At 37.4% G+C, this 230,686-nt stretch carries 237 protein-coding genes, 3 tRNA genes, 12 pseudogenes, 1 riboswitch and 3 other annotated features (2 of these 256 only partly in view); of the genes and pseudogenes, 234 read left to right on the forward strand and 18 right to left on the reverse strand.

Annotation, left to right across the window (positions count from 1 at the left end):
- From C0J00_RS03045 to yghU, 3 genes are all read right to left on the reverse strand, one after another.
- Positions 1-294, reverse strand: partial view of a DHH family phosphoesterase gene (locus C0J00_RS03045; RefSeq protein ID WP_104967509.1) — the start only. It extends 648 nt beyond the left edge of the window; only the first 294 of its 942 coding nucleotides appear in the window; the start codon lies at positions 292-294; its stop codon lies beyond the left edge, outside the window.
- Between the two features lie 2 nt (positions 295-296).
- A complete protein-coding gene (locus C0J00_RS03050) occupies positions 297-740 on the reverse strand; it encodes a GNAT family N-acetyltransferase (protein WP_104967510.1) in 444 nt (147 codons plus the stop codon).
- Positions 741-820: 80 nt separating this feature from the next.
- The gene (yghU, locus tag C0J00_RS03055; protein ID WP_104967511.1) at positions 821-1,600 is read right to left on the reverse strand and encodes a glutathione-dependent disulfide-bond oxidoreductase; all 780 of its coding nucleotides are present in this window, start codon (positions 1,598-1,600) and stop codon (positions 821-823) included.
- Positions 1,601-1,745: 145 nt separating this feature from the next.
- On the opposite strand from yghU, the gene C0J00_RS03060 reads away from it, so the two are divergent.
- The 10 genes and pseudogenes from C0J00_RS03060 to C0J00_RS03100 form a co-directional block, all read left to right on the forward strand.
- Positions 1,746-2,189, forward strand: a complete 444-nt coding sequence (locus C0J00_RS03060) for a flavodoxin (protein WP_104967512.1) — start codon at positions 1,746-1,748, stop codon at positions 2,187-2,189.
- A riboswitch (Fluoride riboswitch) is annotated at positions 2,190-2,260 on the forward strand.
- A 48-nt stretch (positions 2,261-2,308) separates the two neighbouring features.
- Positions 2,309-3,529 carry a chloride channel protein gene (locus C0J00_RS03065; RefSeq protein WP_104967513.1) on the forward strand — a complete coding sequence of 407 codons (1,221 nt, stop codon included), beginning with the start codon at positions 2,309-2,311 and terminating at the stop codon, positions 3,527-3,529.
- 301 nt (positions 3,530-3,830) lie between these two features.
- Complete coding sequence (gene rplS / locus C0J00_RS03070) at positions 3,831-4,178, forward strand: 50S ribosomal protein L19 (protein ID WP_104967514.1); 348 nt, start codon at positions 3,831-3,833, stop codon at positions 4,176-4,178.
- 86 nt (positions 4,179-4,264) lie between these two features.
- Positions 4,265-4,936, forward strand: a complete 672-nt coding sequence (locus tag C0J00_RS03075) for a beta/alpha barrel domain-containing protein (RefSeq protein WP_104967515.1) — start codon at positions 4,265-4,267, stop codon at positions 4,934-4,936.
- Between the two features lie 272 nt (positions 4,937-5,208).
- Positions 5,209-5,280: transfer RNA gene (locus C0J00_RS03080), tRNA-Arg, on the forward strand.
- A 39-nt stretch (positions 5,281-5,319) separates the two neighbouring features.
- Positions 5,320-5,451 carry a hypothetical protein gene (locus C0J00_RS10615; protein ID WP_256866674.1) on the forward strand — a complete coding sequence of 44 codons (132 nt, stop codon included), beginning with the start codon at positions 5,320-5,322 and terminating at the stop codon, positions 5,449-5,451.
- Between the two features lie 527 nt (positions 5,452-5,978).
- A complete protein-coding gene (locus C0J00_RS03085) occupies positions 5,979-7,157 on the forward strand; it encodes an FtsW/RodA/SpoVE family cell cycle protein (protein ID WP_104967516.1) in 1,179 nt (392 codons plus the stop codon).
- A gap of 277 nt (positions 7,158-7,434) precedes the next feature.
- Positions 7,435-9,387, forward strand: a complete 1,953-nt coding sequence (gene gyrB / locus C0J00_RS03090; RefSeq protein ID WP_104967517.1) for a DNA topoisomerase (ATP-hydrolyzing) subunit B — start codon at positions 7,435-7,437, stop codon at positions 9,385-9,387.
- A 98-nt stretch (positions 9,388-9,485) separates the two neighbouring features.
- Positions 9,486-11,210 carry a septation ring formation regulator EzrA gene (ezrA, locus tag C0J00_RS03095; RefSeq protein WP_104967518.1) on the forward strand — a complete coding sequence of 575 codons (1,725 nt, stop codon included), beginning with the start codon at positions 9,486-9,488 and terminating at the stop codon, positions 11,208-11,210.
- A gap of 244 nt (positions 11,211-11,454) precedes the next feature.
- Positions 11,455-11,562: pseudogene (locus tag C0J00_RS03100) on the forward strand (IS3 family transposase); the annotation flags it as partial.
- A gap of 425 nt (positions 11,563-11,987) precedes the next feature.
- Here C0J00_RS03100 and C0J00_RS03105 read toward each other — a convergent pair.
- Positions 11,988-12,494, reverse strand: coding sequence for an NUDIX hydrolase (locus C0J00_RS03105; protein ID WP_158667305.1), 507 nt, complete (start codon positions 12,492-12,494; stop codon positions 11,988-11,990).
- Between the two features lie 333 nt (positions 12,495-12,827).
- Entirely contained in the window at positions 12,828-13,277 is a 450-nt protein-coding gene (locus C0J00_RS03110; protein WP_104967520.1) for a DUF1694 domain-containing protein, read from the reverse strand.
- 144 nt (positions 13,278-13,421) lie between these two features.
- On the opposite strand from C0J00_RS03110, the gene eno reads away from it, so the two are divergent.
- The 4 genes from eno (at position 13,422) to C0J00_RS03130 (ending at position 19,370) form a co-directional block, all read left to right on the forward strand.
- Positions 13,422-14,723 (forward strand): surface-displayed alpha-enolase, encoded by a 1,302-nt coding sequence (gene eno / locus C0J00_RS03115; RefSeq protein WP_104967521.1) that lies wholly within the window; start codon positions 13,422-13,424, stop codon positions 14,721-14,723.
- Between the two features lie 160 nt (positions 14,724-14,883).
- Positions 14,884-17,514, forward strand: coding sequence for a GBS Bsp-like repeat-containing protein (locus tag C0J00_RS03120; RefSeq protein ID WP_104967522.1), 2,631 nt, complete (start codon positions 14,884-14,886; stop codon positions 17,512-17,514).
- Positions 17,515-17,592: 78 nt separating this feature from the next.
- The gene (gene pepT, locus C0J00_RS03125) at positions 17,593-18,819 is read left to right on the forward strand and encodes a peptidase T (RefSeq protein WP_104967523.1); all 1,227 of its coding nucleotides are present in this window, start codon (positions 17,593-17,595) and stop codon (positions 18,817-18,819) included.
- A gap of 53 nt (positions 18,820-18,872) precedes the next feature.
- Positions 18,873-19,370, forward strand: coding sequence for an EbsA family protein (locus C0J00_RS03130; RefSeq protein ID WP_104967524.1), 498 nt, complete (start codon positions 18,873-18,875; stop codon positions 19,368-19,370).
- Here the strand turns inward: C0J00_RS03130 and C0J00_RS03135 are convergent.
- Positions 19,351-19,545 carry a ferredoxin gene (locus C0J00_RS03135; protein WP_104967525.1) on the reverse strand — a complete coding sequence of 65 codons (195 nt, stop codon included), beginning with the start codon at positions 19,543-19,545 and terminating at the stop codon, positions 19,351-19,353. The genes C0J00_RS03130 and C0J00_RS03135 overlap by 20 nt on opposite strands.
- Positions 19,546-19,590: 45 nt before the next feature.
- Between C0J00_RS03135 and C0J00_RS03140 the strand changes: the two genes are divergently transcribed.
- The 14 genes from C0J00_RS03140 (at position 19,591) to C0J00_RS03205 (ending at position 34,072) form a co-directional block, all read left to right on the forward strand.
- The gene (locus tag C0J00_RS03140) at positions 19,591-20,160 is read left to right on the forward strand and encodes an SAG1386/EF1546 family surface-associated protein (protein WP_104967526.1); all 570 of its coding nucleotides are present in this window, start codon (positions 19,591-19,593) and stop codon (positions 20,158-20,160) included.
- A gap of 19 nt (positions 20,161-20,179) precedes the next feature.
- On the forward strand, positions 20,180-20,860 hold the full coding sequence (gene cmk, locus C0J00_RS03145) for a (d)CMP kinase (RefSeq protein ID WP_104968815.1): 681 nt from the start codon (positions 20,180-20,182) through the stop codon (positions 20,858-20,860).
- A gap of 23 nt (positions 20,861-20,883) precedes the next feature.
- Positions 20,884-21,008: a sequence feature (ribosomal protein L20 leader region), on the forward strand.
- Positions 21,009-21,021: 13 nt separating this feature from the next.
- Positions 21,022-21,552 carry a translation initiation factor IF-3 gene (infC, locus tag C0J00_RS03150; RefSeq protein WP_104967527.1) on the forward strand — a complete coding sequence of 177 codons (531 nt, stop codon included), beginning with the start codon at positions 21,022-21,024 and terminating at the stop codon, positions 21,550-21,552.
- Positions 21,553-21,587: 35 nt separating this feature from the next.
- The gene (gene rpmI / locus C0J00_RS03155) at positions 21,588-21,788 is read left to right on the forward strand and encodes a 50S ribosomal protein L35 (protein WP_018380793.1); all 201 of its coding nucleotides are present in this window, start codon (positions 21,588-21,590) and stop codon (positions 21,786-21,788) included.
- 54 nt (positions 21,789-21,842) lie between these two features.
- Entirely contained in the window at positions 21,843-22,202 is a 360-nt protein-coding gene (gene rplT / locus C0J00_RS03160) for a 50S ribosomal protein L20 (protein WP_000124839.1), read from the forward strand.
- A gap of 94 nt (positions 22,203-22,296) precedes the next feature.
- Positions 22,297-24,129, forward strand: a complete 1,833-nt coding sequence (gene lepA, locus C0J00_RS03165) for a translation elongation factor 4 (RefSeq protein WP_104967528.1) — start codon at positions 22,297-22,299, stop codon at positions 24,127-24,129.
- A 19-nt stretch (positions 24,130-24,148) separates the two neighbouring features.
- The gene (locus C0J00_RS03170; protein WP_158667306.1) at positions 24,149-24,949 is read left to right on the forward strand and encodes an alpha/beta hydrolase; all 801 of its coding nucleotides are present in this window, start codon (positions 24,149-24,151) and stop codon (positions 24,947-24,949) included.
- A gap of 299 nt (positions 24,950-25,248) precedes the next feature.
- Positions 25,249-25,461 carry a DNA repair protein gene (locus C0J00_RS03175; protein ID WP_104968816.1) on the forward strand — a complete coding sequence of 71 codons (213 nt, stop codon included), beginning with the start codon at positions 25,249-25,251 and terminating at the stop codon, positions 25,459-25,461.
- Positions 25,461-26,033, forward strand: coding sequence for a signal peptidase I (lepB, locus tag C0J00_RS03180; RefSeq protein WP_104967530.1), 573 nt, complete (start codon positions 25,461-25,463; stop codon positions 26,031-26,033). The genes C0J00_RS03175 and lepB overlap by 1 nt, the downstream gene beginning before the upstream one ends.
- A gap of 20 nt (positions 26,034-26,053) precedes the next feature.
- Positions 26,054-30,478, forward strand: coding sequence for an InlB B-repeat-containing protein (locus C0J00_RS03185; protein ID WP_233995861.1), 4,425 nt, complete (start codon positions 26,054-26,056; stop codon positions 30,476-30,478).
- 9 nt (positions 30,479-30,487) lie between these two features.
- Positions 30,488-31,945, forward strand: a complete 1,458-nt coding sequence (locus C0J00_RS03190; protein WP_104967531.1) for a SpaH/EbpB family LPXTG-anchored major pilin — start codon at positions 30,488-30,490, stop codon at positions 31,943-31,945.
- Positions 31,946-31,966: 21 nt separating this feature from the next.
- Complete coding sequence (locus tag C0J00_RS03195) at positions 31,967-32,845, forward strand: class C sortase (RefSeq protein ID WP_104967532.1); 879 nt, start codon at positions 31,967-31,969, stop codon at positions 32,843-32,845.
- The gene (locus C0J00_RS03200; protein ID WP_104967533.1) at positions 32,832-33,482 is read left to right on the forward strand and encodes a hypothetical protein; all 651 of its coding nucleotides are present in this window, start codon (positions 32,832-32,834) and stop codon (positions 33,480-33,482) included. Before C0J00_RS03195 ends, C0J00_RS03200 begins: the two co-directional genes overlap by 14 nt.
- Positions 33,479-34,072, forward strand: a complete 594-nt coding sequence (locus C0J00_RS03205; RefSeq protein WP_104967534.1) for a sortase — start codon at positions 33,479-33,481, stop codon at positions 34,070-34,072. The genes C0J00_RS03200 and C0J00_RS03205 overlap by 4 nt, the downstream gene beginning before the upstream one ends.
- 199 nt (positions 34,073-34,271) lie before the next feature.
- On the opposite strand, the gene mscL is transcribed toward C0J00_RS03205, so the two are convergent.
- Positions 34,272-34,643 (reverse strand): large conductance mechanosensitive channel protein MscL, encoded by a 372-nt coding sequence (mscL, locus tag C0J00_RS03210; protein ID WP_104967535.1) that lies wholly within the window; start codon positions 34,641-34,643, stop codon positions 34,272-34,274.
- A gap of 365 nt (positions 34,644-35,008) precedes the next feature.
- Between mscL and dnaG the strand changes: the two genes are divergently transcribed.
- From dnaG to C0J00_RS03295, 17 genes and pseudogenes are all read left to right on the forward strand, one after another.
- Entirely contained in the window at positions 35,009-36,784 is a 1,776-nt protein-coding gene (gene dnaG / locus C0J00_RS03215; protein ID WP_104967536.1) for a DNA primase, read from the forward strand.
- A gap of 8 nt (positions 36,785-36,792) precedes the next feature.
- Complete coding sequence (gene rpoD, locus C0J00_RS03220) at positions 36,793-37,905, forward strand: RNA polymerase sigma factor RpoD (RefSeq protein ID WP_104967537.1); 1,113 nt, start codon at positions 36,793-36,795, stop codon at positions 37,903-37,905.
- Between the two features lie 288 nt (positions 37,906-38,193).
- Positions 38,194-38,532 (forward strand): metal-sulfur cluster assembly factor, encoded by a 339-nt coding sequence (locus C0J00_RS03225; protein WP_104967538.1) that lies wholly within the window; start codon positions 38,194-38,196, stop codon positions 38,530-38,532.
- A 20-nt stretch (positions 38,533-38,552) separates the two neighbouring features.
- Entirely contained in the window at positions 38,553-39,479 is a 927-nt protein-coding gene (locus C0J00_RS03230) for a glycosyltransferase family 2 protein (protein ID WP_104967539.1), read from the forward strand.
- 59 nt (positions 39,480-39,538) lie between these two features.
- Positions 39,539-40,390: a dTDP-4-dehydrorhamnose reductase gene (gene rfbD / locus C0J00_RS03235; protein ID WP_104967540.1), complete on the forward strand. Its 852-nt coding sequence runs from the start codon at positions 39,539-39,541 to the stop codon at positions 40,388-40,390.
- A 119-nt stretch (positions 40,391-40,509) separates the two neighbouring features.
- Positions 40,510-41,661, forward strand: a complete 1,152-nt coding sequence (cps2T, locus tag C0J00_RS03240; protein WP_104967541.1) for a beta 1-4 rhamnosyltransferase Cps2T — start codon at positions 40,510-40,512, stop codon at positions 41,659-41,661.
- A complete protein-coding gene (locus C0J00_RS03245) occupies positions 41,651-42,577 on the forward strand; it encodes a glycosyltransferase family 2 protein (protein ID WP_104967542.1) in 927 nt (308 codons plus the stop codon). Before cps2T ends, C0J00_RS03245 begins: the two co-directional genes overlap by 11 nt.
- 13 nt (positions 42,578-42,590) lie before the next feature.
- Complete coding sequence (locus C0J00_RS03250; protein ID WP_104967543.1) at positions 42,591-43,394, forward strand: ABC transporter permease; 804 nt, start codon at positions 42,591-42,593, stop codon at positions 43,392-43,394.
- Positions 43,394-44,638, forward strand: a complete 1,245-nt coding sequence (locus tag C0J00_RS03255) for an ABC transporter ATP-binding protein (RefSeq protein ID WP_104967544.1) — start codon at positions 43,394-43,396, stop codon at positions 44,636-44,638. Before C0J00_RS03250 ends, C0J00_RS03255 begins: the two co-directional genes overlap by 1 nt.
- Before the next feature lie 9 nt (positions 44,639-44,647).
- Complete coding sequence (locus C0J00_RS03260; protein ID WP_104967545.1) at positions 44,648-46,069, forward strand: glycosyltransferase; 1,422 nt, start codon at positions 44,648-44,650, stop codon at positions 46,067-46,069.
- Positions 46,066-47,826 (forward strand): rhamnan synthesis F family protein, encoded by a 1,761-nt coding sequence (locus C0J00_RS03265; RefSeq protein ID WP_104967546.1) that lies wholly within the window; start codon positions 46,066-46,068, stop codon positions 47,824-47,826. The genes C0J00_RS03260 and C0J00_RS03265 overlap by 4 nt, the downstream gene beginning before the upstream one ends.
- Before the next feature lie 163 nt (positions 47,827-47,989).
- Positions 47,990-50,296, forward strand: a complete 2,307-nt coding sequence (locus C0J00_RS03270) for an LTA synthase family protein (RefSeq protein WP_158667307.1) — start codon at positions 47,990-47,992, stop codon at positions 50,294-50,296.
- Position 50,297: 1 nt separating this feature from the next.
- Positions 50,298-51,239 (forward strand): glycosyltransferase family 2 protein, encoded by a 942-nt coding sequence (locus C0J00_RS03275; RefSeq protein ID WP_104967548.1) that lies wholly within the window; start codon positions 50,298-50,300, stop codon positions 51,237-51,239.
- Positions 51,205-53,268, forward strand: a complete 2,064-nt coding sequence (locus C0J00_RS03280; protein WP_324761707.1) for a DUF7657 domain-containing protein — start codon at positions 51,205-51,207, stop codon at positions 53,266-53,268. The genes C0J00_RS03275 and C0J00_RS03280 overlap by 35 nt, the downstream gene beginning before the upstream one ends.
- Positions 53,269-53,296: 28 nt before the next feature.
- The gene (locus tag C0J00_RS03285) at positions 53,297-53,731 is read left to right on the forward strand and encodes a GtrA family protein (RefSeq protein WP_104967549.1); all 435 of its coding nucleotides are present in this window, start codon (positions 53,297-53,299) and stop codon (positions 53,729-53,731) included.
- A gap of 99 nt (positions 53,732-53,830) precedes the next feature.
- A pseudogene (locus C0J00_RS03290) lies at positions 53,831-54,061 on the forward strand (hypothetical protein); the annotation flags it as partial.
- A gap of 94 nt (positions 54,062-54,155) precedes the next feature.
- Complete coding sequence (locus C0J00_RS03295) at positions 54,156-56,984, forward strand: GBS Bsp-like repeat-containing protein (protein ID WP_158667308.1); 2,829 nt, start codon at positions 54,156-54,158, stop codon at positions 56,982-56,984.
- 85 nt (positions 56,985-57,069) lie between these two features.
- Here C0J00_RS03295 and C0J00_RS03300 read toward each other — a convergent pair.
- Positions 57,070-57,249 (reverse strand): annotated as a pseudogene (locus C0J00_RS03300) (transposase); the annotation flags it as partial.
- A gap of 331 nt (positions 57,250-57,580) precedes the next feature.
- Between C0J00_RS03300 and C0J00_RS03305 the strand changes: the two are divergent.
- From C0J00_RS03305 to C0J00_RS03485, 36 genes and pseudogenes are all read left to right on the forward strand, one after another.
- Positions 57,581-58,810, forward strand: a complete 1,230-nt coding sequence (locus C0J00_RS03305) for an efflux RND transporter periplasmic adaptor subunit (protein WP_104967552.1) — start codon at positions 57,581-57,583, stop codon at positions 58,808-58,810.
- A gap of 2 nt (positions 58,811-58,812) precedes the next feature.
- Positions 58,813-59,520, forward strand: a complete 708-nt coding sequence (locus C0J00_RS03310) for an ABC transporter ATP-binding protein (RefSeq protein WP_104967553.1) — start codon at positions 58,813-58,815, stop codon at positions 59,518-59,520.
- Positions 59,521-59,529: 9 nt separating this feature from the next.
- Positions 59,530-60,753, forward strand: coding sequence for an ABC transporter permease (locus tag C0J00_RS03315; protein WP_104967554.1), 1,224 nt, complete (start codon positions 59,530-59,532; stop codon positions 60,751-60,753).
- Positions 60,746-61,351, forward strand: coding sequence for a TVP38/TMEM64 family protein (locus C0J00_RS03320; RefSeq protein ID WP_104967555.1), 606 nt, complete (start codon positions 60,746-60,748; stop codon positions 61,349-61,351). Before C0J00_RS03315 ends, C0J00_RS03320 begins: the two co-directional genes overlap by 8 nt.
- Positions 61,352-61,455: 104 nt before the next feature.
- Entirely contained in the window at positions 61,456-61,737 is a 282-nt protein-coding gene (locus tag C0J00_RS03325; protein WP_104967556.1) for a GNAT family N-acetyltransferase, read from the forward strand.
- Positions 61,738-62,060: 323 nt separating this feature from the next.
- Positions 62,061-62,458, forward strand: a pseudogene (locus C0J00_RS03330) (ABC transporter permease); the annotation flags it as partial.
- 151 nt (positions 62,459-62,609) lie between these two features.
- Positions 62,610-62,882 carry a 30S ribosomal protein S16 gene (gene rpsP / locus C0J00_RS03335; protein WP_104967557.1) on the forward strand — a complete coding sequence of 91 codons (273 nt, stop codon included), beginning with the start codon at positions 62,610-62,612 and terminating at the stop codon, positions 62,880-62,882.
- 10 nt (positions 62,883-62,892) lie between these two features.
- Positions 62,893-63,132 carry a KH domain-containing protein gene (locus C0J00_RS03340; protein ID WP_029691099.1) on the forward strand — a complete coding sequence of 80 codons (240 nt, stop codon included), beginning with the start codon at positions 62,893-62,895 and terminating at the stop codon, positions 63,130-63,132.
- A 66-nt stretch (positions 63,133-63,198) separates the two neighbouring features.
- Positions 63,199-63,270 (forward strand) — tRNA-Gln (locus tag C0J00_RS03345).
- A 47-nt stretch (positions 63,271-63,317) separates the two neighbouring features.
- Positions 63,318-63,389 (forward strand) — tRNA-Glu (locus C0J00_RS03350).
- Positions 63,390-64,155: 766 nt separating this feature from the next.
- Entirely contained in the window at positions 64,156-65,412 is a 1,257-nt protein-coding gene (locus C0J00_RS03355; protein WP_158667309.1) for a collagen binding domain-containing protein, read from the forward strand.
- A 187-nt stretch (positions 65,413-65,599) separates the two neighbouring features.
- A complete protein-coding gene (locus C0J00_RS10700) occupies positions 65,600-65,722 on the forward strand; it encodes an LPXTG cell wall anchor domain-containing protein (RefSeq protein ID WP_158667310.1) in 123 nt (40 codons plus the stop codon).
- 156 nt (positions 65,723-65,878) lie between these two features.
- Positions 65,879-66,397: a ribosome maturation factor RimM gene (rimM, locus tag C0J00_RS03365; RefSeq protein ID WP_104967560.1), complete on the forward strand. Its 519-nt coding sequence runs from the start codon at positions 65,879-65,881 to the stop codon at positions 66,395-66,397.
- A complete protein-coding gene (trmD, locus tag C0J00_RS03370; RefSeq protein ID WP_104967561.1) occupies positions 66,387-67,127 on the forward strand; it encodes a tRNA (guanosine(37)-N1)-methyltransferase TrmD in 741 nt (246 codons plus the stop codon). Before rimM ends, trmD begins: the two co-directional genes overlap by 11 nt.
- Before the next feature lies 1 nt (position 67,128).
- Positions 67,129-68,127 carry an NAD(P)/FAD-dependent oxidoreductase gene (locus tag C0J00_RS03375; protein ID WP_104967562.1) on the forward strand — a complete coding sequence of 333 codons (999 nt, stop codon included), beginning with the start codon at positions 67,129-67,131 and terminating at the stop codon, positions 68,125-68,127.
- A gap of 318 nt (positions 68,128-68,445) precedes the next feature.
- Positions 68,446-69,198, forward strand: a complete 753-nt coding sequence (locus tag C0J00_RS03380; protein WP_104967563.1) for a DeoR/GlpR family DNA-binding transcription regulator — start codon at positions 68,446-68,448, stop codon at positions 69,196-69,198.
- Positions 69,195-70,106, forward strand: a complete 912-nt coding sequence (gene pfkB / locus C0J00_RS03385) for a 1-phosphofructokinase (protein ID WP_104967564.1) — start codon at positions 69,195-69,197, stop codon at positions 70,104-70,106. Before C0J00_RS03380 ends, pfkB begins: the two co-directional genes overlap by 4 nt.
- Positions 70,103-72,082 carry a PTS fructose transporter subunit IIABC gene (locus C0J00_RS03390; protein WP_104967565.1) on the forward strand — a complete coding sequence of 660 codons (1,980 nt, stop codon included), beginning with the start codon at positions 70,103-70,105 and terminating at the stop codon, positions 72,080-72,082. The genes pfkB and C0J00_RS03390 overlap by 4 nt, the downstream gene beginning before the upstream one ends.
- A 195-nt stretch (positions 72,083-72,277) precedes the next feature.
- Positions 72,278-73,135, forward strand: a complete 858-nt coding sequence (locus tag C0J00_RS03395; RefSeq protein ID WP_104967566.1) for a fructose PTS transporter subunit IIA — start codon at positions 72,278-72,280, stop codon at positions 73,133-73,135.
- 138 nt (positions 73,136-73,273) lie between these two features.
- Positions 73,274-73,828: a glucosaminidase domain-containing protein gene (locus C0J00_RS03400; protein WP_104967567.1), complete on the forward strand. Its 555-nt coding sequence runs from the start codon at positions 73,274-73,276 to the stop codon at positions 73,826-73,828.
- A 668-nt stretch (positions 73,829-74,496) separates the two neighbouring features.
- Positions 74,497-75,018, forward strand: a complete 522-nt coding sequence (locus C0J00_RS03405) for a hypothetical protein (protein WP_104967568.1) — start codon at positions 74,497-74,499, stop codon at positions 75,016-75,018.
- Positions 75,019-75,081: 63 nt separating this feature from the next.
- Entirely contained in the window at positions 75,082-75,462 is a 381-nt protein-coding gene (locus C0J00_RS03410; RefSeq protein ID WP_104967569.1) for a DUF1149 family protein, read from the forward strand.
- Positions 75,462-76,319 carry a DegV family protein gene (locus tag C0J00_RS03415; protein ID WP_104967570.1) on the forward strand — a complete coding sequence of 286 codons (858 nt, stop codon included), beginning with the start codon at positions 75,462-75,464 and terminating at the stop codon, positions 76,317-76,319. The genes C0J00_RS03410 and C0J00_RS03415 overlap by 1 nt, the downstream gene beginning before the upstream one ends.
- A 113-nt stretch (positions 76,320-76,432) precedes the next feature.
- Complete coding sequence (dapB, locus tag C0J00_RS03420; protein ID WP_104967571.1) at positions 76,433-77,200, forward strand: 4-hydroxy-tetrahydrodipicolinate reductase; 768 nt, start codon at positions 76,433-76,435, stop codon at positions 77,198-77,200.
- Positions 77,200-78,402, forward strand: a complete 1,203-nt coding sequence (locus C0J00_RS03425) for a CCA tRNA nucleotidyltransferase (RefSeq protein WP_104967572.1) — start codon at positions 77,200-77,202, stop codon at positions 78,400-78,402. Before dapB ends, C0J00_RS03425 begins: the two co-directional genes overlap by 1 nt.
- A gap of 47 nt (positions 78,403-78,449) precedes the next feature.
- The gene (locus C0J00_RS03430; RefSeq protein WP_104967573.1) at positions 78,450-80,321 is read left to right on the forward strand and encodes an ABC-F family ATP-binding cassette domain-containing protein; all 1,872 of its coding nucleotides are present in this window, start codon (positions 78,450-78,452) and stop codon (positions 80,319-80,321) included.
- Between the two features lie 96 nt (positions 80,322-80,417).
- Positions 80,418-80,810, forward strand: a pseudogene (locus C0J00_RS10620) (NUDIX domain-containing protein); the annotation flags it as partial.
- Positions 80,811-80,813: 3 nt separating this feature from the next.
- A complete protein-coding gene (locus C0J00_RS03440) occupies positions 80,814-82,181 on the forward strand; it encodes an MATE family efflux transporter (protein WP_104967575.1) in 1,368 nt (455 codons plus the stop codon).
- A gap of 3 nt (positions 82,182-82,184) precedes the next feature.
- Entirely contained in the window at positions 82,185-82,664 is a 480-nt protein-coding gene (locus tag C0J00_RS03445; RefSeq protein ID WP_104967576.1) for a GNAT family N-acetyltransferase, read from the forward strand.
- Positions 82,665-82,700: 36 nt separating this feature from the next.
- Positions 82,701-84,443 (forward strand): ABC transporter ATP-binding protein, encoded by a 1,743-nt coding sequence (locus C0J00_RS03450; RefSeq protein WP_104967577.1) that lies wholly within the window; start codon positions 82,701-82,703, stop codon positions 84,441-84,443.
- Positions 84,443-86,218 (forward strand): ABC transporter ATP-binding protein, encoded by a 1,776-nt coding sequence (locus C0J00_RS03455; RefSeq protein WP_199773977.1) that lies wholly within the window; start codon positions 84,443-84,445, stop codon positions 86,216-86,218. The genes C0J00_RS03450 and C0J00_RS03455 overlap by 1 nt, the downstream gene beginning before the upstream one ends.
- Before the next feature lie 225 nt (positions 86,219-86,443).
- On the forward strand, positions 86,444-87,286 hold the full coding sequence (gene licT / locus C0J00_RS03465; protein WP_104968820.1) for a BglG family transcription antiterminator LicT: 843 nt from the start codon (positions 86,444-86,446) through the stop codon (positions 87,284-87,286).
- 304 nt (positions 87,287-87,590) lie between these two features.
- Entirely contained in the window at positions 87,591-89,501 is a 1,911-nt protein-coding gene (locus C0J00_RS03470; protein WP_104967579.1) for a beta-glucoside-specific PTS transporter subunit IIABC, read from the forward strand.
- Between the two features lie 150 nt (positions 89,502-89,651).
- Entirely contained in the window at positions 89,652-89,966 is a 315-nt protein-coding gene (locus C0J00_RS03475) for a hypothetical protein (protein ID WP_104967580.1), read from the forward strand.
- Positions 89,967-89,978: 12 nt separating this feature from the next.
- Complete coding sequence (locus C0J00_RS03480) at positions 89,979-91,226, forward strand: MFS transporter (protein WP_104967581.1); 1,248 nt, start codon at positions 89,979-89,981, stop codon at positions 91,224-91,226.
- Between the two features lies 1 nt (position 91,227).
- Positions 91,228-92,274 (forward strand): ArsR/SmtB family transcription factor, encoded by a 1,047-nt coding sequence (locus C0J00_RS03485; RefSeq protein ID WP_104967582.1) that lies wholly within the window; start codon positions 91,228-91,230, stop codon positions 92,272-92,274.
- A gap of 29 nt (positions 92,275-92,303) precedes the next feature.
- On the opposite strand, the gene C0J00_RS03490 is transcribed toward C0J00_RS03485, so the two are convergent.
- A complete protein-coding gene (locus C0J00_RS03490) occupies positions 92,304-93,227 on the reverse strand; it encodes an AraC family transcriptional regulator (protein WP_104968821.1) in 924 nt (307 codons plus the stop codon).
- Positions 93,228-93,376: 149 nt separating this feature from the next.
- Between C0J00_RS03490 and C0J00_RS03495 the strand changes: the two genes are divergently transcribed.
- From C0J00_RS03495 to C0J00_RS03545, 11 genes are all read left to right on the forward strand, one after another.
- Positions 93,377-94,813 (forward strand): glycoside hydrolase family 1 protein, encoded by a 1,437-nt coding sequence (locus C0J00_RS03495; protein WP_104968822.1) that lies wholly within the window; start codon positions 93,377-93,379, stop codon positions 94,811-94,813.
- A gap of 185 nt (positions 94,814-94,998) precedes the next feature.
- Entirely contained in the window at positions 94,999-96,012 is a 1,014-nt protein-coding gene (locus tag C0J00_RS03500; RefSeq protein ID WP_104967583.1) for a Gfo/Idh/MocA family oxidoreductase, read from the forward strand.
- Between the two features lie 133 nt (positions 96,013-96,145).
- Positions 96,146-97,624: a glycoside hydrolase family 1 protein gene (locus C0J00_RS03505; protein ID WP_104967584.1), complete on the forward strand. Its 1,479-nt coding sequence runs from the start codon at positions 96,146-96,148 to the stop codon at positions 97,622-97,624.
- A 66-nt stretch (positions 97,625-97,690) separates the two neighbouring features.
- Complete coding sequence (locus C0J00_RS03510; protein WP_104967585.1) at positions 97,691-98,584, forward strand: ROK family protein; 894 nt, start codon at positions 97,691-97,693, stop codon at positions 98,582-98,584.
- Between the two features lie 16 nt (positions 98,585-98,600).
- Complete coding sequence (locus tag C0J00_RS03515; protein ID WP_104967586.1) at positions 98,601-99,431, forward strand: alpha/beta hydrolase; 831 nt, start codon at positions 98,601-98,603, stop codon at positions 99,429-99,431.
- 178 nt (positions 99,432-99,609) lie between these two features.
- Entirely contained in the window at positions 99,610-100,653 is a 1,044-nt protein-coding gene (locus C0J00_RS03520) for a BMP family lipoprotein (RefSeq protein ID WP_104967587.1), read from the forward strand.
- Positions 100,654-100,751: 98 nt separating this feature from the next.
- Positions 100,752-102,191 carry a 6-phospho-beta-glucosidase gene (locus C0J00_RS03525; RefSeq protein ID WP_104967588.1) on the forward strand — a complete coding sequence of 480 codons (1,440 nt, stop codon included), beginning with the start codon at positions 100,752-100,754 and terminating at the stop codon, positions 102,189-102,191.
- Between the two features lie 13 nt (positions 102,192-102,204).
- The gene (locus C0J00_RS03530; RefSeq protein WP_104967589.1) at positions 102,205-102,444 is read left to right on the forward strand and encodes a SemiSWEET transporter; all 240 of its coding nucleotides are present in this window, start codon (positions 102,205-102,207) and stop codon (positions 102,442-102,444) included.
- Between the two features lie 35 nt (positions 102,445-102,479).
- Positions 102,480-102,728: a hypothetical protein gene (locus tag C0J00_RS03535; protein WP_233995862.1), complete on the forward strand. Its 249-nt coding sequence runs from the start codon at positions 102,480-102,482 to the stop codon at positions 102,726-102,728.
- Positions 102,729-102,994: 266 nt separating this feature from the next.
- Positions 102,995-103,324 carry a hypothetical protein gene (locus C0J00_RS03540; protein WP_104967590.1) on the forward strand — a complete coding sequence of 110 codons (330 nt, stop codon included), beginning with the start codon at positions 102,995-102,997 and terminating at the stop codon, positions 103,322-103,324.
- A 40-nt stretch (positions 103,325-103,364) separates the two neighbouring features.
- A complete protein-coding gene (locus tag C0J00_RS03545; RefSeq protein WP_104967591.1) occupies positions 103,365-103,694 on the forward strand; it encodes a hypothetical protein in 330 nt (109 codons plus the stop codon).
- Positions 103,695-103,957: 263 nt separating this feature from the next.
- Here the strand turns inward: C0J00_RS03545 and C0J00_RS03550 are convergent, their stop codons facing one another.
- Entirely contained in the window at positions 103,958-104,653 is a 696-nt protein-coding gene (locus C0J00_RS03550) for a GntR family transcriptional regulator (RefSeq protein ID WP_104967592.1), read from the reverse strand.
- A 129-nt stretch (positions 104,654-104,782) separates the two neighbouring features.
- On the opposite strand from C0J00_RS03550, the gene C0J00_RS03555 reads away from it, so the two are divergent.
- The 15 genes from C0J00_RS03555 to C0J00_RS03625 all read left to right on the forward strand — a co-directional run bounded on the left by C0J00_RS03555 (position 104,783) and on the right by C0J00_RS03625 (position 120,530).
- Positions 104,783-106,153, forward strand: coding sequence for a glycoside hydrolase family 1 protein (locus C0J00_RS03555; protein ID WP_104967593.1), 1,371 nt, complete (start codon positions 104,783-104,785; stop codon positions 106,151-106,153).
- A 13-nt stretch (positions 106,154-106,166) separates the two neighbouring features.
- Positions 106,167-107,477 (forward strand): PTS sugar transporter subunit IIC, encoded by a 1,311-nt coding sequence (locus C0J00_RS03560; protein ID WP_104967594.1) that lies wholly within the window; start codon positions 106,167-106,169, stop codon positions 107,475-107,477.
- A gap of 160 nt (positions 107,478-107,637) precedes the next feature.
- Positions 107,638-107,952 (forward strand): PTS cellobiose transporter subunit IIB, encoded by a 315-nt coding sequence (locus C0J00_RS03565; RefSeq protein WP_017769051.1) that lies wholly within the window; start codon positions 107,638-107,640, stop codon positions 107,950-107,952.
- Positions 107,953-107,995: 43 nt separating this feature from the next.
- Positions 107,996-109,987, forward strand: coding sequence for a BglG family transcription antiterminator (locus C0J00_RS03570; RefSeq protein WP_104967595.1), 1,992 nt, complete (start codon positions 107,996-107,998; stop codon positions 109,985-109,987).
- A 1-nt stretch (position 109,988) separates the two neighbouring features.
- The gene (locus tag C0J00_RS03575) at positions 109,989-110,309 is read left to right on the forward strand and encodes a PTS cellobiose transporter subunit IIA (RefSeq protein ID WP_104967596.1); all 321 of its coding nucleotides are present in this window, start codon (positions 109,989-109,991) and stop codon (positions 110,307-110,309) included.
- Positions 110,310-110,327: 18 nt separating this feature from the next.
- A complete protein-coding gene (locus tag C0J00_RS03580) occupies positions 110,328-110,834 on the forward strand; it encodes a hypothetical protein (protein WP_104967597.1) in 507 nt (168 codons plus the stop codon).
- Between the two features lie 33 nt (positions 110,835-110,867).
- Positions 110,868-112,220 carry a PTS cellobiose transporter subunit IIC gene (celB, locus tag C0J00_RS03585; RefSeq protein ID WP_104967598.1) on the forward strand — a complete coding sequence of 451 codons (1,353 nt, stop codon included), beginning with the start codon at positions 110,868-110,870 and terminating at the stop codon, positions 112,218-112,220.
- 71 nt (positions 112,221-112,291) lie between these two features.
- The gene (locus tag C0J00_RS03590; protein ID WP_104967599.1) at positions 112,292-113,386 is read left to right on the forward strand and encodes a DUF871 domain-containing protein; all 1,095 of its coding nucleotides are present in this window, start codon (positions 112,292-112,294) and stop codon (positions 113,384-113,386) included.
- A gap of 87 nt (positions 113,387-113,473) precedes the next feature.
- A complete protein-coding gene (locus tag C0J00_RS03595; RefSeq protein WP_104967600.1) occupies positions 113,474-114,304 on the forward strand; it encodes a Cof-type HAD-IIB family hydrolase in 831 nt (276 codons plus the stop codon).
- A 104-nt stretch (positions 114,305-114,408) separates the two neighbouring features.
- Complete coding sequence (locus C0J00_RS03600; protein ID WP_104967601.1) at positions 114,409-115,884, forward strand: glycoside hydrolase family 1 protein; 1,476 nt, start codon at positions 114,409-114,411, stop codon at positions 115,882-115,884.
- A 46-nt stretch (positions 115,885-115,930) separates the two neighbouring features.
- On the forward strand, positions 115,931-116,533 hold the full coding sequence (locus C0J00_RS03605) for a histidine phosphatase family protein (RefSeq protein WP_104967602.1): 603 nt from the start codon (positions 115,931-115,933) through the stop codon (positions 116,531-116,533).
- Positions 116,534-116,542: 9 nt separating this feature from the next.
- Positions 116,543-117,148 (forward strand): histidine phosphatase family protein, encoded by a 606-nt coding sequence (locus C0J00_RS03610; protein WP_104967603.1) that lies wholly within the window; start codon positions 116,543-116,545, stop codon positions 117,146-117,148.
- Positions 117,149-117,247: 99 nt separating this feature from the next.
- Positions 117,248-118,687, forward strand: coding sequence for a 6-phospho-beta-glucosidase (locus tag C0J00_RS03615; protein WP_104967604.1), 1,440 nt, complete (start codon positions 117,248-117,250; stop codon positions 118,685-118,687).
- Positions 118,688-118,942: 255 nt separating this feature from the next.
- Positions 118,943-119,590 carry a YczE/YyaS/YitT family protein gene (locus C0J00_RS03620; protein WP_104967605.1) on the forward strand — a complete coding sequence of 216 codons (648 nt, stop codon included), beginning with the start codon at positions 118,943-118,945 and terminating at the stop codon, positions 119,588-119,590.
- A 97-nt stretch (positions 119,591-119,687) separates the two neighbouring features.
- Positions 119,688-120,530: a Cof-type HAD-IIB family hydrolase gene (locus C0J00_RS03625; protein ID WP_104967606.1), complete on the forward strand. Its 843-nt coding sequence runs from the start codon at positions 119,688-119,690 to the stop codon at positions 120,528-120,530.
- A 13-nt stretch (positions 120,531-120,543) separates the two neighbouring features.
- On the opposite strand, the gene C0J00_RS03630 is transcribed toward C0J00_RS03625, so the two are convergent.
- Complete coding sequence (locus C0J00_RS03630; protein WP_104967607.1) at positions 120,544-121,098, reverse strand: TetR/AcrR family transcriptional regulator; 555 nt, start codon at positions 121,096-121,098, stop codon at positions 120,544-120,546.
- Positions 121,099-121,212: 114 nt separating this feature from the next.
- On the opposite strand from C0J00_RS03630, the gene C0J00_RS03635 reads away from it, so the two are divergent.
- Genes C0J00_RS03635 through C0J00_RS03645 form a run of 3 tightly spaced genes read left to right on the forward strand, consistent with a single transcriptional unit; the run spans position 121,213 to position 124,090 of the window.
- Positions 121,213-122,193, forward strand: coding sequence for an NAD(P)H-dependent flavin oxidoreductase (locus tag C0J00_RS03635; RefSeq protein ID WP_104967608.1), 981 nt, complete (start codon positions 121,213-121,215; stop codon positions 122,191-122,193).
- Position 122,194: 1 nt separating this feature from the next.
- Positions 122,195-123,532 carry an NtaA/DmoA family FMN-dependent monooxygenase gene (locus tag C0J00_RS03640; RefSeq protein WP_104967609.1) on the forward strand — a complete coding sequence of 446 codons (1,338 nt, stop codon included), beginning with the start codon at positions 122,195-122,197 and terminating at the stop codon, positions 123,530-123,532.
- A gap of 3 nt (positions 123,533-123,535) precedes the next feature.
- Positions 123,536-124,090 (forward strand): NADPH-dependent F420 reductase, encoded by a 555-nt coding sequence (locus C0J00_RS03645; protein WP_104967610.1) that lies wholly within the window; start codon positions 123,536-123,538, stop codon positions 124,088-124,090.
- Between the two features lie 770 nt (positions 124,091-124,860).
- On the opposite strand, the gene C0J00_RS03650 is transcribed toward C0J00_RS03645, so the two are convergent.
- The gene (locus C0J00_RS03650; protein ID WP_104967611.1) at positions 124,861-125,358 is read right to left on the reverse strand and encodes a DUF308 domain-containing protein; all 498 of its coding nucleotides are present in this window, start codon (positions 125,356-125,358) and stop codon (positions 124,861-124,863) included.
- 141 nt (positions 125,359-125,499) lie between these two features.
- Between C0J00_RS03650 and gloA the strand changes: the two genes are divergently transcribed.
- A complete protein-coding gene (gene gloA, locus C0J00_RS03655) occupies positions 125,500-125,877 on the forward strand; it encodes a lactoylglutathione lyase (RefSeq protein WP_104967612.1) in 378 nt (125 codons plus the stop codon).
- A 208-nt stretch (positions 125,878-126,085) separates the two neighbouring features.
- Here the strand turns inward: gloA and C0J00_RS03660 are convergent, their stop codons facing one another.
- On the reverse strand, positions 126,086-126,844 hold the full coding sequence (locus tag C0J00_RS03660; RefSeq protein WP_233995863.1) for a CPBP family intramembrane glutamic endopeptidase: 759 nt from the start codon (positions 126,842-126,844) through the stop codon (positions 126,086-126,088).
- A 167-nt stretch (positions 126,845-127,011) separates the two neighbouring features.
- Entirely contained in the window at positions 127,012-127,533 is a 522-nt protein-coding gene (locus tag C0J00_RS03665) for a TetR/AcrR family transcriptional regulator (RefSeq protein WP_104967613.1), read from the reverse strand.
- A gap of 272 nt (positions 127,534-127,805) precedes the next feature.
- Here C0J00_RS03665 and gdhA point away from each other — a divergent pair, with 272 nt between their 5' ends.
- The 17 genes from gdhA to C0J00_RS03750 all read left to right on the forward strand — a co-directional run bounded on the left by gdhA (position 127,806) and on the right by C0J00_RS03750 (position 142,315).
- Complete coding sequence (gene gdhA, locus C0J00_RS03670) at positions 127,806-129,155, forward strand: NADP-specific glutamate dehydrogenase (RefSeq protein WP_104967614.1); 1,350 nt, start codon at positions 127,806-127,808, stop codon at positions 129,153-129,155.
- 56 nt (positions 129,156-129,211) lie between these two features.
- Positions 129,212-130,087 carry an acetamidase/formamidase family protein gene (locus tag C0J00_RS03675; RefSeq protein WP_104967615.1) on the forward strand — a complete coding sequence of 292 codons (876 nt, stop codon included), beginning with the start codon at positions 129,212-129,214 and terminating at the stop codon, positions 130,085-130,087.
- Positions 130,088-130,338: 251 nt separating this feature from the next.
- Positions 130,339-131,073, forward strand: a complete 735-nt coding sequence (locus tag C0J00_RS03680) for a hypothetical protein (RefSeq protein ID WP_233995864.1) — start codon at positions 130,339-130,341, stop codon at positions 131,071-131,073.
- The gene (locus C0J00_RS03685; RefSeq protein ID WP_104967616.1) at positions 131,063-131,359 is read left to right on the forward strand and encodes a hypothetical protein; all 297 of its coding nucleotides are present in this window, start codon (positions 131,063-131,065) and stop codon (positions 131,357-131,359) included. Before C0J00_RS03680 ends, C0J00_RS03685 begins: the two co-directional genes overlap by 11 nt.
- 126 nt (positions 131,360-131,485) lie before the next feature.
- Complete coding sequence (locus tag C0J00_RS03690; protein ID WP_104967617.1) at positions 131,486-132,148, forward strand: hypothetical protein; 663 nt, start codon at positions 131,486-131,488, stop codon at positions 132,146-132,148.
- The gene (locus C0J00_RS03695; protein WP_233995865.1) at positions 132,145-132,522 is read left to right on the forward strand and encodes a hypothetical protein; all 378 of its coding nucleotides are present in this window, start codon (positions 132,145-132,147) and stop codon (positions 132,520-132,522) included. The genes C0J00_RS03690 and C0J00_RS03695 overlap by 4 nt, the downstream gene beginning before the upstream one ends.
- Before the next feature lie 67 nt (positions 132,523-132,589).
- Positions 132,590-133,324, forward strand: coding sequence for a hypothetical protein (locus C0J00_RS03700; protein ID WP_233995866.1), 735 nt, complete (start codon positions 132,590-132,592; stop codon positions 133,322-133,324).
- The gene (locus C0J00_RS03705) at positions 133,314-134,570 is read left to right on the forward strand and encodes an alpha/beta hydrolase family protein (RefSeq protein ID WP_104967619.1); all 1,257 of its coding nucleotides are present in this window, start codon (positions 133,314-133,316) and stop codon (positions 134,568-134,570) included. The genes C0J00_RS03700 and C0J00_RS03705 overlap by 11 nt, the downstream gene beginning before the upstream one ends.
- The gene (locus C0J00_RS03710) at positions 134,560-134,964 is read left to right on the forward strand and encodes a hypothetical protein (RefSeq protein ID WP_104967620.1); all 405 of its coding nucleotides are present in this window, start codon (positions 134,560-134,562) and stop codon (positions 134,962-134,964) included. The genes C0J00_RS03705 and C0J00_RS03710 overlap by 11 nt, the downstream gene beginning before the upstream one ends.
- Positions 134,965-134,985: 21 nt before the next feature.
- Positions 134,986-135,270: a hypothetical protein gene (locus tag C0J00_RS03715; RefSeq protein WP_158667311.1), complete on the forward strand. Its 285-nt coding sequence runs from the start codon at positions 134,986-134,988 to the stop codon at positions 135,268-135,270.
- Positions 135,271-135,448: 178 nt separating this feature from the next.
- On the forward strand, positions 135,449-135,859 hold the full coding sequence (locus C0J00_RS03720; protein ID WP_104967621.1) for a peptide deformylase: 411 nt from the start codon (positions 135,449-135,451) through the stop codon (positions 135,857-135,859).
- 73 nt (positions 135,860-135,932) lie between these two features.
- Positions 135,933-136,493, forward strand: a complete 561-nt coding sequence (locus C0J00_RS03725; RefSeq protein WP_104967622.1) for an NADPH-dependent FMN reductase — start codon at positions 135,933-135,935, stop codon at positions 136,491-136,493.
- A gap of 232 nt (positions 136,494-136,725) precedes the next feature.
- Entirely contained in the window at positions 136,726-137,937 is a 1,212-nt protein-coding gene (locus C0J00_RS03730; RefSeq protein WP_104967623.1) for a quaternary amine ABC transporter ATP-binding protein, read from the forward strand.
- Positions 137,938-137,952: 15 nt separating this feature from the next.
- On the forward strand, positions 137,953-139,677 hold the full coding sequence (locus tag C0J00_RS03735; protein ID WP_104967624.1) for an ABC transporter permease/substrate binding protein: 1,725 nt from the start codon (positions 137,953-137,955) through the stop codon (positions 139,675-139,677).
- A gap of 89 nt (positions 139,678-139,766) precedes the next feature.
- A complete protein-coding gene (locus tag C0J00_RS03740; protein ID WP_104967625.1) occupies positions 139,767-140,384 on the forward strand; it encodes a GTP pyrophosphokinase in 618 nt (205 codons plus the stop codon).
- Positions 140,385-140,394: 10 nt separating this feature from the next.
- Complete coding sequence (locus tag C0J00_RS03745) at positions 140,395-141,087, forward strand: response regulator transcription factor (protein WP_104967626.1); 693 nt, start codon at positions 140,395-140,397, stop codon at positions 141,085-141,087.
- Positions 141,080-142,315 (forward strand): sensor histidine kinase, encoded by a 1,236-nt coding sequence (locus C0J00_RS03750; RefSeq protein ID WP_104967627.1) that lies wholly within the window; start codon positions 141,080-141,082, stop codon positions 142,313-142,315. Before C0J00_RS03745 ends, C0J00_RS03750 begins: the two co-directional genes overlap by 8 nt.
- Positions 142,316-142,318: 3 nt before the next feature.
- Here C0J00_RS03750 and C0J00_RS03755 read toward each other — a convergent pair whose 3' ends face one another.
- A complete protein-coding gene (locus C0J00_RS03755; protein WP_104967628.1) occupies positions 142,319-143,215 on the reverse strand; it encodes a LysR family transcriptional regulator in 897 nt (298 codons plus the stop codon).
- Positions 143,216-143,402: 187 nt separating this feature from the next.
- Here C0J00_RS03755 and C0J00_RS03760 point away from each other — a divergent pair, with 187 nt between their 5' ends.
- The 6 genes from C0J00_RS03760 to fni all read left to right on the forward strand — a co-directional run bounded on the left by C0J00_RS03760 (position 143,403) and on the right by fni (position 148,643).
- On the forward strand, positions 143,403-144,089 hold the full coding sequence (locus C0J00_RS03760) for a gamma-glutamyl-gamma-aminobutyrate hydrolase family protein (protein ID WP_104967629.1): 687 nt from the start codon (positions 143,403-143,405) through the stop codon (positions 144,087-144,089).
- A gap of 204 nt (positions 144,090-144,293) precedes the next feature.
- A complete protein-coding gene (mvk, locus tag C0J00_RS03765) occupies positions 144,294-145,172 on the forward strand; it encodes a mevalonate kinase (RefSeq protein WP_199773979.1) in 879 nt (292 codons plus the stop codon).
- Positions 145,154-146,086, forward strand: coding sequence for a diphosphomevalonate decarboxylase (gene mvaD / locus C0J00_RS03770; protein ID WP_104967630.1), 933 nt, complete (start codon positions 145,154-145,156; stop codon positions 146,084-146,086). Before mvk ends, mvaD begins: the two co-directional genes overlap by 19 nt.
- Before the next feature lies 1 nt (position 146,087).
- Complete coding sequence (locus tag C0J00_RS03775; RefSeq protein WP_104967631.1) at positions 146,088-147,098, forward strand: phosphomevalonate kinase; 1,011 nt, start codon at positions 146,088-146,090, stop codon at positions 147,096-147,098.
- Positions 147,086-147,634: a GNAT family N-acetyltransferase gene (locus C0J00_RS03780; RefSeq protein WP_104967632.1), complete on the forward strand. Its 549-nt coding sequence runs from the start codon at positions 147,086-147,088 to the stop codon at positions 147,632-147,634. The genes C0J00_RS03775 and C0J00_RS03780 overlap by 13 nt, the downstream gene beginning before the upstream one ends.
- Positions 147,618-148,643 (forward strand): type 2 isopentenyl-diphosphate Delta-isomerase, encoded by a 1,026-nt coding sequence (fni, locus tag C0J00_RS03785; RefSeq protein ID WP_104967633.1) that lies wholly within the window; start codon positions 147,618-147,620, stop codon positions 148,641-148,643. The genes C0J00_RS03780 and fni overlap by 17 nt, the downstream gene beginning before the upstream one ends.
- Positions 148,644-148,645: 2 nt before the next feature.
- Here fni and C0J00_RS03790 read toward each other — a convergent pair whose 3' ends face one another.
- On the reverse strand, positions 148,646-149,926 hold the full coding sequence (locus C0J00_RS03790) for a hydroxymethylglutaryl-CoA reductase, degradative (protein ID WP_104967634.1): 1,281 nt from the start codon (positions 149,924-149,926) through the stop codon (positions 148,646-148,648).
- Complete coding sequence (locus C0J00_RS03795; protein ID WP_104967635.1) at positions 149,919-151,094, reverse strand: hydroxymethylglutaryl-CoA synthase; 1,176 nt, start codon at positions 151,092-151,094, stop codon at positions 149,919-149,921. The genes C0J00_RS03790 and C0J00_RS03795 overlap by 8 nt, the downstream gene beginning before the upstream one ends.
- Before the next feature lie 204 nt (positions 151,095-151,298).
- On the opposite strand from C0J00_RS03795, the gene C0J00_RS03800 reads away from it, so the two are divergent.
- The 93 genes and pseudogenes from C0J00_RS03800 to C0J00_RS04275 all read left to right on the forward strand — a co-directional run bounded on the left by C0J00_RS03800 (position 151,299) and on the right by C0J00_RS04275 (position 223,538).
- Positions 151,299-152,138: a thymidylate synthase gene (locus tag C0J00_RS03800; RefSeq protein ID WP_104967636.1), complete on the forward strand. Its 840-nt coding sequence runs from the start codon at positions 151,299-151,301 to the stop codon at positions 152,136-152,138.
- A 69-nt stretch (positions 152,139-152,207) separates the two neighbouring features.
- A complete protein-coding gene (locus tag C0J00_RS03805) occupies positions 152,208-152,711 on the forward strand; it encodes a dihydrofolate reductase (protein WP_104967637.1) in 504 nt (167 codons plus the stop codon).
- 190 nt (positions 152,712-152,901) lie between these two features.
- Positions 152,902-154,131 carry an ATP-dependent Clp protease ATP-binding subunit ClpX gene (gene clpX / locus C0J00_RS03815; RefSeq protein ID WP_104967639.1) on the forward strand — a complete coding sequence of 410 codons (1,230 nt, stop codon included), beginning with the start codon at positions 152,902-152,904 and terminating at the stop codon, positions 154,129-154,131.
- Between the two features lie 10 nt (positions 154,132-154,141).
- Positions 154,142-154,741: a ribosome biogenesis GTP-binding protein YihA/YsxC gene (yihA, locus tag C0J00_RS03820; protein ID WP_104967640.1), complete on the forward strand. Its 600-nt coding sequence runs from the start codon at positions 154,142-154,144 to the stop codon at positions 154,739-154,741.
- Between the two features lie 7 nt (positions 154,742-154,748).
- The gene (locus tag C0J00_RS03825) at positions 154,749-155,396 is read left to right on the forward strand and encodes a deoxynucleoside kinase (protein WP_104967641.1); all 648 of its coding nucleotides are present in this window, start codon (positions 154,749-154,751) and stop codon (positions 155,394-155,396) included.
- Positions 155,397-155,479: 83 nt separating this feature from the next.
- Positions 155,480-155,616, forward strand: a sequence feature (ribosomal protein L10 leader region).
- Between the two features lie 32 nt (positions 155,617-155,648).
- The gene (gene rplJ, locus C0J00_RS03835) at positions 155,649-156,152 is read left to right on the forward strand and encodes a 50S ribosomal protein L10 (protein WP_104968827.1); all 504 of its coding nucleotides are present in this window, start codon (positions 155,649-155,651) and stop codon (positions 156,150-156,152) included.
- A 74-nt stretch (positions 156,153-156,226) separates the two neighbouring features.
- Positions 156,227-156,595, forward strand: a complete 369-nt coding sequence (rplL, locus tag C0J00_RS03840; RefSeq protein ID WP_018379545.1) for a 50S ribosomal protein L7/L12 — start codon at positions 156,227-156,229, stop codon at positions 156,593-156,595.
- Between the two features lie 336 nt (positions 156,596-156,931).
- Positions 156,932-157,591, forward strand: a complete 660-nt coding sequence (locus C0J00_RS03845) for a hypothetical protein (RefSeq protein ID WP_104967642.1) — start codon at positions 156,932-156,934, stop codon at positions 157,589-157,591.
- A 9-nt stretch (positions 157,592-157,600) separates the two neighbouring features.
- Positions 157,601-158,860 carry an alpha/beta hydrolase gene (locus tag C0J00_RS03850; RefSeq protein ID WP_104967643.1) on the forward strand — a complete coding sequence of 420 codons (1,260 nt, stop codon included), beginning with the start codon at positions 157,601-157,603 and terminating at the stop codon, positions 158,858-158,860.
- Positions 158,853-159,257, forward strand: coding sequence for a hypothetical protein (locus C0J00_RS03855; RefSeq protein ID WP_104967644.1), 405 nt, complete (start codon positions 158,853-158,855; stop codon positions 159,255-159,257). Before C0J00_RS03850 ends, C0J00_RS03855 begins: the two co-directional genes overlap by 8 nt.
- Positions 159,258-159,275: 18 nt before the next feature.
- On the forward strand, positions 159,276-159,599 hold the full coding sequence (locus C0J00_RS03860; RefSeq protein ID WP_104967645.1) for a hypothetical protein: 324 nt from the start codon (positions 159,276-159,278) through the stop codon (positions 159,597-159,599).
- 307 nt (positions 159,600-159,906) lie between these two features.
- Positions 159,907-160,203 (forward strand): WXG100 family type VII secretion target, encoded by a 297-nt coding sequence (locus tag C0J00_RS03865; RefSeq protein ID WP_104967646.1) that lies wholly within the window; start codon positions 159,907-159,909, stop codon positions 160,201-160,203.
- 526 nt (positions 160,204-160,729) lie between these two features.
- Positions 160,730-160,993 carry a hypothetical protein gene (locus C0J00_RS03870; RefSeq protein ID WP_158667312.1) on the forward strand — a complete coding sequence of 88 codons (264 nt, stop codon included), beginning with the start codon at positions 160,730-160,732 and terminating at the stop codon, positions 160,991-160,993.
- On the forward strand, positions 160,990-161,388 hold the full coding sequence (locus C0J00_RS03875) for a hypothetical protein (RefSeq protein ID WP_104967648.1): 399 nt from the start codon (positions 160,990-160,992) through the stop codon (positions 161,386-161,388). Before C0J00_RS03870 ends, C0J00_RS03875 begins: the two co-directional genes overlap by 4 nt.
- Positions 161,379-163,163, forward strand: a complete 1,785-nt coding sequence (locus C0J00_RS03880) for a DUF3114 domain-containing protein (protein WP_104967649.1) — start codon at positions 161,379-161,381, stop codon at positions 163,161-163,163. Before C0J00_RS03875 ends, C0J00_RS03880 begins: the two co-directional genes overlap by 10 nt.
- A complete protein-coding gene (locus tag C0J00_RS03885) occupies positions 163,163-163,648 on the forward strand; it encodes a hypothetical protein (RefSeq protein ID WP_104967650.1) in 486 nt (161 codons plus the stop codon). The genes C0J00_RS03880 and C0J00_RS03885 overlap by 1 nt, the downstream gene beginning before the upstream one ends.
- 92 nt (positions 163,649-163,740) lie before the next feature.
- Positions 163,741-164,181, forward strand: a pseudogene (locus C0J00_RS03895) (DUF3114 domain-containing protein); the annotation flags it as partial.
- A 4-nt stretch (positions 164,182-164,185) separates the two neighbouring features.
- A complete protein-coding gene (locus C0J00_RS03900; RefSeq protein ID WP_104967653.1) occupies positions 164,186-164,680 on the forward strand; it encodes a hypothetical protein in 495 nt (164 codons plus the stop codon).
- Between the two features lie 112 nt (positions 164,681-164,792).
- A complete protein-coding gene (locus C0J00_RS03905; protein WP_104967654.1) occupies positions 164,793-165,008 on the forward strand; it encodes a DUF3114 domain-containing protein in 216 nt (71 codons plus the stop codon).
- Between the two features lies 1 nt (position 165,009).
- Positions 165,010-165,489, forward strand: coding sequence for a hypothetical protein (locus C0J00_RS03910; RefSeq protein WP_104967655.1), 480 nt, complete (start codon positions 165,010-165,012; stop codon positions 165,487-165,489).
- Positions 165,490-165,837: 348 nt separating this feature from the next.
- Positions 165,838-166,170 (forward strand): DUF3114 domain-containing protein, encoded by a 333-nt coding sequence (locus C0J00_RS03920; RefSeq protein WP_104967657.1) that lies wholly within the window; start codon positions 165,838-165,840, stop codon positions 166,168-166,170.
- Between the two features lie 78 nt (positions 166,171-166,248).
- Positions 166,249-166,833, forward strand: coding sequence for a hypothetical protein (locus C0J00_RS03925; protein WP_104967658.1), 585 nt, complete (start codon positions 166,249-166,251; stop codon positions 166,831-166,833).
- A gap of 45 nt (positions 166,834-166,878) precedes the next feature.
- Positions 166,879-167,169 carry a hypothetical protein gene (locus C0J00_RS10525; protein ID WP_233995867.1) on the forward strand — a complete coding sequence of 97 codons (291 nt, stop codon included), beginning with the start codon at positions 166,879-166,881 and terminating at the stop codon, positions 167,167-167,169.
- A gap of 15 nt (positions 167,170-167,184) precedes the next feature.
- Positions 167,185-167,862, forward strand: a pseudogene (locus tag C0J00_RS03930) (DUF3114 domain-containing protein); the annotation flags it as partial.
- Positions 167,859-168,455: a hypothetical protein gene (locus C0J00_RS03935; RefSeq protein ID WP_104967659.1), complete on the forward strand. Its 597-nt coding sequence runs from the start codon at positions 167,859-167,861 to the stop codon at positions 168,453-168,455. The pseudogene C0J00_RS03930 and the gene C0J00_RS03935, both read left to right, overlap by 4 nt.
- 6 nt (positions 168,456-168,461) lie before the next feature.
- Complete coding sequence (locus tag C0J00_RS03940; protein WP_267894048.1) at positions 168,462-169,016, forward strand: DUF3114 domain-containing protein; 555 nt, start codon at positions 168,462-168,464, stop codon at positions 169,014-169,016.
- Positions 169,017-169,184: 168 nt separating this feature from the next.
- Positions 169,185-169,394, forward strand: a complete 210-nt coding sequence (locus C0J00_RS03945; protein WP_233995869.1) for a DUF3114 domain-containing protein — start codon at positions 169,185-169,187, stop codon at positions 169,392-169,394.
- Between the two features lie 3 nt (positions 169,395-169,397).
- On the forward strand, positions 169,398-169,910 hold the full coding sequence (locus tag C0J00_RS03950) for a hypothetical protein (RefSeq protein ID WP_104967661.1): 513 nt from the start codon (positions 169,398-169,400) through the stop codon (positions 169,908-169,910).
- Positions 169,911-170,060: 150 nt separating this feature from the next.
- Positions 170,061-170,877 (forward strand): annotated as a pseudogene (locus C0J00_RS03955) (IS982 family transposase).
- A 136-nt stretch (positions 170,878-171,013) separates the two neighbouring features.
- Positions 171,014-171,244, forward strand: a complete 231-nt coding sequence (locus C0J00_RS03960; protein WP_104967662.1) for a DUF3114 domain-containing protein — start codon at positions 171,014-171,016, stop codon at positions 171,242-171,244.
- 5 nt (positions 171,245-171,249) lie between these two features.
- Positions 171,250-171,741 carry a hypothetical protein gene (locus C0J00_RS03965; RefSeq protein WP_104967663.1) on the forward strand — a complete coding sequence of 164 codons (492 nt, stop codon included), beginning with the start codon at positions 171,250-171,252 and terminating at the stop codon, positions 171,739-171,741.
- 77 nt (positions 171,742-171,818) lie between these two features.
- Complete coding sequence (locus tag C0J00_RS03970; protein ID WP_104967664.1) at positions 171,819-172,274, forward strand: DUF3114 domain-containing protein; 456 nt, start codon at positions 171,819-171,821, stop codon at positions 172,272-172,274.
- Between the two features lie 7 nt (positions 172,275-172,281).
- Positions 172,282-172,755 (forward strand): hypothetical protein, encoded by a 474-nt coding sequence (locus C0J00_RS03975; protein ID WP_158667313.1) that lies wholly within the window; start codon positions 172,282-172,284, stop codon positions 172,753-172,755.
- 64 nt (positions 172,756-172,819) lie between these two features.
- Complete coding sequence (locus C0J00_RS03980) at positions 172,820-173,044, forward strand: DUF3114 domain-containing protein (RefSeq protein WP_104967666.1); 225 nt, start codon at positions 172,820-172,822, stop codon at positions 173,042-173,044.
- On the forward strand, positions 173,044-173,529 hold the full coding sequence (locus tag C0J00_RS03985) for a hypothetical protein (protein ID WP_104967667.1): 486 nt from the start codon (positions 173,044-173,046) through the stop codon (positions 173,527-173,529). Before C0J00_RS03980 ends, C0J00_RS03985 begins: the two co-directional genes overlap by 1 nt.
- Positions 173,530-173,606: 77 nt before the next feature.
- On the forward strand, positions 173,607-174,053 hold the full coding sequence (locus C0J00_RS03990; protein WP_104967668.1) for a DUF3114 domain-containing protein: 447 nt from the start codon (positions 173,607-173,609) through the stop codon (positions 174,051-174,053).
- A gap of 3 nt (positions 174,054-174,056) precedes the next feature.
- Positions 174,057-174,542 carry a hypothetical protein gene (locus C0J00_RS03995; protein WP_104967669.1) on the forward strand — a complete coding sequence of 162 codons (486 nt, stop codon included), beginning with the start codon at positions 174,057-174,059 and terminating at the stop codon, positions 174,540-174,542.
- Positions 174,543-174,630: 88 nt separating this feature from the next.
- Positions 174,631-175,089 (forward strand): annotated as a pseudogene (locus C0J00_RS10440) (DUF3114 domain-containing protein); the annotation flags it as partial.
- 73 nt (positions 175,090-175,162) lie between these two features.
- Positions 175,163-175,591, forward strand: coding sequence for a hypothetical protein (locus C0J00_RS04005; protein WP_158667314.1), 429 nt, complete (start codon positions 175,163-175,165; stop codon positions 175,589-175,591).
- A 171-nt stretch (positions 175,592-175,762) separates the two neighbouring features.
- Positions 175,763-176,239, forward strand: coding sequence for a hypothetical protein (locus tag C0J00_RS04010; protein ID WP_104967671.1), 477 nt, complete (start codon positions 175,763-175,765; stop codon positions 176,237-176,239).
- 659 nt (positions 176,240-176,898) lie between these two features.
- A complete protein-coding gene (gene esaA / locus C0J00_RS04015) occupies positions 176,899-180,060 on the forward strand; it encodes a type VII secretion protein EsaA (RefSeq protein WP_104967672.1) in 3,162 nt (1,053 codons plus the stop codon).
- Positions 180,061-180,528, forward strand: coding sequence for a type VII secretion protein EssA (gene essA / locus C0J00_RS04020; protein ID WP_104967673.1), 468 nt, complete (start codon positions 180,061-180,063; stop codon positions 180,526-180,528).
- A 10-nt stretch (positions 180,529-180,538) separates the two neighbouring features.
- A complete protein-coding gene (locus tag C0J00_RS04025; protein WP_104967674.1) occupies positions 180,539-180,784 on the forward strand; it encodes an EsaB/YukD family protein in 246 nt (81 codons plus the stop codon).
- Positions 180,784-182,010, forward strand: a complete 1,227-nt coding sequence (essB, locus tag C0J00_RS04030; protein ID WP_104967675.1) for a type VII secretion protein EssB — start codon at positions 180,784-180,786, stop codon at positions 182,008-182,010. Before C0J00_RS04025 ends, essB begins: the two co-directional genes overlap by 1 nt.
- A 7-nt stretch (positions 182,011-182,017) precedes the next feature.
- The gene (gene essC / locus C0J00_RS04035) at positions 182,018-186,427 is read left to right on the forward strand and encodes a type VII secretion protein EssC (RefSeq protein ID WP_104968829.1); all 4,410 of its coding nucleotides are present in this window, start codon (positions 182,018-182,020) and stop codon (positions 186,425-186,427) included.
- A 15-nt stretch (positions 186,428-186,442) separates the two neighbouring features.
- On the forward strand, positions 186,443-186,802 hold the full coding sequence (locus tag C0J00_RS04040; RefSeq protein WP_018379622.1) for a TIGR04197 family type VII secretion effector: 360 nt from the start codon (positions 186,443-186,445) through the stop codon (positions 186,800-186,802).
- Between the two features lie 5 nt (positions 186,803-186,807).
- Entirely contained in the window at positions 186,808-187,203 is a 396-nt protein-coding gene (locus C0J00_RS04045; protein ID WP_104967676.1) for a hypothetical protein, read from the forward strand.
- Positions 187,175-188,725, forward strand: a complete 1,551-nt coding sequence (locus tag C0J00_RS04050; RefSeq protein ID WP_104967677.1) for a hypothetical protein — start codon at positions 187,175-187,177, stop codon at positions 188,723-188,725. The genes C0J00_RS04045 and C0J00_RS04050 overlap by 29 nt, the downstream gene beginning before the upstream one ends.
- Before the next feature lie 8 nt (positions 188,726-188,733).
- Positions 188,734-189,420: a DUF443 family protein gene (locus tag C0J00_RS04055; protein WP_104967678.1), complete on the forward strand. Its 687-nt coding sequence runs from the start codon at positions 188,734-188,736 to the stop codon at positions 189,418-189,420.
- A gap of 109 nt (positions 189,421-189,529) precedes the next feature.
- Positions 189,530-189,823, forward strand: coding sequence for a DUF4176 domain-containing protein (locus C0J00_RS04060; protein ID WP_104967679.1), 294 nt, complete (start codon positions 189,530-189,532; stop codon positions 189,821-189,823).
- A gap of 7 nt (positions 189,824-189,830) precedes the next feature.
- A complete protein-coding gene (locus C0J00_RS04065; protein ID WP_158667315.1) occupies positions 189,831-190,034 on the forward strand; it encodes a hypothetical protein in 204 nt (67 codons plus the stop codon).
- Positions 190,034-191,530: a hypothetical protein gene (locus C0J00_RS04070; protein ID WP_104967681.1), complete on the forward strand. Its 1,497-nt coding sequence runs from the start codon at positions 190,034-190,036 to the stop codon at positions 191,528-191,530. Before C0J00_RS04065 ends, C0J00_RS04070 begins: the two co-directional genes overlap by 1 nt.
- A gap of 1 nt (position 191,531) precedes the next feature.
- Positions 191,532-192,206, forward strand: coding sequence for a DUF443 domain-containing protein (locus C0J00_RS04075; RefSeq protein ID WP_158667316.1), 675 nt, complete (start codon positions 191,532-191,534; stop codon positions 192,204-192,206).
- Positions 192,206-192,508 carry a DUF4176 domain-containing protein gene (locus tag C0J00_RS04080; RefSeq protein ID WP_104967683.1) on the forward strand — a complete coding sequence of 101 codons (303 nt, stop codon included), beginning with the start codon at positions 192,206-192,208 and terminating at the stop codon, positions 192,506-192,508. The genes C0J00_RS04075 and C0J00_RS04080 overlap by 1 nt, the downstream gene beginning before the upstream one ends.
- Positions 192,509-192,843: 335 nt before the next feature.
- On the forward strand, positions 192,844-193,086 hold the full coding sequence (locus C0J00_RS04085; protein ID WP_104967684.1) for a hypothetical protein: 243 nt from the start codon (positions 192,844-192,846) through the stop codon (positions 193,084-193,086).
- A 36-nt stretch (positions 193,087-193,122) separates the two neighbouring features.
- On the forward strand, positions 193,123-193,740 hold the full coding sequence (locus tag C0J00_RS10705) for a DUF443 family protein (RefSeq protein ID WP_407697198.1): 618 nt from the start codon (positions 193,123-193,125) through the stop codon (positions 193,738-193,740).
- Between the two features lie 85 nt (positions 193,741-193,825).
- Positions 193,826-194,467 carry a DUF443 domain-containing protein gene (locus tag C0J00_RS04095; protein ID WP_104967686.1) on the forward strand — a complete coding sequence of 214 codons (642 nt, stop codon included), beginning with the start codon at positions 193,826-193,828 and terminating at the stop codon, positions 194,465-194,467.
- Positions 194,468-194,488: 21 nt separating this feature from the next.
- Positions 194,489-195,166: a DUF443 family protein gene (locus C0J00_RS04100; protein WP_158667317.1), complete on the forward strand. Its 678-nt coding sequence runs from the start codon at positions 194,489-194,491 to the stop codon at positions 195,164-195,166.
- A 79-nt stretch (positions 195,167-195,245) separates the two neighbouring features.
- Positions 195,246-195,452: a DUF4176 domain-containing protein gene (locus C0J00_RS04105; RefSeq protein ID WP_324761708.1), complete on the forward strand. Its 207-nt coding sequence runs from the start codon at positions 195,246-195,248 to the stop codon at positions 195,450-195,452.
- Between the two features lie 308 nt (positions 195,453-195,760).
- Positions 195,761-196,924, forward strand: a complete 1,164-nt coding sequence (locus tag C0J00_RS04110; protein WP_104967688.1) for a hypothetical protein — start codon at positions 195,761-195,763, stop codon at positions 196,922-196,924.
- An 8-nt stretch (positions 196,925-196,932) separates the two neighbouring features.
- Entirely contained in the window at positions 196,933-197,598 is a 666-nt protein-coding gene (locus C0J00_RS04115; RefSeq protein ID WP_104967689.1) for a DUF443 family protein, read from the forward strand.
- A gap of 104 nt (positions 197,599-197,702) precedes the next feature.
- On the forward strand, positions 197,703-197,993 hold the full coding sequence (locus tag C0J00_RS04120; protein ID WP_104967690.1) for a DUF4176 domain-containing protein: 291 nt from the start codon (positions 197,703-197,705) through the stop codon (positions 197,991-197,993).
- A gap of 10 nt (positions 197,994-198,003) precedes the next feature.
- Positions 198,004-198,234, forward strand: a complete 231-nt coding sequence (locus C0J00_RS04125) for a hypothetical protein (RefSeq protein WP_104967691.1) — start codon at positions 198,004-198,006, stop codon at positions 198,232-198,234.
- Positions 198,206-198,469, forward strand: a complete 264-nt coding sequence (locus tag C0J00_RS04130) for a hypothetical protein (protein WP_104967692.1) — start codon at positions 198,206-198,208, stop codon at positions 198,467-198,469. The genes C0J00_RS04125 and C0J00_RS04130 overlap by 29 nt, the downstream gene beginning before the upstream one ends.
- Complete coding sequence (locus C0J00_RS10530; RefSeq protein ID WP_233995870.1) at positions 198,457-199,575, forward strand: hypothetical protein; 1,119 nt, start codon at positions 198,457-198,459, stop codon at positions 199,573-199,575. Before C0J00_RS04130 ends, C0J00_RS10530 begins: the two co-directional genes overlap by 13 nt.
- Before the next feature lie 6 nt (positions 199,576-199,581).
- A complete protein-coding gene (locus tag C0J00_RS10535) occupies positions 199,582-200,349 on the forward strand; it encodes a hypothetical protein (RefSeq protein WP_233995871.1) in 768 nt (255 codons plus the stop codon).
- The gene (locus C0J00_RS04145; protein WP_104967693.1) at positions 200,342-200,623 is read left to right on the forward strand and encodes a DUF4176 domain-containing protein; all 282 of its coding nucleotides are present in this window, start codon (positions 200,342-200,344) and stop codon (positions 200,621-200,623) included. The genes C0J00_RS10535 and C0J00_RS04145 overlap by 8 nt, the downstream gene beginning before the upstream one ends.
- Before the next feature lie 66 nt (positions 200,624-200,689).
- Complete coding sequence (locus tag C0J00_RS04150; RefSeq protein WP_104967694.1) at positions 200,690-201,091, forward strand: glycosyltransferase; 402 nt, start codon at positions 200,690-200,692, stop codon at positions 201,089-201,091.
- Positions 201,092-201,355: 264 nt separating this feature from the next.
- The gene (locus tag C0J00_RS04155) at positions 201,356-201,679 is read left to right on the forward strand and encodes a hypothetical protein (RefSeq protein WP_104967695.1); all 324 of its coding nucleotides are present in this window, start codon (positions 201,356-201,358) and stop codon (positions 201,677-201,679) included.
- Between the two features lie 341 nt (positions 201,680-202,020).
- Entirely contained in the window at positions 202,021-202,716 is a 696-nt protein-coding gene (locus C0J00_RS04160) for a hypothetical protein (RefSeq protein ID WP_104967696.1), read from the forward strand.
- 79 nt (positions 202,717-202,795) lie between these two features.
- Positions 202,796-203,374, forward strand: coding sequence for a DUF443 domain-containing protein (locus tag C0J00_RS04165; RefSeq protein ID WP_104967697.1), 579 nt, complete (start codon positions 202,796-202,798; stop codon positions 203,372-203,374).
- A 2-nt stretch (positions 203,375-203,376) separates the two neighbouring features.
- Positions 203,377-204,042: a DUF443 family protein gene (locus tag C0J00_RS04170; protein ID WP_104967698.1), complete on the forward strand. Its 666-nt coding sequence runs from the start codon at positions 203,377-203,379 to the stop codon at positions 204,040-204,042.
- Positions 204,043-204,123: 81 nt separating this feature from the next.
- Positions 204,124-204,359: pseudogene (locus tag C0J00_RS10540) on the forward strand (DUF4176 domain-containing protein).
- A 9-nt stretch (positions 204,360-204,368) separates the two neighbouring features.
- Entirely contained in the window at positions 204,369-205,358 is a 990-nt protein-coding gene (locus tag C0J00_RS04180; protein ID WP_104967699.1) for a hypothetical protein, read from the forward strand.
- Positions 205,358-205,717, forward strand: a complete 360-nt coding sequence (locus C0J00_RS04185; RefSeq protein WP_104967700.1) for a hypothetical protein — start codon at positions 205,358-205,360, stop codon at positions 205,715-205,717. Before C0J00_RS04180 ends, C0J00_RS04185 begins: the two co-directional genes overlap by 1 nt.
- A gap of 366 nt (positions 205,718-206,083) precedes the next feature.
- The gene (locus tag C0J00_RS04190) at positions 206,084-206,533 is read left to right on the forward strand and encodes a MarR family winged helix-turn-helix transcriptional regulator (RefSeq protein ID WP_104967701.1); all 450 of its coding nucleotides are present in this window, start codon (positions 206,084-206,086) and stop codon (positions 206,531-206,533) included.
- The gene (locus C0J00_RS04195; protein WP_104967702.1) at positions 206,526-208,328 is read left to right on the forward strand and encodes an ABC transporter ATP-binding protein; all 1,803 of its coding nucleotides are present in this window, start codon (positions 206,526-206,528) and stop codon (positions 208,326-208,328) included. The genes C0J00_RS04190 and C0J00_RS04195 overlap by 8 nt, the downstream gene beginning before the upstream one ends.
- Positions 208,318-210,066 (forward strand): ABC transporter ATP-binding protein, encoded by a 1,749-nt coding sequence (locus C0J00_RS04200; RefSeq protein ID WP_199773980.1) that lies wholly within the window; start codon positions 208,318-208,320, stop codon positions 210,064-210,066. The genes C0J00_RS04195 and C0J00_RS04200 overlap by 11 nt, the downstream gene beginning before the upstream one ends.
- Before the next feature lie 242 nt (positions 210,067-210,308).
- Complete coding sequence (locus tag C0J00_RS04205) at positions 210,309-211,028, forward strand: GDSL-type esterase/lipase family protein (RefSeq protein ID WP_104967703.1); 720 nt, start codon at positions 210,309-210,311, stop codon at positions 211,026-211,028.
- A 115-nt stretch (positions 211,029-211,143) separates the two neighbouring features.
- Positions 211,144-212,523: a metallophosphoesterase gene (locus tag C0J00_RS04210; protein ID WP_233995872.1), complete on the forward strand. Its 1,380-nt coding sequence runs from the start codon at positions 211,144-211,146 to the stop codon at positions 212,521-212,523.
- Positions 212,510-213,084 (forward strand): annotated as a pseudogene (locus C0J00_RS04215) (uracil-DNA glycosylase family protein). Before C0J00_RS04210 ends, C0J00_RS04215 begins: the two are co-directional and overlap by 14 nt.
- Before the next feature lie 98 nt (positions 213,085-213,182).
- Positions 213,183-213,359, forward strand: coding sequence for a 30S ribosomal protein S21 (gene rpsU, locus C0J00_RS04220; protein WP_002884573.1), 177 nt, complete (start codon positions 213,183-213,185; stop codon positions 213,357-213,359).
- A 225-nt stretch (positions 213,360-213,584) separates the two neighbouring features.
- Positions 213,585-214,760: a CapA family protein gene (locus C0J00_RS04225; RefSeq protein WP_104967704.1), complete on the forward strand. Its 1,176-nt coding sequence runs from the start codon at positions 213,585-213,587 to the stop codon at positions 214,758-214,760.
- Positions 214,754-215,299, forward strand: a complete 546-nt coding sequence (locus C0J00_RS04230) for a GNAT family N-acetyltransferase (RefSeq protein WP_104967705.1) — start codon at positions 214,754-214,756, stop codon at positions 215,297-215,299. Before C0J00_RS04225 ends, C0J00_RS04230 begins: the two co-directional genes overlap by 7 nt.
- Positions 215,300-215,364: 65 nt before the next feature.
- Positions 215,365-215,438 (forward strand) — a sequence feature (ribosomal protein L21 leader region).
- A 36-nt stretch (positions 215,439-215,474) separates the two neighbouring features.
- Positions 215,475-215,789, forward strand: coding sequence for a 50S ribosomal protein L21 (rplU, locus tag C0J00_RS04235; protein ID WP_018380488.1), 315 nt, complete (start codon positions 215,475-215,477; stop codon positions 215,787-215,789).
- A gap of 5 nt (positions 215,790-215,794) precedes the next feature.
- Complete coding sequence (locus tag C0J00_RS04240) at positions 215,795-216,130, forward strand: ribosomal-processing cysteine protease Prp (protein ID WP_104967706.1); 336 nt, start codon at positions 215,795-215,797, stop codon at positions 216,128-216,130.
- 20 nt (positions 216,131-216,150) lie between these two features.
- Positions 216,151-216,444, forward strand: a complete 294-nt coding sequence (gene rpmA / locus C0J00_RS04245; RefSeq protein WP_000916503.1) for a 50S ribosomal protein L27 — start codon at positions 216,151-216,153, stop codon at positions 216,442-216,444.
- A 789-nt stretch (positions 216,445-217,233) separates the two neighbouring features.
- Positions 217,234-218,196 (forward strand): annotated as a pseudogene (locus C0J00_RS04250) (ABC transporter substrate-binding protein); the annotation flags it as partial.
- Between the two features lie 305 nt (positions 218,197-218,501).
- Positions 218,502-219,455, forward strand: a complete 954-nt coding sequence (locus C0J00_RS04255) for an ABC transporter substrate-binding protein (protein ID WP_104968834.1) — start codon at positions 218,502-218,504, stop codon at positions 219,453-219,455.
- Positions 219,456-219,880: 425 nt separating this feature from the next.
- Positions 219,881-220,840: an ABC transporter substrate-binding protein gene (locus tag C0J00_RS04260; RefSeq protein WP_104967708.1), complete on the forward strand. Its 960-nt coding sequence runs from the start codon at positions 219,881-219,883 to the stop codon at positions 220,838-220,840.
- A gap of 10 nt (positions 220,841-220,850) precedes the next feature.
- On the forward strand, positions 220,851-221,813 hold the full coding sequence (locus C0J00_RS04265; RefSeq protein WP_104967709.1) for an ABC transporter substrate-binding protein: 963 nt from the start codon (positions 220,851-220,853) through the stop codon (positions 221,811-221,813).
- A 23-nt stretch (positions 221,814-221,836) separates the two neighbouring features.
- Positions 221,837-222,733, forward strand: a complete 897-nt coding sequence (locus tag C0J00_RS04270; RefSeq protein WP_104967710.1) for an ABC transporter permease — start codon at positions 221,837-221,839, stop codon at positions 222,731-222,733.
- Position 222,734: 1 nt separating this feature from the next.
- On the forward strand, positions 222,735-223,538 hold the full coding sequence (locus C0J00_RS04275; RefSeq protein WP_104967711.1) for an ABC transporter ATP-binding protein: 804 nt from the start codon (positions 222,735-222,737) through the stop codon (positions 223,536-223,538).
- A gap of 147 nt (positions 223,539-223,685) precedes the next feature.
- Here C0J00_RS04275 and C0J00_RS04280 read toward each other — a convergent pair whose 3' ends face one another.
- Positions 223,686-224,477 (reverse strand): polysaccharide deacetylase family protein, encoded by a 792-nt coding sequence (locus C0J00_RS04280; RefSeq protein WP_233995889.1) that lies wholly within the window; start codon positions 224,475-224,477, stop codon positions 223,686-223,688.
- Positions 224,478-224,658: 181 nt separating this feature from the next.
- Here C0J00_RS04280 and C0J00_RS04285 point away from each other — a divergent pair, with 181 nt between their 5' ends.
- The 7 genes from C0J00_RS04285 to folB form a co-directional block, all read left to right on the forward strand.
- Positions 224,659-225,945, forward strand: coding sequence for a homoserine dehydrogenase (locus C0J00_RS04285; RefSeq protein WP_104967713.1), 1,287 nt, complete (start codon positions 224,659-224,661; stop codon positions 225,943-225,945).
- A gap of 1 nt (position 225,946) precedes the next feature.
- Positions 225,947-226,807, forward strand: coding sequence for a homoserine kinase (thrB, locus tag C0J00_RS04290; RefSeq protein WP_104967714.1), 861 nt, complete (start codon positions 225,947-225,949; stop codon positions 226,805-226,807).
- Positions 226,797-227,687: an EamA family transporter RarD gene (gene rarD / locus C0J00_RS04295; RefSeq protein ID WP_104967715.1), complete on the forward strand. Its 891-nt coding sequence runs from the start codon at positions 226,797-226,799 to the stop codon at positions 227,685-227,687. Before thrB ends, rarD begins: the two co-directional genes overlap by 11 nt.
- An 83-nt stretch (positions 227,688-227,770) precedes the next feature.
- Entirely contained in the window at positions 227,771-229,033 is a 1,263-nt protein-coding gene (locus C0J00_RS04300) for a bifunctional folylpolyglutamate synthase/dihydrofolate synthase (RefSeq protein ID WP_104968835.1), read from the forward strand.
- A 4-nt stretch (positions 229,034-229,037) separates the two neighbouring features.
- On the forward strand, positions 229,038-229,598 hold the full coding sequence (gene folE / locus C0J00_RS04305) for a GTP cyclohydrolase I FolE (RefSeq protein WP_104967716.1): 561 nt from the start codon (positions 229,038-229,040) through the stop codon (positions 229,596-229,598).
- A gap of 2 nt (positions 229,599-229,600) precedes the next feature.
- Positions 229,601-230,404 carry a dihydropteroate synthase gene (gene folP, locus C0J00_RS04310; protein ID WP_104967717.1) on the forward strand — a complete coding sequence of 268 codons (804 nt, stop codon included), beginning with the start codon at positions 229,601-229,603 and terminating at the stop codon, positions 230,402-230,404.
- A gap of 9 nt (positions 230,405-230,413) precedes the next feature.
- Positions 230,414-230,686, forward strand: partial view of a dihydroneopterin aldolase gene (folB, locus tag C0J00_RS04315; protein WP_104967718.1) — the 5' portion only. It continues 87 nt past the right edge of the window; 273 of the gene's 360 nt are visible here — the first part of the coding sequence; the start codon lies at positions 230,414-230,416; its stop codon lies off the right edge, out of view.

Below are 230,686 nucleotides of genomic sequence, written 5' to 3' on the forward strand. Positions count from 1 at the left end.
CAAAAAATCCCCTTCTAGGTAGCGCTGATCGTCAATACGGGGTTGATTAGCGGTGTCTGTAACAATCACTAAAGCTCCGTTATAAGATTCGTCTGTGACCGTATCCATTTCTGCCATCCAAGATAAGGTAGGTTCATCAATGCCTGTGGCTAAGACTGTTTTTTCTGGGAAGTTATGGCGAAGGATTTCTCGAAGACCTAATTGCGAACCAAGAGCATCAGGATCGGGACGCTGATGGCGATGGATAATAATAGTCTGGTAGTTTTTGATGGTTGATAAAATAGATTGAAACATTCTTATTTTTCCTTTGATTTTAATAACATGTCAGTATGAGGAATGCCATCTTCCAAATAGGAATCTGACATTTTGACAAATCCAAAACGTTCGTAAAAAGCACATAAATAGCTTTGAGCTTGAGCAAAGATATCCCTATCTGGAAATTCAGAATGGCAAACCTCGATAGCTTTTGCGACTAATTGGCTCCCTAAATCTTGTCCACGATAGAACTTTGCAACCAAAACACGACCTAACTTGACGATGTCTTCATCTGGAATCAGGCGACAGTAAGCTTTAATCTGGTCGTTTTCATTCACTTGAAAAAGATGGAGAGCTTCTCTATCAGTCTCGTCAATTTCGGGGTAGGCACAGGTTTGCTCGACGACAAAGACGTCAACTCGTGCTCGATAAATGTAAAATAATTCTAGAGTATTCAGTTGATCAAATGTTTTGATTTGCCACATTGCTTCAAAGGTCTCCTTACTTGTATTAACCTATTATAACATGAAAAAAGAATTGAGCCTAAACCCAATTCTTCACAGTTTTATTTAGATAACGGCTTATAGTCAGCTTCAAGACCACGTTGAACAGCAGGACGCTTAGCAATTTTATCAGCCCATTTTAGGAGATTTGGATAAGAAGCGACGTCTAAAAAGACATCAGAACCGTCATAGAGTTTGCCATCTACGAGGCGGCCATACCAAGACCAGATAGCGATATCAGCGATAGTATAGTCATCGCCAGCGATATATGGTTTCTTAGCCAATTCCTTATCTAATAAATCAAGTTGGCGTTTGGCTTCCATGGTATAGCGGTCAATAGCATACTCGATTTTTTCTGGCGCATAGTGGAAGAAGTGTCCAAAACCGCCTCCAAGAAATGGCGCAGCACCTGTTTGCCAGAAGAGCCAGTTGAGGACTTCGTTGCGTTCTTGGTGTGATTGAGGCATTAACTGTCCAAATTTTTCAGCCAAATAAAGCAAAATATTAGCTGATTCGAAGACATTAACTTCCTTTTCTTCGGATACATCAAGCATAACAGGGATTTTAGAGTTGGGATTGATGGATACAAAGTCAGAACCGAATTGATCTCCTGAAGAAATATCGATTTTGAACAAATCATAGTCCACATCAACACCGAGTTCTTTTAATTCCTCAAACATGACAGCAACTTTGATACCATTCGGTGTGCCTAAAGAATACACTTGGAAAGGTTTTTCGCCACGTGGAAGATTTTGATCAAAACGGCTTCCTGCAGTTGGACGATTAAGACCGGTGTATTCTTCTGGTTCTTGCCATATTTTTGGTAATTGATAATCAGTCATAAGTGTGACCTCCTTATTTTGTTGATTAAAGACTAGCAGATTTAAAAAGCGATTTCAAGAATTTGCCCTTAGGATTCAAATAGATTTGCGAGTCAGTTGGAAAATATGATACAATAATCGGTGATATAATGATACGGAGGAAATTATGGCCTTAGCAAAAGTGGTTTATGCCAGTATGACAGGGAATAATGAAGAATTAGCAGATATTATTACCAATAAGTTAGAAGAATTGGGACACACCGTTGAAATGGAAGAATGTACTATGGTTGAAGCTAGTGATTTTGAAGATGCTGATATCTGTATCGTTGTAACTTATACATACGATGATGGTGAGTTGCCAGATGAAATTGTTGATTTCTATGAAGAATTAGCAGACCTTGATTTATCAGGAAAAGTATACGGGTGTGCAGGTTCAGGAGATACCTTTTATGATGATTTCTGTACCTGTGTCGATGACTTTGACAAACAGTTTGCGCTTACTGGTGCGACAAAAGGAGCAGAGTCTGTTAAGGTAGATTTGGCTGCCGACGATGAAGATATTGAAAACTTGGAACGTTTTGCAGAAGAACTGTCTGCATGTGTAAGCTAAGACATAACTGGGAATGATTGTCTCCCTAGGGAAACCTAAACCGCTGAAAAGCTGATGACGTCTACGCTTTTTTGTCGTAGCCTCATTGGCTTTTTTCGTGGTATTGAGAAAGGAATCATATGAAGTCACAAGACCATTTTTATCGACAGTTGCTCAGCTTAGAAGTCGCTGCCGTTATCATTGGCTTATCTGCTGGCGCCTTAGACGCCCTGTTTGGGAGAGTGCTCCTCTTTGTTTCGGACATACGCACGCAATCTCCTTACTGGACTATCCCCTTTTTAGGTTTAGCAGGTTTGCTGATCGTATTTCTATATCAGAGATACGGTGGTGAGAGTGTTAAAGGTATGGGTCTAGTGTTTGAAGTCGGACAAGGTCAACGCCAAAAAATTCCTAAACGCCTTATGCCCCTAGTGATAGTGACCACTTGGTTAACACATCTTTTCGGAGGATCAGCAGGTCGAGAAGGAGTAGCTGTCCAACTGGGCGCAACTATTGGAACAAACTTAACAGCCTTCAGTTTTCTAAAAAAATATAGTAAAGAACTCTTAGTCATTGGTATGGCAGCAGGATTTGGTGGTCTTTTTGAGACACCGATGGCAGCAACCTTTTTTGCACTGGAGGTCTTAGTGATTGGAAAATTAAGCCTTCATCTTTTTCTGCCAGCCTTTACCGCAGCTTTTATAGCTAGTCAGACGAGCCATTTTTTAGGTTTGGAAAAATTCAGTCATGATATCTCTAGCAATTTACAGCTGGATTTTCTGACAGTTGGAAAATTACTCCTTGCAGGTTTCTGCTTCGCCTTTGTTGGGAAACTATTTGCTCTTAGTTTACAGTTTCTTAAAGCCAAATTGACCAAGATGGACCCTAATCCTTATGTCAAAATGGCTTTAGGTGGTTTGGTTCTGTCGCTTATTTTTCTAAGTTTAGCAAGTGGTCGTTATTCAGGGTTAGGGACAAATCTTATTGATGCTAGTTTTTTGGGTGGTTATATTTACGCTTATGATTGGCTATTAAAATTATTTTTGACGGTTATCACAATTTCACTAGGTTTTCAAGGAGGAGAAGTAACACCTCTGTTCTCCATTGGGGCAAGTTTAGGAGTCGTTTTATCCCCTTTCTTTGGCTTACCTATTGACTTATTAGCAGCTCTTGGCTATGTTGCAGTTTTTGCTAGTGCGACCAATACTCTCTTTGGACCTCTTTTAATCATGGGAGAAGTTTTTGGTTTTACCAATACACCTTATGCCTTTATCGTCTTAGTCATGGTTAGTTGTCTACAATTCTTACCCTCAATTTACCAACTTCAGAAACATTCCATAGCAGAAAAGCCAAAAATCTAAATTCTCAAAGTAAGTTCTAGCTCCCACCAAACTGGAATTTACTCTGAGAAATTTAGGAAACTAAATAGAATTTAGTCTCAGACTAAGTTCTTTTTTCATGGCCTGATAAGAGCAAGGGTAAGGTAGCTTGTGATTACGATTTTTGAGCATTCTAAAAGCTAAAAAACAGATGATTACCTAGCATGATACTTTACAAATGAGGTGATATATGTTATGATAACTTTTGTGTGTAATGGACGCACGAAATACGGCTAATCCGCTGAGACAAGTACTTACGATTAGTAAGATAAGGAGAATAAAAATGAATCCATTAATCCAAAGTTTGACTGAAAGTCAACTTCGTACTGATATCCCTGATTTCCGCGCTGGGGACACTGTTCGTGTACACGCGAAAGTTGTCGAAGGTAACCGTGAACGTGTTCAGATCTTTGAAGGTGTTGTTATTTCACGTAAAGGTCAAGGGATTTCAGAAATGTATACTGTTCGTAAAATCTCTGGTGGTATCGGGGTAGAACGTACTTTCCCAATCCACACACCACGTGTTGAAAAAATCGAAGTGACTCGTCATGGTCGCGTTCGTCGTGCTAAACTTTACTACCTACGCGCATTGCAAGGTAAAGCTGCACGTATCAAAGAAATCCGTCGTTAATTTTAGGTATATACCAATTAACCCAGATTTCAACTCTTCTCTTTTGGGAAGAGTTTTTTTATCCAAAAATAAAAGAGAGACAATAGATGAATCAACTAGTTCCTTCTGTAAAGTCAGAATTGAGGCAGGAAATTGTCGAAGTTCCTTCTGTCATTAGTCAATGTTCAGGAATTGAAATATATGGTCGCAAGATAAAATCGGTCATTTTTACAACAGATGTAGCAATAATTGCCAATAATAATGCGGATGCTGTGCTAGCAGTATATCCTTTCACACCGACTCCTTCTGTCTTGAAAAGTATTATGTTAGTGTCGTCAGTGCCTGTATTTGCTGGTGTTGGTGGTGGTCTGACAACTGGACAGCGATCAGCAAATATGAGTTTATTTTCCGAATCTGAAGGTGCTACAGCAGTAGTTGTTAATGGTCCGACTAATGCAGAAACTATCCAGACCATAAATGATTTTATTGATATTCCTATTATTTACACAGTTGTTACAGAAACAGCTGATATTGCTACCCGTTTAAAAGCAGGCGTTGATATTTTAAACGTAAGCGGTGGTTCTAAAACAGTTGATATTGTGCGAAAAATTCGTGAGTCCTATCCAGACATCCCTATCATGGCAACAGGTGGACCAACGGAGCAAAGTATTCAGGAAGTAATCGCTGCAGGAGCCAATGCCGTAACTTATACGCCGCCAAGTAATGCTGACATTTTTAAAAAGAAAATGCAAAAATATCGAGAAGAGACTAGTCGCTAACCTTGACAATTCCTCTTGTATGTTACATGAGTTTTATCATCATTTAAAAAGGAAAACGCTATTTTTGTAGCGATTTTTCTTTTTGAAAAAAATATCTGAGTAGTTTAAATGTTAGCAGCCTTGAGGGAAATGATTGAGCCGTGGATTATTCTATAAGACTGTAAATCAAACTGATTTTATATTACCATAAGGAGTACTTGAGATTATTCTTGTGACTGCCGTGGATTAAAACTTGCATGTCTCAAGAGTCTGATGTAAAATAGACGTATCCAGTCTCCTTAGTTAAATGGATATAACAACTCCCTCCTAAGGAGTCGTTGCTGGTTCGATTCCAGCAGGGGACATAATCTCTTACTTTAGTAAGTGGAAGGAGAAGAAGTTTTATGTCAAAAAAAGTTACTTCAAACATTAAAAATAAACGTCAATCTTTCAAAGTAACAGATATTATTAAACTTATCGCTTTGTTGATCCCGGTTGTTCAATTATTACGTCAAATGAAAAATGGACAAAAATAATGTGATAGCATATAGAGGTTGGGCATGAAGTCCAACCTTTTTGCATGAAATGCGTTGTAATATCCCAACGCATTGCCTGAGAGATGCTTAGTACTTTATCGATTCCCCCGATATTTTTTAGGACTTTAGTTCTATATAACTGCCATTGAATGGTTTTTTCTGATTTTTACGTCTTCTAGTCACTCTGCTATCTATAGGAGCTATGTAGAAGATAGATTGAAAAGTGTTTGGAATACCTTTCAATTGAGAAATAAAGCTTGCGAAGTCAATGTCAAATCAAAAACAATATATCAGAAAACTTCAGGTATGAATCATGAATGAGAGAGTCAAGACAAGTTCTTTTAATTTTTACAACTCTTTCTGATTCTATATTTATGATATGATTTTAAATGGGAATACTTGATAGTTTGCAAATTTTTTCATTTGAAAACGAATGTTAGTCGGAATTGTTAAGGGCAATTTACTCCAAAAGAAAGAATTAGTGGTATAATAAAAATCACTTTAAGTATGAAGAGGTTTAGTAGAACTTGAAACACGTAATCAATAAAAGAATTGACTTTATCCTGATAATTCCTGTTATTTTATTGATAATCACTGGTTTTGTTGCGATATATATTGCAACGATTCACGACTATCCTGATAACATTGTTCAGGTGATGTTGCAACAAGTTGCCTGGGTGGTTATTGGTTTAGGAATTGCTTTTGCTGTGATGCTTTTTTCGACAGAATTTTTATGGAAAGTTAGTCCTTTTTTATATGTTCTTGGGCTAATTCTGATGATTTTGCCACTCTTTTTTTACAGCCCTGCGATAGTAGAGTCAACAGGATCTAAAAACTGGATAACTATAGGGAATACGACCCTGTTTCAGCCTTCAGAGTTTATGAAAATTTCTTATATTTTACTCTTGTCTGAAGTTGCTCTATGGTTTCATGGACGCTACCCTGAACAGAGTGTCAGAAATGATTTGAAAATGTTAGCTAGTTTTTTATTAGTAACCTTACCGATTTTAATCCTTCTTGGTTTACAAAAAGATATCGGTACAGCCATGGTTTTTCTGGCTATTTTTATCGGAATGAGCTTTCTGTCAGGAGTGAGTTGGAAAATCGTTCTTACCGTTTTTTTGGTTAGTGTGGTATCCTTCTTGACCTTTATAGCCGTTTTTTTATGGGAGCCAGGGCGTGAATTCCTATATCACATGGGGATGGATACTTATCAAATCAATCGAATATCTGCTTGGTTAAAACCATTTGATTTTGCGTCAAGTATTGCTTATCAACAAACGCAAAGTATGCTATCAATCGGTAGTGGTGGCATTTTTGGAAAAGGTTTTTCTGTTCTTGAATTAGCTGTTCCGGTGAGAGAAAGTGATATGATTTTTACTGTCATTGCTGAAAATTTTGGTTTTATAGGATCAGTAGTGACGTTATCCCTTTATTTATTGTTAATCTATCGAATGATATTGATTACTTTAGAATCTAATAATCAGTTTTATACTTACATTTCGACAGGGTTTATTATGATGATTCTTTTCCATATTTTTGAGAATATTGGGGCAGCTATCGGCATATTACCCTTGACAGGTATACCTCTACCCTTTATTTCACAAGGGGGGAGTTCACTGATTTCAAATTTAATTGGTGTTGGCTTAGTCTTATCAATGGCATATCAAAATCACATGCAACGAGAAACAGAGAAAAATGCATGATAGTTGATTGGAGACTTAAATTCAGAACACCTTTCTTTAGAATTTTATAAAATCTATTTGTAAGGTTAAGGTGTTATTGATTTTTAGAAAACACCAAAGAAGCTGAGTTATTTCAGCTTTTTTTCTTACTAAAATACAGTAAAATAAGAATAATTGTGATATAATATACCCTATGGTTGTTTGTCTATTCTTGCATTAATTGGTAAGAATCAGAGAAGCAAAGATTCATAGAAAAACAGATGATTTTTGATAATCACGATGACAGAAAGAGTAGCAGATGACAGAAGAATTAAGAGACTTGCAAAATAAGGCTAGTGACTATGACGCCAGTCAAATCCAAGTTTTAGAAGGTTTGGAAGCTGTTCGTATGCGTCCAGGGATGTATATTGGTTCAACCTCAAAAGAGGGTCTTCACCATCTTGTTTGGGAAATTGTAGATAACTCTATTGATGAAGCCCTAGCTGGTTTTGCTGGACATATTGAAGTATTTATTGAGCCGGATAATTCGATTACAGTTATTGATGATGGACGAGGAATTCCTGTAGATATTCAAGAAAAAACTGGTCGCCCTGCAGTTGAAACAGTCTTTACAGTTCTTCATGCTGGAGGAAAATTTGGCGGTGGGGGCTACAAAGTATCGGGTGGTCTTCATGGTGTTGGATCATCTGTTGTTAATGCCTTATCAACACAATTAGATGTTAAAGTTCATAAAAACGGCAAAATCTATTACCAAGAATATCGTCGTGGTGTTGTTGTTGATGATTTAGCAATTGTTGGGGATACGGATTTGCAAGGAACAACAGTTCACTTTACACCAGATCCTGATATTTTCACCGAAACAACAGAATTTGATTTCGCCAAATTAGCTAAACGTGTCCAAGAATTAGCTTTCCTTAACAAAGGTTTGCGTATTTCAATTACTGATAAACGTGAAGGCATGGAGACGAGCAAGGAATACCATTATGAGGGTGGGATTGCTAGCTATGTCGAATATATCAATGAAAATAAAGACACTATTTTTGAAACTCCTATTTTTACTGAAGGTGAGATGGATGGTATTGCAGTTGAAGTAGCGATGCAGTATACAACGACTTATCATGAAACTATCATGAGTTTCGCCAACAATATTCATACGCATGAAGGTGGGACACATGAGCAAGGCTTTAGAACAGCTTTGACTCGTGTCATCAATGATTATGCTAGACACAATAATATCTTAAAAGAAAAAGATGATAACTTGACAGGGGATGATGTTCGAGAAGGGTTAACTGCGGTTATATCAGTAAAGCATCCCAATCCTCAGTTTGAGGGGCAAACGAAGACAAAATTGGGAAATTCTGAAGTTGTTAAAATTACCAACCGTCTCTTCAGCGAAGCTTTCAGCCGTTTCCTCTTAGAAAATCCACAAGTTGCCCGTAAAATTGTTGAAAAAGGAATTCTAGCATCTAAGGCTCGTATTGCTGCTAAGCGTGCCCGCGAAGTGACCCGTAAGAAATCAGGTCTGGAGATTTCAAATCTTCCAGGGAAATTAGCAGATTGTTCTTCAAATGATGCTAGCCAAAATGAACTCTTCATTGTTGAGGGAGATTCGGCAGGAGGCTCTGCAAAATCAGGACGCAATCGTGAGTTTCAAGCGATTCTACCTATCCGTGGTAAGATTCTCAATGTTGAAAAAGCTACAATGGATAAAATTTTAGCCAATGAAGAAATTCGTAGTCTATTTACAGCAATGGGAACAGGATTTGGCGCGGAATTTGATGTTTCTAAAGCTCGCTATCAAAAATTGGTGATTATGACAGATGCTGACGTTGACGGAGCGCATATTCGTACATTACTTTTGACGTTGATTTACCGATTCATGCGTCCTGTGCTAGAGGCTGGTTATGTTTACATTGCTCAGCCTCCGATTTATGGTGTTAAAGTTGGTAGCGATATAAAAGCATATATCCAACCAGGAATCAATCAGGAAGAAGAATTGAAGAAAGCTCTAGCTGATTACAGCCAAGGACGTTCAAAACCAACTGTTCAACGTTATAAAGGTCTGGGTGAGATGGATGATCATCAGCTTTGGGAAACGACTATGGATCCTGAGAACCGCCTAATGGCCCAAGTATCAGTTGACGATGCCGCTGAAGCAGATAAAATCTTTGATATGCTTATGGGAGACCGCGTTGAACCCCGCCGTGAGTTTATTGAAGAAAATGCTGTATATAGTACGCTTGATATCTAGAGTCTATCTAGTAAAAAAGAGGTGCAGAGAGCTTTTTAGTGTGGTATAATCGTTATGCTAAAAGGCTCATAACAAGGAAGATAACTAAGGAGAAATACATGTCGAGCGGAATTGTATTAGTGATAGTAGCAATCGTTGTTTTAGTGATTGTTGCCTATCTTATCGCCGTGTTAATACGAAAAAGAAATGACTCATTAATCGAAAAACTTGTTCAAGAAAAAACCGACATTGAACAGTTACCTGTTGTTTCTGAAATAGAGGATGTCAAATCACTTCATTTGATTGGCCAAAGTCAGGCTAATTTTAGAGAGTGGCAACAAAAATGGGATGATATTTCATCAAATTCTTTAAAGGAAATTGAGAAACAATTATTTGAGGCTGAGAATCTCAATGATACTTTCCACTTCTTTAAAGCAAAGTCAGAAATTGAAAAGGTCGAAAGTCAATTATCGTTAATTCGTGAAGATATTGCTGCTATTCGAGAAGCTCTTAATATTTTAAAAGCTCAAGAAGAGAAAAATAGTGCACGTGTCAAACATGCTCTAGACTTATACGAAGAGCTACAACAATCAATTAACGAAAACAGCGACAATTATGGCACGACTATGCCAGAAATTGAGAAGCAACTTAAGAATATTGAAAAAGAATTCTCACAGTTTGTAACGCTGAACTCATCCGGAGATCCTGTTGAAGCTTCTGCTCTTTTGGACAAAGCCGAAGAGCATACCATCGCTTTGGGGCAAATTTCAGAGAAAATTCCGGCTATCGTTACGAAGTTAGAAGATGATTTTCCTGATCAGTTGGATGATTTAGAAAGTGGTTACGCACGACTTCTTGAAGAAAATTATCATTTTAAAGAAAAAAATATTGAAATTCGTTTCCAAAATATTCGTGATTCTATTCGTTCAACGTCAAATGGATTAGTTAGCCTAGATCTTGATCAAGCTAATGAAGGTAATGAAGATATTCAAGAGCGTATCAATGAGCTTTACGATATTTTTGAACGTGAGATTGAGGCGCATGGAAAAGTTGTTAAAAATAGCAAGATTATTCCTGATTATCTAGCGCATGCAAAAGCTAACAACGTTCAACTAACAAATGAATTAAATCGTCTTTCTAAAAAATATATTCTAAATGATGGACAAAACGTTAATATCCGTCATTTCTCTGATGAGTTGGAAACAATTGAAGAGAAGATTTTACCAAGTGTTATGAATCTTGAAGAGCAAGAACAGCCATTTTCTTTACTTGATGGCCGCTTAGAAGATGCACTTCAGACTTTAGCACGTATTGAAAGCGCACAACTTGAAGTTGCGGAAGAATTGAGTGCAGTTGAGCGAACCGAAGCCAATGCTCGTGAAAAATTAGATTACTATATCAATAAACTTCACATGATTAAACGTTATATGGAAAAACGTCATCTGCCAGGAATTCCTCAAGAATTTTTAAGTGTCTTTTTTACAGCAAGTGCGCAACTTGAGGCTTTGATGGAGGAGTTGAGTCGGGGTCGTATTCATATTGAGACTATAGCAAGAATGACTGAATCAGCAACATCTTCATTAGATATGCTAGAGGAAACGACCTATCGTGTTGTCCAAAATGCTGCATTGACTGAACAATTACTACAATATTCAAATCGTTACCGTAGTTTTGAACCAGGAGTTCAAAGTAGTTTTGAACATTCTTTAAAATTATTTGAACAGGATTACGATTATCAAGGAGCATTTGAGGAAATTTCATATGCTTTAGAAACCGTAGAACCGGGTGTTACAGATCGTTTTGTAAACTCTTACGAAAAAACACGCGAAGAGATTTTACTATAACAACAGATACTTGAAAGAACTAAAGACTCTCTTAGGGATAGACAGTGACATACTTATAGTCACTCGAAACTCCTAAGAGAGTTTTTGGGGCTCTTCGTCAACTGTAGTGGGTGACTAATAGCTAACAACTAGAGAGAATCGTTTCGGTTCTCTCTTTTTGGATGTTTAAAGCGATGAGAATTTTGGTTTTAAAGTTTTTGAATATTTTAACTCCAAAAGCTTGGCGTTTGATATCTTTGATGAGCTTGAAGAAGCCATTATAGACTTTATTTATTACTACAACAACAAACGAATTAAAGCAAAACTAAAAGGACTTAGTCCTGTCCAATACAGAACTAAATCCTTTCAATAATTATTTGTTCAACTTTTTGGGGTCAGTACATTGAATATCGTTTTTATTAAAGATGAAACGATTAGTAAGATAGTGAAAGGAGATGTGGAGGAATTAACAATATCAAAGAGATCATAGTAGCTGGTATTAGCGAATGTCAAGACAAAGCCTGCTCCTTAACTAAAAGAAGCAGGTCATAAAAAGAACGATAGAATTCGAAAGTAACTTTTTAGTGCTTTGCTTTCTGAGTATAAGTTCAGTTAAAATCCCATTAGGAGAGTATTTATGATTTTGTTTTATAGTAATCTGCACGGCAAACATTAGACTCTCTGGTGTCCCTTTTGTTAATCTAGATTCGTGAGAACTATCGTAGAATAACAATGCATTTCACCATATTTGGAAAGTTTGACTTTGCTTTATCTGAAGGTTAATTCATTGAACTATCATTACAGACGCCATTGTTTTGTTTGTAAATAGTGATTGATTAGTTTCTTTTGCTTGGCGATAATGAGATGACTTTTTAAAAATGATGCTAAATGATCGAGAGAAACCCATTGAAAATCAGTGGTTTCATTTTTTTGGAGCTTGACACTTTCTTTATTACCGCTATAAGTTGCGTGATAATTGTGGTAAATTGAATATTCTGTAGGCTTAATGGCCTCTCCGAGGAAGGTAATGTTGGATACTGATAAGCCAGTTTCTTCCCAAATTTCTCGTTTGATAGCTGCCAGAGACTCTTCACCTTTTAAGACAGAACCTCCAGCACTTGCTTCGTAATAATTAGGATGAATCGGTTTATTGGCATCTCTTTTCATGAAAAGAATACTTCCGTCTTTTGATTGAATAATAGCCTCTACAACTAAATGGAAGCGCCCTGGAGGAATAATCTGTCCTCTGATGAGTGTTTCCCCTGTTTTTGTGACAGTTTGATCATAAGCATCCCAATATTCCATGTGTAAAACTCCTTTGCTGTAAACCATTGTCTTTGAAAAAAACTAAACATTCAAACCCAGTATCTCCGTTTTTTAGTAATCAAGCATATAAACTAGATGTTCTTAAAACTGTAACAAAATCAGTTATGCTTTGATGGAGATAAGGAGTGATGGGGACATCATTTTAAAAGACACAATAACTTTGTCGCCAGATCCCTTTTTAGGGGAACTAAAAGAGAGCGTGAGTTTATCAAATAGAAAAGGAATCTTCCATTGCTCGCTGGAACAAGTCAGTATAAAAATGATGTGTTAGAAGTAGGTCAATCGGGGCAACAGGTCATAAATTATCAGGCTTTATTTTCCGAAAAGACGATTGAAAAATCCTTTTTTAGGTTTATTCAATATAGTATGGTCGGTATCGTCTTCAGTTAAAGTGATTAAGTCTGTTTCGCTACGATTGATAGCATGATCAGTGAAAATGATAACACCAAAAGGAGATGTTACTTGTTTTTCTTCAATAATAGTAGCAGATAGACCTTTATTTTTAGCAGTTGTCATAAAAGCCATCTGTTTTTCTTCACTGATACGTGATGATATTTTAACTTTTATAGGATTAATGAGTTCAATTTCTTTGTCTAGGGCCGTCGAAAATAAACCTAATATCTTGTCATTATTAACATCCTCGATATTTATAGTAATCAGAACACGCTCTTGAAATGTACCAAGATAATATCGCTGTTCATCAGGATTTAAAACGCGATTACCTGATGAGCGTTCCATAATTTTTTGATTGACATCTGACATACAAAGTTCCTCAAATTTCCATTTTTTAATATTGTACTATAATTTTCAGTTTTTCTGAAAAGATTGTCTTTTAATTTGAAGAAAATATGATATTGTGGTATTATTAACATGTAAAATATTTAAACTCATAAGGAGAGTATTATAATGTCAATTATTACTGATGTTTACGCTCGCGAAGTCCTTGACTCACGCGGTAACCCAACACTTGAAGTAGAAGTATACACTGAATCAGGTGCATTCGGACGTGGTATGGTTCCTTCAGGAGCTTCAACTGGTGAGCACGAAGCCGTTGAACTCCGTGACGGCGACAAATCTCGTTACCTTGGTCTAGGTACTCAAAAAGCTGTTGACAACGTAAACAACCTTATCGCAGAAGCTCTTATTGGTTACGATGTTCGCGACCAACAAGCTATCGACCGTGCGATGATCGCTCTTGACGGTACTCCAAACAAAGGTAAACTTGGTGCTAACGCAATTCTTGGTGTTTCTATCGCTGTTGCACGCGCAGCTGCAGATTACCTTGAAATCCCACTTTACAGCTACCTTGGTGGATTCAACACTAAAGTTCTTCCAACTCCAATGATGAACATCATCAACGGTGGATCACACTCAGATGCTCCAATTGCATTCCAAGAGTTCATGATCGTACCTGTTGGAGCTCCAACATTCAAAGAAGCTCTCCGTTGGGGTGCTGAAGTTTTCCACGCTCTTAAGAAAATCCTTAAAGAACGCGGACTTGTTACTGCTGTTGGTGACGAAGGTGGCTTTGCTCCTAAATTTGAAGGAACTGAAGATGGTGTAGAAACTATCCTTAAAGCTATCGAAGCTGCTGGATATGAAGCTGGCGAAAACGGAATCATGATTGGTTTCGACTGTGCGTCATCTGAATTCTACGAAAACGGAATCTACGACTATACTAAATTCGAAGGTGAAGGTGCTGCTAAACGTACTTCAGCGGAACAAATTGATTACCTTGAAGAATTGGTAAACAAATACCCAATCATCACTATCGAAGATGGTATGGATGAAAATGACTGGGACGGTTGGAAAGCTCTTACTGAACGTCTTGGTGGACGTGTACAACTTGTTGGTGATGACTTCTTCGTTACAAACACTGACTACCTTGCACGCGGTATCAAAGAAGAAGCTGCTAACTCAATCCTTATTAAAGTTAACCAAATCGGTACTTTGACTGAAACTTTTGAAGCTATTGAAATGGCTAAAGAAGCTGGATACACTGCAGTTGTATCACACCGTTCAGGTGAAACTGAAGATTCAACAATCGCTGACATCGCAGTTGCAACTAACGCTGGTCAAATTAAAACTGGTTCATTGTCACGTACAGACCGTATTGCTAAGTACAACCAATTGCTTCGTATCGAAGACCAACTTGGTGAAGTTGCAGAATACAAAGGTCTTAAATCTTTCTACAACTTGAAAAAATAATAGCTAATCTTATTAGCTAAAGAAGAGTCGAGAAATCGGCTCTTTTTTAATTGGTTATTATGTAAGTATTACATCTTAATATTTTATGAAAATTAGAAAAAACTTGACAAATTATAGAATGGTGATAAAGTTGTAATAATTGGAATTAGGAGATTAAACCATGAAAAAGAAGATGTATAAGTCTAAGAAACATTGGGTCGTTGCAGGGATCACATCAGCAGGTCTGATTTTATCACCTAGTGTGTTAGCAGAAGAGAGTGCTAATCACACCACAAGTTCGTCCGTCAGTAGTTGGGTTGGGCTCAATCAGCCAGCTCAATTAGCACCAACTTCTCCTGACACAGCACCAGCTTCATCAGAGACAGACAGCCGTGTGACCAGTGAGCCGACACTTGCTAGTACTGATTTGTCAGTGAACAAGACTCAGTCAGAGTCACCAGCATCCTCAGTTCGTTCATCAGAGGCGACTCTAGTAGAAAGCTTTGCGGCTGCTTCTGAGCAATCCTCTTCCTCAGTAAGAAGTGCTAGTGCAACAGCTACTCATGTTGAAAGCGTCACTGAACCTACAGTGTCTCGAAGCACATCTTCTCCAGAAAGAGCTAGTGCTCTTACTAGTACCGCTGTCAGCTCTAGTAACGGTGACCTGCCTGGTGCAGCAGCAGGTAATGGGCATTCAGAAGAAGTCTTAGTCGCTAAAGTGGTCAATCAGAAGACCCTGACCTTGAAATATAACGGACCTATCGCCAGCAATGAAAAAATTCAATACGCCGTTTGGGGAGATGTTAATGGTCGTAATGATATCACTTGGTATACCGCAGATCAGATAGGAGCTGCCTATGTTGATTTGTCTAAACATAAAGAATATGGTCTTTATCATGTTCATACCTATAAGAATAGCTCAGGGAAAATGATTGGTTTGGAAGGTGGTCAACTAACGGTTGCTAAACCTTGGTTAACCCCTAAAATCACAGAAAGTTCTCCTAACCATTATGTGGTTCGTTTAGAGGGTGTTCCATCAAGTATCAGTGCGGTCAAAGTACCGGTATGGTCCGACAAAAATGGTCAAGATGACCTCAAGTGGTATTCTGCCAGTCAAGTTTCTTCTGGTATTTATGAAGCTCATATTGATACGGCACATCATAACAATGACTTTGGCACCTATCATGTTCATGCCTATGGGGTTAGTGCCATCACGGGTCAACAGATTGCGATTGCCTCAACACGCTTTGAACGGGTTGCCAAAGCAGTTCCGCAACAAAGCTTGGCCAAGGTCTCTATTTCTGCCAAGACAGACACGACGGCAACAGTGACAGTGACCACTGTCGAAAAAGCTATCAAAAGTATCGCCGTTGCTGCTTGGTCTAAGACAGGTGGTCAAGACGATCTCAAGTGGTACCAAGCTAACGCTGTTAATCAAACCGCGCAAGTGACGGTTAACATGCGTGATTTGTCTAACACCAGCGATGACTATACCATTCACGTTTACACCACCTATCAAGATGGTAGTCGTGTTGGGACTAATTTAGGGGATCATCGCTTTACAAGGCCAGCTGCTAGTCAAACCGTGTCAGCTCGTTTAACCTCAACGGGGATTGCCTTAAGTGTTGCCTCAACGGCCGTGAAAGACCTTAGTAAGGTTCGTGTTGCGGTCTGGTCAGATGCCAGCGGACAAGATGATATCAAATGGTATGCGACGGACACCAAGGGAGAGGCTTTAGCGCTCTATGGCAACCATAAATCCACAGGTCTTTATCATATTCATGCTTATTCCTACGAGACAGGCAAGCCAGTGTTTGTAGCTAAAACAACGGCAACTATTGCGCAATTGCCAAGTAAAACAGGCAGTGTCAGCATTTCAAGTGTTAATCACACAACGAATACCTTTCAGACAACTATTAGTCAGGTGAGTGCACGTGATGGCTTGAAATCCGTTCGTGTTGCGGTCTGGTCGGATGCTAGTGGACAGGATGACCTTGAATGGCAAGTAGCCACAAGACAGTCTAACGGCACCTACATCGCCACAACCTCCTTAGCCAAACACGGCTATACTAACGGTAAATATCATGTGCATGTTTATTATGAATTGGGAAATGGCAGTTTATCAGCTCTATCAGCTTCAACCACGACTATTAGTGGAGTAGTTGCGAAAGAGGATACCACTGGATCGGCTTCACAAGGTAATTATGGAAAAGTAAATAAGATCATTTACCTGGATGCAGGTCATGGCGGTTATGACCCAGGTGCTGTTTATGGGAATATTACTGAAAAGTCTCTGAATTTAAAAATTCAGTCCTTAGTACAAGCAAAATTAGAACGCGCCGGCTATAAGGTCATCACAACAAGAACAGCTGATAGTTTTGTCGATTTATTACCAAGATCTTCAAAAGCTAATCAGAGTTTAGCAGATTTATTTGTAAGTATTCATTTTAATGCTTCAACAAGTGCTTCTGCAAATGGAATTGAAACTTATTATTACGAATATTATCCAGAGTACCAACCATCAATAAATAAGCTCTATCATAATCATGCGGAGCGTTTGAAGAGAAGTGCTACACTCGCCTCTGCCATTCAAAGTGCGGCTGTCGGAGCTACTGGAGCAAAAAACAATGGTGTCTTACGGAATACTTTCGCGGTTCTGAGAGAAACAACTGCTCCAGCGGTACTTTTAGAGCTTGGCTACTTATCCAACGATATTGAGAGAAGCCGTATCAGCCAAAGTTCCTATCAGGAAAAACTAGCTAATGCCATTGTTAGTGGTATCTTGAGCTATTATAAAACTTATTCAATTTAATAAAAATTAAAAAATCTACTCGTAGGAGTGGATTTTTTGGTATAATTCAGTTGAGATAAATAAGAAAGAGGTTCTTTTATGGCATATTCGAATTTATTAGATCGTTTTTTAACGTATGTAAAGTTTAATACACGTAGTGATGAAACAAGTCAGACAACACCTAGTACACAAAGTCAGATTGACTTTGCCTTAACGATTCTAAAACCAGAAATGGAAAAAATTGGTTTGCAAGATGTTCATTATTTAGAGTCAAATGGTTATATTATCGGAACATTGCCGGCAAATTCTGATAAATTCAGCTATAAAATCGGCTATATTTCTCATATTGACACAGCTGATTTTAATGCTGAAGGTGTCAATCCCCAAATTATAGAGAACTATGACGGCTCTGATATTCCACTAGGAGAATCAGGATTTCAATTATCACCGACTGATTTTCCTAATCTAAACAATTATCATGGACAAACCTTAATCACTACCGATGGTACGACACTTTTAGGAGCTGATGATAAATCTGGTATTGCTGAAATCATGACTGCTATTGAGTATTTTACCAGTCATCCAGAGGTTGAACATGGGGAAATTCGTGTTGGCTTTGGACCTGATGAAGAAATTGGTGTGGGTGCAGATAAGTTTGATGTTGCTGATTTTGATGTAGACTTCGCCTATACGGTTGATGGTGGTCCACTCGGTGAACTTCAATTTGAAACTTTTAGTGCAGCTGCAGCCGATATCACCTTTAAAGGTCGCAATGTCCATCCTGGCACAGCTAAGGATCAAATGGTTAATGCTTTTCAACTGGCGATTGATTTTCACAATGCGCTTCCAGAATCAGATCGTCCAGAACTAACCGAAGGCTACCAAGGCTTTTATCACCTCCACGGACTTGACGGTTCAGTAGAAGAAGCACATAGTTCTTACATTATCCGAGATTTTGATAGTAATGCGTTTGAAAATCGTAAGAAGTTAATGCTAGATATCGCTACAAAAATGAATGAAGCGCTTGATCAAGAGCGTGTTCTAGTTAGTTTGAAAGATCAATACTTTAATATGCGTCAGGTGATTGAAAAAGATATGACACCAATCAATCTTGCAAAAGAGGTGATGGAAAAACTTGATATTAAGCCAATTATTGAACCTATCCGTGGTGGAACAGATGGCTCTAAGATTTCCTTTATGGGGATTCCAACACCAAATATTTTTGCTGGTGGAGAAAATATGCATGGTCGCTTTGAATTTGTCAGTCTTCAAACGATGGAAAGAGCAGTTGATGTTATTGTTGGTATATCGACTGCTGTGAAATAGCTTTTTGAAAGTTTATAAGAAGTATGGTAGAATAGCTTTGGGGGTTACCGCATATGATTAGAATTTTTGGTAAAATAAGATACCATTGGCAACCTGAACTATCATGGCTCTTAATTTATTGGTCTTTAACAATAGCACCAATTTTTATTGGCTTATCTTTACTATTTGAACGAACAAAGATACCATTGGCATTCTTCTTATTGTTTGCTTTGTTTTTAATCTTATTGGGGTTTGGACTACATCGCTTTTTCATTATTGGTGAGGATGATCAATTAAAAATTGTATCAATGGATGTTTTTAAACCACAGAATGTGAAGATTTCTAGCATCAAAAAGATCGAAGTAACAAAGTTAAGCATCACCTTGTTGTTTAATGGCAGTACAAAAAAACGCATCTTTTATATGCGTAAGTGGCCTAAGAAGTATTTTCTTGATGCTCTGGCAGTTCATCCTTATTTTAAAGGTGAGGTTGAATTAATGGATAACTTTGTTGAGTTGGATTATTTTGAAGCATATAAAAACGAAAAGACTCCTAGAGCATTAGAGCCTTAGTGGGACAGTTCTTAACTGCTTCAATCGTCGCAAAATCATCATTAGGAAATTCAGCTACTAATTCATCGCTATCTGTAAACTTAACGATACCATCGTCATGGTAATCAAACGCATCAGAATGGGTTTGGCAAAGCCCACAAGCGATACATTTTTCTGGAATAAGTGATACTTTCATAGTATTATTGTAATATTATTTAATTTATTTAACAAGGGGGAAGTCATGGGCAAGAAACCATGGGAATTGAAAATTTTTGAAACTAAGAAAGATGTTGGTGAACAGACATCACGAAAAGATAAACATAGTGGTTTTTTAAGTACTCCCCTGTTGACCGGTTTACTTAGTGTTTTCTTTTTAATTGTTGTCGGTATTTTGATTGTTGTCTTCTATACGTCAAATGGTGGAAGTGATGAAACTAAAGCAACATCAGGCTTTTATCGTTCGTCGCAATCTACTTCTAAAGAAGTGAAATCTTCTCAAGGACAATCAGCGAAGAAAAAGAAAACTTCCACTTCTAAGAAGAATAAAAAGAAAGAAGCGTCTACAGAATCTTCTACTAAGGTATCAACTCAAGAAAGTAGTTCAACAAGTTCTAGCTCAGAAGTAACTACTGAGGAAACAACGCCTTCTACAACAAATGGGCAAACGATTGTTGTTCAAGCTGGTGAAGGTGCAGCTTCAATTGCAGCTCGTGCAGGAATTTCAATTGAGCAGTTGCAGGCATTAAATCCACAAAATATGACATTGGGTTACTGGTACGCTAATCCAGGAGATGTTGTTAATGTCAATTAATTTAGAGAATGAGGACATCATGAAATCTATAAAAATAGCTATTGATGGGCCTGCTTCAAGTGGTAAAAGTACAGTGGCCAAGATTATTGCTCGTAATCTTGGCTATACCTATCTTGATACAGGTGCTATGTATCGTTCTGCAACTTATCTTGCTTTAAAGCATCAATTAGACGATTCTAAAGTAGAAGAAATCCTTGAAAAACTATCAGAGTACCCTATTTCTTTTGGAAAAGACGAAAAGGGACAACAAACTGTTCTTATAGGATCAATTGATGTAACAGATGCCATTCGTCAACCAGATGTGACCAATAATGTTTCCTGGGTTTCAGCATTGCCAGAGATTCGTGAAGAGCTTGTTGCTCAACAACAACGTATCGCTGCACAAGGTGGGATTATCATGGATGGTCGTGATATTGGAACAGTTGTTCTTCCTGATGCGGAATTAAAAATCTTTTTGATTGCTTCGGTAGAAGAGAGGGCGGAACGTCGCTTTAAAGAGAACCTGGAAAAAGGGATTACAACTGATTTTGAAACGCTAAAAGATGAAATCGCCGCGCGTGATTATAAAGACAGTCATCGTAAGGTATCACCATTAAAAGCTGCTGAAGATGCCATTACTTTTGATACAACTGGTATCTCAATCGAAGGTGTGGTTGACTTTATTCAAGAAAAAGCGAAGAAAATTATTGACAAGGGATAATAAAACTGTTATTATGTTAACAATGAGAAAAGCAGAAGTGAGAACTTCTCGCCTTGCGACTGACGTTGTCTGGCCCTACATATCAAGTTTCTTATTGGAACATAATGTGTGCGGGCTTGGTTTGTCAAGTCCGCTTTGTTTTTCTCTAAAAAAATAAAGAGGTGAAGATCATAGCTAAAAAAGATCTATTCATCAACGACGAAATTCGTGTTCGCGAAGTTCGTTTAGTTGGTCTTGAAGGTGAACAATTAGGGATTAAACCATTATCAGAAGCTCAATCAATTGCCGATGAGGCTAATGTTGATTTAGTGCTTATCCAACCGCAAGCCACTCCACCTGTTGCTAAAATTATGGACTATGGTAAGTTCAAGTTTGAGTATCAGAAGAAACAAAAAGAGCAACGCAAAAAGCAAAGTGTTGTCACTGTTAAGGAAGTTCGACTTAGTCCAGTTATTGATAAAGGGGACTTTGAGACAAAGCTTCGTAACGGCCGTAAGTTCCTTGAAAAAGGAAATAAGGTTAAAGTTTCTATTCGCTTTAAAGGGCGTATGATTACTCATAAGGAAATTGGAGCAAAAGTGTTGGCTGAGTTTGCTGAAGCAACTCAAGATATTGCTATCATTGAGCAAAGAGCTAAAATGGATGGTCGCCAAATGTTCATGCAACTTGCACCGATTCCAGACAAGAAATAACTTGTCAGATTATATCTATCAATAGGAGAAGAAAAATGCCAAAACAAAAAACACACCGTGCATCAGCTAAACGTTTTAAACGTACAGGTTCAGGCGGATTGAAACGCTTCCGTGCTTTCACGTCTCACCGTTTCCACGGAAAAACTAAGAAACAACGTCGTCATCTTCGTAAAGCGTCAATGGTGAACGCTGGAGATTTCAAACGTATCAAAGCAATGCTTACTCGCCTTAAATAATTAGGTCTGTAAACATTAACAGTATTATTGAGAATTATTCGGAGGAAAATATAAATGGCTCGTGTTAAAGGTGGCGTTGTTTCACGCAAACGTCGTAAACGTGTTTTAAAATTAGCTAAAGGTTACTATGGAGCAAAACACATCTTGTTCCGTACTGCAAAAGAGCAAGTAATGAACTCTTACTACTATGCATACCGTGACCGTCGTCAGAAAAAACGTGATTTCCGTAAACTTTGGATTACACGTATCAATGCGGCTGCTCGTATGAATGGTTTGTCATACTCTCAATTGATGCATGGTTTGAAACTTGCTGAGATTGAAGTAAACCGTAAAATGCTTGCTGATTTAGCAGTTAACGATGCAGCAGCTTTCACAGCTCTTGCAGATGCTGCTAAAGCAAAACTTGGTAAATAATTATCAATGAAAGAACTGGAAAACCAGTTCTTTTTTTTAGGTATACTTTTTGATATAATAAAGGATAACGATTAAATGACATAGGATAACATAGATGAACATTGAAGACTTAAAAAAACGTCAGGAGAAGATTCGTAATTTCTCCATTATTGCTCATATCGACCATGGAAAATCGACACTAGCTGACCGTATTTTAGAAAAAACAGAAACAGTCTCAAGTCGAGAAATGCAAGCACAATTGCTTGATAGTATGGACTTGGAGCGTGAGCGTGGCATTACCATTAAATTAAATGCTATTGAGCTCAATTATACAGCTAAAGATGGCGAGACGTATATTTTTCACTTGATTGACACACCAGGGCACGTTGACTTTACCTATGAGGTATCACGTTCCTTGGCTGCCTGTGAGGGAGCTATCTTGGTTGTTGATGCAGCACAAGGTATTGAAGCTCAGACACTTGCCAATGTCTATTTAGCTTTGGATAATGACTTAGAAATCATGCCAGTCATCAATAAAATCGACTTGCCAGCTGCAGATCCTGAGCGTGTCCGTACGGAAGTTGAAGATGTAATTGGACTTGATGCGTCAGCTGCTGTTTTAGCTTCTGCCAAGGCTGGTATTGGTATCGAAGAAATCTTGGAGCAGATTGTTGAAAAAGTTCCAGCACCATCAGGCGATGTAGCAGCACCACTTCAAGCCTTGATTTTCGACTCTGTTTATGATGCTTACCGCGGGGTTATCCTTCAGGTTCGTGTGACTAATGGAATGGTTAAGCCGGGTGACAAGATTCGACTCATGTCTAATGGTAAAACCTTTGATGTAACTGAAGTCGGTATTTTTACGCCTAAGGCTGTTGGGCGTGACTACTTGGCAACAGGTGATGTTGGTTACATTGCGGCATCGATCAAGACCGTAGCAGATACGCGTGTTGGTGATACCATTACCTTGGCTGATAATCCTGCGAGCGAGCCACTGTCTGGCTACAAGCAAATGAACCCAATGGTTTTTGCGGGACTATATCCGATTGAATCCAATAAATATAACGATTTGCGTGAAGCTTTGGAAAAACTCCAGTTGAATGATGCTAGTTTGCAATTTGAACCGGAAACGTCACAAGCTTTGGGATTTGGTTTCCGTTGTGGCTTTCTAGGTCTACTTCACATGGATGTTATTCAAGAGCGTTTAGAGCGTGAATTTAACATTGATTTGATTATGACTGCGCCATCGGTAGTTTACAATGTTAATACAACGGATGGTGAGATTTTAGAGGTTTCTAACCCTTCTGAATTTCCTGATCCTACGCGTATTGATGCCATTGAAGAACCTTATGTTAAAGCTCAAATCATGGTACCACAAGAGTATGTTGGAGCTGTGATGGAATTGGCTCAGCGTAAACGTGGTGATTTTGAAACTATGGAATACATTGATGACAATCGTGTTAATGTTATCTATCAAATTCCATTGGCTGAAATTGTCTTTGACTTCTTTGATAAGCTCAAATCCTCGACACGTGGTTATGCTAGCTTTGATTATGAAATATCAGAGTATCGTCGCTCACAATTGGTTAAGATGGATATCCTTCTTAATGGGGACAAGGTCGATGCCCTCAGCTTTATTGTTCACAAAGAATTTGCCTATGAACGTGGGAAACTCATTGTGGATAAGTTGAAGAAAATCATTCCTCGTCAACAATTTGAAGTGCCAATTCAAGCGGCTATTGGTCAAAAAATTGTGGCACGTACAGATATCAAAGCCCTTCGTAAAAATGTTTTGGCTAAATGTTATGGTGGTGACGTTTCACGTAAACGTAAATTGCTTGAAAAACAAAAAGCCGGTAAGAAGCGCATGAAATCTATTGGTTCAGTTGAAGTACCGCAAGAAGCCTTCTTGAGTGTCCTTTCAATGGACGATGATGAGAAGAAATAAGTTGATATGATGTAGGGAAATGATGACTATTACGAAGAAAAATTTAGAAACAACTATTGGTGATTTATCGATTCACTACCGAAAAGGTAATCCGACGCTTATTTTTCTCAGTGGTATTGGTAGCTTCCCAACCTTCGAAAATTTTTCAGCAATTATCAAACCTTTACCTAAAAACTTTGGTATCTTAACCCTTGATTATCCCAATATTGGAGAATCAAGTTTAAAGAATCAAAGAGAGCTCACATTGGTTGACTGGATAGAGGCTATTGAACTTGTATTAGATAGCTTACAAGTTGAGGATTATATTTTGATTACTCATAGTATTGCTGGTATACTCGGACTTAGATTAATGACTAAACGATTAGGATGTAAAGGTTTTATAGGAATTGAACCTTCCACAGTAGCCATTTTGACGGGAATAGTTGATTATTCTCAAGAATTTGGACGAGTGAACCAAATTATTTCTGAAATAGGTGTTAGGAATTATTTACAGGGAATCTCTCGACAAGGGTTGAATGAAATAGAAAATAAAGCTCTTTGGGATGCTTTTGATAGAACTGAGAAGCGCTTATCAACTATTGCTGAATCTGATTTTGCTGCCTTTCCAGATTTGAATAAGAGTGACTTTGCTAGTCAACCTAGTATTCCAAAAGATATTCCTAGCTTTGTTTTTAGTCAAGCTTTTCGAAGAGAGGAATATGAAGCGTCAGAGTATCAAAATCGAGAAGGTAGATACCACCTATATCTGACTGGTGATCATCATTATTTACATTGGACAGAAAGTGAAGCTATTCTTAAAGTCATCAAATCTGTTGTGTGATATATCATTTGATTTTCAATTTCATTACTTCTATTTTTAATCTTTTATACTATATTGAAACCACTCCTGTGTTCTAGTTTATTAGAGTTTAATAGGAGTTTTTTGTATATCCGAAAACTAGATGAATGGTATTATTTTGGTAAAAATCAAAAAATGAAATTATCAGATTTTTTTCTGGTTTTAAGTTGTTATTTCAATAAAAATACTTAAAATATGCTATAATGACCTAATAGATTTTAAAGGATATTGTATTGGAAAAAGAGTTAAAAAAATTAAAACGTGATCAATTATTAGAAATAATGTTGAGACAACAAGAAAAAATTGAAGAACAAGAAAAAGTGATTAGCGAGTTAGAACATAAATTAAATGATAAACGAATAGCAATAGAAACTTGTGGCTCTATTGCTGAAGCATCTTTAGTTTTAAATGATATCTTCAATTCAGCCCAAGCAGCAGCAGACCAATATTTGGATAATATTAAGCAACAAGCTAAAAACAATGGAGTTCATTGATGACAAAATTAAGCTTAAATTCTAAGGATTTTTCACGAGAATTGGAACGTGTGAGATATCAAAGACGGTTCTGGATGATCGTTAGAAATACGGTGTATATTTTATTGGGTGTAGCTTCAATTGCAATTTTAATTGCAGTTTTATGGTTACCGGTTTTACGAATCTATGGCAGATCGATGAATAAAACACTGTCTGAAGGTGATATTGTGATTAGTCAAAAAGGTTCAAAGTTTAAATCAGGTGAAGTCATAGCTTTTTATTACAATAATAAAGTTCTTGTCAAGCGTGTTATTGCAAAATCAGGTGATTGGGTTGAAGTAACTCCTGAAGGTGATGTTTATGTCAACCAAAAAAAATTAAAAGAACCTTATATTATGGCGAAAGCTTTGGGAGAGAGTAATATTAAATATCCTTATCAAGTTCCTGATGGTCAGATTTTTGTGATGGGAGATAACCGTAAGACATCTATTGATTCTAGAAATACGTCTATTGGTGGAGTCTCTCAAGAGCAGATTGTTGGTGAAGTTTCTTTTCGAATTTGGCCGATATCAAATATTGGACCAATCAGGTAATATTGAGAGGTATACTGATTTTGAGAAAATATTATATGATTTTAAAAGAGTCTATTGTGAAGGGGAAGTACAAGAAGATATGGAAAAGTCTGTTCTGGGCGAGTATTTTGGTAACGACATTCTTAACCACTTACTTTTTAATTTTACCAGCAATCACAGTGGAGACTCAAAAAACGGATAATGTAGGAATATCATTATCAAGCTCCTCCCCAGTGAATGAGACTCCTAAAGAAGTCACTGGTAGCCCCCCTTCTAGCGAAGATCAAACGGAATTTAAACATGATATAAAAACAGAAACTTCAAGTGCTCAAAAAGAAGAAACCTCTGATTCTTCGTCAAACGACACAACACAAGAAACGACACCAAACGCTTCGAAAGAAAAAGAGACAGCTTTTCTTAAGGATACCTTAATTCATAAAGGTGAGGGCTTTGAGATTCACGTAACTGTTGGGGAAGAAGCTGAGCTTCCTAGAGATACTCATTTGGAAGTCTCAGAAGTGAAAGAGATGGATCAATCTTTTGAAACCTATAAACAAAAAACTCTTGAGAAGGTTTCTAGAAAAGATGACGAAATCAAAAGCTTATTTTTTTATGATATAACTCTCGTTTCGAACGGCAAGGAGATACAACCATCATCTGCCGTTAAAGTAGAAGTAGTGTATGATAATCCTTTAGAAGTCTCTGATGAAGAGTTAGAAATCGTTCACTTTAAAGACAATGGAGCTCTGGAAGTTCTAAAATCGAAAACTGATCCAGAGACAGTTGATTCTTCTAGTGATATTGCTTTTAGAACAGAATCTTTTTCAGTATATGCCATTGTTCAACCGGATAACACGAAACTACCTCTGAGGACTTATATCTTCGAAAATGCTGATGGTTCGCAATATCTGTTTAAAACAAATAGTGACACAGAAACAGATACTCAAATCATAAAAGACGGACAAAGTCTTCATGGTGTAGGGATTCCATATGTTGATGATGATAAGCATTTTAATGGATGGTATATTTTTAATAAAGATACGAACACTTACGGAGATGAAATTCACTTTGAAGAAGCTATTGAAGTGAAGCAAACAGAGACGATTTATGTTAGGCCAAGTTATGGAAATGTTGCCTACGTGACGTTTTATGATAATGAAGATGGCACTTTAGTTTTAGAGAAACATCAAGTTGCGCTAGAAGAGGGCAAAGGAACAGTAAATCTAGCTGAACACACGGCTGTTTCACCTTCAGCTACTCAAGTATTTGCAGGGTGGTCATTGACCAAAGGTGGTTCTGTGATTACTGAAAATATTACTAACTATCCGATTGCTAAAGATACTGTTTTTTACCCAATATTTAAAGAATCTAAAAAGATTGAATTCAATACAGGTGACATTGGTGAGGGTGCACCTTACGTAGCTCCGAAATTTGTTATTGAGGGTGAAAAAGCTGAAAGTATTAAGCCGACAGATCCGACTCGAAATGGTTACACATTTGGAGGATGGTATCGAGATAGTAATTATCAAACGGCATTTGATTTTTCATCAACTGTTACTGAAGACATTGTTCTATACGCTAGATGGCTTCCTGCGACAGCCAACTACACGATTGTGTATTGGCAACAGTCTAAAACAGATTCTAAAAATAGTTTAGCAGCAGATAAGACTTACGATTACGCAGGGCAAGTAAGCCGAACCGCCACTGTAGATTCGATTGTTTCCCTGACATCTTCAGACAGGAATCCAGATTCTAAAGGATTTGTTTATACTAATGCGAGAGGAGAAACGAGTACTGTTGTAAAGGCAGATGGTTCATCCATTATCAATGTCTATTTTGACCGAAAATTGATAACGATGCGTTTTTTAAATGATACATACTATAGAAGCTATACAGGACCAGTTGCTGTGAATAGTACAGTATGGACTAGTCCAACCTATGCTCAGTATGTAACAACTTACACTGGCCTTTATGGAACAAGTTTAGCCGAAAATGGTTACACTTGGCCAAGTTCTGGAACTCAGAATTGGACGTACTATGCTTCGGGTGGTCAAGCTCGAGGAATGAGTTATCTAGGAGAATTTATTTTACCAGAAGATACGTATGATACCTCGAATACTGAGATTCGTTTTTATCGGAATGGTAGAAAGACCGTTAACTACTATTTTTATAAACAGAATATAGATGGTACCTATAGTAGCACTCCGACTGATGTTGGTTCTGGTCAAATGGCAACTTTTACTTTTTCAGAAAAATATAGTGGTTTTAATGTAGCCTGGTATAGGCGTTATTATTCTGGAACAACTAGTTCCTATGATAGTGATTGGCGAAAAGCAGCAAATAATGGAACAACTCAAACTTTCTATACTTACGGAACCTACTATAATTCTGTAGATTATCCATTAGATTTGCATATTCAATATGACCGAAAGGCATATCATATTAATTTCTTAGATCCTCTGAATAATCAAGAACTTACTAATTTTGATCCAGTTAGTGTCTACTATGAAGATAATCTATCTAAATACAAGCCTGATACAACGATTGACAAACCTACTCCGAGTCTCCCTGGCTATCGCTGGGATGGTAAATGGTATAAAGACCAAACGTTGACCCAGGAGATTGATTGGTCGATTACTATGCCATCACATGACTTAAAGGTTTACGCTGGTTGGGAGAAAATTCGATATGATGTTACTATCGAAGCTAATGGAGGAGAATTGCTTGATACACAGGCAACATACTTCACTTTGGATTATGGTGAAAAAATTACAGAGTTTGCTAATATCACACGTGATTATGTAGAAGATCCAAATGGAGAGTACTATTATAGACACGATACGGATAATGGCCTTGCAACAGATGGTAGACATGCTCATTATACAAAAGACCCTACAGAACCAAACGTTGATACGACCAAGCGTTATCGCTACGAGAAAGATGCTTATAAACTAGTAGGTTGGTACTACGTGAATGCTGATGGAACAACTCGTCCCTATAACTTTTCTGGAATCGTTGTTGGTGATACAACCTTGAGAGCTATTTGGCGTCGAGTAGGGGAATATAAGGTTAACTATAGCCCGATAGTGTATGACTACACAACCAATCAGCCAATGGTAGACGATAAAGGGAATGCTGTATTAGCAACCAATCTCCCTATTGATGGCAATTCCTATGATGATCAATCGCACTCAGCCATGTTGACAAGACCAACCATTTCAGGAGAATACCGTTTTCGTGGTTGGTATTATGACGGGAAACTCTATAATCCACATGATGAATTTATTATTGATGCCGAATTAGCAGATGAGAATAAAATCATTCATATATACCCTGTTTTTAAATCAGTTAATGATTTGAATGTGGAGACTACTAGAATAACCTATGACGGTAATGGTGGTGAAAAGGATGTTGATGGTAAAACTGTTACCCATGTTTCAGAAGAAGATTTGTTAATTAATACGGTTAAAACTTTACCGAAAGAGACATACTTTGATAGAGTAGGATACAATCTAGTGGGATGGAATACCAATGAAGCAGATGCTGATGCAGGTCACATTCAGTTTGAACTAGGTCAAGAAGTTGGAGTGGATAATCTCCCTAATTCTGAAAATGTTTTATATGCCGTATGGCAACCAAAACTCTACTCTGTTACTATTTCGAAAAAAGTTATAGGTAATGAATCTGACAAAGTAAAGAGTTTTACGTTTACTCCTGGTGGTGCTTTAACGAGTGCCAACTTTGCATTGAAAGATGGGGAAGTTAAGGTTTATCAAGATATTCCTTATGGTTCTACAATCAGTGTTGATGAACAATATAATGAGGCTTATACGACAATTGAGCGTATTACTCATACGAACTTAGCATCTGGTAAGAGCGATAGAACGTATGAAAAAACTGGTCTAGCTGAATTAATCGTTGATGGTAATATTGAGATTAATTTTGTCAATGAACGACGACGACAAAATATTTACCTTCAGAAAGTTGATGTTGGCAATCTTTTGACAGGTTTAAAAAATGCAGAGTTTACACTTTATAAGGTAGAAAACGGTCAACGTCAGCCATTACCAGACTATGAGCAGTTAGTCTCTGATGGCGATGGTTATCTAACAACTGGGAAAAGTAGGAAATTTAGCTTAGACATTGGTAACTATCAATTAATCGAGACAAAGGCACCAGATGGTTACTTATTAGAAGAAAACCCTATTGACATTTCAGTCACTAGTACTAGTGTCTCTTTGATTCAAAACGGCAATGCTTCTGAGGTAACAGTCTCTTCTTTAGATGATGGCTCAACTTTATTTAGTACCAAAGTGACAAATTCACAAGGTATTGAGTTACCCAATACTGGTGGTATTGGACAATATATTTACGTTATACTAGGAGGAAGTTTAGCTATATTTGCGGCTTATCTCTATTATGTTAAATCAAAAAAGAAAGGTACTGAATCATCAGTATTATATTAGGAGAAAATTATGAAAAAACAACTAATAAAAGGGTTATTACTTACAACTTTAGTGCTTGGAACGGCAGCACCTCTTGCAGATCAGGTGGTCTTTGCTGAAGGTCCAGGTTCAATTACTGTTGAGAGTACTAACGCAGGGGCGAAGTATCAAGCTTTTAAAATCTTTGATGCAACCTACTCTGGTGATGCAACGTCATACACCATTCCAGAAGGATTAGAAGCTACTTATAAGGGAACAGGAAACTTTGAACAACTGTTTTCAACATCAACAAACGGTGGCAAAACTTATGTGACAAAGAAAGAGTCTGCATCTGATACGGATATTGCAGCTTGGACAAAAGCAGTCGTAGCGGCTGCTAACATTCAGCCATCTGATACACAGACTGCAGCTGGCGCAACAGCAACTCTGGCAGTTCCGTATGGTTATTATTATGTTGGAACGGATGTGAATGGTGGCGCAACAACCATGGTAACGTCAGCTTCTCCTCAGGCAACAGTTCGTGAAAAAAACAACGAACCATCATGGGGTGAAAATGGTGGTAAAACTGTTGGTGACGACAAGACATATGCTGTTGGTGAAACAGTGACTTATACGCTAGACTATCAAAATGCGACTTATTACACCGCAGGTGAGAAAGTGTATCAATATGTGGTTAAAGATGCTCTGCCAACAGGTGTTGATTTTTCTGAAGGAACAGTTAAAGTGACAGTAAACGGTGTTGCCTTAACTCAGGGGACAGGAACAGGGACATATGCTATTACGGAAGGTACAAATGGCTTTGAAGTGACGATTCCATGGGCAGCTACTAATACAGCTAGTGATGCTGCAGGTTTAGGTGAAAAGGATGACTTTTTCTATGATCCAATATCAACGATTAAAGTAACTTATCAAGGTGTTCTTTTGAAAGATGCTACCGAAGGTTCTGATAAATACGACACAAATAAAAACTTAGCTACTATCAATCCTAACACTAAAACAAATGATCCCGGTAAAGAAGAATATGTCTATAATGGAAAAATTACAATTGATAAAGTAGCGGCCAATAGTGACACAAAGTTACAAGGTGCTAAATTTGTTCTTCGTCAAAAAGGTTCAGAGAATTATTTAAACCTAGCTGCAGGTACTGAAAATGTAACATTTGGTTCACGTAACAATGCAACTGAATTTACAACTGATCAAAATGGTGCAGTGTCGATTTCAGGTTTAGATGCTGGTGACTATGAGCTTATCGAAACACAGGCTCCTGAAGGTTATAATCTTTTAGATTCTCCTGTATCCGTTACTTTAGGACTAGGTAAGGCAGATGGGAAAGATAATCTTTTGGTAACTTCAAAAGTCGAAAATAATAGTGGTGCCGAATTACCATCAACTGGTGGTATTGGAACAACTATATTTTATACTGTTGGAACAATTCTGATTGTTGCAGGTGGTGTAGTATTAATTGCTCGTCGTCGTGCGCGTGATTAAGAAAATAGGTTAGATTACTCGATGAAAACATTATCAGATAAGCTCGTTTCCTATCTGCTTATCGGAGCTATGATACTTGGGATAGGGTTAATAGCTTACCCCTCGGTATCTGATTGGTGGAATTCTTATCATCAATCTAGGGCTATCATGGACTACCAGGATAAAGTTAGTCATATAGATAAACGTCAATATCAGAAAATTCTTGCTCGAGCTGAGAATTACAATAAACAATTTCTTGAAACAAATATAAAATGGCAATTAACCAAAGAGGAAAAAAAGGAATACAATTCTCAGTTATCCATTGATCAGTCAGGAAATATGGGTTTTATCACGATTCCAAAAATTAACGTTAATCTCCCAATTTTTCACGGTACTAGTGAAGATGTTCTTCAGACTTCAATTGGGCATTTAGAAGGTACGAGTCTGCCTGTGGGAGGTCAGTCAACGCACTCGGTATTATCAGGTCATCGAGGCTTGCCGTCGGCAAAATTGTTTTCAGATTTGGATAAACTGCGTGTGGGAGATCGATGGACTGTTAATATTCTTGATGAGACGTATACCTATGAAGTTGATCAAATTAGAACAGTTTTGCCAAAAGATTTAAGCAATTTGCAAATTGAAGAGGGCAAAGATTACCAAACCCTATTAACATGTACACCTTATGGTATTAATACTCATCGCCTTTTGGTTAGGGGACACCGAGTTGCAAATGAGGATGGTGATGCTTTGGTCATTGCGGATGCTATTCAAATTGATCCTATTTATATAGCTCCCTTCATTGGATTTCCTATTTTACTGTTATTGCTGATGATTTTTCTTCGGTTAATGCGAAAAGATGATCGAAGAAAGCAAATTGTACTGAGTTGGTTTAGAAAGGAACAATCAAATGAAAAGAATTAAGCTAATACTGATAACCTTTCTAATCCTCGTTGGTATCACTTTTCAAGAGAAAGTCTCTGCCCAAGTGGAACAAAAGGGATCAATTGTTATTTCTCCAACTTATAATGGTGTTCCTGTAGTCGGTGGTGATTTACTCGTATATCAAGTGGCAAATTGGTCAGAAAAGGATAATCGCTTTGCTTTTACAAAAGAGTTTTCATCAACAGCGCTTTCTCTTGAACATTTGATAAGTCCTGAGTTAGATCAGTCAGATATCCAAGTTTTAGTGAATAATAGTCATCATGTCAAACCCTATCAGTACATTGATAGCATACCTCAAAAGGGTGTTGTTTTAGAGAATCTCTCGCAAGGCATCTACCTATTTGTACAAAAGGAGTCGGCTCAAGGTTATGAGAAAATGAATCCTTTTGTGATCAGTATTCCAAACAATGGGTCATTATCTGTAGAAGCTAAGGAAAAAATGAGTCCGATCTCTAGCTCGGCCTCTCCGTCAAAAATAGTCAGCTCAAAGGATGACGTGCCAAGGGAAAAGGTGAAAGTATTGCCGTTCACAGGACAAGTTTGGTGGCCTGTGTATCTATCGTTAGTGTGTGGAATTATCTGTTTAGTGCTTTCAATGATTGGAAAAAAAGAATGATTAATCGAAATGTTCGCATCTATTTGTTGAGGCTATTAGGTATTGCCTGTATCATTTTTTCAGTCTTTTATACTTGGAATAACATCGATGCAGCAAGGACGGCTGAAAAGTCAAGTCAAGATATCAACCAGAAATTACAGATAGATCAATCGTCAAAAAGGCTTTTATCAGAAAATGATGCTATGCCTGTCTCCGCTGTATCTGGTGTGGACTATCTTGGAAAATTAACGATTACTAGTGAGAATATTACTCTACCAGTAGCTGCTAAATATCGTTTTGAACAAATGTCACTAACACCGACTCGATACAGAGGTTCATATAAAACCAATGATCTTGTCATCTGTGCTCATAATTATCGTTATCAATTTGATCCACTTAGGACGATTCCTATGGGAGAAAAGATTGAATTTGAAACAGTTGATGGTAAAACATATTCTTATGTGATTACAAATCGAGAAATCATTAAGCCAACAGCAGTTGAAGAGGTTATTAAGGAGACGGCAGGTGATACTGACTGGGATTTGAGTTTATTCACCTGTACTCCAAGCGGTGCTGCTAGGGTAATCATTCGGTGCCGATTAGTTGCTTAACATTGGTAGCTGACTTTAATGGATGATAAGATTTTAAATGATTTTTAAGTGATTAAGATGTCGTATTTACGATGTTTTGGTCACTTTTTTTATCTAGTTAAGAAGGCTGTAGTAATTGTTAAGGTTAGAAAAAAAGCAAACCTCCTAGGAGATTTGCTTCTGACTTGGTTCGCCCCAAAAGAATAGGGGGAATACAGGGTTATTTACGAGCTAAAAGGTCACGAATTTCAGTAAGAAGAACTTCTTCGTTTGAAAGAACAACTTCTTCAACAACTTCGTCTTGTTTTGGCATGAATTTAGTTGCAGCTTTAACAACGAAGAAGAGAATTGTACCAACAACTAAAAAGTTGAGGACAGCGCTCAAGAAGCTACCGTATGCTACACCATTCCAAGTTAATTCAGCGATGCGTTCTGCACCAGCTGCTTTCAAAACAGGGTTCAATAGAAGTGGTGTGATGATGTCTTCTACTAATGAAGTGATGATGGCCCCAAAGGCAGCACCAAAGATAACGGCAACAGCCAAGTCAAGGACATTACCTTTAAACAAAAAAGCTTTTAATTCTTTAATCATAATTGATTCCTTTCTTTATTAGAATTTATTATACAGTAAAGGAAGATTAGGAGCAAGGGATTTGAATTTTTTCTTATGTTAAAGATACTGTCATATCATAGGATGGCAAGTTTTTTCTAAAAGTTTCTGGTTTTTTCTGAAAATAGCCAAGTGAGTCTGTTAAAAGGGGTATCCCAAAATGATACCTAGAATTGGTTTTTAAAATGATAGCTTTATCAATAGTGATCGATAGACCTAGGTAAGTTTTTTGATGAAGAGAACAAATTCCATTTTTACGGCATAGACTAAATTTTTATTTTACACGTGCTATGGTTAATGCTATAATGTAATGTAAGGCAAAATTGGATTTTTGTGGAGGTGATGTTGTGATTTTGGATAAAGAAACCATTGCTCAAATCAAGCAAGAAACCAATATTGTAGATGTTATCGGAGAGGTTGTTGCTCTATCGAAAGCAGGTCACAATCACTTGGGGCTCTGTCCCTTTCATAAGGAAAAAACGCCATCATTTAACGTTATCGAAGATAAGCAATTTTACCATTGCTTCGGTTGTGGAAAATCAGGTGACGTTTTTAAGTTTCTAGAAGATTATAGGCAAATTCCGTTTAAAGAGGCTGCTTCTATCTTGGCAGAGCGCTTGGGCATGTCTGTTCAAGTGACACAAACTAATTATCATCAGCCTAAGCATCCTCACGAGAAACTATTTCAGATCAATGCTGATGCCAATAAGTTCTTTCAGGCAGTTTTAATGACAACAAAGCAAGGAGAGGTGGCACGACAGTATTTATATGAGAGAGGGCTAACGGATGAGTTGATTAAGCATTTCCAGATTGGACTATCACCTGAAGAACCTGATTATTTATTCAAATCTTTATCGAATAAGTATGATGAGGAGACTATTTTAGCTTCAGGTCTTTTCAATCTATCTGAGGAATCAAATCGTATCTATGATGCTTTTCAAAATCGGATTATGTTTGCCTTGACGAATGATCAAGGGAAAGTCATTGGTTTTTCTGGCCGTATTTGGACAGAGCAGGCTAAAGAGAGTCATCAAGCAAAATACAAAAATACTCGTTCAACACCAATCTTTAATAAATCTTATGAGTTTTACCATTTAGATCAGGCTAAACCAGTCATTGTCAAAAAACGTGAAGTTTATCTAATGGAAGGTTTCATGGATGTCATCGCTGCCTATAAAGCTGGTATCGTCAATGCTGTAGCTTCTATGGGGACGGCGTTGACGCAGGAACATGTGAATCATCTGAGTCAATTCACTAAAAAAGTCGTCCTAACCTATGATGGTGATGCTGCTGGGCAAAACGCCATTGCCAAATCTTTAGATATTCTAGCACCGTTTACAGTGGATGTTGTCAAGATGCCACAAGGAATGGATCCGGATGAATACTTGAAAGCTACTTCAGCGGGAGAATTGGCCTATTTACTTGAAAAATCTCGGATTAGTCAAGTGGAATTTTGGATGTATCATCTCCTTCCTGAGAACAGTGATAACCTTCAAAGTCAGATTGCTTATGTGGAGCAAATAGCTGATATCATTGCTAAAGAACCATCCATTACAGCTCAAAATACCTATATCAGTAAAGTTGCAGAGTTGCTGCCAGATTTTGACTACCATCAAGTTGAGCAGTCTGTCAATAACCGGCGTCTCTCCATAAGACAAGATGCGGTTCAAACGCAAGTAGCGGAGCCTGTCTATATCGATATGCCAATCGTTAAGCAGGTGACAGCCCTTAGAAAGACAGAGAACCATCTTTTTCATCGCATGCTCTTTCATCCTGTGATTTTAAATGATTTTAAACTAAGGGATGACTTTCAATTCCATACCCCCGAATTAATTGAGTTGTATCAACTGTTATTGGCTAATGGGGATATTACTTCATTTGAATTATCTGGAGAGTCTGAAGCAGTGCAGCAGGCCTATTATCAAGTTTTGGAAGAGCAGTTGCCAGAAGAAGTTGGAGACAATGAAATCTTAGATTTAGAGAGACATCGTCAACGTTTATTAGCTCAAAATGATATGCGTAAGCAAAGTCAATTGATTAAAGATACGAGTAACCAGGGCGATCAAGAAAGTGCACTTGCCGCCTTAGAAGCACTTATTGCACAGAAAAGAAATATAGAATAGAGGGAATTATGGCAGAAAAAACTAAAGAAATAACAACTTTTAACGTTCAGGTTGCTGAGTTTATTCGTAATCACAAGCAAGCTGGTACTGCTGTCGATACCGAAGTTACTGAAAAATTAGTTATTCCCTTTAGTTTAGATGCAGATCAAATCGATGATCTTTTAGAGCGTCTAACCGATGGTGGTATTGCTATTACAGATAAGGATGGCAATCCATCCTCTAAATACGTTGTCGAAGCACCAAAACCTGAAGAGTTAACAGATGAAGAGCTTCTAGGTAGCAATTCAGCGAAAGTGAACGACCCTGTTCGTATGTACCTGAAAGAAATTGGTGTCGTACCACTGTTAACCAATGAGGAAGAAAAAGAATTGGCTATTGCTGTTGAAAATGGTGATCTTCAAGCCAAACAACGTCTTGCAGAAGCTAACTTACGTTTGGTTGTTTCTATCGCAAAACGTTATGTAGGGCGTGGGATGCAATTCTTGGATTTGATTCAAGAAGGTAATATGGGACTTATGAAAGCTGTTGATAAATTTGATTACTCAAAAGGGTTCAAATTTTCAACTTATGCGACATGGTGGATCCGCCAGGCTATTACACGTGCTATCGCGGACCAAGCTCGCACCATCCGTATTCCCGTTCACATGGTGGAAACAATCAACAAACTGGTTCGTGAGCAACGTAATCTTTTGCAAGAGTTAGGACAAGATCCAACACCCGAGCAAATTGCAGAACGCATGGATATGACTCCTGACAAGGTTCGTGAGATCCTAAAAATTGCACAAGAGCCAGTCTCTCTTGAAACACCTATCGGTGAAGAAGATGATAGTCATTTAGGTGATTTTATTGAAGATGAAGTGATTGAAAATCCAGTTGATTACACCACACGTGTTGTTCTTCGTGAGCAGTTAGATGATGTTCTTGATACACTCACAGATCGTGAAGAAAACGTTCTTCGTTTGCGTTTCGGTTTAGATGATGGAAAAATGCGTACGCTCGAAGATGTCGGTAAAGTCTTTAACGTTACCCGTGAACGTATCCGCCAGATTGAAGCAAAAGCGCTTCGCAAACTCCGCCATCCAAGCCGTAGCAAACAGCTCAAAGACTTTATGGAGGACTAAAACAGCCTAGGCATAGACTGTTTTAGGTAATTTAATAAAAATGACCACTGTTAGCCTACTAGATACTTTAATCGTTTGCTAAAAACAAGAAATGAGTAAAGTGAAGCCTGTTTAGGTGTTCTGCTAAAAATAGAAATCAGAGTAATCAGTCAGATATTTTTAATTGCTCACTAGAAATAAGAAACAAGAGTAGGAGTAGCCTGTTTTAGTACCCTACTAGAACTAGAGTAGTCTAATAGACATTTTTAATCGCCTTAATTCCAGATAAGCTATTGTGAAAGGGAAAATATGTCAGAAGTTATCAATTATACGGAAGAAGAAATTGCTAATATTAAAGAGCGTATTTTTGAGGCTCTTGAAGAAGTTATTGATCCTGAACTGGGTATTGACATCATCAATCTTGGTTTGATTTATGAAATTCACTTCGAGCAAGATGGTAAAACACAAATCGACATGACCTTAACAACTATGGGATGTCCACTAGCAGACCTTATTACAGATCAGATTTATGATGTTTTAAAGTCTGTTCCAGAAGTGACAGATGCAAAAGTTCGTTTGGTATGGACACCAGCTTGGTCAGTAGAGCGTCTTAGCCGCTACGCTAGAATAGCTCTTGGGATTCGATAAATAATAAAGGAGGAAGGATTGTGAAAACACTTAGTATAGTCGTACCGTGCTATAATGAGGAGGAGACAATTCTTCCTTTTTTAAAGGCCATGCGAAAAGTTGAAAAGAAATTTGCAAATGAATTGCTCTTTGACTATTACTTTATTAACGATGGTTCTTCAGATAACACACTTGATATCTTAAGAGATATCTCTCGGAGTTATTTGAATGTTCATTACTTGTCCTTGTCTAGAAATTTTGGAAAAGAAGCGGCTCTATTAGCTGGATTAGAAGAAGTTGAAGGAGATTTTGTAACAGTAATAGATGCAGACTTACAAGATCCTCCAGAGTTACTTACTGAAATGTATGCAAAAATTCAAGAAGGTTACGATGTTGTGGGAACCCGCAGAGCGAATCGAAAAGGGGAGCCACCTTTGAGATCGTTTTTTGCTAGAACATTTTATTGGTTGATCAATCTTGTTTCTAGTACAGAGATTGTTGATGGTGTTAGGGATTTTCGTTTGATGACGCGTCAAGTAGTTGATAGTGTTTTGGAACTTGGTGAAGTTAATCGCTTTTCTAAAGGGCTTTTTTCTTGGGTAGGTTATGATGTCACTTATATTTCTTTTGAGAATAAGAATCGCATAGCTGGAAAAACATCGTGGTCTTTTTGGGGATTGTTAAAATATTCTGTTGATGGATTTGTTAACTTCTCGGAAGCCCCTTTAACCTTAGCTGTATGGGCTGGCTCATGTTCCTTCTTATTGTCTGTAGTAGCTATGTTGTTCATTATCATTAGGCGTCTTGTTTTTGGTGATCCAGTTGCTGGTTGGGCAAGTTTAGTGACCATTATGCTTTTTATTGGTGGCATCCAGTTGCTTTGTTTAGGGATAATTGGTAAATATATTGCTAAAATTTTCTTAGAGACTAAGAAACGTCCTGTTTACATTGTCAAAGAAAAAGAATGAAATAAAACCCTTTTTTTGATATACTTTGTTTCAAGAACAATAGAATCAAGGAGAAGAACATGATTTTAATTACAGGTGCCAATGGGCAATTGGGAACGGAACTTCGTTATTTGCTAGATGAACGTCATGAGGAGTACGTAGCAGTTGATGTAGCTGAAATGGATATTACTGATTTAGCAAAGGTGGAGGAAGTTTTTGAACAGGTTAAACCAACATTAGTTTATCACTGTGCTGCTTATACTGCGGTTGATGCGGCTGAAGACGAAGGGAAAGAGCTCAACTACGCTATTAATGTGACTGGAACGGAAAACGTTGCAAAAGTTGCTGCTAAACATGATGCAACTTTAGTATACATTTCAACAGATTATGTCTTTGATGGTGAAAAGCCAGTTGGTCAAGAATGGCTTGAAACGGATACACCGGATCCAAAGACTGAGTATGGACGTACCAAACGACTTGGTGAAGAAGCTGTTGAAAAGTATGCGAAGAACTTTTACATCATTCGCACAGCTTGGGTATTTGGCAATTATGGTAAAAACTTTGTCTTCACCATGCAAGAGTTAGCTAAAAAACACCCTCGTTTGACTGTTGTTAATGACCAGCATGGTCGTCCAACTTGGACACGTACCTTGGCTGAATTTATGACTTACTTGGCTGAAAACCGCAAAGAGTTTGGTTACTACCACCTTTCAAATGATGCGGATCAAGACACAACGTGGTATGACTTTGCTGTAGAAATTTTGAAAGATATAGACGTTGAAGTAGCGCCTGTTGATTCATCTGCCTTTCCAGCTAAAGCGAAACGTCCTCTTAACTCAACCATGAGTTTGGAAAAAACAAAAGCTACTGGATTTGTTATTCCAACATGGCAGGATGCCTTACAAGAGTTTTATAAGCAAGATAAAAAATAAATGATTCCATAGAAATTCCTCTTTGGCTAGCAGTGCCAGAGAGGATTTTTTTATTTAAACGAAGAAAATGAAATTATGGTATAATATACTATGATTGTACTAAATAGAATGGAGTTTTTATGCGCCATATTTTTATAATAGGAAGCAGAGGGCTGCCTGCTAAATATGGTGGCTTTGAGACCTTTGTTGAAGCATTAGTGACACATCAGGTGAGTTCCCAACTAAAGTATCATGTTGCCTGTTTGAGTGATGAGAAAACAGGAGAACATTTTACCTTTAGAGGTGCGGATTGTTTTACGATTAATCCACCTAAACTTGGCCCAGCTCGTGTGATGGCATATGATATGATGGCTATTCATTACGCACTTTCTTACATTAAAAAGCATCAAATTGAACGTCCTATTTTTTACATACTAGGAAATACTATCGGTCGCTTTATGAAACCTTTTGCAAAAAAAATTAAAGCAGTCGGTGGTACGCTACTGGTTAATCCAGATGGTTTAGAATGGCGCCGATCCAAGTGGTCAAAACCTGTTCAATTCTATTTGAAACAATCAGAAAAAGTTATGACCCAAGTTGCAGATTTTATTATTGCAGATAATGAGGGGATAGAGGACTATATAAAGGTCTCCTATCCATGGAGTAAGACCCGTTTTATTGCTTATGGGACTGACACAAAGAAATCGTCTTTAACTCAAGACGATACGCGTGTGAGATCTTTTTACGATAAGTGGAGAACAAAAGAAGAAGACTATTATCTTATTGTCGGTCGTTTTGTTCCTGAAAATAATTATGAAGTAATGCTGAAAGAGTTTAAGGCAAGCCAAACTAGCAGGAAACTCCTCCTTGTATGTAATCACGAAGGGAATCCTTATGTGGATGAACTTGCTGTAAAAACAGATTTCCAATCAGATCCCAGAATTCATTTTGTTGGAACTGTTTATGATAAGGAATTGCTTGCTTACATCCGTGAATCAGCTTATGCCTACATTCATGGTCATGAGGTGGGCGGTACTAATCCAGGCTTACTTGAAGCATTGGCTCATACAGATGTGAATCTCATTTTAGGTGTTGATTTTAATCAAAAAGTAGCTCAACAAAAAGCCCTGTATTGGTCAAAAGAAGAAGGAAACTTAAAAACGCTTATTGAGTCAGTGGATACTAACGATTTTAAATACTTGGGAAGGCAAGCCAGGAAACATGTTGACTCTAACTATACTTGGGAAAAAATTGTAGGAGAATACGAGGAATTATTTCTAAATGAAAGTTAATATTGTGATGTCCACCTACAATGGGGAGAAGTATTTGGCTGATCAAATTAAGAGTATCCAGAGCCAAACTTTTGAGGACTGGCAACTGCTGATTCGTGATGATGGCTCTAGTGATAACACACCATCAATCATTAGAGATATGGCTAAAAAGGATGATAGAATCCATTTTATCAATGATGGTCAAAATGAAAATTATGGTGTTATCAAGAGTTTTTACCATTTAGTTAAATACGATTCTGCCGATTATTACTTTTTTAGTGATCAAGATGATGTTTGGTTGCCTGAAAAAATAGAAGTAACTTTAAAAAGAGCACAGAGTGAAACATCAGCTAAGCCTCTCTTAGTTTATACAGATTTGAAGGTTGTCAATGAAGATTTGGCAGTTCTTCAAGAAAGTATGATAAAATCTCAGTCGCACCATGCTAATACTGAGCTGGTACAGGAGTTGACGGAAAATACGGTAACTGGTGGTACCATGATGATCAATAAAGCCTTGGCTGATAAATGGCAGGTGTATGATAACCTACTCATGCATGATTGGTACTTGGCTTTATTAGCGGCATCCCTTGGAAAACTCATCTACATTGACCAAGCTACGCAACTCTACCGCCAGCATGAAGCTAATGTTTTGGGAGCGAGGACCTGGTCTAAACGAGCAAAAAATTGGTTGAAGCCTAATACACTGATTTCAAAATACTGGTGGCTCATTAAATCAAGTCAAAACCAAGCCGAAAAATTATTGGCTCAAGAAATGTCGGAATCATCAACTCAGATGGTTAAAGCATATGTTTATTTAATGGACAACAATTGGTTGGATCGATGGCGTTTACTCAGAGAGTATAAGTTTAAAAAAAATCGGTGGTTTCACACTTTTGTGTTTACAATATTAATTATAACGAAGTTAGGTTATCAATAAAATTGGAGAAAAAATGAATTATTTTGATAAAAAAAATAGAATTTTACTAAGAGAAATGGTGAAGACAGATTTTAAATTAAGGTATCAAGGTAGTGCAATAGGCTATCTTTGGTCGATTTTAAAGCCACTTTTAATGTTTACAATCATGTATCTTGTCTTCATTCGTTTTTTACGTTTAGGAGGAGATGTACCACATTTTGCCATTGCTTTGTTATTGGCTAATGTTATATGGTCGTTTTTTTCAGAAGCGACTTCAATGGGCATGGTTTCGATTGTTACTCGAGGAGACTTACTTAGAAAGCTAAATTTCTCAAAACATACTATTGTTTTGTCAGCAGCATTAGGAGCTTTGATTAACTTTGGTATTAATCTCATTGTTGTTTTAATTTTTGCAATTATCAATGGGGTGAGTATTTCCTGGAATGTTATTTTGGCTATTCCATTATTTTTAGAGTTATTTATTTTAGCCTTAGGCGTTGGATTGCTTTTATCAACAGTATTTGTTAAATTTAGAGATCTTGGTCAAATTTGGGAAGTATTCTTGCAAGCAGGGATGTATGCAACACCTATTATTTATCCAATTAGTTTTGTATCAAATCAAAATTTGATGGCAGCTAAGGTGATGATGCTCAATCCGATGGCTCAAATTATCCAAGATTTGCGGTATACTCTGATTGATCCTGCTAATACAACTATTTGGCAAATGTCTAATCACTGGTGGTATATAGTCATTCCATATATTATTCCCTTTGTTGTATTTATAGTTGGATTAACTGTTTTTAATAAGAGTTCTAAACGATTTGCGGAGATCATCTAATGTCAAATGAAATAGCAGTAAAAGTTGAACATGTTAGTAAATATTTTAAATTACCAACCGAGAGTACATATAGTCTTCGTACGGCAGTTGTTAACCGTTTTAAAGGTATTAAAGGCTATCGTGAGCAACACGTCTTAAAAGATATTAATTTTGAAGTTAATAAAGGTGACTTTTTTGGGATTGTTGGCCGAAATGGTTCAGGTAAATCGACACTTTTGAAAATTATCTCACAGATTTACACTCCTGAAAAAGGTTCTGTCAGTATTGATGGTAAATTAGTATCGTTTATCGAATTAGGAGTAGGATTTAATCCTGAGTTAACTGGTCGAGAAAATGTTTATATGAATGGAGCCATGCTTGGGTTTACAACTGAAGAAGTTGATAAAATGTATGATGATATCGTAGAATTTGCTGAGCTAAGAGATTTCATGAATCAAAAGCTAAAAAACTACTCAAGTGGTATGCAAGTTCGATTGGCATTCTCTGTTGCTATAAAAGCTCAAGGGGATATTCTAATTCTTGATGAAGTGTTGGCTGTTGGTGATGAGGCTTTTCAGCGTAAATGTAATGATTATTTTATGGAACGAAAAGCAAGTGGAAAGACAACAATTCTGGTTACCCATGATATGGGAGCAGTAAAAAAATATTGTAATAAAGCAGTCCTCATTGAAGATGGTTTGGTAAAAGCATATGGGGACCCAGACGATGTTGCCAACCAATATAGTTTTGATAATGCAGTATCAACAGCACCACAGGAAATTCTTGATGAGAATGATTCAATAGAAGATAATCAAGAATCTGAGATAGAAAATAATTCAAAACTTTTCGTAGATAATTTACAGGTCAAGTTACTTTCACCAGAAAAATTAACTCAGAATGATATTGTTGAGTTTGATATTTCATACGATGTTTTGAAAGATATCGAAACCCACCCTGTATTTTCGATGACGGATATTGATCGAAATATCTGGATATATAATGATAATGCCTATGATACTCCGACTAAAACAAAAGGACACAAGCATTTAAAATATCAATGTAGTTTGTCTGCCATTAATGATATTAAACTAAAACTTCAAGTGACCATTTTAGGACCTTCTCGAGAAATGTTAGCATTTGCAAATTCAGAAAATACTCCAATCTTTATGGTAACTCGTACAGATATCAGTGGAGATGATTTTTCAGCTATGGATTCAGCAGCAGGACTAGTTCGAAGAAATGGACATTGGGTAATTACAGAGTAAGGAAGATATATGGGGAGTTCTCTAGTTTCAATTGTTTGTACAGTTTATAATAAAAGGAAATGGATTGAACAGACTATTGATAGTTTTTTAAGTCAAAAGACAAATTTTGAATTTGATATTGTTATTATTGATGATGCATCTACAGATGGATCACAGGATATATTAGCAGAATTTGAAAAGCAATATCCTGAAAAAATAACTGTCTTTTATAATGAAAAAAATCTCGGTATTGCAGAAACTTGGTTAAAAATTTGTGACACTATTCAAACTCCATATATTGCTAGATGTGATGGTGATGATGTTTGGATAAACCCACAAAAATTACAACTTCAAGTTGAAGCATTGAGAAATAACCCAAAATCAAAATGGTCAAGTACAGATATCGATTTAATTGATGAGAATGGTAACTTAATTGATAGTTCTATATTTGAATCTGGGAAAATGTCAAAAGTTCATGATTTTGAAACATTATTATCAACCAGAGGCTTTTTAGCACCATCTACATTTCTGGTTGAAACTAAGCTAATACAAGAAATTAATCATCAAATTGACCTGGAAACTGCCGATGATACCTTTGATATTCAGCTCAATTTATTCCAGAAAACTGAGTTGACTTACATACCAGAATCGACTGTTTTATATCGTGTTAACCAAGGTTCTGATTCAAGACCAACTGATTTCAGTAAAGTGGAAGACCGTTTTAATAAGCTTTTAAGAACTCAGAAAAATTATCTAGATAGATATCCTGATTCTAACTATCGAGAAATGCTAGAAATTCTTTTGGATAGAAATAACCAATATGAACTAGAACTTTCGAAGAAAGCAGCTGGTTTAGAACAACTTGGTTTTGAGAAAATTACCATTTATTTTGATAAAGATGGTGAAGGATTTAGTCAAAAAGCTATTGAGCAATATCCATTAGAAACACAATCGGATATTGGAATCATATTACCGGAAAACTGTAATCGTATTCGTATCGACATGTCTGAACAACCTAGTTTTTATGATTCAATTATTTTAATTTCCAAAGCAACTAATACTCAGATTTTCCCTGTTTTTTCAAATGCAATTGTAATTGATGTTGCATACGTATTTCCAGATTCAGATCCTCAAATGATTTTTGAACTTCCTCAAGATATCTATGGTAAGGACTTTATCCTAAAGTATAAAACAAGCGAAATTAATGATATTCAATCTTCAAATTACATTGCGAAGAAACTATCTAAAGATGTTCATGATTTAAAAATGATTTATCAAAAATCACTGAAAGCTCAAACTATATTAGAAAACCATCAAAAGCAATTGCAGGATAAAATTGAAGAGCAAAGAAGAGAAATAGAATATATAACACAACTCTATAATGGAGTTATTAGTTCAAGACGATGGTCAATTCCCACTAAAATTATCAATTTCCTTAGGAGAAAAAAATGAAGCGTTTGCTTTTATATGTACATTTTAACAAATTTGATTCCTTGAGTTCCCATGTTCGTTATCAGCTAGAGCAGATGCGACCTTTGTTTTCTAATGTACTATTTATATCAAACAGTCAATTGAACAGCCAAACAATTGATGAGCTAAAACATAACAAACTGATAGATGATTTTATTCAACGTGAAAATTCAGGGTTTGATTTTGCAGCATGGCGTGACGGCATGTTGGAAATTGGATTTGATGAATTAACTAGTTATGATTCTGTAACTGTGATGAATGATACTTGTTTTGGACCTCTATGGGATTTAAAAGATTACTATTTGAATTTTGAATCAGATCACTCCGTTGATTTTTGGGGAATGACAAATAATCGCGAGACAAAGAAGTCTCGACACTCACAAGGTTTTCGCGAACACCTTCAAAGTTACTATATGGTCTTTCATAAACCGGTTTTGTTAAGCAGTGCATTCCAGGAATTTTGGAAAAATATAAAAAGTTATCAAGATGTTCAGGATGTTATTAATCATTATGAAACCCAAGTTACAACCAATCTTGTAGATGCTGGATTCAATTATAAAGCTATCTTTGATACAACTGACGAAGAAGCAAGTCATCTCCTTCATGCAGATTTTTCATATTATCATCCTACAGCCATTCTTCAAAAACGTGTCCCATTTCTGAAAGTGAAAGCAGTAGATGCCAATCAGCATATTACTCCTTATTTGCTTAATGAAATCGAAAAAACAAGTCAGTATCCCGTTGATTTGATTGTTAGTCATATGTCTAAAATCAATTATCCAGATTTCAAGTATTTGTTAGGACGAAAATATCTTAAAGATATTAGTAGTGTTCCTATCACTAAAAAAGTAGCTGTTCATTTGCATGTATTTTATGTGGATTTACTTGAGGAGTTTTTGGATGCTTTTAGACATTTTGAGTTTGCATTTGATTTGTATATTACAACTGATAGTGCAGAAAAAGTATCTAAAATTGAAGGGACACTAAATCAATCAAATCAGAAAGCAAAGATTTATATTACTGGAAATATCGGTCGTGATGTTTTACCAATGCTAAAATTGAAGACTGAATTGTCACTATATGATTATGTTGGACATTTCCATACTAAGAAGTCTAAAGAAGCAGATTTTTGGGCTGGAGAATCTTGGCGAAAAGAATTGATAGATATGCTTGTTTTACCTGCCAATCAGATCTTATCGCATCTAGAAAAAGAAGATGATTTAGGTCTTGTGATAGCAGATATTCCGACATTTTTCCGTTACAATCGAATTGTAAATGCCTATAATGAAAATCAGATTGCACCAGAAATGAATGAATTATGGGATAAAATGGGGTTACAAAAGTCTATTGATTTTAATGCATTTCATACGTTTGTTATGTCATATGGAACCTTTGTTTGGTTTAAGTATAATGCCTTAAAACCATTATTTGATTTAGATCTAAATGATGATGATGTCCCAGAAGAACCATTACCACAGAATTCAATTCTTCATGCAATCGAGCGACTATTAGTATATATTGCTTGGGATAGAAACTATGATTTTCGGATTTCTAAAACGACAACAGAACTAACACCTTTTATTGATAACAAGTTATTAAATGAGAGAGGTGATTTACTACCTCATACTTACGTTGACTTTAATCATTTAGGTGGTATCAAAGGAGCAGTAAAATATATCTTTGTAGGGCCAGCAAGGGCAATTAAGTATATTTTGAAAAGATTGAAGGAGAAAATTTAAAAAAGAAATGAACATATTTTCGAATCAAAAAATTCTAAAACACCTGCATACTTTGATCTTTTTTTTATCAATATGTGGTTTGAACTTAGTTTATCTGAATCATTATTTTGTATCAGGTATACAACTTGGTGAAGGTTTTTATTCGTTTTCACATATATTAGCAATGTTATCTCCGATTGGGGTACTTGTATCAGCATGGTATTTATCGTTTGGTTTAAAAAAGCAAAGCTTTATAAGATTGGGTTTCGGAGTAGTTGTCTATTGGATATTAGCATATTTTATAAAATGGACGAGAAATCTGAATAATCCTGATTTTAATCCATTGTCTCTAAATAACAATCATTTTTTTCAGACAAATGGTTTTTTAATTGCTGGAGTAATTATCATCTTAGCATTCTTGTTTAGAATACTTCAAAAAATATTTTTTAAAGAAAGTTCATTGGTAACTTTTTTTAATAAAAATAGTTTCAGTGATGGATATATTTTTATTTTACTCTTCATAATAATGACTGATGCTGAGCTTTTACAAATTATTAAATCTACAGTAGAGGCATATCTAAATTTAAATGACATTAGGAATTATATTAAAATATTTATTGGAAATGTCATAATTGTACAGGTTCTATTTCTTCTCGTTATTAGATTGTCCTATAAGGCCATACATGATTTCAAAAATAACAAAGCTACTTTTAGCTTAACAGTAGTCACTTCCTTATTATTAGCCGTTACCTTAAATTTTGGGTTTCAGTTTGGCATTAAAGGAGACTCGGATCTTTTAGGTAAATATATATTTCCAGGAGCAACACTCTATCAAATTCTATTTTTATATTTTATATTTCAATTTCTATTTTTATGTACTAATAGATTTATTTTAACATCAATATTTTCCATTATGCTAATGATAATTGCTGTATTTGCTAATGTCATTAAGTTTAAAATGCGAAGTGAACCAATTTTGGTCAGTGATTTATTTTGGTTGAAAGATATTACCTTATTATTAGGCTTTATTTCATTTAAATTCGTTGCAATTTTAATAGTTTTAGTTGTCATTACGCTTATTTTATTTATTTTTCTGAATAAAAGATTCTTTAATAATAAAATTATTAATGGTGTAAGTTGGAGAATTATAGGATTACTATCAATAATTGCAATAATGAGTCTAAATTTTTGGGTTTTTTCAAAAGAAAAAGATAAAAAAATTTTAGGTAATATTCCAGTTATCTCCACATTAAATAATTGGTCTGATATGACATGGATGGGTTTTAAAGTAAATTCACAGTTTAAATCTTTAGCGTTTGTTTGGACGAAACAGTTAACTAAAAATGTTATGGAAAAACCCAAAGACTATTCAAAAGAAACCATAAAAAAAATAGTAAGAAAATACGAAAAAAAAGCAATTGCTATTAATAGAAATAGGAAAAATAGTATATCTGATCAGACGGTTATCTATATTTTAAGTGAAGGTTTTTCTGATCCATCAAGGATTAGTGATGTTACTATTAGTAAGCCAATTATTGAAAAAATACAGCAAATAAAAGATGAGACAACTAGTGGCTTGATGCATTCAGATGGATATGGTGGAGGAACTGCTAATATGGAGTTTCAGTCATTGACGGGGTTACCTTTTTATAATTACTCTAATAATGTTTCTACACTTTTTACAGAAGTAGTTCCTAAAATGAAGACTATTCCAGCTTTAAGTGATCAGTTCATACAAAGTGAGCGATATGTATTGCATGGATCGGATGCAAAAAATTACAATAGGCTATCTGTTTATAAAAAAATGGCTTTTGACAATTTTATTTTTTCAAATGGTTCAGATGAAACATTTAATAATCCAGAAAATCAAGGTGTTAATTTAAGTGACCAAGCTATTTATGATAATGTTATCGAACAATTAAATCAAAACAATCAATTCTTTTCAGTGATTACAATGCAAAATCATGCCCCTTGGTCGATAGGTGGTCCTCAAGATATATTTGGTGAAGGTGAAAATTATTCAGAACAAGAGAATGCGGACTTAACGTCGTATGTGAGGTTAATGAATATTACAGATAATGCAACTAAGGATTTTCTCTCTAAATTATCCAATATAGATAAAAAAATTACTGTTGTTTTCTATGGAGATCATTTACCTGGCTTATATCCGCAAAAATCTTTTACAACTGATCCCGATAGTCAATATAGAACTGATTATTTTATCTGGTCAAATTATCAAAATAAAAAAATAAATCATCCTCTTGTTAATTCTAGTGATTTTTCGGCGGCATTACTAGAGCATACTGATAGTAAAGTATCTCCATATTACGCCCTTCTTACAGATATAATGAATGATGCAAGTGTAGATAAAAAAGACTTGACTAAATATCAAAAACAACTTCGAGAGGATCTCTCGATTATTCAGTACGATATAACCTTAGGCAAAAATTATATTTCACAATATCAAGATTTTTTTATAATAGGAGAATAGAATGAATGACAAAATTGCTGTTTTACTTCCAGCTTACAATGAAGAAGTAACGATTCAAAAGGTAATAAAGGATTTTCAAAATGAATTGCCAAATGCTGTTATTTACGTATATGATAATAATTCGAAGGATAAGACGAATCAATTAGCTTTGGAAGCTGGAGCAATTGTCAGATTTGAACCTCGTCAGGGAAAAGGTAATGTAGTACGTTCTATGTTTCGAGAAATTGATGCTGACTATTATATTATGGTGGATGCCGATGATACTTATCCAGCTAAAGAAGTTCATAAATTATTAGAGCCATTGAGAACAGGAATGGCAGATATGACCATTGGTGATCGCTTATCGAATGGCTCATATGCAGAAGAAAATAAAAGAGGATTCCATGGTTTTGGGAATAGCCTAGTAAAGAATTTGATTAATAAACTTTATAAAGGAAATTATGAAGATATCATGACTGGTTATAGAGGATTTAACCGTTTATTTGTTAAAACTTTTCCTGTGCTTTCGCCCGGATTTGAAATCGAGACTGAATTATCAATTCACTCTTTGGATAAACGTTTTAAATTAGTGGAGGTCCCCATAACTTATCAAGACCGCCCTGAAGGAAGTGAATCAAAATTAAATACATTTTCAGACGGATTTAAAGTTTTAAGAATGATTTTTAATCTTTTTAAAGACTATAAACCATTACTTTTCTTTTCATTGTTCAGCTTACTATTTTTCATTTTGGGACTTCTAGTTGGTGTTCCTGTTATTACTGAATTCGCTAAGACTGGTTTAATCGAAAAAATGCCATCTGCTATTTTAGCAACAGGATTTATGATATTATCTGCGCTTTCTTTTGTTTCTGGATTCATCCTAGATACCATTGTGAGACAAAATAAAATGCAATATGAATTGAAAATCTATGATTATTTTGAAAGAAATGGAAGAAATGATTGAGAAACTTCGTTTTTTTATTGGAACTTGCATGGATAGCCTAATTAAATTTAGATTTATTATCGCTATTTTACTATTTATATGTAGTGTTAGTTTCGAATTACATGGTAGTTCAATTTCAAATTGGAATAATTTTGGAGTGAGAGAAATCTCATCAGGTAAGGAATCGAAAACAATTAACCAATTTTCAAATTCAGAAACTATAAATTTAAAAGAAGAATTTGAAAATTGGATTTCTATCCCTGAAAGATCTGATGGTACTATAATAGGAGTGCCTAGAATGATCAGAACCGACGAATGGTTGGTTCAGACCCCGTTTTTTATATCACAAGCAAATACGGGCAATCATTTTAATAATAAATCATATGGTCTATCTGGACAAAATATGATTTTAGCATATAATGCACCAGTTTTTGATATATCAGTTATAGGAAAACCGTTTAATTGGGGCTTTTTATTTCTTGGACCATCTAGAGGCCTCTCTTGGTATTGGAGTTTGAAATTAATTGGTTTATTACTACTTTCGTTTGAGTTTAGTATGATTTTAACGAAAAAAAATAAATGGCTTTCTTTGATAGGTTCTTTTTGGATAACATTTACGCCATCAATCCAGTGGTGGTTTATGCAGCATTTAGGTGATATTATCTTCTTTTCATTGGCTATAATGGTAGGAGTATTTCACTATTTTAGACAAAAGAGTGTGCTCAACAAACTTTTATTATCCTTTTTAATCGGTAGCTCAATTGTTGGTTTTATTCTCGTAATATATCCCGCTTTTCAGGTGCCATTTGCCTATGTCATATTAGCTTTTCTATCGATAGAATTAATTAGGGCAATAAAAGAAAAAAGATATAATAAGAAAGATTATTTTATTATTCCAGTGACATTATTTTGTTCGGTAGCGATTGTCATTTATACATTATTGAGAAGTAAAGAAGCTCTAGAATTGACATTATCGACAGTCTACCCTGGACAAAGAGTTTCAGTTGGTGGGGAGCTTTCGTGGTCTCGTATTTCTGATATGTTCATGACCATTTTACTACCCTTCAAGATTCCAACAACCATTAACCAAGTGGAAGCATCAAGCTCAGTTTCTCTATTCCCATATGTTTTAGTGTCGCTTCCCATTGTATTTATAAGAGATACTATTAAAAAAAATATTTTCCCCATTTTTTTAATTTGTTTTAGTCTATTTTTGATATTTTACAGCTTTATTGGAATTCCAGAGCTATTTTCGAAATTAACTTTATTTAGTTTTGTAACTTCAAGTAGATCCTGGCAGACTCTTTCAATTATTACTATCTTTTTATCACTATGGTTTATTTCTGTTATTTGGGAATCAAGTTCTCTTACAAGAAGTAGTAAGATACTGTTATTTATATTGGGAATTACCGTTACTGTTGCATTAGTAATATTTACATTTCAAAATCCAGATTACTTAGGTTTCCTAGGGAAAAAATATTTGCTGGCATTGGCTTTGATTTACTTTGTAATATTTATTGCTATAATTTTCGCTTTTAAAAAGATGTTAATATTTTTATTGTTGTCGATTATTCTGATTAGTGGTATGACTGTTAATCCTTTGGTTAAAGGACTTGATGTTATTACAAATAAGAAGTTATCCCGAGAAATAAAATCCCTAGCTAAGGAAGATAAGAATGCTTTATGGTTAACTGAGAATAATTTGTATAACTATCCTCAAATGTTTGGTGCTAAGACGATTAATAGCGTTCGATTTTATCCGGATAAAAAATTAATGGATAAGCTCGATCCAAAAGATAAAATGGAAAATTCGTGGAATAGATATTCCCATATGCATATGCAACTAACAAATTCAGAAACCGATATGTCTGTCGGAGGAGCCCCCGATGTTTTAGAAATTAGTTTAAATTTAGCTGATTTCAAAAAATTGGGCGGGGAATTTGTTTTAACCAATAGAGAATTAACTGAACAAGTTAGTTCTAATTTTAAAGAAATTTATTTGGATAAAGATGGAAATAGAATATATCAATTGATTACAAAAGATCAATAAGATAAAGAGAGTTGATATTAAGTAAGTAATGAAAAATCAAAAAAAAACAAAATTGATACAAAATGAAGTTGTTAAATATTTAATTTTTGGTATTTTAGCAACCATTGTCTATATTACATTTAGATTGCTAGGGTTTACTATTACAAATAACGTAACTTTTTCTGTAATCTTCGCAAACATAGTCGCAATTCTCTTTGCATTTTTTACAAATGATTTTTATGTCTTTCCGCAAAGAAGAAGCGGTTGGATAAAGAGGTTAATAAAGTTTTTTATAGCTCGACTGTTTACTTTATTTATTGATTTTATTTTAGCTTATTTATTAGTGGAAAAATTTCCAGATATAATTGGTATGTTTGTTGATCACAATTTGGCTTATGTTAATGGTATCGAAACAATGTTAGGTCAAATTGTTGTGATTGTTCTAAATTATGTAATAAGTAAATTTTTAATATTTAATAAATAACTTGTAGCCTATGAAGGCACTGCACTCATAAAATGAGACAAATGAGACATCAGAAAGACACTCCTGTTTCTAGTTTACTAGAAACAGGAGTGTTTTGTTATGGTTAAAAAAGCGTATTCGGTAGAAACTAAGTTAGTTTGTATCGAAATGAAAAAAGCTGGAAAGTCTAACGAAGTTATCAAAGAGACTTTGGGAATCAAAAATGATAGTCAAATCTACACTTGGATGACATGGTACAAGAAGGAAGAACTCCATCGTCTACACCAACCTGTAGGGAAGCAATACACCTATGGCAAAGGAATGTGGCAACTATCTGAAGTAGAACAGTTATTAGAGTTTAAATTTTGGGGTACTTTTTTGAAAATTATTATAAAACATTAAATAAAAATGTCTTTTTTATATTCCATGTGATAGAATGATATTATTGAAAAAGAGAGAAGTTTTAAAATTGAATAAAAGATTTTACAAGTCAAAAAAACAATGGATTTTAGCTGGTATAACATTCGCAGGTCTTGTTTTAACCCCTAATGTGCTAGCTGAAGACGCTAATACAACTGCTGTTTCAAGTAGTTGGGTAGATACAAAGAATAAACCTACCGTTTTATCTGACCTCGAGTCATTACAATCGGTTTCTTCAACAACAATTGGATCTTCAATAGAATCAAGTGAAATAATTCAGAGCGAATCTAATTTTTCTGAAGTATCTTCAACTGCAGTAATGAATAATGACAGTGATGGTCAAAGTGAATTAGCACCATCAAGTGAAGCATTTTCAAATAATGAGGTGGCTACTAAGACTGAAAAAACAACAGTAGGAAACTCACTTTCTGCTTCTGTTGAAGCTGCTAGTCGGTTAACTAGTGCGAGGACTTTTTCAGCTCCAGTAACTTCTGAGAATGTTAAGGCATCTCAGACAAATTCTACTGTTGCTGAAAATAAACTAGTCACCGCAACAGTATCAGATAAACAAATTTCTATCCAATATCATGCTGATAAAGCTGTTTATGATAAGGTACAATTCGCTGTATGGGGAGATGATAAAGGGCAGAATGATTTAGTTTGGTACACTGCTGATAACACTGGAGCAGCATTTGTTGAATTAAGTAAGCATAAAGAATATGGTCAGTACCACATTCATACTTATGGAACTAAATCTGGTAAAATGGTTGGTTTAAATGTGATGAGCATAGAGGTACTTAAACCTCAAGTAAATGCTTCGGTTACAAAGCTTTCAAATGGTAATTATAATGTTGTTGTCACTAATGTTCCGAATGAAATAGTGAGTATAAAAGTTCCAGTTTGGTCAGAAAATAATGGCCAAGATGATATTATTTGGTACAATGCTACAAAGACAAATGATTCTACTTTTGTTACTGAAATTAATACAAGCAGACATAAGAATGATAGTAGCAATTATCAAGCTCACATATACGGAATTAGTAGTGTGACAGGTGGTTTAATAGGTTTGACAACAACTAGCTTTATAAACACTGTTACAAGTATTCAAAAGGCAAACGCTACTGTTTCAGTAACCAATTACTCTGAAACGAAGTCTGAATTTAATGTTAATGTCATAGGAAATTCTAATACGAAAACTATAAAATCTGTTAGTATAGCAGCTTGGTCAGAAAAAAATGGTCAAGATGATTTGAAATGGTATAAGCCGACAGTTTCAAATAATAAGGCTACAGCAACAATTAACATTAAAGATTTGTCAGACACAAATGATAATTATATTGTGCATGTTTATACGGATTATACTGATGGTTCTCGAGTGGGTACTAACTTAGGTACTTACAGAATAACAAAACCACAAGATCCAGTTGCATCAACTTCTGTGACAGTTTCGCCAGTTGGACAAAATAAGTACAGTGTTACTATATCGAATGTTCCCAAGAATGTTTCTGCAGTAACAGTACCTATTTGGTCAAGTGACAAAGGTCAAGACGATTTAAAATGGTATTCGGCAGTCAAGCAATCAAATGGTGATTATAAAGCTACTTTTGAACTTGTTAATCATTCCAATAACATTGGTACTTATTATCTCCATGTTTATGGGAAAACTACCGATGGTTTGAAAGGATTGTTAGCAACTACTTACCAAGTAAATGATTTAGAAATTACTAAGAAGGCTATATATCAAAAAGGTCAGTTGGTTGAAATTCAGTCTTTTGCAACTAATGATTCAACAGGGAAAAATTTAGTTAATTACCAAGGAAAAATTGGTACAGTAACTAATATTTCTAAAAATACATTTAATAGTATTGGTGGTTGGGAATATTCTATTACGTATAGTGATGGTAGTAGCAGTGATCATATTCTTGAACAAGACTTGAGATATGTTTATCAAGTTGCATTGAATACTAATAATACTTCATTAGAGAATAATCGTGCTTTGCAGCAAGCTTTTAATTTTGCTAAAACACACAAAGGTGCCACACTTTATCTGCCTAAAGGAAATTTTGTTGTTGGTAGCAATATTTCGGAAACTGATCTTGGAAATGTTAGTGAAGATAATTACATTATACTAAGCTCTGACACTAAACTGAGAGGTCATGATGAAGGGACAATACTTCAAGTTGATGGAACAATGTTATGGTTTGGTTTACCAACGGGAAAAAATCCTACTGATGGAGTAAGTAATTTAACGATTGACAATATCAATGTTATTGCAAAAGATTTGGTCAATGGAGATTATTTCATGGTCCAAATGAATCATGGTAATAATATAGTTGTTAAAAATAGTAGTTTTACCATGGTTCAACGTGTTGATCGTCATATTTTTGATTTTGGAGGAGTACAAAATGCTACATTCACAAATAATAAATTTGTTGGGTATGCTCCTTCTTTAACTTCAGTTAAAAGTTATCCTAGTGGTGATTTACATAGTTTTTATGCAGAAGCCATTCAGTTAGACCGTTCAAACAATCAAGGTAGTTGGGATGCAAATATGATTAAGCGTCTAAGTCCTGTTGATTATATGAATTTCAATGCACAAGAAGCTTTTTCAAATAACATTGTAATTAGTAATAACCGTTTCTTACCATATTATTCAAACGGAAAGATTTTGGCATATGCCGCAACTATTGGTCAACATTCTTCACAGGTTGGGAATGTAGCGGTAACAAATAATTATTTTGAAAAGTTAATGACTAAACGATTTACTGGTTCTGAATCTTGGGTTATGGAAGCAGTCCATATGCAACCAAAAAAAGGAAGTAAGCATATTATTTCTGGAAATGTAGTTGTTTAAGGAGTGGTATATCTATTCACGAGTAACGCTTTTGCTACTACGGTACTTTTTTGTCTCTTCGTCAACTGTAGTGGGTGACTTATAGCTAACATCTAGAGAGTATCGTTCCGGTTCTTTCTTTTTGGATATTTAAAGCGATGAGTATTTTCGTTTTAAAGTTCTTGAATGTCTTGAATCCAAAATCTTGTCGTTTGATATCCTTGATGAGTTTGTTGGTTGCTTCTAGCTTAGTATTAGAAATAGTGGAAATGTTTTTCGTCCTAATATTGCTGATTTTGAAGTGGGGTTAAAGGCCGTTAATTTGATTAGAAATATATGTGCTCATGTTGGATGACTCTATAATACCAATTTGAAAAATGTCAGAATGAGAACTATGGAAAAGTTTGATTTAATGGCTGTCTTTATGTTTTAAAATCCATTCACCATCTTCTCATTACGGGGATCTATTTCACATTAGACCTATAAACTAGAAGACCTCCGGGTCTTCTTTTTTATCCTATTAACATGATATTTTCCGAAAATACTCATATTCCAGTAATTACTTGCATTGATTTTAAAGAAATTTTATAATAAGAAAAATTATCAAGGAGGCTATTATGGCAAGGCGTTTTAAAAGTTTAACTTCAAGGAAAAAAGTTTTTTTAGGTATTGGGATATCCCTTTTTGTTATTGCTGGCTATGCTATTTTCCAGATGTCTCATTCTGAGAAAACTAAAACTACAGAGACGATTTATCAGCCTAGTACGGTGACTAGTGGAAAGATTGCTTCTTCAACACTTTTATCTGGGACTGTTTCAGCATTATCTGAGCAGTATGTTTATTATGACAATTCAAAAGGTGGTTCGGCAAGAGTAACGGTTGAAGTAGGTCAGCAGATTGGCAAAGGTCAACAACTTGTTCAATATGACACAACCAATGCTCAAGCTGCTTATGATTCAGCTGTCCGCAATCTTAATAAGGTTGGCAGACAAATTACTCAATTGAAAACTTATGGTGTTCAAACAGAGGCACCTGCTGAAGCAACGACAGATGCAACAACGGAAGCTTCTGGAAATACCGCTAGCCAATCATCATCGACTTCCTCTTACGGTCAGACTTATAAACAACAGTTGCAAGATTTGAATGATTCTTATGCAGATGCTGAGGCAGAAGTGGCCAAAGCTCAAGAAGCTTTAAATCAAACTGTGGTGGTTAGTGATGTTGAAGGTACGGTAGTAGAGGTTAATCATTCTATTGATCCAGCCGCTAAAGAAAGTCAGAAATTGGTTCATGTAGCGACACAAGGACAATTACAAGTTAAGGGACATTTGACAGAGTATGACTTGGCTAATTTGAAAAAAAATGATGAAGTTATTATCAAATCAAAAGTCTATCCTGATAAAAAATGGCAAGGTAAAATAACTAGTATTTCAGATTATCCAGAGCAGTCGACCTCTTCAACAGAAGGTTCTGGAAATGGTTCAAGTGGCTCTAAATATGAATATAAAGTTGATATCACAAGTGATTTAGCTGAGTTAAAACAAGGTTTCTCAGTTTCTGTGGAAGTCGTTAACAGCAAAGAATCCTTACTAGTCCCAACATCTGCGGTGTTTAGTTCTAAAGGTAAGGACTATGTCTGGCGATTTGATAAGCTATCGAAGAAAGTTTCTAAGCAGGAAGTAGGTCTTGGTAGGGCAGATGCGACTTCTCAAGAAATTTTAACTGGTCTAGCTAAAGAAGATCGTATCATTGCTAATCCGGATAAGTTGCTTAAGGACGGTCAAAAACTTAGTGATGAACAAGTTAAGTCAGAGGATACTCCAAAAACAAGCAATGAGGAGAAATAGTCATGACTGATCAGAAAGCTTTAATGCAATTAAAAGGGATCACAAAGACTTATCGTAATGGTGATCAAGAGTTACAGGTGCTTAAAGGAATAGATTTGACAGTTTATGAGGGCGATTTTTTAGCTATTATGGGGCCATCCGGTTCTGGGAAATCAACCTTGATGAATATTATTGGACTTTTAGATAGACCTACTTCTGGAAATTATGAATTGGGTGGTCAGTCTGTCTCAGGCCTATCTAGCCAAGAGCTTGCAAGAGTGAGAAATCAAGAAATAGGGTTTGTTTTTCAACAGTTTTTCCTTCTTTCCAAAATGAATGCTCTGCAAAATGTTGAATTACCTTTGATTTATGGTGGTGTTGGCGTGACTCAACGAAAACAATTGGCTAAAGAATTTTTAGAAAAAGTCGAGTTGGGTGAACGTAGCAAGCATTTGCCATCGGAGTTGTCAGGTGGTCAAAAGCAGAGGGTAGCCATCGCAAGGGCATTGGTTAATAATCCTTCGATTATTTTAGCTGATGAACCGACAGGGGCTCTGGATACTAAGACAGGAGACCAGATTATGGCGCTACTCAAATCTTTAAATGATGAAGGTAAGACTATTATCATGGTCACTCATGAACCAGAAATTGCGGATTATGCAAAAAGAAAAATTGTAATCCGAGATGGTGAAATGACCCTTGATACAACTGAAAGTGTTCGAATAGATTAGGAGGATGGCGTGGAAAATTGGAAATTTGCCTTTAGTTCAATACTAAGTCATAAAATGCGCTCCTTTTTGACAATGCTAGGGATTATCATCGGCGTAGCTGCAGTCGTTATTATCATGGGACTGGGGAATGCTATGAAAAACAGTGTCTCAGATAGCTTTACTGGAGATCAAAAGCAAGTTCGCTTATTCTATCAGTCTAAAGATAAAGATAAGAATCTTGAAAATGGTTTTAGCGACGATAAGTCTGCTGAAAAGCCTGTTAAGGTGGAATGGCTAGATCAAACAGTGGCGAGTATTCCTGGTATTAGTTCCTATTATGTTACCAATTCAGCCGCTGGTAAGATAGGTTACCGCAAAAAAGTGTTGGATAATGTGACTATTTCAGGAGTCAGTCAAGATTATTTTGCTGTCAAAGATTATGATATTGTTGCGGGGCGACAATTTCAAGATGAGGATTATCGGCAATTCTCTAGAATTGTAATGATTGATTCCACAATGTCGGATAAGTTATTTGGTAAGAAAAATTATCAACAAGCTTTAAACAACATTTTAACGATTGGTGATAAAGATTACTTGATTACTGGAGTTTATAAAGCCGCTAAGGATACAATGTTTCTATCTGCGGGTAATGGAACAGCTGTTATGACAAATACTCAGGTTGCCCAAGAATTTAAAAAACCGGAGGTTGAGGAAATTTTTATCCATGTCGATGACGTCACGCAAAGTCAGATTCTGGGTAAAAAAGCTGGTAAAGTACTAACGAAGTTATCTCAGGTACAAAATGGGAAATATACAGTAGCTGATACGAGTGAGATTCTAGCAAATATTAATAAACAATTTGGTATTATGACGGCTGTTATTGGCTCTATCGCAGGTATTTCTCTTTTAGTTGGAGGTATTGGTGTGATGAACATCATGTTGGTGTCTGTTACGGAAAGAACAAGGGAAATCGGTCTTAGAAAGGCTCTTGGTGCTACACGTCGCAATATATTGACACAGTTTTTGATAGAAGCCGTATTTTTGACTATTTTGGGTGGTTTTTTGGGACTTTTCTTAGCGCTATTAGCAGTTGGAAGCTTGGGAGCAGCACTTAATTTGCCTGGAGCTACGGTATCTTTAAATGTTGCCTTTGTTGCTATTGCTTTTTCAGCAGGTATAGGGATTATTTTTGGATTGCTTCCAGCCAATAAGGCGAGCCAATTAGATCCAATTGAGGCTCTCCGGTATGAGTAAACCTTCCAAAACGATACGATACCTAATCAAAATATTATCGGCTATTATTTTTGTCTTATCTCTATTTTTTGTATACTTTTTGGTAGTCAATTTAGATATTATTGAGAATCCTGATGCCTTGCAGAGGCTGATTAGCAAGGATTTAGTGGTAGGGGCAATTTTGTTTTTTGGCTTACAAGTATTACAAGTCTTAATAGCGCCTATTCCAGGAGGCATTATTACAGTCGTAGGTATCTTAGCGTTTGGTCCGGTTTTAGGTTTTTTATTAGATTATCTGGGCATTCTTTTAGGTAGCTTATTGTTATTTCGCCTTGTGAGAACATACGGGCGTTCAGCTATTTACTTGATGATTTCCGAGGAAAAACTATCTGTCTATGAAGATCGATTTTTTGGTAACTATTTTCATAAGTTAGTTTCTATAGTGATGCTTGCTCCAGTTGGACCAGCCGACATTACTGTGATGTTGGCAGGTTTGAGTAAGATAAGTGAGAAGAAGATGATGACCATCTTAGTCCTCTGTCGTCCTGTATCGATTATTTCATATAGTCTCTTTTGGATTTATGGAAGTTATTGGTTAGAGCGCTTTTTTAGTTTTTAAGTTTTTTAGATGAGTGTAAGGGGTTTCTTTTTTAGTTTGATATTTTTAGTCTTTCTGATAGAATAATACTAAGTTTAATAAATGTGAAGGAGTATTCAAATCAAATGGTTACTATTTCATTTAAAGCAGATGAAAATCGTTCGATTGCCCTTGATGAAAACATAGAAATTGGTGAGTGTACCTATCAGGTATCTGATGGTATTTGGGTCATTAACCATACCTTTGTTGAGCCTGAGTATGGAGGGCAAGGTATTGCAAAACAACTTGTTGATAACATTATTTGGCAGGCGCGTGAAGCAAATACCAAAGTATCAGCTACTTGTTCCTACGCTATCAATTTATTTAACAAGACAGACGATTATAATGATGTTCTTATCGACGATTAAGGTCAGTCATCATAGAAGTGCTTAAAAGAACCAATCCTCTTTCTCTACAAGATTCTGGTATTTTGCCGAATGCTTTGAGAAAGGGGGTTGGTTTTAGTTTTTCTTATGATGCTATATCATACAGAAGCGAGGTCTTATCTATACAGGTTTACCTTAATATTGGCAGCCTACTTTTGTAGAGGATTGTCTTTACGAATAGTCAGGTTTTGAATTTACGAATAGTCAGGTTTTGAATGCTCCTGTCTTATTGATATCATTTAAAGAGTTCTATTAGGGCTAGCTGTGATAAAAAGCGCTTAATAGGCTTTTTATTTTCATTTAATATAGGAACCAAAACAGTTGTTGCAACAGTGTTCTTGTATTCTCTCTTACCGATTATTAGTAATACCTATGCTGGTATTGCTAATGTTAACGATGATTTGGTAGATGCTGCCAAAGGGATGGGAATGACTAAGAAGCAACGTCTTTTTATGGTAGAATTACCGCTTTCCTTATCAGTTATTATGGCTGGTTTAAGAAATGCTCTTGTCGTTGCAGTTGGGATTACAGCCATCGGTGCTTTTGTTGGTGGTGGAGGTCTCGGGAATATCATTGTCCGAGGTACTAATGCTACGAACGGAGAGCGATTATTCTAGCAGGCTCTTTACCGACAGCTGTTATGGTAATTTTATCTGATATAGGTTTAGGGGCTCTTCAGCCTTTCCTTGAACCTAAAGGATAAGCTTTAAACAGGTGTTGGTATGATATTGAAATGGTGTCAAGAAAAAAACTTGACACTATGAAATCACTCTGCTATACTAATTAAGGTAAAGCAGTAGGAGTGTTCTTTCTGCTGATCCAATTATTAAAACAAAAGAAAAGAGACTTAAAAAATGGCAGTAAAAATCCGTTTAACTCGTATGGGTTCTAAAAAGAAACCTTTCTACCGTATCAACGTTGCAGACTCACGTGCTCCACGTGATGGACGTTTCATCGAAACAGTTGGAACTTACAACCCACTTGTAACTGAAAACCAAGTAACTCTTAAAGAAGACCGTATCCTTGACTGGTTGTCAAAAGGTGCACAACCTTCAGATACCGTTCGTAACATCCTTTCACGTGAAGGCGTTATGACTAAATTCCACGAGTCAAAATACTCTAAATAATTAAATGCCTATGGACACCATTGAAAATCTTATTATTGCTATTGTGAAACCTTTGATTTCACAACCGGATCACTTAACGATTAAAATTCAGGATACGCCTGAGTACTTAGAATATCATCTTGATTTGGATGCCAGCGACATTGGTCGTATTATCGGGAAAAAAGGTCGCACAATTATGGCCATAAGATCGATTGTCTATTCGGTGCCCGTTCAAGGTAAAAAGGTTAGACTTGTTATTGATGAAAAATAAGTCAACTTTTTCTGCAAAAACTATTGACAAGATTTGAAAAAATCGCTAAAATAGTTTTTGTTGTTTTGGGGTATAGCCAAGCGGTAAGGCAAGGGACTTTGACTCCCTCATGCGTTGGTTCGAATCCAGCTACCCCAGTAAAGTAGCATTATTCTACTTTAGAATTAGTATTACTACTCCATAATGGTCCGTTGGTCAAGGGGTTAAGACACCGCCTTTTCACGGCGGTAACACGGGTTCGAATCCCGTACGGACTATCCTTAAAGAGAGCATTTGCTCTCTTTTTTTGTTGTTAGCTTGAATAAGTAGTTTAATTTGGCTCATTGTCAACTGTAGTGGGTAACTTATAGTTAATATCTAAAGGTTGGGCAAAAAATCTAACCTCTCAACGTAGAGTTCGTTTTAACATCTTAATGCAGTGTTTGGGAGAAACGCTTAGCGATTTATTACTTTCAGCATTTTCCCTGCACAGTTGCTTAGGAACTTTAGTTCCAAGTATGCACTGCTGAACGGCTACTTTGTTCGTGTTTCTCGCTTGAAATCAGACCTAGAGTAGTAGATAAAAGATATGCTTTTTCTATCTGTAATCTCAAAAGATCCACCAGACCTTTTGAGCTATGCGGGAATGGGTTAAAATGATTTAGGGAACATTTTAATCGGGAAATAAGGCTTGCGAAACAAGCATCACAAACTGTCCAGTGAACAGTTTTAGGTCTGATTCTTAAAATAAGATAACGAAGACGCCCCTCTTTTTTAGTTAAAAAAGGGGGGTCACACTCTCTATTTTTATAGTGACAATGAGGCGCTATTTACATTTGGAGGAGGATATCTATCGTTTTCTTTTTTTAAAGCGATAACTATTGTTAAAGATGATTGAGTTCTAATCAGTTTGATATTTATAAATTAAGTCTTTTTTAATACTTGGTATTTTACATTGACAGGCCCTCGGGAAGGAAGTATACTAAGATGGTTAACTGGTTAATTATCTTTGAAAATCAATTTTTTATTAACAGAGGAGTCATGATGAAAGGTAAATCACATTCTTTAATAAGTTTGTTTACAATAGCAAGTTTGAGTACAACGATTCTTGTTCAGCCTATGTCATTAGTTAAGGCAGAAGAAGCTACAGGAGATGCTGTTACCCAACCTATTCAAGGGTTTATGTTTACAGTTACTGTCTTAGGTGAAAATGGTAAGACAGTAGCTGGGCAAAAGGTAATGCTTTATGATATTACAAGTGGTAGAGTAGAATATGCAAGTGGTATTAGTGATTCTTCAGGTAAGGTCATTTTTAATAATCTTCCTCTAAATCACAATTTCTCTGTATCAATTAATGGTATTATCCAAGGCTATACAGTTAGATCTGGAGAAGCTGGCGGTCAAATGGCATCAAGTTTTACAATACCTGGTCAAGGTACAGGAGCACCGACTTATACTACTAAACCAATTACGATTACAGTCGTCAATCAAGATGGTGAAGTGTTAGCTAATAGAGAAGTTAGCCTGAAGGATCGTAATGGTAATCTCATCGATAGTAAACGTAGTGATTCGATGGGGAATATTGTATTTACTGATAAACTTTTAGAGGGTACTTTTTATAATTACTATTTGAATGGTAGCAAGATAGGTGAGGTGATACCTGGACAATCTAGGTATGTCTATGAGGATACTAGTAATGCCGTAAAATCTGGCTTTACCTTTATTGCAACTATTTTAGCTGAGGATGGTCTGACATTATCAGGTAAAGAAGTTGTCCTTAGAGATATTACCGATGGCCCAAATGGCCCAACGATTTCTGTGACTTCTAATTCGGATGGTCAAGCCATTTTTGAAGAATTATCCTTAAGCCGTAATTACAGTATTACTGTGGATGGTGTTGTCAAAGGGCATACTATTAGAACGAGCGAAGCAGGATCAGTGATGAGAGCTAGTTTCTTTACAGATGGTAAAGGTGAAAAAAAACCAACTTATAGTAAAGATAGCGTGACAGTTGTTGTTTTGGATGAAAATGCTGAACCAATTTCAGGACAAAAAGTTGTATTGAGAAATACACTTGGTCAGGAAATGGGTAATGGGATTTCTGATAAAGAAGGTAAAGTGATATTTTCTCAAGGGTTACATGACGGTACTTTCTATAAGATTTCTGTTAACGAGTTGGAAAATATTTCAGAAGCAATGCCAGGAAATGAGCGCTCGATCTATCTGACATCAGATCAGATGATTTCTTCGGACGATTCTGCTAAGCCAGAGGCACCTAAAGTAGACGAAAAAAAACTCTGAGAAAGCTGATAAGCTCAAGAAAGAAGCGGAAAAGACTTCAGTTAGCAAACAACCGGAAGCTTCAGCAGTAGACAAACAGTCTGCAAGTAAAGAGACACCGACTTCAGCAGGAGAAGGACATTCAATAAGCAAGGAGACAAAGACTTCAAAAGTAGATAGTAAAAATAGTCAAAAACCATTGAGCCAAGTGTCTAAAAAGGCGTTACCAAGTACAGGTGAGCAGTCAAATAGTTTCATGGCTTGGTTAGGCTCCGCTTGCTTAGCACTTATTGCTATGATTTTTTTAACAAAGAAAAAATTACAAAAATAAGGTATTAAGAAATCAGCATGAGCTGGTTTCTTTTTTAGACGAGAGATAATGCAAATTTGGTTTGAAAGTGATAGAATAGTAGAAGTTATTGACTTTGCGTAATGTTATTGAAAAGTCAGTAAGGATGATAAGTAAGAGTAAACAAACGGAGAAAAAATGAATTATTTTAACGTTGGTAAAATTGTAAATACCCAAGGTTTGCAAGGTGAATTGCGCGTGCTTTCTGTGACAGATTTTGCAGAGGAACGATTTAAAAAAGGTAGCCAGTTATCCATTTTTGATGATAAGGATCAGCATCTCCTAGACGTGGAAATCGCCAGTCACCGTAAGCAGAAGAATTTTGATATTGTGAAATTTAAGGGACTCTATCATATTAATGATGTTGAGAAGTATAAGGGAACGGTCTTGAAGGTTGCCGAGGAAAATCTAACGGATTTGGCTGAAGATGAGTTTTATTATCATGAAATTATCGGACTTGATGTTTACGAAAATGATGTCCTCATCGGTCAAATCAAAGAAATTATGCAACCAGGTGCCAATGATGTTTGGGTGGTTAAACGTAAAGGTAAGAAGGATCTGTTGCTACCCTATATTCCACCAGTTGTGCTGAATGTTGATGTCGCAGCTAATCGTGTTGATGTAGAGATTATGGAAGGTTTAGACGATGAAAATTGATATCTTGACTCTTTTTCCAGACATGTTCGCTCCCTTGGAACACTCGATTGTTGGTAAGGCGAAAGAGCGGGGTTTGTTAGATATCAACTACCATAATTTTCGAGAAAATGCAGAAAAAGCTCGGCATGTGGATGATGAACCATATGGTGGTGGTCAGGGCATGCTTTTAAGAGCACAACCTATTTTTGATACTTATGATAAGATCGCTGCTAAAAATCCTCGCGTGATTTTACTAGACCCAGCTGGTCGTACGTTTGACCAATCTTATGCAGAGGAGTTAGCACAAGAAAATGAGCTAATCTTTATTTGCGGACATTACGAAGGCTATGATGAGCGCATCAAGACCTTGGTGACAGATGAAATTTCTATCGGTGATTTTGTTCTCACTGGTGGAGAATTGGCTGCTATGACCATGATTGATGCGACGGTTCGTCTGATACCAGAAGTGATTGGTAAAGAAGCTAGCCACCAAGATGATAGTTTTTCATCAGGGTTATTAGAATACCCACAATACACTCGTCCTTATGACTTTCGTGGCATGACAGTACCAGATGTGCTCATGAGCGGTCATCATAAGAATATTCGTCGCTGGCGTTTGGAAGAAAGTCTCCGTAAAACCTACCTCAGACGACCGGACCTTTTGGAAACTTATGAGTTTTCTAAAGAGGAAGCTGAGATTTTAGAAACGATTAAACGTGAACTTGATGAAATGAAAGATAAGAAAGACTAAAATGACAGAAGAAACTATTTATGATATTACCATCATTGGTGGTGGTCCAGTTGGGCTTTTTGCATCCTTTTATGCTGGTTTGCGAGGAATGAAGGTTAAAATCATTGAAAGCTTGTCTGAACTGGGTGGACAGCCAGCAGTGCTTTACCCTGAAAAAGTTATCTATGATATTCCTGCCTATCCAGCTATTACTGCTGGACAATTATCGGAAAATCTGATTAAGCAAGTGGAACGCTTCGAGGATAGAACGACTGTCTGTCTTAAGGAAGAAGTCCAAACGTTTGAGAAAAAAGATGGAATGTTTAGTATTCAAACCAATAAGGCAGAACATTTTTCAAAAGCGATTATCATTGCGTGTGGCAATGGGGCTTTTGCGCCACGACAACTTGGGCTAGAAGATGAGTCTATCTATGCCGATAATAATCTTTATTATAATGTCCATCAAGTGGAACCCTTTATCGGTAAAAATGTTGTTATCTGTGGTGGTGGTGATTCTGCTGTGGACTGGGCTAATATGCTAGAACCTGTCGCTGCTAGTGTTACGGTGGTTCATCGCAGGGATGCTTTTCGCGCTCATGAGCACAGTGTTGAAGTGATGAAGGATTCTTCCGTTAAGACTATGACACCTTATGTTCCGATTGCCATTTCTGGGGAAAAGGGCAGAGCAAGTAGTTTGCGTATTCAAAAAATCAAGGAAGAAGAAACACTTGATTTAGCATTGGATGCTTTAATTGTTAGCTTTGGTTTTTCAACTAATAATAAAAATTTAAAAAACTGGAATCTTGACTACAAACGCAATCGTATCTTTGTGGACCAAGTCTTAAAAACGAGTATGGATGGTGTTTACGCTATCGGCGACGCTGCGGAATACTTAGGAAAAGCTGATTTAATCGCCACAGGTTTCGGAGAAGCACCAACAGCTGTCAACGAAGTTATCAAATACATTTATCCAGATCGTGATAACCGTATCGTGCACTCGACGTCATTGATAAAAGATTAAGGTCAATTAGTGAGATTATCTAGTAGACTGAGTTAATAGCACCACCTTAAATTACTGAAATGGCTGTTATTAAGTTAGTTCAAAGACAAATGAAAAATAATTGATAAAATCCAAGTCATCGACTTGGATTTTATCATGTCCAAATATTGCTAGAAACTGTTAGTTAATTTATAGACTCACTAAAAAATGAAGCTTCTTTAAAGAAGAAAACACATGAAAAAGAATGAAAGTGAAAGAAAATGAAAGAAAATGGTAGAATACTATTGACATATTTTATGGAAGGAGTATAATGGCAACTGTAAACGATTGCAGTAGGAGGTGAGTATCATCTTAAAAACCGAACGAAAACGCTTGATTATGGAGAAAATTGTTCTCGATGATTATGTGGTTTTAGAAGATTTGGTTGATTTATTGGAAACTTCAGAATCGACTGTTCGTCGTGATTTGGATGAACTGGAGTCTGAAGGGAAACTTCATCGCGTCCATGGTGGCGCTGAAAAAATTCACACTCTTCAAGATGAGCCTGATATTCGTCAAAAATCTATCAAAAACATTCAAGCTAAAAAAGCTTTAGTTCAAAAAGCTGCTGAATTAGTGCAAGATGGCGATGTGATTTTTTTGGATGCGGGTTCGACAACTGAACTTTTGATTCCCCTTTTAAATCAAGAAGGTTTGACGGTTGTGACCAATGCTATTCATCATGCGGCTAAGCTTGTTGATAAAAATATAAAAACCTTAATTATTGGTGGTTTTATTAAAAATACAACAGATGCCAGTGTCGGACAAATCGCTGTTGAACAAGTGAGACGTCTCAACTTTGATAAAGCCTTTTTAGGAATGAATGGTATTGATGCCGAACATATCACGACACCTGAGATGGAAGAAGCTGTGGTGAAGCGAAGCATTATCGCTAGTGCTAAAAAAGCTTATATTTTAACAGATTCTTCTAAATTGGGGCAGGTTTCCTTCATTAATGTGGCCTCCTTAAATGATGTCACCATTATCACAAATCACTGTGATCACCCCCTATTGCCTACTATTAAAGAAAAGACAGGAGTTATTGAAGTATGATTTATACCGTTACTTTAAATCCGTCTATTGATTATATCGTTCGCCTCGATGCCGTTGAGGTTGGGCAAGTTAATCGTATGGATAGTGATGATAAGTACGCTGGTGGTAAAGGTATCAACGTTAGCCGTATTTTAAAGCGTTTGGCTATTGATAATACAGCCACAGGATTTATTGGTGGTTTTACAGGTCGTTTTATCACAGAAGAATTGGAAAAAGAAGGGATTTCAACTGCCTTTATTCCAGTATCACAGGATACACGTATCAATGTTAAAATTAAGGCTGACCAAGAAACAGAAATTAATGGAGCTGGTCCGGTTATTTCTGAACAGGAATTAAAAGCTTTGAAAGCTCAGTTGGCTCATTTAACAGCTGATGATGTTGTTGTTTTCGCTGGTTCTGCACCAAGTAACCTCGGAAACCAAGTCTATAAAGAACTATTACCGATTGCCAAAGAAGCAGGAGCGGCTATTGTTTGTGACTTTGAGGGACAAACATTGTTGGATTCACTTGGGTACCAACCCTTATTGGTGAAACCTAACAACCATGAATTAGAAGCTATCTTTGATGTGACTTTAAAAACACTCGATGATATTGAAACCTATGCGCGTAAAATCCTTGAAATGGGTGCTCAAAATGCCTTGATTTCAATGGCTGGAGATGGGGCACTTCTTGTAACTGAGAATGCTTCCTACTTTGCCAAACCGATTAAAGGTCAGGTGAAGAATTCTGTTGGTGCTGGTGATTCCATGGTAGCAGGATTTACAGGTGAGCTTGTAAAATCTGGTGATGCTCTTGAAGCTCTCAAATGGGGAGTGGCTTGTGGAACGGCGACAACTTTCTCGGACGACTTAGCAAGTATTGATTTTATTAAAGAAACTTATGAAAAAGTAGAGGTAGAAAAACGATGAAAATTCAAGACTTATTGAATAAAAATGTCATGATTTTGGACCTTCAAGCTAGCACTAAAGAAGCAGCTATCGATGAAATGATTAACCGTTTAGTCGAAGAAGGCGTGGTCAATGACTTTGCAACTTTTAAAGAAGGTATCATGGCTCGTGAAGCCTTGACTTCAACAGGATTAGGTGATGGCATTGCAATGCCTCACTCAAAAAATACAGCTGTTGTTGAGCCTACAGTTCTTTTTGCCAAATCAAGTTCTGGTGTTGATTATGAAGCCCTTGATGGTCAACCAACTTATCTTTTCTTCATGATTGCAGCTCCAGAAGGGGCTAACGATACTCATCTTGCAGCACTTGCTGAGTTATCAAAATACTTGATGAAAGATGGCTTTGCAGACGAATTGCGTCAAATCAATACTCCTGATGGTGTGATTGCAACTTTTGATGGTGCTGAAGCAGCTGATAAAAAAGCAGAACAAGAAGAAGTGCTTGTACAAAATAATGCAACAAACCCATCATCAAGTGATCAAGACTTTATCGTTGCGGTCACAGCATGTACAACTGGTATTGCTCATACTTACATGGCTGAAGAAGCTCTCAAGAAACAAGCAGCTGAAATGGGTGTTGCTATTAAAGTTGAAACCAATGGTGCTTCAGGTGTTGGTAACAAATTGACAGCAGCGGATATTGAAAAAGCAAAAGGTGTCATTGTTGCTGCTGATAAAGCAGTTGAAATGCCTCGTTTTAACGGTAAACCCTTGATTTCACGTCCAGTGGCTGAAGGTATTAAAAAACCTCAAGAACTTATTCAAACCATTCTTGATGGTAAAGCTGATACTTATGTTGCTAAAGAAGGCGCACAAGCAACAACTTCAGAAGAAAAAACAAGTCTTGGGGGTGCTTTCTATAAACACCTCATGGGTGGGGTTTCTCAAATGTTGCCATTCGTTATCGGTGGTGGTATCATGATTGCGCTTGCCTTCCTTTTAGATAATCTGCTAGGTGTTCCTAAAGATCAGTTGTCAAATCTTGGGTCTTATAACGAGATTGCAGCACTCTTCAAATCCATTGGTGGTGCAGCCTTTGGTTTCATGCTTCCAGTTCTTTCAGGGTATATTGCTTACTCTATCGCTGAAAAACCAGGTCTTGTTGCAGGTTTTGTAGCTGGGGCTATTGCAAATAGTGGTCTTGCTTTCGGTAAAGTTGCTTATGCAGCAGGTGGTGAAGCAACACTTGGTCTTGCAGGTGTCTCTTCTGGTTTCCTTGGAGCTCTTGTTGGTGGTTTCCTAGCAGGTGGTGTTATCCTTGTTCTCCGTAAAGTGCTTGCTGGTATGCCTCGTTCACTTGATGGTGTTCGTTCAATCCTTCTCTTCCCACTTCTTGGAGTAGCCTTAACAGGATTCTTGATGTTATTGGTCAATATCCCAATGGCTGCGATCAATACTGCACTTAATACTTTCCTTGAAAACCTTTCAGGTAGTTCAGCTATCCTTATGGGTCTCCTTGTAGGTGGTATGATGGCAGTTGATATGGGTGGACCTGTTAACAAAGCTGCCTATGTCTTCGGTACAGGAACGCTTGCTGCAACTGTTGCCAACGGCGGTTCGGTTGTTATGGCTGCTGTTATGGCGGGTGGTATGGTACCTCCTCTTGCAGTCTTTGTGGCAACACTACTTTTCAAAGATAAATTCACAGAAGAAGAGCGTAACTCTGGTTTGACAAATATCGTTATGGGACTATCATTCATCACTGAAGGAGCGATTCCATTTGGTGCTGCTGATCCAGCACGTGCGATCCCTAGCTTTATCGCAGGTTCAGCGCTTACTGGTGCTCTTGTTGGTCTAGCAGGTATCAAATTGATGGCACCACACGGTGGTATCTTTGTTATCGCTTTGACAAGTAACCCATTCCTTTACCTCCTCTTTGTAGCGATTGGTGCGGTGGTTTCAGGTGTTCTCTTTGGACTACTACGTAAATCTAAATAATTCTACTATTAGGAATAATCACATTTAGCGTTGACCAAGTGGTCAGCGCTTTTTATCTAGAAAAAAGACACAAAATGAACACACTTGTCAGACCAGTTTTCCTGTAAAACGTGTTATGATAAAAGAAAATAAGGGTTTCGGATGTCCTAATCCTAGAAAAATAGACTAACTAAAACATTCCAAGGAGGAAGCAGAGTGTCCATTAAAGAATTGTTACGTAAAGACTTGATGATAATGTCTTTAAAAGCTATTTCAAAAGATGTAGCTCTTGATGAGATGATTGCTAAGTTAGCAGCTCATGATATCATTCATGATAGTGATTTATTAAAGAAAAGTATCATGGTTCGTGAGGAGCAAGGTGTGACAGCACTTGGTCATGGGATTGCCATGCCTCATAGTAAGCACATTGTTGTTGATAAGCCAGCTATTTTGTTTGCACGGTCATCGCAGGGGATTCCCTACCAAGCAGCAGATGGCCAACCGGTTGATCTTTTCTTTATGGTAGTGGCTCCTAGTGATGCAGAGGGTGTTCAATTAGAAGCCATTGCTGATTTATCAAAGTATTTGGCTAAAGAAGGATTCGCGGATCGTTTGCGTCAGGCAAACACGGAAGATGATATTTTAGCACTTTTTGATTGTCTGCCAAGTAAGGAAGATAGTGGTGAACAAGTTAGTCATGCTGGAGATTTCATTGTTGCTGTGACAGCATGTGCAACGGGATTGATTCATACCTACATGGCAGAAGAAGCTTTGAAAAAAGCAGCTACTAAGAAAGGGATGAGCATCAAAGTTGAAACAAATGGTGCTAGTGGGGTTAAGAATGCTCTGGCAGAAGATGATATTTTACGGGCTAAAGGTATTATTATTGCTTCTGATAAGGAGATTGATGTTGAGCGTTTTGCTGGTAAAAAATTGGTTAAACGTCCGGTTGCTGATGGGATTAAGCATGCTGCCGAGCTCATTGAAGCCTTGTATACTGATGAAACAGCAACTAAAGACTCTGCAGATCTTTCTCTAAAAGGGAAATTGAAACGAACCTTTTTTGGAGAATAATAGTTGTGATAGCCAGACAAGGATGACTTGTCTGGTTTTTAGTTTGCCTTCTTCTTAACTTATGCTAAAATCTAAACTAATGAAGACATTTAGATAGGGGTAAAAGTGGTAAGACGTAATAGAAGAAGGCACTACTCAATGAAAACCGTTCTGTTAGTCAGTGCCATGGCTTTTGCCATCGCTATTTTTATGAAAGAGTTAGTACCGGAAAGAGTAAAGCCAGTGACAGAGTTGTCAATCACCGAACAGTTTATTGAGGAGATTGGACCCAGAGCTCAAGTCATTGCTAGAGAGAATGACTTGTATGCGTCTGTTATGATTGCTCAGGCCATTTTGGAATCTGATAGTGGGCAGTCAGGGCTCAGTCAATCACCACACTTTAACTTTTTTGGGATAAAAGGAAACTATCAGGGGCAATCAGTTTCTTTAGAAACTTGGGAAGACGACGGTCAGGGAAATCCTTATACCATAACTGCCGATTTTAGGTCTTATGGTAATTTGGAGAATGGCTTGGAGGACTATGCTCAATTTTTAGATAGAGACTTGTATTGGGCTGTGCACAGGAGCAATACTTTGTCTTATACTGATGCCACTAAAGCATTGACAGGGACCTATGCGACAGATACATCGTATGGCTCCAAACTTAATAACCTTATTCAAACCTATCAATTAACAAGGTATGATGTCATATAGAGAAGGCATTAGCTTAGTTGAGTTTTTTAACCATTTAATGCTGTCAATGTTAGGGATTAAGGCTGGGACAAAAGTCCTTACCTTTTTTAATGATAGTCAAATGAATTAATACTCGAAGCAAATCAACATCTGACTAGGAAAGGAGTCACAGATGGAATTTACGTTCATCAAGGGAAACTGGACAATGTTAGATTTTGATTGTCGATGAGTATAACTTTCAAACAAAGAACTGTAATGCAGATAGTTTTAACGTTTAATGAACTGTTTGAGGTTTGAAGCTAGAAATCAGATAGTGAAGAGTATCAAAGTCAATCCAAAAGACTATGTTCAGTCAACTAAGCGAGGTGTAGTGGTTGAGTGATTCTAGTCATATAATCCTTGGATGTGGAAAATCGTGAGTTGAAACGTCGCTCTACTCTGTAAAGCGCTGATGTCATCAGCTCCTACAGTTCTAACGAGTGAGGAAAGCTGTCCTTTTCAACCTCAAACAATCGCTCTGCTGACTGTTTGAGGTGTGTGAGGGTGTGAAGGAAGCGGTCTGGGAAGTGTTTTTTTCAGCCCGAACCTAGGAATAAACGCGCGAATGGAAATTTAACTCTTCGAATTACCTATTTTTGCTCCATTCTCATTCCTAGTTTATTAAGCTACTTTTTGTTATAATATTATGCATGAAAACATTGAAAGAAGTTTATGGCGACCATGCTGAAATGCCTTTTGTTTTGCCAAAATATGAGGCAGAATTATTGCGAAAGCCAATCGCAAAACGTCAGATGGAAAGAACGGCGGAAGGTCTACTTCCAGGACATATTATTTTACTCTGGCGGATTCAATTTGGTACTTATACGACCAAAAGTCCACACCACAAGTATTTTTACACGACTTATGGTATTGATGCTCAAAAAGAGTTAGAAGAGTTAATAGCTAGGAGCTATGTCTCTATCAACTCAGCTTTTGATTCCATCAATCTTGTGACGGCACCTGATGTGAAGGATTTTTTGAAAGCCAAAGAAGTCAAGGGATTAAGTAAGATGAAGCGGTCTGATTTGGATACGGCTCTGAAGCAATATTTTACCGAGGAAGAATTGGCAACTTTATTTGATGAGCGCTCTTATGCTTTGACTCAAGCTGGTGAGGATTTGTTGGCTAAATACCCTGAGATTGTAGCCAAACACCCACAGAAGAAGTATTAGTAAACTTTTATTTTGTTAGAGCATATGCTATAATAGTGCTAACTGTATCTAGAGGAGAAAACTATGGAAGTCATACGCGAAAAAGAATTTGTCAATCAATACCATTACAATGCTCGTAATTTGGAATGGGAAAAGGAAAACGGAACACCAAAAACGAATTTTGAAGTGACTTTCCAATTGATCGAGAAAAATATTGAAAAGAACGAGACAACTATTGTAGCTGTTTTGCAGTTCACAATTGTTCGAGATGAATTTGTGATTTCTGGTGTAATCTCTCAGATGGATCATATCAAAAATCGTATTGTCAATGAGCCTAAAGAATTTTCTCAGGAAGAAGTAGAGTCTCTGGCAGCTCCTCTTCTGGAAATGGTTAGACGTATGACTTATGAAGTTACTGAAATTGCTTTGGATCGTCCAGGCATAAAATTGGAGTTTAATAGTTAATGAAATTAGCAGTAGTAACAGATAGTTCATCTGCCCTTCCCCTGTCGGTTAAGGGACATGCTAATCTGTTTTGTTTAGATATTCCTGTCACTATTGATGGTCAAGCTTATGTGGAAGATAAGAATTTGACCATGCCAGAGTTTTATGACAAAATGGCTGCCAATGAAGAATTGCCGAAGACGAGTCAACCCAGCTTAGCAGAGTTTGATGAGTTATTGATGACTTTGCAGTCTGAAAGTTACACTCATGTGATTGGTCTCTTTTTATCAAGTGGTATTTCTGGCTTCTGGGCTAATAGCCAGTTTTTAAAAGAGGAACACAATAATCTTGTTTTGGCGATTCCTGATACAAAAATCACCTCTGCTCCACTGGGGCATATGGTAGAAACTGTTTTGACATTAGCGCAAGAAGGTTGTGAGTTTGACTTTATTATAGAGAAGCTGAATAAACAGATTGAAGGCACAACTGCTTTTATCCTTGTTGATGATTTAAACCATTTGGTCAAGGGTGGACGTTTGTCTAATGGTTCAGCTTTACTTGGTAATCTCCTGTCCATTAAGCCGATTCTTTATTTTAATGATGAGGGCGTTATTGAAGTTTTTGAGAAAGTCAGGACTGAAAAAAAAGCAATCAAACGTTTGGTTGAGATTCTTCGAGAGATGACATCTCAGGGTGATTTTAATGTCACTATTATCCACTCCAATGTTGAGGATAAGGCGAAAGACTTGTATCAACAATTAAAAGAATCTGGTTTTGATCAGGATTTGTCTATTGTTTCTTTTGGCAGTGTGATTGCAACACATCTTGGTGAAGGTGCCATTGCTTTTGGGATAACACCTAAATTTTCGAAGAATTAAATTAGCATTCTCGTAGAGAGTAAACGAATGAACCGTTTGGGGAAGTTGGGTTTTTCTGATATATCAGAAAAAGCTCACTCCCTTTTTCAAAAGATAGAAATAGGAGAGAAGATATGGCTATTAAAGTGATTGTCGCAGGCTTTAAAGGACGTATGGGGTCTACTGCAGTTGATATGGTTAAATCGGATGAAGCACTTGAACTAGCAGCTTTATTGGACCCATTTGCTGAGGAAAAAGATCTTGACGGTGTTCCTGTTTTTAATGATAAGGAAGATCTTATTGGCTTTGATGCCGATGTTTGGGTTGATTTTACCATGCCAAAAGTTGCTTATGAAAACACTCGTTTTGCCATAGAAAACAGTTTTGCGCCAGTAGTAGGGACAACAGGTTTTACGGAAGAACAAATTGCTGATTTGATTGCTTTATCTTCTGAGAAATCACTGGGTGGCCTGATTGCACCAAACTTCGCTATCGGAGCTATTCTCCTCATGGAATTTGCTGCCAAAGCTTCTCAATACTTCCCTGATCTTGAAATCATTGAATTGCATCATGATAAGAAAAAAGATGCTCCTTCAGGTACAGCCATTAAAACAGCAGAATTAATTGCGCAAAGTCGTCAGTCAAAAGTACAAGGGGCGTCAGATGAGGAAGAGTTGATGGCTGGTGCTCGTGGTGCTGAGTACGATGGTTTCCGTATCCACAGCGTCCGTTTACCTGGTCTCGTAGCTCATCAAGAAGTTATCTTTGGAGCACAGGGGGAAGGCTTGACCTTGCGTCATGACTCTTATGACCGTTCTTCTTTCATGAGTGGTGTCAATTTAGGGATTAAAGAAGTGGTCAAACGTGACACATTAGTTTATGGATTGGAAAAGTTACTCTAATGAAGTTAAAAGAGTTACCAATTGAGTTTGAAGAGGCTCTCCCTCTGCTTGAAAAGATAAAAGACGCTGGTTTTGAAGCTTATTTTGTCGGTGGATCCGTCCGTGATGTTTTATTAGGACGTCCCATCCACGATGTTGATATTGCGACGTCATCTTATCCGGAAGAAACAAAAGCGATTTTTGAGAGAACGGTTGATGTTGGTATTGAACACGGCACAGTATTAGTTTTGGAGAATGGTCACGAATATGAGATGACTACTTTCAGAACGGAAGATGTTTATGTGGATTATCGTAGACCATCCAGCGTTTCCTTTGTTCGTTCACTAAAAGAAGATTTAAAGCGACGTGATTTTACGGTGAATGCCTTCGCTTTAAATGAAGACCGCGAGGTCATTGATTTATTCGATGGCTTAAAGGACTTAGAAAACCGTCTTTTGCGTGCGGTAGGAAAGGCTCAGGAACGCTTTAACGAAGATGCTTTGAGGATCATGCGAGGGATTCGTTTTTCAGCTAGCCTTGATTTTGACATTGAAAAGGAAACTCTCCTTTCTATGTCAGCCTGTGCGCCATTGTTGGAAAAAATATCCGTTGAACGCAGCTTTATTGAATTTGATAAATTGTTAATGGCACCTCATTGGTCAAAAGGACTATCTGCTTTAATAGCAACTGGTGCTTATGATTATCTACCTGAGTTACAGGGAACGGCATCCAAGTGGCAGGAATTTCAAGAAGTGATTGAAAAAGATTATCATTTTCTGAGTTCTGAACAAGCTTGGGCAGCTATGATGATTGTTCTGGAGATTAAGCAACCACAGGCATTTTTAAAAAAATGGAAAACGTCTGTTCAGTTTCAAAAAAAGGTGAGTCAGATGGTTGATGTTTTCAAGGCTCGCCAGTCTTCAGAGTTAACGAGTTGGCAGGTCTATCAGTATGGTAAGACCTTAATCCATGAAGTGGAAGATTTGCGGTCTGCCTTTGGTATGATGGCAAACGTTGAACGCTTAGTGACACTAGATCGGGAGCTCCTTATTCATGACAAGCATGAGATTGTTGTCAATGGAGGTATCCTGATTTCAGAATTAGGGATGAAACCAGGTCCAGATTTGGGAAGAATTCTTAATCAAGTTGAAGAGGCTATTGTTAATGGACACTTGGCTAATGACAAGTTAGCAATCTTTGACTTTATCAAAAATATGACATAACTAAAGGGAGGCTTTGCCTCCTTTTGGTGCCTAGAAAAGGGTATAAAATGAGTGATTTTATTGTTGAAAAATTAACCAAATCAGTGGGAGACAAGACTGTTTTTCAGGATATTTCTTTTATTATTCATGATTTGGACCGCATTGGCATTATCGGTGTTAATGGGACGGGGAAAACGACCCTATTAGATGTTATCTCAGAAAGATTGGGTTTTGATGGTGATGTATCACCCTTTATCAAGGCAAATGGCTATAAGATTTCTTATTTGACTCAGGAGCCTGAATTTGATGAGAATAAAACGGTCTTGGATACAGTTTTATCATCGGATCTGCGTGAAATGCGATTGATTCGTGATTACGAGGCTATTATGGCTAATTATTCGGAGGACAAACAGTCAGACCTGGAGAAAATCATGGCTGAAATGGATTCTCTTAACGCTTGGACTATCGAAAGCGACGTCAAGACGGTATTATCTAAACTTGGAATTTCTGATTTAACGCGAAAGGTTTCATCCTTATCAGGTGGCCTTCGTCGTCGTGTGCAATTGGCGCAAGTCTTACTTGGTGATGCGGATTTATTGCTATTGGATGAGCCGACCAACCACTTGGATATTGATACTATTGCCTGGTTGACTCATTTTTTGACCAATACTAAAAAAACAGTCCTGTTTATCACCCATGACCGTTATTTCTTGGATAATGTGGCAACACGCATTTTTGAATTAGATGATAGTCGTTTGACGGAATACCAAGGGAATTATCAAGATTATGTGCGTCTGCGTGCGGAGCAGGACGAGCGTGATGCGGCTACCATGCATAAAAAGAAACAACTCTATAAGCAAGAATTGGCATGGATGCGCACGCAACCGCAAGCGCGTGCGACCAAGCAACAGGCACGTATCAATCGTTTCCATGATTTGAAAAAAGATGTGCACCAAGACACTAGCTCAGAGGACTTGGAAATCAATTTTGAAACCAGCCGTATCGGGAAAAAAGTTGTCAATTTTGAACACGTTGACTTTTCATACGATGACACCAAGCAAATCCTCTCTGACTTTAACCTAATTATCCAAAATAAGGATCGCATCGGGATTGTCGGAGACAACGGTGTTGGGAAGTCAACCTTGCTCAATTTGATGACGGGAGAATTGACGCCGACTGCTGGTAAGCTAGACATCGGTGAGACCATTCGTATCGGCTATTTCTCGCAGCAAATCAAGGATATGGACGAGAGTAAGCGCGTGATTTCTTATTTGCAGGAAGTGGCTGATGAGGTCAAGACGACTGTTGGGACGACCAGTATTAGTGAGCTTTTAGAGCAGTTCCTGTTTCCACGTTCAACTCATGGGACTCAGATTGCTAAGTTGTCCGGTGGAGAGAAAAAGCGTCTCTATCTCTTAAAGATTTTGATTGAAAAGCCAAATGTTCTTTTGCTAGACGAGCCGACCAATGATCTTGATATTGCGACCTTAACCGTTTTGGAAAATTTCTTATCAGGCTTTGCAGGTCCTGTGATTACGGTAAGTCACGACCGTTACTTCTTGGATAAGGTTGCCAATAAAATCCTAGCTTTCGAAGATGGTCACATCAATGCCTTTTATGGTAACTATACGGATTATCTTGACGAAAAGGCATTTGAAGTTGATAGTGCTGCAATGATGGCGAAAGTTGAAGTACCAAAAACACAAAAAGTGCGCCAAGAGAAGAAACGTATGTCTTATTTTGAAAAGCAAGAGTGGGCAAGTATTGAAGAAGATATTGCTCAGTTGGAAGCAGAGATTGAGAGCATTGAAGCAGCCATGATAGAAAATGCTAGTCATTATGGTGAATTAGCGACTTTACAGCGTGACTTAGATGCCAAAAATGAAACACTGCTTGAGAAATATGAACGTTATGAGTATTTAAGTGAGTTGGTTGATTGAGGTAGGAGGATAAAAATGACTTATTTATCTCATTTTGGTGTTTATGGTATCTGTATTAAGGACGGTAAGTTATGATGTGTCCGTAAAAATAGAGGACCTTACAAGGGGCGTTATGACTTACCGGGTGGTAGTCAGGAATCTGGTGAAAGTTTACTGGAAACACTTGAGAGAGAACTAAAAGAAGAAACGGGATTTGAACTCAAAGTTTCTTCTCATAATCGTATTTTTGACACTTTTGTTAAAGCAAAAGGAGAACAGGAGACAGTTCATCACATTTTTGCGGTTTATGATATTGAGATCAACGATGTTCCTATCCAGAAGCTTGCTAGCCATTTAGAAACTGGAGAAATGAATGATTCAAAAGGTTTTGAGTGGGTCGATCTTGATCAATTAACGCCTCAAAATGCCTCTCCACTTATCCTAAAACTATTAGATCCACATTTAAAAGCCAGCTATTTTTTAGACTGGGAAATCTTATCAGAAGGTTAAACAATGTATCAAACAGAAAACTTAAAGGAAAAACTCAATTTGTTTCTCAAATTGTTTTTCCCTATTTTAATTTATCAATTTGCCAATTTTTCGGCTACTTTTATTGACACCATGATGACGGGAAAATATAGCACGATTGATTTGGCAGGCGTTTCCATGGCAGGAAGCCTGTGGAATCCTTTCTTTACCTTATTAACAGGTATTGTGTCAGCCTTGGTTCCTATTATTGGGCAACATTTAGGAAAGGGAAATCGTCATAAAATCAAGGATGACTTTCATCAGTTTATTTATATTGGCTTGATGTTGTCAGCTGTACTTTGGATTCTGGTACGTTTTGGAGCTATTCCAGCTTTGGCATATTTTAATCTGGAATCTTCTGTCGTGACTATTGGACAAGAGTATTTGTCATGGATGTCAGTCGGTATTTTGCCGTTTCTCTTATTTAGTGTCTGTCGATCTTTCTTTGATTCTTTAGGTCTCACTAAAGTTTCCATGTACCTCATGTTGCTCTTGTTGCCCTTTAATTCCTTTTTTAATTATATTTTGATTTATGGGAAATTAGGGCTTCCTGAAATGGGAGGAGCAGGTGCTGGATTAGGAACAGCTTTAGCCTATTGGCTGCTTTTATTAGTAGTCATTGCAGTGATGCTGGTTCATCCGACAATTAAGTCTTTCCAAGTCTGGCAATGGACAGCTCCCAATCGAAAATTATTGAAACAAGGTTTTTTATTGGGACTTCCAATTGGTTTACAGATTTTTGCAGAAGTGGCTATTTTTGCGACGGTCGGTCTTTTCATGGCTAAGTTTTCGACAGAAATCATCTCAGCTCATCAATCTGCTATGAACTTTACAACCCTACTCTATGCCTTTCCACTTAGCATTTCCATCACCATGCCTATTGCTATTTCCTTTGAGATTGGAGCAGGTGATGACAAAGCCGCTCGTGATTTTGCAAAAATTGGGCGTTTGACAGCAATGCTATTTGCAATTGTGACCTTGACTTTCCTATATTTCTTTAGAGCACAAGTGGCATACCTTTATGGATCAGGAGATACCTTTATCCAGCTAACGACAGAGTTCTTGATTTATGCTTTCTTCTTCCAATTGGCGGATGCCTTCGCAGCTCCAATTCAGGGGATTTTGAGAGGCTACAAGGATACCACTTATCCCTTTGTGATAGGTGTTTCTGCTTACTGGGCGATTGCACTTCCAGTGGGATGGGGGCTCGATTTGATGACGACCTTGGGACCAAAAGCCTATTGGATTGGACTAATTGCTGGACTCTTTTCTTGTGGTATCCTCCTACGGTTGCGTATGGCTCATATCGAGAAGCGTTATAAGACTGGCAATCCTTTAGAAAGAGTGGTGTAAGGGATGGAGATTAGACCTATTCAGTCAGGGGATAATAAACAAATGGCTAGGATTATCCGTGATAGTTTGGAAGCAGTGGGACTTGATAAACCAGGAACAGCTTATTTTGAGCCATCATTAGATGATTTGGCTAAGGCCTATGGACAGGATCAGTCATCAGCTTACTTTGTGGTAGTCGAAAATGATCAGGTCTTAGGTGGTGCTGGCTTTGGTAAAATTACAGACGCTATTAGTGAACTTCAAAAATGTTATGTTCTAGAAAATGCTAGAGGTCAGGGAATAGGACGGAAATTATTGGAGCAAGTTATCGTATCATCTGGAGAGGCTGGGTATGATAAGATATATTTAGAAACTACAGAAGTCTTGGCACAAGCCCTGAGTTTATATGAAAGTTTAGAGTTTAAACATATGGATGCACCCATAGCTAACGACAATGGGCACCATGCTATGACGATTTGGATGATGAAAGATTTAAAAAGATAAGATTTAGCAAAGAAGGTTTAATTAGGAGAGGAAAATATGGGATTAATATGGTCTTATTTAAAAAGATACCCTAAGTGGTTGTTTTTAGATATTTTTGGAGCTTTTCTCTTCGTCGTTGTCAATTTAGGTCTGCCGACTATTTTGGCTCGGATGATTGATGAAGGGATAAACACACGCAATGTTGACCGCCTCTATTTTTGGGGCTGGATGATGTTGGTTGTCGTTATTTTGGGGATTATTGGGCGGATTGTTTTGGCCTATGCTGCTGGAAAATTAACGACAACCATGATTCAAGACATGCGTAATGACATGTATGATAAGTTGCAAGACTATTCGCACAATGAATATGACAAGATTGGCGTTTCATCTTTGGTAACCCGTATGACCAGTGATGCCTTTGTTTTAATGCAATTTGCGGAACAAAGTTTGCGTCTGGGTATGGTAACTCCGATGATGATGGTTTTCTCAGTGGTCATGATTTTTACCACTAGCCCATCTATGGCTTGGATCGTTGCGGTAGCTATTCCATTTTTAGCTTGGGTTGTAGCTTATGTGGCTATCAAGACACGTCCGCTTTCTGAGAAACAACAAAAAACACTGGATAAGATTAACCAGTATGTTCGAGAGAATCTAACAGGTCTGCGTGTGATTCGTGCTTTTGCTCGTGAGGATTTCCAAGAGGAACGTTTCGACACGAAAAATAAGGCTTACTCGGAAACCTCTCAATCTCTCTTTATTCTGACAGGCTTGACCGAGCCTCTCTTTGTGCAAATTATTATTGCCATGATTGTGGCTATTGTTTGGTTTGCTCTTGATCCGTTGAGTAGGGGAGACTTGCAGATTGGTGATTTGGTTGCCTTTATTGAGTACAGTTTCCATGCTCTATTTTCTTTCTTGCTCTTTGCTAACCTCTTTACCATGTATCCTCGTATGGCAGTCTCAAGTCAGCGTATTGTTGAAGTGATGGAGATGCCACTGTCCATTTCTAAAAATGAAGACGGGGTTAAGGAGACAGAAACGAAAGGTTACCTTGAGTTTGATAATGTGACCTTTGCCTATCCGGGTGAGACAGAATCACCAGTTTTGCATGATATTTCCTTCAAAACGAAACCGGGTGAAACCATTGCCTTTATTGGATCGACTGGTTCAGGGAAATCATCTCTGGTCAACTTGATTCCACGTTTTTATGATGTGACTTTTGGTCGCATTTTAGTGGATGGTGTTGATGTTAGAGACTATAACCTTAAAGCCCTTCGTCAAAAAGTTGGCTTTATTCCGCAGAAAGCTTTGCTCTTTACCGGAACAATCGGGGAAAACCTCAAATATGGGAAGGCTGATGCGACTGGATTAGAGCTTGATGAGGCCAGTGATGTTGCCCAAGCTAGAGAGTTTATCGATAGTCGCGAGGAGCGCTATGAAACGCACTTAGCTGAAGGCGGTTCCAATCTATCAGGTGGTCAGAAGCAACGCTTGTCCATTGCGCGTGCCATTGTTAAAAAGCCAGATATTTATATCTTTGACGATTCTTTCTCAGCGCTTGATTACAAGACCGATGCGACCCTTCGTCGTCGTTTGAAAGAAGTTACAGAAGATGCGACAGTTTTAATTGTGGCACAACGTGTTGGAACCATTATGGATGCTGACCAAATTATTGTCCTTGATGAGGGGGAGATTGTTGGTCGTGGTACTCATGAGGAACTAATGCTATCTAACGAGATTTATCGTGAAATCGCTAATTCTCAGCTTAACAACAAAAACTTAGAGGAGGGAGAAGCCTAATGATACATCAAACACATGCTTTTAAACGCCTCTGGTCCTATTTAAAACGTTATCAAGGGGCTGTCTATTGTGCTATCTTCCTTAAATCTTTAGCAGCGATTATGAATGTTCTAGAGCCTTTTGTCTTAGGATTGATTATCACAGAGTTGACTAAAAATCTTCTTGATATGGCGAAAGGGGTCACTGGTGCTCATATCAATGTTGAGTACATCGTTTGGGTATTAGGAATTTATGCTTTCAGAGCTTTCATTTATGAAATTGGCGCTTATGGTTCTAACTATTTTATGACTAAGGCTGTCCAAAAGAGTATTAGGGATTTGCGACGTGATCTCAGTCAAAAAATCAATGGGATTCCCGTATCTTACTTTGATAAACACCAGTTCGGTGATATGTTAGGGCGTTTTACGAATGATGTGGAGACTGTTTCTAACGCTTTACAACAGAGTTTTTTACAGATTGTCAACGCCTTTTTAAGCATCATCTTGGTTGTGGTGATGGTGATTTACCTTAACTGGAAACTTTCTATTTTTGTAATCTTGATGATTCCTTTGACTTATTTTACAGCGCAGGCGATTGTCAAAAAATCACAACCTTACTTCAAGAAACAAGCCAATGCATTAGGTGATATGAATGGTTTTGTTCAAGAAAAGTTAACGGGCTTTAATGTCTTGAAGCTCTATGGTCGAGAAGAAGCTTCAGCTGAGGAATTTCGTCAAATCACTAAAAATCTTCAAGAAGTTGGTTTTAAGGCTAGCTTTATCTCAGGGATGATGATGCCAGTTTTGCATGCTATTTCGGATGGTATTTACTTGATATTAGCTATTTTTGGTGGACTTCAAGTTATTTCTGGTCAAATGACTATAGGTAATCTTCAGGCCTTTGTCCAATACACTTGGCAGATTTCCCAACCTATCCAGACCATTTCTCAACTAGCAGGATTGCTCCAAAGTGCTAAATCATCTTTGGACCGTATCTTTGCTGTTATTGATGAAGAGGATGAGAGTAATCAAGTTATGGAAGAGTTGGAACATGATTTGACTGGTCAGGTCAGCTTTAATCATGTTGACTTTGAATATGTTGAGAATAAACCACTTATTCGTGATTTTAATCTTGATGTGAAACCGGGGGAAATGATTGCTATCGTTGGTCCGACAGGTGCAGGTAAGACAACTCTGATTAATCTCCTCATGCGTTTCTACGATGTCACATCAGGAGCTATCACAGTTGATGGTCATGACATTAGAAATCTTTCGCGTCAAGAATTCCGTCAGCAATTTGGTATGGTTTTACAAGATGCTTGGTTATACGAAGGTACTATCCAAGAAAACCTACGTTTTGGAAATCTCAATGCGACTGATGAGGACATTATAGAAGCTGCTAAGGCTGCTAATGTGGATCACTTTATCCGAACCTTGCCGGGTGGTTATAAGACGGAGATGAACCAAGAATCAAGCAATATCTCACAAGGTCAGAAACAGCTTTTGACCATTGCGCGTGCGCTTTTAGCTGATCCGAAAATCTTGATTTTGGACGAAGCAACTTCATCTGTTGATACACGTCTGGAGTTACTGATTCAAAAAGCCATGAGGCGTTTGATGCAAGGACGTACCAGTTTTGTTATCGCTCACCGCCTGTCAACCATTCAAGAAGCTGATAAAATTTTAGTACTTAAAGATGGTCAAATCATCGAACAAGGTAACCATGATAGCCTTCTGGCTGATAAAGGCTTCTATCATGATCTTTACATGAGCCAATTTGCTAGCCAAGAAGACTAGGAGCTTAAGCATTGACGATGATGTCAATGCTTTTTGTGATGCTTCAATTCCGTTTTTCGATGAGAGAAACAAGAAGACCATTACTTAAGCGGGTGGCTGACAAATTTTTGATGGTCTATGTTGTTGCTATCTTTATGATCTTTTTAAGAAAAGGTTTTCAAAATTATTTTGTCAGACTTCTTTTGATTTGTTATAATAAATGGAATGGATAAGATGGGGGAAGACATGATCATTGAAAAAGTCTATAATAACAACGTTATTCAAGTGAAGGATGAATCTGGGCAAGAATTGATTGTCATGGGGCGAGGCCTAGGTTTCCAGAAAAAAGTTGGTGATATGATTGATCAAACGAAGATTGAAAAAGTCTTTACCCTACAAAGTGAGCAGACTTCTTCTGACCTCTCTGACCTCTATGAACAGTTACCAGATAAGGAACTTAATCTCTTCGTCTATTTGATAGATAGGGCTGAAAAAGCACTTGAACTGACCTTTGATAGTCATTTGCACTTGTCATTAACCGACCATTTACATTTTATGGTCGTCAGAATGAGACAAGGGGTCTCCATTTCCAATCCACTAGCTTGGGAAGTTCGAAAATTTTATCCTAAAGAATATCAGGTGGCTAAAGATATGATTGCTCGTTTGAGTGAGGAATTGAAACTTTCTATTCCAGATGATGAGGCATCATCAATCGCTCTTCATTTTATCAATGCCCAGTCTGAAAGTGGCGGGATTAGTAAATCTCAAAGAAGTACTCGCATGGTCATTGATATTTTGGAAATTGTCCGTTTGCATTTTGGGCAAATGGTGGCAGAAGATAGTATCTCTTATAATCGATTTGTGACGCATTTGCAGTATTTTTCTCAGCGTGTGATTAATGGTGTGGTGCAAGGATCAAATGATGCCTTCTTATATGACCAAGTGAAACAGAATTACCCTGATAGCTTTTCATGTACGCAAAAGATTGCTCATTATGTTAAAGAACATTATGATTTCGAGATGAGCATCGATGAGAAAGTTTATTTGACCATTCACATTCAAAGAATGGAAGACAGTAAAAATAGTTAATAAAATAGCTGAAAGGCTATTTTTTTGCACCTTGTTAAGTGAGCTTTGGAATAATCAAGCCAGAAAATCATTTGCTTTGAAGAATCTTTAGAAAAAATATAAAAAAGCGCTTGCATTATTCAGATAAGTCTGTTATTATAATAGACATTAGATGGATTGTTACTGGTCAAGCAGGCAAAACCTAAATAAATACAAGATAAACAAGGCAGCGGTCTTAGGACATGTTGGCGGTTTATTTGGTATTTGTTTAGGTTTTTTGTTTGCCTAAAGCAATCCAATAAACAAATATTTAGGAGGAGCCCTAATGGCTAAAAAAGATTATACTGAGTTGGCAAAAGATATTGTCGCTCACGTTGGTGGTAAAGACAATGTTGTCAATCTTCGTCACTGTATTACACGCTTACGTTTTGTTTTGAAGGATGAATCAAAGGCTGATACAGATTACTTAAAAGCACGTGATGGTGTTGTTACCGTTGTCAAAGCTGGTGGACAGTACCAAGTTGTTATCGGAAATCACGTTCCAGATGTTTACGCAGCAGTACTTGAACAAGGAGTTCAAGGAGTTGGCTCACTTGATACAGATGAGGGTGATACTGCGAAAGGTAATCTTTTTGATCGTTTTGTTGACTTGATTTCAGGAATTTTCCAACCTTTCTTGGGAGCACTTGCAGCTGCTGGTATCGTTAAAGGTCTTGTGGCTATTCTTGGTGCTGTTTTCGGAATGAGTGCAGAAAATAGTGCTCTTTATGTTATCCTTAATGCTGCTGGAGATGGTTTTTTCCAATTTCTACCAATAGCAATTGCCTTAACAGCAGCTCGTAAATTTAAAATGGGTGAGTTTACAGCGATTGCGATTGCGGCTGCTTTAGTTTACCCAACCTTACCAACTACTGTTCCTGTTTTGAAAGAAGCTGGGCTCGATAAGGTACTCGGTATTCCTTTCCAATTGCCTGCAGCAGGTAGCTATCTTCAAACCGTAATGCCTGTTATTCTTGCTATTTGGGTAGGTTCAAACATTGAGAAGTTTATGCGTAAAATTACACCAGACGTTATTAAGCTTTTCATTGTGCCATTTGTGACGATTTTACTCACTGTGCCACTAACTTTCTTGGTTGTCGGACCACTGGCTAACTTCATCTCTGATTTACTATCAATGGGATTCACATCTGTTATGGCATTCAGTCCACTACTTTACGGTTTATTGCTCGGGGCTTTATGGCAAGTTATGGTTATGTTTGGCTTACACTGGGCAATTGTTCCACTTGCCATCTTACAGTTCTCACAAAATGGCTGGTCTAATGTTCTAATTGCTGCAGCTCTCCCTAACTTTACACAAACAGGTGTTCTTTCTGCTATTATGTTGAAAACGAAAGAACAAAAAGTTAAAACAATCTCAGCACCAGCCCTTATTTCATCTGTCTTTGGTGTTACCGAGCCAGCTATCTATGGTGTGACGCTTCCAATGAAAACACCGTTTTACATTTCCTGCGTAGTTTCAGGGATTATTGGAGCTGGTTTATCTTTCTTTGATATTAAAAACTACGCTATGGGTGCCCTAGGTATCTTCATGTATCCAGGTTATGTTAGTCCAACTCTAGGTTTAACACCAATGTGGATTTTGATTGCTTTCTCGGTAGCAGCATTTGTTCTCTCATTCGCTATCCAAATGCTTGTACCAGTTCCAACTCTTTACGGAACTCCAACAGAAGAAAAAGTTGAAGAAGCTGGAGTTGTAGTAGCTGAAGAAGTTGTTGATATCAAACAAGAAATCATTGCCAGCCCACTCATTGGTAATGTTGTTGCTCTTGAAAATGTGCCTGATGAAGTTTTTGCTTCAGGTGCTATGGGTAAAGGGATTGCGGTTGATCCAGCAGATGGTGTTGTTGTAGCACCAGCCAATGCAGAAGTGTCACTTGTCTTCCCAACAAATCATGCCATCGGTCTAAAAACTGAAAATGGTGCTGAAATCTTAATCCATATCGGTATGGATACTGTATCACTTGCAGGTAAAGGCTTCAAGAAGTTTGTTGAAGTCGGGGACAAAGTGACCCCAGGACAAAAACTTCTTGAGTTTGATGTTAATGCTATCAGAGCAGCTGGACTTCCAGTTATCACTCCAATCATCGTAACAAACACAGATGTCTACACAGATGTCTTAAAAACACAAGAAGGTCGTGTTAACACAGGAGATTATCTTCTTACAACTGTTAAATAACATCATGGAATCCTTCCTTCGGGAGGGATTTTTTTGTTAAATAAATATCTAAAATTTTATTTAATAGTTATTGACAAAATATAAAATAAAGTTTATTATTTATTTAAATAAAAATTCAATAAACATTGAAATTGTTTTAAGGAGATAGCTATGAAAAAGTTCTTACAAGAGTTGGTAGTGTTTTTGTTAAATCAAAAAAGCCTCACGAAATCACTTAAGATTAGTGGTGATTTTTCAGCAGTCGACTATTATTGTCAGTCAGGTTTTGAGATGGATTTTCCAACTTTTCAAGAATTGGTGTATGATTACATCAAAATAGGTTACAAATCCTTTGAAGAAGTAGGAGCTAGGGTTGCTCTTGTGACTTGTCAGTTGGACGAGGAGATCACTATCAACTACTTAGAGGATGAGAGACTTACGATTGACTTGCCTTATTTAGGGCGTTTAGTGGTGGACAAGAGATAGGAGAGAAAGCTGATGAAGAAAATTTTAAGTAATAAGCTTTATATGACCACCTTGATTTCGGATAATATTTCTAACTTTGGTGATATCCTTTTTTACCTAGCCCTCATGTCTTATGTCTTGCAGATTCCTGAAACAAAGCTAGCAGTTGCCTTGATTGGTATTTCAGAAATGATTCCTGTCATGCTAGGGTCTTTCTTGGGTTACCTAGCAGATCGTTATTCTAAAAAAGTTTTTGGTATTTTGGCAAGTCAGTTTTTTCGTGTTGCCCTGTATGCCCTACTAGGATTACTATTAGGATTTAAACCACAATTATGGATTGTCTTAGTCGCTATTTTGGTCAATCTCTGTTCTGATATGTCAGGTTTCTTTGAAAATGCTCTCTTTAGACCTGTGTCGCTACGCTTGGTATCAGATGAGGAGCGTCCGCAAGCTATGGGATTGAGTTCTTCTATTGCTGCGACGGGTAGGATTATTTTTAATAGTGCTGGTGCTTTTTTATTAACTTGGTTTAGCTATCAAGCTATTGCCTTTATCAATGCTATAACCTTTTTACTTGCAGCACTTATTATCCTAGCAATCAAAAGTCGTCTAGAAGCTTTGTTTATCCAAAAACCACTTGAGCTTTCAACAAAATCTTCAGAAAAAGGTGAAAAGCATCATTTTCTCCAATCTTTTAAAGAAGGATTAAAAGAATTGTTCGCCATACCAGCCTTGAAAGAAAGTATAATTATTGCTCCTTTATTGAATGCCGTCGGCATTGGTGTCTCTATCCTTTATATTTTGATTTTAAATGACTATCCTAAGGCTATTATTGTTAGTCAGTCCTTTAGTATCGCTGTTTTATCCATTGCTATGAGTTTGGGAACGATTTTAGGAGGATTAACGGTTGACCTTGTGTTTAAAAAAATGACCTTAAAACCTATTTTTCAAATTAGTATTGTCTTGAGTATCCTTGTTTATCTGGCAATGCTGCTTCAAAATACCGCTTTGGTGTTGTTGTGTATCTTCATTATCAGTGTCACTTCTGGAGCTTTAAATCCTAAAATCAGTGCACTTGTTTATAACCATGTTGCAGAAGAAAATTTAGGAGTTGTTTTTAATGGAATGGTGACTTATTTCTCATTGGGTATGGTGGTCTTTCAATTTATATTGTCAGGTCTTGTCGTGCTTTTACCACTTACCTATATTTTTTGGTTTTTAATCTTGCTTTGTAGCTTGCTTTTCCTTTATACTATGACTATAAAATCAGTTGAGGTTTAACATGAATTATCACTATCATGAATACAGAAGTCGTATTGTGGATCAGCTCTTGTTTCCCTTAACAGCTGATAATTGGTTACAATCTTATAGTGACATCTTGACAGAGAACCAACGACTCATTCTTCAAGAGGAGTTTCAAAAACTTAGTGACTTCGAAGCTATGCTGAAACCTTATCATAAAGACATTGAAACTTACTTTCTATCGACGAGTACCATTAGTCATTTTGCTATTGACCTTTATTTAGCTTCTTTGAGTAATGGGCATGATCCTAAGACGATTGAAGGTTTTTTAACGTATATGTCACAAGTGAGTGGCTATGACATCAAAAAAAGCATTTGTCGAGGGATATTACAGCTGGATCAAGATGATTTTGATAAAGATGATGATATCATTGAACAATTAGAAGCAAGGATTGAATCCTTATCTCTTCGATGGCGAATTTTGTGGGCTTACCATCATCCAACGACTTATCGTGATGGTCTGGTATCTCTCTATCGAAACATCTTGCCCCTTTATCAACCTTATCACGAATCGACGAGAGAAGAGTGTTTTCAATTTGGTGACAGTGTTGATGTGCCTCAATTATACAAAGGTTCTAGTTTTGACCTTGAGGGCATTATTGAAAAAAGTGGTAAAAATCATTGTGAGTTATTCATTGTGTCAAACTGGTACCCTTTTATAGCTACCTCTTATGATACCAATGCTGAATCAGAAACTGTTTATTGCTTTTTATATCCTAAAGTTGAGAGGTTGCTCAAAGAAGAAGAGCGAGATTTGACTGAGGAAACCCTAGCCCTAACCTTAAAGACTTTGGGCGACGAAACCCGCTACCAAGTTTTACTTGAAAGTCTCAAGGATGATGTTAAAAGTAAGGATATCGCTAATAAGTTGGAGATTACCTCAGCCAATGTGACATTCCATACACAAAAACTGATCAATGCCAGTATTCTTTTGTTTGCGACGGATGACTCTTCAGCTAAATACCGTATTAACCGTTCTCTGTTGAAAGAAATCATTGAACGCTTACAAAATGATTTTGATCTCTAAAAAACACGTCACTGTTGTGGCGTGTTTTTTTAGATTAAGATATCATCTTTAGGGTTAATCAAGGTTCTTGCTTCTTTTGTTTTGGTGTACTGTTTACGATACTGGCTTGGGGTTAGTTGGTAATAGTTTTTGAATTGGCGGTTGAAGTTGGAGAGGTTGTTAAAGCCGACCTGGGTTGCGATGTCGATGATGGGTTTTCGGCTGTTGACGAGGGCATCACAAGCTTTGGAAAGTCTGACTTGGATGATAAATTCGGTACAAGATGTTCCTGTTTGTTGTTTAAAGACAGACATAAAGTGGGTTTTGCTATAGCCCATTTTTTCCGCTAGTAGTGAGATTGGTAAATCTTCGTTGTAATGGTTGTTGATATAATCAATCAATTCTCTGAGTTTTTCGTCCTTACGGTAGGTATCATCCGTTAGTTTGCGAACCACATAGCGATGGAAAAAGAGGAGGTATATCAGCTCGTTCAATCTGGCTTTGAGCAAGACTTCAAAGTGTCTCCCTTCGTCTGTGGCTAATGTGAAAATATCGAAAAGAACACGCTTAATCTCAACATAGCCGTCCATGTGAGGTTGAATGCGCTGGACGAACTTGTAAGTAGAATTCTGCAAGGGCTGCAGGTAACGAAGGCTGACCTGGTCGATGATGGAGTAGCCGATCATATCTAGGTGGAAGAGGAAAGTATCAGTGACGTGTCTTTCCTTATCGATCGGGTGAATAGAATGCATACCGTTGGGACGGATAAGGATGATATCGCCAGCAGTACTGTTGAAAAAGTCATAGTCGATATGGTAGCGAGCAGTTCCATCATAGACGTAGTTAATTTCTAACTCGGGATGCCAATGAAAAAGGGTATCAGGACGCCCATCCTTAACTTCGGTATGGAAAAAGTGGTAGGGCAGTAGGTGATTATTATAATCAATATTTAAACGAAAATCTTCTTTTTGCATCGTCACAACTATCCTCCTTTGTTTACCTTCTATTTTAGCATATGTAAAGTTTTTATCAAAGGATAGTATCAGTTTTTAAAAGGATAGTGTTAGTGAATGAAAGAGCTTTCTTATATACTAGATGTATTAAAAACGAACGAGGTAAGCAAATGACTGATACATTTCCAAAAGAATTTCTCTGGGGTGGTGCCACAGCTGCCAATCAATTTGAAGGGGCTTATAACCTTGATGGCAAAGGCCTATCCGTTCAGGATGTCACGCCAAAAGGTGGTGTTCCTGCTAAAGCTGGTGACAAGAATCCCTTAATTACAGAAGTACCAACTGAGGACAATCTCAAGCTAGAAGGGATTGATTTCTACCACCGTTACAAGGAAGATATTGCCCTTTTTGCGGAAATGGGTTTTAAGGTTTTCCGGATGTCCATTGCTTGGTCACGTATTTTCCCAAAAGGGGATGAAACAGAGCCAAATGAGGCAGGTCTTCAATTTTACGATAAGGTTTTTGACGAATTGGCTAAATATGGTATTGAGCCTTTGGTGACTTTATCTCACTACGAAACACCCTTGCACTTGGCACGTGAATACAATGGTTGGGCAAGTCGTGATTTGATTGGTTTTTACGAGAACTATGTTCGTACCGTCTTCACTCGTTACAAGGACAAGGTTAAATACTGGTTGACCTTTAATGAGGTCAATTCGGTTCTTCATGCTCCCTTCATGTCTGGTGGGATTGCTACCCCAGTTGAAGAATTGTCCAAACAAGATCTCTACCAAGCAGTGCACCACGAACTAGTGGCGTCAGCGTCAGCTACCAAAATGGCACATGAGATTAACCCTAACTTTAAAGTTGGTTGCATGGTCATTGCCATGCCAGCTTATGGAATGACCTCAAATCCACTTGACCAATTAGCCGTCCATGAATTTGAAAACCAAAACTATCTTTTCTCAGATATTCACGCGCGTGGTAAATACCCTAACTATATCAAACGTTTCTTTAAAGAAAATGATATTGAAATTCAATTTGCGCCTGGTGATGAGGAAATGCTCAAACATACCGTTGATTTCATTTCCTTCTCATACTACATGTCAGTAGCACAAGCCCATAATCCAGAAGACTATACTAGTGGTAAAGGAAATATCTTGGGTGGTATCACCAATCCTTACCTAGAATCATCTGAATGGGGATGGCAAATTGATCCAGTTGGTCTTCGTTTGGTCCTCAATGATTTTTATGACCGTTATCAGTTGCCACTCTTCATCGTGGAAAATGGTCTAGGTGCCAAAGATGTTCTGGTTGATGGTCCAAATGGTCCGACGGTAGAAGATGATTATCGTATTGATTACCTCCAAAAACACTTGATTCAAGTAGGTGAAGCGCTACAAGATGGTGTAGAACTTTGGGGTTACACTACTTGGGGCCCAATTGATCTGGTCTCAGCTTCAACAGCAGAATTGTCAAAACGCTATGGTTTTATCTATGTTGATCGCAATGATGACGGGTCAGGAAGCCTAGCACGCTACAAGAAAAAATCATTTGACTGGTACAAAGAGGTTATCAGTACCAATGGTCAATCCTTGTATCGCTAAACTTGTTAACATTCTCTAGCCTCTCTCCAGACTAGAGAATTTTTCGTGTCTGAAGAATTATGTTACAATGAAGTAAGCGTTTTATAAATCTATCTTTTTGGAAGCTAAATACTATCATTATGTTTGAATGGTATGACCTAGTGATGAATAGCATCTATTTGAGGACATTTTGAGAAAGGATTTTTATGATTACAACAGGATTTATTGGCAATGGCAAATCAACCAATCGTTACCATATGCCCTTTGTTTTAAAAACAGGCAAATTTAAGGTTAAAACGATCTATAACCGCTCGATTAAGGATGACTGGGCAAAAGTCGAGGGAGCGGAGTACACCACAGACTTAGATCAACTTTTACATGATCCAGAAATTGAACTAGTCGTTGTGACAACACCTCTAGGAAATCACTATGAATCTGCCAAGAAGGCTCTCCTGGCTGGAAAGAATGTCCTTTTGGAGAAACCTTTTACAAGAACCTTGGCAGAAGCTGAGGAATTATTTGCCATCGCGCGTGAGAAAGGTCTTATGTTGCAGGGCTACCACAATCGTCGCTTTGATGCTGACTTTTTGACGACTCAAAAGGTGATTGAATCTGGTAAATTAGGCAAACTGCAAGAACTTGAAATGCATTTTGATTACTTCCGTCCGGAAGTACCTGAGAGTGTTTCTGAATTTTCGGTTGACACCAGTTTCCTCTATAATCATGGTTGCCATACCTTGGATCAAGTGATTTCATATTTTGGCAAACCTGATAAGGTTGATTTTGATTTGCGTCAACTGCTTGGCGACAATCGCATGAATGATTATTTTGATGTCGATTTGACTTATGGCGATGTGAAAATTTCGGTTAAGTCGTCTTATTTCCGTCTCAAAGAACGTCCAAGTTTTGTCGCTTATGGTGATAAAGGTGCCTTTATCAAGGAAACCAAAGACCGTCAAGAAGAGGATTTGAAGAAATTCTACCTGCCTGACCACGCTGACTTTGGCTTGGATAGGCCTCAAGATTATGGTGTTCTTTCTTATATGGAGGATGGCCGATATCACGAAGAAAAAGTCGTCTCCGAAGTTGGGGACTACAGTCTTTTCTACGAAGCCCTTTATGACACCTTGGCAAATGGCGCAGAGCCACTGGTCAAAGAAGAACAGACGCTTTTGCTTATGTCTTTGTTGGAAGAAGGGATAAAGAGTTTAGGGGAATAAACTAATAGTATTGTATGTCTACTTTGTAGGCATTTTTTAATAAGATAGTATCAGTTTCTCGTAAGATGTCATCAGAAAAGGCTTTCTTTTTGCGCTATAATACACTTATTAAAACAAAAAGAGGTATACAATCATGACTTTTCCAAAGGATTTCCTATGGGGTGGCGCTATTGCTGCCAACCAAGCTGAAGGTGCTTATAATGAAGACGGACGTGGACTGGTACAGACCGATGTGACGACTGGTGGTACGGTCGATTCACCACGTTACACGACTTATATCGATAAAGACGGCAAACCTGGTAAGGTCGGTGGTCTAGGCCACCACGCTAAAATCCCTGAAGGTGCTAAGTTTGCAGTTCTAGACACAGAATATTATCCAAATCATGTGGCGGTAGATTTCTATCATCGCTATAAAGAAGACATTAAGCTCTTTGCAGAGATGGGCTATTCAATCTTCCGCTTGTCTATTTCTTGGGCACGTATTTTCCCTAACGGGGATGATTCACAGCCCAATCAGGCTGGACTTGATTTTTACCGCTCTGTATTCGAAGAGTGTCGTAAATACAATATCGAACCACTCGTGTCTATCTGGCATTTTGATACACCACTAGCTCTTGAAGAAAACTATGGTGGTTGGACTAACCGTAAACTCATTGATTTTTACGTGAAATACTGTGAGGTCATCTTCAATGAATACAAAGACCTTGTCAAATATTGGTTGACATTTAACGAAATCAATAACACAACCATGTTCCTTGATATGTTTGGTGGTAAGGCTTCTGATGAAGAGTATCAAGCTGGCTATCAAACCCTACATAACCAATTTGTTGCGTCAGCTAAAGCGGTTCAACTCGGTCACAAAATCAATCCTGACTTTATGATTGGTAACATGATTTGTGGAATTACCTTCTACCCAGCAACTTGTGATCCCAAAGATATCTTGGCTAACCAGCACAAGTGGGAATCAGGCATTTACTATTGTGGGGATGTTCAAGCCAAAGGCAGATATGGCACTTATGCCAAACGTCTCTGGCAAGAGCACAATGTTGAGCTAGACATCACAGAAGAAGACCTGGAAGACCTTAAAAATGGTACCGTAGACATGTACACCTTCTCATACTACATGTCAAACAACGTGACAACACATACAGGTGGGGAACAGGTAGCAGGTAACTTCTCAGTAGGTGCTAAGAATCCTTACTTGACCTACTCTGATTGGGGTTGGGCACATGACCCAGATGGACTTCAATACTATCTTGAAAAAATTTATGACCGTTATGAAATCCCACTAATGGTGGTTGAAAATGGACTTGGGGCTTTTGATACGGTAGAAGAAGATGGTTCAATCCATGATGACTACCGTATTGACTACCACCGTGCCCATATCAAAGCGATGAGTACAGCGATTGATAATGGTGTAGATCTCATTGCTTATACCACTTGGGGCTGTATCGACATCGTTTCAGCTGGTACGGGTGAAATGCGTAAACGCTACGGTTTCATTTATGTGGATATGGACGATGCAGGAAACGGTACTCTAAATAGAACACCAAAAGACAGTTTCCACTGGTACAAAAAAGTCATCGCCTCAAATGGGGAAGATGTGGAATAAGATTAAGAATCACGATTGTTTATCAGTCGTGATTTTGAGCTATCGTTAGGATTGAAAGGAATAAGTATGTCTATTTTAGCCATTGATTTGGGTGGAACGCAGTTTAAATCTGCTTTAATTTCTGAAGATTATCAAGTTGAGGAAGTATTTGATCCAAAGTCTGCTGCGTGTGATTTGGTAACGTGTCAGAATTTATTGGTCAACATGATTGAACCGCATCTTGATCGAGTATCTGGAATTGCCGTTTCCTGCCCTGGGACGGTCGATACGGAGTCTGGGATTATCTATAATGGAGGTATGTTACGCTTTCTGCATGAATTTCCGATGAAAGACTTTTTGGTAGAAAGATTTGCAAAGCCTGCTGCTGTTCTAAATGATGGTAAAGCAGCTGTTCTAGCAGAAGTAGCTTCTGGAAATCTAAAAGGCATTTCTCACGGTTTAGCCATGGTTTTGGGAACTGGACTTGGTGGAGGTATTATCATCAATGGACAGCTCTATCAAGGAGCACATTTTCAAGCTGGTGAATTGACTTTTGCCCTGCCTCAGGATAAGAAGGAGCGATTGACAGGTGAAGATTTAGCGGGATTGCAAGTTTCGGCAGTTAATTTGATTGCGACTTGTGCAAAATCCTTAAACCTTGACGATGAAAAAGATGGTATGAGCGTTTTTGAAGCTATTAAGGCTAGAGATGAGCGTGTTTACCCCACTTTCCAAGCTTATTGTCGAGCTATTGCCATTCAAATCAATAATATTCAGTCTGTTTTAGATGTGCAACGTGTGGTAATTGGTGGTGGTATTTCTAGCCAAGATATTTTAATTGAGGAGGTTAACCGTCAGCTAGATCAACTCGAAAAAGAAGACGCCTGGGCTTTCATGGTCATCAAACGTCCTGAAATCAGGGCTTGTCATTATAAGAATGCAGCCAATTTAGTTGGCGCAGCCTATTTCTTAAAAGCGTAAATGAAAGGAGAATATTATGGCTTTACTTTCTGTTAATGCAATGGCACAAACACTGGGTAGGACAGTGACTTTCAATGTCTATCTGCCTAGTGACAACTATGATTTTGAAGGGAAACTAGCAGCTCAACCACCTTTTAAAACCCTCTATCTCTTGCATGGTATTCTTGGGGATCAAAATGACTGGTTGGTTGGGACACGCGTCGCATCTATTGCTAAAAAATACCATCTCGCTGTTGTTATGCCCGCAGGAGATAATCGTTTCTATCTTAATTATCCAGCGACAAATGATAACTACAGTGATTTTGTTGGTCAAGAGCTTTTGGATTTGACCAGACGTCTGTTTCCATTATCTCAAAAACGGGAAGATACCTATATTGCAGGGCTTTCCATGGGTGGCTATGGCGCCCTCTATAATGGACTTACTTTTCATGACAATTTCTCAGCTATCGGTGCCTTTTCAGCTGGTCTAGTGACGGGCGATGCACTCAATGCAGATGAAGATAGTCCTATTTTCTTTAGAACAAAATCTTACCTTGAAGCTGTTTTTGGAGATTTAGAAAAGGTCTTGGATAGTGATTATCATATCCCAACTTTAGTTAAACGTTTAGCAGATGAAAAAATAGATTTGCCAACTATCTTCTCAACCTGTGGCACAGAAGATAGCTTGATTACTGCCAATCGAGAACTGTCTAGTGTTCTTGACGAGCAAGGGATTAATCATACGTCGATTGAAAAGCCAGGTGGACATACTTGGGAATATTGGAATCAAGCCTTGGCTGACTTTTTAGAATGGTTGCCAATAGAAAGAGTGAGTGAAGGTGTTAGTTCTGGTAATGTTGGTGTTTAGTCCTTGGGTCTGCTTGTTAGACAATTTAGTAAATTCAAAATAAAGGTAAAAACCGAACAATGAAAAATATTTTTGAAAATAATGTTGATAAAAATAGTTTGACTTGTTATTCTATTTTCCTAACCTATTGGGTCAGAAAAATTCTGATACTAAAAAATTCTAGGAGATTCATCTTATCATGAACAAAAAAATCGTTACACTTGGTCTTGCATCAGCTTCATTACTTGTTTTGGGTGCTTGTGGTAACCGTTCTGAAAAATCATCATCAAAATCAGAAACTAAAGTTGCCATGATTGCAGATGTCGGCGGTATCGATGACAAATCATTTAACCAATCAGCTTGGGAAGGACTTCAAGCTTGGGGTAAAGAAAATGATCTTAAGAAAGGTTCGGGTTTTGACTACCTCCAATCAAGCAGTGAAGCAGATTATACTAATAATTTGGATACTGCGGCTTCAAGTGGCTACAACTTGATTTTCGGTATTGGATTTACGATGCAAGATGCCATTGATAAAGTGTCAGGTGACAATCCAGACACTAACTACGCTATCGTTGATGGCCTTGTTGAAGATCGTGATAATGTTGTCAGCGTTTCATTTGGTGACAACGAAGCAGCCTACCTTGCCGGTGTTGCAGCTGCTAAAGCAACAAAAACAAATCACGTTGGTTTTGTCGGTGGTATGGAATCAGTATCAATTACGCGATTTGAAAAAGGTTTTGAGGCTGGTGTTAAATCTGTTGACGATAAGATCAAAGTTGATATTGCTTATGCGGGGTCATTCGCCGATGCTGCTAAAGGTAAAACCATTGCAGCCACGCAATACGCAGCTGGTGCAGATGTGATTTACCATGCAGCTGGTGGAACTGGTGCAGGTGTCTTTAACGAAGCTAAACTCGAAAACGAAACACGTAATGAAGACGATAAAGTTTGGGTCATCGGGGCTGACCGTGACCAAAGTGGTGATGGAAACTACACCTCAAAAGATGGTAAAAAATCAAACTTTGTCCTAGCTTCAACCATCAAAGAAGTCGGAAAAGCCCTTCAAATCATCTCAAACGATACTAAAGACGGTAAATTCCCAGGTGGAAAAGTTGAAGTCTTTGGTCTTAAAGAAGAAGGTGTAGACCTTGCTATGACAGGCCTTTCAGAAGATGGCCAAAAAGCAGTCGAAGACGCTAAAAAAGCAATCATTGACGGTGATGTCAAAGTACCTGAGAAATAATCCTAAAAATTTCCTTAGTCACTAAGGAAATTTTTTAGATGGTCAATAATGTAATCGCTTGCTAAAATAAGACTATACTTATTTAAGAGGAGGCTATTATGTCCAAATTACGTGAAGATTTCTTGTGGGGTGGTGCCGTTGCTGCTCATCAACTTGAAGGAGGCTGGCAAGAAGGTGGCAAGGGAATCTCGGTAGCAGATGTCATGACTGCTGCCCGTCACGGTGTCCCTCGTGAAATTACAGCAGGTGTCTTAGAAGGTAAATATTATCCTAACCATGAAGCGATTGATTTTTACCATCGCTATAAAGAAGATATTGCCCTGTTTGCAGAAATGGGCTTTAAGTGTTTCCGCACATCGATTGCCTGGACACGCATTTTCCCAAAAGGAGATGAATTAGAGCCAAATGAAGCAGGTCTACAATTTTATGATGATCTCTTTGATGAATGTTTGAAATATGGCATTGAGCCAGTTGTAACACTGTCACACTTTGAATTACCATATCATCTTGTGACAGAGTACGGCGGCTTTACAAATCGTAAGGTTATTGACTTCTTTGCTCGCTTTGCTGAAGTAGTCTTTAAACGTTATAAAGATAAGGTTAAATACTGGATGACCTTTAACGAAATCAATAACCAGGCAAACTATCAGGAAGATTTTGCACCATTCACCAACTCGGGAATTGTTTATAAAGAAGGTGATGACCGTGAAGCTATCATGTATCAAGCAGCGCATTATGAACTAGTTGCTTCAGCCCGTGCTGTTAAAATTGGGCATGAGATTAACCCTGACTTCCAAATTGGCTGTATGATTGCCATGTGTCCGATTTACCCTGCGACATGTAAACCATCTGATATTCTAATGGCTCAAAAAGCCATGCAAAAACGCTATTACTTTACAGATGTTCATGTACACGGTTTCTACCCAGAACACATTATCAAGTACTGGGAACGCAAGGGTATTGAAGTTGATTTTACAGAAGAAGACCGTAAAGACCTCCTCGAAGGTACTGTTGACTACATCGGTTTCTCTTACTACATGAGTTTTGCCATTGATTCACACCGTGACAATAATCCTCATTATGATTACCTTGAAACAGAAGATCTGGTTAAAAACACTTATGTCAAAGCTTCTGATTGGGATTGGCAAATTGACCCAGAAGGCCTTCGTTACAGTCTAAACTGGTTCACAGATATGTATCACTTGCCACTCTTTATTGTGGAAAATGGTTTTGGTGCCATTGACCAAGTCGAAGAGGATGGCATGGTGCATGATGATTACCGTATGGACTATCTCGGTGCTCATATCAAGGAATTCATTAAAGCAGTGGACGAAGATGGGGTTGATTTGATGGGTTACACACCTTGGGGATGTATTGATCTGGTATCTGCTGGTACAGGTGAAATGCGCAAACGCTATGGTTTCATTCATGTCGACAAGGATGACAACGGTGAAGGAAGCCTTGAACGAACACCGAAGAAATCCTTCAATTGGTACAAAGAAGTGATTGCAAGTAACGGTGACAGTCTCTTGAAATAAGGAGGAATTAATTATGATTGGATTTATAGCTGCTTGTTTAACCACTTTTGGATTTGTTCCACAAGTCATTAAGGTCATTAAAACAAAAGATACCGAATCTATTTCACTTGGGATGTATGTCATGGCTGTCACTGGAATGCTGCTTTGGCTAGTGCACGGTATCCGTATAGGGGATACTGCCTTGATGCTAGCCAATGCTATTTCAGCAACTTTAGCTGGTATTGTTTTAGTCTATAAATTGATTTATAAATAATACCATTACCCAACAGAAAAGGAGACTATTAGTTTTTGTCATTATTTGCCCCACAGTCATCAAATGGAAAGACCATTTATGCGATTACCTTTAGTAAATTAGAAGAAATACCTGATTTAGCTTCAAATGAGGAAGTTATGTCCCATATAGTGATTAAGCAACGTAATGCTGAATCCTATGTGATTGAAAGTGATATCAATGATACTAAATTAAAAGAATTGATTCAGACGACTTTTGATTTAAAAGCAGGACAAGTATTTGTCACATCCAGAAGAATTGTCTAGTTTCTTATTATGAAAATTAGGAAAACAAGGGTTAGCAGTAATCCTTGTTTTTTGAGAAAATCTTTAAAAAGCATTAAGTAAACGCTTGCAAAAGAAGAGATTTAAGAGTAGAATATATATAATTTATTTCAAAGAAAGTGTGAAGCCTATGTGGTATGTGCCATTGTTTTTAAGATTTAATTTATTTAAACCACCGAGATAGCTTTTGCAAGGCTGATAAAAAAGATTTAGTTTTGGCTTAAGTGAACTACAGGAGGTTTAAAGATATGGAAGATGTTATATTTTCATTATTGATGTTGATTTTTTTTATTGGAATTTTGTATTTACCAGCTAGAGCCATGTTAAAAGTTAATAAGAAGATTGGCTATAATTATTCAGTGAAGTTTTTAAATGTTTCTGATGTTCCTGAATTAAAAGATGATGCTCAACTTAGAAAATATTTAAGAGTGGTAACTCATTCAGATAATGCTTATGTCGTTCAATCTAAATGGAACGATAAGAAATTGAGAGAATACTTAATGACTAATTATCATTTGACCAAACAACAAATTGTTGTTCAATCTGTTCAAGCCTCAGGACCATTGGGGATGCTGTAGAGTTAATGACAGTTTACATGAATAGAAAGTAGTGATACGAATGGAAGATTATGTATATTTTATCGGTTTACCAATTGCTGTATTTATTATCTTTATTTCAGTAAAATCAATGATATTCGTTACCAAAAAATTTGGTTTTAATTATGCTATACGTTTTGAAAAAGTTGAAACTATTCCAGATCTTCAATCTAACCGTAAATTTAGGCGTTATTTTAGAGTTGTTTCGCATCCAACAGAATGTACTTACACCGTCCAATCCAAGTGGAATGATAAACAGTTGATAGAAAACATCTCTGAAGAGTATCACCTAGAAAATAATCAAATAATTGTTCAACCATTACAATTATCAGGAGTTTTAGGTTTTATTTAAACATCTTACAAAAAAAAAGATATCAAAGCAGTTTTATACGAACTGCTTTTTGATATTAAGTGAGGTAGTATATCAATAATTTAAAAACATTTGATAAAACAATTACTAAAATTTGATAAAACATTATCCTAGAACTGACTAATCAGAAATCTCCTATATTTTAGATATAGGTAATGAATCTAGCAATAGCCCATGAAGAATTCTATATTATTTATTAAATAATAGCTTATGATTAAATAAATCGTGAAATTATGGTTTTAATTTTAATCATATGAATTATAAAAGAATTCCCCCGTTTGATAAGGATATCTTGTCTGTGAAAACTCAAAAGGCTGTCCGTCAGATAACATGACAATTTGCTCTATCTCTAAGATAGGATCACTTTCATCAATGAGCAAATGCTTTACATCAAAAGTATCTGCTTTATCAGCATGTATTCTTCTTGAAAAATTAGCTATAGTTAATCCTAATTCGTGTTCGATATATTGATAAATTGATTTTGATAAAATCTCTTCAGTTAGTCCAGGTATAACCTTAACTGGCATAATGGTATATTCAATTTCCAGAGGTTTATTATCAAGATATCGAACTCTTATGATATCGTAAACCAGATCATTTTGGCTAACTTTTAAAAAAGTAGCTTCATCAAAATCTGGAAATCTTTTAATAAAACTTATAATTTTAGCACTAATGGCATACGTATTTCCATATTTTTTATAAAGTCCCAGATGCTGATTAGCCTTTAAATGAGTATGGTGTGTCCTAACATAACTACCTTTGCCATTAAAGGTATCAATCAAGTGTTCCTTTTGTAATATCTTTAAAGCTTTATCAATTGTTGTTCTGGTTGTTTTGTGTTGAATAGCTAATTGTGATTGACTGGGTAATTTCCCCGATGTGTATTTGCCTGAAGTAATTTCAGCTTTAAGAATGTCAGCTATTTTAAGATATTTAGTCATATTTTTAGTTTAACATAAAACCTATCTAGAAAAAACTAGACAGGTTTTATGTGATTTATTTACAATTTTGACATTGTGAATTATTATATTGATAAAGATGTAAACGCTAACAAAAAAAGGAGGAAGGATATGACTTTTTATTGGGGAAACAGCGTAAGTAGTATGCAAACAGAAGGTGGTTGGAACGAAGGTGGAAAATCACTTTCTGTATATGATATTCGTCCAGCGACGGAAAATCAAAGTGATTGGCACTTTGCAAATGATAACTATCATCATTTTGAAGAAGATTTAGATTATATCAAAAATCTTGGAATGAACATGTATCGTTTTCAAATTTCATGGTCACGTGTGGTAAAAGATGGTGATGGAGAATTTAATGAGGAAGGACTTAAGTATTACGATCGATTCATTGATGCTTTAATTAATCGTGGTATCGAGCCAATGATTTGTTTATATCATTTTGATATGCCATTACATTTGGCAGAAACCTATAATGGATTCATTAGCAAAGAAGTAAAAGATGCTTTCATCCGTTATGGAAAGAAAATGATTGATCGATATGCTTCAAAGGTGAAGTACTGGTTAACTTTTAATGAACAAAATCTTTATCATGTGGATGAGGCCTTTAAAATTAGTGGTTATTTAAAAGGTGATAATTCTGATAATGATTTATATAAGATTTTACATAATGTTATGGTTTGTCATGCTGAGATTTGTAACTATGTCCATGACACAACAGATGCTCTAATTGGAGGTATGCTAGCCTATAGTGAAGTCTATCCAGCAAGTAGTAAACCTGAAGATATTAAGGCAGCACGTGAATTTGATGAATTTGTAAATTACACTTTATTAGATTGTTATACTAAAGGTAAATATTCAGTGGCACAAATGCAATATGTTAGAAATAATGGAATTGACATGAATATTTTACCAGGAGAGATGGAGGTTATTTCAAAACAAAAAAATGATTTCTTAAGTTTTAGTTATTACGCCTCGTCAACTATAAACAGCGAGTTAATTCCTGAAGGTATAATTCCTAATCGGTATATGGAATATGGAAAACAAGAAAATCCACACATTGGAACAACTGAATGGAAATGGCAAATTGATTCTTTAGGTTTTAGAGATGTGTTGAATAAGATGTATCAACGCTATCGGATTCCTGTTTTTCCAATTGAAAACGGAATAGGAGTTAGAGAAGTTTGGGATGGAGAGAATCCTATAGAAGATGATTACAGAATTGAATACCACCGAGACCATCTAAAAGCAATGTTTGATGCTATGTATGTTGACGGTGTGGAATGTTTAGGATATTTAGGCTGGGGATTAATAGATATTTTAAGTTCTAAAGGGGATATGGAAAAACGGTATGGCTTGGTCTATGTTAATAGGGGGAATCATGATCTGAGGAATATGAAACGTTTCCCTAAAAAATCTTATCAGTGGTTTAAAGACGTTATTAAGTCCAATGGCAAATTAATTTACTCTGAAGTTAAATAAAGGAGGTTAGGAAATGAATTCATCTGGTAATAGTTTATTAGATAGATTTACAGATTTTTCTGTACGCTTAGGAACTCAAGTTCATTTAAAAAGCTTACGTGATGCATTTGCTACGTTAATGCCGGTGTTCATAATTGCCGGTGTAGCGGTACTTGTTAATAATGTTATTTTTCCTTGGCTTTTAAATGGCGAGAAATTAGCACAGCTTCAAGTTTTTGGTAATTCAATTACTAACGGAACATTAAATATTGCTGGCCTTTTAATTGCCCCTATGATTGCCTATTTTCTTTGCTTAAATAAAGATTATCCTGATGCCATTAATGCAACATTTATAGCGACAACATGTTTGGTTATTGTACTTGCAATTAATCATAGTATTGTTCCAATTGGTTCAGAAAAAGCAGTTGATGTAACTGGTGTTGTCTTATTTGACGAGGTGGGCACAAAAGGAATGTTTGCAGGTATCATTTGTGGATTACTGTCAACAGAACTTTTTATTAGACTATCAAGTGCAAAATTTTTAAAAATTAATCTTGGCGATGATGTACCACCAGCAGTTGGTCGTTCATTTAGTACCATGTTACCTGCTCTAATTGTTATGTCTATTTTTGCCATAGTCGCAACAGTTTTAGCTGTCTTTAACACAGACTTAATTAGTATTATATCAACCCTTATTCAAGAACCACTTAGAAAGGTTAATACATCAATACTTGGATTTTTATTAATCTATTCATCAGGAAATTTTCTCTTTACGTTGGGAATTCATCAAACTGTTATTAATGGAACATTGCTAGATCCTTTACTCTTAGTCAATATGAATGAAAATATGCAAGCAGTACAGAGCGGGCAGGAACCAGAAAATATTTTAAACTCCGCTTTTGTTACAGTATTTCCACAAATTGGTGGGACAGGTATGACAATTGGTTTGATTATTGCAGTACTACTTTTTATAAGAAATTATAAACCTTTTAGGGAAGTAGTTAATGTTTCGACAGCGCCGGGGTTGTTTAATATCAATGAACCTATTATCTTTGGTATTCCAATCATTTTTAATTTACCAATGGTAATTCCGTTTGTTTTAAGTCCTATTGTTGGTGCATTAATTGGATATTTTGCGACTGTAATTGGATTTATTGCTCCCCTTTCGGTAATGGTTCCTTGGACGACTCCTCCAATTATTAGTGCATATTTAGCCTCTGGTGGGGATTGGAAAGTTGTCTTAGTACAAGTTGTTGTTATTATTGTTACCGTGCTTATTTATATTCCTTTCCTAAAGATTGCTAAGAATGTAGCTATTAAATCAGCCGAGCTTGAAAATCAATAGTTGATGAGCAGCCTTTTTAAAATTATTGGATAAGGAAATTCTAAAAATTAAATAGAGACTTTTTCCGCAATGCTAAGGAAAAAGTCTCTTTTGATGTTATAAACGATTTCAAATATACTTAAATCATAAGATAAATAAAAAATACTTGGAGGTTATCCTTATGACTAAAGCTTTGATTATCTGTGCTGGAGGCATGTCATCTTCACTCATTGCTAAAAAAACACAAACACTTTTGGCAGAACAAGGCCATGACATTGAAATGAATGCTGTGGGTGTTCCTGAAGGTGGCAAGAAAATCAATGCAGCTGAATATGATTTGTATCTCATAAGTCCGCAAACTAAAATGCATTACAAACAATTTGAAGAAGCAGCTAAAAAAGTTGGGAAACCAATCGTTCAAATCCCACCACAAGCTTATATTCCAATTCCGATGGGAATTGAAAAAATGGCAAAATTGGTTTTGGATAACATCTAATTCCTTGTTATAATAGAGTGACTATTTAATCTAGGAGGATGGCATGCTTAATACCAAAGAAAAAATGATTTTACAATATCTCTATCAACACAGAGGAGATTATTCAACGAGTAAAGTCTTAGCAGATTATCTTTCCTATTCGGACAGAACGATTCGGACTTATATCAAGAAATTATCATCAGATTTATCTGTTGAAGAAACGGGTTTTAGAATTGTTTCTAAACAAGGTTTTGGCTATCAGCTTGAGGTCATCGATGATGATACTTATCATCACTTCCTCATAAAAAATGATTTGGCTTTAGGCCTAGATTATGGTGATATTGAAAATCGTCACAAAGCTATCTTAAACAAATTAATTTTTGAAGAAGAAACAATCTTGTTTGATGATTTAGCAGACCAATTATTTGTCAGTCGTTCTACCTTATCTAGTGACTTTAAAAAAATTCGAAGCCAATTAGCAAAATATCAACTTAGTATTGAGAGTAAACCCTATCGTGGCGTTTATGTTTTGGGCAATGAGCAAGATAAGCGCCATTTTATTATGGATTATTTCTTTGGTGACCAGTTTCAGCAAAACATGTCACATTTTGTTGGTAAAAACATATTGGATTTACCCTTATCCTTGGAAGAGTTAACCATAATGGTTTTGGACGAATGTCGTAACCAAGGTTTGAAATTATCAGATTATGCTATTCAAAACCTAGTGATCCATCTTGGATTAGCTATTCAACGTTTTCAAAAAGGGTTTAATATTTCGCCGATTGATTTGGATCCTGTGAAATACCAAAAAGAGCTAGCTGTGGCTCAGAATATCAACAAGAGACTTTCCAATCGTTTAAAAGAAGTTGAGGTCATCCCTACTGAAGAGACTGCATACATAGCCCTACATCTGATTTCTAAATCTGTTACGGAACAACAGTCATTGAACCTGATGGCAAATCTAAGGCAGGAAGTCAGCCTACATTTGGAAGCATATGATCAGAAAGAAGGCTATGATTTTTCAAACGACATGTCTTTGATTGAAGGATTACTAACTCATTTAGAAATTCTTTTAGAACGATTGACCAATAATATTCATCTAGATAATCCACTTTTGGAGGATATTCAAAAACGATACTTAGATATTTTTAGACTGACAACAGACTTTATGTCAGAACTTCCGTCTTTTCAACCTTATCGTCTATCAGCAGATGAGATTGCTTATGTTGCCCTTCATTTTATGGCATCAATAGAGCGTCAAAAGGAAAAGAATAAATTAAATGTTCTAGTGATTTGTGCAACTGGTTTTGGAAGCGCACAGATGCTTAAAAACAGAATTATCAATGAGTTGGGACAATTGGTCACTATTTCAGATGTTATTGGTTATTATGATTTAACAAATGATAAGTTGAAAAATATTGATGTCATTATATCAACTATTGATTTGTCTAACTTAGTATTTAATATTCCAGTTCAAACGGTGAGTGTCTTTTTATCGGATCAAGAAGTGCTTGAAGCTAAAAAAACTTTCTCTAAACTCAGAGGAAGACATCATCAAAAAACGCTCCAGCAAGAGGATTATCTTATAGGGGAAGACACGCTCTTATCTTCTTTTGATGATTATTTTTCAAAAGAAAACTTCATGGTTTTGGAAAATGCGACAAAGTCAGAAGTTATTTCTAAGCTGATTCAGCGACTCATACCAGATGAGGCCAGTCAGCAAGAAGAATTGGAAGATTTAATAAAAGGACGCGAACGCTTAAGCACTTTAGTATTTGATCAAGATATTGCCGTTCCTCATCCCTTAAAACCAATTTGTGAGAAACATCAAATCGCAGTAGCAGTTGTTAAAAATGGATTGTATTGGGAAGATGGTTTTGAAAATATCAAACTTGTTTTCTTGGTAGCACCATCCATCTATTCAAATGAAGGTTTGAAACCTATTACAAGTCGAATAGTTGATTTGGTTGATTTACCTGATGTCAAAAATGACCTTATTAAGGCAAAGGATTTTGAAACATTTAAAGCTATATTTTTAGATAGTAAAAGGAGTTAATATGAATACAGAAGAATTGCAAATGGCTGCTTTTGGTATCATTCTAAGTAGTGGAAATGCTCGTACAATCGTTCATGAAGCTTTTGCTGCCATGCGCGAAGGATACTATGACAGGGCTGAGCAACTACTTGAAGATGCCAACGCAGACATGCTTGAAGCACACCATGCACAAACAGATCTTTTGCAAGCCTATGCTGGCGGTACAGAAATAAAAATTGAAATCATCATGGTTCACGCACAAGACCACTTAATGACGACCATGACATTACGCGAAGTGGCACTTGAAATGTTGGCTTTGTATAAGAAAGTTGATGCTAAATAAAAGTGAAGGGAGAAAGGTATGACAGATAAAGAAAAAGCAAAGTTAGAGTCATTAAGACAGGAAAATGCCATTAAAAACATGTATTATACCCGTTACTTTTTGATTAGATATGTTGTTACATTTTTCTTCTTTATTAACCTTTATTGGTTATTAATGTTGTACCTGAGCGCTTCATTCAGTGTGATGGCAATACCAATTACTCTCATCGGATTTTCTATCTATGCCATGTGGGAACAGGCTCGGATGTATACTAAGGTACAGAAAAAGGCAAAAGCAACGTCTTTGTTGTTTAAAGTTCAAATTCTTACTAATGGTTTATTAAGTATCTTAATCCTTTTAGGAAAAGGTAACTATTTATTTCCTTTCTTTAGTGAGACAACAAATACTCAACTGTTTCTTATTGCGCTGTTGCTACTAGGTATCTTACTAGCCATCTGGATGTTAAGTAAACTACATCGTATAGATAAAAAAGCAGATAAACAATACCGTCGTATTGAAAATTATTTAGCCACCGTAAAATCGTAACAAACAATATTCACACATCATAAGGAGGAAGATATGAATAAAGTGTTTGAATTCTTAGAAAAATATCTCATGGGTCCCATGAGTATTGTTTCTACCTGGCGTCCTGTTCGCGCCATTGTCGCTGCCGGTATGGCAAGTATCCCGCTTACTATTGTTGGATCAGCATTTTTGGTTCTAAGCGTTATTCCCCAAGCTTTTCCATTAGATTTTATTGCTGATTTATGGGCAGCGACGTTTGATAAATTTGCTGACCTTTATCTCTTAGCATATAAATGTACCATGGGTATCCTTTCACTATACTTTGCTATTGTTATTGGATACGAATATACAAAAATCTACGCTGAAGAAGATGGGCTTGAAATTGATCCAATGAATGGTGCTCTACTTTCTGTGGTTGCCTTCTTTTTGACAATTCCAGAGTTAAAAGTGACTGATGATGCCATCAAAGCATTGCAAGTCAAAGATGCAACAATCAATGGCTGGACTGTTGGTGGGGACAGCTTAACACGTCTTTCCACATCGGGTATGTTTACAGCTATTTTGATGTCAATCCTTGCTGTCCAATTATACAGAATGTGTGTGGCACGTAAATGGGTTATTAAAATGCCAGAAGCTGTTCCAGAAGGTGTGTCACGTTCATTCACAGCTTTGATCCCCGCATTTGTTGTAGCATTCGTTGTTCTTTTGATTAATGGTGTTTTCATTCTTTTAGGTACAGATATTTACAAAGTTATTGCTATTCCATTCGGTTTCGTTACTAATATCGCAAATACATGGCTTGGTATTATGGTTATCTATCTCATCGTTCATGCTTTATGGTTAGTTGGTATCCATGGAGCTAATATTGTTATGGGGCTTGTTAATCCAATTTTGCTTGCTAATATGGCGCAAAACGTTGATGGTGCAAACATTACTTATGCAGGTGAGTTCACTAACTCATATGTAACGATTGGTGGTTCAGGTGCAACTTTGGGACTTTGTTTGTTCATCGCTTTCATGGCAAAATCTGAACAACTTAGCATGCTTGGTAAAGCTTCTATTGGTCCAGCACTCTTCAACATCAATGAACCTCTTGTGTTTGGTTTGCCAATTGTTTATAATCCAACACTTGCTCTTCCATTTATGCTAGCTCCTATGGTTTCAGCTTCAATTGGTTATTGGGCAATTAAACTAGGATTTGTTGCAAAAACTATTATTCAAACCCCATGGCCAACACCAGTTGGGTTAGGTGCTTACGTAGGTTCAGGCGGTAATGTTCCAGCCTTTCTAGTATCACTTCTTTGTGCAGCTGCAGCCTTCGTTGTATGGTTCCCGTTCATTAAAATGTACGATAGTCAACTCCTCAAAGAGGAACGTGAAAATGCTGCTGCAATCAGTGAAGCATAAATAAATGCAATTTAAAATCCTGTTCATTTATGAGCAGGATTTTCTTGAAAATATTAGAAAGAGGAATTGAAATGTCAGAGTTAGGAGTTTCTATTTACCCATCAAAATCTAGTTTTGATGACATGTCTGAATATCTAAAATTGGCGCAAAGTTATGGTTATACAAGAGTCTTTACTTCTATGTTAGAAGTTGCAGAAAATGCTGAAGAGACAGTTGAATCCTTCAAAAAAATCATCGCATTTGGTAATCAATTGGGAATGAAAACGAGTTTAGACGTTAATCCAAAATTATTTAAAGCTTTAGATATTACTTATAATGATTTGTCTTCGTTTGTAGATATGGGCATTTGGTCTTTACGATTAGATGAAGGTTTTACTGGTTATGAAGAAGCAACTATGTCGCATAACCCCTACAATTTAAAAATTGAGCTTAATATTTCACGTGGTCAACACTATATTGATTTGGTCAATGATTTTGGTGCAAATAAAAGAAATTTAATTGGCTCTCATAACTTTTACCCACAGTCTTATACAGGTTTGAATCTTGATTATTTTATCAAAACTGCTAAACAATATCAGTCATATAATTTGTTAACTGCAGCTTTTGTTGATACGGAATCAGGAAAAGTCGGACCATGGCCTGTTTCTAATCTTATGGTTTCTACGGAAGTCCAACGACAGATGTCTATTTTTTCTCAAATTCAACTATTAAAACTAACAGGTGTTATAGATGATATTTTTATTTCATCATCATTAGTATCAGAGGAGGACTTGAAAATTGTTGCTCAAGCATTTCATCAATCACTTCCACAAATTCCAGTTGAAGTGAATCGTGATATTTCGAGCATTGAATCTAAGATACTTTTTGAAGAAATTCATCAGTATAGGGGTGACTATTCCGATTATATGATTCGTTCAAGCCAGCCAAGAGTTAAGTACAAATTGGAAAAAATAGAGCAAGGTGACATTAGTGATATTAAGCGTGGTGATGTTATTATTGGAAATAACTTTGCTGGTCAATATAAAGGGGAACTTCAAGTGGCGCTGAAAGATAGACCGAATGATGGTTCACAAAATATCGTAGCAAAAATCAACACAGATAGTCAAATTCTCTTAGATTTTATGTTGCCGTGGTATCATTTTTTATTAATGAAAATAAAGGATTGATTTCCCACAATAGTATCAGTTTTTCGTATAAAAAGTCTAGTTTTTTAGAGCTAGGCTTTTTATAATATAGGATAATGGAGGTTTTTTATGACGATTAAAATGATTGCTAGCGATATGGACGGAACTTTTTTAGATGATAAGGGAACTTACGATCGTCAGCGTTTTGAAAGTATTTTGGATAGACTTGATGAACGAGGTATTCGCTTTGTAGTAGCAACTGGTAACAATATGGACCGTATTAATATCATGTTTAGAGGACTTTTGGACCGTCTAGATTTTGTGGTGGAAAATGGTGCTCATCTTCTTATCAAAGGCGAAACAATCGACCGTTTTGTCCTTGATCAAGCTGATGTTGTTCAGTTTTTAGAGTATTTCAAAGCGCAATTAGCAGCATATCGTGTGATTTTGGCAGGTACCAAGTATTCCTATATGTTGGAGACGGCAGAATGGGAAATTACGAATCACATGATTTCAGAAGAAGAAGCTCAGGCATTTGTAGATGCCATCGTTCGTGTCGAATCTTTCGATGATATTCCAGAGGATGAAACCATTGTTAAAATGAGTATGATGACAGGAGATGCAGTAGAGGCGGATGCTGTCATGGCTGATTTTAATGCGCATTTTACAGGTAATCTACGTGCTGTGACGTCTGGTTTTGGTACTATTGATATCATTCAAACAGGTGTCCATAAGGCTGCTGGTTTACAAGTTCTCATGGAGCATTATGGTGTTTTTGCGGATGAGCTTATGGCTTTTGGAGATAGTGGCAATGACGTAGAGATGCTACACCTTGCCAATTATTCTTATGCTGTTGCCAATGCACCGCAAATCATCAAACAACACGCCAAGTTTTTAGCTCCTGACCATAAGGATAATGGGGTTTTAGAAGTTATCGAAGACTATTTGGATAGTCACTGACTTAAAATCATAAGATAGTATCGGTTTTGATAGAATATAGTATTAGAAAAGGCTTTCCATTAGTAGTATATTATTCATATCACAAGATTTAAAGGAGTCTAATGATGAGCAAACAATTTCCCAAAGAGTTTTTATGGGGCGGTGCAACAGCTGCCAATCAATACGAAGGAGCCTGGGATCAAGGTGGTCGTGGACCAGCAACCTCAGATACAGCAAGAGCAGTTGCTCCAGAAGACCGTAAGACCATGGGTGGTGAATTTACAACACCCATGAATCACGAACGTTTGGAGTTTGCCTTGACTGATAAAGAAGGCCTTTATCCAAAACGCTGGGGTTCTGATTTTTACCATCGATATAAGGAAGACATTGCTCTCATGGCTGAAATGGGCTTTAAAACCTTCCGACTTTCTATCGCTTGGTCTCGAATTTTCCCAAATGGTGATGAAACAGAGCCAAACGAAGAAGGTTTGGCATTCTATGATGCTGTTTTTGACGAATTGAACAAGCATGGCATTGAGCCCTTAGTCACGCTTTCCCACTATGAATTTCCGATTGGCTTGGTAAAGGCATACGGTGGTTGGAAAAATCGTAAAGTCATTGATTTCTTTGTCCATTATGCGAAAACGGTGTTTAAACGCTATAAAGGCAAAGTCAAATACTGGCTGACCTTTAATGAAATTAATATTCTTGGTTTGACTGGTTATCTATCTGGTGGTTTGCTTTTTGAAGATGGCAAACTCAATCTCCAAGACATGTACCAAGCGGTTCACCACCAGTTTATCGCCTCAAGTTTAGCGACTAAAGTGGGGCATGAGATTGATCCAGACAACCAGATTGGGATGATGTTGGCTCGTATGGAGGCTTACCCTGCAACCTGTCATCCAGACGATATCATGCAATCAATCACTAAAGACCATGAAAATCTTTTCTATGCTGATGTGCAAATTCGTGGCAAATATCCAAGTTATATGAACCGTTTCTTTAAAGAAAACAATATTAACGTGGTCTTTGAGGATGGTGATGAAGACATTCTCAGCCAATACACCGTTGATTTCATGAGTTTTTCATACTATATGTCATCTGTGACCCGCCATCATAACAATCAGACTGAGGAACAGAAAGCCACCGCTGGAAATTTGATCCTTGGAGAAGCCAATCCTTATCTAGAAGCATCTGACTGGGGTTGGCAGATTGACCCTGTGGGACTTCGTGTGTCGCTTAATAAACTCTACGATCGTTATCAAATCCCACTCTTTATCGTTGAAAATGGTCTTGGTGCCCTTGATACCCTTGAGGACGATGGTTCTGTTCACGACCAATACCGTATTGACTATTTGGACAAACACATCAAACAAATGTACGAAGCCATTGAAGATGGTGTTGAACTGATGGGATACACCATGTGGGGCTGTATTGATTTAGTATCAGCTTCAACCTCTGAAATGTCAAAACGTTACGGTTTTGTCTATGTTGACGCAGACGACCAAGGAAACGGCAGCTTTGACCGTTACCGTAAGGATTCTTTCTACTGGTACAAAGAGGTCATTGCAACACAAGGCCAATCCATTTTAGAAGATTAATGCTAGAAAACCAGTTTCATTTGGTTTTTCTTTGAAAGGAAGAGTAATGACTAAACTATATTTAATGCGACATGGGGAAACGCTCTTTAACACTCAAAAACGAGTGCAAGGAGCTTGTGATTCACCTTTGACAGAACTAGGGATTGAACAAGCTAAACTTGCTAAAACTTATTTTGATCAAGAAGGTATCGCTTTTGATGAGGTCTATTCGTCAACGCAAGAGCGGGCGACTGATACTGCTAAACTAGTTTCTGGACGTGAGCAGGTCGCTCAACTGAAAGGCCTTAAAGAGATGAGTTTCGGTCAGTTTGAAGCACAGCCTGAAATGCTCTTGCCAAAGTTCAGAGAAGGAGCAAACTCTTTCGAAGACCTCCTTGTTCCATTTGGTGGTGAGGATATTCGTCAGGTAGGCAAACGTGTTCACCAAGCAGTTGCAAAAGTGATGGCAGCATCAACTGCAGAAAACACATTGATGGTCAGCCACGGAGCAGCCATGTGGGGATTGATTCTTGAACTAGGTATTCAGTTCCCCTCAGGTGTGTACTTCTCAAACTGTGCCATTTGTCAGTTTGAGGTGGCAGAGGATTGCACATTGATCCTAGAAAAAGTTATCCTACCAACTCAAGATTTTAAAACCTATGATTTTTAAGGAGGGCTTATGACTAAAACTATATATTTGATGCGCCATGGGCAGACACGTTTCAATGAGCTTAAACGTATTCAAGGGGTCTGTGATAGTCCTTTGACAGATTTGGGGATTGAGCAGGCGACAAAGGCGCGTGATTATTTTCAAGAGTTAGGGCTAGATTTTACAACTGTTTACTCCTCCACACAAGAGCGTGCAGTTGACACAGCTGAAATTGCCTCAGGTCGCAGTGATATCATTCGTCTCAAAGGCTTGAAAGAGATGGATTTTGGGACTTTTGAGGGACAATCCGAAACCCTTAATCCGCCATTGACACCAGGTATAGGTTACGGCGACTATTTTGTACAGCATGGTGGGGAAGACTCTATGGCGGTGCGCCAAAGAATGGGGGATACCGTGAGAGATTTACTAGCAAAGCATGATGAGGGAGATGTTGTCTTAGCCGTCAGCCACGGTGCGGCTATTGCCCAATTTTACCGTGGTGTTTTAGAACATCCACCCCAAGTTCGCATGAGTAATTGTGCAGTCTTGAAATTCGACGTGGAAGATAATGACTTTAGCTTAGACTATATCTATGATCCTATTAATGAAAGCCTGCTTTATGAGACTAAACAGTAAATTGTCATAGTATAGTATCAGTTTATCTGATAAAACAATCAGTTTTTAAGGTATTGGAATGTTATAATAGAAACAATAAATCATGAAAGAGGTTTCAAAATGACAGAATTAAAAGCTTTTCCAGATGGCTTCTTGTGGGGTGGTGCAACAGCTGCCAACCAAGTTGAAGGTGCCTATGATGTTGATGGACGTGGTTTAGCTAACGTTGACGTGGTACCGATTGGGGAAGATCGCTTCCCAATCATTGCTGGTCAAAAGAAAATGTTTGATTTTGAAGAGGGGTATTTTTACCCAGCAAAAGGCTCTATCGATTTTTACCATAATTATAAAGAAGATATTGCACTTTTTGCGGAAATGGGCTTTAAAACTTATCGTATGTCTATCGGTTGGACACGTATTTTCCCTAAAGGGGATGAGTTGGAGCCAAACGAAGCAGGTCTTCAATTCTATGAAAATGTCTTCAAAGAATTGCGCAAATACGATATCGAACCCTTGGTAACCATCACGCACTTTGATTTTCCTATGCATTTGATTGAAGCATACGGTGGATGGCGCAACCGTAAGGTGATTGAATTCTACGAGCGTCTCTGTAAGGTTATCTTTAACCGCTACAAAGGCTTGGTTAAGTACTGGCTAACTTTCAATGAAATTAACATGATTCTTCATGCACCATTCATGGGAGCAGGATTGTACTTTGAAGAAGGTGAAAACCAAGAACAAGTTAAATATCAGGCAGCTCATCATGAGCTAGTTGCATCAGCCATTGCCACAAAAATTGCCCACGAAGTTGACCCTGAAAACAAAGTGGGATGTATGCTTGCGGCTGGTCAATACTATCCAAACACAGCTCACCCACGTGATTATTGGGCAGCTATGCAAGAAGATCGTGAAAACTATTTCTTCATTGATGTGCAGGCACGTGGAGAATACCCTAACTACGCTAAGAAAAAATTCGAACGCCTTGGCTTAGACATTGAAATGACTGATGAAGACTTGGCGCTTTTGAAAGAACATACCGTTGACTTTGTCTCATTCTCTTACTATTCAAGCCGTGTGGCATCAGGTGACCCTGAAGTCAATGAAAAAACAGCTGGTAACATCTTTGCTTCTATTAAAAACCCATACTTGGAAGCATCTGAATGGGGTTGGCAAATTGACCCGCTTGGCCTTCGCATCACCTTGAATACCATTTGGGATCGTTACCAAAAACCAATGTTTATCGTTGAAAATGGTCTGGGTGCGGTTGATACACCAGATGAGAATGGTTATGTCGAAGACGATTACCGTATCGATTACCTTCGTTCACATATCGAAACCATGAACCAAGCCATCAATGAAGATGGTGTTGAGTTACTAGGTTATACAACATGGGGACCAATCGACCTTGTTTCAGCTGGAACAGGGGAAATGAAAAAACGTTACGGCTTTATCTACGTTGACCGTGATAACCAAGGTAATGGAACACTCAAACGTTCTAAGAAAAAATCATTTGATTGGTATAAGAAAGTCATTGCTTCAAACGGAACAGATATTGACTAATTCTGACAGAAAGATGGAAGACTGGACACTTGAGTCTGGTCTTTCATCATGCAGATCAAAAAAGGTAGGCTTCAACAATCTACCATTTTGTCAGAAAATCATTCCTCTCATTTCCGATGTGCTATATGCCTCAAGGACGTCCTAATGATAATGAACGATACATGGACTCAATTAATCCCTTTAAGAGATAGGGGAAATTTCAAAACATCCATGTTATAATGAAAGAAGATATCATTTTTTCTGAAAGGCTTGCCTGTGTTTCATAATGTTAATCGTTTGAACCAAATCCTATTTTACCTGATTGGGGTCTTCCTGATTGGTCTAGGAATCACCCTCTGTACCAAGGCTTCCTTGGGTGTGTCGCCCGTTGTTTCCTTGGCTTACAATGCTTCCGTTATTTTCAACATTCCTATCGGTATCACTAGTTTTGCAAACTTTGTTCTCTGTATTTTCCTTCAGTTTTTGTTGCTGCGAAAAGAGTTTAACTGTTTTCGTGTCTTGCAAGTGGTGGCTAGTTTTCTGACCAGCTTTGTCATGCAGATTTTTGACGATATCCTAGTGACACCAGAGACTCTTGCGTTGCGCTTTGCTTGGCTTCTTGCCGGGATTGCGGTTATGGGGTGTGGTGCTTCTTTGACTGTTGCTATGCGCTTCATCCCTAATCCTGCCGATGCTCTTGCCCATACCGTTGGCCAAGTAACTGGAAAAGGTTTTGGGACAGGTAAAAACCTCATTGATATTGTCTTTATTAGTTCTTCCTTGATCCTATCCTTGACAACTGGAAAAGGATGGCTTGGTGTTGGTATCGGAACTCTTATTGCTAGTCTGGGAACAGGACGTGTGATTGCAGTATTCTTTCCGATTTTCGAAAAACTGTACGAAACTAAGGTTGAAAAATCATAGAATAGTATTATTATTTCAAAGGATAGTCATGGATTTATGGCTATCTTTTTTCTATACTAAAACATAAGAAAATGATCAAAAAGAAGTGAGGAAAAACATGGTAAAAATAATATTTTTAGATGTTGATGGGACTCTTGTTGACTATGATAATCGTATCCCAGAATCAGCAGTCAAAGCCATTCGCTTGGCGCGTGATAAAGGGCATAAAGTCTATGTCTGTACGGGACGAAGTCGCGCAGAAATGCAGCCAGAGATATGGGACATTGGCATTGATGGCATGATTGGCGGTAACGGCTCTTACGTCGAAGATAATGGAGAAGTGGTTATGCACCAGTTGATTTCTAAGGACGATGCTAAACATATCGTTGACTGGTTGCATAGTCGTGGCTTGGAGTTCTACCTTGAATCCAACAATGGTCTTTTTGCGTCTGAAAATTTCAAAGAAGCCGCTCGTCCAGTTCTTCGTGAATACAGCCTTCGCAAAGGAAAAACTGAAGAAGAAGTCAAAGACCAAGAAGCAGAAGATGCTCTTCATGGTTTGATTTATGGCGGTGAGCTATACCGTGATGACCTTAACAAAGTCAGCTTTATCTTGTCAGACTATCAAGATCACTTGGACTCTATCGAAGAATTTCCCAATCTTGAAGCTCATACTTGGGGAGGTCGGGGCGAAACAGCACTCTTTGGTGACTTAGGCGTTAAAGATATCAATAAAGCCCGTGCGATAGCTGTTCTTTTGAAGCATCTTGGTGCTGAGCAAAAAGACACCATTGCTTTAGGCGATGCTAAGATTGATATTCCTATGTTAGACTATTGTCAAATTGGTGTTTCGATGGGAAATGGTGGTCCTGAAATTCTCAAGATGGCAGATATGGTAACCGATGATGTCGCAGAAGACGGACTTTATAATGCCTTTGAAAAATTAGGGCTATTTGATTAGTCTAAAAACAAAGTTAGTTGCCGTTTAAGTGTTTTAAGATAGTAAACAGTTGTTCCTGAGCTTCAAGTAGTGTCAAATCAGTTTCTAATAACCAATAGCTAATAAATGACGCAACCGCACCTGAAAAGATGTGAATAAATGCTAGATTGATATGATCTGTAAATTGCTGATTTGTTTTGATATTAGCATGGATGAGCATATCACGGAAGGCCAGTGAAAAACTTGCTGGCTGACTTTTCAGTAATTGGTAAATTTTTTCCTGATGTTGATCGACAGCAATTAGGATATTATCTAGAAATTGACGGTTTTCAGAGGCTTGTATGTCTGCAATATTTTCAGCTACAGGTCTACAGGCATCTTCCATAGCCAGTAATATCTCTGTTTGGATTGCTTGGTAGAGATGTTCCTTGGTTTCATAATGTTGATAGAAAGCATTTCTAGAAATGTGTGCGTTTTGACAAATTTCTTTAACTGAAATTTGCCTAAGTTCTTTGGCCATCAAGAGCTTTAAAAAAGCATCTTGTATGGCTTTTTCTGTTTTTTCAAAACGTAAGTCTAGTTTGACCATGACAGTTCTTCCTTTTGTGTAATATAAGTGACAGTAAATTTAAAAGTGTCATTTGACGATTTTAAATGACAGTTGTAATATTTGAAGTATAACAAAGCACAAAGGAGAAATCAAATGGGAAATCGTATTACAGACATTTTAGGTATTGAAAAACCTGTTATTCAAGGCCCGATGGCTTGGTTGACAAATGGTCAATTTGCAGGTGCAGTCAGTGCAGCAGGAGGACTAGGCGTGCTGGGTATTAGTGCAGGACAAAAAGAAGCTGCGACGACAGTAGAAGACACCATTGAAAATATGCGTCGTGAAATTAGGATTGCTCGTCAAATAACAGATAAACCCTTGGGTATCAATGTTGCTCCAGGACATCCACAAACAGACATTTTTACGCAACCGATGCTGGATTTAATGGTCGAAGAAGGGGGTCAAGTTGCTGTTATGGTTGGCACATTTTCGGCAGAATGGACAGCTCGTTTCCATGATAAGGGCATTAAGGTCGTCTTTCGTGCCGACACGCCTACTGTTGAAAATACCGAAGAAGCGATTCAAGGTGGAGTGGATATTATCGTGGCGACAGGATTTGATGAAGGTGGTTCAGTACCGGAAACAATTATTGGCACTTTTTCAATTGTTCCAATGATTGTTGATGCAGCCAAGGGTCGAGTGCCAGTTATGGCTGCCGGTGGCATTACGGATGCCAGAACAGCTCTTGCCGCCTTTGCTTTGGGAGCTGAAGGTCTCTATGTCGGAACTGCATTTCTGATGGCAGAGGAGTCTATCCTTGCCCCTAATATCAAGGAGAAGGTACTCTCTGCGAATGCTTCTGACCTCTTGTTTTATCGAGCAGTACCATTCTATTACCGTTCGCTAAAAGGAGAATTACCAGAGAAACTGTTGCAACTTAGCAATGAAGGAGCAAGTCTCGAAGAAATTCATAAGGCTCAATCTGGTTTTAATGGTATGCGTAATGGTATGCTCTTTGGTGATTTAAGCAAGGGATTCGCTTCTTTTGGTTTGGGCATTTCCATGATTGATAAGATTGAGCCTGTGGCGGTGATTATGGATAAATTGATGAGTGGCATTGAGGAGTTTGTATAAGATGACAGAACAAAAACAACAAAAACAAATGGTATTAGGCTTGGCCATGTTTGGTGCGGCAGGTTTGAATCTAAAATCATGGCGGGATCCAAAAGTCAAATTGTCTGAGTATCCAGACGTTTCAGTGGACATCAGAGCGGCTCAATTGGCTGAAAAAGGGAAATTCCAGTTTATGTTTTTTGGTGATTTTCCAGGTATTAAACAAAGTGATAATGGCGAGATGCAGACTATGGGTATGGATCCACTCTTGATTGCCAGCATTATCAGTAGTCATACCCAACGTATTGGGATGGGTGTGACCCGCGCAACGTCATGGTCAAATCCTTATGATGTGGCAAGGCAGTTTAAAACTCTGGATGCTGTCAGTAAGGGGCGTGCGGCTTGGAATGCTGTCACAGGCGCTAATGGTGTCAGTGCACAAGCTTATGGGGTCAACTTGTCTCCAAGCTTTGACCGCTATGGAAAAGCTTACGAATTTGTGGAGGCAGTGCAACACTTATGGGCAACTTGGGGAGAAGATGCTTTAAAACTTGACCATTCAACCAAAGAATTTTCTGACTATGATCAAGTTAAAAATATCAATGTTAAAGGGGAGTTTATTGAGTTTTCGGGTACCCTACCGATTCCACCCTCCAAGCAGGGACAGCCACTGATTATTCATTCAGGTGGTTCTGATAATAGCATCGCCTTTGCTGGTAAATATGCTGATGTCTTTGTTGGGGAATTGTATACAATCGAGCAAGGTCAAGCTATGCGTCAGGCACTTCGTGATGCGTCAGTTGCTAATGGACGTAAGGCTGATGACATCAAGTTTATTGCTGGTGTTATGCCATTAATGGGTGATACGAAAAAAGACGCTATTGAGCGCCATGCTACGTTTATTGATGGTAAAACACTCTTGCAACGTATTGCTTATATCGGCTATGTTTTAGGAGTTGAGTTTACACCTGCTGATATCGAACAGCCAATCTCTTCTGAGATTTTGGATGCCGTCGAAATCACGCCGTATAGTGACCCCCGAACTGAAAATGTGATTAAAGTAGCACGTGAAGGGTGGACCTTACGTGAGGTTGTTTATCATTCTGTGATTGATTATCATCCAGCAGCTGTTGGGACACCACAAGATATTGCAGATTACATGACTGACTGGTTCGAAGCAGGGGCAGCCGATGGATTCTGGGTCATGCCTGATTCTTATGATATTGATTTACCACGCTTTGTGGACGAAGTGGTACCAATTCTTCAAGAGCGGGGAGTTTTTCATAAGGATTATGAGGGAGAAACCTTGCGGGAGCATTTTGGGTTACCTTATCAGTATGGGGTGAGAGGAGAAGAGTAAGTTATGACTACTGCTATTAGTATTATTGGACAAGGTAAAATGGGGCAAGCCTTAGCAAGGCATTTTGAACAGGCTGGAATTTCTGTACAAATCCTTGGACGAGAACAGGAAGTAGTGCAGGGGAAGTTTGTTGTTTTTGCTGTTCCTTATGAAGATATGATTAGCCTTATCTATCCCAATCAAGAGCATTTTACTGATAAAATTATCATTGACATTAGTAATCCTCTGGACTATAAGACCAAAAAATCCCTATTGGCCTTAGATGAGTCTGTTAGCCTTAAGCTAGCATCGCAATTCCCTGATTTGACCTTTATCAAAGCTTTCAATACTACCTTTACTTCAAGTAGAGTCATTGCTACTGAATCACCTCTGGTCATGATTGCGGGCGATTCGTCGTCAGCTAAAGAGAAGCTTATCACGCTGCTCAATCAATCACATTTTAAAACTATTGATATGGGAAATTTGGATCGAAGCCGTGATTTGGAGGCCTTTGCCCGTGTGCAACTTTCTTTATTAGAAGCAGGTCATATTAAACCTTTAAAGAGTTTTGCTCTATAAACCAATATTTCCTGATAAAGGCAACGGTATTTACAAGAAAAATGAAACTATTTGAGAAAGTAGACAAACCTAGATTTTCATAGAATCTATCCCTACGATGCTCTTCGAAAAATTTAGTATTTTGCGAGCGGAGCGAGCACCTACCGAAACTTTCCGCCGTGATAAAAGTGCCTGAAACATTGGCGTTTCAGGCACTCGGAAACTTTGAGACCCTGGGCTCAAAGTTTAGGTATGGAATCCCATAGGGAGTCGCTGCCGTCCGCTATCACCTAAGGAAAGTTTCACAAAAGACTTTTTCTTCAATTTGACTATTTTTCTATTTTGAAATTAAAGTCAGAAAAAATAGGTTGATACTGAGTGCATTGCAGAAGATAAATACCTCTATATGATAGTCAATATAAATGAGTAGCTATTTAGAGCGACATCAACAACTAATAAAAAAGTTTTAAATGAAAATAGAATATCATATTTTGATGTCAAGTGAATATGAGTAAAAACTCAAGTATCAATGATTCTATATACTATTGAATAATATAAAATCGTTCAATAGTAACATTTTTTGCCGATACCATTCTAAATTATCTTCTATGTATTAAGACATTTTGTATAATCTAATAAAGCCTAAGATCCTTATAGGGGTCCTAGGCTTTTATCGTCTAATGAACTGTTTGAGGCTGTAGATAAGACAAATTTTGCTCTTGGAGTAGAGCAAGTCGAAAGTGATGCTATTGTATCAAAGTTAGTTAAAAAGACTATGTCATAAGTTTTGTTTACAATCGTAGACTGACTAAAAGTCCGGAAAAACCAAGCAGAATAAAAATAAGAGATAAGAATTTTCCAATAAAAACAGAGGTGAAGATCGGACTAGCGAGAAGCAGAAGGCCTAGAATTAGGAAACTTAGTCCTGACAGGAGTGTTGCTTTGCCTATGCCTGCCTGTTGGAGCTGATAACCAGATATCAAGCGAAGGATGCTGACGACCAGAACCCAGTAGGCGATGATAGTGATGACGAGACGGCTAAGAGAGAAGGCTGAACTACCGAGTAGGATGAAACCAAATACGACTGTCACAACTGCTTGAAGGAGCTGCCAGATGTTTCGTCTGGACTGGCTACTACGGAAATAGGTGAGCAGGCTTTGGATTCCCCAGACAAAAATCATGAGAGCCAGTAGCCAGCCGATGGAGGCAATGGCTGAGAGGGGTTGGTTAAAGAGGTAGAAGCCTAGTAAGAGTGACAAGAGGCTAGGGATTAGTGTGATGATTTTCATAGAAAACTCCTTTGTTTCCAGTATTATAGTCAATAAAGGTCAAACTGTCAAAAATCTGCTGTCAAGCTTCCTTTATCGAAAAATGTAAATGCTTGCAAAATCGAGGTATAATCGTTAGGATAGAGTTAGGAGGATAGTTTGATGAAAATGTTGCATACTTGTATCCGAGTGCAAGACTTGGATGCGTCTATTGATTTTTACACGACGGCTTTTCCATTAGAAGAAGTGCGTCGTAAAGACTTTCCAGAACATAAGTTTACGCTTGTTTTCTTGAAAACACCAGATGAATCATTCGAAATTGAATTGACCTATAATTATGACCATGGTCCTTATGAGATTGGTGATGGTTATGGGCATTTGGCTGTTGGTGTTGACAACCTAGAAGAAACGCATGCTCAACACAAGGAAGCAGGTTTTGAGGTCACTGACTTAAAAGGATTGCCGGGACAAAATCCACATTACTACTTTGTCAAAGACCCAGACGGCTACAAGATTGAAGTTATTCGCTTAAAAAAATAGAGTTATCATATTGACAACATTAAAAAACGCTGACCACTAACTACTGAGATTGTCTAATGGTCGGCGATTTTTAATCATATAGTCCTTTGAATTAACTTTCTGGTGGTTAGACTCAGACCTTAAAATCTTATAGGATTTTTAAGGTCTGAAAGTCAGGTTAGTTGACTATAATTATTACAATAACCTAGTTTTATCAAGTCTGAGGTCATTAGAATTGATTGAGTGGCATATTTTTACATTGGCTATCATTGGTATGATTTTTGTTGTTACGAATTTTAATGATCATAACGATCGTTAGCATAAAACGAAGAAGCGTTTGAAGGCCTATAATGCCTGAAAAAATAGGATTTGTCATAACTATTTTATTAATAACAAGATAATCCCATAATCCATGATCGATAGCAGACCATGCGATTTTCCGTGTAAAAAGATAAAGGTAGCCGTAGTAAAGACCGAAAAGGCTTGTTGTTGCTACTTGAACAAGGACTGCTACAGGATTAGCTCCCGCAAAGACATTAATAGAATGGCAGAAACCAAAAATTAGGGCAGAAAAGATTACCGCCTTGTGAACAGAATGTGTCTTCAAAAAATGGGGAAGAAGGGTGCGACGAAAGAGGAATTCTTCACCAAATCCAACCAGTAATGTTCCTATAAAAGATAATATAAAGTTAAGTTGAAACTGAAAATAGTTACCCCAGAAGACCAATAATGTTAGCAATAAGGGGATAAATGAGATCATGAAGTAGGTAATATTTCTCTTAAAAAAGAGCTTTAAAGCTAAGTCGTTGTGGTATCTGTGCAGATATAAGCTAGTCATGGCCACTAGAAGGAGTAGAAAAGGCATCTCAGATATGATAGAACGATCATCGGTATAGGAAATTCCTTTCATATAAAAGGTATAAAAGAAGCTCACTAACATGATAAGGATATAGCTAGCTACTAGGATATAAACATTATTTTTTTTCAAAATGGCTAACCCCTTTATTTGATAAGTCATAGTTTATCAAAATAAAATACAGACTACCTACATCTCATCTGTAGATAGTCTGTTTTTTCTATTCATGATGATTGGTACTAAATCATAAGGATTAAGCCTTTAATGTTAATAAAGCTTGAGTATTTTAGAGACAGAACTTAGATTTGTACCGCTTTATGAATGGTTTCAGCAATTTCTTGACTTGATTCATGATAGTTTGTTTCCATCCATTTATAGATGATTGTTTTAACTGTTAAGACAAAAAGTTCAAAGGCAAATTTTTCTGGAATATCATAACCTTCTTCTAACTGTTTTTCAAGATCAGAGATATCTGAGTTTCTAATAGTTGTTTTAATATATTCGGTGATCGACTCATCGAAATTTGGCAGGTGTTTTTTTAAGGATTGAAAATAGCAACCGTTGGTTTTGATATAGTCCAACATCTCAGTTAAAATAGGGATATTGAACAATAGATTTTTGTTCAAGATGTGATTAATATCGTCGATTGCAGTGTTGATACATTCGTTATTTAGATCATCTATACCACTAAAATAATGGTAAAAGGTTGTACGACTTGTTTGGGCACGATGAACAATATCTGTGATAGTGATTTTCCCTTTGGATTTTTCATTGAGGAGAGAAGCATAGGCAGAGATGATTTTTCTTTTTGTAGGAGTCATAGCGATATTGTCCACCTTGATTTTTGGTTAATTGAAACATATTATAGTCGATTTTTATCAAATTCACAAAGAAAAATGATAATCGATAAGTAAAAATTCGTCTTTTGAGATTCTTTAGAAATCTAGCCTATCTTTTTTATAGATAATGTTATTTTTTCTGACATAAAATCCGTAAAATAATCAAAAAATCAAGAAAAAACTTGACATAAATATTCTGAAAATTTATACTATTTGAGTAAACAAAAAATGTTAAGTCACGAAAGGAAACATCTATGGTATCAGGAAAAGAATATGTTGCTAGTGTTTTTGAAAAAGTAAAAGAGCAAAATGCTCATGAAGAAGAATTTTTACAAGCAGTTGAAGAAGTCTTTCAATCTCTTGTTCCTGTTTTCGACAAATATCCAAAATACGTTGAAGAAAACCTTTTAGAACGCTTGGTAGAGCCGGAACGTATCGTTTCTTTCCGTGTGCCATGGGTTGATGATAAAGGTCAGGTACAAGTGAACCGTGGTTACCGTGTCCAGTTCTCATCTGCCATTGGTCCCTACAAAGGTGGTCTTCGTTTCCACCCATCTGTTAACCAATCTATTGTTAAATTCCTTGGATTTGAACAAATCTTTAAAAACTCATTGACTGGTCAACCGATTGGTGGTGGTAAAGGTGGATCAAATTTTGATCCTAAAGGAAAATCAGACCTTGAAGTCATGCGCTTTACACAAAGCTTTATGACAGAATTACAAAAACACATTGGACCAGATACTGACGTACCTGCTGGAGACATTGGGGTTGGTGGTCGTGAAATTGGCTATATGTTTGGCCAATACAAACGTCTTAATGGCTATGAAAATGGTGTCCTAACAGGTAAAGGTCTTACTTACGGTGGGTCTCTTGCACGTACAGAAGCAACAGGTTACGGTACAGTTTACTTCGCAGAGCAAATGTTAAAAGCTAGAGGTGAAGATTTCACAGGTAAGACAGCTATCGTTTCAGGATCAGGGAATGTAGCTATTTATGCTACAGAAAAATTACATGAACTAGGTGCTAAAGTCATTGCTGTTTCTGATTCATCAGGTTATATTTACCATGGTGATGGCATTGACCTTGACCTTCTTAAAGAGCTTAAAGAAGTGAAACGTGCTCGTATCAGCGAATATGTAGAAACACATCCAGATGCCGTCTTTACACGAGCGGGTGACAGTTCTATCTGGAGCTTGAAAGCTGACCTTGCTTTCCCTTGTGCAACTCAAAATGAGCTCAATGAAGAAGACGCAAAAACGTTAGTTGCCAATGGCGTTATTGCTGTTGCTGAAGGAGCAAATATGCCATCGACTCTAAAAGCTATTGATGTTTTCCATGAAGCAGGTGTTTCCTTTGGACCAGCCAAAGCAGCCAATGCAGGAGGGGTTGCCGTATCAGCGCTTGAAATGGCTCAAAACAGCGGTCGTACAGCCTGGTCATTCGAAGAAGTTGATGAGAAACTCAAAGGTATCATGAAAGATATCTACGATAACTCAGCCGCCGCAGCAAAAGAGTTTGATGCAGAAGGAAATCTGGTAGTTGGTTCAAACATCGCAGGATTTCTCAAAGTAGCAGAGGCGATGTCAGCGCAAGGTGTTGTTTAAAACAAAAAATAGATAAGGTTGGATGTTTCCAACCTTTTTTGACAAAGGAGAACATGATGACAAGACTATACACAGATACTGTTATTTTTGCTATGGATAAGACAAACAAACCAGTTGCAAGAGCCAAGAGTGGAGATCGTGTCACTTTTGAAACCTTGGATTGTTTCTCAAATACGGTAACATCAGAAAAAGATGTGGTTAGTCATATTGACATGGATCAAGTCAATCCAGCGACAGGGCCCTTATTTGTTGAAGGAGCTCAGACAGGTGATACACTAAAGGTGACGATTCACACTATTACTATCGAAGAACAAGGCGTTGTTATTGCCTCGCCAGGTTTTGGACAATTTGCCAATGAGGTGACAGAGGAAGAAACTCTTATCTGCCAAGTTACCAATGATAAGGTTCTATACAAAGGTTTAGGATTACCCCTAAGAAAAATGATTGGCGTCATTGGAACAGCTCCAGCTGGTGAACCAGTCAATACCGGAACGCCGCATGATCATGGTGGTAATATGGATACGACGGCTATTACAGAAGGTTCCATCCTTTATTTACCAGTCAATACAGAAGGAGCTCTTCTAGCTATGGGAGACGTCCATGCGACCATGGGAGATGGCGAAATCATGGGATCAGGCTTAGAAATTCCAGCGGTCATTGAGGTCACTGTCGAAGTGCTTAAAAATTGTGATTACCCTCTGCCAATGGTTGAGACCAAGGACAAGTGGATCACGATTGCCTCTCGCCAGACGATGGAAGATGCGACGAAACTAGCTCTTGACAATATGAACAGCTTTATCCAATCGCAGTCAGATCTGACCTTTAACCAAGCTGGTATGTTGCTATCGCTAGCAGGAGATGTGATTGCCAGCCAGCTTGTAAACCCCAATGTCACCATGAGAGTAGAGTTGCCGAAAGGAATTTTGAAATAGTTGGTTAAAGGGCATAAGAGATTGAGAAATTTGCACAAACATTGGTTTTTCAGAATAAAGCATGATATAATGATTGAAAAAGTTAAATAATAAAGACTGCCAAAAGGGTAGACACATTTTGTATTCTCATTTTTAATAAGTCAATATAATAAAGCCCTCGGAAAACTATATTTTCGAGGGCTTTGGTGATTAATGGGCACCATTAATACCCCTGTTGTGAATGGTTAGAAATGTAACAAGGAGGATTTCACATGAAAAAGATAAGGTCTCGTCAGCTGTTGAAGACAGTTTGTTTAGGAATTTTAGGAGGACTATTGATTATGGGGTTAGCAGGTTGTGATGTTAGAAAAAATAGTCGTGCTTATTTAGAAAGCAAGGCAGCAGAATTAGACCGTGTTTTTCCAACTAAAAATTTAGAGGATTTATTTGACGAGTTTCCGGGTGGGTTTAAATTATGGGGATTATATGATATAAAGGACGAAAACGGATATAGCTATTTGCAAGATATAAAACTTAATGGTCATTCAAAAAATAAAAAAATAACCGGTATTGTCCAAAATGTAAAAACAACAGCCGAACCAACCTATAAAGAAGAAGTTTTAAAAGAAAGCAAGTTTGAATATAAAAATGGGCAATTTAAGTTTGACAATCCAGAATTTAAAGAAAGTGACCTTGTAGTTGATGGGTTTTTGGTACAGTATTTAACGATTAATAAAAATGTATTATCTCAATCAAAGCTACTCTCAAAATCTTATAGTTGGGAAACAGAGGATGGAGTGATTTCTTACAAGTTAGTTGATAAAGCCTTGAATCAATATTTAAATGAAGATAGCAATGCGAAAGTTGATATGATCATCGATATTGATTACGAAACGATTCACGATGATGGATATGGCTATGCTTTAACATTTAAGTATGGAAAAGATGTTAAGTACTCTATAGGGGTAGCTGGCTATGATGAAGCAGGAGATAACAATGAAGAATAGTAATATCTCAACTTTAGACGCATCAAATTGGACTTATGAATTTGAAAAATTGGTTATAGATAAACCTAAAACAATTAATAAATTATCGGCAGTCGAGTCGAGAGTGGGGAGTAAACTCCCTACCCACCTCGAATACCTTGACAGCACCTATGATGACAAAACAAGCACCAGTGGCACTGCCTTTCTAGACAAAAACACCGGAGAGGTTATTATAGCCTGTACAGGAACCAATAAGGATGGCAATGCTGTTCAGGATATTATTGGTGCTGATTTAGGATTTGGCTAGCCTTAGTGTTAATCTATAATATGGTGGCAGTCAGAAATGTAACAAGGAGGATTTCACGTGAAAAAGATAAGGTCTTGTCAGCTGTTGAAGACAGTTTGTTTAGTAATTTTAGGAGGATTGTTGGTCATGGGTTTAGTAGGTTGTGATGTTAGAAAAAATAGTCGTGCTTATTTAGAAGGCAAGGCAGCAGAATTAGACCGTGTTTTTCCAACTAAAAATTTAGAGGATTTATTTGACGAGTTTCCGGGTGGGTTTACTTTTAGTACAATTTACTGGATGGATGATAAAGATGGTTGGTCTTATGCTCAAAAAATAAAGATTAAAGGAGACGGAAAAACTAGAAAGGTAACTGGCTTAGTAAAAAACATTAGAACAAAAGCAGAACCAGTCTATCGAAAGGAAGTTCTAAAAAAATCAGAAATTACTTACCAAGATGGACAATTAATTTTCGAAAATCCAGACTTTACTCTGGGAGAGTTAGAAACCAATGGTTATCTAATGAAAAAATTAGAAATTAGTAAAAATTCACTTTCGAAACTAAAGTTATTATCAAAATCTTATAATCTTGAGACTGGTGATGGGAGCTTGAGCTATGAATTAAACAATACAAAAGTGTCTAATTTTCTAAAAGTTAGCCGAGAAAATCCTATTGTTATGTATATAGATATTGATTACGAAACAATTCATGATGGAGCTTATAAATATGGTATTTCCTTGAAACAGGAAGATGATATAAAATACGTCATGGGTATAACAGGTAATGAGAATTTGAAAGGTAGTAAGAAGTGAAAAATAGTAATATCTCAACTTTAGACGCATCAAATTGGACCTATGAATTTGAAAAATCGGCCATCCAAGGAATCTCTAAAGAAAGAATTGTAGAATCTATAACTGAGAGAGTAGAGAGTAATTTTCCCACCCACCTCGAATACCTCGACAGCACATACGATAATAAGACAGGCACGAGCGGCACTGCCTTTCTAGACAAGAACACAGGCGAGGTTATTATAGCCTACACAGGAACCAATAAGGATGGCAATGCCCTTCAGGATATCATTGGTGCTGATTTAAGCGGCATCGGGATGGGATTTGGTAATTCCGAGTATTACGGTAGTTATTATGTTAAAATAATACGTATAGATAGCATAATGATTCTTGTTTGATTGTTAGATTTCTAAGTGTTAGTAAAGCTATTGGTAATAGTTAGAAATGTAACAAGGAGGATTTCACGTGAAAAAGATAGGGTCTTGTCAGCTGTTGAAGACAGTTTGTTTAGTAATTTTAGGAGGATTGTTGGTCATGGGTTTAGCAGGTTGTGATGTTAGAAAAAATAGTCGTGCTTATTTAGAAAGCAAGGCAGCAGAATTAGACCGTGTTTTTCCAACGAAGAATTTGGAAGACTTATTTGAAGAGTTTCCGGGTGGGTTTAAATTAGGAAGTTATTACTTAAAGGCAGAAAATGACAAAGAAGCAATTTCACAAACTATAGAGATAGTTGGTAACTCAACGACAAAAGAAATTGATGGAGTCATTAAAAATATTAAGGCAACAGACAATTCATCATATAATGAGGAAATTTTAAAAGAAAGTAAATTTAAGTACGTCAATAATGAATTTGTCTTTGATAATGATAATTTTACTGCGAAGGATTTAGAAACAAGAGACTTCTTAATAAATCAAATGGCGATTGATTCCAAAAAATTAACCGAGCTAAAATTATTGTCAAAATCTTACAGTTTTGATACTGGTAGTGGGAATCTACGATATCAATTAAAAGATAAAAAAATCACTCAATTTTTGAATTATAAGAATAATCCAACATTGGAAATGATAATTGATATTGATTACCCTACTATCCACGAAAGTAAATATGAATATTCAGTAACTTTACAAACTAAGAAAGATTTAAAATATATTATTAGCTTTAAAGGTTACGAAACTCTAGGTGAAGAAAATGAAGAATAGTAATATATCAACTTTAGACGCTTCAAACTGGACTTACGAGTTTGAAAAATTGGTTATAGATAAACCTAAAACAATTAATAAATTATCGGCAGTTGAGTTGAGAGTGGGGAGTAAACTGCCTACCCACCTCGAATACCTCGACAGCACATACGATAATAAGACAGGCACGAGCGGCACCGCTTTTCTCGATAAGAACACAGGCGAGGTTATTATAGCCTATACAGGAACCAATAAGGATGGTAATGCTGTTCAGGATATTGTTGGTGCTGATTTAGGGGGTATTGCGATAGGTCTTGGAGTGCATTACCAACCCGCTTTTGATTTTTATGAAACGATTCGCGGACGGTATGGAGATAACATCACCTTAACGGGACATTCTTTGGGAGGAAACGTTGCTCAACGGGTTGCGCTTGAATACAATGTTGATAACACGGTAGTCTACAATTCTGCGCCATTATATGTCAATCAGACATATGGATTCAAAGAGAGACTATATGATTGGGTGACACCGGGAGAGAGTAACGTTGAGAGAATTGATCAACAGCGTGAAACATTTACTGGTCAGGTGACACGTATCACCACGAAATGGGACCAGTTAAACCTTTTAACTGGTCCTTTTAGAGACGTTCATCTAGGAGAAGAATACATCCTTAAGAACTCAGGCGGTCATGGTTTAAACGATATAGTCAAAGACAAGGGGCAATTAACGCAAGTTCAAAAGATTCTAAAGCAACGAGGTCTAGGGACAGTGACGACAGTCGAGAAAAAACAAGCCAAGACCCTGGAAACAGTCAAAACGAGCTTAGCTAATTTGAGAAAACTTAAGAAGCAGTTTTCAGCCTCGGGAGGAGGTTTATCAAGTAACGAGCAACTCTATCTGGAAAAGGAGCAAGCTTTGATTTTAGCTTCTGGTATTCATGCTGCAGCTGTGACGGGTCGTGAAGACATAGCGTCTTTGGCTGAGAAGGCAGTCAAAAAAGCTGAGGATCTATATGCTAAAACCAATCATATACCAGCCATGGTTACAGAGCTAAGCCTAGATGAAGTAAAAGCCGTCTATGCAGAAGCTGGTGTGACTGAAAATAGTATTGTTGGAAAAACTAAGACGCATTTTGAAAAGAAGGTTAAAAAAGCTGATAACTTTGTCGAACCATTTGAAACCTTAAAGACAAATATAGGTCTTACCGTAGATGAGCTCGTTGCATCTGATAGCACACTGGCAGGAGAAATTGGTCATGCAGGATAAGATTGATCGTATCAATACAGAGATTCTGAAAGATCAGATAGCTCTGGAAGATTTGGAAATAGACCATCAAAAGAAATTAAAGGTACTTGAAGAAGAATATAATCTGCTAGAAGAAGACTTTTATCGGATAAGAACGATTTTTGAACAATCAGCCGAAGCGGCTCACTATGATGCAGACTATTTCAATAATCCTGATGGTTTGGCAACTTTTTATAAGGCGCTGGGTGATTTTTCAGAAGCGGCAGAAACAAAATTTTTTGAGGATAGAAATCAACTCACTCAAAAAGAGGAAGCTATTTTGACTGATTTTTCTCGTAAAAAAGGATTGTTAGAAGAAGAACTAAATCAGAAATACTATCAGCGCAAACGCTATTTCGAAGAAGCGGAGAGTTAGAAAATGGGCTATACAGAGATAATGGACATGATCACATCTGGCGCGACAGGGGGCGTGGAAGGTGCCAGAGCGTTAAAAAAGAAACTTGACCGATACTATATCAAAACCTATTGTGCGCCACCGATTAAAACAGATCGAAAGCAGATTGAAAAAACTTATGATGAACTGATTGATGTCGCAGCAGCTTCTGCTGGAACAGCTGTTCAAACGATTGGTGCACAGATGGATTCAGGCATCAAAGGAAAATCTGGAAAAGCAGTTCTTAATGTTGTCAATGATAACCGTAGTAAATTTTCAGATTTTTAAAGGGTGCATAAGGCAAGGGATTTTGAAAAGTAAATCTTGTAATTGAGTGATTAAAAAAAGTTTGGGAAACTGTCAGAACAAATGGCTCTTAGGGAAGTAGCTAAAGTCTCAGATGGCAAAGTCTCAAACCTTTTTGCTATAATGGTAGCTAATCATAAGCAAACAAACAGGGGTTATCATGATTAAAACAATTATCAAAGATACTTTTTTTCTAGGTCAAAGCTCACAACGTGCAAGCAAAGAAGACCTTTATATTGCGCAAGATTTACAGGATACGCTTGATTCTCATAGGGAATCTTGCGTCGGTTTAGCGGCTAATATGATTGGCTATCAAAAGCGTGTGATTATTATCAGCATGGGCTTTGTAGACCTAGTGATGTTCAATCCTGAGCTTGTCTCTAAAAGTGCTCCTTTCGATACAGAAGAGTCTTGTCTTTCTTTAACAGGAACTCGTCCAACCAAACGCTATCGACAGATAAGCGTGACTTATCGCGATAGCAACTGGATGACAAAGACCATTACGTTAAGAGACTTTCCAGCACAAATCTGCCAGCATGAGCTAGATCATCTAGAAGGGATTATCATTTAGCCAAACAAATGGGTTGAAGAAATGTTGGAAAAGCATTACTATGAGTTAGTTATGATAAGAAGGAGGAGCTGAATTGGTCAAACGTATTGGCATTATTGTAGGGAGTATTCGCGAAAAATCGTATTCTAAGTCTTTAGCTAAGGCTATTTCAGGATTTTTTCCGAAAAATACAGAGATTAATATGATTCGCATTGATGATCTACCACTTTTCAATCCTGATTTAGACCAAGATGTTAGTCTAAGACCTAGTAGTTACGACAGGTTTAGAAGGGAAGTGAAGGCGCAGGATGCCTTGATTATCATTAGCCCAGAGTACAATCGCACGATTCCTGCTGCTCTAAAAAATGCTATTGAGGTAGGGTCTCGCCCGATGACAGACATTGTTTTTAATGGTAAACCTACTTTGATTGTCACTCAGTCTGCTGGTAGTATGGGTGGTTTTGGGGTTAATCATCATTTGCGCCAGGCTTTGGTCTTTTTAAATGCTATAGCCATGCCCCAGCCAGAAGTCTATTTATCTGAAATTCATAAGGTGGTTGATAAGGAAGGGAACCTTTTAAGAACAGACACAACGACGTTTTTACAACTGGTTGTAACGAATTTCTTAGCTTTTGCTGATCGGTTTATGGATTGATATTAGCTTAGGATGCGATAGCACTTTATTTTTTTGAAAACACAAACGAAAATCACTAATTCTGGTGATTTTTTTGTTTTTTATAGAACAATAGCATTAAAAATACTCCAAACTATTCCAAAAGATAAAATCATAGACTTGACGAAATGACCACTTTGTTATATTATAGAGTGGTTACTTTGTGACGATACATAAACTGAAAATATATGGTCACTAAAGAAGGGAGACTAATGTGACATTACTTGAAGTCAAAAATTTAACCAAAGTCTTTGGTAAAAAACAAAAAGCTGCGCTTGATATGGTCAAGCAAGGTAAATCAAAAACAGATATTTTAGAAAAAACAGGTGCTACTGTTGGGGTCTATGATGCTAGTTTTGATATCAAAGAAGGAGAAATCTTTGTTATCATGGGGCTTTCAGGATCTGGTAAATCAACATTGGTTCGTATGCTTAATCGTTTGATTGAACCATCATCAGGTAGCATTATGCTTGATGGTAAGGATATTTCTAAGATGAATGCAGAAGAACTCCGTAATGTTCGTCGTCATGATATCAATATGGTTTTCCAAAGTTTCGCCTTATTCCCACACAAGACCATTTTGGAAAATACGGAGTTCGGTCTGGAACTTCGTGGAGTTCCTAAGGCTGAAAGACAAGAAGCCGCTGAAAAAGCGCTTGATAATGCAGGACTTTTAGCCTTTAAAGATCAATATCCGAACCAATTATCAGGTGGTATGCAGCAACGTGTTGGTTTAGCGCGTGCCCTTGCAAATAAGCCCAAAATTCTTTTGATGGATGAAGCCTTTTCAGCCCTTGATCCACTGATTCGTCGTGAAATGCAGGATGAGCTTTTAGATCTACAAGATGCTAATAAGCAAACCATTATTTTTATCAGTCACGACTTGAATGAAGCTCTTCGTATTGGGGATCGCATTGCTCTTATGAAAGATGGTCAAATCATGCAAATCGGTACTGGTGAGGAGATTCTTACCAATCCAGCTAATGATTTTGTTCGTGAGTTTGTAGAGGATGTCGATAGATCGAAAGTCTTGACGGCACAAAATATCATGATTAAGCCGATAACAACAACCCTTGAGTTGGATGGTCCTCAAGTAGCGCTTATGCGCATGCACACAGAAGAGGTGTCAATGCTAATGGCAACCAACCGTCGTCGCGAATTGATCGGAGCTGTCACTGCTGATGCCGCTATAGAAGCCCGTAAAAAAGGGTTATCACTTTCAGAGGTTGTTGATCGTGATGTTTTAACGGTTTCTAAAGATACCATTATTACGGATATCATGCCTCTTATTTATGATTCAACTGCACCAATCGCCGTGACCGATGATAATAACAAACTACTTGGTGTTGTCATCCGTGGTCGTGTGATCGAAGCCTTGGCAAATGTTCAAGACGATGCAGAAGTAACAGAAACTGTTGAGAAATAAAGAAAGAGGTAATCAATTTTGGATATTTTACAAAAAAAATTACCAGTTGCTCAACTGGTAGAAGCATTTACTGAGTGGATTACAAAGACCTTTTCAGGACTCTTTGATTTCCTACAAATGATTGGGAGTACCATCATGGATTTTGTAACCAATACCTTGGTTTTCATTAATCCGCTCTTATTTATCATTTTAGCAACACTAGCGGTCTTCTTCTTAGCTAAAAAGAAATGGCCACTCCCAACCTTAACAGCTCTTGGTCTCTTATTTATCTACAACCAAGGACTGTGGGAACAGCTCATGAATACCCTAACCTTGGTCATTGTCGCCAGTCTCATTTCGATTGTGATTGGTGTTCCATTAGGGATTTGGATGGCTAAAAACAATACGGTTAAGAATATTGTTAACCCGATTCTTGACTTTATGCAAACCATGCCAGCCTTCGTTTACTTGATTCCTGCCGTAGCCTTCTTTGGTATTGGGATGGTACCAGGTGTTTTCGCCTCAGTGATTTTCGCCCTACCACCTACTGTTCGTTTTACCAACTTGGCTATCCGTGAAATTTCAACTGAGTTGATTGAGGCTTCTGATTCATTTGGTTCGACACCATCACAAAAACTCTTTAAAGTGGAGTTGCCACTGGCTAAAAATACGATTATGGCAGGGGTTAACCAAACCATGATGTTGGCCCTTTCAATGGTTGTTACCGGATCAATGATTGGTGCCCCTGGACTTGGACGTGAGGTACTATCAGCCCTTCAAAAAGCAGATATTGGTAACGGTTTTGTATCAGGGATTTCCTTGGTAATCCTGGCAATCATTCTTGACCGTGTGACACAAGCTTTCAATGCAAAGTCTGAGGGTGGAAAACCCAAATCATCTATGAACAAGTGGATTGGTATCGCAGCCCTAGTTGTTTTCTTAGGAGCAGCTCTTGGACGTGTCTTTATGACGATGAGTAATGGAAATAGTGAGCAAGGGAAATCAGTGACGATTTCTTATATGCAGTGGGACACTGAGATTGCTTCCACTAATGTCATTGCAACAGTTTTAAAGGACAAGGGTTATAAAGTAGATATGATACCTCTTGATAACGCCGTGATGTGGCAATCTGTAGCTAATGGAGATTCTGATTTTTCTGTTAGCCCATGGTTACCAGTAACCCAGGCTTCCCTTTACAAAAAACATAAAAATCAACTGGATGATCTTGGCCCTAACCTTAAAGGAACTAAGTTAGGTTTGGTGGTGCCATCTTACATGGATGTTAATAGTATCAACGACCTTTCTGATCAGGCAGGTAAGACCTTGACAGGTATTGAGCCAGGTGCAGGAATTATGGAAGCTGCTGAAAATGCGCAGAAAGACTATTCAAATCTATCAGATTGGGAATTGACCAAGGCTTCAACTGGTGCGATGACAACAGCCCTTGATAAGGCGATTAAAAATGAAGAAGAGATCATTGTAACAGGTTGGTCACCACATTGGATGTTTTCAAAATATGATTTGAAATATCTTGAAGACCCAGAAGGTTCTTTTGGTAAGGAAGAAAATATCAATACGATTGCTCGAAAAGGGTTGAAGGAAGACTTACCAGAGCTTTATCAAATCATTGATCAGTTTAGTTGGACGACAGAAGATATGCAAGAAGTCATGCTTGATATGAACAAAGGCATGTCGCCTGAAAAAGCAGCTCGTAAATGGGTAGATGCTAACGAAGATAAAGTCAATGAATGGCTCAAATAATAATGAAGAAGTCCTTTGGGCTTCTTTTTAGTTTTTCTTAACTTTAACGTGGTATAATAGCACTTAATCAAGTATAGAAAGAGAATCTTATGTCAATTTATGGCTCCTACGCTCCCTATCTATCTGACATTTTGAATGACTTAACGCAACGCATTCAGATAGCTAATCAAGACATGAAAGAAAAAACAGGTTTTAAATTGTATGAACATTTTACAGCTAGAGTCAAATCAGAAGATTCCATGCTTGAAAAATTGTCTCGCAAAGGTTATGAGATAGATACTTATTCTGCTTTAAAGCGAGTCAAAGATAGTATTGGACTTAGGATTGTTTGTGGTTTTGTGGATGATATTTATAAAACAGTTGATTTCTTACGACAAATGCCAGATGTTACGATAGTGACAGAAAAAGATTATATTCAGGAAGCAAAACCTAATGGCTATCGTTCTTATCACCTTATTTTAGAAATAGAAACAAGCTTTCCAGACTGTTTAGGTAATGAGAATGGCAAGTATTTTGTTGAAATTCAACTTAGAACAATTGCCATGGATTCATGGGCTAGTTTAGAACATCAGATGAAATACAAACATGATATTACTAATGCTGAAATGATCACCAGAGAGTTAAAACGTTGTGCTGATGAATTGGCTTCCTGTGATTTAAGTATGCAGACCATACGAAACCTTATTCAAATGGAAATCAAGGATTAAGGAGTTTAATTTGAAAGTTTTATTAGCAGAGGATGAAATGCAAATGTCACGCGTTATTAGTGCCGCAATTTCTCATGAAGGATACGACCTTGATGTCGTTCATGATGGACAAGCTGCAGTAGAGATGGCTTTAAAAAATGTTTATGATGTTATAATCTTAGATATTATGATGCCAAAGAAGACTGGAATAGAGGCCCTTCAAGAAATTCGCGCGTCAGGAAATGAAAGTCATGCCATCATGTTGACTGCTATGGCAGAAGTCGATGATCGTGTGACAGGTCTAGATGCAGGGGCTGATGATTATTTAACAAAACCTTTCTCCTTAAAAGAACTTCTAGCTCGTTTGCGTTCAATGGAAAGGCGTATCGAAAGTCTATCACCAAATATTATTGAAGTTGGGACTGTTACTTTAAACCTAGGAGAGCAAGAACTTAAAGCGACTAACAGTATTCGATTGGCTGGTAAAGAAGCGCGTATGATGGCTTATTTCATGAGGAATAAAGAAAAGAGCCTCAGTGCAGAAAGTCTTTTTGATCATGTTTGGCCCAAAGAAGAAGGCGAGGACTTAGATAAATCTTACGTCTTTGTCTATATTGCCTATTTGAGACAAAAATTAAAGGCGATTAAGGCAAATCTTGTGATTGAAGATAATGGAGAAGAACAGTTTATTTTAAAAGAAAGAGAAGGAGCTCCGTATGTTTAGGCGACTTCGCATTCGTTTTATTTTAATTGCTTCTATCGCTATTTCTATCTTAATGGCTGCTGTTTTAGGGATTACAACAACAACACGTTATTTTCAAACACAAAGGGAAATCTCTGCTGTTTTACAAGTACTGTCCGATAATAAAGGTACGTTCCCTAGTCCAGACCGGATTCAAGAAAGATTGGGTCGCTCAACAAATCAAGATACTTTGAGCCAATATCGCTTTTTTAGTGCACAAGTTGGTAAGGATGGTCTGGTTACCAAGTTAGACACTAGTAATATTTCAGAGATATCTGTAACGGATGCTGAAAAATATGCAAAAAAACTAGTGGTAGAAGGTAATCAAACAGGGCGTTTTACTGATGATAGAAGATATTATGCCTATCAGTTAACTAAGCTAGCTTCAGGGGCTCAACAGATCATAATTCTTGATGTTTCAATCATCTTATCAGATTTTCAAGCAATCATGAATATTTCGATTTGGTTGGGTTTGATTGGTATTATTTTCTTTGTGATGATTGTGAGTGTCTTATCGCAACAGGCTATTGAACCTTATGTTAGAAATTATGAAAAGCAAAAGCGCTTTATTACCAATGCTGGGCATGAACTAAAGACACCACTAGCTATTATATCTGCCAATAATGAACTGGTAGAACTCATGATTGGAGAGTCAGAATGGACCCAAAGCACGGCAGATCAAGTCAGTCGTTTGACAGGATTGATTAATCAAATGGTCACTTTGGCAAGATTAGAAGAACAAGAAGATATTGTACTTCATGATTTAGATTTTTCAGCCATTACACAAGATGCTGCTGAAGATTTTAAAGGTCTTATCACTAAAGACGGGAAAGCATTTGAGATGGCTATCACTCCAAACCTTCATGTCAAAGCAGAAGAAAAGTCACTATTTGAACTAGTGACCATTTTGGTAGATAATGCTAATAAATATTGTGATCCAAATGGATGTGTGTCAGTCAGCCTAAAACCAGTTGGAACAGTTTCCAAGAAAGTGAAACTCAGTATTTCCAATACTTATAAAGACGGTAAAGATGTTGATTATAGTCGTTTCTTTGAGCGTTTTTACCGTGAAGATGAATCTCATAATAACGACACAAGGTCAGGTTATGGTATCGGATTATCCATGGCTGAAAGTATGGTTAAACTCTTTCATGGCAAAATTTCAGCCTCCTATAAAAACGATGAGATTATTTTCACTGTTATTTTGTAAGAATTATAGGACTAATTTTAATTCTTTTTGAATAAGTGTTACAAAGGCTTCAACGATATCAGAAGTCTTTTTCTGGTTGGAGATGACATAACCTAGGGTATGGATTGTACTATTTTCCAAGGGAACAAGCTTGATATGTTCTTTGACAAATCCTGTCACAATACCCAAACCAGAAGCATAGGCTTGGGTTGCTAAAAGCATGTTCATCAAGCTACCGCGGTCATTAGCATAGATTACCTTCTGACCGTCCTCGATAGCTAGGGGGTCTTCATCAAAAGTCATTCCAGAGTCATCTTGACTGAAGCGGATTTGAGGATAGCCTTGCAAGTCAGATATGCTTAATGCTTCCCTATCAGCTAAGGGGTGCTTTTTGCTCAAAAAGATACGTGTCTGAAAATCCCCTAGAGGTATGAAGGAAAGGTCCTTTTGTTTAAAACGACGCTCTAAACTGGACTGGTTGCTCTCATCCAGATAAATAATCCCCAAGTCACTTTGAAAAGAAGCAACACTATCGATGACGGCTTTTGTAGTCGTTTCTATCAACTGGAATTCTTGATAATCCTCAGAAAATAGTTCTGAAATTGTAGCCAGAGGTTGTGATAAAAAGTCATAGTGGTGACTAGCGACGACAAAATTTTTCTTAAAATCTTCTTGGTAGCGATGTTGAAGAAAGTCCAATTCACCAATAATGCGTTTAGCATATTTAATGAAATCATAACCATCATCAGTCAATCGAGCACCAGTATTAGAACGAATGAAAAGTTGGACTCCAAGTTCTTCTTCTAATTGATGGATAGAAGAGGAGAGGTTGGGTTGGCTAACAAATAAGCGTTTGGCTGCTTCGTTGAAAGAGCCAGCTTCGGCAATAGTAACAACGTAGCGACATTGTTGAAAATTCATAGAACCTCCGAAATCATGTGTTGCAACCATTATATCAAAAAGATTAGTAACTATATTTTAAAATTCTGATAGCAAGTTTGAAAGTGTCTATAAGTTTTTCTTATACCTATCTATCAAAAATAAAGATTAGGCAGGATAACGGTAGCATGTTAAGATATTAACATCAAAAAAAGAGAGGTAACATGTCATGGGGAAACCAATTATCGGCATTACAAGCACTGAAACCAAGGTATCACCTGACGGTTTGATGATTCATAGCTCGGTGTCTCGTCACTTTGCGCGTGCAGTCATCAAAGCTGGCGGTGTACCAATTCATATCCCAGTTTGTAGCCCAGACATGGCAGAATCTTATGTTTCTATGATTGATCATTTGATTTTATCAGGTGGTCAAGATGTGCAACCCTCTCTTTATCAGCAAGACAATGATAAGGATACCAGTCTTTATTTTCCGGAGAGAGATGATTTTGAATTTGCGCTTGTCCAAGAAGCTATTCGCCAGAAAAAACCGATTATGGGAGTTTGTCGAGGTATTCAACTTTATAATACAGTTCAAGGTGGTAGTTTGAACCTCGATATCAAGGGTCATCAGCACGAAAATCCTGAAGTTCTGGTTCATGGTATCTCAGTTGAAAAAGGCAATGCGCTTCACGATATCTTTGGAAACAAAGGAGATGTCAATTCCTTGCACCATCAAAGCATCAAGGATTTGGCACCGGGGCTGAACATTTTAGCGCGTGATAGCAAGGACGAAACGATTGAAGCTGTTCAATCTAGAGATAAACGTAGTTTTCTTGGGGTGCAATGGCATCCAGAATACCTTTTGGACATCAATCCCAAAAGCCAGTCCCTGTTTAATTATTTTCTTAGTTTATAGTAGGTCACCAGTCACGATAACATAAAATGCTATCGTTCTCCTTCATTCGACTGGAGCTTACGTTAACATTCCTATTCAAAACGAATGGGAATTTTTTGTTTTGATTGATTAAGCTAAATCAGCTATTCAGACGATTCTAAGTCGCATTTTCTGAAAAAATAGGGTAAAATAGTTCTGTTACAAAAGGTTAAAAGAAAAGATAAAATGATGAAATCTATAGGAATAGGTAAGTCGCATAGCAAGATTATTTTGATGGGAGAGCATTCCGTTGTTTATGGCTTCCCAGCTATCGCCTTACCACTAAAAAATATTGAAGTGACCTGCCAGTTGACACCAGCTGATCAGCCTCTGAAAATGACAATTGCTGATCCTTTGGTCACAGCGATTTTTGCTGCTTTGGAATATTTGGAAATTCCCCAAGCACAGGTTCAGTATAAGATTACCTCTTCTGTCCCTCAACGACGCGGCATGGGATCTTCAGCAGCAGTAGCCATTGCAGCTATTCGATCGGTTTTTGATTATTATGATAAGCCCTTGGACAATCAGACCTTGGAAATGCTGGTTAATCAAGCGGAAATCATCGCTCATACCAATCCAAGTGGTCTTGATGCAAAGACTTGTCTTAGTGATGAAGCTATCAAATTTATTCGTAATATTGGATTCTCAACTTTAGAAGTCGACTTGGATGCATACCTTGTGATTGCGGACACAGGTATTCACGGACATACTAGAGAAGCAGTTGAAAAAGTAGAGGCGCAGGAAGAAAAGGCTCTTCCCTTACTACATGGTCTTGGTCAGTTGGCAGATGCCTTTGAAGAAGCAATGGCCGATAAAAACCTGGAGCGCATGGGACAAGCCATGAATCATGCCCATGATTTACTAGATGAACTAGGTGTTTCAAGTTTACAAGCCAATCATTTAGTACAAGTAGCTAGAGACCATCAAGCTCTGGGTGCTAAAATGTCTGGTGGTGGTCTCGGTGGCTGTATCATCGCCCTTGTCGAAACAAAAGAAGAAGCTGAGCATGTCGCACAGCAATTAGAAAAAGAAGGAGCCCTTAACACATGGATCGAAAACCTGTAAAGGTCAAATCGTACGCTAATATTGCCATTATTAAATATTGGGGAAAAGCAGATGCTGAAAAAATGATTCCTTCAACCAGCAGTATTTCCTTGACTTTGGATAATATGTTTACAGAAACGCAGTTGAGCCCACTGCCTGATGCTAAGTCAGATGAATTCTATATTGGTGATGTGAAACAAGAGGCTGATGAACTTAACAAAATGAGCCAGGTTCTAAACCTTTTTCGGACAGATCCATCAGACTTTGTCAAAATCGAAACTTGGAATAACATGCCGACAGCGGCAGGTTTATCATCAAGTTCTTCAGGTTTGTCAGCACTTGTCAAAGCAGCTAATGACTATTTTCAAGCTGGTAAAAATCAAAGTGAGTTGGCACAAATAGCTAAGTTCGCTTCAGGATCATCTTCTCGTTCCTTCTTTGGGCCATTGTCAGCTTGGGATAAGGACACAGGAGAGATTTACCGTGTTGAAACCGATCTTAAGCTAGGGATGATTATGTTGGTTCTTAATGATCAACGAAAACCAGTCTCAAGTCGTGAGGGGATGAAGCGTGCTTCAGAAACATCAGCTTATTTCCCTGAGTGGCTTAAACAGTCTGAGCAGGATTATAAGGACATGTTGGGCTATCTCAAAGACAATGTGTTTGAAAAAGTTGGTGAATTGACAGAGAGCAATGCTCTTCGCATGCATGAAACCAACCATCAAGCTCAACCATCCTTTTCTTATCTAACGGATAAGACCCAAGAAGCCATGGGTTTCGTCAAGAAGCTTCGTGAGTCAGGCGAAAAATGTTACTTTACCATGGATGCAGGTCCAAATGTCAAAGTCCTTTGCCTAGAAGAGGACATGGAGCGCTTGGCAGCTATTTTCAAAGAAAACTATCACGTCATTATCTCAAGAACAAAGGCTCTCTAAGATGAAAAAAATCAGTGTTCAAACGGGAGGAAAACTCTACCTTGCGGGAGAATATGCCATATTAACTCCCGGGCAGACCGCTATCATCAAAAATATCCCCATTTACATGACAGCTCAAGTGAGAGAAGCGAATCAGCTACAACTCAAGTCAGACATGTTTGATTATGCTGTTGATATGTCAGCTGATAAGGGCTATGCCTTGATCCAAGAGAGTGTCCAAACCTTTGCCCTTTTTCTCGGAAAAACAGTAGAAGCCTTAGCTCCTTTTGAACTATCGATATCAGGAAAGTTGGAAAAAAATGGTAAGAAATTTGGTATTGGATCAAGTGGTAGTGTGACAGTTCTTACCATTAAGGCTTTAGCTACATTTTTTGATACCCCGCTCACCAAAGACCAGATTTTCAAGCTAGCTGCCTATACCCTCCTTAAGCTTGGAGATAACGGCTCTATGGGGGACATTGCTTGTATCGCTTATAACGACTTAGTCGCCTATACCTCCTTTGATCGTGAGACTATTTCGGACTTGATTTTGGAGAAATCCTTAACAGAACTTTTAGCAATGGATTGGGGTTATGAGATTGTTACCATAGTGCCCCAACTAAAAGCAGAGTTTTTAGTGGGTTGGACAGCTCAGCCAACTCTCTCAAGTCAGATGATTAAAGATTTAAAAAGTCATCTATCAGTCAACTTCTCATCCCAGACACAAAAGCAAGTTTTAGCTTTAAAAAGTGCCTTACAAGCAGGTGATAGAGATACTTTGGTACGCTCACTAGAAACGGTTAGTGATTTGTTAGTATCACTCAGCCCAGCTATTTATACGGATAAATTAAAGACCCTTAAAGAAGCAGCTGAAGGACTAGAAGTGGTTGCTAAATCATCTGGTGCTGGCGGTGGTGATTGTGGCATAGCTATTTCCCTTAATCCAGCTCATACGACTCTCTTAAAACAAAGGTGGAAAGACGCTGGGATTGATCTCTTGTATCAAGAAAGTTGGTCAACATGTCAGATTTAGTATTAATAAAACCAAATACAGATGCTTTAGAGACAATAGCGGCCTATAAAAACGAATTTTTAGAAGCCAAAGAACATCTTTATGGCGGTGCTCACTTGGCGGATTATGATGATTTGGAAGCTTGGATCGAACATACAAAAGCTATTGAGACTGAAGTTGGTGTCAAAGAAGGACGCGCGCCCTCGTCAACCTTTCTATGCATTCGTCAATTCGATCAAAAAATGGTTGGTATTTGCAATATTAGGCACCATTTACAGCAGGCATTTTTGATAAACTTTGCTGGTCATATTGGCTATTCCATTTGTCCGAGCGAGAGGCGACAAGGATATGCCAAAGAGCAGCTCAGACTTGCTTTGATAGAAGCCGAGAAACTAGGTATCACTAAAGCTTTGGTGACTTGTGATCATCAGAATATAGCTTCAGAAAAAACCATCTTAGCCAATGGTGGGATTTATGACAATATTTATGTAGACCCAGAAGACCATTCACAAACGAAACGCTTCTGGATAGAGGTAATCGATGGAAACAAACCGTAAAGATGATCATATTAAATACGCTCTGAAATACCAATCGCCCTACAATAGCTTTGATGATATGGAATTAGTTCATCGCTCTCTGCCTGATTATGACTTGGCTGATATTGATTTATCAACCCAGTTTTTAGGCATGGACTTTGATTTTCCTTTTTACATCAACGCCATGACTGGTGGTAGTCAAAAAGGTGGTGACATCAACCAAAAACTGGCAGCATTAGCTGAGGAGACAGGGATTATCATGGTCACTGGCTCCTATTCAGCAGCTTTGAAGGATCCAACAGACACCAGTTTTCAAGTCAAAGAAAATCATCCCAAGCTAACTCTAGCTACCAATATTGGGATTGATAAAGACTATCAACTTGGCTTGAGAGCTGTTGAAGAGATGCAGCCTGCTTTTCTCCAAGTTCACGTTAATCTCATGCAAGAACTTCTTATGCCAGAAGGGGAAAGAGAGTTCCGCTCGTGGAAGGAAAACTTAGCTAATTACGCCAAGTATATGCCAGTACCCATCATGTTAAAAGAAGTTGGGTTTGGTCTGGACTTAAGATCTATGGAAATAGCCTATGATCTGGGTGTTAGAGCTTTTGATATTTCAGGCCGTGGTGGGACGAGTTTTGCTTATATTGAAAATGAGCGTGGTGGTGACCGTTCTTACCTAAACGAGTGGGGCCAAACGACTGTCCAAGCGCTTTTAAATGCCCAACCAATGATAGCAAAAGCAGATGTTTTAGCTTCAGGCGGCGTTCGCCATCCTCTTGATATGATTAAATGCCTAGTTCTGGGTGCTAAGGCAGTTGGCTTATCGAAAACAGCTCTCGCTTTGGTTGAAGATAAGACCATGGATGAGGCGATTGCAACTGTCAATGGTTGGAAAGATGACCTCCGTCTTATCATGTGTGCTCTTAATTGCCAAAGAATATCTGATTTGACCAAAGTTGATTACATGCTTTCTGGTAAATTAAATCACCTCACAAAAGCAGACGTTCAAAAAAAGAAGCTAGGCAAGTAAGCCTAACTTCTTTTTGCATTTCTTAAGCTGTTTAGCAAACTTTCGGCAGTTGTTAAATTCATGTGTTTTTCGTTCAAGAGTTTCTGAACTAGTGGGCCAACTTCAGCTTCCCTTGCTCCAGCAAGGAGCGCTAGAGATTTAGCCTGTAATTTCATATGCCCTGCCTGGATACCAGTTGATGTCAAGGCTTTTAGAGCTGCAAAATTTTGCGCTAAACCAAGTGAGACAATTAAACCAGCTAACTCTTTTGCATCAGGATTGCCAAGTAAGTCATGTGCAACTTGAACGGTCGGATTTAGCCCGATAGAGCCACCACGTGTTGCTATTGGCATCGGTAGGGTCATCTGTCCATGAACGGTAGCAGTAGCTTCATCATAGCTCCACTGGCTGAGACCTCTGTATTGACCATTTCGACTGGCATAGGTGTGAGCTCCAGCTTCGATGGCCCGCCAGTCATTTCCAGTCGCCATTACCAAAGCATCAATACCGTTGAAAATGCCTTTGTTGTGGGTGCTAGCTCGGTAGGAATCGACTTGAGCTAGTTGACTTGCCATGACGAGTTTCTTAGCAAGATGATGCGCCTCTTCTTTATTACGGCTAAGAATGGAAATGTTGATGGTACACTCAGCAGTGACCAAGCTCTCAGTCGCATAGTTGGATAAGATAGCCATCAAGGTCTGGCCTTTACTCAACTTTTCTAGGGATGGCGTAAGAGCCTCCATCATGGTATTAACCATATTGGCACCCATAGCTTCTTTGGTATCGACTGAAACATAAACAATGAGAAAGTCTTCTTTCTGTTCAATCCATAAATCACGAGCTCCACCGCCACGTTTGACGATAGACGGATGGGCTTGATTAGCAAGCTCCAATAAAAAGGATTTTTGCGTCATGATATGAGTAGAAGCTTTTTCAAAATCTGTTACATCAAATAGAGCAACCTGTCCAATCATTTGGCGACTATGAACAGTCGTTTTAAAACCACCAGAGTGTTTGATCAGTTTTGCAGCAAAACTAGCAGCGGCTACCACAGATGGCTCTTCTGTCACCATGGGTAGCTGATAGGATTTTCCATTGACTAAGAAATCCGGAGCGATGGCAAAGGGTAAAGCAAGTTCTGTCACGATATTTTCTGCCATTTGATTAGCAATTTCTAGAGGTAAGGAAACTTGATTTTCCAGGATGTCTTGACTTTCCGAGTCAAGTAGACCAAATGTTTTGATGAGTTCAATGCGTTCTTGTGGGCTCTTTTTAGCAAAGCCAGTCCATTTTAACTTAGTCATGTTCATTTCTCACATAGATACGTTGATGATTTTGAATACTTTTTAAGGCGTAATCCCCTGTAGCATAAGTGTCAAAGCTTGCACTGCCATCTTCAGTCAAGTCAGCTTCTTCATAAAACAGTTTCTCGTAGTCTCCGATACTAAGAGCGCGACGTTTTTCCAAGTCAGCCATACGATCGCTACGGAGCATGCCTTTAAAACCGTCAACCAGCTGAAGGGAGAAAATTTCAGAAACGGCACCAGAACCATAAGAGAAGAGGCCTATTTTATCACCAGCTTTAAGCGTTTGGCTGTTTTCAAGAAGTGATAGTAGACCAAGATATAGGGAGCCGGTATAGATATTACCTACTTGGCGACTGTATTGAATAGAAAGGTCAAAGTTATCAGTCAGCTGGTTCTTGGCTTGGTTATCCATATCTTTAGGCATAATTTTGTTAAGCCCCTTTAAGGCTAACTTAGGGTATGGCAGATGGAAACAGAAAGCGGCGAAGTCAGATAGTTCGGCTTCATGACGTTTTTGATATTCAGCCCAAGTTGTTTTTAAACTATCCAAATACTGTTTGGTCGAGTAAATACCATCAACGAAGGGAGTCGTTGAATAGTTTGGTCGCCAGAAATCATAGATATCACGGGTTTGAGCAACGTTATCATCTAAAAAGGTTGCAATACGAGGATTTGACGTGACTAGCATGGCAACGGCTCCAGCCCCTTGAGTGGATTCACCTGCAGACTCAATGCCGTATTTAGCGATGTCACTGGCAATCACTAGAACCTTGCTTTCTGGATTTTTTTCGACGTGTAATTTGGCGTAGTTTAAACCAGCAGTTCCTGCATAACAAGCTTCTTTCATCTCGATAGAACGAGCAAAGGGTTGAATGTCCAGTAGGTGGTGAACGTACACGCTAGCAGCTTTAGATTGATCTATTCCAGACTCAGTCGCTATGATCACCATGTCTATGTTTGCTTTATCATCTTCTGTTAAAATCTCTTGAGCTGCAGAAGCAGCCATAGTCACGATATCTTCAGTAATCGGTGTAATGCTCAAGGCATCAAGCATCAAGCCGGTAGTGTATTTTTCAATTTTTTGCCCGCGAGCTTGGGCTAATTCTTCTAAATTAAGAACATATTGACTGGTTGCAAAACCAATCTTATCAATTCCGATGGTCATCATAACCTTCCTTTATTATTGTTAATAAATTTTTTCAGTAATTAAATTGTAACATAAAATGAGAGATTGATTGTCATTTTGATATATTATTTGATAGATCAAAGCAAGTATCATCTTTAAAAACTATCTTTTCTAGTGGAAAAAAAGTGGAAATTTCGATAAAATAAATTAGTTATAGAAAAAATAAAAGAGGTGACTAAGCCCATGACTAAAGCAGATGATATTTTTAAGGCTAATATTAAGCGCATCTTAGACGAAGGTGTCATGTCTGAACAGGCACGTCCAAAGTATAAGGATGGTCGGACAGCAAATTCTAGGTATGTGACAGGATCATTTGCAGAGTATGATTTAGCCAAGGGAGAGTTTCCTATCACAACTTTACGACCAATTCCGATAAAATCTGCTATCAAGGAAGTTCTCTGGATTTACCAAGACCAGTCCAATAGTTTGGATGTTTTAGAAGACAAATACAATGTTCATTATTGGAATGATTGGGAAGTGGATGGCAGTCGAACGATTGGTCAGCGTTATGGTGCTGTCGTCAAGAAACATGATATCATTGCTAAAATTTTGAAACAGTTGGAAGAAAATCCATGGAACCGTCGTAATGTTATTTCGCTTTGGGATTATGAAGCTTTTGAAGAAACTGGTGGCTTACTACCGTGCGCGTTTCAAACCATGTTTGACGTTCGTCAAGTAGATGGTGATATCTATTTGGATGCTACCTTGACCCAACGTTCTAACGATATGTTAGTGGCTCACCATATCAATGCCATGCAGTATGTAGCCCTTCAAATGATGATTGCAAAACACTTTGGCTGGAAGATTGGTAAATTCTTTTATTTCATTAACAATCTTCATATCTATGATAATCAGTTTGAACAGGCTAATGAGCTATTGAATCGTGAGGCAAGTGATTGTCAGCCACGGTTGGTTCTTAACGTTCCTGAGAAAACGAATTTCTTTGATATTAAAGCCGAGGATTTTTCTTTGGTGGATTACGATCCGGTCAAACCACAGTTGAGTTTTGATTTGGCTATCTAGCGATTTTATCTCAGCATTTTTGCTTAAAAATTGCTAGAATAATGAGAGATATTAAAAAGTAGGAAGCAAATGAGCAAAGAGATTATTGCCATCTGGGCAGAGGATAAAAATCACTTAATTGGTTGCAAAGACAGCCTGCCATGGCGTCTACCAAAAGAATTAAATCACTTTAAAGAAACGACGATGGGGCAAGTCTTATTAATGGGGAGAGTCACTTTTGAAGGGATGAATAGACGAGTTCTCCCAGGTAGACAAACCATCGTCTTAACGAGAGATAGCGATTATGAGGCCGAGGGAGTTCTTGTTCTGCATACAAAAGAAGAAGTGCTCGATTGGTTCGCTAGTCAAGAAAAAACCTTATATATTGTTGGCGGTGCTCGTATTTATCAGAGCTTTTTAGATGTAGCCAACACCCTACTAAAAACAGAAGTTGATGGTGTTTTTGAAGGAGATACTTATTTCCCTGAATACCCAGAGTCAGATTTTGAACTTGTTTCCGAATCTTTCTTTGAAAAAGATGACAAAAATGCCTACGACTTTACGGTTAAAAAATTGATTAGAAAGGCGAAATAAGCCATGCAACGTAGTTTATTTGGTGTTTTTACTGCATGCCTAGCCATTATTTGTTTTTTGTGTGCTTTACCAGCATTCAAAAAAAATCGATACGGCTTAGGGATTATCCTTTTATTAAATGCTTTCACAAATCTAGTCAATACGATTCACGCCTTTTACGGCACACTATTTTAGGAGATAAGAAAAAATCATGGTTGGAAATCGAACAAATGATACAATGGTTCATTGCTCTTTCTGTGGCAAGAACCAAGATGAGGTTAAAAAAATTATTGCAGGTAATGGAGTGTTTATCTGTGATGAATGTGTAGCTTTATCACAAGAAATTATTAAAGAAGAGTTGGCTGAAGAAGTTTTAGCTGATTTGACAGATGTCCCAAAACCAAAAGAGTTATTGGATATTTTAAACCAATATGTAGTTGGTCAAGATCGCGCCAAACGTGCTTTAGCCGTTGCTGTTTATAATCATTACAAGCGCATTAGTTTTACAGAAAGTCGTGACGAAGAAGATGTTGTTCTTCAAAAATCAAATATTTTGATGATTGGACCGACAGGATCAGGAAAAACTTTCCTCGCTCAGACTTTGGCTAAAAGTCTCAATGTGCCATTTGCAATTGCGGATGCGACATCATTGACTGAGGCAGGCTATGTGGGAGAAGACGTTGAGAATATCCTTTTAAAACTCATTCAAGCAGCAGATTATAATGTTGAGCGTGCCGAACGTGGCATTATCTATGTCGATGAAATCGATAAAATTGCTAAAAAAGGGGAAAATGTATCTATCACGCGTGACGTTTCCGGTGAAGGGGTACAACAGGCGCTTCTTAAAATTATTGAAGGGACAGTTGCTAGTGTGCCACCACAAGGTGGGCGTAAACATCCTAGTCAAGAGATGATTCAAATTGACACTAAGAATATCTTATTTATTGTTGGTGGTGCTTTTGATGGAATTGAGGAAATCGTTAAACAACGTCTTGGGGAAAAAATCATTGGCTTTGGTCAAAATAATAAGAAAGTTTCAGATGACTCTTCATACATGCAAGAAATCATTGCTGAAGATATTCAAAAATTTGGACTTATTCCGGAATTTATCGGTCGCTTGCCTGTGACAGCAGCACTTGAGCAGCTGACTGTTGATGATTTAATCATGATTTTGACAGAGCCTAAGAATGCTCTTGTTCGACAATATGAAACGCTTCTTTCTTATGACAATGTAGAGTTAGACTTTGATAGAGCCGCTTTAGAATCAATTGCGGCAAAGGCTATTGAACGTAAAACAGGTGCGCGTGGTTTACGTTCAATTATCGAAGAAACAATGATGGATATTATGTTTGAAGTACCAAGTCAAGAAAATGTTAAGCGTGTTCGTATCACCAAAGAAGCAGTAGATGGTACTGGCCAGCCAATTTTAGAAACGGCTTAGGAGGACTACCATGGCTGAAGAACAGGTATTAAATACCCATAATGCCTCAATCCTTTTGAGTGCAGCCAATAAATCGCATTACCCACAGGATGATCTACCAGAGGTGGCATTGGCTGGTCGTTCAAATGTGGGAAAATCTAGCTTTATCAATACTCTTTTAGGGCGTAAAAATTTAGCTCGTACATCAGGAAAACCAGGGAAAACCCAACTGCTCAATTTTTTTAATATTGATGATAAGTTACGTTTTGTTGATGTCCCAGGATATGGCTATGCTAAAGTCTCAAAAAAGGAGCGCGCTAAATGGGGCAAAATGATTGAAGAGTATTTGGTTACCCGTGATAACTTGAGAGTAGTTGTTAGTCTGGTTGACTTGCGTCATGAGCCTTCTCAGGATGATATTCAGATGTATGAATTTCTCAAATACTATGAAATTCCCGTTATTGTCGTTGCTACCAAAGCAGATAAGATTCCTCGAGGGAAGTGGAATAAACACGAATCTGCTATCAAAAAGAAATTGAATTTTGATCAGAATGATGCCTTTATCGTCTTTTCATCTGTAACACGTGAAGGTTTGGATACTTCATGGGATACGATTTTAGATTACCTTTAGGAGAATTATGTTGATTGTATTAGCTGGAACTATCGGAGCTGGGAAAAGCTCTCTTGCCAAGGCTCTAGGAGAACATCTGGGAACAGATGTTTTTTATGAGTCAGTTGAAAATAACCCTGTTTTAGATTTGTACTACGAAAATCCAAAACAATATGCCTTTTTATTACAGATTTACTTTTTAAACAAACGATTTGAGTCAATCAAGGCCGCTTATAAAGATGATAACAATGTGCTTGACCGTTCTATCTTCGAAGACGAGCTCTTTTTAACCTTGAACTACAAGCAAGGGAATGTGACCAAGACAGAGTTAGACATCTATAAAGAACTACTTAATAACATGATGGAAGAGTTGGATGGCATGCCTAAAAAACGGCCAGATCTATTAATTTACATTGATGTGACTTTTGATAAAATGCTAGAGCGCATCGAAAAACGTGGTCGTTCCTTTGAACAAATCGATGGGAATCCTGATTTACACAGCTATTATCAGCTAGTTCACGCAGAATACCCTCAATGGTATGACAATTATGATTTTTCGCCTAAGATGCGTATTTTAGGGGACGAGTTGGACTTCGTCAATTCTGAAAAGGATTTGCAGACTGTTCTTGCTATGATTGATGAACAGTTAGCAGTTTTAGATCTACAGAAAAAGTAGGAGAAGTAGGGGAAGCTACTTTTTTTGAAAAAAATAATAGTTTAGACTTGTCAAAGGTTAATAATCATGATATTATAAATAAGGTTTTGAAATGAAACTGACCTAAGACAGCAGGGGAGTACAACTCATAAACATCCTGCCGAGGCACAAAACGTAACGAATATTTTGTAACGTATTGTACTTTCGTGTCTAGGTTTAGGTGCGATTTTTTTGTGCCTATCCCAAAAAATAAAAACGGAGGTAAAACTACTAATGAGTGAAGCAATTATTGCTAAAAAAGCTGAACAAGTCTCAGTTGTTGCTGAGAAAATGAAAGCTGCTGCATCTATCGTGGTTGTAGATTCACGTGGACTTACAGTTGATCAAGATACTGTACTTCGTCGTAATCTTCGTGAAAGTGGTGTTGAGTTTAAAGTTATCAAAAACTCAATCTTGTCACGTGCCGCTGAAGAAGCAGGACTTTCAGATCTTAAAGAACTTTTTGTTGGGCCATCAGCAGTAGCATTCTCAAACGAAGATGTTATCGCACCAGCTAAAGTTATCAGCGAATTCGCTAAAGACGCAGAAGCTCTTGAAATCAAAGGTGGTGTTGTTGATGGTAAATTCACAACTGTGGAAGAAGTCAACGCTCTTGCATCACTTCCAAACAAAGAGGGTATGCTTTCTATGCTCCTTTCTGTTCTTCAAGCGCCAGTTCGCAACGTTGCATACGCTGTCAAAGCTGTTGCAGAAAAAGACGAAGACGGTGCTGCATAAGCATCTCTCCGCAACTCGTAGCCTAAGGTTACAAACATACTATATTACATAATCTATATTTGGAGGAAATTACAATGGCATTGAACATTGAAAACATTATTGCTGAAATCAAAGAAGCTACTATTCTTGAACTTAACGATCTTGTAAAAGCGATCGAAGAAGAATTTGGTGTAACTGCTGCTGCTCCTGTAGCTGCTGCAGCTGCTGGTGGTGCTGACGCAGGTGCTGCTAAAGATTCATTCGACGTTGAATTGACTTCTGCTGGCGACAAAAAAGTTGGCGTTATCAAAGTTGTTCGTGAAATCACAGGCGAAGGTCTTAAAGAAGCTAAAGCTATCGTTGATGGCGCACCATCAGTTATCAAAGAAGGTGCTTCAGAAGCAGAAGCTAACGAAATCAAAGAAAAACTTGAAGCAGCAGGTGCTTCAGTTACTCTTAAATAATCATTCTGATAGTTTAATCGCTTAGAAAGATTATCAAACCACTATTCTTAGGAATAGTGGTTTTTTTAATTGATAAATAGGATACAGGAGAATTGAAGTCACAAATTTGGTGAGTATAATACGATGAAAAATATTTGTAGAGATGCTGGCACTGATTTTAATGATATATTTTTAGGGAAAGGAGGTCATTATGACCCAGCCACTTATTTTTATGAAGAAAGAGCTGAGCAATATTGAAAAGATAATAAGATTTTCATAGATATTTGTTTGAAGTCTAATGTTATGTTTGTTACAATGAAAGTATTCTGAGAATATTTTTTGTTATAAGGAGAAGTTATGAAAAAGTTCTTGTTAGTAATGCTAGTGATAGGAGGGTTGATGATGGTAGGATGTGATAGAAAAAATAGCCGCTCGTGGCTTGAGAATAAGTTTGGAAATGAATTGAGTCGGGTTTACCCAACTGAAAACTTGGAAGACTTATTTGAAGAATTTCCTGATGGGTTTGGAATTAATCAGACACTTATTAGAAATAATCATTTTGTAGAGATAGAGTTGTATGGAGATGAAAGCGATAATTCTATTTCGGGTAGCTTAGTGATGAAAGATTTGTCAACTCCTTCTGAAAAAATTATTGCTGATATTCCTCTACGTTATGAAAGAAATAGTTTTACTCTTTCTGGTGTAGAGCTCGCTAAAGAATATTGGGATTTTGATGGATTTCTATTTCAGAAATTAAAAGTTAATAGCTCTCTCCTTTCTGAAATGAAGTTAAAAGATAAGAGCTATAATTTCCAGAATGGTGATATGCGAACGATCTATCAATTGAATAATTCAGAGATTGAAGAATATCTAAAGATATCTAATAGTAAAAAGTATAATTTAGGATTTGGTGGTAGTGATAGCAATAGAGGGTATTATTACACTATTTTTATTGAAAATCAAAATGATGCCAATGAATTTTATTTTAGTGAACGTGTTTTAGATGCAAATAACTAGGGGTAGATTATGAGTAGAGTTACTGAGACTGGAAGTGAAATTCCAACACTGGACGCATCAAATTTATCGTATCAATTTGAGAGAGTTAATATTGATTATCCTGAAATTAAGTCAGTATCAGCCAGACTCTCTAGAATTAATGAAAGTAAAGCGATACCTAAGAACTTAGCTTATTTGGACGATTTCTATGATAAAAAGACAGGAACAAGTGGTACTGCTTTTGAGGTAAATGGTACGAAAGAGGTTATTGTAGCTTATACTGGTACAAATCCAGAAGGAGATTTTTTTAGAGATGCAGGCACTGATTTTAATGATATATTTTTAGGAAAAGGAGGTCATTATGACCCAGCAACTCATTTTTATGAAGAAATAGCTGAGCAGTATGGAAAAGATAATATTACACTGACCGGTCACTCTTTAGGTGGTAATATAGCGCAGCGGGTTGCGCTTAAATACGATGTGCCTAATACAGTTATCTATAATGCGGCACCGCTTTATATTCCAATGACGACAAATTGGCATTATATAAAACAATTTCAACAACAAGTTGAGATTGGTCAGTCTGATTTAGGTGCTATTCATAAGAATATTTCTAGTATCGAATCAGATATGAAAAAGTTCACTGGTAAGGTGATTCGTATCACAACAATGAAAGATTTTTTGAATCCAGGTGCAGATAGTGTCGAAGGTATCTATATTGGTAAAGAATACTTTATCGCTGGATCAGGTGATCATGGCCTTGATGCTATCATTAATGATGAGAAACAAATCAGTCAGCTTGAGGCTCTGTTTTCACTACAGGGAGGTATTCTTGAAAATATCAAGCTAAAGATGTCTGTGATAGCTACTCTTCAAACGACTTTATCTGTCGGGGGAACGTCTCAGTCTGAGATGATTTATTTAGACGGTGTTCAAGCAAAAGCAGTGGCTAAGGGATTAGTGACAGCAGCTGAAAATGGAGATGAACTTGTAAAAGCTTCTGCTGAGGCAGCGATCGAAGAAGCTGAATCTCTCTATAAAACTTGTCAAGTAGCGCCATCATGGGCATCATTGTTAAGCGATGCAGAAGCTGAACAAGCTTATCACGACGGTGGAGCAACCAGAGATGCTATGGTTACTAATGTCAAGGAGTTATTTGAGAAAAAGACACAAGTCTCAGGAGAGTTGGTTGAGATCTTTACAGGATTGGTATCGTCTATAAATGAGGGGATTTCAGAATTAGAGGGACAAGACAGTGAGTTGGCGGGATTAATAAGGACTTATGGATAGATTTGATGAGATACAAAAAACGTTAAATGACTTATATCTTGAACAAGAACAGTTAGAAGACGCTTATTGGCGAGAACAAAAGGACATTGATACCAAAGAAAATGATGTTAATGGTTTTTATCATCACTTAAAAAATCAGCTAGAGTTACAATTTGAAGAGGTACGTTCTGACTTTCAAGTTGATGAGGATGCTGTAAATGATGGAGATACTTTTTTAACTTTAAATAATCATTTTGAAATAATATTCGACTTAAATCATCGTAAATTTCGCAGCAGTCTTGATCAAATTGAAACGTTGAGAGAAGAGTGTGAAAAAAAGTACCGACAAAAATCGCGTGATCTGGATGAGGCCATTAATCACACAATTTGTAAAAGAAGACAATTGGATAGTGAGTAGAAAGTGGGTTAATAAGTTATGGGAGTTTGGGAGACTATTGAAGGTTATCTATCAGATGGCTATGATGCGGCAGTGAAAGGTATTGAGGGTGGCACTGATGCTAGTATAAAGATCTTAAAAGAAAGTCTGAAGCAACTCGTCAAATTAGACGCTGGGCGTAAGCTAAAAAAGAAAAATAAGATTGTTAAGACTTATAAAGAGGTTATCAAAGAAGATGGAGCTGCTACAAAGACGGCAATTATGTCTATTTCTAACCAGTTAAATACCAATATTAAAGGTCAATTTTCAAAGAGCATTACTGAAACAGTATCAGAAAAAGCAGATGGCTATGATAACTTATAAGACATTGTCAACTCTGCTAGGACTGCTATGGGAACTTTATTTAATAGAAGCAGGTGATGTCTTATTTAAGATGCCTAATCTTGTTATTTTAAAATTTTATGTTAGAGAAGGCTTTAAAGATTTTCAGAAACCTATTATTTAGAGAAGCTTTTTCATCACTTTGTTTTCTTATTCAGCTAGTGTTAGATTTTAAAAATTGTTCGATTTTTAGAAAAAATATAAAAAATCTATTGAAATTTACAGCAATTGATTGAGTATTCAGTTATTTTCTGTTATGATTAAATTATAATTATTTAGGAGGTCTATTATGGCTACAATTAAACTTACCCCTGAAGAACTTCGTCAGTCTGCTACCCAGTATTCTAACGGTTCTCAAACAGTGACAGATGTTTTGACAACATTGACTAACGAGCAAGCTGTTATCAGTGAAAACTGGGAAGGTACAGCCTTTGATAGTTTTGAACAACAATTCAATGAATTGTCACCAAAAATTCAAGAATTTGCGGAATTGTTAACAGCTATTAATCAACAACTTAACTCTGTTGCGACAACTCTTGAAGATACAGACTCACAAATGGCTTCACAAATTTATCCAGGAAGCTAATTAACGGTGGAGCGGGAAGGCAAATGTCTTTCTGCTTTTTTTATTATCGTTACATGGACTAATTTTCTATCAGGTAAACTCGGGTTTGGCTAGATTTTCTTTGTCCTAAACATAATACCATGTTATGGGATTTGATCGGAGTTTGCATCAGCTTGGATTAATTTAAATAATCTCTGGACCTTTGAACTAGTTTCATCGCCATAAACTAAGCTGATGCTGATGTAGGGGGATCAAGTCGAAAGTTTAAACGATCGTACGCCATATCTGGATTTCGTCATCAGAAATAGCAGAGATCATGTTAAAGGTAAGTTAAAAGCGATAGTTAAAGATTATGATATTATGGGTAATCAAAAATATAATGAGTAGCCAGAAATAGTAAAAAGTAGAAAATGTAGACCGATCTTTTAAAAGCTGAAAATTACTTGTTAGGGATTGGAACATGCAGTTTGCCATCGTTATTGCTTGGTTAAAAATAAGGAAAGATTGTGTTTAAAGGTAAGGAGCTAGTTGAAGGAGGAGAATGGTTATGGGAGAGATAAAAAGCAATAGCGGCAGAGCTCAGGAGTTTAGCAGTTCCTTAAAAGAAAGTCAAATTGTTGTATCATCAGTTGATTTGGATGGTGTGTCACAATATCAAGGGAACGACTTTGTCCAAGAGCAATGTTTATTTGCGCAGAAGGCGTTGACAGAATTGCTGGAAGCTATTCGTTCGGCGGGGAATGACATTGAAAATATTTCAAAAACAATTGATGATTGGGACCAAGGAAATGCTAATGGAGTGTGGAGATGAGCGAAGTGGATTGGGAACAAAAATGGAAACAGTTGCATCTCTTGGAAAGTTCTATCCAAGAGAAATTGGAAATCAATGCTACAGATCATCAGTCATTGACTTTATTGAATGACCTATCAGATGATTATCAACATCAGCGTCACTTGGAGTATGAACAGATTATCATGGCGTTAGTTTTCGGAAGTACTATTTCTAATGGTATTATAGCGAATCAATTGGCATTAATGGATGAATGTCAAAGACGTCAGGCGTTAGTAGATGATGAAATAGAACGGCTAAATCGTGAAAGAGTTAAACTGCAAGATGATAGTGATGACTTGTACTATCGAAGACAACGGTTAGCTTTGGAAGAAGAGGAGGCGCACGAAAAAAATAGGAGGATGCTATGGGAATAAAAGTAGATCTTGGACACTCTGAATCTCAAGCAGCGTCAGGAACTAGGATGTTAGAAGAAATGTCTCAGGTTTTGAGAAAAAGTAAACATAGTATTTCTATGTATACGCAAGATGTCTCGATGCTTAAAGGAAAGGCTTATGAGGCATCGCGAGCTTATCAAACAGAAGTGATTTTACCAGCAATAAGCTTCGCCAATGATTATTATAAGGAGTTGCAGTTAGCATTAAAAAAATTGCCTTCTGATTACCAGACGATGGTTGATAGTAAAAGTTGGTCTGAAGAGGAATTACAGGAGCTTATCGACAGTGAGCGACGCAGTATTCATTTGTTAGAAAATCAGATTCATCATGTAAATATTCTAAAAGGGATGAAGACGGAAAGTAAGCGTTCAATCCTTGAATCTCTCAATCGCTCAATGGACTTACATGACAGTAATGTTCGACAGTATGAGGATTTATTGGAAAAATTGCGAGTCTTTGATACGTATTCAGCATCGGTTTTTGATGGTGTCAATGAACTTAAGGGAATTGTTCAAGAGGCTTTATCCTTAGCAAAAAGTTCTTGGAATGCGCAAGCGAGTCATTACAATTCAACCGATAAAATGCTACTTCTCCTAGCGAAAGCTAAGACTATTTCTGTCAAAAACTTTATAGAAGATTACGGACTTAGCCGTCCCAAAGGCATGTCAGATAAAGATTATAGTGTTTATGTTGGTGAGGTAAAGCAACAAGTTGACACACTACTAAAAGACGGTTGGAGCAAAAAAGCCATCAAGGAAGGTTACATAGCCACGGTCAATGTTGCTTATGATTCTAATAAGGAGATGAGCATTGAGGATCAGCTAGGGGAATATTTTGATGATGCTCATACTGTTGGTTCTGCCCTCTTTAACAACATGATGACCGTTGCTTATAAAGATACCAAAGAGGGTCAACAAAAGACCTTGGATATGGTTTACAAGATACTTGGTGCTGAGGTTGACAAGAATGGTTTCCTACAGATGACCAATATGAAAATCACTGACAGTGACAAAACAGGCGCCTACCAGTTTACGACGAATATGGATGACGCTCTTACTTTCGATGATACTTTCTCGAGCATTGTGCAAGATGTTTATCCTAAGGGGCTACCGATAGAAACTAAAGAAGGTAGTAAAACATTTCTTCGTGCACAAGAAACCCATCAATTCCGATATTACATGGACAAAAAGAATAACGATGCTCTTAGGGCTACCTATCCTGATGAAGCTAATGACTTGGAACGTATCAAACGTTATAACGGAGACAGCCCTAGCAGTAAGTTTACTGGTGAAAAAGCCCGTTTACATAATAAATATCAAGGGGATCCAGAGGATTACAAGAAACATATTGAGCAGTACGGGGAAAACTTTAAATATGTCACTCCGAGTGCTAAGAAGGGCTTCCACTCTGAGTTTATCATCAATGATAAGACCAACAATTTGGTTAGTCAGTGGCATGCCTATGAATTTGATGAGAATGGCAATGTTACCTCAGATCCCGACAAAGCCTACACCAAGGAAGAACAAATGCAGTTGGTTGACGGCAATAGTGTTAACTATGCGGAGAATTCGGACGGTAATTATCATACCAAGGTGGATTCAGATCCCGTTTCTATATATGATCCTGAAGTGAGGAAGGAAGTTAGAAAAGGGTGGAAGGATCCTTTGACAGGTCGGCGAAATAAGAACGAGCTGAATTATTTTGATATCGATAACTCAGAAGAAAAAGCAAATAAAAAATTAAAAGGACGATAATGAGAATAAAAACTTTAAACCTTTTTTTGTTAGGAATTTTTTGTGTTTTTTTAATATCTTGTGCAAATCAAGAAAAACAGCGTAAACTCACGGTTTCTAATATTGTAGAAAATGTGTATTTTACTAGAACTACGACAACGGAGCTTAAAAAAACATTCGGTGCTCCCCAAAAGGTAGTGAAACATGCTAAAAAAGTAAATGATACTTATTTTAATATTCTCGGTGGTGACGTTACGGATGAGCTGAATTCATCAAAGACATATTCAAAGGATTCTAAAATTGATATGGATAAATACAATAAGCAATTTGATAAAACTGAGGATAATCCATTTGATAGTTATTATCAATACAGGGGAGATACTCTAGGCTTAAAATATGTTAGATTTTATATTGCTGATAAAGTTGTTTACGATATTGAATACGGCCCTGTAACTGATAAGTTAGTCGCCAAAAAAGACAAGTACCTTCGTCAAATTTTGGATTAGAGTGAGTGGCTCTGTTGTTTATCTTCAGAGCTATCCTCATTTATTTTTAGACAAGCCTCTCCTCCGATAAGCTTGTCGGAAAGAAGGCTCGCTATTATAATAAATATCAAAGGAAACCTGAGGATTACAAGAAACATATTGAGCAGTACGGGGAAAACTTTAAATATGTCACTCTGATTGATAAGAAGGGCTTCCACTCTGAGTTTATCATCAATGATAAGAGTAAGCATTTGGTTTCTCAGTGGCATGCTTACGAGATAGACGAGAACGGCAATGTCAACTCAGAACCCGACAAAGCCTACACCAAGGAGCAACAAATGCAGTTGGTTGCCGGCAATAGTGTTAACTATGCGGAGAATTCGGATGGTAATTATCATACCAAGGTGGATTCAGATCCCGTTTCTATTTACGATCCTGAAGTGAGGAAGGAAGTTAGAAAAGGATGGAAGAATCCAAGTAGATATTCGGGTAAAGAAAATTATTTTGATACGGAAGAGTCGTCGAAAAGAGCGAATGATAGATTAAGAGGATAGTCCTATGAAACATAAGATTTCAAAATTATTTTTAATGTGCTTATTAGTGATATTCCTAAGTGCTTGCAACCAAATAGGGCTTTTAAAGAGTAAATTTCAGTTATCAGCTACTAATATTCATGATAAGATAGTCCTAAATAAAACAACGGAAGAAGAATTAATTAAGCAATTTGGAAAACCAAATAAAAAAATAGATAATCCTTCAACAGTTGCAGATCTCTATAATGAAGATAATGGCGATAGTAGTGAAGGAGGAATTATGGATAGGTTAGATGAAGAAACTGATTTTTTCCAAACAATGAAATCGGTAAAACATGACTATGATTATAGCATTGGGTGGGACTTTGATAATTGTTATATCTACCAAGATAAAAATTTAGGGCTTGAATATCTTAGATTCTATATTAAAGATGGCTTGGTAAGTGAGTACTATTTTGGCGATATTACTAATAAATCGGTAGCCCAAAAAGACAAGTACCTCCGTCAAATTTTGGATTAGAGTAAGCGGCTCTGTTGTTTATCTTCAGAGCTATCCTCATTTATTTTTAGATAACTATTTTTGATGAAATGTTACCTCAGATTCCGACAAAGCCTACACCAAGGAAGAACAAATGCAGTTGGTTGACGGCAATAGTGTTAACTATGCGGAGAATTCGGATGGTAATTATCATACCGAGGTGGATTCAGATCCCGTTTCTATATATGATCCTGAAGTGAGGAAGGAAGTTAGAAAAGGGTGGAAGGGTCCAAGTACAGATAATAATAAGGATTACTTTGATATAAAAGATTCCGAGAATAAGGCAAATGAAAAATTAGAGAGGAGATAAAATGAGGATTCAATATAAAAAGCTCCTATGTATGATGTTATCTATCTCGTTTTTTCTTGGGGCATGTGCGAATTTAAGTAAATCAGATAATTTAACGGTAACAAATATTCATGACAAACTTATACAAGGTAAAACTACTGTCAAAGAATTAAAAAATATGTTTGGAAAACCGAAGCGATATGATAATGCTGAGAAAGCAAAGATGATATACCATTACTGGAATAATTACGAAGGAGGAGTAAACTATTATCTAGAAGCTAATACAGATTATTGGGAAACTTTGAAATCATATAATGTATCTCCAAAGTATAGTTATGAGGATTTTGAAGGATGTTATGAATATAGTGGAAAGAATTTAGGGGTTAAAAAAGTCTACTTTTTTGTGATTGACAACAAAATCCATGGCTTTAAATTTAATGGTGACATTGTTGACGAATCCGTAGCCCAAAAAGACAAGTACTTGCGTCAGATTGTGGATTAGAGTGAGTGGCTCTGTTGTTTATCTTCAGAGCTATCCTCATTTATTTTTAAATAAATATTTTTGCTAAAAGGAGGAGTAAACTATTCATTAGAGAATAATACAGATTACTGGGAGACAATACAAGATGCGATAAAAGGGAACAAACATAGTTACTCAGATTTTGATGGCTATTATGAGTATTCTGGAAAAAATTTAGGCATTAAAAGCGTATACTTTATTATGATAAATGATAAAGTTTTTAGCTTTAAATTTAATGGCGATATTGTTGACGAATCCGTAGCCCACAAAGACAAGTACTTGAGTCAGATTTTGGATTAGAGTATATGGTTTATCTACATACTCTTGAAGATGGGAAACGGCGTTGTCAACGGTGCGAGTTTCAATTATTCGAATGAAAATGATGAGCATTGGCGACTTGATGCCACCTCGGTTAAACCGTGGGATCCAGAATATCGTAGTAAGGTTGCGGAACAATATATTTCTCCTAATAATATAGGTAGTGATATCTTGAGTAGAACAAAAGATGCTTGGGAAGATTTGTTGGAAAATGGCAATGGTGAAAATTGGAATGATAGCTATTGGAATGCCGATGGATATTATTCTAATAACGGAGTTAGCGTTCATGATAGAATTGAAGAAGCTAGAGATGAACTTCGAGATATGATAAAAAATCATTCTTAAATAATAAGCATCAACATTTAAGGCAAATATCAAATTAGTTAGGATATATTTATAAGAAGAAAAAAATATCAGAAACTCTTGTTGTGTCTCATAGGAGCAGTCAGTTTATTATCATTAATATTTTTAGTATGGAAAATAATTTTTGATGGTAGGGGGGCTCCTAATAAAAGGAATAATATTACATTAAATCAAACCTATCAATATTATGTTGATAGTAATGGTATACGTAATAGTCAGATTAAACTTCTTAAGAATCACAAGTATGTTATTTATGCTGAGAGATACACGTATTTATCTGATAAGAAATTACAAGAGAAAGAATATTCAGAAGAACAAGCTATATACCCTGCATTAATTTTGACTCAAGGAAAATTCGATAAACAACATAATGAAATATTATTAAAACCTCAGTATTCTACGATAATCAGATTTTATGACATTTCAGCATTACATCAAAAAAGATATTTTGAAAAAGAGACTAAAAAACTTGTACCGAGCGCAGGGGGAAAAATAATTTTTTCTTGGAGGGGGCTTTATTATCAGACGAAAGGAATTAATAAGAAAGTACACAAGATTAAATTGAAAAAAAGTTCAAAACCTATTCCAAGTTCCGAAGAAGATTTTTTAGAACAGTATACATATGTTCCTGATATGGGAAATTAAAATATAGTATTAGCGACTAAGTAAATTGTTAAGCAGGGCTACATCATGACGGTCAATGTTGCTTATGATTATAATACGGAGATGAGCATTGAGGATCAGCTTAGAGTCATCAATCAAGAAGTGCGGACCTTCGGGAGTGGTATTTTCCAAAAGATGTGGGGGATTGATTACCAAACCGCTAAGAGGCAAAAGGATTCGGTAGGAGCTGAGAAGTTGCTGGGCATTGCCATGAAGTATAGTCGCATGCCACAAGGAGATTTAGATGGGACATCAGAGCAGACCCAAGCCATTTTGGCTAAGATGTCTGACAGCTTAGCTCTAGATGATACTTTCTAGGATGACTTTGCAGGAACGGTGCAATTGGCTTATCCTGACCCAATTAAGAAAAAGAAAGGGATATATAAATCAAATGCAAAGGCATTAGGAACTCCCGGAGATAACGAGACACTTAAGAGACAAGTCCACCAATTCCGCTATGTTATTTCAGCCCAACAAGCTCAATGGGTACGAGATAATTATAAGAAAACTGCTATGACAGATGAAGAGACCTTGGCGGCTTATTTGGATGGTGGTCATAAATCCAATTATGATTTCGATGATACTGCCCGTTTGCATAATAAAGTAACTGATAATAGCAATTATCCAGATGGTAAAAAACAGGTTAATTATAAAATTCTATCTAAAGATTTGCACACCGAATTTATCATCAGTGAGGATGGTAGCTTTGTCAATGAGATTGATCCAGAAAAGGATGCTTCAGAAAACCAAAACGGGGTCGTAAATAATTATGCGGATGATGGTAATAAAGATGGTCATAATCGCTGGGATGTTAATACCCCTAAGCAGTATGATCCAAGATTTAGGAAGGATATTATTTATAATTATGGTAACAAATTTGAATCACCAAAGATGGAAGATTATAAGGATTCTAAGGACGAAATATTTGGATTTAAAAAGGGCGATGCTAGTCAGTCAACGTATGACAGAGAGCAAAAAAATGAATTTAAAGAGATGGTAGGCAAAGAATGAAAAAATATCTTGTTATTTGCATTGCACTATATACTTGCTTACTGGCAGCCTGTCAGACAAAGAAGTCTGAGGAGCCTGTCAATCCTGAACGATTAGAGACTGCTCAACTAGAGAAAGCACAGGCCGTAGAAATTGGGGTCACTTATAAACTTGGTGATGATTTCAACGATTTGAATGCTTTTTATGTGAAATTGATTGATGATAAGCATTATGTTTATATGATTGATATTAGTCACGATTCGGAGAAAGAGATAGAGGAAAGAAGTGAAGATGGCTATGCTTTCTACCCTTATATCTATTTCACAGAAGGTGAGTATGCAAAAGAAGGGGAGTATTATCAATTAAAACCAGTGCAAACACAGAAAGTTGAGTTCAAAGATCCTAACCATGTCAAGAATAAGATAATTGCTTCCAAGAGACTATATGAAGGAAGTGAGGGGAGTCGAACCCTTAACATCATTCAAAAAGATGGGATTTATGAGGAAAATAGTCAAGAAAGGGATTTTGTTCTCTATAAAACTAACAGGAAACTTCCAAATTCTATGGATGAGTTCTTAGATCAGTACGAGTATCAACCAGAAGAATTAGATTGATTTTATATCGATAACTGGCTAGGCGAATATTTTGATGATGCTCATACTGTTGGTTCTGCCCTCTTTAACAACATGATGACCGTTGCTTATAAAGATACCAAAGAGGGTCAACAAAAGACCTTGGATATGATTTACAAGATACTTGGTGCTGAGGTTGACGATAATGATTTCCTACAGATGACCAATATGAAAATCACTGACAGTGACAAAACAGGCGCCTACCAGTTTACGACGAATATGGATGACGCTCTTACTTTCGATGATACTTTCTCGAGCATTGTGCAAGATGTTTATCCTAAGGGGCTACCGATAGAAACTAAAGAAGGTAGTAAAACATTTCTTCGTGCACAAGAAACCCATCAATTCCGATATTACATGGACAAAAAGAATAACGATGCTCTTAGGGCTACCTATCCTGATGAAGCTAATGACTTGGAACGTATCAAACGCTATAACGGAGACAATCCTAGCAGTAAGTTTACTGGTGAAAAAGCTCGTTTACATAATAAATATCAAGGGGAACCTGAAGATTACAAGAAACATATTGAGCAGTACGGGTAAAACTTTAAATATGTCACTCCGAGTGATAAGAAGGGCTTCCACTCTGAGTTTATCATCAATGATAAAAGCAAGCATTTAGTTAGTCAGTGGAATGCCTATGAATTTGATGAGAATGGCAATGTTACCTCAGATTCCGAAAAATCCTACACCAAGGAAGAACAAATGTAGTTGGTTGACGGCAATAGTGTTAACTATGCGGAGAGCTCGGATGGAGATTACCACATCAAGGTGGACTCATATCCCGTTTCTATATATGATCCTGAAGTGAGGAAGGAAGTTAGAAAAGGGTGGAAGAGTCCATCTGATAATCAAAGAGACAAAGATTACTTTAATAAGACGTCTTCTGAAGAAAAGGCTAATGAGTTATTGGAAGGTTAAGCTATGAAATTTAAAATAATGAAGCTATTACTAATAGTTTCTCTATCATTCTTTTTAGTTTCTTGTGGATTACTCAATAATTTTAAAACTCATAAAGATAGACGAGATAAACTATCTAGCGAACTAACAGTAACTAATATTCATGATAGAGTTGTCTTAGGCAAGACATCCCGTCAGGATATAAAAAAATTATTTGGTAAGCCTAAAGTAATTGAAAGAGATTCTGAGACTATGAAAACAATTTATGAAAAATGGATGCAGGACGAAACAGGCATTAATGTATTTTTAAGTGAAGGAACTGATTATTGGGAGACTGTACAATATGTGGACGATGGCTTTAGCTTTAGTTACGATGAATTTACTGTATGCTACCAATATCAATCAGATTCATTGGGAATAAAAGCCGTGTATTTCTTTTTTATAGATGATCGATTGGAGGGTTTTGTGTTGGATGATACCCTAAAAAACAAGGAGGCTGCTCAACGAGACCGTTATTTAAGAGACTGGATTGATTAATCAAATATAGACTCTACTCGTGGTGCTAGTTAAGTTTCAACAACAATAAAAAGCTCAAAAGGACTATACTGTAAGTGACAAAACAAACAGGAGGTAGTCCCAATGAGCCACTTACAGTATACCGCTAAATCCCATCATTTACAATGAAATATCAAACAATTAGCTCAAATTAGTTCTCAATTTTATCGGACCTACTGCCCCGATTCGTTGAAGCATCGTCGCAATATCGGTTTAGCCAAATTTTCAGATGAGTCCCTTCTTGTGTTATCGCTACTTCAAGCTGAGTTAGGAATTACCTCTCAACGCCGTTTCACAGGCTTTGTCACCTTTTCTTTGGTCATAACTTACTAGAAAGAAGCCGCTTTAATAGACGAACAAAACAATTGATCTGGTTGGTTCAGCTCATTCGACAAGCCTTGAGTGGCGCAATCTCGCCAGATACTGTTGTGATTATGGACAAGCTTTCCATTGCCGCTTTGCCAACCTATTCGCAATCATAGCGCCAAGATTTTCAATGATGTCGCTGATATTGGGTATAATGCCACTAAAAACCTTTGGCTCTATGGTTTTAAAGTCTATATGTTGGTCACTTTGTCGGGGTTTTATTCTCAACTATGTTGTGACACTACCCTCTGTTCGCGACATTAAAGTCGTTGATGAACTCCTAGAAGGCTGTAGGTAATCTGGAGTTCTTACCGATTTAGGCTACCTCAGTCAAGAGCTAAAAGATAGCTTAGAACAGAAAGGCTATCACTTATGGACACCATTACGTCAAAAGATGGTCGGTGCAGAACAACATAATCCCTGGCAGTTACTTGTCATGAGAAGAACGATTGAAACTCGCTTTTCTGAACTTTGTGCGCTATTTAATATTGAGCATACCTTGACTAGAAGCATTAGGGGTCTACAATTAAAAATTGAACAAATCATACTTGTTTATCATTTGAGATATTTTGAAATTAACTAGCACCACGGGTAGACTCTAGTTTTTACTAACTACCTGCTTATCTAGCGGGAGTAAATCGAGCGATGGGAATGATTCAGAGCGAACTCAGAGAGTTGAGTGCAAAGATCCTAATAAGGCTTACACCAAGGAAGAACAAATGCAGATGGTTGACAGTAATAGTGTTAACTATGCGGAGAGCTCTGGTAGAGGTGATTATCACACAGAGTATGACTCTGATCCCGTTTCTATATATGATCCTGAAGTGAGGAAGGAAGTTAGCGAGGATTGGAAGAGTCCAGTAACGGGTTATGATTATATAAATGATCCAAATTATTTCGATATGGAAAAATCCAAAAAAGATGCGGATGAAAAGTTGGAAGGAATTTAAAGTTTATGATACAGAAAAAAATGTTTAATCTTCTAATCGGAATAGCTTTTCCTGTATTATTAAATGCGTGTACAGTCTTGAAGCATGAGGACAGGGATTCTTCAAAATTAACTGTAACAGGAATTCACAGCACAGTTGTTGCGAAAAAGACTAGTGTCAAAGAATTAGAAGCCTTATATGGTGAGCCTGATACTGAGGAGGAAAACCCAAAAAAAGCTGTGGAACAATTTAATAGTATAAATAACGATGAAGGTAGTGTAAATGTTGTGTTGGAGGATAATACAGACTATTGGGCAACATTACTTGTAGATCATACATCATCTATAAAAGGAAATAATCTTGATGGTTATTACGAGTATCAAAGTAAAGAATTAGCTGGTTTAAAAGTGTTCTTTTTTATAATTGACGATACTGTACGCTCTTATCGCTTTTCTGGTAATATCACGGATACTTCTGTCGCCCAAAAAGACAAGTACCTCCGTCAAATTTTGGATTAGAGCAGGTGGCTCTGTTGTTTATCTTCAGAGCCTTCCACATTTATTTTTAGATAACTATTTTTGATGATAGGTTTATCGTGGAAAAGGCTCGCTTGCATAATAAATATCAAGGGGATTCAGAGGATTACAAGAAATATACTGAGCAGTACGGGGAAAACTTCAAATATGTCACTCCGAATAATAAGAACGGCTTCCACTCTGAGTTTATCATCAATGATAAGACCAAGCATTTGGTTAGTCAGTGGAATGCCTATGAATTTGACGAGAACGGCAATGTTACCTCAGAACCCGACAAAGCCTACACCAAGGAAGAACAAATGCAGTTGGTTGACGGCAATAGTGTTAACTATGCGGAGAGCTCTGGTAGAGGTGATTATCACACACAATATGACTCTGATCCCGTTTCTATATATGATCCTGAAGTGAGGAAGGAAGTTAGAAAAGGATGGAAGAGTCCAAAAACAGATAATGAATTAGAAGACTACTACGACATAGAGAATTCAGTTAAAGAAGCAAATAGTGAATTGGAGTAAAGTTTTTATGAAATTACTAAAGATAATATTAGTTATTTTAGTGAGTATTACACTAATGGGATGTCGAAAAGTTACAAAATCAGATAATTTAACTGTTACAAATATTCATAACAAAGTAATTAAGGATAAAACCACTAGTAAGGATTTGAAAGAATTATTCGGCGAGCCTCTTAGGTACATTCATGATTCAGAAAAGACTAAGGAACTTTATGCTTACTGGTCTAATTATGAAGGAGGAGTAAACTATTCATTAGAGAATAATACAGATTACTGGGAGACAATACAAGATGCGATAAAAGGGAACAAATATAGTTACTCAGATTTTGATGGCTATTATGAGTATTCTGGAAAAAATTTAGGAATTAAAAGCGTATACTTTATTATGATAAATGATAAAGTTTTTAGCTTTAAATTTAATGGCGATATTGTTGACGAATCCGTAGCCCAAAAAGACAAGTACCTCCGTCAAATTTTGGACTAGAGTAGGTGGCTCTGTTGTTTATCTTCAGAGCCTTCCTCACAAAGCCTACACCAAGGAAGAACCAATGCAGGTTGACGGCAATAGTGTTAACTATGCGGAGAATTCGGATGGTAATTATCACACAGAGTATGACTCTGATCCTGTTTCTATATACGATCCTGAGGTGAGGAAGAAAGTTAGAAAAGGGTGGAAGGATCCTTTGACAGGTCGGCGAAATAAGAACGAGCTGAATTATTTTGATATCGATAACTCAGAAGAAAAAGCAAATAAAAAATTAAAAGGACGATAATGAGAATAAAAACTTTAAACCTTTTTTTGTTAGGAATTTTTTGTGTTTTTTTAATATCTTGTGCAAATCAAGAAAAACAGCGTAAACTCACGGTCTCTAATATTGTAGAAAATGTGTATTTTACTAGAACTACGACAACGGAGCTTAAAAAAACATTCGGTGCTCCCCAAAAGGTAGTGAAACATGCTGAAAAAGTAAATGATACTTATTTTAATATTCTCGGTGGTGACGTTACGGATGAGTTGAATTTATCAAAGACATATTCAAAGGATTCTAAAATTGATATGGATAAGTACAATAAGCAATTTGATAACACTGAGGATAATCCCTTTGATAGCTATTATCAATACAGAGGAAATAATCTAGGCTTAAAATATGTTAGATTTTATATTGCTGATAAAGTTGTTTACGATATTGAATATGGCCCTGTAACTGATAAGTTAGTCGCCCAAAAAGACAAGTACCTTCGTCAAATTTTGGATTAGAGTGAGTGGCTCTGTTGTTTATCTTCAGAGCCTTCCTCATTTATTTTTAGATAACTATTTTTGATGATACGTTTATCGTGGAAAAGGCTCGTTTGCATAATAAATATCAAGGTGAGCGAAAGGACTATAAGAAACATATCAAAAAATACGGCGAGAACCATAAGTATGTCAGTTCAGGCGATGGTTTCCACTCAGAGTTTATTGTGGACAAAGATGGTAACTTAGTTTCTCAGTGGCATGCTTACGAAATAGACGAGAACGGCAATGTCAATTCAGAACCCGACAAAGCCTACACCAAGGAGCAACAAATGCAGTTGGTTGATGGCACTAGTGTTAACTATGCGGAGAGATCGGATGGGGATTATCACACAGAGTATGACTCTGATCCCGTTTCTATATATGATCCTGAAGTGAGGAAGGAAGTTAGAAAAGGGTGGAAGAGTCCAAGTACTCGATCTTCGGACAATGATTATTTCGATAGAGATGAATCTGAAAATCGGGCAAATGCGCTTTTGAAGGAGTAACAAATGAATAAAAAGATAGTAAAATTGCTAATTATATTTTCAATAACTATTATCCTCAGCTCTTGTGAGCTGAAAAATAATTTAGTTCAACTTAGTGATAAATTAACTGTGACACACATTCACGACACGATTGTATATGGTAAAACAACAAAAAAACAGTTATTAAAAATTTATGGTAATCCTGATGAGCAAACAACAGATCAAGATGTAATTTCTAAATTATATAACGAAGATAATGATATTGAGGATGGCACCATGGAAAAACTAGATGACAATACAAATTATTTTGAAACAGAAAAATATGTAAAAATTTCTTATAGTAAAGGCAATGAGTACGATGTCTGTTACACATATACTTCTAACAAGCTTGGGCTTGATTATGTTCGTTTTTATATTAAGGATAATATAGTTAAAACCTCAATGTTTGGTGAAATAATTGACAAACAAGTTGCTAAACAAGACAAGTACCTCCGTCAAATTTTGGATTAGAGTGAGCGGCTCTGTTGTTTATCTTCAGAGCTATCCTCTTTTATTTTTAGATAACTATTTTTAATGATAGGTTTATCGTGAAAAAGCCCGTCTACATAACAAATGTCAGGGTAATCCAGAGGACTATCCGAAACATATTGAGCAGTACGGAGAAAACTTCAAACATGTCTCTCCGAGTAATAAGAACGGCTTCCACTCTGAGTTTATCATCAATGATAAGAGCAAGCATTTGGTTAGTCAGTGGAATGCCTATGAATTTGACGAGAACGGCAATGTTACCTCAGAACCCGACAAAGCCTACACCAAGGAAGAACAAATGCAGTTGGTTGACGGCAATAGTGTTAACTATGCGGAGAGCTCTGGTAGAGGTGATTATCACACACAATATGACTCTGATCCCGTTTCTATATATGATCCTGAAGTGAGGAAGGAAGTTAGAAAAGGGTGGAAGAGTCCAGTTACAGGTGCGGGTAAAGAGAGTGCTCCTCATTATTTCGATACTGACAGATCAGAAAAGAAAGCAAATGAAAGGTTGGAAAATGACTAAAAAGTTTAAAGACCGAAATTGGTTGATAATAATAGTGATATGCTTGAACGTAGGTATATTTGGGGGGTGTATTGTGGTTAATAGATTAAACTTCTCAAATTCTGACTTAACCGTGACTGGAATTCATAATACTGTCATTGTAGGAAAGACATCAACCAAAGAGTTGCAGAATTTATATGGTCAGCCTGCTAAAGTTGAGACTAAATCTAAAAACGCTACTGACTTATTTGACAAAATCAATAATTATGAAGGAAGTATCAATGTAGTCTTAGAAGATAATACAGATTATTGGGATACGGTGAAAGCTGATCATGATTCTGTTATCCTAAAGAAATGGAATATTGATGGTTATTATGAGTATAAGGGAGAAGACCTGGCAGGTATAAAAGTTTACTTTTTTATTTCGGAAGATAAAGTTCTCGCTTACATGTTTGACGGCCATATCACAGATGAAAAGATTGCTAGGAAAGATAAATATCTCAGAGAAACTATAGGTGCTTAGAGTTCAGGTTCCCCCAAAATTTATCTGATCCAGTTTCAAAGTACGATCCTGAGGTTAGAAAAAAACTTGGGAAGGATTGGAAGAGTCCAAGAACTAATAGAATGTATAAAGATTATTTTGATATAAAAAATTCTGAAGAGAATGCAAATGAAATAATAGGAGATTGATTAGATGGGTAATAAATTAAAGAAAGTATTTTGGTTGGTTTCTCTTCTTTTTTTGGTAGCGTGTACAATGTCAAAAAAATCTGAAAAATTGACTGTAACAACTATTCATAATGAAATAAAAATTGGAACAACGACACCTTCTGATTTGAGAAAAAATTTTGGAAAGCCAAGTGACTCTGTTAAAAATCCCCAAAAGGCTCAAGAGTTAGAAGAATATTGGAATGATTACGAAGGTGGAGTGAACTATTCTTTAGAGGACAATACAGACTATTGGGAAACATTACATTATTCAGATAGTAACAATATTTATGGTAATAAAGATATTCAGGAATACTACAAATATACAGGACCTAACCTTGGAGTTAAAAGTGTGTACTTCTTTATCATAGATAATAAAGTGGTTAGTTTTGCTTTTGAAGGTGAAATTATCAATAAGTCCGTTGCCAAAAAAGACAAGTACCTCCGTCAAATTTTGGATTAGAGTAGGTGGCTCTGTTGTTTATCTTCAGAGCTATCCTCATTTATTTTTAGACAATCCTCTCCGTCGATAAGCTTGTCGGAGAGAAAGCTCGCCATCGTAATAAATACCAAGGGGATCCAGAGGATTACAAGAAACATATTGAGCAGTACGGTGAAAACTTCAAACATGTCACTCCGAGTGCTAAGAAGGACTTCCATTCTGAGTTTATCGTCAATTGAAATATGTGATTAATGACTAGATAAACAATCAAGTACAGATTTTGATAGTTTAAGGTAAAGATGTCCCCATATTGTCTTTCCCACTATAATCCTGATATTAGAAACAAAATAGTAAAGGAGTGGGAAGTTACGACGACTATTATTAAAAATAGATTATTTTGCTAATAAGTATTTCTAAAATGAAGTGATTATGAGATTAGGAAATAGATAATCAGTTGAGATGGTCATTTTCAATATTTGTCACAAATTTTATTGATTTGCTATTGGACAAACATATTAGAAAAAGGCAATAAATCATACTTTATTATAGCTACAATGGCTGATATTAGGTATTTGGGAATTAATTGAAGTAAAAAAATGAAAAAATGACAAAATATTAGGAAAATAATGTGTTTTTATTGTTATAATAGAAGAGAATAAATATTTAGGAGATTAGAAGTCATGCTTAAACTTTCAAAACCTGTCAAATACGGGGTATATTTATTAGCCATATTTGGTCTGTTATGGGCTATTATTGGATTAAATACCACCATTCAACACAACAATGAAAAAAGTCGAGAGACACGGCTAAAAAAAGAAAATGCGCTTTTAAATGTTGCTATCGTTAACGAAGATCAGCCTGCAACAACGCACAATGAATCTTATAACCTCGGAGCAGCCTATGTCAAATCACTTGAAAGTGATGACAGTCAAAACTGGTCTGTGGTTAGCCGTGGTTCTGCCGAAGCGGGATTGAAAAATGGAACTTACCAATTGATGGTCATCATTCCGAGTGATTTCTCAGCAAAAATTTTGGACGTTAACAATGTCAATGTTGAACGAGCAACTGTTACCTATAAGGTAAATGGTGGAGGAAATCTCCAAATTGAAAATAATGCCAATAAGCTAGGTAAAGACATCGTTTCAGATTTAACAAGTCAGCTGGTTGATATGTATATGGCTAGCGTTTTAAGTAGTCTTTATACGGCTCAGAAAAATGTACAGGGTGTCTATGAGGTACAAACAGGCAATATTTCAAGCTACCGGGACAGCCTATTACAACCAACGGAAGATTTCAAAAATGTCTTTCCATCCTTAGTTGCTTCAGCTAACAGTAGCTTATTAGCAAATCAAGGTCTGCAAGATTCATTGACCAGTGACAATGACTTTTACAATACTTTGATGGAATCTCAAAAGAATGTTGAGACATCATTACAAACATTAATGGAACAGCGCTCAAAAAGTACTATTTCAAACAGTGAGTTCACAGAAGCTTTGATGTCAATGAACAGTGAAACTTTAGGGACACAATTAACCGGCCTTATTGAATCTACTAAAACTCTACAAGAACAACTAGCAGATAAAATCGCAAAAGTGAATGACCAAGCAAGTACTAGCGACGATATCCAAGATGCCATTGATGCCATTGATAATAGTAGTGACACAAGTGCTTCTACTACAGAATCAAGTAGTTCAACAGAGACATCGACATCTAGCTCTGAAACGACTGAGACTAGCTCAAGTGAGACGCCAAAACCTGAGAACAATAGTGCCTTATCTCAAGCTAGGAAAAGAATTGCTGAGTTACAAAAGTTGATCAAGGATCAACAAACTATTTTAGATGAAAAACTCCAGAAAGTTGACAGTTTTGTAGATGACCGATTAGCAGATTATTATGGTGTCACTGTCGATGAACTAAAAGAATTGACCTTAAAAGACTTTTTGAATGCTAACACAGCACAACCGTTAGCCTATACAACAGCAGCATTTCAAAATGATATCGATACCTTAGTTAAAAATAGCTTAAAAGAAGTGCCTGCTACAGACCCTGCAACAGTAATTGGCTTGGATCGGGATGCTCAAAACGAGATTACTTTCAACACAGCATTAGCAGCATCGCTTAATGTCAAGGAGAATGAGAAATCCGCTAAAGAGTTGGAAAACCTATACAATGATTTTGAAACTAAGAAGACAGCCTTGACAACGATTCAAGCAAAGGCAATAGGTACGGCAAACAGTCCGGAACAAAGTTTGACTGTTACAACAAGTAATCTAAATGTCACCATTGATAGTATTGATGTTAACGGCGTAAATACAACGGTACCAACCCTGATTGATCCTAGTCAAAAAAATGATATCACTGTCCACTATAGCTATACGTCAACTGGTACGACAGCTCCAGAGTCATCTACGTTCAATTTAGAGATTGGAGATGTTTCTGTCTCAAAAACGGTAGATACGAAAAAAGAAGAAGAAGCTTTTAGAAAGGCTGAACTTGCCTATCAGAAGAAAGTTCAAGAAGTGGTTGATGCTTATAATCATGCAGGAACCTTGTTAGCCACTTATTATTCATATGATACCGATGGAAATGTAATCAGTTTGACCGATCAATTTATGAATCAAAGTGCTTATGATCTTTTCTCAAGTATCTTGAAAGAGAATTTAAAAATCGGTTTGGCATCTTATCAACAGTCAGATGCTTCAAAAGCAGCCCTTAAACAACAATTGACAGATTTGAAAACTTCTCAAGATGATTTGGCGATTGCAATGGCTGATATTCAAACAAACAATAACGATTTATCAACCCAAATTGGGGATCAATTAACCTTACTTGATCAAATCAATAGGGATGCTCAATCATTGCTGGATGCTAATAATACAGCGAATGATGATCGAAGCAGCCAAGACACAAGCTTGTCGGATATTAGTAGCAACTTACAAGGTTTATTAACAACAACATCAACCTTAGAAGCGACAGCAGAGTCAACGAAAGAACAAGCAAGTTCAGTGAAAAGTGTTTTTGATAACTTTAATAAAGAAGTTGAAAACGCGCAAACCAATGGCAATCAGCTCTCTACAGATGCATCAGCTCTCATGACTAAATTTGATGAGGAATTGAAAAATAACGGGAACTTTATTGACTCCTTTGCTAAAGTATTTAATAATGCTTACCAAAACGGTGTGCCAAATGACGTTCTTTTGGACTTCTTAGCAAGCCCTGTTACTGAAAAATCATCATCTGTTAGAGCGACAGTAAATGCTTATCGTCCATTTACCTGGGTCTTGTTGTTAGAAATGGTAACGCTCTTTACCGCCTATATCTTTGCGACTCAAAAAGCATTAGCACGTCTAAAAAATCGCTTCAAAATTAATAAATTCTTAGAGACAGACTGGTTAAACACTGCTATTTTAAGTGGTCTAGCCTTAATTATCGGTCTCATCTTAGGAACTGTATCAAGCCGTAGTTTAGCGGTTGAGAATGAATACATTCCGATGTGGATACTGCTGGTAACCTTCTTTGCCTTTTTACTCGTACACGGTCAATACTTTATTATCAAGAACCTTAGAGTTATTGGTATGGGATTGAATTTCTTTATGATTATCAGTTTTATCTATTTATCAAACGCGATTGGTACAGCAACTGTCTTGTCTGGTTTTCCTGCATTGATGAAAAAAGTGAATCCTTTGATTCTCCTTGAGAACCGTTTGTCTGCTATATTTGATGGGACAACACCACCATTTATTTATTTTGTTTTCCTTGTTTTTGCAACGGTATTACTGTTACTTCTCAATATTTTTGTGACTATTGCTTACGAGAGAATAGCAAGCTCAAAAGAGGTTTAAATGAAAAAAAGTTTTCTAATAGTGGCTGTCATATGCTTTCTTTTAAAGGCACCACTCGTTTATTCAGATGGTCTAAAGGACAATTCTTTACAATTTGATAGTGAGCGTATTTCTCAAAAAGAAGTACTAGATACTGGATTTCAGCCCGGCTATGTCAGCCAGCTTTTTAAAGAAGATGCTCATAATCAACTGCAAAAGATTGATCAAGACAGACAAAAGATGCGTCAAAAGCGTGACAGAGACTTGTTTACGACAAAAAAAATGATGGCCAATCAAGGAGAAGTCACTAAACTGTTTACCGAACAGGATGACCGTCAATATACCATGACAAGTGAACCAGTAGAAGATGTTGGTGTCAGCGCTTCTCAAGTAGCGTATATTATTTTGATTAGTATCGTCATTATTGTTTCAAGTATTGTTACTTATCTCTTTTATCAAAAGTCAAACGAAAGTCTGTTAGAAGAATAGAAAGAAAATTATGGAAACACATATTAATGTAACGGTTTATATGGCTGATCAAAAGCAGGATGTTAGGATTCCACGGAAAATCGAGACTAAGCAACTGATTAAGGAATTAGATAACATTTTTGCTTACCCTAAAGATCGCCTTAAATACCAACTGAAAGTCATCAACAAGGGCTTACTACTAGATGAAGGTGATGTACTGGCAGATTTTCCCATAACTACTGGGGATCAGTTGAAAATAGAAGAAGGAAGTGTTTAATGGATCAATTTACATTTGAACAGCAATTATTTCAATTCGAGAAAGAAGAGACAAACTGGAAGTTAGCGCTTAAACGCTCGGATATTAAAAGTCATGATCTCCAGCCCTTATCCATGCTCAAACTCCATCACCCAGACTTTCTTGAACTGGGAATGACTATGGATGAAGACAGTGTTCACTTCCATTATCAACTTCCTGAAAAAGGGCTAAGTTTTGAAGACTGTCAAAAGATGGCCTTATCTGAAAAATTACGACTAGCCTTGAACGTCTTGGACTTGGAAAGTGTCTTGAAATTACCAGTGACAGTTATTTTACATCCGATTAATCTCTTTATCACTAAAAATAGCCAGCCAATGATTGCCTATCGTGCCCTAGAAAAAGTGATGGTACCAGAACGGTTGACAAGTAGTGATTTTATCAGACAATTCAAGTGTTATTTGGTGAGTTTGATGACAACAAATGACTTCTCGGAGCTTTACAATGGCTCCTTGGAGGTTGTTAAGCTGCCTGAATTTTTAGAAGCCGTTAAGAGCTTGAATGAGGTAGAAGCTATTCGTCAGTTTCTTTTAGCAGAATATGAAAAACAAAAAGCGCGTGAAGAAAATTCTCTAAGCCTCGTATCGAAAACACGCCATAAAATCTATAAGTTTGCGACTATCTGGCTATCTGCTTTATCTGTCATTTTATTGGTTCCCTTACTTTACTTTGTATTTATTCAAAATCCTTTAAAAGCTAAATTATTGGATGCTGATACAGCCTTCATTAAAAATAATTATTCTACTGTTATTGATGAATTATCAAGTGTAGCACTGGATAAACTACCTTATACTCAAAAGTATGAGTTGGCCTATTCTTATATCCAAGGCTTGAATTTTTCAAAAGAACAAGAGACCGTTATCCTTAACAATGTCACTTTAAAGACAGAAGAACTGTATTTTGACTTCTGGATTCAAAGTGGACGCGGTGAAAACGATGCAGCTATCGATATTGCTAAACGTTTAGAAGCGACAGATCTTATCATCTATGCTTTGGAACAAAAAGTAGAGGAAGTCAAATCAAACAATAGTCTATCCGGAGACGATCGCCAAACACAACTCAAAGATTTGCAAAGTGAGATTGATACCTATTGGGAAGATCGTACCGAGCGTTTAGGACAAAAAGAAGAGACTAAAGATAAGAAAGCCGAAAAAACCGAATCTAGCTCAGAAGCCGTAGAGGAGAAATAGTTTGCTTATGAAAGTTATCATTTATGACACCTTATATCGCTATTCCCTCTACTTAGAGGATGGTCAAAGTACTCGCATAGATCGAGAAGCCAAAAACGGTCTCTCTTTTGAATGTTTAGAGTCAGAATTTATCTTAAAAGCTGAAGCTGGAAAGCTATACTATAGTTATCTGGAACAATCCGGTTTAATTGAGCAGGGGCAAGAAATTGAAGGGCTTAGCTTTTTCCTTAGTTCGGGGAAAGCAACCATTCTATCTCCTTTAGACCGCCAACTGCTTTTGGTTGGTCATCAAAAAGGTAGCGATATTTTTCTCGCAGACAGCCCTGTCTCTTTCCAGTTAGAAAGAAAGGGAGATAGTTGGCAGCTCCATGCTATTTCAGGCCAGCTCTATCTGGATAATCACGTTTGGCATGGTCATCTAGAAGATTTGGACTTTGGAACTGAAATCAGTTTTAACCAAATGACCTTGAAAGTTTTCCCAGATGAACTCTACCTCTGGGGGCAGGAGGAGCTCCAGACTGAACTGATAGCGAAGGCTCGTTCTGACTATGATTTTTATGACAACTACCCAGATTTTCATCGCTCACCCCGGATAATTTACCGTGCGAGTGAAGAAAAGGTCACTGTCAATGCCCCTGGTAACGAACCCAATAAACCCAAAGATGGGCTCGTCAAATTAATCTTGCCACCGATCATTATGATCAGTGTGATGACTTTGATTACGATTTTCCAACCGCGCGGGCTTTACATTATCGCCACCATGGCCATGAGTCTGGTGACCATTACCTTTTCCATCACTGGTTATTTTAAAAACCGTAAACAGTATAAGCTTGACCTAGAAGAGCGTATCAATACCTACCATCTCTACCTTTCGGATAAATCCAAAGAGTTGACGGCATTGGATAACCGCGAACGTAAGGGGCAATTCTATCACTACCCTGATCTAGAGACTATTGCGGCCTTAACCAAGACCTTTGATCACAGGATTTATGAAAAAACACCCCAACAGTTTGATTTCTTGTATTACCGCTTGGGCTTAGGCGAGGTCGAAACCAGTCATAAGTTGACTTATTCCAAAACAGAGCGTTCTGGTGTGAAGGATCCTTTAGAGGTTGAGGGATATAAACTCTATCGTCGTCATTTAACCCTCAAACAGATGCCGATTGAGGCAAATCTTAGTCATGGGCCAGTCGGCTACCTTGGGCCAAGACCCTTGGTGATTGAACAACTGCAGCTCATGGTGCATCAGCTAGCGGTCTTCCATTCTTATCATGATGTGCAATTTATTACGATCATGCCAGAGGAGGAAAAAGAGCAGTGGGACTGGATGCGCTGGCTCCCTCATGCGACGCTTCAAGAAATGAATGTGCGTGGCTTTGTCTATAATCAACGTACGCGTGACCAAGTCCTTAACAGCCTCAACCAAATTTTGAAAAGTCGTCAAAATGCGGCTAAGGAGACCGAAGGGCGGGAGACCACCCTCTTTACGCCTCATTATGTGGTTATCGTCACCGATGAGAGTTTGATTATGGATCATGTGATTATGGATTTCTTCACCGAGGACCCTACCTCTCTTGGCTGTAGCCTGGTCTTTGTCCAAGACGTTCTCTCTAGCCTCTCTGAAAATGTTAAAACCATTGTTTCCATCAATGACCGTAATCAAGGACAGTTCTTGATGGAAGAAGGGACGCTCAAAGAGACACCGTTTGCTTTGGACCATTTCCCAGAAGACTTTGACAAAGAGTCTGTTTCCAGACGGCTAGCACCGCTCAACCATCTCCAAAATCTGAAATCATCTATTCCAGAGAGCGTGACTTTTATGGAGATGTATGAAGCTGAGCGTTTTGAAGACCTGGCAGTACCAAGTCGCTGGTCGCAAAATAGCCCTTATAAGAGCTTAGCGGTTCCTCTAGGTTTACGTGGTCAAGGTGATATTGTTAGTCTCAACCTCCATGAAAAAGCCCACGGGCCTCATGGTCTGGTCGCAGGAACCACCGGTTCTGGTAAGTCTGAGATCATCCAGTCTTATATCTTATCGCTCGCGGTTAACTTCCATCCCCACGATGTGGCCTTTCTCCTCATCGACTATAAGGGTGGTGGGATGGCCAACCTCTTCAAAGACCTACCACACTTGCTTGGTACCATCACCAACTTGGATGGTGCCCAGTCTATGCGGGCTCTGGTTTCCATCAATGCGGAGCTCAAGCGCCGGCAACGCCTCTTCTCAGCTGCCAATGTCAATCATATCAACCAGTATCAGAAGAAGTACCAACTTGGCGAAGTGAGCGAGCCTATGCCTCATCTCTTCTTGATTTCTGATGAGTTTGCGGAGTTGAAAGCCAACCAACCAGAGTTTATGACCGAGTTGGTTTCCACAGCCCGTATCGGGCGTTCCTTGGGGATTCACTTGATTCTAGCAACACAGAAACCGACAGGGGTCGTTAATGATCAGATCTGGTCCAACTCTCGCTTCAAATTGGCACTTAAGGTGGCTGATCGTCAGGACTCTATGGAAATGCTTCGCACACCCGATGCGGCAGATATTACCCAAGCTGGTCGTGCCTATCTCCAGGTTGGTAATAATGAAGTTTATGAACTCTTCCAGTCAGCCTACTCAGGGGCTGATTACCAGCCAGAGAAGGAAGCCCAAGGGATTGAAGACCATACCATCTATGCCATCAATGCCCTAGGGCAATACGAGATTCTCAACGAAGACCTCTCAGGCTTGGCAGAAGCTGACGATATCCGTCAAGTGCCCTCAGAGCTGGATGCGGTTGTCTCAGGGATTCAAGCCTTGGTGTCTGAGATGGGGATCAAAGCCCTCCCACAACCTTGGTTACCGCCGTTAGAAAAGGTGATTCCAGTGGAGAGCTTACGTCCTGGTCACTTTAAGGACTTCTGGTCTAAAGGGCTTCGTCCTTTAGAAGCGATGATTGGTTTTGTGGATATTCCCAGCCGTCAGACCCAAGAAGCCGTGAGTCATCACTTTGAAACCGATGGGCACTTGGTCATCTACTCAGCACCAGGCATGGGGAAATCCAGCCTCCTTCAAACCATGGTCATGGACCTCAGTCGCCAACTCACTCCAGAGCACTTGCACGTTTATCTCTTTGACTTTGGGACTAACGGGCTCTTGCCGCTCAGAGACTTGCCGCATGTGGCTGATAACTTCTTGTTAGATGACACTGAAAAACTCACCAAGGTTATGACTCGCTTTAAAGCTGAGATGGCTGATCGTAAGAAACGCTTTAGTCGCCATGCGGTCTCTAATATCACCTTCTACCGTCAAGTGAGTGGGGAGACCTTGCCAGACATCTTGATTGTGATTGATAACTTTGATGGGATTAAGGAAATGCCTCAGGGACAAGACCTGGAAAATCTCTTCCAAACGATCTCTCGTGAGGGAGGTAGTCTGGGGATGCACCTGGTTTTAACGGCAGGTCGTCAATCGGTCATTCGCCCAGGGCTACAAACCAACCTAAAGACCCGTATTGTGCTTAAGATGACAGATGATAGTGAAGCAAGAACCCTCATCGGGCGTAACCAACATATCATGGAAGACCTCCCTGGTCGTGGTTTGCTTCGTATGGAGGAGCCAGAAGTCTTCCAAGCTGCCTTACCAACGCAAAGCGATGACCCCGTGTCACAAGTAACCGCGATAAAAGCAGAAGCGACAGCCATGTCAGAAGCCTATGATGGCCCCCTACCCAAACCAATCCCAATCGTGCCAGAAGAATTGGCGTTTGAGGACTATCTGGCTAGGGACAGTGTGCAAGAAGGTCTTGCCAAAGGGGAACTTCCAATCGGTCTAGATATGACCAACGTGGAACATATTGGTATCCCGTTAGCCAACTTCAAACACCTGCTTTATTTGTCGGATAATGATGATAGCTTTACAACTATCACACATCATCTTCTACGCATTTTTACCAGCCTTTCAGCAACTAAGACAATGCTTATAGATGCTAGAGGCAGTTACGAACAATACGCTGATCAGGTTAGAACATATGTGACAAATGAGGGTATTTCTGATATTATGAAACAATTAAGTTATGAAATTACCCAGCGCCAGAAGACAGGGCATCGTGAGCCTTGGTTAGTGATTATTCCAGATTTTGAAGCCTTTGTTGGACAAGCCAATCCTGCCCTTGCAGATATGACGGTCTTGCTGGAGAATGGTCCAAGTGTTGGTATGCATGCTATTATTGGTAGCCCTTATCAGTTTACAGGAGCCAAAGCTGATGCCTTAAACAAACTGCTCAAAGATCGCATGCAGTATGTTCTCTTGGGAATGCGTCTTAATGACCAAACCTTCTTGGATAAGGTTTATAATAGTCGTGAACCTAGACCAGAACTTGATGTGGCTTACCTTCATGATAGGAAACAGTCACAGGCTTTGAAATTGACACGTTATTAGAAAGGAAAACACGACATGGTATTGATCAACAGTAGCAGTGATACAGCCGCTAGTCATGCGACTAGTATCAGTCAAGGTGGCGCCCAACTCTTAGGCGTTGGGAAGGCTACCAAAGATAGTGACACAACGTTAAAAGGTAATCAGTCTGCTGGGGATGCGATTGATTTGGATGAAACACAAAGTAATGAGATTGCGACAGCTATCAACTCTTTTATCACGATTATTAATGGTATGGCTAGTGAGTTTGAGAGTACAGATACAAGGCTTAGCTCGATGTTGTTACTAGACCGTAATGGTTCAGATTTTCTCTCTCAAAACGGTGCTGCTCTCCCGCCGAATCCGACCTTCTCTCCTAATCCAAGCTTATTTCGGTGATGCCTATGGATACTAAAGCATTAGATACTATTCAGAAAGGGCTTAAGGCAAATGCTCTAGCTCAGGAAACGCTAGCACAAAAAGCCTATACCTTTCGTCAGTTGCAAGAAGATTTGGACAATCATCTGGCCTACCAACAAGTGCTATTTCATCGTATCAGTGAGTTGCCCTTGTCCGCACAAGACCGTTTAGATATGGAGGCATTGGAGCAATCGTTTCGTCAAGTCGGTAGTCTTTACCAGAATGATTACGATGCCTATCAGTTATCACTCAGTCGAGACAGAGAGCGCTTATTAAACGAAGAAGCTGCCCTTATCAAGGAGAGGCAGCTCGTCATGCAGGATGATCGCAAAGAGAAAGGAGAAGCAGATAATGGTAAAAATGGAACTAGGCGCTTCTAGCGCACAAGCCAATTCAGTTAGTTCAATGAGTGCTAGTCGTGTAGCTGGTTACCAGGCTGCCATGACTAGTTTGAGTTCTTTTTCAGCATCAGACCGTCTGTCTGGGAATGCTTACGACAATGCCAAAGCTTATGCGACAGGTATTTTAGTGCCATTGATGCAGGGGGGAATCCTCTTATCGCAGGGGATTGCCAAAGCAGCCGCTAAACTCCCAGCCGATTATGTGTCAGAAGTAGCGCCAGAAAGCTTGGATTCAGAGGTCTTAGAAGAACAGATAGCCCATCAGAAAGCTTTACTAGCGTCTGCAGAAGCGCAGTTCAAAAGTGCGTCTAAGCTGAAGGACCCGATTGCCAAACAAGAGACGCAGCTACGAGCCGGTCAATCGATGGCACGGCTCAATGCCAAAATTAATGAGCTGGAAGAGAAATTGGAAAAACTGCTTGCTTTTGATGGGGCTTCTGCTAAGATTTTTAGTGAGCTAGCTGATTTAAAACAGGCAGTTGATCAGGGTCTTGCGATGGTAACAAGTGACTTTAAGGGAGCCAGCAGCATTCCTACTATCAAAGGTCGCTCCCTGCCTTGGGTAAAGACGATTAACGCCTCAGTCGCTAAATTCTCAGATGATGGGGAAGAAGCCGCTAAGCTCCTTGATAATCAGATCTTGAAAGAGGAGATGAAGAAGTATGAGAAGGACGTCTCAGTCGCTTACCACTCTCTACAAGAGAAAATAGCCAATGGAGGGAAATTCACTCACAATGATATTGATACTGTTTTACAATATGCCGAAAAACATCCAGAGGTTGCCTTATCTCCAGAGTTACTAAATGGTATCAATGGATTTTTATCTGAGGCACAGAAACGATACGATAAAAATAGTACAGAATTTGATCTTATAGCGACTGCCATTGAACAAATCGGTATAGGGATTCAGCGACTAGGTGGGCTAATCTCAGTTATTGAAGGAATCAAAGGGCCAGCTACTACGGCAGCAGACGGGACTTCGACAGCTTTTGTGATGCTTGATGATGTTGCGAATGGAGCCGGTCAGGCTCTGGTCAATCATGGATCGAACATAGCATCGGTTGGTAAAGGTGTCGGCGGTATTTTGACGGGACTCGGTTTTGGACTTGGCATGTATAACGACATCGTTAATGATGACAAGACCGTTGGCCAAGCATTAGTTCATAATGGCTTGTCAACGGGGCTAAGTTGGGGGACAGCATCATTAGTTGGTCTTGCTTTTACAAACCCAGTTGGCTGGGTGGCAGTTGGAGCGGGAGCGCTTAGTCTTGCAGCAGGTTGGACTGTGAGTAGACTATTTGATTTAGCTTATGACAATAATTTTTTAGGTCTTCAAGATGGTTTGGATACAGCAGGAGAATTGTTAGATGAAGCGGGTAAAAGCGTTGGTCAAGCTTTGTCGAAAGGTATTGAAGATACTAAAAATTGGGCTTCTGATATGTCTGATAGTATTGGAAATGCGGTTTCAGATGGCTGGAGTACTATTAATCCATTTGATTAAGGAGAAATATGGAAACTATTCAATTTTACAGTAAAGGCAATATGCGCTATGTTCTCTTTCAGGTTGATGAACAACATTATCTATTAGATAGGCGCCCTCGTCATTTGCTTGTTTATTTTTTTATTCCATCAAGTTGGTTTTTTTATCAAAATGTTTTTCCTATTACAGATGAAGAATATTCCAAAATGAATTTCAAACACTCAAAGGCAAGTAAATTCACTATTCCAACTTCATTAATTGTTGGTTTAGTTGTATTTTTCAATTCTTGGTCACGTTTGAAAAATTATAATCCTTTTGAACATCCTAATACAAACATTTCAATGCAGAACAAATGGATTTTACTAGTGATTGGCTTAATATTAGCATTTCTTATTTTACAGTCCGTTTACCTAGTTAGTAAGAAAAGCATAGAAAATTTGCTAGGTAGGAAAATCCAGAGTCCTATTTACTATAAAATTCGACCTGAAAAGTCAATAAGATTTAATCTTTTTATGATATTCAACCAAATTTTTGCCGCAATGTTAGTATCTGGTTCCTCACTAGCTTTTATGTACTTAGGAAATTTACCTTCATGGTTCGGAACTACTTTAATAATATTTATTTTTCTATTAATAGCAACTGGCGCTGTGCAGCCACAAGTTAAATGGCAGTACTATATTGTTGATAAACTTGCAAAATATGAATCAGAAATTTGACAAAAATTGTTTATTCTAATAGACATGTATTGCCTCTATGTATAGAAGTGATAGATGACTACTACAGCAATGTTATTAATAAAATTTTCAACTTTTGAAAGGATATATGATGTTACCAATAGGAAGTATTATTTACTTAAAAGAAGGAAGCCGTAAACTGATGGTCTTAAATAGAGGTGCTTTACTTGAGCAATCTGGTGAAAAGCTTTTATTTGATTACTCAGGATGTATTTACCCAGTAGGACTTGATGCTGAACAAATCTTATATTTTAACGAAGAAAATATTGATAAAGTTGTTTATGAAGGCTTTAAGGATGACGAAGAAACTCGCTATCAGGAATTATATACTGAATGGCTAGATAATAATAGCGAGCAATATAACAAAGGAACAGTAAATCAGTGAGTTGCCCTTGTCCGAACAAGACCGTTTAGATATGGAGGCATTGGAGCAATCGTTTCGTCAAGTCGGTAGTCTTTACCAGGATGATTACGATGCCTATCAGTTATCACTCAGTCGAGACAGAGAGCGCTTATTAACCGAAGAAGCTGCCCCTTATCAAGGAGAGACAGCTCGTCATGCAGGAAGATCGCAAAGAGAAAGGAGAAGCAGATAATGGTAAAAATGGAACTAGGCGCTTCTAGCGCACAAGCCAATTCAGTTAGTTCAATGAGTGCTAGTCGCGTAGCTGGTTACCAGGCTGCTATAACTAGTTTGAGTTCTTTTTCAGCATCAGACCGTCTGTCTGGGAATGCTTACGACAATGCCAAAGCTTATGCGACAGGTATTTTAGTGCCATTGATGCAGGGGGGTATCCTCTTATCGCAGGGGATTGCCAAAGCAGCCGCTAAACTCCCAGCCGATTATGTGTCAGAAGTAGCGCCAGAAAGCTTGGATTCAGAGGTCTTAGAAGAACAGATAGCCCATCAGAAAGCTTTACTAGCGTCTGCAGAAGCGCAGTTCAAAAGTGCGTCTAAGCTGAAGGACCCGATTGCCAAACAAGAGACGCAGCTACGAGCCGGTCAATCGATGGCACGTCTTAATGCCAAAATTAATGAGCTGGAAGAGAAATTGGAAAAACTGCTTGCTTTTGATGGGGCTTCTGCTAAGATTTTTAGTGAGCTAGCTGATTTAAAACAGGCAGTTGATCAGGGTCTTGCGATGGTAATGAGTGACTTTAAGGGAGCCAGCAGCATTCCTACTATCAAAGGTCGCTCGCTGCCTTGGGTAAAGACGATTAACGCCTCAGTCGCTAAATTCTCAGATGATGGGGAAGAAGCCGCTGAAGTTGTATACCAAAATGTATTAAAGCGTATTGAGAATGCGAATGACATTACAGCGAAAGATGTAACAGTCGCACTATCTGCTCTTCAACGTTTAGGTATTAAGGAAGTTCCTGATAAATTATTAAAGAGAGCCAATGAGTTTGTAGAGTCAGATACTGGAGGATACTCGATTAGTGCAGGAGCCACCTCAGTTGAAGAATGGCTCACAGCGTTTCTGTCTAGTTTAGATGATACCATGCCGAATATCGAAGACTATTGGACTGCTTATAGCACTACTAATGGCTATTGGAAGAACACTAAAATGTCGTTCAATAGTTCATCTTATGCTGATGATTTTATGACAGCTATAGGTAATGGTTTTTTAAAATCTTTAACTCAAGAAGTTGAAGTATTTATTCCTAAAACTAAAATCAAGGTATTTGGCTTATCAAAAGTCAGTGGTGTTTTTATGGGATTTGACTTTGCGATGAACTTAAAAAATGAAAATGTAGGTCGTGCTGCAGTCCACACAGCTATCACAACAGTTGCAACTACAACAATTGTTAGTGGAGTTGAAGCAGGAGTTGTCAGTTTAGCTGCAGGTTCATCAGCATTATCGGGTGTATCTTCTTTAGCCGCTGCAGGTATTGCAACCAATCCTGTAGGTTGGGCAATTGGTGCGGGTATTGTTGTAGGATTTGGTGTTAGTATGGCATACGATAATAACTTATTTGGTATTCAGGATGCTGCAAACCAAGCAGGGGATTTTATTGATGATAGTATTAAAAATATTGGTAATGCCTTTGAATCAGGTATAGATAGTATTCAAAATGCTTTTGGGTGGTAATATGGATTTAAAATTTAAACAGTCAAACATAGGCTGTTATAAAGTTGTTGAATTTGATAACAGAAAATTTGTTATGGACTTAAGTACTTTAAAATCAAAATCTTACTATTGGGGTCTACTCCCTAAGACTGTGTCGCTCAAGTTGTCAGAAATTGATAAAAATAACAATAAATTTGAAATTAATAATAGAAAAGTCTCATTATCAACTACGGTAATTGCAATCATAGTTCAACCTTTTGTAAAAATTGGGTATGATTTACTAAAATCTTTTTTTATCAACTATGATTTAAGTTCTCAAATAATAATTAAAACAGTATTATTTTTTGTTTCAATAGTAATATCTTATCTGATAGTGGCGCAGTCATTATTTAGAGCTCATGCTAAATCCAAAATGTTTCTTGATAAAAATTTCAATCATTACCAAATTACTTTTAATACTAGCAAAAAAAGGAATCCTGTGAATTTAATAGTTTTAATAGGAAATTTAATTTGTTTCTGTGTTTACATGTACGTAAATAATGGAACAGAAGGAGCGATTTTGGTCATCAATTGCGTGTGGTCAATAGTGTTATTTTTATCAAGTTGGACCATGCCACCTATCTCACATTCTTATCAAAATCAGTTTTTAACTTTTGAGGGAATTGAAAAAGTTATCAAAATAAAGGAGAGCAGGTAATGTTACCTATTGGAAGTATTGTATTTTTACAAGAAGGAAGTCAAAAGTTGATGATTATCAGTCGAAGCGTTGTGGTTGAAGAACAAGGCAGGAATGTTCTATTTGATTACTCAGCTTCTTTATATCCTTTAGGGATAAATCCTGAACGGACTTACTACTTTAACAAAGAAAATATAGACAAAGTCATTTTTGAAGGTTATAAGGATGAGGAAGAGGAGCGATTCCAAGAACTTTATGAACAATGGCTAGAGGATGAAGGAAGTCGTTATCCTAAAGGAAAAGTTGTTGGAAAAGATAAATAACAGAGCTCTTCATCAACTGTAGCGAGTGGCTTATCGCTAATATATAGAGAGAATCGTTCCGGTTCTCTCTATTTTAATGTTCAAAAGGATAAAGATTTTTGTTATAAATTACTTTCACTAAGAGATTCAGTTGGTTTATAATACAATGGTTGAAGTAAGCAATGATACTGATCCCGGGGTTGTTACGAACGATACGTTGCTCATATCAGAACATATGTGACAAATGAGGGTATTTCTGATATTATGAAATAATTACTTTAGGCGTATCAGCCGTACAGGCTTGGTTATCTGATGAAGTAACATTTGGAGAAGCTGTTACTGGAAATGTTGGAGGAATGGTAACAGCAGCAGGTTTAACAGTAGTTTTATCGGCTGTCGGCGTAACATTTGCACCTATTTCTATTGGAGCGGTTACAGTAGGTGTGGCAGGGGCAATGATTTTTAATGGGGCTTATGAAAAAATTGAATGGGTAAAAGATGGAACAGACTTTGTATCTGATAACATAGATGAAAGCGTGAGTGCAATAGGCGATGTTTTTCAAGATTCATGGAAGTCTATTAAAAATTGGGTAACGTAAGGAGGAGATGTTTTGCAATTTCTTGTAATAGATAAAATGATACCGACACAAAAAGGATCATTATTTTATAGAACGTTAATAATTAATGAAGAATTCTATATCATCTCAACATTTCAATTTTTTTTAGGAACAGTCTTTTTCTTTTATAATTGGATCAAACCAGTAAAAATAGTTCCAATAACTAAAAATGAATACGATAATCTTAGACTTAGTAATAAGAAAAAAAATTCAGTATCAATAGCAATAATCCTATTATCGGGAGTATTGCTTGGTAATGCAATCTACTCACAGTTTAGTGAAGTATTTCTTAACTTCTTCTATATTAGATTGTTTACTTTGCTCGTCGTATTTGTGGCTTTTTATTTGATATGGTATTATTTAAAATACAAAGTAAAAAAATCAATTTTATACCACAAAAAATTAGAAACTTATGGTCTTTTTATAACCATCAGACCTACTAAAAAATATTTGCTTATTTTTCTTCAGTTTATTATAGTTTTATGTTTTCAGATATATTTGATTTTATCAGTTAGTAGTTTTTTGAGTACAGGCAAACTAACAACTTTGTTTATAGTTGCTATATTGCTAAATTTCTCAATACTATTGAATGTATCATCAGCATTCTATCCCAATCAATATCAGATGAGCAAATGACTTAGAGGAATACAGTTTAACAAGAAAAGATATGTGCAGGTTGTCCTAATATTAGTAAAAGCCATCCTATAGTGGGATTAGAAAAATGAAAAAAATAGATATTAAAAAAATGAATGATTTGAAATATAGTATGTACTATGTTACCGGTAAATTTGAGAATCAATATTATCTTATTCCGATACATGCTAATTTGCCATCTTTGTTATTTTTTCCATTCTCATGGGTTCTTTCTAAACCTGCAATACTTATATCGGAATTACAATATAGCAATTTTAATAAGGCGAAAAAGTCCAAAAATCAATTTCTGCAATTTGTTGGTATTTTCTTATTTGGACAGGTAGTAGCTAAGACGATACCACAGGAGTCACTGAATAGATCGTTTTTGACCTTAATAGCTCCAATATTAGTGATTGCAGTTAGTATTCTCCTCTTATTGTTTTCAAAAATAAAATTGAGACATTCACTTGAATCTAAAGGAATTGATTGTTCACATCATATCTATAAACTGAATTACAGACCTGAAAAGCTTTCGATTAAAATTATCTTTCAAGTAATGTTGATGATATTCTTTCTTTTTATCATTATTGTGGTTATAAAAAGTTACTACTCTAATATGACATTATCAGGTTTATTAGCAATTTTCTTTTCTAGTTATTTATATCTATTACTATTGCCAGTTGCAGGAGTGGTTGAAGGAAGCTATCGCATTAAAGATATCAAATCGTAAATGATTATAGGAGAGAGAGTGATGCTATTGAATGGTAATAAAAAAAATCAAGAGGCGTCGATTAGTTTTGTTAGGTGGTCCCCTTATCATAAATATTTTCGACTAGTTTCATATGAAGATAAAATATATATTTTAAATTGTTTTCAAGTTTTTATCTCTTTTCTATTATTTCCTTTGAGCTGGTTCTTCCCATTAAGGGTGATACTCTTAGGCAGTAATGAATCAATAGACTTGGAGAAATCAGTTCCACAACATAGCGGTCGACGTTTTAATCGACCAGTAGTTTTGATATTAGCTATTGGTATTACAAATATGATTAGAGAATTTAGAGAGTCACTTTCTATAAATTCCTTAATGGCTTTTTGCAGTCTACTTGCTGTCGTTTTTGTGTTGTTGTTATCTTTTTACTTCAAAATAAAAAAATATCAAGGTAAACTGATATCAACTTTACGATTAGATTCTAACGAGGATATCTACGTTGTTTTGAAGCCAGAAAAAAAGTTCAAAGCTTTTCTAATTTATATCATTATGTTTCTAATACCACTAATGTTATCATTTTTTGCATTTCAGACAGTTATCAATAATGGCTATATAATATCTATCGTATTATTAGGACTATTTTACGCTTTTGTCTTTTTATTACAAACTATTTTTGCATTTATTCCAGGTAATTATGAAATAAGGGAGGTTCATAAATGAAACCGATTGGAACAATTGTTTATTTAACGCATGGAGATCGAAAGGTCATGATTATGAATAGGGACCTATTCGTAAAACAATGACTGGTGATCAGCTATTTGATTATTCAGGATGTCTTTACCCTGTAGGATTAAATCCCGAACAAATTTTATATTTTAATGAAGAAAATATCGACAAAGTTGTCTTTGAAGGCTATTTTGATGATGAGGAAACTCGCTATCAAGAGTTATACGAGCAATGGATAGAAAAAAATGGCACGAAGTATAAGAAGGGGAATGTGAACTAGAAGGAAATATCTCTGAAAGTATTTTTTCTTTAACCATAGTGGCATAGTGGGAGACGTATATAACAAATTTATACAGGCAGAATCACGATATTCTCCCTGTACTTTTATTAAAATGATTTTGTTAAAAGTATATTGAGATAAAATAATGATTGTAAAATTTATTTACGTCTAACGACTTAGTAATTTTAGAAGAGCAGATAGCCCATCAGAAAACCTTACTAGCGTCGGCAGAAGCGCAGTTCAAAAGTGCGTCTAAGCTGAAGGACCCGATTGCCAAACAAGAGACGCAGCTACGAGCTGGTCAATCGATGGCACGTCTCAATGCCAAAATTAATGAGCTGGAAGAGAAATTGGAAAAATTGCTTGCTTTTGATGGGGCTTCTGCTAAGATTTTTAGTGAAATAGCTGCTTTAAAACAGGCGGTTGATCAGGGTCTTGCGATGGTAATGAGCGACTTTAAGGGAGCCAGCAGCATTCTTACTATCAAAGGTCGCTCGCTGCCTTGGGTAAAGACGATTAACGCCTCAGTCGCTAAATTCTCAGATGATGGGGAAGAAGCCGCTAAACTCCTTGATAACCAGATCTTGAAAGAAGAGATGAAGAAGTATGAGAAGGAAGTCTCAGTAGCTTACCGCTCTCTACAGGAGAAAATAGCCAATGGAGGGAAATTCACTCACAATGATATTGACACTGTTTTACAATATGCCGAAAAACATCCAGAGGTTGCCTTATCTCCAGAATTACTAAATGGTATCAATGGATTTTTATCTGAGGCACAGAAACGATATGATAAAAATAGTACAGAATTTGATCTTATAGCGACTGCCATTGAACAACTCGGTATAGGGATTCAGCGACTAGGTGGGCTAATCTCAGTTATTGAAGGGATCAAAGGGCCAGCTACTACGGCAGCAGACGGGACTTCGACAGCTTTTGTGATGCTTGATGATGTTGCGAATGGAGCCGGTCAGGCTCTGGTCAATCATGGATCGAACATAGCATCGGTTGGTAAAGGTGTCGGCGGTATTTTGACGGGACTCGGTTTTGGACTTGGCATGTATAACGACATCGTTAATGATGACAAGACCGTTGGCCAAGCATTAGTTCATAATGGACTATCTTTAGGAGTTAGTTGGGGTGTAGGAACAGGTGTATCCGCCGGTCTCACATCTATGGCTGCTTCTATACTTGGTAGCAATCCAGTTGGATGGACAGTAGTAGGAATAGCAGCAGCAAGTTTTGGAGTGGCTTGGGGTGCCAGCAGACTATTTGATTTAGCTTATGAGAATAACTTTCTTGGTCTTCAAGATGGTCTGGATACAGCAGGAGAATTGTTAGATGAAGCGGGTAAAAGCGTTGGTCAAGCTTTGTCGAAAGGTATTGAAGATACTAAAAATTGGGCTTCTGATATGTCTGATAATATTGGAAATGCGTTTTCAGATGGCTGGAGTACTATTAATCCATTTGATTAAGGAGAAATATGGAAACTATTCAATTTACTTATGGAAACTTTCGATATTTAACGTTTGAGTTAGATGGACAATATTATTTATTAGACAGAAGTCCTCAGCACTTTATAGGTTACCTTTATCCTCCTTTGAATTGGTTTTTTCATCAAAAGGTTTATTTAATCACGCAAGAAGAGTTTTTTAAACTTCGTCAAAAAAATCTTAGAGCAGCTAATATCAGCATCCCGGCTTCCTTTAGCGCAGGCCTTGGGGTATTTATTTACAATTGGTTTCGTTTGAAAAATATTGATATTTCAATATATTTTAATACAACATTTTCTTTTGGGATAAATCTGTTATTCTTGTTAGTAAGTGTCATTTTAGCTTATAGCCTAGCAAATTTATTTTATTTTTATAGGAAGAAGCACATGATTTCTATCCTTGGATCAAAATTATACCAGCCAGTGAATATAAGGTTTAAACCACAGAGAATCAATTTCAAACAGTTAATAGGATATGTTGTCATTGTGGGGGGACTTACTTCTTTTATAGCAGGATATTATCTTTATTCAGGAAATCTTCTTTACTGCTTCATTACTATGACAATAACTTTCCTTCACTTTATAGGAGCAAACGCTGCATTTGGTACAGAAGCTAATCAATTTTATAAAATTATAGATATAAAAAAGGTTAATTAAGGTTTTAAGTATCATATTTAGATATGCATTATATGTATAGAAGTGATAGATGACTACTACAGCAATGTTATTAATAAAATTTTCAACTTTTGAAAGGATATATGATGTTACCAATAGGAAGTATTGTTTATTTAAAAGAGGGAAGCCGGAAACTGATGGTCTTAAATAGAGGTGCTTTACTTGAGCAATCTGGTGAAAAGCTTTTATTTGATTACTCAGGATGTATTTACCCAGTAGGACTTGATGCTGAACAAATCTTATATTTTAACGAAGAAAATATTGATAAAGTTGTTTATGAAGGCTTTAAGGATGACGAAGAAACTCGCTATCAGGAATTATATACTGAATGGCTAGATAATAATAGCGAGCAATATAACAAAGGAACAGTAAATTAGTGAGTTGCCCTTGTCCGCACAAGACCGTTTAGATATGGAGGCATTGGAGCAATCGTTTCGTCAAGTCGGTAGTCTTTACCAGGATGATTACGATGCCTATCAGTTATCACTCAGTCAAGACAGAGAGCGCTTGTTAGCCGAAGAAGCTGCCCTTATCAAGGAGAGACAGCTCGTCATGCAGGAAGATCGCAAAGAGAAAGGAGAAGCAGATAATGGTAAAAATGGAACTAGGCGCTTCTAGCGCACAAGCCAATTCAGTTAGTTCAATGAGTGCTAGTCGTGTAGCTGGTTACCAGGCTGCTATGACTAGTTTGAGTTCTTTTTCAGCATCAGACAGTCTGTCTGGGAATGCTTACGACAATGCCAAAGCTTATGCGACAGGTATTTTAGTGCCATTGATGCAGGGGGTATCCTCTTATCGCAGGGGATTGCCAAAGCAGCCGCTAAACTCCCAGCCGATTATGTGTCAGAAGTAGCGCCAGAAAGTTTGGATTCAGATGTCTTAGAAGAGCAGATAGCCCATCAGAAAGCTTTACTAGCGTCTGCAGAAGCGCAGTTCAAAAGTGCGTCTAAGCTGAAGGACCCGATTGCCAAACAAGAGACGCAGCTACGAGCCGGTCAATCGATGGCACGTCTCAATGCCAAAATTAATGAGCTGGAAGAGAAATTGGAAAAATTGCTTGCTTTTGATGGGGCTTCTGCTAAGATTTTTAGTGAAATAGCTGCTTTAAAACAGGCAGTTGATCAGGGGCTTGCGATGGTAATGAGTGACTTTAAGGGAGCGAGCAGTATTCCTACTATCAAAGGTCGCTCGCTACCATGGGTAAAGACGATTAACGCCTCAGTCGCTAAATTCTCAGATGATGGAGAAGAAGCCGCTAAGCTCCTTGATAATCATATCTTGAAAGAAGAGATGAAGAAGTATGAGAAGGAAGTAACTTATGAGAGTGATAAAGGTTTACAGAAGATTGAGAAGAAAAAAATAAATTCTTCTTTTGAAATGACAGTTGACGACGATTTATCTGATTGGGATACTGGATTTGATAGCCATATTGGAAAGTCTACAATAGGTGACGAGGAAGCAGGTACGTCTGTAACTGTAGGACGTTTGTATGCAAACGCAGGTATGATGTCCTCTCCTTTATCAGTTGGTAAAGGGACCGATGAAAGGGGGAAAAATCGAAAAGATGTTGAATTTGGGGTTGGAGGAAAAGTTGAAGCTGGATTTACTGCTGCTGAAGCAGATGCACATGTTCGCTATGGAGATGATAAAAATAATATTAATGGCTATATACGTGGAGCTAGTCATAGTGTCTCCGCAGATGCCAGCGGCGCAATAGGAGCCTTTACTGATAAATATGGAAATATTACTGGTGGGTTTCAAGGAGAAGCGGGCTTTGATGCATTTATTGTGGAAGGAGAAGCAAGTGCAGGCTTTGAGCTCTTTGGAATTAATGTTGATGTTAGTGGTTCAGCCGGTGTGGGTGTCTCAGCTAGGGCGAAAGTTGGTGTCACGACAGAAAAAGCAGAAGCTAAGATGAAGTTAGGACCGGTGGGACTAGGTCTATCTATAGGATGGTAGAAACAGATGGAAATTCAACTCCGATTACAAGGAAATTCTGAGGCTTTTGTGCTTCAAGCAAAAAAGCCAGATGAAAATAATTGGCAGGATAGGTTTTGGATAGAACAGGAAGATGAGTATTATCGTCTTAGTTCAGAGCAAGATGACATATTAATTTTGAAAGATTTTGATGTGATATCAAAATTAAAGTGGCTTATTGCGAAGTCAGTAACTCAACAAATCTCTTGTTACAGAGAAAGAGAAAAGGTAAGTAAAAATTTGTTTGCCGCTCCAGAATGGTATAATAACTTGAACTATTATCAAAATGATTACACTCTAAGGTACATTGGGTCTGGCACTAAAGGTGAGATTGTTCCTGTTAATAAAAACAATCAGCCTGTTGCTGTATTTGCAACGAGTAACCTTGAAATTGCCGGTAAGAGGAATGTTTCGCTTTATGTCAATGATTTAAATGAGGTTGATGCTTGTTTAATCTTGTATGTGATTTCTTACATTACCAGTATCGGTTTTTTGAAGATCGACTCCTTGAATGTGAGGTATCGCTTCTTTTATCAATTTTCAGGGAGAAAGGCATTGACAGACGAACATTTAGCAATGTTGCCTGAATCTCGGAGACCTAAATTGTTAGAAGCAATTGTTTGCTATTGCTTAGGGGGATTACTTGTTGTAGCCATTAGTCTTATTGACTTAAAACCTTTAGTATTTTTTTTAACGATCCTTACTTTATTTCATGCCTATAATCTATTTAGAAATTTGAGGGAAAAAAATGAGTAAAAAATGGTTACCGCTTGGGACCACAGTGACTTTAAAGAATGGGAACCAGCCCATTATGATTGTTGGTCGATATCAGCAGAACAAAGAAGGTCAAGTCTTTGATTATTCTGGTGTGCTCAATCCACAAGGATTTGAGGATGCACATTCTATGTATTTATTTAATGAGTCTAAAATTGATCATATTTTATTTGAGTCAGAATTTACTGAATATGAGAATGAATATATTAAACAGTTAGATGCTTTTATATCAATGTCAGACAATCATTTGAAATAAGCAGTTATAAAATTAGTTGGGGAAAATAAAAATCCCTTTTGATTATACTACGGAGGTCATATTACTATGAAAAAATTTAAATCAGCTTTAGTTCTAGTCGTATTATTCATGTCTATTGTGTTATTAGTAGGATGTAAAGGTTCTAAAAAAATCCAGGGAACATGGAAGGCTCAAGACTCAACGGGAAAAAATTCTACCATTCAATTTAAAGAAAATGTGGTTGTTATTGATAATCAGGAGTATGACTACAAGCAAAATGCAACGGGATTTAAAAATCAGGTGAGCTATTATGGGATTACTCAAAATGGAGAACAATATTCAATTATTTTTCCAGAGAAGAATAAGAATATTGCTCTTCTTATTCGACCAACTTCCACGGATGATTATTTAGCTGGAGAAATGTTGTATGCCTTAAATCGCAAAGAAGAGCCAAATTATAAGGAATATGCCGAAAAATATTTTAAATAATTAATCTACTTTGGATTATTTTAAAAGACCTGCCATTCTTTTTGGGAGAATATAGTGGCTTTATATTAACCTTAGAAGTGACTTATAGTTATGAGAAAACGATAGGATTTTTATGGCTTTTCGTCAACTGTAGTGGGTGACTTATAATTAACACCTAGAGAGAATCATTCTGGTTCTCTCTATTTTCTTTATTAAAATATTTTGCCAAAAATAGATTGTGGTAAAATAGTAATCATAAAACCTATTTAGCTTCGAAATAGTCGTGTGTTCTCCCTTTCTCAAATCAGCACCCAGTTTTCAAGTTTTAGCGCAGGTAGTGATTTCACGGATTTCGTCAAAACGACACCAGATTGGGCTAAGACAGTTAACAGTGAGTGGGAGAAGCGAACGAAGGTCAATGATAGGCTCAAAGACGTTAATCAAAAGCTCAAAAATGGGGAACCGTTAACAGATAAGGACATCACAGCTATTCGAGCCTATCAGGATCGTTACCCAAGTAAGGAGTTGCCGAAGCATGTTAGAGAATATGTAACTACTGTGAAAATACTAAATGAATTTTCGACAAAATCAGATGAATCTATAGCTTAAGCCATTATTTCTTCTTACACAGTAGGCTATGAAGTCGGTAAGCTTTCTAAGCAAGCCTATGATAAGATTATAAATAGTAGTGTTGAAGAGCTCAAAATTCTTATTGAGGGTATGTTAAATTCTCAGGTAAGGGTGAAAATATTGTAAATGCATCCATTAAGGGAGTACTATGTATGTGGGCCCTATTATAGGGAGCGCGATTCCAATACCAGTAGTTGAAACAGTTGTTGGGGCAGCAGCGGGTTATGCTGTTGGAGGTTTTGCTAACTGGATATATGATGGCATTGCGCATAATGAGCGGGATCTAGAAAATGATTTCAAGCTTTTTTGAGGTATAGTAGATGAATAACAAAATGATTTATATTGGACCGAGTGAAAAAGGGACAGTTTATTATGATAAGAGTGGTCAAAGAGCAGTTATTGGAAAAAGGAGTGTTGTCCATAGTCCCGTAAATAAGAAAAAAAATAAATTCAATAAAGTTATTTTTCTTATGGCTCTTTGTTCATTTCTTGCTTTATTATTCAAATTTGCTCCACCGAGTAGGGCTTTTTCAGGTGTGTATACCGTAGAAACGCTAATTTATCTCTTGATATTTTGGATTCCAATTTCACCAGCTCTTATCTATATCACTCATATGGCTTTGTATCAACATATTAATGAGACAGAACTTGCTACAAGAGAGATGTTTGAAGAAGCGATATTAAATAATAAATATATTGTAGAGAAATCATTCAGTTTACCGGCTACTAAGCTAGATTTTATAGGAGCATATTTTGTACCTGTTATTATGTTATTCACAGGTATCGGTTGTATTTTTATGATATATATGAGCCTCGATAGGGGCTATATAATTGGCAGATCAATTGGTAGTGAAATACTAGGTTTTTCAACTATAAGTGTTTTACCAGGTGTCACATGGATTATGTGGTTTGAAAACAACCCTGCAATCTGGCTACATCTTGTTAGTAAGTATCAAAAAGGGAAATTACCGATACATTTTGCGGAAGAATCTAAAGGAGAAATCAATGACAACTAATATCTTATCACAAGGAAAACTATAGATAATATTCAATTAGATTACCAAGCAAACCTTCGTTATAGATTGTTTTTAGTTAATGGATATTATTATTTATTGGATGTTTTTCCAAGAAACATTATCGCGAATCTATTTTTCCCCTTTAAATTGGTCTCAGTATCATAAAGTCTATCTTATAACAAAGCAAGTAAGTTTGTTATTCCTACCAGCAAGGGGAATATCAGTATTTTTAAATTCATGGTTACGAGTCCACAATACAGATGTTTTTCACTATTTCGATACACATTTATCAATTGGTAGTAATATTACTTTGTTAGCATTAGGAACAGTCTTAGCATATTTTTCATTGCAAAGCTTTTTCGCTAAAAGAAAGAAAAGTATTCAGGAGATACTTGGTAAAGAATTAGGAGTACCATCTTATTATCAACTAAGACCACAAAAGCCGTTTCGATTTTTCTTTAGTATTTTTTGGACATGGCTGTTTCTAATTTTATTGATAATAGTATTTGGAATAATTTTTATTTATACAGGAAATTTATCATTCCTTTTAGGGTTTATTTTAATGACATTTTTTTATTTGAGATCAGTAAATGGATCGTTTAGTACTAAAGAAGAGTGGAAATATGAAATCGTTGATATCAAGAAATTAGGTGTTTAATAATGAAAATAATTCAATTTTACAATAAAGGCAATATGCGTTATGTTCTCTTTCAGATTGATGGACAACATTATCTATTAGATAGGCGCCCTCGTCATTTGCTTGTTTATTTTTTTATTCCATCAAGTTGGTTTTTTTATCAAAATGTTTTTCCTATTACAGATGAAGAATATTCCAAAATGAATTTCAAACACTCAAAGGCAAGTAAATTCACTATTCCAACTTCATTAATTGTTGGTTTAGTTGTATTTTTCAACTCTTGGTCACGTTTGAAAAATTATAATCCTTTTGAACATCCTAATACAACTATGCCCATGACAATCAAATGGACTTTACTAGTCTTAAGCATTATTGTTGCATCTGTCTTGGTTCAACTGATTTATTATACTCGTAAAAATAGTCTAGAAAAGATGTTGGGCAGAGAATTGGGTCAACCAAGTTTTTATAAGTTTAAGCCAGAAAGTCCAGTGAAATTATCTATAAGTATTTTTAAATTATTATTATTTGGTATATTCATGTTTATCGCTTTTTCTGTTACTTTTATGTATTTAGGACATATTCTTGTCTTACTCGGAGTTGTGTTCATGGCGGTTATGGTGATTGGTTCTGTTAATGGTGCTTTTCAACCAATCGGCGAGTGGCGTTATCATATTATGGATAAAAAATAAAAGTTAATTTTTATTAAAAACTGATAAAACCAGTTTAAGTTTGATAACCAGTAGAATGCTCAACTTTTGAAAGGCTATATGATGTTACCCATTGGAAGTATTGTTTATTTAAAAGAAGGAAGCCGTAAACTGATGGACTTAAATAGAGGTGCTTACTTGAGCAATCTGGTGAAAAGCTTTTATTTGATTACTCGGGATGTATTTACCCAGTAGGACTTGATGCAGAACAAATCTGATATTTTAACGAAGAAAATATTGATAAAGTTGCTTATGAAGGCTTTAAGGATGACGAATTGGAAATATTTCTGAGCAGTTAGGAGAATTACATGACTAAAAAAATCAAGTTGCTTATTTGTTCCTTCATTGGGGTAGCTTTGATTATTTTTCTGTGGCATCAGTATAAGGTTAGTCACTTGGGGAAACTCAGTAATCAATATAGTTCGGGTGTCTATGCGCCTAGTAAGAAATTAGCTTTTCGTCATGAAGAAAAGGATTTATTAATAACAAAATGGAAATTAGCAGAAAATAAGACTGAATACCAAGTTATTTCAGAATCTGTCATGTTTGAGTTTGAACCATATGAATATACAACTTTAGGTAAAGATTATCTTGTTCATCAAAATATTCGTTTAAAAGAAAGGGGACTCTTTGCTTTGGGCTCTCATAGGGAGAGTGATGAGTATTGGACGATTGATATCTATGATTTAAAAGATTTAACAAAGAAACCCTATAGCATTGATCTTTTAAAGAGTATGGAAAATGGAAAAGATATTGTTGCTGTTGTATTTGGCAATGTTACTTTTGATGAGAAAGGACAGGAAGTTTTACCGATTACCTTGTATAATTCGAAAGAAGATAGGTTTACTAGATTATTAAACTTGGATACCAAAGAAATGGAAGGTTATATTCCTCAAACTGGTAATTTAGATGTTCTTCCAGGTTATGAATATTATCCAAACGAAATTTTTAACTTTCTAAATGGTTCCAATATTTCTGAAAAATTTGAAAAACAAGGTTTAGTCCTATCTAATGAAGGAAGAATGATTTATCCGAGCAAAGAAAAAGTTTCAAACAAGTATTTCAAAAGTCTGTTTCCTGATAATAAAGGAAAGTTAACCGAGGATAACAAAGTCTTTATTTTGGTGGATACGATTCCGAAGTTGTTAACACACTATGAGAGATTTTTTGAAAGTCCTAAGGAATTGTATAAAGATTTGGTGATTGAAGCGGACCACTCAACGGATGGTCGAGAACATACAGTTCAGTCTAAAGAAGAGTTTCTTCAGTATTATCAAGCTCCACAGGAGGAAAACTAATGTCTCAAAAACGAATCAACCCAGATGAAATTGAGAGTGTCAAAGCATCCTATACGGATATGAGTGATGTTTTATCAGAGGAAGTGGATTTTATAGAAGATGATTCTAGGAATGCGTTGAATGGTGCGACTTCATCTGTCAAAAAATTAAGTAAAGATATCGTCAGTGTCGTTGATGGGATGGATGCTTACTTAAATAGCGTTGCCCAAGCTTTTCGTCAGACTGATCTAGATATCGCATCAAGTATCGATACCGATTATCGAATGAGTAGCAACGCCATAACGCAAAAACATACCTATCGCCATAAACAAGAGGAATTGCTGAAGCAACAAAATCCATATTATCCAGGCTTACCATAGTAACTTTAGTTAACAAGGGTTTAAAAAGAGTAAGATTGCTAAATGCTCTATTTGAGGGAAAACGATAGGATTTTTATAAGACAAGACGCATTATATCAAGTTTTTTGTCGACTTGATATGGTGCGTTTTCGGCTCTTCGTCAACTGTAGTGGGTGATTTATAGATAACACCTAGAGAGAATCATTCTGGTTCTCTCTTTTTACATGCCTAAAGCGATGAGAGCTACGAAAAGAGACGTTTTGGTGACTGTTTTGACATAATCATATGCTTATCATAAACTATTTAGTTCTCATAAGAACTAAATAGTTGACTTTAGTTCTCTTGAGAACTATAATACTAAAATGATTAAATAATGGAAGTGGTTTTATGGAAAATCCTTTGCAAGTTTTTAAAACAGTCATTGCACAATTGGAGCAAGCCTCTGGTGAATTAGCTCAGAAATATGATATCAAGCCTTTAAAAGGGCCTCAAGGCAAGGCTTTGTATTATCTCTTTAAACACCAGGATGAAGAGATATTTATCAAAGACATTGAGCAGCGTCTCCATATTTCTAAGTCTGTTGCTAGCAATCTAGTGAAGCGAATGGAGCGAAATGGTTATCTACGCTTGGAGACTTCTTTAAAAGACAAACGTTATAAACGTTTAGTATTAACCAAAAAAGGGATTTCTAAAATTGAACCTTTGGAAGATTTTCATGTCGATTTAATGACACATCTTTTTGCGGGCATCAGTCCTGATGATGCAAGTGCAGTAGAGCGGGTGTTAGCACAGCTCCAAACGAATTTAAGGAAATACAAAGAGGAGAACGATGTTTAAATTATTGAAATATTTAAATGGTAAAGAGTGGGCGATGATTGCCCTATCTACCGTTTTTATTTGTTTAGCTGTCTGGATGGATATTGAAACACCAGCCTATATGTCAGATATTACCAAGTTACTTCAGGAAAAAGGAACAAGGACAGCTGATATTATGGAACCGGGTTGGAAAATGCTTGGTTTGTCTTTAGGCAGTTTTATCATGGCAGTTTGTGTCGGTTTTTTGGCAGCTCGAACAGCAGCTAGTTTTACGACGCGTTTGCGTTCCGAAATTTTCAATCAGGTTATGGATTATTCCGATGCTGAGATCAAACAATTCTCCGTACCAAGCCTCTTAACCAGAACAACCAATGACCTAACGCAGTTACAAATTTTAATTACCATGGGTATGCAGGTAGTAACACGTGGTCCTATTATGGCAATCTGGGCCTTGACCAAGATTTGGGGTAAAAGTAGTGAGTGGACCTGGTCCGTTGCTATTGCGGTTGCAGTAGTCATGCTCTTGTTAGCAACTCTTTTGATTTTTGCTTTTCCGCGTTTACAAAAGGTCCAAAAATACACTGATGGGCTTAATGCAACCATGCGTGAAATTTTATCAGGGATTCGCGTTGTCCGAGCCTATAATGCTGAAGACTATCAAGATGCAAAATTTTCAGAGCAAAACCTAGCTCTGACTCGTCTGAATCTTTTTGTCAGTCGCCTATTTGCCTTGATGAATCCAGTCATGACAGTAGTTTCCAGTGGTTTGACCTTGGCTATTTATTGGATTGGGGCTCAGATGATTGATAATATCGCTATCAAGATGACGTCAAGGGCAGCTGCTATGGCTAGCGTTCAAGACAGAATCTCTGTTTTTAGTGATATGGTTGTTTTTTCATCCTACGCTATGCAAGTTGTCATGGGCTTTATGATGATGGTCGCTATCTTTATTATCCTACCGCGTGCCTTGGTGTCAGCAGGGCGGATTAATGAAGTGCTTTCTTTGGAACCAAGCATTATCTTCAAGAAAACATCAACTGAGAAATTAGTTGAAAAAGGCCAAGTAGAATACCGAAATGTTACCTTCAAATATGCCCAAGAATCAGAAGCAGTTGTCGAAAATATCTCCTTCAAAGCTAGTGCAGGTCAAACGATTGCCTTTATCGGGTCAACTGGTTCTGGTAAAACAAGTTTGGTTAAACTTTTACCACGTTTTTATGATGTTACGTCAGGACAGATTTTAGTTGATGGTATTGATATTAAGGATTACAGTCATGAGGAACTCAATAATAAAATTGGTTATATCCCTCAGAAAGCTGTACTCTTTAGTGGAACTATTCGCTCTAACATGATCTTTGGTGAGAGCGGTCAAAAACAACCAGATGATCAAGCTATTTGGGATGCGCTAGAATTGGCTCAAGCTAAAGACTTTGTCCAGGCTAAAGAAGACGGACTTGAGACGGAAGTGGCACAAGGTGGAACAAATTTCTCTGGTGGTCAACGCCAACGATTGGCGATTGCGCGTGCCCTTGCTCGTAAACCGGAAATGTTGATTTTTGACGATTCCTTCTCTGCCCTTGATTACAAGACGGATCGTATTTTGCGTCAGGCCTTAAATGAAAAAACGGGACAGATGACCAAACTCATTGTTGCTCAAAGGATTTCAACCATTATGGATGCGGACCAAATCTTAGTATTGGATCAAGGTCAGGTTGTTGGTCAAGGCACTCATAAGGAACTTTTGGCAAACAATAGCGTTTACCAAGAAATTGCCTATTCACAATTATCTAAGGAGGAATTGGACCGTGAAAACTAAGAAAAGATCATTACTCAGCCAGTCTTTTCCTTTCTTGAAAGGCTTCCGGTTTGTTTTTGTACTGGCTATTATGTTTACCATCTGTTCAAGTATCATTACGGTTATTGGACCGGATAAGCTAAAAGAAATCACCGACGTTATTACAGAAGGTATTGTTTCCACGGTTGACATGGCTAAAATCAAGGACATTGGTTTCCAGTTAGCCTTCCTTTATGGTGGCGGTGCTCTTTTGTCTTACTCGGCTAGCTTTATCATTTCAACTATGATTCAGCATTTTTCACAACGCATGCGCATAGCCATTGCTGAAAAAATTAATCGTGTGCCTTTGTCATACTTTGACGCTCATTCACAGGGAGATACTCTATCACGTGTGACCAATGATGTGGATAATATGACCCAGGCTTTAAACCAGAGTTTGACGACTCTCGTTTCATCTAGTGTTCTCTTAGTTGGTTCCATTATCATGATGTTTAAAACCAATGGCATCATGGCTGGGACAGCGATTGGATCAGTTCTCTTAGGTTTCTTGCTAAGTATGGTCATTATGATGAAAAGCCAACCTTTCTTTAAGCGTCAGCAGGATAATTTAGCGGCGATTAATGGTTACGTTGAGGAAACGTATACAGGGCATAATCTGGTTATTTCATACAATGCCAGAGAACAAGCCAAAACAAGATTCGAAGAGCTCAATCAAAATCTTTACAGCAGTATGTGGCAGTCCCAATTTTTCTCAGGGATTATGATGCCCATGATGCAGTTTATTGGTAATTTTGGCTATGTTATGGTCTGCTTGGTTGGAGCTAAACTGGTCATTGATGGTGACATCACGATGGGAACTATTGTCGCTTTTATGACTTATGTTCGTATCTTCTCTCAACCTCTTGGGCAAATGGCTCAGGGGGCTACACAAATGCAAACTGTTTCCGCAACGATGGGAAGAATTTTTGAATTCCTCGATGCGCCTGAAATGGAAGACGAAAGTTCTAAAAATCAGCAATTATTAGACATTAAAGGTCATGTCGATTTTGACCATGTGACTTTTGGGTATACACCTGAAAAAACGATTATTAAGGATTTTTCAGCTCAAGCCAAACCTGGTCAAAAGGTGGCCATTGTTGGTCCGACTGGGGCTGGTAAAACAACCATTGTCAATCTCCTCATGCGTTTTTATGAGCTCAACAGTGGTAGCATTAGTATCGATCAAGTCAATGTACACGACATGACGCGAGAAGAAGTCCATAATGCCTTCTCAATGGTTCTACAAGATACTTGGCTCTTTGAAGGGACGATCAAAGAAAACTTGATTTACAACCAGACTCATATCACAGATGAGCAAGTAGTTGAAGCGGCAAAGGCTGTTGGAATCCATCACTTTATCATGACCCTTCCTAAAAATTACGACAGTGTCTTGGATGATACCTTAACCTTGTCAGTTGGTCAGAAACAGCTCTTGACCATTGCACGTGCTCTTTTGAAAGATGCACCGCTCTTGATTTTGGATGAAGCGACCTCATCTGTCGATACACGTACGGAAGAGTTGATTCAAAAAGCCATGGACAAACTTATGGAAGGCAGAACATCCTTTGTCATCGCTCACCGTTTGTCAACAATCCGAAACGCTGATTTAATTTTGGTCATGAAAGATGGTAACATCATCGAGCAGGGTAATCATGAAACCTTGATGACTGAAAATGGTTTCTATGCGGATCTTTATAATTCGCAATTTGAAGTGGCTTAAGAGATTGATGTTAGCCTAATTATGGAAAGCTGGTCTATTGGTGACTAGCTTTTTCTTATATTTGGAATTGTTATACTATTGAAAATCAAAAGATGACGTTGTCAAGTTTACCTTGATGAACTTCAGTTCTACCTGCGGCTTCTTTCCTAGTCAGATTTTGTTTTTCTTCGAGTATTAGTTATTTTCTTTGAAATTTCATCTAAAATATCAGATAATGGAGAATATCTGAAAGGAGGTATCCGATGACTAAACATAGAAAGAAGTGGTTTGATCGTTTTATTTACATCATATTGATTATAACCGCTATCTATAGTTTTACCCGTTTGTTTGAGTCCAGTGATACCTCAGATAAAAAAAATAAAATTACTATTGCAGCTGTCGGTGATAGTATTACCTATGGAGCAGGAGTCGCGTCAACTCGGGAGACAGACTCTTATCCAGCACTGTTGCAAGAGGCTTTAGGACAAAACTATCACGTTATCAATTTTGGTTTAAGTGGTAGGACATTATTGTCTCATACTGCGAAACCTTATTTCAAAGAGTCTTTAGCTAAAAAATCCTTTGCAGTAAATCCCGATATCGTCATCATCATGTTGGGAACCAATGATTCTAGAGAAGTTTATTGGCAACCAAAGCGTTATCAAAAAGAATACTTAGCAGTTATTAAGCGTTACCAGGCTTTAGAGAGTCACCCTAAAATCTATATCATGATTCCACCTCGTGTCTTTTTTGAAAATCCCCAACCTACTTATCCTAATAATAAGGTTGTAGATGGTCAATTAAGAAACCTGATTCCTAAAATAGCTGAGAAAGCAGGAGTATCAGTGATTGATCAATATAAAGGAACTGAAAATCATCCAGAATGGTTTAGTGATCAACTGCATCCAAATTTAGAGGGTAATCAAGCTATTGTTCAAGCTATTTTAAAGCAGACAAGTCTAAAAGCAGCGAAACGAAACTAAAATGAGTCTTCTAAGTCAATTCTTGACTTAGAAGCTTCTTTTTTTACTTGAGGGTAACTGGCCAGCGAGACTTATGTTAAGATAGAACTAGGATGATGATAGAAAGGGGGTACAAGTGACTAAGAAATTTAGAACTATACTGGTTAGTCTATTACTTTTGTTGGTTTTTATCTTTCTAGCCACTTGGAGAGAAGATAGTAGGACAAAGAATGCTATAAAAAAGGTTTGGATCATTACTGATTTACACCAATTATCACCTGATTTACAGGATGGTAAAAGTGCCTTTAAAACCATTCAAGCGACGGCGGCTGGTAAGGATTTGCGGTATGGTAAAGACAGAATGGAAGCCTTACTTCTTCAAGCAAAAAGAGAAAAGCCGGACTTATTAATCGTTAGTGGTGATTTGACCTTTAATGGAGAGTACCAAAGTTTGAAGGATTTATCAGAGTCTTTTCAAACTTTTGAAAAAAATGGTATTCAAGTTCTTGTTGAACCTGGCAATCATGATATTGCGGACGGATGGGCGCGTGAATTTCGGGGGAATAAGCAGTATAAAACCAAGCAAATTTCAAAAGATGACTTTGAAACTCTTATGGCTGATTTTGGTTATCAGGAGGCCGATGCAAGGGACAAATCTTCCTTGACTTACCTAGCGAAGGTCAGCCCCAAACAGTGGTTTTTGATGATTGATTCTAATATTTATAGTGATGACGTTGGAAAGGGAGCACCTGCTACAAATGGACGCTTGAAGAAAAAAACTTTATCTTTCATTGAGAAACAATTATCAGCTGCTAAGGAGCAAGGGGCATTGGTTATTCCTGTTATGCACCATAATGTGCTCAATCAACATCAACGACCGCAGCAAGGATATACTTTGGATAATGCACCTGATTTGAGAAAACTATATGCTAAGTATGATCAGAAGATTGCTTTATCAGGGCATATCCATACTCAAAATATCAAGCAAGAAACCCTAATTGGTGGTACTAGCTTAACTGAAATTGTTACAGGAGCTTTCTCTATACCTCCAGCTAGTATTGGTGAATTGCGATTTGAGAAGGATAGTTTGTATTATCAGCAACTAGCTCTAGATGTAAATCCTTGGTTGAAAAAGCAGTCAGTGACCAATAATCAAGACTTAATCAATCATCGTCAGTATATGGACAGCATTTTTAATGATGCTAGTAATCTCTTAGTTCATATGAGACTACATGATGAAGGATGGTATGATGGCGAAGTGGCAGAAGAAGTGTCAACCATTATTAAATCGGTTAACTTAGCTTATTTTACAGGTCAACCTATAGATAACCATTGGATGGAAGAACATGTCTATCGAAAGAAAATATATCAAGAAGTTAAGACAAATCACCCAGATAGTTTCGTAGTGACCTATGTAGAGCAAGTTTTAGCAGAGAGTCGCGATGGCTCAGATCAAAAAATTAGGATTACTCTAAAGACGCCAAAGGAGACAGACGATGACAATGACAATGACTAGTATTTGTAAAGCCATTAAGGCAGATACGGCTAATCACGTTTATACGGCGAACGGTATTGAACCGCTTTATCAAGTCAGTCCAACTGCCAAAGTTCTGTTGATTGGCCAGGCACCAGGACTGAAAGCGCAAGAAAAGCAGAAGCTCTTTCAAGATCCGAGTGGGGATCGGTTAAGAGAATGGTTAGGTGTTGAGAGCAGTTTTTTTACGAGTCGGGACAACTTGCTATTTTACCCATGGATTTTTACTTTCCAGGAAAGGGAAAAGCAGGTGATTTACCACCTCGCAAAGGACAAGCAGAGAAATGGCACTCGCTTCTAATGAAAGAGATGCCAAATATTACACTGACATTGCTAATAGGTAAGGCGGCTCAGGATTATTATTTGACCGATAAGAGGATCTTAACGGACCGTGTGGCAGCTTACCAAGATTATTTGCCTGATTATCTACCTCTGCCTCATCCGTCACCTCGAAATAATATCTGGCTAAGCAAACACCCGTGGTTTGAAGAGGAGCTCCTACCAGACTTGAAAAAACTTTTAAGGGGCATTTTTGACCATTGATGGCAGAAAAAATTGTAAATGTCTTGCCAAGTTAGCCACTTTAAAGTATAATGAATAAGACCGTGTAAATGGTATCTTATCTTGAGGAGGTGAAATCAATGTCAAAAACAGTCGTACGTAAAAATGAATCACTCGATGATGCACTTCGTCGTTTCAAACGTTCTGTGACTAAAGCTGGTACTCTTCAAGAGGCACGTAAACGTGAACACTATGAAAAACCATCTGTAAAACGTAAACGTAAATCAGAAGCAGCTCGCAAACGTAAAAAATTCTAATAACTATTAGAAAACCCTATTTGGGGCATCTTTTATCAGCTATCAGAAGTTGATAGAAAACGAAGATTTAGAGAGGACCGTCTTGGTCTTCTCTTTTTTTTTATTTTAAAAGCTAGGAAAAATCATTCATAAATCTTGCAGCTTCGATCTCATAATAGGTGATTTTGAAAGCGCTGTTTTTCATCTGTTTTCATTTATGTTATACTGTTTTTAGGAGGTGATAGGATGAAAGGTTTGACATTAATCAGAAACTGTTGCTTAGGCTTTTTAGGGCTATCTTTACTTTTCGCTGGATTTTATGATATCCATCAGTCAATGACTAGATCGACACCGAGAAAAACAACTAAGCTTAAACAAGCCCGCATTGTTGCTAACGGTGACATTCTTATTCACGATATCTTATATGCAAGTGCTTTAAAAGCAGATGGTTCTTATGATTTTGAGCCTTACTTTACCTATGTGACTGATCGTATTTCGAAGGCTGATTTGGCTATTGGTGATTTTGAAGGAACGATTTCTCCTGATTATCCTCTTGCTGGCTATCCCCTATTTAATGCTCCTGAGGAAATAGCAGAGACTTTAGAGAAGACAGGCTATGATGTTATAGATTTAGGACATAATCACATTTTAGATTCTGGATTGTCTGGCGCAATCAATACTTCACAGACTTTTAATGATTTAGGACTAGACACCATTGGATTCTACAAAAAAGATAGGAATCAAGAAGGCTTTCTCATTAAGGAAGTTAACGGTATCAAAATTGCAATTTTAGCTTATGCATACGGTTATAATGGTATGGAAGCCAATCTAACAAATCAAGAGTATGAGAAACATATGGCTGATCTTGATACCAAAAAGATCAAAAAAGAATTAGAACGAGCAGAAAAAGAAGCCGATGTCACTATAGTTATGCCACAGATGGGTACAGAATATGACCTAGAACCTTCTGAAGACCAAGTCAAGCTCTATCATAAGATGGTATCATGGGGCGCTGACGTTATCTTTGGGGGTCATCCTCACGTTATCCAACCATCAGAGACTCTGGAGATAGAAGGTGAGAAGAAATTGATTATCTATTCTATGGGAAATTTCATTTCTAATCAACGAGCAGAAATCATGGAAAATAAATGGCCTGAACGAGGGTTACTAATGGATGTGACCTTTGAAAAATCTAATAACAAAACACGTATTAAGACAGTGAAAGCTCATCCAACTTTAGTTGAAGCAAAACCAAAAGGGACTTTCGCTCCAGAAGGTTATGAACTGTATGATTACCGTGTTATGATTTTAGAGGATTTTATCGCAGGGGGAAAATATCGTCAAAAAATAGATAAAGCATTACAGCAGAAGGTTGATACTGCCTATAAGGAAACAAAGGAGTTAGTGAACTTACAATGGTAAACATTAAGAGGCAATCTGTATCCTTATTTTCAAAAACTTATAAGCAGGTGAGAGAGCTCTATCGAACAGTTTTTCCTATTGAAGAGCGTCTTCCGTTTATTTTCTTGATATTAAACAGTTATCGGACGATAGCTTCGGCATACGCCTACTATCAGGAGGAGAAGTTTATTGGCTTTGCTTATATCATGCACGATAAAGATTACTTATTTATCACTTATTTAGGTGTCAATCCCGAACATCATTCGCAAGGATTTGGTAGCCAGATATTAGCAGAGTTAAAAAAATTGGCAGATGGACGGCATATGATTTTAAGCATTGAACCGATGGATACTAAAGCAGATAACTACCATCAGCGACTAAAACGCCTTGCTTTTTATGAGAAAAATGGTTTTACATTGACTCAGGTATTTTATCAAGAGAATCAAGAAATGTTTCAGTTTATGGTAACAGATCCAAGTCTTAATTGGAAAGCTTTTGAAAAATTCTTGAAGCAATCCTTCTTAGGGCTTGCTTCCATTACCTTTTTAGAAAAAACTTAAACTAAGCATATAACACTTGAAATCATTAATAAAAAGTGGTAGACTTGTAATGTTGACTAAATGCACATCCTGTGCAACCGCGCGAAAATTGTTTAAGTAGGTCTCGTACCTCGCAATCTAGGCGAGTCTTCACAGAGGTAAAACCTCAAACCAATATTTTTATAGGAGGTGCATCATGAGCACATACGCAATCATCAAAACTGGTGGTAAACAAGTTAAAGTTGAAGTAGGTCAAGCTATCTACGTTGAAAAAATTGACGCTGAAGCTGGCGCAGAAGTGACTTTTAACGAAGTTGTTCTTGTTGGTGGTGAAACTACTAAAGTCGGTACTCCAGTTGTTGAAGGAGCTACAGTCGTTGGTACTATCGAAAAACAAGGTAAACAAAAGAAAGTTGTTTCTTACAAATACAAACCTAAAAAAGGTAGCCACCGTAAACAAGGTCACCGTCAACCTTACACTAAAGTTGTTATCAACGCTATCAACGCTTAATCTTTATGATTCAAGCAACCTTTATTCGGACAAATCAGCAACTTGCTAGTGTTGAACTAACAGGCCATGCTGGAAGTGGTGAATTTGGTTATGATATCGTATGTGCAGCCGTTTCGACGCTAGCGATTAACTTAGTTAATTCTTTAGAAGGTTTAACGAACTGTACAGCAGATGTAACAATCGATGAGATTGATGGCGGTTATATGAAGATAGCCATATCTGACTTAGCTGACCTTAAAAATGAGAAGGTTCAACTATTATTTGAATCATTTCTCCTAGGCATGACTAATTTAGCTGAAAACTCTAGTGAGTTTATTACAACAATCGTCATTGCCAATTAAACAAAGAGAGGACAAACATTATGTTAAAAATGAATCTTGCTAACTTGCAACTTTTCGCCCACAAAAAAGGTGGAGGTTCTACATCAAACGGACGTGATTCACAAGCTAAACGCCTTGGTGCTAAAGCTGCTGATGGACAAACTGTTTCAGGTGGTTCAATCCTTTACCGTCAACGCGGAACTCATATCTACCCAGGAGCTAACGTAGGTCGTGGTGGTGATGATACACTTTTCGCAAAAGTTGAAGGTGTTGTACGTTTCGAACGTAAAGGACGCGATAAAAAACAAGTATCTGTTTACCCAATCGCTAAATAATGCGTAAAAGCGTATAAGAATAGGCTTTCCGAGGTTTCGGAAGGCCTGTTTTTTTGTTTTGTTAGCCAATATGGACGAGTGGTTGAGTCATCGTTTGATTGAAATAATGCTTAGACTACTGTAGATGATTATTGCTCTTTATCCCTTTATTGTTAGTAGATTTTATGGATTAATTTAGTTGAATTATCAAAAAATTCTATAAAATGCTTGACAGGTAGAAAATCATGTATTATACTTAGTGACAATCATAAACAAAGGAGAACAAGGAATGCTTTTAAGTCGGTTAAACGATACTAAACAAAATACTTTCTTTAACTTTAGTTTCTTTAGATAACCTTTTGTAGCTCTTAGGTACAAACGGTGCGCAAGTTTGTATCTATGAGGCTAAAGCATTTTAAGGTTGACTTGGCTGATTAGATTTTATCTAACTGGTCGAGATCACTACTTGATAAGTGACTTTTTGATAAAGTCAATTCAAACCAGTTAGAGTTATTCTAACTGGTTTTTTGTTTATGATGACACTTTTGTAAATGTTTAGGAAAGTCATCCTATAGTCGAATGAATGAACTTTCAGACAAGGAGTTGAGAGGTGGACAGTACTCGAGTACGACAAGCCGAAGGTGATTATGTATCAAAGTTAATTCAAAAGACTATATTTCTTATATTTTCGAAAATCACAACTATATGTTGTTAAATTGGTTGACTGTAGCTAAGCTTTTCTTAGTCTATCTCATCTGATTTTGATTTTCGTTAATTACTGATAGCACAGATTATTTGGAGGATTTGAAAATGAAAAAATCATGGAAAACAATTGTTACTCTTGGGGCAGCTTCGTTATTATTAGCAGCATGTTCTCAATCTGGAGATAAGACTAGTTCAAAGGAAGTACCACAAATTGGTATTCTGCAGTATGTGGAGCATGAATCTCTCACAGCGGCACGCAAGGGCTTTGAAAAAGGATTAGCAGAAGAAGGTTATCAGGATGGTGAAGATATTAAAATAGCTTATGAAAACGCTCAAGGAGACCAGGCTAATCTTCAATCTATCTCTGAAAAATTAGTATCAGATAATGATTTGGTGTTAGGGATTGCTACACCAGCTGCTCAGTCTTTAGTGACTGCATCGTCAGATACGTCCATTTTATTTACTGCTGTAACAGATCCAGTTTCTGCTAAATTGGTAAAAACGATGAAAACACCAGATGGCGTAGCAACTGGTACAAGTGATATGTCTCCTGTCGATGAACAGGTTAAATTAATTCAGAAAGTTCTACCAAATGCTAAAAAAGTGGGTATCATGTATACCACGAGTGAGCGTAATTCAGAAGTTCAAGTTGAAGAAGCTGAAAAACTCTTTAAGAAAGCTGATATCAAAGTTATTAAGAAGGGGATTTCATCAACTAATGATGTGCAGGACACAGCCAAAAGCCTCATGAAGGATGTAGATCTGATTTTTGTGCCAACTGACAATATTATTGCTAGTGCGATCCCTATCCTTAGAGATTTGTCAAAAGAGAGTAAAGTTCCTGTTGTGGGTGGCTCCGCAGATATGGTTGGTGAAGGTTTACTTTTCTCATATGGACCAGACTACGAGAAACTTGGGGAACAAACCGCTAAAATGGCTGTCAAAGTTCTAGAGGGAGAAGACGTTTCTAAGCTGTCTGCTCAATACCCAGAAGCTTTGAATGTAGCAGTTAATGATGATATGGCTAAGGCATTAGATATTGACGTTTCAGGTATCGAAAAAGATAAATAAGTTTAAATTCTACCCGAGATTGTAAATAAAAAGTAGGAAAGGAATACTGGCATGAAAACATTTAACACACTATTTACATCATTCTTTTTTGACTGTATTTATAGTGATTAGATGTTTGTATCTATAGGTACAAGCAGTTGATTGTATCTATAGAAGTGGGCTAATAAAAGATTCTTTTTTGAGCTCCCATTCTTTAAAAATCTAGGGCATTATCAGCACTTTTATCTGATATCTTTCAATTGTCAAAACTATAGGTTTTAATGAGTTAGATAAGGTAATTTAGATAACGGAGGGATACGATGATGAAGTGTAGGTTAGGTTTATTAGGATTGTTAGCTAGTGCTAGTTTATTGCTAGGAGCTTGTTCATCTAGGAGTGAGCAAGCCAATGTTAAGCATATAGGGATTTTGCAGTATATGGAGCATGAGTCTCTGACGGAAACCCGAGAGGGTATTATAGAAGAGCTTGAAAAGCAAGGTTATGAAAATGGCAAGGATATTGTTCTTGATTATCAGAATGCTCAGGGGGATCATGCTTCTTTACAAAGTATTTCTGAAAACTTGGTTAAGGATAATGATCTAGTGATTGGTATTACGACACAATCCTCTCAGGCACTTCAGGTGGCTAATACTGATAAACCAATCATTTTCTCAGCTGTGACTGATCCAGTTTCAGCTAAATTGGTTAAATCTATGAAAAATCCTGATGGTTTAGTAACAGGTGTTAGCAATCGTCAACCTCTGGAGCCTCTATTTACAGCATTGCAAACAGTTTTACCTAAAGCGAAAACAGTCGGAATAATGTACACAACTAGTGAAAGAAATGCTGAGGTGCAAGTTGAGAATGCCAAAGCCTTATTAAAAAAAGCCGGCTATAAAATGATCGTCAAAGGTATTACATCAACCAATGATGTTCAAGATGCTGCCAAGCAGTTGATGAAGGAGACGGATGTTTTGTATGTACCAACAGATAATATTGTGGCGAGTGCCATGACTTTATTAGGGGATTTATCAAGGGAAAGTGGTATACCCGTTATTGGTGGATCAGCCGATATGGTAGAAGAGGGAGGTTTGATGACTTATGGTCCTGATTACCGTGCATTGGGACGTCAAACTGCTCAAATGGCTATCAAGGTTTTGAAAGGTCAAAAAGTAAATGACATACCAGCCGAATACCCTAAAGATACCGAGTTAGTTGTGAATGAAGAAATGGCAAAGGACTTAAAAATTAATACCAAAGACCTCAATAAGAAGTGAAAGTTAGCTGAATCGCTAGATGACTATAGATGACCCGTGTAGTGAGAAAATAAAATATTTTTGAATTATTCAGAAAAATCTATTGACAAATGATTTCTTTTAAGATAAACTTAGAACCATCATAAAACAAGGAGAAAGAAATATGTTAAAACAAACGTCTGCCATGATGGGTCAAGCAAACTCATATTATTACTTTGGTTTCTTTAGATAGACGTTTGTAACCTTGTAGGTACAAACGTTCCCAGTTTGTATCTATGAGGCTAAAGCATTTTTCAACTGTCAATAGCCGATTAGATGATATGAGTCTAAGCGGCTATTTTTAGGATTTATGCATGCACCTAGAAAACCGGTTAGGCGAATAGTCTAATCGGTTTTTGTTTTATGGATTATCCTCTGTCATTATTGAGCTAATAAGGAGAAGGAGTATGAAAAGACAATTCAAAGTTATTCTAGGACTAGCTGCGGTAGCATTACTTTTGAGTGCATGTTCTCAATCTTCGGGACAAGCTTCTAAAGATGTTAAGCATGTCGGCATTTTACAATATGTTGAATTGGAGCCTCTGGATGCCGCACGAGAAGGTTTTATAAAGGAGTTAGAAAAACATGGTTACAAAGATGGTAAGACAATTGAAATTGATTATCAAAATGCTCAAGGTGACCAATCATCCTTGCCTACGATGTCAGAAAAACTAGTTTCTGATAATGATATTGTGTTAGGAATAGCGACACAGCCAGCGCAATCCTTGACGAGTATGTCAACGGATACTCCTGTGCTTTTTACAGCCGTATCTGATCCAGTTTCTGCAAAGGTCATTGAATCTTTTGATAAGCCTGGAGGTCGCGCTACAGGAACAACCAATATGGCTCCAGTTAAAGAACGCGTAGAGCTTTTGAGAAAAGTAATGCCGGAAGTCAAGACAGTTGGTATTATGTATACAACAAGTGAGCTTAATTCAGAGTTACAAGTTGAAAAAGCAAAAAAAGCGTTTGAGGAAGCTGGTATCAAAACAGTAGTAAAAGGGATCTCGTCAACAAATGACATTCAGGATACAGCGAGAACATTAATGGAACAAACGGAAGTTCTATTTATGCCGACAGATGGTCTTATTGATAGTTCGATTTCGATTGTCACTGATTTGTCTAAGGAATTAAAGATTCCAGTTGTTTCAGGATCCGCTGATTTAGTTAAAAAAGGTGTCCTGTTTGCTTATGGTCCAAACTATGAGAAGTTGGGGCGCCAGACAGCTCGTCAAGCCATAAAAATTTTAGAAGGTAAGGATATTGCGACCATTCCAGCAGAAGAACCTCAAGGTATGGATGTTACTGTCAATGATGAGATGAGTGAGTTGTTAGGAATTGATCTCACTTCTATTACAAAAAAGTAAGGAGAATAACATGAAGAAATTATTTGGAGCCATTTTAGGACTTTTAGCTGTTAGTGTATTTTTAGTAGCCTGTTCTCAGTCGTCTGACAAAGGTGATAAGGACGCTAAACATATTGGTATCTTACAATATGTTGAATTTGAAACCTTAGATGTTGCGCGTGAGGGATTCGTCGATGAATTGTCTAAGGCAGGTTATGAGGATGGCAAGAACATTGTCATCGACTACCAAAATTCTCAAGGAGATCAAGCCAATCTTCAAAGTATTTCTGAAAAGTTGGTTAAGGATAATGACCTAGTGCTTGGCATCGCAACACCAGCAGCTCAGGCCTTGGCGACAGCTTCGTCAGAAGTACCAGTCACTTTTACAGCTGTGACAGATCCTCTGTCTGCCAAGTTGGTCAAGAGTATGAAGAAGCCAGGCGGTAATGTAACAGGGACTACCGATATGGCTCCGACCAAGGAACGTGTGGCTTTATTGAAAAAAGTCATGCCAAACTTGAAAAAAGTTGGGATTATGTATACGACCAATGAGCGTAACTCAGAAGTTCAGGTCAAAGAAGCCCAAAAGGTTTTCAAAAAAGAAGGCATTGAAGTCGTGACAAAGGGAATTGCCTCAACAAATGATGTACAGGATACTGCGCGTTCACTGATGAACCAAACAGAAGTGCTTTACATGCCTACGGATAATCTCATTGATAGTTCTATTACTCTTGTCACTGAGTTATCCAAGGAAATGAAGATTCCAGTTTACGCAGCTAATGCAGACTTGGTTGAAAAAGGTGCACTCTTCTCATACGGGCCAGACTTTGAAGAGCTAGGTCGTCAAACAGCTCGTCAAGCAGTTAAGATTCTAGAAGGTAAAAATGTCTCAGATATTTCAGTTGAAACACCTGAAAACCTTACAGTAAAGGTTAATGATGAAATGGCGAAACTGTTAAACATTGATATGTCAGCAGTTGAAGATAAAAAATAAAGGTTAGAAAAAAGGAAAATAAGATGTTGGATATTGTATTATCAAGTATTTCACAAGGGCTACTTTGGTCCATTATGGCTATTGGGGTATTCATTACCTTTCGTATTTTAGATATTGCGGATTTATCAGCTGAAGGGGCTTTTCCTATGGGTGCGGCAGTAGCTTCTGTTAGTATCCTCAATGGTTGGCACCCTGTTTTAGCAACACTAGCAGGTTTGGCTGGGGGAATGCTTGTTGGACTTGTAGCTGGTTTTCTCCATACTAAAATGAAGATTCCACCATTGTTGACAGGGATTATCACCTTAACAGGATTATACTCAACCAATCTTTTGGTAATGGGGCGTTCAAATGTGTCTCTTTCTATGCAAAATACCTTGGTAAGCATGTTTCAAGATTTGGGTCTTGATAAAACTTACGCTGTCATTCTTATTGGTGTCATCTTCATTTCCTTGGTTATTTTGTCTCTCATGCTGTTCTTAAATACTCAGCTTGGTCTTTCCCTTCGTGCGACTGGCGATAACATCCATATGGGGCAGGCTAATGGTATCAATGTTAATCAAATGAAGGTGTTAGGCTACATGATTGGGAATGGTTTGATTGCCCTTTCTGGTGCACTGTTAGCACAAAATAATGGCTACGCTGATCTTAATATGGGGGTGGGAACCATTATCATCGGTTTGGCTTCTGTGATCTTAGCTGAGGTGATTATCAAACATTTGCCACTTGGAAAACGCCTTATCTCTATTGTTTTAGGTTCTGTCATTTACCGCTTGATTATTGTGGTCATCCTAACAGCTAGTGTGGATGCTCAAATGATTAAACTGGTATCAGCAGTTCTCCTTGCTATCATCTTGTACATTCCTGAAATTCGCTCAAAACTTGGTGTAAAATCATCTAAATCCCTAACGGAGGAAAACTAACATGTCTTTACTTAGCTTACAAAATGTGCATAAAATTTTTGAAAAAGGAACCATCAATGAAAACCATGTCCTTCGTGGCTTAGATTTGGATGTCGAAGAGGGGGATTTTATCTCTATTATCGGTGGTAATGGTGCTGGTAAATCAACCCTACTTAATACGATTGCTGGTGCTATCCAGATGGATGAGGGAGAGATTTCACTTAAAGGAAAATCTATCAAGAAGGATTCGGTTGCCACTCGCTCAAAACATATTAGTCGTGTGTTTCAAGACCCCCGAATGGGAACAGCCACTAATTTAACTATTGAAGAGAATATGGCGATTGCCTATCTTCGTGGAAAAAAACGTAGTATTTTCAAAAAAGCAGTGACTGATAAGGAACGTGAACTTTTTAAAGAAGCATTAAAAGAATTAGGCCTTGGTTTAGAAAATCGTATGAAAACAGATGCTGGATTCTTATCTGGTGGGCAACGTCAAGCTTTAACGCTTTCTATGGCAACGCTTGTTAGACCGGATATTCTCCTCTTAGATGAGCATATCGCTGCTCTTGATCCCAAAACAAGTGATATGGTAATGGCTTTAACTAAAAAAGTAGTAGAAGAACATGCTTTGACAACGCTTATGATTACCCACAATATGGAACACGCTATCGAGTACGGTAATCGTCTCGTGATGTTATATCAAGGGAAAATTGTCGTTGATGTCAAAGGAGAAGAAAAGAAAAATCTAACCGTTTCGCAACTCATGGATCTCTTCCATAAAAACTCTGGTCAAATGCTTAATGACGATGCCCTTGTCTTAGGATAGTAATACTCATTGAAAATTAAAATCTGAAGTTGTCGAATTTACCTTGATGAACTTCAGTATTATCTACGGCTCTTTCCTTAGCGAGATTTTGATTTTCTTCGAGTATAAAAGAACCAGCTTAGTTTAACTAGGCTGGTTTTGATTTATTTAATTGACTGAGATTTGTTCTAAAAGGATGTCAGGTGTCGTTGTCGGTAATATACGAACACGGTTTAGAGACATTAAGCCATCAGCAGCACTTGCTAGACCTTCATTAGTTGTTAGTCCTAGCTTATAACCAGCTTGCTTAGATAAGTCAATCGTTTCTTGACTATACCGCCCTGAAGGATAGGCTATCGTTGTTGTTTTTTGGGTTAACTCATGGTCTAGAAAATCCTTGCTATCAACGAGTTCGCCTAATTGACTTGTAGTATCAGCTATGCTTAAATCAGGATGATTAACGGTATGCCCTTGAAAGGACATGCCATGTTTAGACATTTCTGCCATCTGTTTGACGGTCACATTGCCAGTTGAGTGATTTTGGACAAAGCCAGTGATGATATTGTTAGTTGCCTTGGCTTTGTATTTCTTAAGAATGGGGTAGGCATGGGTGTAAAAATCTGCATTGCCGTCATCAAAGGTAATCCAAACGACTTTTTTCTGTGGCAGTTTATTGCTGGTTAAAGCTTTGTAGGCTTCTTTTGGGCTTAGGAAGTAGTATCCAGAGTCTGATAATGCCTTAATGTGTTGTTCAAAAAGATCTGGAGCGACAATCAGATTAGCATTGGCACTTTCTTCAGGAGACATTTCATGGATGGCATGATACATGAGAATGGGGATTTGCACTGGCTGCTCTTGTTTTTTCCAAGTCAATTTTTGGGACGTCTTCTTGGTTTCTTGTTGCTTCACCTTATTTTTAGCCATAACAGTCTGACTAGCAGATATTCCCAAGCTTAACATTAAGCTTAAAGCTACACAACTTAGAGATAAGAGTAGATTAATTATTTTCTTTTTTGACATAGATAACTCCTCATCAGTTTCTTCTATTATATCACAAGAAAATAGAGGAAATCTTGTAAATTCTCAAAACATTCTGCTATACTAGATGGAGTAATGCAAACAGAAAAAAACGAGGTACATTATGGTAGTTAAGATCGGTTTACTTGGTTTTGGGACAGTTGCCAGTGGTATTCCCTACTTATTAAAAGAGAATTATTCAAAAATTGCTACCTTAGCAGGGATTGATATTGAGATTAGTAAAGTTTTGGTTAGATCAATGGATGAAGCTAACCGCTTGGTTTCTCAAGGAAATAACTACGATTTTGTGACCGCTATTGATGATATTCTTTCTGACGATGAGATTACGATTGTCGTTGAATTGATGGGGCGAATAGAGCCCGCTAAGACCTATATCAGTCAAGCTTTAAAAGCAGGTAAACACGTTGTTTCTGCTAATAAGGATTTGATTGCTATTCATGGTCAAGAATTGATTGCTTTAGCCCAAGAAAATAATGTTATGTTTGCCTATGAAGCTGCTGTAGCAGGAGGAATTCCTATTTTACGCACGCTATCAGAATCATTTACGGCAGATAAAATTACCCGTATTTTAGGTGTTCTTAATGGTACGTCAAACTATATGCTTACCAAGATGGTTGAGGAAGGCTGGACTTATGAAAAAGCTCTATCTAGCGCTCAAGCTCTAGGATACGCCGAAAGTGATCCAACTAATGATGTTGAAGGGATTGATGCCGCGTACAAGGTAGCGATCTTGAGTCAGTTTGGCTTTGGTATGGCTATTGATTTTGATTCTATTGAGCATAGAGGGATCAATATTATCAAATCAAATGATGTTGCTATTGCTAAGGAATTAGGGTATGTTATAAAACTGGTCGGTGATCTTCAAGAGACTCATTCTGGCATTTGGGCAGAAGTCGTTCCAACTCTTGTGCCAGTAAGTCATCCTTTAGCTGCTGTTAATGATGTGATGAATGCTGTTTTTGTTGAGTCTATTGGTATTGGTCAATCGATGTACTATGGACCGGGAGCTGGGCAAAAACCGACAGCAACTTCCGTGATGGCAGATATCATACAAATAAGTCGTTATCTTGTGGATGGAAAAGCGATTAAACCTTTTAATGCTTATGTACGTCCCAGTCAGATGGCTAAAGCAGAAGAAGTTTCTAGTGCCTATTATTTTGCAGTTGAGGCCAGTGATCAACCAGGTCAACTATCACATTTGGCACAGTTATTTGAAGAACAAGCCATTTCTTTTGATCAGGTTTTACAAGGTAAAGCCGACCAAGGAAAAGCCCTAATAACTGTCATTACTCACACCATTAATCGTAAGCAGCTAGCTGATATCATGCTAGCTATTGAAAGTTCGGAAGCATTTATTTTAGAAAATTGCTTCAAAGTTTTAGGAGAATAGCATGAAAATTAGTGTTCCAGCTACTTCAGCTAATTTGGGACCAGGCTTTGATTCTGTCGGACTGGCTGTGACTTGTTATTTAAGGATTGAGGTTTTAGAAGAAACTAATCAGTGGATGATTGAGCATGACTTAGCTGGAGTACCTTTTGATGAGACCAACTTACTCATCCAGACCGCCTTAAACGTTGCACCTGAGATTCATCCCCATCACATTAAGATGGTTTCTGATATCCCTTTAGCTAGAGGCTTAGGATCGTCATCCTCCGTTATCGTAGCAGGGATTGAATTGGCTAATCAATTGGCGCAGCTCAATTTATCTGATGATGACAAATTAAGCATTGCTACAAAAATAGAAGGACATCCAGATAATGTCGCACCTGCTATCTTTGGTAATCTAGTGGTGGCTTCTTACATCAATCAAGAGTTAAATAAGATTGTGGCGGATTTTCCAGAGACAGCCTTGGTAGCTTATGTGCCAGCTTATGAGTTGAAGACCAGCGACTCCAGACAAGTATTGCCCCAAGAACTTGACTTCAAAGAAGCTGTTTTAGCTTCATCTGTTGCCAATATAGCTGTAGCAGGTTTGTTAACGGGCGATTTAGAAATGGCAGGACGTGCCATGAGTCAGGATCGCTTCCATGAACCTTACCGTCAAAAACTAGTTCCTGAATTTGCCGCAATCAGAGAATTGGGTCAAAAATATGGAGCCTATGCAACCTATCTATCAGGTGCGGGTCCAACTGTCATGACCTTGCTACCAAAAGATAAAAAAGCAGATTTCATATCAGCCTTAAATAAGGAGTTACCAGATATGATTTTGGATTTAGAGGTTGATCGAAAAGGGGTATCTGTTGACGACTAAAATAAAAGGGCTAATCTTAGCTTTTTCTGCCTATATCCTCTGGGGGGTGTTATCCCTTTATTGGAAGCAGTTAGGAGCTATTCCAGCTTATGATATTTTTGCTTATCGCATCCTTTGGACAGTGGTCACCATGGTGGTATATATGGGACTTTCAGGACAGTCTAAAAAGTTTTTGTTTGAGCTTACCAATTTATGGAAAACCAAAACGATTTTTTGGCGCATGGTTCTGGCAAGTATTTTGATTACAGTCAACTGGTTGTCCTATATCTGGGCTGTCACACATGGGCAAGCAACAGAAGCTAGTCTAGGCTATTACGTCATGCCCTTAGTTTCTATCTTACTCTCGGTAATCTTTCTAAAGGAAACCTTGTCAAACTTCGCCAAGTTAGCCATTTCCTTAGCCTTCGTTGGAGTGGGAGTTTTGGTGTATCAGACAGGCTCCCTTCCTTTCATAACGCTCTTGCTTTCCTTTAGTTTTGCCTTTTATGGTTTAATTAAAAAAGGAATTTCCTTATCTAGTGATGTTGCTATGCTTTTTGAAGCTGGGGTCATTCTGCCAGTTAGTCTAGTCTATCTCTTGGGATTTTCATCAGTTAAGCTTGAGAGTTTGTCACTTCTAGAGAATATCTTACTCATATTATCAGGAGCCGTTACAGCCATTCCGCTCTTACTCTTCTCAGAAGGGGTAAAACGAGCACCACTTAATCAAGTTGGTTTTATTCAATACATCAATCCAACCATTCAATTGCTGATTGCAGTGACAGCTTTTGGAGAATCGATTGCTTCAGGTGAATTGTTGGGCTTTATCTTTATTTGGATTGCAGTTTTGCTCTTTATCATCGGCCAATTAATCCTTATGAAAAATCCCCAAAAACCATAAGTTTAACAAAAATAATATCCTTGAGTTGGTCAAAAGACCAGCTCTTTTGTTATACTTATTCTATGACAAATCAGAATGAAACAATGACCTATGAAGAGGGGTTAGCCTGGATTCATGACCAATTAAAATTTGGCATTAAACCTGGTATTGAACGCATGAAGTGGTTGCTTAATGAACTAGGCAATCCACAGGATAAGGTTAAAGGCATCCATGTTGTTGGGACAAATGGCAAAGGCTCGACAGTCCACTATTTGCAAAGTATCTTTACAGAAGCAGGCTATGTCGTCGGAACCTTTACATCACCCTATATCATGGATTTTAGAGAGCGTATTTCTTTAAATGGCACCATGATTTCCCAAGAGGATCTACTGAGCTTGCTAGCTATAATCAAGCCTATAGCAGAGCGTTTGCCAGAAGAAACAGGTTATGAGCCTGCAACTGAGTTTGAAATCATCACGACCATGATGTTTCTTTATTTTGGTGAAGTCCATCCTGTTGATATTGCTATCATTGAGGCAGGACTAGGTGGGCTTTACGATTCGACAAATGTTTTTGATCCCTTAGCTGTTATCTGTACGTCAATAGGCTTAGACCATCAAAATATCCTTGGTCAGTCTTATGAGGACATTGCTAGTCAAAAAGTAGGTGTTTTAAAAGATAAAGTACCATTTGTATTTGCTGAGAATCGCCCAGAAGTTAAATCAGTCTTTTATGCTAGAGCGCAAGAGACAAAGAGTCCGACTTTTGAACTTGGTCATGATTTCCAAGTGCTAGGTCAAAGCAGAAATTTTGATTTCATCTGGAATGGGCTGACCTTAAACCATCTCTCTTTAAAAATGTTAGGTCAACATCAGGTTGCCAATGCTGGTCTAGCCCTGATGACAAGTATGCTTTTACAAGACCAATATCCACAAGTGACAGAGGAGAGCATTCGTACTGCTCTTGCTCGGGCTTCATGGTTGGGTCGAACAGAACTGGTGGCAAATAATCTGATGATTGATGGCGCTCACAACAATGAAAGTATTGCTGTCTTGGTGGACTTGTTGAAAACAGAGTTTGATCATAAAAAGATTCATATTCTCTTTGCAGCTATTGATACCAAGCCAATTCAAGTCATGTTGGAACAATTAACCACAGTTGGTCAACTAACCGTAACCACTTTTGACTATCCAAATGCAGTTAGCTTAGACAATTACCCAAGTGATTATCCCAAAGTGGTGAATTTTAAGGAATGGCTGAATAGCTATAACTCATCGTCAACAGAGGATTTTTATGTTATCACAGGTTCTCTTTATTTTATCTCACAAGTGAGACAGTTTTTATTAGAAAATAAGTTAGAAAAGTAAACATATCATGAATCAAGAAAAAGTAGAAGCAGCTATTTACCAGCTTTTAGAAGCTATTGGTGAAAATCCAGAACGTGAGGGTCTTTTGGATACGCCAAAGCGTGTAGCCAAAATGTATGCCGAAATGTTCTCTGGCTTGTCTGAAGACCCCAAAGATCAGTTTACTGCCGTTTTTTCCGAAGGGCATGAAGAGATGATTTTGGTCAAGGACATCCCTTTTTATTCCATGTGTGAGCATCATCTAGTTCCCTTTTATGGTGTCGCCCACGTTGCCTATTTGCCAAGTGATGGTCGAGTGACAGGATTAAGCAAACTAGCGCGTGCAGTAGAGGTTGCAAGCCGTCGACCACAGCTACAAGAACGTTTAACAGCTCAAGTCGCTAACGCCTTGGAGGAAGCAATGCATCCAAAAGGAGTCTTTGTCATGGTTGAAGCAGAGCATCTGTGTATGACCATGCGTGGTATTAAGAAACCAGGCAGTAAGACAGTTACGACCGTTGCTCGTGGCCTTTATCAAGAGGATGGCGCAGCTCGTCGTGAAGTTATGGCAATGATTAAGGAGTAAAAATGGTCAAGATTGGAAAAAAAGAATTTCCTGAAAAAGCTCTTATCATGGGTATCCTCAATGTAACACCGGATTCTTTTTCAGACGGTGGGCAATATAGTAGTCTAGAGAAAGCTCTCCAACAAGCGGAGACGATGATAAAGGCTGGAGTACATGTGATTGACATCGGTGGGGAGTCCACTCGACCGGGTGCTGAATTTGTCACGGCTGAAGATGAAATCAATCGGATTGTGCCAGTCATTAAGGCTATTAAAGAAAAATATGATGTTTTAATCAGTATTGACACCTACAAAACCCAGACGGCTAGTGCAGCCCTTGAAGCAGGTGCTGATATTTTAAACGATGTTTGGGCTGGTCTTTACGATGGTCAAATGATGGCTCTTGCGGCTGAATGGCAGGTACCCTACATGCTCATGCATAATCAGGACGAGGAGGGATATGATGATATCACGGCTGAGGTGCTTGCATTCTTAAAAGAACGTACCCAAGCTGCTCTAGATGCTGGTATTACAAAAGAAAATATCTGGATCGATCCAGGCTACGGATTTGCCAAGTCAGCTCAGGATAATATTGACTTGCTAAAGAGTTTAGAGCAAATCACAGCCCTAGATTACCCTGTTTTATTTGGGATTTCTAGAAAGCGGACAGTTGTCTCTCTTTTAGATGGTGAAACAGATATAGCTGAGAGAGATCAAGCTACAGCAGCCTTATCAGCCTATGCTATCATGAAAGGCGTACAAATGGTACGTGTCCACAATGTCGATGCTAACCGTGCAGTAGTCAAGGTCATCAATCAACTCATCTAGGAGTGTGAAATGGATAAAATTATTCTAAAAAATTGTCGTTTTTATGGTTATCATGGCGCATTCGCCGAAGAAAATATGCTTGGACAAATTTTTGTGGTCAACGCCATCTTGTCGGTGGATTTAAGTAAGGCTTCATTGTCTGACGAGTTAGAAGATACTGTTCATTATGGTATGGTTTTTGATTGTATTAAAAATCAGGCTGAAAACCAGCGTTACAAACTTATTGAACGTTTAGGAGGGGCTATCTGTCAAGATATTTTTGAACAATTTCCGCCGGTTCAA

The organism is Streptococcus pluranimalium (assembly GCF_002953735.1).
GTDB classification, from domain to species: domain Bacteria; phylum Bacillota; class Bacilli; order Lactobacillales; family Streptococcaceae; genus Streptococcus; species Streptococcus pluranimalium.

What these genes read in the sequence shown, in the direction of transcription:
- C0J00_RS03050 (WP_104967510.1), bottom strand. Translation starts at nt 740, where the DNA reads ATGTGGCAAATCAAAACATTTGATCAACTGAATACTCTAGAATTATTT.
- yghU (WP_104967511.1), bottom strand. Translation starts at nt 1,600, where the DNA reads ATGACTGATTATCAATTACCAAAAATATGGCAAGAACCAGAAGAATAC.
- C0J00_RS03060 (WP_104967512.1), top strand. Translation starts at nt 1,746, where the DNA reads ATGGCCTTAGCAAAAGTGGTTTATGCCAGTATGACAGGGAATAATGAA.
- C0J00_RS03065 (WP_104967513.1), top strand. Translation starts at nt 2,309, where the DNA reads ATGAAGTCACAAGACCATTTTTATCGACAGTTGCTCAGCTTAGAAGTC.
- rplS (WP_104967514.1), top strand. Translation starts at nt 3,831, where the DNA reads ATGAATCCATTAATCCAAAGTTTGACTGAAAGTCAACTTCGTACTGAT.
- C0J00_RS03075 (WP_104967515.1), top strand. Translation starts at nt 4,265, where the DNA reads ATGAATCAACTAGTTCCTTCTGTAAAGTCAGAATTGAGGCAGGAAATT.
- C0J00_RS10615 (WP_256866674.1), top strand. Translation starts at nt 5,320, where the DNA reads ATGTCAAAAAAAGTTACTTCAAACATTAAAAATAAACGTCAATCTTTC.
- gyrB (WP_104967517.1), top strand. Translation starts at nt 7,435, where the DNA reads ATGACAGAAGAATTAAGAGACTTGCAAAATAAGGCTAGTGACTATGAC.
- ezrA (WP_104967518.1), top strand. Translation starts at nt 9,486, where the DNA reads ATGTCGAGCGGAATTGTATTAGTGATAGTAGCAATCGTTGTTTTAGTG.
- C0J00_RS03105 (WP_158667305.1), bottom strand. Translation starts at nt 12,494, where the DNA reads ATGGAATATTGGGATGCTTATGATCAAACTGTCACAAAAACAGGGGAA.
- C0J00_RS03110 (WP_104967520.1), bottom strand. Translation starts at nt 13,277, where the DNA reads ATGTCAGATGTCAATCAAAAAATTATGGAACGCTCATCAGGTAATCGC.
- eno (WP_104967521.1), top strand. Translation starts at nt 13,422, where the DNA reads ATGTCAATTATTACTGATGTTTACGCTCGCGAAGTCCTTGACTCACGC.
- C0J00_RS03120 (WP_104967522.1), top strand. Translation starts at nt 14,884, where the DNA reads ATGAAAAAGAAGATGTATAAGTCTAAGAAACATTGGGTCGTTGCAGGG.
- pepT (WP_104967523.1), top strand. Translation starts at nt 17,593, where the DNA reads ATGGCATATTCGAATTTATTAGATCGTTTTTTAACGTATGTAAAGTTT.
- C0J00_RS03130 (WP_104967524.1), top strand. Translation starts at nt 18,873, where the DNA reads ATGATTAGAATTTTTGGTAAAATAAGATACCATTGGCAACCTGAACTA.
- C0J00_RS03135 (WP_104967525.1), bottom strand. Translation starts at nt 19,545, where the DNA reads ATGAAAGTATCACTTATTCCAGAAAAATGTATCGCTTGTGGGCTTTGC.
- C0J00_RS03140 (WP_104967526.1), top strand. Translation starts at nt 19,591, where the DNA reads ATGGGCAAGAAACCATGGGAATTGAAAATTTTTGAAACTAAGAAAGAT.
- cmk (WP_104968815.1), top strand. Translation starts at nt 20,180, where the DNA reads ATGAAATCTATAAAAATAGCTATTGATGGGCCTGCTTCAAGTGGTAAA.
- rpmI (WP_018380793.1), top strand. Translation starts at nt 21,588, where the DNA reads ATGCCAAAACAAAAAACACACCGTGCATCAGCTAAACGTTTTAAACGT.
- rplT (WP_000124839.1), top strand. Translation starts at nt 21,843, where the DNA reads ATGGCTCGTGTTAAAGGTGGCGTTGTTTCACGCAAACGTCGTAAACGT.
- lepA (WP_104967528.1), top strand. Translation starts at nt 22,297, where the DNA reads ATGAACATTGAAGACTTAAAAAAACGTCAGGAGAAGATTCGTAATTTC.
- C0J00_RS03170 (WP_158667306.1), top strand. Translation starts at nt 24,149, where the DNA reads ATGATGACTATTACGAAGAAAAATTTAGAAACAACTATTGGTGATTTA.
- C0J00_RS03175 (WP_104968816.1), top strand. Translation starts at nt 25,249, where the DNA reads ATGTTGAGACAACAAGAAAAAATTGAAGAACAAGAAAAAGTGATTAGC.
- lepB (WP_104967530.1), top strand. Translation starts at nt 25,461, where the DNA reads ATGACAAAATTAAGCTTAAATTCTAAGGATTTTTCACGAGAATTGGAA.
- C0J00_RS03190 (WP_104967531.1), top strand. Translation starts at nt 30,488, where the DNA reads ATGAAAAAACAACTAATAAAAGGGTTATTACTTACAACTTTAGTGCTT.
- C0J00_RS03195 (WP_104967532.1), top strand. Translation starts at nt 31,967, where the DNA reads ATGAAAACATTATCAGATAAGCTCGTTTCCTATCTGCTTATCGGAGCT.
- C0J00_RS03200 (WP_104967533.1), top strand. Translation starts at nt 32,832, where the DNA reads ATGAAAAGAATTAAGCTAATACTGATAACCTTTCTAATCCTCGTTGGT.
- C0J00_RS03205 (WP_104967534.1), top strand. Translation starts at nt 33,479, where the DNA reads ATGATTAATCGAAATGTTCGCATCTATTTGTTGAGGCTATTAGGTATT.
- mscL (WP_104967535.1), bottom strand. Translation starts at nt 34,643, where the DNA reads ATGATTAAAGAATTAAAAGCTTTTTTGTTTAAAGGTAATGTCCTTGAC.
- rpoD (WP_104967537.1), top strand. Translation starts at nt 36,793, where the DNA reads ATGGCAGAAAAAACTAAAGAAATAACAACTTTTAACGTTCAGGTTGCT.
- C0J00_RS03225 (WP_104967538.1), top strand. Translation starts at nt 38,194, where the DNA reads ATGTCAGAAGTTATCAATTATACGGAAGAAGAAATTGCTAATATTAAA.
- rfbD (WP_104967540.1), top strand. Translation starts at nt 39,539, where the DNA reads ATGATTTTAATTACAGGTGCCAATGGGCAATTGGGAACGGAACTTCGT.
- cps2T (WP_104967541.1), top strand. Translation starts at nt 40,510, where the DNA reads ATGCGCCATATTTTTATAATAGGAAGCAGAGGGCTGCCTGCTAAATAT.
- C0J00_RS03245 (WP_104967542.1), top strand. Translation starts at nt 41,651, where the DNA reads ATGAAAGTTAATATTGTGATGTCCACCTACAATGGGGAGAAGTATTTG.
- C0J00_RS03250 (WP_104967543.1), top strand. Translation starts at nt 42,591, where the DNA reads ATGAATTATTTTGATAAAAAAAATAGAATTTTACTAAGAGAAATGGTG.
- C0J00_RS03255 (WP_104967544.1), top strand. Translation starts at nt 43,394, where the DNA reads ATGTCAAATGAAATAGCAGTAAAAGTTGAACATGTTAGTAAATATTTT.
- C0J00_RS03260 (WP_104967545.1), top strand. Translation starts at nt 44,648, where the DNA reads ATGGGGAGTTCTCTAGTTTCAATTGTTTGTACAGTTTATAATAAAAGG.
- C0J00_RS03265 (WP_104967546.1), top strand. Translation starts at nt 46,066, where the DNA reads ATGAAGCGTTTGCTTTTATATGTACATTTTAACAAATTTGATTCCTTG.
- C0J00_RS03270 (WP_158667307.1), top strand. Translation starts at nt 47,990, where the DNA reads ATGTTATCTCCGATTGGGGTACTTGTATCAGCATGGTATTTATCGTTT.
- C0J00_RS03275 (WP_104967548.1), top strand. Translation starts at nt 50,298, where the DNA reads ATGAATGACAAAATTGCTGTTTTACTTCCAGCTTACAATGAAGAAGTA.
- C0J00_RS03280 (WP_324761707.1), top strand. Translation starts at nt 51,205, where the DNA reads ATGATTATTTTGAAAGAAATGGAAGAAATGATTGAGAAACTTCGTTTT.
- C0J00_RS03285 (WP_104967549.1), top strand. Translation starts at nt 53,297, where the DNA reads ATGAAAAATCAAAAAAAAACAAAATTGATACAAAATGAAGTTGTTAAA.
- C0J00_RS03305 (WP_104967552.1), top strand. Translation starts at nt 57,581, where the DNA reads ATGGCAAGGCGTTTTAAAAGTTTAACTTCAAGGAAAAAAGTTTTTTTA.
- C0J00_RS03310 (WP_104967553.1), top strand. Translation starts at nt 58,813, where the DNA reads ATGACTGATCAGAAAGCTTTAATGCAATTAAAAGGGATCACAAAGACT.
- C0J00_RS03320 (WP_104967555.1), top strand. Translation starts at nt 60,746, where the DNA reads ATGAGTAAACCTTCCAAAACGATACGATACCTAATCAAAATATTATCG.
- C0J00_RS03325 (WP_104967556.1), top strand. Translation starts at nt 61,456, where the DNA reads ATGGTTACTATTTCATTTAAAGCAGATGAAAATCGTTCGATTGCCCTT.
- rpsP (WP_104967557.1), top strand. Translation starts at nt 62,610, where the DNA reads ATGGCAGTAAAAATCCGTTTAACTCGTATGGGTTCTAAAAAGAAACCT.
- C0J00_RS03340 (WP_029691099.1), top strand. Translation starts at nt 62,893, where the DNA reads ATGGACACCATTGAAAATCTTATTATTGCTATTGTGAAACCTTTGATT.
- C0J00_RS03355 (WP_158667309.1), top strand. Translation starts at nt 64,156, where the DNA reads ATGAAAGGTAAATCACATTCTTTAATAAGTTTGTTTACAATAGCAAGT.
- rimM (WP_104967560.1), top strand. Translation starts at nt 65,879, where the DNA reads ATGAATTATTTTAACGTTGGTAAAATTGTAAATACCCAAGGTTTGCAA.
- trmD (WP_104967561.1), top strand. Translation starts at nt 66,387, where the DNA reads ATGAAAATTGATATCTTGACTCTTTTTCCAGACATGTTCGCTCCCTTG.
- C0J00_RS03375 (WP_104967562.1), top strand. Translation starts at nt 67,129, where the DNA reads ATGACAGAAGAAACTATTTATGATATTACCATCATTGGTGGTGGTCCA.
- pfkB (WP_104967564.1), top strand. Translation starts at nt 69,195, where the DNA reads ATGATTTATACCGTTACTTTAAATCCGTCTATTGATTATATCGTTCGC.
- C0J00_RS03390 (WP_104967565.1), top strand. Translation starts at nt 70,103, where the DNA reads ATGAAAATTCAAGACTTATTGAATAAAAATGTCATGATTTTGGACCTT.
- C0J00_RS03400 (WP_104967567.1), top strand. Translation starts at nt 73,274, where the DNA reads ATGAAAACCGTTCTGTTAGTCAGTGCCATGGCTTTTGCCATCGCTATT.
- C0J00_RS03405 (WP_104967568.1), top strand. Translation starts at nt 74,497, where the DNA reads ATGAAAACATTGAAAGAAGTTTATGGCGACCATGCTGAAATGCCTTTT.
- C0J00_RS03410 (WP_104967569.1), top strand. Translation starts at nt 75,082, where the DNA reads ATGGAAGTCATACGCGAAAAAGAATTTGTCAATCAATACCATTACAAT.
- C0J00_RS03415 (WP_104967570.1), top strand. Translation starts at nt 75,462, where the DNA reads ATGAAATTAGCAGTAGTAACAGATAGTTCATCTGCCCTTCCCCTGTCG.
- dapB (WP_104967571.1), top strand. Translation starts at nt 76,433, where the DNA reads ATGGCTATTAAAGTGATTGTCGCAGGCTTTAAAGGACGTATGGGGTCT.
- C0J00_RS03425 (WP_104967572.1), top strand. Translation starts at nt 77,200, where the DNA reads ATGAAGTTAAAAGAGTTACCAATTGAGTTTGAAGAGGCTCTCCCTCTG.
- C0J00_RS03430 (WP_104967573.1), top strand. Translation starts at nt 78,450, where the DNA reads ATGAGTGATTTTATTGTTGAAAAATTAACCAAATCAGTGGGAGACAAG.
- C0J00_RS03440 (WP_104967575.1), top strand. Translation starts at nt 80,814, where the DNA reads ATGTATCAAACAGAAAACTTAAAGGAAAAACTCAATTTGTTTCTCAAA.
- C0J00_RS03445 (WP_104967576.1), top strand. Translation starts at nt 82,185, where the DNA reads ATGGAGATTAGACCTATTCAGTCAGGGGATAATAAACAAATGGCTAGG.
- C0J00_RS03450 (WP_104967577.1), top strand. Translation starts at nt 82,701, where the DNA reads ATGGGATTAATATGGTCTTATTTAAAAAGATACCCTAAGTGGTTGTTT.
- C0J00_RS03455 (WP_199773977.1), top strand. Translation starts at nt 84,443, where the DNA reads ATGATACATCAAACACATGCTTTTAAACGCCTCTGGTCCTATTTAAAA.
- licT (WP_104968820.1), top strand. Translation starts at nt 86,444, where the DNA reads ATGATCATTGAAAAAGTCTATAATAACAACGTTATTCAAGTGAAGGAT.
- C0J00_RS03470 (WP_104967579.1), top strand. Translation starts at nt 87,591, where the DNA reads ATGGCTAAAAAAGATTATACTGAGTTGGCAAAAGATATTGTCGCTCAC.
- C0J00_RS03475 (WP_104967580.1), top strand. Translation starts at nt 89,652, where the DNA reads ATGAAAAAGTTCTTACAAGAGTTGGTAGTGTTTTTGTTAAATCAAAAA.
- C0J00_RS03480 (WP_104967581.1), top strand. Translation starts at nt 89,979, where the DNA reads ATGAAGAAAATTTTAAGTAATAAGCTTTATATGACCACCTTGATTTCG.
- C0J00_RS03485 (WP_104967582.1), top strand. Translation starts at nt 91,228, where the DNA reads ATGAATTATCACTATCATGAATACAGAAGTCGTATTGTGGATCAGCTC.
- C0J00_RS03490 (WP_104968821.1), bottom strand. Translation starts at nt 93,227, where the DNA reads ATGCAAAAAGAAGATTTTCGTTTAAATATTGATTATAATAATCACCTA.
- C0J00_RS03495 (WP_104968822.1), top strand. Translation starts at nt 93,377, where the DNA reads ATGACTGATACATTTCCAAAAGAATTTCTCTGGGGTGGTGCCACAGCT.
- C0J00_RS03500 (WP_104967583.1), top strand. Translation starts at nt 94,999, where the DNA reads ATGATTACAACAGGATTTATTGGCAATGGCAAATCAACCAATCGTTAC.
- C0J00_RS03505 (WP_104967584.1), top strand. Translation starts at nt 96,146, where the DNA reads ATGACTTTTCCAAAGGATTTCCTATGGGGTGGCGCTATTGCTGCCAAC.
- C0J00_RS03510 (WP_104967585.1), top strand. Translation starts at nt 97,691, where the DNA reads ATGTCTATTTTAGCCATTGATTTGGGTGGAACGCAGTTTAAATCTGCT.
- C0J00_RS03515 (WP_104967586.1), top strand. Translation starts at nt 98,601, where the DNA reads ATGGCTTTACTTTCTGTTAATGCAATGGCACAAACACTGGGTAGGACA.
- C0J00_RS03520 (WP_104967587.1), top strand. Translation starts at nt 99,610, where the DNA reads ATGAACAAAAAAATCGTTACACTTGGTCTTGCATCAGCTTCATTACTT.
- C0J00_RS03525 (WP_104967588.1), top strand. Translation starts at nt 100,752, where the DNA reads ATGTCCAAATTACGTGAAGATTTCTTGTGGGGTGGTGCCGTTGCTGCT.
- C0J00_RS03530 (WP_104967589.1), top strand. Translation starts at nt 102,205, where the DNA reads ATGATTGGATTTATAGCTGCTTGTTTAACCACTTTTGGATTTGTTCCA.
- C0J00_RS03540 (WP_104967590.1), top strand. Translation starts at nt 102,995, where the DNA reads ATGGAAGATGTTATATTTTCATTATTGATGTTGATTTTTTTTATTGGA.
- C0J00_RS03545 (WP_104967591.1), top strand. Translation starts at nt 103,365, where the DNA reads ATGGAAGATTATGTATATTTTATCGGTTTACCAATTGCTGTATTTATT.
- C0J00_RS03550 (WP_104967592.1), bottom strand. Translation starts at nt 104,653, where the DNA reads ATGACTAAATATCTTAAAATAGCTGACATTCTTAAAGCTGAAATTACT.
- C0J00_RS03555 (WP_104967593.1), top strand. Translation starts at nt 104,783, where the DNA reads ATGACTTTTTATTGGGGAAACAGCGTAAGTAGTATGCAAACAGAAGGT.
- C0J00_RS03560 (WP_104967594.1), top strand. Translation starts at nt 106,167, where the DNA reads ATGAATTCATCTGGTAATAGTTTATTAGATAGATTTACAGATTTTTCT.
- C0J00_RS03565 (WP_017769051.1), top strand. Translation starts at nt 107,638, where the DNA reads ATGACTAAAGCTTTGATTATCTGTGCTGGAGGCATGTCATCTTCACTC.
- C0J00_RS03570 (WP_104967595.1), top strand. Translation starts at nt 107,996, where the DNA reads ATGCTTAATACCAAAGAAAAAATGATTTTACAATATCTCTATCAACAC.
- C0J00_RS03575 (WP_104967596.1), top strand. Translation starts at nt 109,989, where the DNA reads ATGAATACAGAAGAATTGCAAATGGCTGCTTTTGGTATCATTCTAAGT.
- C0J00_RS03580 (WP_104967597.1), top strand. Translation starts at nt 110,328, where the DNA reads ATGACAGATAAAGAAAAAGCAAAGTTAGAGTCATTAAGACAGGAAAAT.
- celB (WP_104967598.1), top strand. Translation starts at nt 110,868, where the DNA reads ATGAATAAAGTGTTTGAATTCTTAGAAAAATATCTCATGGGTCCCATG.
- C0J00_RS03590 (WP_104967599.1), top strand. Translation starts at nt 112,292, where the DNA reads ATGTCAGAGTTAGGAGTTTCTATTTACCCATCAAAATCTAGTTTTGAT.
- C0J00_RS03595 (WP_104967600.1), top strand. Translation starts at nt 113,474, where the DNA reads ATGACGATTAAAATGATTGCTAGCGATATGGACGGAACTTTTTTAGAT.
- C0J00_RS03600 (WP_104967601.1), top strand. Translation starts at nt 114,409, where the DNA reads ATGAGCAAACAATTTCCCAAAGAGTTTTTATGGGGCGGTGCAACAGCT.
- C0J00_RS03605 (WP_104967602.1), top strand. Translation starts at nt 115,931, where the DNA reads ATGACTAAACTATATTTAATGCGACATGGGGAAACGCTCTTTAACACT.
- C0J00_RS03610 (WP_104967603.1), top strand. Translation starts at nt 116,543, where the DNA reads ATGACTAAAACTATATATTTGATGCGCCATGGGCAGACACGTTTCAAT.
- C0J00_RS03615 (WP_104967604.1), top strand. Translation starts at nt 117,248, where the DNA reads ATGACAGAATTAAAAGCTTTTCCAGATGGCTTCTTGTGGGGTGGTGCA.
- C0J00_RS03625 (WP_104967606.1), top strand. Translation starts at nt 119,688, where the DNA reads ATGGTAAAAATAATATTTTTAGATGTTGATGGGACTCTTGTTGACTAT.
- C0J00_RS03630 (WP_104967607.1), bottom strand. Translation starts at nt 121,098, where the DNA reads ATGGTCAAACTAGACTTACGTTTTGAAAAAACAGAAAAAGCCATACAA.
- C0J00_RS03635 (WP_104967608.1), top strand. Translation starts at nt 121,213, where the DNA reads ATGGGAAATCGTATTACAGACATTTTAGGTATTGAAAAACCTGTTATT.
- C0J00_RS03640 (WP_104967609.1), top strand. Translation starts at nt 122,195, where the DNA reads ATGACAGAACAAAAACAACAAAAACAAATGGTATTAGGCTTGGCCATG.
- C0J00_RS03645 (WP_104967610.1), top strand. Translation starts at nt 123,536, where the DNA reads ATGACTACTGCTATTAGTATTATTGGACAAGGTAAAATGGGGCAAGCC.
- C0J00_RS03650 (WP_104967611.1), bottom strand. Translation starts at nt 125,358, where the DNA reads ATGAAAATCATCACACTAATCCCTAGCCTCTTGTCACTCTTACTAGGC.
- gloA (WP_104967612.1), top strand. Translation starts at nt 125,500, where the DNA reads ATGAAAATGTTGCATACTTGTATCCGAGTGCAAGACTTGGATGCGTCT.
- C0J00_RS03665 (WP_104967613.1), bottom strand. Translation starts at nt 127,533, where the DNA reads ATGACTCCTACAAAAAGAAAAATCATCTCTGCCTATGCTTCTCTCCTC.
- gdhA (WP_104967614.1), top strand. Translation starts at nt 127,806, where the DNA reads ATGGTATCAGGAAAAGAATATGTTGCTAGTGTTTTTGAAAAAGTAAAA.
- C0J00_RS03675 (WP_104967615.1), top strand. Translation starts at nt 129,212, where the DNA reads ATGACAAGACTATACACAGATACTGTTATTTTTGCTATGGATAAGACA.
- C0J00_RS03680 (WP_233995864.1), top strand. Translation starts at nt 130,339, where the DNA reads ATGAAAAAGATAAGGTCTCGTCAGCTGTTGAAGACAGTTTGTTTAGGA.
- C0J00_RS03685 (WP_104967616.1), top strand. Translation starts at nt 131,063, where the DNA reads ATGAAGAATAGTAATATCTCAACTTTAGACGCATCAAATTGGACTTAT.
- C0J00_RS03690 (WP_104967617.1), top strand. Translation starts at nt 131,486, where the DNA reads ATGGGTTTAGTAGGTTGTGATGTTAGAAAAAATAGTCGTGCTTATTTA.
- C0J00_RS03705 (WP_104967619.1), top strand. Translation starts at nt 133,314, where the DNA reads ATGAAGAATAGTAATATATCAACTTTAGACGCTTCAAACTGGACTTAC.
- C0J00_RS03710 (WP_104967620.1), top strand. Translation starts at nt 134,560, where the DNA reads ATGCAGGATAAGATTGATCGTATCAATACAGAGATTCTGAAAGATCAG.
- C0J00_RS03715 (WP_158667311.1), top strand. Translation starts at nt 134,986, where the DNA reads ATGGACATGATCACATCTGGCGCGACAGGGGGCGTGGAAGGTGCCAGA.
- C0J00_RS03720 (WP_104967621.1), top strand. Translation starts at nt 135,449, where the DNA reads ATGATTAAAACAATTATCAAAGATACTTTTTTTCTAGGTCAAAGCTCA.
- C0J00_RS03740 (WP_104967625.1), top strand. Translation starts at nt 139,767, where the DNA reads ATGTCAATTTATGGCTCCTACGCTCCCTATCTATCTGACATTTTGAAT.
- C0J00_RS03750 (WP_104967627.1), top strand. Translation starts at nt 141,080, where the DNA reads ATGTTTAGGCGACTTCGCATTCGTTTTATTTTAATTGCTTCTATCGCT.
- C0J00_RS03755 (WP_104967628.1), bottom strand. Translation starts at nt 143,215, where the DNA reads ATGAATTTTCAACAATGTCGCTACGTTGTTACTATTGCCGAAGCTGGC.
- C0J00_RS03760 (WP_104967629.1), top strand. Translation starts at nt 143,403, where the DNA reads ATGGGGAAACCAATTATCGGCATTACAAGCACTGAAACCAAGGTATCA.
- mvk (WP_199773979.1), top strand. Translation starts at nt 144,294, where the DNA reads ATGATGAAATCTATAGGAATAGGTAAGTCGCATAGCAAGATTATTTTG.
- mvaD (WP_104967630.1), top strand. Translation starts at nt 145,154, where the DNA reads ATGGATCGAAAACCTGTAAAGGTCAAATCGTACGCTAATATTGCCATT.
- C0J00_RS03775 (WP_104967631.1), top strand. Translation starts at nt 146,088, where the DNA reads ATGAAAAAAATCAGTGTTCAAACGGGAGGAAAACTCTACCTTGCGGGA.
- C0J00_RS03780 (WP_104967632.1), top strand. Translation starts at nt 147,086, where the DNA reads ATGTCAGATTTAGTATTAATAAAACCAAATACAGATGCTTTAGAGACA.
- fni (WP_104967633.1), top strand. Translation starts at nt 147,618, where the DNA reads ATGGAAACAAACCGTAAAGATGATCATATTAAATACGCTCTGAAATAC.
- C0J00_RS03790 (WP_104967634.1), bottom strand. Translation starts at nt 149,926, where the DNA reads ATGACTAAGTTAAAATGGACTGGCTTTGCTAAAAAGAGCCCACAAGAA.
- C0J00_RS03795 (WP_104967635.1), bottom strand. Translation starts at nt 151,094, where the DNA reads ATGACCATCGGAATTGATAAGATTGGTTTTGCAACCAGTCAATATGTT.
- C0J00_RS03800 (WP_104967636.1), top strand. Translation starts at nt 151,299, where the DNA reads ATGACTAAAGCAGATGATATTTTTAAGGCTAATATTAAGCGCATCTTA.
- C0J00_RS03805 (WP_104967637.1), top strand. Translation starts at nt 152,208, where the DNA reads ATGAGCAAAGAGATTATTGCCATCTGGGCAGAGGATAAAAATCACTTA.
- clpX (WP_104967639.1), top strand. Translation starts at nt 152,902, where the DNA reads ATGGTTGGAAATCGAACAAATGATACAATGGTTCATTGCTCTTTCTGT.
- yihA (WP_104967640.1), top strand. Translation starts at nt 154,142, where the DNA reads ATGGCTGAAGAACAGGTATTAAATACCCATAATGCCTCAATCCTTTTG.
- C0J00_RS03825 (WP_104967641.1), top strand. Translation starts at nt 154,749, where the DNA reads ATGTTGATTGTATTAGCTGGAACTATCGGAGCTGGGAAAAGCTCTCTT.
- rplJ (WP_104968827.1), top strand. Translation starts at nt 155,649, where the DNA reads ATGAGTGAAGCAATTATTGCTAAAAAAGCTGAACAAGTCTCAGTTGTT.
- rplL (WP_018379545.1), top strand. Translation starts at nt 156,227, where the DNA reads ATGGCATTGAACATTGAAAACATTATTGCTGAAATCAAAGAAGCTACT.
- C0J00_RS03845 (WP_104967642.1), top strand. Translation starts at nt 156,932, where the DNA reads ATGAAAAAGTTCTTGTTAGTAATGCTAGTGATAGGAGGGTTGATGATG.
- C0J00_RS03850 (WP_104967643.1), top strand. Translation starts at nt 157,601, where the DNA reads ATGAGTAGAGTTACTGAGACTGGAAGTGAAATTCCAACACTGGACGCA.
- C0J00_RS03855 (WP_104967644.1), top strand. Translation starts at nt 158,853, where the DNA reads ATGGATAGATTTGATGAGATACAAAAAACGTTAAATGACTTATATCTT.
- C0J00_RS03860 (WP_104967645.1), top strand. Translation starts at nt 159,276, where the DNA reads ATGGGAGTTTGGGAGACTATTGAAGGTTATCTATCAGATGGCTATGAT.
- C0J00_RS03865 (WP_104967646.1), top strand. Translation starts at nt 159,907, where the DNA reads ATGGCTACAATTAAACTTACCCCTGAAGAACTTCGTCAGTCTGCTACC.
- C0J00_RS03870 (WP_158667312.1), top strand. Translation starts at nt 160,730, where the DNA reads ATGGGAGAGATAAAAAGCAATAGCGGCAGAGCTCAGGAGTTTAGCAGT.
- C0J00_RS03875 (WP_104967648.1), top strand. Translation starts at nt 160,990, where the DNA reads ATGAGCGAAGTGGATTGGGAACAAAAATGGAAACAGTTGCATCTCTTG.
- C0J00_RS03880 (WP_104967649.1), top strand. Translation starts at nt 161,379, where the DNA reads ATGGGAATAAAAGTAGATCTTGGACACTCTGAATCTCAAGCAGCGTCA.
- C0J00_RS03885 (WP_104967650.1), top strand. Translation starts at nt 163,163, where the DNA reads ATGAGAATAAAAACTTTAAACCTTTTTTTGTTAGGAATTTTTTGTGTT.
- C0J00_RS03900 (WP_104967653.1), top strand. Translation starts at nt 164,186, where the DNA reads ATGAAACATAAGATTTCAAAATTATTTTTAATGTGCTTATTAGTGATA.
- C0J00_RS03905 (WP_104967654.1), top strand. Translation starts at nt 164,793, where the DNA reads ATGCAGTTGGTTGACGGCAATAGTGTTAACTATGCGGAGAATTCGGAT.
- C0J00_RS03910 (WP_104967655.1), top strand. Translation starts at nt 165,010, where the DNA reads ATGAGGATTCAATATAAAAAGCTCCTATGTATGATGTTATCTATCTCG.
- C0J00_RS03920 (WP_104967657.1), top strand. Translation starts at nt 165,838, where the DNA reads ATGGGAAACGGCGTTGTCAACGGTGCGAGTTTCAATTATTCGAATGAA.
- C0J00_RS10525 (WP_233995867.1), top strand. Translation starts at nt 166,879, where the DNA reads ATGACGGTCAATGTTGCTTATGATTATAATACGGAGATGAGCATTGAG.
- C0J00_RS03935 (WP_104967659.1), top strand. Translation starts at nt 167,859, where the DNA reads ATGAAAAAATATCTTGTTATTTGCATTGCACTATATACTTGCTTACTG.
- C0J00_RS03950 (WP_104967661.1), top strand. Translation starts at nt 169,398, where the DNA reads ATGAAATTTAAAATAATGAAGCTATTACTAATAGTTTCTCTATCATTC.
- C0J00_RS03960 (WP_104967662.1), top strand. Translation starts at nt 171,014, where the DNA reads ATGCAGATGGTTGACAGTAATAGTGTTAACTATGCGGAGAGCTCTGGT.
- C0J00_RS03965 (WP_104967663.1), top strand. Translation starts at nt 171,250, where the DNA reads ATGATACAGAAAAAAATGTTTAATCTTCTAATCGGAATAGCTTTTCCT.
- C0J00_RS03975 (WP_158667313.1), top strand. Translation starts at nt 172,282, where the DNA reads ATGAAATTACTAAAGATAATATTAGTTATTTTAGTGAGTATTACACTA.
- C0J00_RS03980 (WP_104967666.1), top strand. Translation starts at nt 172,820, where the DNA reads ATGCAGGTTGACGGCAATAGTGTTAACTATGCGGAGAATTCGGATGGT.
- C0J00_RS03985 (WP_104967667.1), top strand. Translation starts at nt 173,044, where the DNA reads ATGAGAATAAAAACTTTAAACCTTTTTTTGTTAGGAATTTTTTGTGTT.
- C0J00_RS03995 (WP_104967669.1), top strand. Translation starts at nt 174,057, where the DNA reads ATGAATAAAAAGATAGTAAAATTGCTAATTATATTTTCAATAACTATT.
- C0J00_RS04010 (WP_104967671.1), top strand. Translation starts at nt 175,763, where the DNA reads ATGGGTAATAAATTAAAGAAAGTATTTTGGTTGGTTTCTCTTCTTTTT.
- esaA (WP_104967672.1), top strand. Translation starts at nt 176,899, where the DNA reads ATGCTTAAACTTTCAAAACCTGTCAAATACGGGGTATATTTATTAGCC.
- essA (WP_104967673.1), top strand. Translation starts at nt 180,061, where the DNA reads ATGAAAAAAAGTTTTCTAATAGTGGCTGTCATATGCTTTCTTTTAAAG.
- C0J00_RS04025 (WP_104967674.1), top strand. Translation starts at nt 180,539, where the DNA reads ATGGAAACACATATTAATGTAACGGTTTATATGGCTGATCAAAAGCAG.
- essB (WP_104967675.1), top strand. Translation starts at nt 180,784, where the DNA reads ATGGATCAATTTACATTTGAACAGCAATTATTTCAATTCGAGAAAGAA.
- essC (WP_104968829.1), top strand. Translation starts at nt 182,018, where the DNA reads ATGAAAGTTATCATTTATGACACCTTATATCGCTATTCCCTCTACTTA.
- C0J00_RS04040 (WP_018379622.1), top strand. Translation starts at nt 186,443, where the DNA reads ATGGTATTGATCAACAGTAGCAGTGATACAGCCGCTAGTCATGCGACT.
- C0J00_RS04045 (WP_104967676.1), top strand. Translation starts at nt 186,808, where the DNA reads ATGGATACTAAAGCATTAGATACTATTCAGAAAGGGCTTAAGGCAAAT.
- C0J00_RS04050 (WP_104967677.1), top strand. Translation starts at nt 187,175, where the DNA reads ATGGTAAAAATGGAACTAGGCGCTTCTAGCGCACAAGCCAATTCAGTT.
- C0J00_RS04055 (WP_104967678.1), top strand. Translation starts at nt 188,734, where the DNA reads ATGGAAACTATTCAATTTTACAGTAAAGGCAATATGCGCTATGTTCTC.
- C0J00_RS04060 (WP_104967679.1), top strand. Translation starts at nt 189,530, where the DNA reads ATGTTACCAATAGGAAGTATTATTTACTTAAAAGAAGGAAGCCGTAAA.
- C0J00_RS04070 (WP_104967681.1), top strand. Translation starts at nt 190,034, where the DNA reads ATGGTAAAAATGGAACTAGGCGCTTCTAGCGCACAAGCCAATTCAGTT.
- C0J00_RS04075 (WP_158667316.1), top strand. Translation starts at nt 191,532, where the DNA reads ATGGATTTAAAATTTAAACAGTCAAACATAGGCTGTTATAAAGTTGTT.
- C0J00_RS04080 (WP_104967683.1), top strand. Translation starts at nt 192,206, where the DNA reads ATGTTACCTATTGGAAGTATTGTATTTTTACAAGAAGGAAGTCAAAAG.
- C0J00_RS04085 (WP_104967684.1), top strand. Translation starts at nt 192,844, where the DNA reads ATGGTAACAGCAGCAGGTTTAACAGTAGTTTTATCGGCTGTCGGCGTA.
- C0J00_RS10705 (WP_407697198.1), top strand. Translation starts at nt 193,123, where the DNA reads ATGATACCGACACAAAAAGGATCATTATTTTATAGAACGTTAATAATT.
- C0J00_RS04095 (WP_104967686.1), top strand. Translation starts at nt 193,826, where the DNA reads ATGAAAAAAATAGATATTAAAAAAATGAATGATTTGAAATATAGTATG.
- C0J00_RS04100 (WP_158667317.1), top strand. Translation starts at nt 194,489, where the DNA reads ATGCTATTGAATGGTAATAAAAAAAATCAAGAGGCGTCGATTAGTTTT.
- C0J00_RS04105 (WP_324761708.1), top strand. Translation starts at nt 195,246, where the DNA reads ATGACTGGTGATCAGCTATTTGATTATTCAGGATGTCTTTACCCTGTA.
- C0J00_RS04110 (WP_104967688.1), top strand. Translation starts at nt 195,761, where the DNA reads ATGGCACGTCTCAATGCCAAAATTAATGAGCTGGAAGAGAAATTGGAA.
- C0J00_RS04115 (WP_104967689.1), top strand. Translation starts at nt 196,933, where the DNA reads ATGGAAACTATTCAATTTACTTATGGAAACTTTCGATATTTAACGTTT.
- C0J00_RS04120 (WP_104967690.1), top strand. Translation starts at nt 197,703, where the DNA reads ATGTTACCAATAGGAAGTATTGTTTATTTAAAAGAGGGAAGCCGGAAA.
- C0J00_RS04130 (WP_104967692.1), top strand. Translation starts at nt 198,206, where the DNA reads ATGGTAAAAATGGAACTAGGCGCTTCTAGCGCACAAGCCAATTCAGTT.
- C0J00_RS10535 (WP_233995871.1), top strand. Translation starts at nt 199,582, where the DNA reads ATGGAAATTCAACTCCGATTACAAGGAAATTCTGAGGCTTTTGTGCTT.
- C0J00_RS04145 (WP_104967693.1), top strand. Translation starts at nt 200,342, where the DNA reads ATGAGTAAAAAATGGTTACCGCTTGGGACCACAGTGACTTTAAAGAAT.
- C0J00_RS04150 (WP_104967694.1), top strand. Translation starts at nt 200,690, where the DNA reads ATGAAAAAATTTAAATCAGCTTTAGTTCTAGTCGTATTATTCATGTCT.
- C0J00_RS04160 (WP_104967696.1), top strand. Translation starts at nt 202,021, where the DNA reads ATGAATAACAAAATGATTTATATTGGACCGAGTGAAAAAGGGACAGTT.
- C0J00_RS04165 (WP_104967697.1), top strand. Translation starts at nt 202,796, where the DNA reads ATGGATATTATTATTTATTGGATGTTTTTCCAAGAAACATTATCGCGA.
- C0J00_RS04170 (WP_104967698.1), top strand. Translation starts at nt 203,377, where the DNA reads ATGAAAATAATTCAATTTTACAATAAAGGCAATATGCGTTATGTTCTC.
- C0J00_RS04180 (WP_104967699.1), top strand. Translation starts at nt 204,369, where the DNA reads ATGACTAAAAAAATCAAGTTGCTTATTTGTTCCTTCATTGGGGTAGCT.
- C0J00_RS04185 (WP_104967700.1), top strand. Translation starts at nt 205,358, where the DNA reads ATGTCTCAAAAACGAATCAACCCAGATGAAATTGAGAGTGTCAAAGCA.
- C0J00_RS04190 (WP_104967701.1), top strand. Translation starts at nt 206,084, where the DNA reads ATGGAAAATCCTTTGCAAGTTTTTAAAACAGTCATTGCACAATTGGAG.
- C0J00_RS04195 (WP_104967702.1), top strand. Translation starts at nt 206,526, where the DNA reads ATGTTTAAATTATTGAAATATTTAAATGGTAAAGAGTGGGCGATGATT.
- C0J00_RS04205 (WP_104967703.1), top strand. Translation starts at nt 210,309, where the DNA reads ATGACTAAACATAGAAAGAAGTGGTTTGATCGTTTTATTTACATCATA.
- rpsU (WP_002884573.1), top strand. Translation starts at nt 213,183, where the DNA reads ATGTCAAAAACAGTCGTACGTAAAAATGAATCACTCGATGATGCACTT.
- C0J00_RS04225 (WP_104967704.1), top strand. Translation starts at nt 213,585, where the DNA reads ATGAAAGGTTTGACATTAATCAGAAACTGTTGCTTAGGCTTTTTAGGG.
- C0J00_RS04230 (WP_104967705.1), top strand. Translation starts at nt 214,754, where the DNA reads ATGGTAAACATTAAGAGGCAATCTGTATCCTTATTTTCAAAAACTTAT.
- rplU (WP_018380488.1), top strand. Translation starts at nt 215,475, where the DNA reads ATGAGCACATACGCAATCATCAAAACTGGTGGTAAACAAGTTAAAGTT.
- C0J00_RS04240 (WP_104967706.1), top strand. Translation starts at nt 215,795, where the DNA reads ATGATTCAAGCAACCTTTATTCGGACAAATCAGCAACTTGCTAGTGTT.
- rpmA (WP_000916503.1), top strand. Translation starts at nt 216,151, where the DNA reads ATGTTAAAAATGAATCTTGCTAACTTGCAACTTTTCGCCCACAAAAAA.
- C0J00_RS04255 (WP_104968834.1), top strand. Translation starts at nt 218,502, where the DNA reads ATGAAGTGTAGGTTAGGTTTATTAGGATTGTTAGCTAGTGCTAGTTTA.
- C0J00_RS04260 (WP_104967708.1), top strand. Translation starts at nt 219,881, where the DNA reads ATGAAAAGACAATTCAAAGTTATTCTAGGACTAGCTGCGGTAGCATTA.
- C0J00_RS04265 (WP_104967709.1), top strand. Translation starts at nt 220,851, where the DNA reads ATGAAGAAATTATTTGGAGCCATTTTAGGACTTTTAGCTGTTAGTGTA.
- C0J00_RS04270 (WP_104967710.1), top strand. Translation starts at nt 221,837, where the DNA reads ATGTTGGATATTGTATTATCAAGTATTTCACAAGGGCTACTTTGGTCC.
- C0J00_RS04275 (WP_104967711.1), top strand. Translation starts at nt 222,735, where the DNA reads ATGTCTTTACTTAGCTTACAAAATGTGCATAAAATTTTTGAAAAAGGA.
- C0J00_RS04280 (WP_233995889.1), bottom strand. Translation starts at nt 224,477, where the DNA reads ATGTTAAGCTTGGGAATATCTGCTAGTCAGACTGTTATGGCTAAAAAT.
- C0J00_RS04285 (WP_104967713.1), top strand. Translation starts at nt 224,659, where the DNA reads ATGGTAGTTAAGATCGGTTTACTTGGTTTTGGGACAGTTGCCAGTGGT.
- thrB (WP_104967714.1), top strand. Translation starts at nt 225,947, where the DNA reads ATGAAAATTAGTGTTCCAGCTACTTCAGCTAATTTGGGACCAGGCTTT.
- C0J00_RS04300 (WP_104968835.1), top strand. Translation starts at nt 227,771, where the DNA reads ATGACCTATGAAGAGGGGTTAGCCTGGATTCATGACCAATTAAAATTT.
- folP (WP_104967717.1), top strand. Translation starts at nt 229,601, where the DNA reads ATGGTCAAGATTGGAAAAAAAGAATTTCCTGAAAAAGCTCTTATCATG.